This is a genomic window from Klebsiella sp. X13, from assembly GCF_003323835.1.
GTDB classification, from domain to species: domain Bacteria; phylum Pseudomonadota; class Gammaproteobacteria; order Enterobacterales; family Enterobacteriaceae; genus Klebsiella; species Klebsiella ornithinolytica.
Genome location: NZ_CP030874.1, coordinates 3726365 through 3957050 on the forward strand (window position 1 = coordinate 3726365; position 230686 = coordinate 3957050).

At 57.4% G+C, this 230686-nt stretch carries 204 protein-coding genes, 12 tRNA genes and 2 other RNA genes (2 of these 218 cut by a window edge); 118 read left to right on the forward strand and 100 right to left on the reverse strand.

Annotated features, from left to right (window positions below; translation table 11 throughout):
• The 3 genes in view from DSD31_RS17695 to DSD31_RS17705 are tightly spaced (at most 17 nt apart) and all read left to right on the forward strand, a layout consistent with a single transcriptional unit that may run on beyond the window.
• A protein-coding gene (locus DSD31_RS17695) for a protein-disulfide reductase DsbD family protein (protein ID WP_113991220.1) crosses the window boundary here: on the forward strand, window positions 1-1143 show its 3' portion. Its footprint begins 96 nt before the window's first position; 1143 of the gene's 1239 nt are visible here — the last part of the coding sequence; its start codon lies beyond the left edge, outside the window; it ends in the stop codon at window positions 1141-1143.
• Between the two features lie 17 nt (window positions 1144-1160).
• Window positions 1161-1712, forward strand: a complete 552-nt coding sequence (locus DSD31_RS17700; protein ID WP_004859737.1) for a sigma-70 family RNA polymerase sigma factor — start codon at window positions 1161-1163, stop codon at window positions 1710-1712.
• Complete coding sequence (locus DSD31_RS17705; RefSeq protein ID WP_113991221.1) at window positions 1705-2334, forward strand: NrsF family protein; 630 nt, start codon at window positions 1705-1707, stop codon at window positions 2332-2334. The genes DSD31_RS17700 and DSD31_RS17705 overlap by 8 nt, the downstream gene beginning before the upstream one ends.
• Before the next feature lie 137 nt (window positions 2335-2471).
• On the opposite strand, the gene pgl is transcribed toward DSD31_RS17705, so the two are convergent.
• On the reverse strand, window positions 2472-3467 hold the full coding sequence (gene pgl, locus DSD31_RS17710) for a 6-phosphogluconolactonase (RefSeq protein WP_054829419.1): 996 nt from the start codon (window positions 3465-3467) through the stop codon (window positions 2472-2474).
• Between the two features lie 173 nt (window positions 3468-3640).
• Between pgl and DSD31_RS17715 the strand changes: the two genes are divergently transcribed.
• Window positions 3641-4459 carry a pyridoxal phosphatase gene (locus DSD31_RS17715; RefSeq protein ID WP_113991222.1) on the forward strand — a complete coding sequence of 273 codons (819 nt, stop codon included), beginning with the start codon at window positions 3641-3643 and terminating at the stop codon, window positions 4457-4459.
• Here the strand turns inward: DSD31_RS17715 and modC are convergent, their stop codons facing one another.
• The 4 genes from modC to DSD31_RS17735 form a co-directional block, all read right to left on the reverse strand.
• The gene (gene modC / locus DSD31_RS17720; protein ID WP_113991223.1) at window positions 4460-5518 is read right to left on the reverse strand and encodes a molybdenum ABC transporter ATP-binding protein ModC; all 1059 of its coding nucleotides are present in this window, start codon (window positions 5516-5518) and stop codon (window positions 4460-4462) included.
• 2 nt (window positions 5519-5520) lie between these two features.
• Window positions 5521-6210 carry a molybdate ABC transporter permease subunit gene (gene modB, locus DSD31_RS17725; protein WP_004859726.1) on the reverse strand — a complete coding sequence of 230 codons (690 nt, stop codon included), beginning with the start codon at window positions 6208-6210 and terminating at the stop codon, window positions 5521-5523.
• Window positions 6210-6983 carry a molybdate ABC transporter substrate-binding protein gene (modA, locus tag DSD31_RS17730; protein ID WP_004859724.1) on the reverse strand — a complete coding sequence of 258 codons (774 nt, stop codon included), beginning with the start codon at window positions 6981-6983 and terminating at the stop codon, window positions 6210-6212. Before modA ends, modB begins: the two co-directional genes overlap by 1 nt.
• Window positions 6984-7141: 158 nt before the next feature.
• Window positions 7142-7291: an AcrZ family multidrug efflux pump-associated protein gene (locus DSD31_RS17735; protein WP_004859721.1), complete on the reverse strand. Its 150-nt coding sequence runs from the start codon at window positions 7289-7291 to the stop codon at window positions 7142-7144.
• Window positions 7292-7444: 153 nt separating this feature from the next.
• On the opposite strand from DSD31_RS17735, the gene modE reads away from it, so the two are divergent.
• The 7 genes from modE (at window position 7445) to gpmA (ending at window position 15202) form a co-directional block, all read left to right on the forward strand.
• Window positions 7445-8233, forward strand: coding sequence for a molybdenum-dependent transcriptional regulator (modE, locus tag DSD31_RS17740; protein ID WP_015584862.1), 789 nt, complete (start codon window positions 7445-7447; stop codon window positions 8231-8233).
• A gap of 67 nt (window positions 8234-8300) precedes the next feature.
• Window positions 8301-9776, forward strand: coding sequence for a molybdate ABC transporter ATP-binding protein ModF (modF, locus tag DSD31_RS17745; RefSeq protein WP_015584863.1), 1476 nt, complete (start codon window positions 8301-8303; stop codon window positions 9774-9776).
• Window positions 9777-9982: 206 nt separating this feature from the next.
• On the forward strand, window positions 9983-10999 hold the full coding sequence (gene galE, locus DSD31_RS17750) for a UDP-glucose 4-epimerase GalE (RefSeq protein ID WP_004859716.1): 1017 nt from the start codon (window positions 9983-9985) through the stop codon (window positions 10997-10999).
• 9 nt (window positions 11000-11008) lie between these two features.
• Window positions 11009-12055: a galactose-1-phosphate uridylyltransferase gene (gene galT, locus DSD31_RS17755; RefSeq protein WP_015584864.1), complete on the forward strand. Its 1047-nt coding sequence runs from the start codon at window positions 11009-11011 to the stop codon at window positions 12053-12055.
• 2 nt (window positions 12056-12057) lie between these two features.
• Window positions 12058-13206 carry a galactokinase gene (gene galK, locus DSD31_RS17760; RefSeq protein WP_004859713.1) on the forward strand — a complete coding sequence of 383 codons (1149 nt, stop codon included), beginning with the start codon at window positions 12058-12060 and terminating at the stop codon, window positions 13204-13206.
• A complete protein-coding gene (galM, locus tag DSD31_RS17765) occupies window positions 13200-14243 on the forward strand; it encodes a galactose-1-epimerase (protein ID WP_113991224.1) in 1044 nt (347 codons plus the stop codon). Before galK ends, galM begins: the two co-directional genes overlap by 7 nt.
• 206 nt (window positions 14244-14449) lie before the next feature.
• Window positions 14450-15202 (forward strand): 2,3-diphosphoglycerate-dependent phosphoglycerate mutase, encoded by a 753-nt coding sequence (gpmA, locus tag DSD31_RS17770; protein ID WP_004859709.1) that lies wholly within the window; start codon window positions 14450-14452, stop codon window positions 15200-15202.
• 95 nt (window positions 15203-15297) lie between these two features.
• Here the strand turns inward: gpmA and aroG are convergent, their stop codons facing one another.
• Entirely contained in the window at window positions 15298-16350 is a 1053-nt protein-coding gene (gene aroG / locus DSD31_RS17775; RefSeq protein ID WP_004859708.1) for a 3-deoxy-7-phosphoheptulonate synthase AroG, read from the reverse strand.
• Between the two features lie 408 nt (window positions 16351-16758).
• Here aroG and zitB point away from each other — a divergent pair, with 408 nt between their 5' ends.
• Window positions 16759-17697, forward strand: a complete 939-nt coding sequence (zitB, locus tag DSD31_RS17780) for a CDF family zinc transporter ZitB (protein WP_004859706.1) — start codon at window positions 16759-16761, stop codon at window positions 17695-17697.
• On the opposite strand, the gene pnuC is transcribed toward zitB, so the two are convergent.
• The 28 genes from pnuC to sdhC form a co-directional block, all read right to left on the reverse strand.
• Window positions 17694-18413, reverse strand: coding sequence for a nicotinamide riboside transporter PnuC (gene pnuC / locus DSD31_RS17785; RefSeq protein WP_113991225.1), 720 nt, complete (start codon window positions 18411-18413; stop codon window positions 17694-17696). The genes zitB and pnuC overlap by 4 nt on opposite strands.
• Before the next feature lie 36 nt (window positions 18414-18449).
• Window positions 18450-19493 carry a quinolinate synthase NadA gene (gene nadA, locus DSD31_RS17790; protein WP_004859703.1) on the reverse strand — a complete coding sequence of 348 codons (1044 nt, stop codon included), beginning with the start codon at window positions 19491-19493 and terminating at the stop codon, window positions 18450-18452.
• 209 nt (window positions 19494-19702) lie between these two features.
• Window positions 19703-19836: non-coding RNA, RtT sRNA (locus DSD31_RS17795), on the reverse strand.
• A gap of 22 nt (window positions 19837-19858) precedes the next feature.
• Window positions 19859-19991: non-coding RNA, RtT sRNA (locus DSD31_RS17800), on the reverse strand.
• Window positions 19992-20013: 22 nt separating this feature from the next.
• A tRNA-Lys gene (locus DSD31_RS17805) sits at window positions 20014-20089 on the reverse strand.
• Window positions 20090-20217: 128 nt separating this feature from the next.
• Window positions 20218-20293: transfer RNA gene (locus DSD31_RS17810), tRNA-Lys, on the reverse strand.
• A gap of 142 nt (window positions 20294-20435) precedes the next feature.
• Window positions 20436-20511: transfer RNA gene (locus DSD31_RS17815), tRNA-Lys, on the reverse strand.
• A gap of 3 nt (window positions 20512-20514) precedes the next feature.
• A tRNA-Val gene (locus DSD31_RS17820) sits at window positions 20515-20590 on the reverse strand.
• Window positions 20591-20728: 138 nt separating this feature from the next.
• Window positions 20729-20804: transfer RNA gene (locus DSD31_RS17825), tRNA-Lys, on the reverse strand.
• A gap of 162 nt (window positions 20805-20966) precedes the next feature.
• Window positions 20967-21755, reverse strand: coding sequence for a cell division protein CpoB (gene cpoB, locus DSD31_RS17830; protein ID WP_004859702.1), 789 nt, complete (start codon window positions 21753-21755; stop codon window positions 20967-20969).
• Window positions 21756-21764: 9 nt separating this feature from the next.
• Window positions 21765-22289 (reverse strand): peptidoglycan-associated lipoprotein Pal, encoded by a 525-nt coding sequence (pal, locus tag DSD31_RS17835; protein WP_004859700.1) that lies wholly within the window; start codon window positions 22287-22289, stop codon window positions 21765-21767.
• A 34-nt stretch (window positions 22290-22323) separates the two neighbouring features.
• A complete protein-coding gene (gene tolB, locus DSD31_RS17840) occupies window positions 22324-23616 on the reverse strand; it encodes a Tol-Pal system beta propeller repeat protein TolB (RefSeq protein WP_004859698.1) in 1293 nt (430 codons plus the stop codon).
• A 129-nt stretch (window positions 23617-23745) separates the two neighbouring features.
• On the reverse strand, window positions 23746-25083 hold the full coding sequence (tolA, locus tag DSD31_RS17845; protein WP_044349716.1) for a cell envelope integrity protein TolA: 1338 nt from the start codon (window positions 25081-25083) through the stop codon (window positions 23746-23748).
• Between the two features lie 103 nt (window positions 25084-25186).
• On the reverse strand, window positions 25187-25615 hold the full coding sequence (gene tolR, locus DSD31_RS17850) for a colicin uptake protein TolR (RefSeq protein ID WP_004859694.1): 429 nt from the start codon (window positions 25613-25615) through the stop codon (window positions 25187-25189).
• A gap of 3 nt (window positions 25616-25618) precedes the next feature.
• Window positions 25619-26311, reverse strand: coding sequence for a Tol-Pal system protein TolQ (tolQ, locus tag DSD31_RS17855; RefSeq protein ID WP_004859692.1), 693 nt, complete (start codon window positions 26309-26311; stop codon window positions 25619-25621).
• Window positions 26308-26712 (reverse strand): tol-pal system-associated acyl-CoA thioesterase, encoded by a 405-nt coding sequence (ybgC, locus tag DSD31_RS17860; RefSeq protein WP_004859689.1) that lies wholly within the window; start codon window positions 26710-26712, stop codon window positions 26308-26310. The genes tolQ and ybgC overlap by 4 nt, the downstream gene beginning before the upstream one ends.
• A gap of 160 nt (window positions 26713-26872) precedes the next feature.
• Window positions 26873-27166, reverse strand: a complete 294-nt coding sequence (gene ybgE / locus DSD31_RS17865; RefSeq protein WP_004859687.1) for a cyd operon protein YbgE — start codon at window positions 27164-27166, stop codon at window positions 26873-26875.
• Window positions 27166-27279, reverse strand: coding sequence for a cytochrome bd-I oxidase subunit CydX (cydX, locus tag DSD31_RS17870; RefSeq protein ID WP_004859685.1), 114 nt, complete (start codon window positions 27277-27279; stop codon window positions 27166-27168). Before cydX ends, ybgE begins: the two co-directional genes overlap by 1 nt.
• Window positions 27280-27294: 15 nt before the next feature.
• A complete protein-coding gene (gene cydB / locus DSD31_RS17875) occupies window positions 27295-28434 on the reverse strand; it encodes a cytochrome d ubiquinol oxidase subunit II (protein WP_004859683.1) in 1140 nt (379 codons plus the stop codon).
• A 15-nt stretch (window positions 28435-28449) separates the two neighbouring features.
• Entirely contained in the window at window positions 28450-30018 is a 1569-nt protein-coding gene (gene cydA / locus DSD31_RS17880; protein ID WP_004859682.1) for a cytochrome ubiquinol oxidase subunit I, read from the reverse strand.
• Between the two features lie 839 nt (window positions 30019-30857).
• Window positions 30858-31727, reverse strand: coding sequence for a succinate--CoA ligase subunit alpha (gene sucD, locus DSD31_RS17885; protein WP_004859678.1), 870 nt, complete (start codon window positions 31725-31727; stop codon window positions 30858-30860).
• Window positions 31727-32893 (reverse strand): ADP-forming succinate--CoA ligase subunit beta, encoded by a 1167-nt coding sequence (gene sucC, locus DSD31_RS17890; protein ID WP_004859677.1) that lies wholly within the window; start codon window positions 32891-32893, stop codon window positions 31727-31729. The genes sucD and sucC overlap by 1 nt, the downstream gene beginning before the upstream one ends.
• 145 nt (window positions 32894-33038) lie before the next feature.
• Entirely contained in the window at window positions 33039-34259 is a 1221-nt protein-coding gene (gene odhB, locus DSD31_RS17895; protein ID WP_004859675.1) for a 2-oxoglutarate dehydrogenase complex dihydrolipoyllysine-residue succinyltransferase, read from the reverse strand.
• Window positions 34260-34273: 14 nt separating this feature from the next.
• Window positions 34274-37081, reverse strand: coding sequence for a 2-oxoglutarate dehydrogenase E1 component (gene sucA / locus DSD31_RS17900; RefSeq protein WP_004859672.1), 2808 nt, complete (start codon window positions 37079-37081; stop codon window positions 34274-34276).
• A gap of 509 nt (window positions 37082-37590) precedes the next feature.
• Window positions 37591-38307: a succinate dehydrogenase iron-sulfur subunit SdhB gene (gene sdhB / locus DSD31_RS17905; RefSeq protein WP_004859670.1), complete on the reverse strand. Its 717-nt coding sequence runs from the start codon at window positions 38305-38307 to the stop codon at window positions 37591-37593.
• Between the two features lie 15 nt (window positions 38308-38322).
• Window positions 38323-40089 carry a succinate dehydrogenase flavoprotein subunit gene (sdhA, locus tag DSD31_RS17910; protein WP_004859668.1) on the reverse strand — a complete coding sequence of 589 codons (1767 nt, stop codon included), beginning with the start codon at window positions 40087-40089 and terminating at the stop codon, window positions 38323-38325.
• Entirely contained in the window at window positions 40089-40436 is a 348-nt protein-coding gene (gene sdhD, locus DSD31_RS17915) for a succinate dehydrogenase membrane anchor subunit (RefSeq protein WP_004859665.1), read from the reverse strand. The genes sdhA and sdhD overlap by 1 nt, the downstream gene beginning before the upstream one ends.
• A complete protein-coding gene (gene sdhC / locus DSD31_RS17920; protein WP_004859662.1) occupies window positions 40430-40834 on the reverse strand; it encodes a succinate dehydrogenase cytochrome b556 subunit in 405 nt (134 codons plus the stop codon). Before sdhC ends, sdhD begins: the two co-directional genes overlap by 7 nt.
• Before the next feature lie 324 nt (window positions 40835-41158).
• On the opposite strand from sdhC, the gene DSD31_RS26700 reads away from it, so the two are divergent.
• Both DSD31_RS26700 and DSD31_RS17935 read left to right on the forward strand, forming a co-directional pair.
• A complete protein-coding gene (locus tag DSD31_RS26700; RefSeq protein WP_418325369.1) occupies window positions 41159-41290 on the forward strand; it encodes a hypothetical protein in 132 nt (43 codons plus the stop codon).
• Window positions 41291-41471: 181 nt separating this feature from the next.
• The gene (locus DSD31_RS17935; protein ID WP_004859660.1) at window positions 41472-42758 is read left to right on the forward strand and encodes a citrate synthase; all 1287 of its coding nucleotides are present in this window, start codon (window positions 41472-41474) and stop codon (window positions 42756-42758) included.
• A gap of 710 nt (window positions 42759-43468) precedes the next feature.
• On the opposite strand, the gene nei is transcribed toward DSD31_RS17935, so the two are convergent.
• From nei to DSD31_RS17975, 8 genes are all read right to left on the reverse strand, one after another.
• Window positions 43469-44260: an endonuclease VIII gene (gene nei / locus DSD31_RS17940; protein ID WP_071359243.1), complete on the reverse strand. Its 792-nt coding sequence runs from the start codon at window positions 44258-44260 to the stop codon at window positions 43469-43471.
• Window positions 44261-44275: 15 nt separating this feature from the next.
• On the reverse strand, window positions 44276-44920 hold the full coding sequence (gene pcp, locus DSD31_RS17945; protein ID WP_015584869.1) for a pyroglutamyl-peptidase I: 645 nt from the start codon (window positions 44918-44920) through the stop codon (window positions 44276-44278).
• Window positions 44921-44929: 9 nt separating this feature from the next.
• Entirely contained in the window at window positions 44930-45925 is a 996-nt protein-coding gene (locus tag DSD31_RS17950; RefSeq protein WP_044349708.1) for a DUF979 domain-containing protein, read from the reverse strand.
• Complete coding sequence (locus DSD31_RS17955; protein WP_004859651.1) at window positions 45922-46650, reverse strand: DUF969 domain-containing protein; 729 nt, start codon at window positions 46648-46650, stop codon at window positions 45922-45924. The genes DSD31_RS17950 and DSD31_RS17955 overlap by 4 nt, the downstream gene beginning before the upstream one ends.
• 62 nt (window positions 46651-46712) lie before the next feature.
• Window positions 46713-47459 carry a 5-oxoprolinase subunit PxpA gene (pxpA, locus tag DSD31_RS17960; protein WP_004859649.1) on the reverse strand — a complete coding sequence of 249 codons (747 nt, stop codon included), beginning with the start codon at window positions 47457-47459 and terminating at the stop codon, window positions 46713-46715.
• The gene (gene pxpC / locus DSD31_RS17965; protein WP_044349706.1) at window positions 47449-48381 is read right to left on the reverse strand and encodes a 5-oxoprolinase subunit PxpC; all 933 of its coding nucleotides are present in this window, start codon (window positions 48379-48381) and stop codon (window positions 47449-47451) included. Before pxpC ends, pxpA begins: the two co-directional genes overlap by 11 nt.
• Window positions 48375-49031 carry a 5-oxoprolinase subunit PxpB gene (gene pxpB, locus DSD31_RS17970; protein WP_015584872.1) on the reverse strand — a complete coding sequence of 219 codons (657 nt, stop codon included), beginning with the start codon at window positions 49029-49031 and terminating at the stop codon, window positions 48375-48377. The genes pxpC and pxpB overlap by 7 nt, the downstream gene beginning before the upstream one ends.
• A 16-nt stretch (window positions 49032-49047) precedes the next feature.
• Window positions 49048-49791 (reverse strand): type 2 GTP cyclohydrolase I, encoded by a 744-nt coding sequence (locus DSD31_RS17975; protein WP_032716908.1) that lies wholly within the window; start codon window positions 49789-49791, stop codon window positions 49048-49050.
• A gap of 270 nt (window positions 49792-50061) precedes the next feature.
• Between DSD31_RS17975 and dtpD the strand changes: the two genes are divergently transcribed.
• On the forward strand, window positions 50062-51540 hold the full coding sequence (dtpD, locus tag DSD31_RS17980) for a dipeptide permease DtpD (protein ID WP_004859642.1): 1479 nt from the start codon (window positions 50062-50064) through the stop codon (window positions 51538-51540).
• Here dtpD and phrB read toward each other — a convergent pair.
• Together phrB and DSD31_RS17990 are read right to left on the reverse strand one after the other, a co-directional pair.
• Entirely contained in the window at window positions 51512-52954 is a 1443-nt protein-coding gene (gene phrB, locus DSD31_RS17985) for a deoxyribodipyrimidine photo-lyase (protein WP_075808792.1), read from the reverse strand. The two genes, dtpD and phrB, sit on opposite strands and share 29 nt — an antisense overlap.
• A gap of 189 nt (window positions 52955-53143) precedes the next feature.
• Window positions 53144-53350, reverse strand: coding sequence for a DUF2517 family protein (locus tag DSD31_RS17990; RefSeq protein ID WP_004859627.1), 207 nt, complete (start codon window positions 53348-53350; stop codon window positions 53144-53146).
• Between the two features lie 308 nt (window positions 53351-53658).
• Between DSD31_RS17990 and kdpF the strand changes: the two genes are divergently transcribed.
• The 9 genes from kdpF to potE all read left to right on the forward strand — a co-directional run bounded on the left by kdpF (window position 53659) and on the right by potE (window position 65714).
• Window positions 53659-53748 (forward strand): K(+)-transporting ATPase subunit F, encoded by a 90-nt coding sequence (kdpF, locus tag DSD31_RS17995; RefSeq protein WP_015584874.1) that lies wholly within the window; start codon window positions 53659-53661, stop codon window positions 53746-53748.
• Window positions 53748-55427: a potassium-transporting ATPase subunit KdpA gene (kdpA, locus tag DSD31_RS18000; protein ID WP_113991226.1), complete on the forward strand. Its 1680-nt coding sequence runs from the start codon at window positions 53748-53750 to the stop codon at window positions 55425-55427. Before kdpF ends, kdpA begins: the two co-directional genes overlap by 1 nt.
• A 20-nt stretch (window positions 55428-55447) precedes the next feature.
• A complete protein-coding gene (kdpB, locus tag DSD31_RS18005) occupies window positions 55448-57496 on the forward strand; it encodes a potassium-transporting ATPase subunit KdpB (RefSeq protein ID WP_015584876.1) in 2049 nt (682 codons plus the stop codon).
• A gap of 10 nt (window positions 57497-57506) precedes the next feature.
• Window positions 57507-58082 carry a potassium-transporting ATPase subunit KdpC gene (kdpC, locus tag DSD31_RS18010; protein WP_004859621.1) on the forward strand — a complete coding sequence of 192 codons (576 nt, stop codon included), beginning with the start codon at window positions 57507-57509 and terminating at the stop codon, window positions 58080-58082.
• 1 nt (window position 58083) lies between these two features.
• A complete protein-coding gene (kdpD, locus tag DSD31_RS18015; RefSeq protein WP_004859619.1) occupies window positions 58084-60771 on the forward strand; it encodes a two-component system sensor histidine kinase KdpD in 2688 nt (895 codons plus the stop codon).
• A 116-nt stretch (window positions 60772-60887) separates the two neighbouring features.
• Window positions 60888-61565 (forward strand): two-component system response regulator KdpE, encoded by a 678-nt coding sequence (kdpE, locus tag DSD31_RS18020; protein WP_004859617.1) that lies wholly within the window; start codon window positions 60888-60890, stop codon window positions 61563-61565.
• Window positions 61566-61842: 277 nt separating this feature from the next.
• Window positions 61843-61947: a leader peptide SpeFL gene (gene speFL / locus DSD31_RS18025; protein WP_113991227.1), complete on the forward strand. Its 105-nt coding sequence runs from the start codon at window positions 61843-61845 to the stop codon at window positions 61945-61947.
• A gap of 252 nt (window positions 61948-62199) precedes the next feature.
• Window positions 62200-64398, forward strand: coding sequence for an ornithine decarboxylase SpeF (speF, locus tag DSD31_RS18030; RefSeq protein ID WP_113991228.1), 2199 nt, complete (start codon window positions 62200-62202; stop codon window positions 64396-64398).
• Window positions 64395-65714 carry a putrescine-ornithine antiporter gene (potE, locus tag DSD31_RS18035; RefSeq protein ID WP_064359736.1) on the forward strand — a complete coding sequence of 440 codons (1320 nt, stop codon included), beginning with the start codon at window positions 64395-64397 and terminating at the stop codon, window positions 65712-65714. Before speF ends, potE begins: the two co-directional genes overlap by 4 nt.
• A gap of 115 nt (window positions 65715-65829) precedes the next feature.
• Here the strand turns inward: potE and pgm are convergent, their stop codons facing one another.
• A complete protein-coding gene (pgm, locus tag DSD31_RS18040; protein ID WP_004859615.1) occupies window positions 65830-67470 on the reverse strand; it encodes a phosphoglucomutase (alpha-D-glucose-1,6-bisphosphate-dependent) in 1641 nt (546 codons plus the stop codon).
• A 32-nt stretch (window positions 67471-67502) separates the two neighbouring features.
• Window positions 67503-68051 carry a replication initiation negative regulator SeqA gene (seqA, locus tag DSD31_RS18045; RefSeq protein WP_015584879.1) on the reverse strand — a complete coding sequence of 183 codons (549 nt, stop codon included), beginning with the start codon at window positions 68049-68051 and terminating at the stop codon, window positions 67503-67505.
• A 183-nt stretch (window positions 68052-68234) separates the two neighbouring features.
• Between seqA and ybfF the strand changes: the two genes are divergently transcribed.
• The 4 genes from ybfF (at window position 68235) to fur (ending at window position 70860) form a co-directional block, all read left to right on the forward strand.
• The gene (ybfF, locus tag DSD31_RS18050; RefSeq protein WP_113991229.1) at window positions 68235-69008 is read left to right on the forward strand and encodes an esterase; all 774 of its coding nucleotides are present in this window, start codon (window positions 68235-68237) and stop codon (window positions 69006-69008) included.
• A 133-nt stretch (window positions 69009-69141) separates the two neighbouring features.
• Entirely contained in the window at window positions 69142-69435 is a 294-nt protein-coding gene (gene ybfE, locus DSD31_RS18055; RefSeq protein WP_004859608.1) for a LexA regulated protein, read from the forward strand.
• A gap of 149 nt (window positions 69436-69584) precedes the next feature.
• A complete protein-coding gene (gene fldA, locus DSD31_RS18060) occupies window positions 69585-70115 on the forward strand; it encodes a flavodoxin FldA (RefSeq protein ID WP_004859605.1) in 531 nt (176 codons plus the stop codon).
• A gap of 292 nt (window positions 70116-70407) precedes the next feature.
• Complete coding sequence (fur, locus tag DSD31_RS18065) at window positions 70408-70860, forward strand: ferric iron uptake transcriptional regulator (protein ID WP_015584881.1); 453 nt, start codon at window positions 70408-70410, stop codon at window positions 70858-70860.
• 62 nt (window positions 70861-70922) lie between these two features.
• On the opposite strand, the gene DSD31_RS18070 is transcribed toward fur, so the two are convergent.
• From DSD31_RS18070 to nagE, 5 genes are all read right to left on the reverse strand, one after another.
• Window positions 70923-71093 (reverse strand): hypothetical protein, encoded by a 171-nt coding sequence (locus DSD31_RS18070; protein WP_227505878.1) that lies wholly within the window; start codon window positions 71091-71093, stop codon window positions 70923-70925.
• A gap of 99 nt (window positions 71094-71192) precedes the next feature.
• Window positions 71193-71525, reverse strand: coding sequence for a ChiQ/YbfN family lipoprotein (locus tag DSD31_RS18075; RefSeq protein ID WP_015584883.1), 333 nt, complete (start codon window positions 71523-71525; stop codon window positions 71193-71195).
• Between the two features lie 47 nt (window positions 71526-71572).
• On the reverse strand, window positions 71573-72976 hold the full coding sequence (gene chiP, locus DSD31_RS18080) for a chitoporin ChiP (protein WP_004859598.1): 1404 nt from the start codon (window positions 72974-72976) through the stop codon (window positions 71573-71575).
• A 453-nt stretch (window positions 72977-73429) separates the two neighbouring features.
• A complete protein-coding gene (glnS, locus tag DSD31_RS18090; protein ID WP_015584884.1) occupies window positions 73430-75097 on the reverse strand; it encodes a glutamine--tRNA ligase in 1668 nt (555 codons plus the stop codon).
• Between the two features lie 178 nt (window positions 75098-75275).
• The gene (nagE, locus tag DSD31_RS18095) at window positions 75276-77297 is read right to left on the reverse strand and encodes an N-acetylglucosamine-specific PTS transporter subunit IIBC (RefSeq protein ID WP_015584885.1); all 2022 of its coding nucleotides are present in this window, start codon (window positions 77295-77297) and stop codon (window positions 75276-75278) included.
• A 313-nt stretch (window positions 77298-77610) separates the two neighbouring features.
• Here nagE and nagB point away from each other — a divergent pair, with 313 nt between their 5' ends.
• From nagB to DSD31_RS18155, 12 genes are all read left to right on the forward strand, one after another.
• Window positions 77611-78411, forward strand: coding sequence for a glucosamine-6-phosphate deaminase (gene nagB / locus DSD31_RS18100; RefSeq protein ID WP_004859594.1), 801 nt, complete (start codon window positions 77611-77613; stop codon window positions 78409-78411).
• Window positions 78412-78538: 127 nt separating this feature from the next.
• Window positions 78539-79687 carry an N-acetylglucosamine-6-phosphate deacetylase gene (nagA, locus tag DSD31_RS18105; RefSeq protein ID WP_015584886.1) on the forward strand — a complete coding sequence of 383 codons (1149 nt, stop codon included), beginning with the start codon at window positions 78539-78541 and terminating at the stop codon, window positions 79685-79687.
• A 7-nt stretch (window positions 79688-79694) separates the two neighbouring features.
• Window positions 79695-80915, forward strand: a complete 1221-nt coding sequence (gene nagC / locus DSD31_RS18110) for a DNA-binding transcriptional regulator NagC (protein WP_004859587.1) — start codon at window positions 79695-79697, stop codon at window positions 80913-80915.
• Window positions 80916-80960: 45 nt separating this feature from the next.
• Window positions 80961-81713 carry an HAD-IIA family hydrolase gene (locus DSD31_RS18115; protein WP_015584887.1) on the forward strand — a complete coding sequence of 251 codons (753 nt, stop codon included), beginning with the start codon at window positions 80961-80963 and terminating at the stop codon, window positions 81711-81713.
• Between the two features lie 279 nt (window positions 81714-81992).
• Window positions 81993-83657 carry an asparagine synthase B gene (gene asnB, locus DSD31_RS18120; RefSeq protein ID WP_004859583.1) on the forward strand — a complete coding sequence of 555 codons (1665 nt, stop codon included), beginning with the start codon at window positions 81993-81995 and terminating at the stop codon, window positions 83655-83657.
• A gap of 226 nt (window positions 83658-83883) precedes the next feature.
• Window positions 83884-83960, forward strand: a tRNA-Met gene (locus tag DSD31_RS18125).
• Between the two features lie 9 nt (window positions 83961-83969).
• A tRNA-Leu gene (locus DSD31_RS18130) sits at window positions 83970-84054 on the forward strand.
• Window positions 84055-84163: 109 nt separating this feature from the next.
• Window positions 84164-84238 (forward strand) — tRNA-Gln (locus DSD31_RS18135).
• A gap of 36 nt (window positions 84239-84274) precedes the next feature.
• A tRNA-Gln gene (locus DSD31_RS18140) sits at window positions 84275-84349 on the forward strand.
• A 20-nt stretch (window positions 84350-84369) separates the two neighbouring features.
• A tRNA-Met gene (locus DSD31_RS18145) sits at window positions 84370-84446 on the forward strand.
• A 46-nt stretch (window positions 84447-84492) separates the two neighbouring features.
• Window positions 84493-84567 (forward strand) — tRNA-Gln (locus DSD31_RS18150).
• A gap of 36 nt (window positions 84568-84603) precedes the next feature.
• Window positions 84604-84678 (forward strand) — tRNA-Gln (locus tag DSD31_RS18155).
• 151 nt (window positions 84679-84829) lie between these two features.
• On the opposite strand, the gene ubiF is transcribed toward DSD31_RS18155, so the two are convergent.
• A complete protein-coding gene (ubiF, locus tag DSD31_RS18160) occupies window positions 84830-86005 on the reverse strand; it encodes a 3-demethoxyubiquinol 3-hydroxylase (RefSeq protein WP_103073195.1) in 1176 nt (391 codons plus the stop codon).
• A gap of 208 nt (window positions 86006-86213) precedes the next feature.
• Between ubiF and miaB the strand changes: the two genes are divergently transcribed.
• From miaB to DSD31_RS18210, 9 genes are all read left to right on the forward strand, one after another.
• Entirely contained in the window at window positions 86214-87638 is a 1425-nt protein-coding gene (miaB, locus tag DSD31_RS18165) for a tRNA (N6-isopentenyl adenosine(37)-C2)-methylthiotransferase MiaB (RefSeq protein ID WP_004859577.1), read from the forward strand.
• Window positions 87639-87790: 152 nt separating this feature from the next.
• Window positions 87791-88837, forward strand: coding sequence for a PhoH family protein (locus DSD31_RS18175; RefSeq protein ID WP_004859576.1), 1047 nt, complete (start codon window positions 87791-87793; stop codon window positions 88835-88837).
• Window positions 88834-89301 (forward strand): rRNA maturation RNase YbeY, encoded by a 468-nt coding sequence (gene ybeY, locus DSD31_RS18180; protein WP_004859574.1) that lies wholly within the window; start codon window positions 88834-88836, stop codon window positions 89299-89301. The genes DSD31_RS18175 and ybeY overlap by 4 nt, the downstream gene beginning before the upstream one ends.
• Window positions 89302-89402: 101 nt before the next feature.
• Complete coding sequence (gene corC / locus DSD31_RS18185; protein WP_004859572.1) at window positions 89403-90281, forward strand: CNNM family magnesium/cobalt transport protein CorC; 879 nt, start codon at window positions 89403-89405, stop codon at window positions 90279-90281.
• Window positions 90282-90303: 22 nt separating this feature from the next.
• Window positions 90304-91842, forward strand: a complete 1539-nt coding sequence (lnt, locus tag DSD31_RS18190) for an apolipoprotein N-acyltransferase (RefSeq protein ID WP_004859570.1) — start codon at window positions 90304-90306, stop codon at window positions 91840-91842.
• A 415-nt stretch (window positions 91843-92257) separates the two neighbouring features.
• Window positions 92258-93166: an amino acid ABC transporter substrate-binding protein gene (locus tag DSD31_RS18195; RefSeq protein WP_015584889.1), complete on the forward strand. Its 909-nt coding sequence runs from the start codon at window positions 92258-92260 to the stop codon at window positions 93164-93166.
• Between the two features lie 163 nt (window positions 93167-93329).
• The gene (locus DSD31_RS18200) at window positions 93330-94070 is read left to right on the forward strand and encodes an amino acid ABC transporter permease (RefSeq protein WP_004859566.1); all 741 of its coding nucleotides are present in this window, start codon (window positions 93330-93332) and stop codon (window positions 94068-94070) included.
• A 2-nt stretch (window positions 94071-94072) separates the two neighbouring features.
• Window positions 94073-94747: a glutamate/aspartate ABC transporter permease GltK gene (gene gltK / locus DSD31_RS18205; protein WP_004859564.1), complete on the forward strand. Its 675-nt coding sequence runs from the start codon at window positions 94073-94075 to the stop codon at window positions 94745-94747.
• On the forward strand, window positions 94747-95472 hold the full coding sequence (locus DSD31_RS18210) for an amino acid ABC transporter ATP-binding protein (RefSeq protein WP_004859562.1): 726 nt from the start codon (window positions 94747-94749) through the stop codon (window positions 95470-95472). The genes gltK and DSD31_RS18210 overlap by 1 nt, the downstream gene beginning before the upstream one ends.
• A 69-nt stretch (window positions 95473-95541) precedes the next feature.
• On the opposite strand, the gene DSD31_RS18215 is transcribed toward DSD31_RS18210, so the two are convergent.
• A complete protein-coding gene (locus DSD31_RS18215) occupies window positions 95542-96024 on the reverse strand; it encodes a zinc ribbon-containing protein (protein ID WP_113991402.1) in 483 nt (160 codons plus the stop codon).
• A gap of 224 nt (window positions 96025-96248) precedes the next feature.
• Between DSD31_RS18215 and leuS the strand changes: the two genes are divergently transcribed.
• From leuS to lipA, 16 genes are all read left to right on the forward strand, one after another.
• Window positions 96249-98831 carry a leucine--tRNA ligase gene (gene leuS / locus DSD31_RS18220; protein WP_086817059.1) on the forward strand — a complete coding sequence of 861 codons (2583 nt, stop codon included), beginning with the start codon at window positions 96249-96251 and terminating at the stop codon, window positions 98829-98831.
• A 14-nt stretch (window positions 98832-98845) separates the two neighbouring features.
• A complete protein-coding gene (gene lptE / locus DSD31_RS18225) occupies window positions 98846-99427 on the forward strand; it encodes an LPS assembly lipoprotein LptE (protein ID WP_004859556.1) in 582 nt (193 codons plus the stop codon).
• Window positions 99427-100458 carry a DNA polymerase III subunit delta gene (gene holA / locus DSD31_RS18230; protein WP_015584892.1) on the forward strand — a complete coding sequence of 344 codons (1032 nt, stop codon included), beginning with the start codon at window positions 99427-99429 and terminating at the stop codon, window positions 100456-100458. The genes lptE and holA overlap by 1 nt, the downstream gene beginning before the upstream one ends.
• A complete protein-coding gene (gene nadD / locus DSD31_RS18235; protein WP_004859552.1) occupies window positions 100451-101101 on the forward strand; it encodes a nicotinate-nucleotide adenylyltransferase in 651 nt (216 codons plus the stop codon). Before holA ends, nadD begins: the two co-directional genes overlap by 8 nt.
• A 102-nt stretch (window positions 101102-101203) precedes the next feature.
• The gene (locus tag DSD31_RS18240) at window positions 101204-101833 is read left to right on the forward strand and encodes an adenosylcobalamin/alpha-ribazole phosphatase (RefSeq protein ID WP_032716886.1); all 630 of its coding nucleotides are present in this window, start codon (window positions 101204-101206) and stop codon (window positions 101831-101833) included.
• Window positions 101820-102065, forward strand: a complete 246-nt coding sequence (locus DSD31_RS26235; protein WP_123628993.1) for a hypothetical protein — start codon at window positions 101820-101822, stop codon at window positions 102063-102065. The genes DSD31_RS18240 and DSD31_RS26235 overlap by 14 nt, the downstream gene beginning before the upstream one ends.
• Window positions 102055-102372, forward strand: coding sequence for a ribosome silencing factor (rsfS, locus tag DSD31_RS18250; RefSeq protein WP_004859547.1), 318 nt, complete (start codon window positions 102055-102057; stop codon window positions 102370-102372). Before DSD31_RS26235 ends, rsfS begins: the two co-directional genes overlap by 11 nt.
• 3 nt (window positions 102373-102375) lie before the next feature.
• Window positions 102376-102843 carry a 23S rRNA (pseudouridine(1915)-N(3))-methyltransferase RlmH gene (gene rlmH / locus DSD31_RS18255; protein WP_015584895.1) on the forward strand — a complete coding sequence of 156 codons (468 nt, stop codon included), beginning with the start codon at window positions 102376-102378 and terminating at the stop codon, window positions 102841-102843.
• A gap of 27 nt (window positions 102844-102870) precedes the next feature.
• Complete coding sequence (mrdA, locus tag DSD31_RS18260; RefSeq protein ID WP_004859539.1) at window positions 102871-104772, forward strand: peptidoglycan DD-transpeptidase MrdA; 1902 nt, start codon at window positions 102871-102873, stop codon at window positions 104770-104772.
• A complete protein-coding gene (gene mrdB, locus DSD31_RS18265) occupies window positions 104772-105884 on the forward strand; it encodes a peptidoglycan glycosyltransferase MrdB (RefSeq protein ID WP_004859537.1) in 1113 nt (370 codons plus the stop codon). The genes mrdA and mrdB overlap by 1 nt, the downstream gene beginning before the upstream one ends.
• Window positions 105885-105894: 10 nt before the next feature.
• The gene (gene rlpA, locus DSD31_RS18270; RefSeq protein WP_004859534.1) at window positions 105895-107013 is read left to right on the forward strand and encodes an endolytic peptidoglycan transglycosylase RlpA; all 1119 of its coding nucleotides are present in this window, start codon (window positions 105895-105897) and stop codon (window positions 107011-107013) included.
• 142 nt (window positions 107014-107155) lie between these two features.
• Window positions 107156-108355, forward strand: coding sequence for a D-alanyl-D-alanine carboxypeptidase DacA (gene dacA, locus DSD31_RS18275; protein ID WP_015584896.1), 1200 nt, complete (start codon window positions 107156-107158; stop codon window positions 108353-108355).
• A 114-nt stretch (window positions 108356-108469) separates the two neighbouring features.
• Entirely contained in the window at window positions 108470-108733 is a 264-nt protein-coding gene (gene ybeD, locus DSD31_RS18280) for a DUF493 family protein YbeD (RefSeq protein ID WP_004859527.1), read from the forward strand.
• A gap of 98 nt (window positions 108734-108831) precedes the next feature.
• Entirely contained in the window at window positions 108832-109476 is a 645-nt protein-coding gene (gene lipB / locus DSD31_RS18285) for a lipoyl(octanoyl) transferase LipB (protein WP_004859525.1), read from the forward strand.
• 205 nt (window positions 109477-109681) lie between these two features.
• Window positions 109682-110578: a YbeF family transcriptional regulator gene (locus DSD31_RS18290; protein ID WP_237183983.1), complete on the forward strand. Its 897-nt coding sequence runs from the start codon at window positions 109682-109684 to the stop codon at window positions 110576-110578.
• Window positions 110579-110757: 179 nt separating this feature from the next.
• A complete protein-coding gene (gene lipA / locus DSD31_RS18300) occupies window positions 110758-111723 on the forward strand; it encodes a lipoyl synthase (protein WP_004859521.1) in 966 nt (321 codons plus the stop codon).
• A gap of 227 nt (window positions 111724-111950) precedes the next feature.
• Here the strand turns inward: lipA and tatE are convergent, their stop codons facing one another.
• Window positions 111951-112157, reverse strand: a complete 207-nt coding sequence (gene tatE, locus DSD31_RS18305) for a twin-arginine translocase subunit TatE (protein ID WP_004859519.1) — start codon at window positions 112155-112157, stop codon at window positions 111951-111953.
• Between the two features lie 127 nt (window positions 112158-112284).
• Window positions 112285-113073: a deaminated glutathione amidase gene (locus tag DSD31_RS18310; protein ID WP_015584898.1), complete on the reverse strand. Its 789-nt coding sequence runs from the start codon at window positions 113071-113073 to the stop codon at window positions 112285-112287.
• A 90-nt stretch (window positions 113074-113163) separates the two neighbouring features.
• Here DSD31_RS18310 and crcB point away from each other — a divergent pair, with 90 nt between their 5' ends.
• On the forward strand, window positions 113164-113547 hold the full coding sequence (gene crcB, locus DSD31_RS18315) for a fluoride efflux transporter CrcB (protein ID WP_004859513.1): 384 nt from the start codon (window positions 113164-113166) through the stop codon (window positions 113545-113547).
• A 57-nt stretch (window positions 113548-113604) separates the two neighbouring features.
• Here crcB and cspE read toward each other — a convergent pair whose 3' ends face one another.
• Both cspE and pagP read right to left on the reverse strand, forming a co-directional pair.
• Window positions 113605-113814: a transcription antiterminator/RNA stability regulator CspE gene (gene cspE, locus DSD31_RS18320; protein ID WP_004859511.1), complete on the reverse strand. Its 210-nt coding sequence runs from the start codon at window positions 113812-113814 to the stop codon at window positions 113605-113607.
• A gap of 195 nt (window positions 113815-114009) precedes the next feature.
• Window positions 114010-114585: a lipid IV(A) palmitoyltransferase PagP gene (pagP, locus tag DSD31_RS18325; protein ID WP_113991231.1), complete on the reverse strand. Its 576-nt coding sequence runs from the start codon at window positions 114583-114585 to the stop codon at window positions 114010-114012.
• Between the two features lie 291 nt (window positions 114586-114876).
• Between pagP and dcuC the strand changes: the two genes are divergently transcribed.
• Together dcuC and rna are read left to right on the forward strand one after the other, a co-directional pair.
• The gene (gene dcuC, locus DSD31_RS18330) at window positions 114877-116247 is read left to right on the forward strand and encodes an anaerobic C4-dicarboxylate transporter DcuC (protein ID WP_004859503.1); all 1371 of its coding nucleotides are present in this window, start codon (window positions 114877-114879) and stop codon (window positions 116245-116247) included.
• A gap of 85 nt (window positions 116248-116332) precedes the next feature.
• On the forward strand, window positions 116333-117130 hold the full coding sequence (gene rna, locus DSD31_RS18335) for a ribonuclease I (RefSeq protein ID WP_065906014.1): 798 nt from the start codon (window positions 116333-116335) through the stop codon (window positions 117128-117130).
• A 28-nt stretch (window positions 117131-117158) separates the two neighbouring features.
• Here the strand turns inward: rna and DSD31_RS18340 are convergent, their stop codons facing one another.
• Window positions 117159-117989 carry an alpha/beta fold hydrolase gene (locus tag DSD31_RS18340; RefSeq protein WP_004859498.1) on the reverse strand — a complete coding sequence of 277 codons (831 nt, stop codon included), beginning with the start codon at window positions 117987-117989 and terminating at the stop codon, window positions 117159-117161.
• Between the two features lie 240 nt (window positions 117990-118229).
• Here DSD31_RS18340 and rnk point away from each other — a divergent pair, with 240 nt between their 5' ends.
• On the forward strand, window positions 118230-118640 hold the full coding sequence (gene rnk / locus DSD31_RS18345; protein WP_004859496.1) for a nucleoside diphosphate kinase regulator: 411 nt from the start codon (window positions 118230-118232) through the stop codon (window positions 118638-118640).
• A gap of 198 nt (window positions 118641-118838) precedes the next feature.
• Window positions 118839-119267, forward strand: a complete 429-nt coding sequence (gene uspG, locus DSD31_RS18350) for a universal stress protein UspG (RefSeq protein ID WP_004859493.1) — start codon at window positions 118839-118841, stop codon at window positions 119265-119267.
• Window positions 119268-119335: 68 nt separating this feature from the next.
• Here uspG and ahpF read toward each other — a convergent pair whose 3' ends face one another.
• Both ahpF and ahpC read right to left on the reverse strand, forming a co-directional pair.
• Window positions 119336-120901: an alkyl hydroperoxide reductase subunit F gene (gene ahpF / locus DSD31_RS18355; protein ID WP_064357263.1), complete on the reverse strand. Its 1566-nt coding sequence runs from the start codon at window positions 120899-120901 to the stop codon at window positions 119336-119338.
• A 239-nt stretch (window positions 120902-121140) separates the two neighbouring features.
• On the reverse strand, window positions 121141-121704 hold the full coding sequence (ahpC, locus tag DSD31_RS18360; RefSeq protein ID WP_004859485.1) for an alkyl hydroperoxide reductase subunit C: 564 nt from the start codon (window positions 121702-121704) through the stop codon (window positions 121141-121143).
• 408 nt (window positions 121705-122112) lie between these two features.
• Between ahpC and dsbG the strand changes: the two genes are divergently transcribed.
• From dsbG to DSD31_RS18380, 4 genes are all read left to right on the forward strand, one after another.
• Entirely contained in the window at window positions 122113-122859 is a 747-nt protein-coding gene (dsbG, locus tag DSD31_RS18365; RefSeq protein WP_086817067.1) for a thiol:disulfide interchange protein DsbG, read from the forward strand.
• 190 nt (window positions 122860-123049) lie between these two features.
• Window positions 123050-123976, forward strand: a complete 927-nt coding sequence (gene citR / locus DSD31_RS18370; RefSeq protein ID WP_113991232.1) for a DNA-binding transcriptional repressor CitR — start codon at window positions 123050-123052, stop codon at window positions 123974-123976.
• 112 nt (window positions 123977-124088) lie between these two features.
• Window positions 124089-125312, forward strand: a complete 1224-nt coding sequence (locus DSD31_RS18375; RefSeq protein ID WP_004859472.1) for a phosphoadenosine phosphosulfate reductase — start codon at window positions 124089-124091, stop codon at window positions 125310-125312.
• Complete coding sequence (locus DSD31_RS18380; RefSeq protein ID WP_044023555.1) at window positions 125297-125923, forward strand: IbrB-like domain-containing protein; 627 nt, start codon at window positions 125297-125299, stop codon at window positions 125921-125923. Before DSD31_RS18375 ends, DSD31_RS18380 begins: the two co-directional genes overlap by 16 nt.
• Here the strand turns inward: DSD31_RS18380 and DSD31_RS18385 are convergent, their stop codons facing one another.
• Window positions 125924-127069 (reverse strand): pyridoxal phosphate-dependent aminotransferase, encoded by a 1146-nt coding sequence (locus DSD31_RS18385; RefSeq protein ID WP_162661861.1) that lies wholly within the window; start codon window positions 127067-127069, stop codon window positions 125924-125926.
• Between the two features lie 168 nt (window positions 127070-127237).
• On the opposite strand from DSD31_RS18385, the gene mtnC reads away from it, so the two are divergent.
• Together mtnC and DSD31_RS18395 are read left to right on the forward strand one after the other, a co-directional pair.
• Window positions 127238-127927 carry an acireductone synthase gene (gene mtnC / locus DSD31_RS18390; RefSeq protein WP_004859463.1) on the forward strand — a complete coding sequence of 230 codons (690 nt, stop codon included), beginning with the start codon at window positions 127238-127240 and terminating at the stop codon, window positions 127925-127927.
• Window positions 127924-128466 (forward strand): 1,2-dihydroxy-3-keto-5-methylthiopentene dioxygenase, encoded by a 543-nt coding sequence (locus DSD31_RS18395; RefSeq protein WP_015584906.1) that lies wholly within the window; start codon window positions 127924-127926, stop codon window positions 128464-128466. Before mtnC ends, DSD31_RS18395 begins: the two co-directional genes overlap by 4 nt.
• A gap of 977 nt (window positions 128467-129443) precedes the next feature.
• Here DSD31_RS18395 and DSD31_RS18400 read toward each other — a convergent pair.
• Window positions 129444-131753: a molybdopterin-dependent oxidoreductase gene (locus tag DSD31_RS18400; protein ID WP_113991233.1), complete on the reverse strand. Its 2310-nt coding sequence runs from the start codon at window positions 131751-131753 to the stop codon at window positions 129444-129446.
• Between the two features lie 416 nt (window positions 131754-132169).
• Between DSD31_RS18400 and DSD31_RS18405 the strand changes: the two genes are divergently transcribed.
• From DSD31_RS18405 to DSD31_RS18425, 5 genes are read left to right on the forward strand one after another with little or no spacing between them, the layout of a single operon-like run.
• Complete coding sequence (locus tag DSD31_RS18405; protein ID WP_004859454.1) at window positions 132170-133150, forward strand: sugar ABC transporter substrate-binding protein; 981 nt, start codon at window positions 132170-132172, stop codon at window positions 133148-133150.
• Between the two features lie 44 nt (window positions 133151-133194).
• A complete protein-coding gene (locus DSD31_RS18410) occupies window positions 133195-134700 on the forward strand; it encodes a sugar ABC transporter ATP-binding protein (protein ID WP_155075374.1) in 1506 nt (501 codons plus the stop codon).
• Window positions 134697-135683 carry an ABC transporter permease gene (locus DSD31_RS18415; protein ID WP_004859449.1) on the forward strand — a complete coding sequence of 329 codons (987 nt, stop codon included), beginning with the start codon at window positions 134697-134699 and terminating at the stop codon, window positions 135681-135683. Before DSD31_RS18410 ends, DSD31_RS18415 begins: the two co-directional genes overlap by 4 nt.
• Window positions 135683-136681 (forward strand): ABC transporter permease, encoded by a 999-nt coding sequence (locus DSD31_RS18420; protein ID WP_004859447.1) that lies wholly within the window; start codon window positions 135683-135685, stop codon window positions 136679-136681. The genes DSD31_RS18415 and DSD31_RS18420 overlap by 1 nt, the downstream gene beginning before the upstream one ends.
• A gap of 11 nt (window positions 136682-136692) precedes the next feature.
• On the forward strand, window positions 136693-137637 hold the full coding sequence (locus tag DSD31_RS18425; RefSeq protein WP_113991234.1) for a carbohydrate kinase family protein: 945 nt from the start codon (window positions 136693-136695) through the stop codon (window positions 137635-137637).
• 15 nt (window positions 137638-137652) lie between these two features.
• Here the strand turns inward: DSD31_RS18425 and DSD31_RS18430 are convergent, their stop codons facing one another.
• The 3 genes from DSD31_RS18430 to DSD31_RS18440 are packed head-to-tail and all read right to left on the reverse strand — an operon-like array spanning window position 137653 to window position 140811.
• Window positions 137653-138681: a 2-hydroxyacid dehydrogenase gene (locus tag DSD31_RS18430; RefSeq protein ID WP_048024618.1), complete on the reverse strand. Its 1029-nt coding sequence runs from the start codon at window positions 138679-138681 to the stop codon at window positions 137653-137655.
• Entirely contained in the window at window positions 138678-140174 is a 1497-nt protein-coding gene (locus DSD31_RS18435) for an FGGY-family carbohydrate kinase (RefSeq protein ID WP_113991235.1), read from the reverse strand. The genes DSD31_RS18430 and DSD31_RS18435 overlap by 4 nt, the downstream gene beginning before the upstream one ends.
• 25 nt (window positions 140175-140199) lie before the next feature.
• Window positions 140200-140811, reverse strand: a complete 612-nt coding sequence (locus tag DSD31_RS18440) for a methylthioribulose 1-phosphate dehydratase (RefSeq protein WP_004859435.1) — start codon at window positions 140809-140811, stop codon at window positions 140200-140202.
• A gap of 214 nt (window positions 140812-141025) precedes the next feature.
• On the opposite strand from DSD31_RS18440, the gene DSD31_RS26350 reads away from it, so the two are divergent.
• From DSD31_RS26350 to DSD31_RS18475, 8 genes are all read left to right on the forward strand, one after another.
• Window positions 141026-141307, forward strand: a complete 282-nt coding sequence (locus DSD31_RS26350) for a hypothetical protein (protein ID WP_123629085.1) — start codon at window positions 141026-141028, stop codon at window positions 141305-141307.
• 286 nt (window positions 141308-141593) lie between these two features.
• Window positions 141594-142862, forward strand: a complete 1269-nt coding sequence (gene codB, locus DSD31_RS18445; RefSeq protein ID WP_015584911.1) for a cytosine permease — start codon at window positions 141594-141596, stop codon at window positions 142860-142862.
• Complete coding sequence (locus DSD31_RS18450; protein WP_113991236.1) at window positions 142859-144094, forward strand: PucR family transcriptional regulator; 1236 nt, start codon at window positions 142859-142861, stop codon at window positions 144092-144094. The genes codB and DSD31_RS18450 overlap by 4 nt, the downstream gene beginning before the upstream one ends.
• On the forward strand, window positions 144091-145329 hold the full coding sequence (gene codA, locus DSD31_RS18455) for a cytosine deaminase (protein WP_004859424.1): 1239 nt from the start codon (window positions 144091-144093) through the stop codon (window positions 145327-145329). Before DSD31_RS18450 ends, codA begins: the two co-directional genes overlap by 4 nt.
• A 144-nt stretch (window positions 145330-145473) precedes the next feature.
• Window positions 145474-146463 carry a LacI family DNA-binding transcriptional regulator gene (locus tag DSD31_RS18460; RefSeq protein ID WP_048024622.1) on the forward strand — a complete coding sequence of 330 codons (990 nt, stop codon included), beginning with the start codon at window positions 145474-145476 and terminating at the stop codon, window positions 146461-146463.
• A gap of 121 nt (window positions 146464-146584) precedes the next feature.
• The gene (locus tag DSD31_RS18465; RefSeq protein ID WP_004859418.1) at window positions 146585-147394 is read left to right on the forward strand and encodes an inositol monophosphatase family protein; all 810 of its coding nucleotides are present in this window, start codon (window positions 146585-146587) and stop codon (window positions 147392-147394) included.
• Between the two features lie 336 nt (window positions 147395-147730).
• Complete coding sequence (locus tag DSD31_RS18470) at window positions 147731-149092, forward strand: MFS transporter (RefSeq protein WP_015584915.1); 1362 nt, start codon at window positions 147731-147733, stop codon at window positions 149090-149092.
• A gap of 25 nt (window positions 149093-149117) precedes the next feature.
• Window positions 149118-150386 carry a histidine-type phosphatase gene (locus DSD31_RS18475; RefSeq protein ID WP_113991237.1) on the forward strand — a complete coding sequence of 423 codons (1269 nt, stop codon included), beginning with the start codon at window positions 149118-149120 and terminating at the stop codon, window positions 150384-150386.
• A gap of 177 nt (window positions 150387-150563) precedes the next feature.
• Here DSD31_RS18475 and mtnA read toward each other — a convergent pair whose 3' ends face one another.
• A complete protein-coding gene (mtnA, locus tag DSD31_RS18480; protein ID WP_004859407.1) occupies window positions 150564-151592 on the reverse strand; it encodes an S-methyl-5-thioribose-1-phosphate isomerase in 1029 nt (342 codons plus the stop codon).
• A 103-nt stretch (window positions 151593-151695) separates the two neighbouring features.
• Here mtnA and mtnK point away from each other — a divergent pair, with 103 nt between their 5' ends.
• A complete protein-coding gene (gene mtnK, locus DSD31_RS18485) occupies window positions 151696-152895 on the forward strand; it encodes an S-methyl-5-thioribose kinase (RefSeq protein WP_004859402.1) in 1200 nt (399 codons plus the stop codon).
• Between the two features lie 171 nt (window positions 152896-153066).
• Here mtnK and DSD31_RS18490 read toward each other — a convergent pair whose 3' ends face one another.
• The 4 genes from DSD31_RS18490 to DSD31_RS18505 all read right to left on the reverse strand — a co-directional run bounded on the left by DSD31_RS18490 (window position 153067) and on the right by DSD31_RS18505 (window position 157980).
• A complete protein-coding gene (locus tag DSD31_RS18490) occupies window positions 153067-154272 on the reverse strand; it encodes an LVIVD repeat-containing protein (RefSeq protein WP_044349695.1) in 1206 nt (401 codons plus the stop codon).
• A 125-nt stretch (window positions 154273-154397) separates the two neighbouring features.
• The gene (locus tag DSD31_RS18495) at window positions 154398-155462 is read right to left on the reverse strand and encodes a sugar ABC transporter substrate-binding protein (protein WP_004859396.1); all 1065 of its coding nucleotides are present in this window, start codon (window positions 155460-155462) and stop codon (window positions 154398-154400) included.
• Between the two features lie 20 nt (window positions 155463-155482).
• Entirely contained in the window at window positions 155483-156481 is a 999-nt protein-coding gene (locus tag DSD31_RS18500) for an ABC transporter permease (protein WP_004859391.1), read from the reverse strand.
• A complete protein-coding gene (locus DSD31_RS18505; protein ID WP_113991238.1) occupies window positions 156478-157980 on the reverse strand; it encodes a sugar ABC transporter ATP-binding protein in 1503 nt (500 codons plus the stop codon). Before DSD31_RS18505 ends, DSD31_RS18500 begins: the two co-directional genes overlap by 4 nt.
• A gap of 161 nt (window positions 157981-158141) precedes the next feature.
• Between DSD31_RS18505 and DSD31_RS18510 the strand changes: the two genes are divergently transcribed.
• Window positions 158142-159239, forward strand: a complete 1098-nt coding sequence (locus tag DSD31_RS18510; RefSeq protein WP_032716867.1) for an oxidoreductase — start codon at window positions 158142-158144, stop codon at window positions 159237-159239.
• A gap of 60 nt (window positions 159240-159299) precedes the next feature.
• Entirely contained in the window at window positions 159300-160043 is a 744-nt protein-coding gene (locus DSD31_RS18515; RefSeq protein ID WP_004859381.1) for an SDR family NAD(P)-dependent oxidoreductase, read from the forward strand.
• A gap of 159 nt (window positions 160044-160202) precedes the next feature.
• Here the strand turns inward: DSD31_RS18515 and DSD31_RS18525 are convergent, their stop codons facing one another.
• The 7 genes from DSD31_RS18525 to entC all read right to left on the reverse strand — a co-directional run bounded on the left by DSD31_RS18525 (window position 160203) and on the right by entC (window position 167829).
• Window positions 160203-160400: a YbdD/YjiX family protein gene (locus DSD31_RS18525; protein WP_004859378.1), complete on the reverse strand. Its 198-nt coding sequence runs from the start codon at window positions 160398-160400 to the stop codon at window positions 160203-160205.
• Window positions 160401-160448: 48 nt separating this feature from the next.
• Window positions 160449-162554 carry a pyruvate/proton symporter CstA gene (gene cstA / locus DSD31_RS18530; protein ID WP_004859376.1) on the reverse strand — a complete coding sequence of 702 codons (2106 nt, stop codon included), beginning with the start codon at window positions 162552-162554 and terminating at the stop codon, window positions 160449-160451.
• A gap of 448 nt (window positions 162555-163002) precedes the next feature.
• Complete coding sequence (gene entH / locus DSD31_RS18540) at window positions 163003-163416, reverse strand: proofreading thioesterase EntH (RefSeq protein ID WP_004859373.1); 414 nt, start codon at window positions 163414-163416, stop codon at window positions 163003-163005.
• The gene (gene entA / locus DSD31_RS18545) at window positions 163417-164172 is read right to left on the reverse strand and encodes a 2,3-dihydro-2,3-dihydroxybenzoate dehydrogenase EntA (RefSeq protein ID WP_004859369.1); all 756 of its coding nucleotides are present in this window, start codon (window positions 164170-164172) and stop codon (window positions 163417-163419) included.
• Window positions 164172-165023 (reverse strand): isochorismatase, encoded by an 852-nt coding sequence (locus tag DSD31_RS18550; RefSeq protein ID WP_004859366.1) that lies wholly within the window; start codon window positions 165021-165023, stop codon window positions 164172-164174. Before DSD31_RS18550 ends, entA begins: the two co-directional genes overlap by 1 nt.
• Before the next feature lie 13 nt (window positions 165024-165036).
• Complete coding sequence (entE, locus tag DSD31_RS18555; RefSeq protein WP_004859363.1) at window positions 165037-166644, reverse strand: (2,3-dihydroxybenzoyl)adenylate synthase EntE; 1608 nt, start codon at window positions 166642-166644, stop codon at window positions 165037-165039.
• A gap of 9 nt (window positions 166645-166653) precedes the next feature.
• Entirely contained in the window at window positions 166654-167829 is a 1176-nt protein-coding gene (gene entC / locus DSD31_RS18560) for an isochorismate synthase EntC (protein ID WP_015584922.1), read from the reverse strand.
• A gap of 187 nt (window positions 167830-168016) precedes the next feature.
• On the opposite strand from entC, the gene fepB reads away from it, so the two are divergent.
• On the forward strand, window positions 168017-168976 hold the full coding sequence (gene fepB / locus DSD31_RS18565; RefSeq protein ID WP_004859357.1) for a Fe2+-enterobactin ABC transporter substrate-binding protein: 960 nt from the start codon (window positions 168017-168019) through the stop codon (window positions 168974-168976).
• Window positions 168977-169024: 48 nt separating this feature from the next.
• On the opposite strand, the gene entS is transcribed toward fepB, so the two are convergent.
• On the reverse strand, window positions 169025-170266 hold the full coding sequence (gene entS, locus DSD31_RS18570) for an enterobactin transporter EntS (protein ID WP_004859354.1): 1242 nt from the start codon (window positions 170264-170266) through the stop codon (window positions 169025-169027).
• A 237-nt stretch (window positions 170267-170503) separates the two neighbouring features.
• On the opposite strand from entS, the gene fepD reads away from it, so the two are divergent.
• From fepD to fepC, 3 genes are read left to right on the forward strand one after another with little or no spacing between them, the layout of a single operon-like run.
• On the forward strand, window positions 170504-171511 hold the full coding sequence (gene fepD / locus DSD31_RS18575; protein ID WP_015584924.1) for a Fe(3+)-siderophore ABC transporter permease: 1008 nt from the start codon (window positions 170504-170506) through the stop codon (window positions 171509-171511).
• Window positions 171508-172500: an iron-enterobactin ABC transporter permease gene (fepG, locus tag DSD31_RS18580; protein WP_113991239.1), complete on the forward strand. Its 993-nt coding sequence runs from the start codon at window positions 171508-171510 to the stop codon at window positions 172498-172500. The genes fepD and fepG overlap by 4 nt, the downstream gene beginning before the upstream one ends.
• Entirely contained in the window at window positions 172497-173291 is a 795-nt protein-coding gene (gene fepC, locus DSD31_RS18585; protein ID WP_004859346.1) for an iron-enterobactin ABC transporter ATP-binding protein, read from the forward strand. Before fepG ends, fepC begins: the two co-directional genes overlap by 4 nt.
• A gap of 1042 nt (window positions 173292-174333) precedes the next feature.
• Here fepC and entF read toward each other — a convergent pair.
• From entF to fes, 3 genes are all read right to left on the reverse strand, one after another.
• Window positions 174334-178215 carry an enterobactin non-ribosomal peptide synthetase EntF gene (gene entF, locus DSD31_RS18605; protein WP_113991240.1) on the reverse strand — a complete coding sequence of 1294 codons (3882 nt, stop codon included), beginning with the start codon at window positions 178213-178215 and terminating at the stop codon, window positions 174334-174336.
• Window positions 178212-178430: an MbtH family protein gene (locus DSD31_RS18610; RefSeq protein WP_004859340.1), complete on the reverse strand. Its 219-nt coding sequence runs from the start codon at window positions 178428-178430 to the stop codon at window positions 178212-178214. Before DSD31_RS18610 ends, entF begins: the two co-directional genes overlap by 4 nt.
• A 98-nt stretch (window positions 178431-178528) precedes the next feature.
• Window positions 178529-179734 (reverse strand): enterochelin esterase, encoded by a 1206-nt coding sequence (fes, locus tag DSD31_RS18615; RefSeq protein ID WP_032716854.1) that lies wholly within the window; start codon window positions 179732-179734, stop codon window positions 178529-178531.
• Window positions 179735-179991: 257 nt separating this feature from the next.
• On the opposite strand from fes, the gene DSD31_RS18620 reads away from it, so the two are divergent.
• Complete coding sequence (locus DSD31_RS18620) at window positions 179992-182232, forward strand: TonB-dependent siderophore receptor (protein ID WP_064357278.1); 2241 nt, start codon at window positions 179992-179994, stop codon at window positions 182230-182232.
• A 116-nt stretch (window positions 182233-182348) separates the two neighbouring features.
• Window positions 182349-182984, forward strand: coding sequence for an enterobactin synthase subunit EntD (entD, locus tag DSD31_RS18625; RefSeq protein ID WP_015584931.1), 636 nt, complete (start codon window positions 182349-182351; stop codon window positions 182982-182984).
• 49 nt (window positions 182985-183033) lie between these two features.
• Here the strand turns inward: entD and DSD31_RS18630 are convergent, their stop codons facing one another.
• Together DSD31_RS18630 and DSD31_RS18635 are read right to left on the reverse strand one after the other, a co-directional pair.
• Window positions 183034-183969 (reverse strand): transketolase family protein, encoded by a 936-nt coding sequence (locus DSD31_RS18630; RefSeq protein WP_004859326.1) that lies wholly within the window; start codon window positions 183967-183969, stop codon window positions 183034-183036.
• Window positions 183962-184792 carry a transketolase gene (locus DSD31_RS18635; RefSeq protein ID WP_004859323.1) on the reverse strand — a complete coding sequence of 277 codons (831 nt, stop codon included), beginning with the start codon at window positions 184790-184792 and terminating at the stop codon, window positions 183962-183964. Before DSD31_RS18635 ends, DSD31_RS18630 begins: the two co-directional genes overlap by 8 nt.
• Before the next feature lie 366 nt (window positions 184793-185158).
• Here DSD31_RS18635 and DSD31_RS18640 point away from each other — a divergent pair, with 366 nt between their 5' ends.
• The 8 genes from DSD31_RS18640 to DSD31_RS18675 all read left to right on the forward strand — a co-directional run bounded on the left by DSD31_RS18640 (window position 185159) and on the right by DSD31_RS18675 (window position 194041).
• Complete coding sequence (locus tag DSD31_RS18640; protein ID WP_004859320.1) at window positions 185159-186109, forward strand: sugar-binding transcriptional regulator; 951 nt, start codon at window positions 185159-185161, stop codon at window positions 186107-186109.
• 363 nt (window positions 186110-186472) lie between these two features.
• Complete coding sequence (locus DSD31_RS18645) at window positions 186473-187993, forward strand: FGGY family carbohydrate kinase (RefSeq protein WP_032716850.1); 1521 nt, start codon at window positions 186473-186475, stop codon at window positions 187991-187993.
• Window positions 187994-188127: 134 nt separating this feature from the next.
• Entirely contained in the window at window positions 188128-189063 is a 936-nt protein-coding gene (locus DSD31_RS18650; RefSeq protein ID WP_004859313.1) for a D-ribose ABC transporter substrate-binding protein, read from the forward strand.
• A 43-nt stretch (window positions 189064-189106) separates the two neighbouring features.
• Window positions 189107-189727, forward strand: coding sequence for a DUF2291 family protein (locus DSD31_RS18655; protein WP_069476144.1), 621 nt, complete (start codon window positions 189107-189109; stop codon window positions 189725-189727).
• Window position 189728: 1 nt separating this feature from the next.
• Window positions 189729-191273: a sugar ABC transporter ATP-binding protein gene (locus tag DSD31_RS18660; protein WP_004859306.1), complete on the forward strand. Its 1545-nt coding sequence runs from the start codon at window positions 189729-189731 to the stop codon at window positions 191271-191273.
• A 17-nt stretch (window positions 191274-191290) separates the two neighbouring features.
• Window positions 191291-192358: an ABC transporter permease gene (locus tag DSD31_RS18665; RefSeq protein WP_015584935.1), complete on the forward strand. Its 1068-nt coding sequence runs from the start codon at window positions 191291-191293 to the stop codon at window positions 192356-192358.
• A gap of 64 nt (window positions 192359-192422) precedes the next feature.
• Window positions 192423-193220, forward strand: coding sequence for an SDR family oxidoreductase (locus DSD31_RS18670; protein WP_004859298.1), 798 nt, complete (start codon window positions 192423-192425; stop codon window positions 193218-193220).
• A gap of 35 nt (window positions 193221-193255) precedes the next feature.
• Window positions 193256-194041: an SDR family oxidoreductase gene (locus tag DSD31_RS18675; RefSeq protein WP_004859296.1), complete on the forward strand. Its 786-nt coding sequence runs from the start codon at window positions 193256-193258 to the stop codon at window positions 194039-194041.
• Between the two features lie 75 nt (window positions 194042-194116).
• Here the strand turns inward: DSD31_RS18675 and DSD31_RS18680 are convergent, their stop codons facing one another.
• Complete coding sequence (locus DSD31_RS18680) at window positions 194117-196150, reverse strand: choline transporter (RefSeq protein WP_113991241.1); 2034 nt, start codon at window positions 196148-196150, stop codon at window positions 194117-194119.
• Window positions 196151-196278: 128 nt separating this feature from the next.
• Between DSD31_RS18680 and betI the strand changes: the two genes are divergently transcribed.
• Genes betI through betA form a run of 3 tightly spaced genes read left to right on the forward strand, consistent with a single transcriptional unit; the run spans window position 196279 to window position 200053 of the window.
• Window positions 196279-196872 carry a transcriptional regulator BetI gene (gene betI, locus DSD31_RS18690; RefSeq protein ID WP_004859289.1) on the forward strand — a complete coding sequence of 198 codons (594 nt, stop codon included), beginning with the start codon at window positions 196279-196281 and terminating at the stop codon, window positions 196870-196872.
• Between the two features lie 11 nt (window positions 196873-196883).
• A complete protein-coding gene (gene betB / locus DSD31_RS18695) occupies window positions 196884-198356 on the forward strand; it encodes a betaine-aldehyde dehydrogenase (RefSeq protein WP_113991242.1) in 1473 nt (490 codons plus the stop codon).
• A gap of 14 nt (window positions 198357-198370) precedes the next feature.
• Entirely contained in the window at window positions 198371-200053 is a 1683-nt protein-coding gene (betA, locus tag DSD31_RS18700; RefSeq protein WP_113991243.1) for a choline dehydrogenase, read from the forward strand.
• 274 nt (window positions 200054-200327) lie between these two features.
• Here the strand turns inward: betA and DSD31_RS18705 are convergent, their stop codons facing one another.
• Window positions 200328-201023 carry a GNAT family N-acetyltransferase gene (locus DSD31_RS18705; RefSeq protein ID WP_004859277.1) on the reverse strand — a complete coding sequence of 232 codons (696 nt, stop codon included), beginning with the start codon at window positions 201021-201023 and terminating at the stop codon, window positions 200328-200330.
• Window positions 201024-201235: 212 nt separating this feature from the next.
• On the opposite strand from DSD31_RS18705, the gene DSD31_RS18710 reads away from it, so the two are divergent.
• The 5 genes from DSD31_RS18710 (at window position 201236) to DSD31_RS18730 (ending at window position 206275) form a co-directional block, all read left to right on the forward strand.
• Window positions 201236-202804 carry an ABC transporter substrate-binding protein gene (locus DSD31_RS18710; protein ID WP_004859275.1) on the forward strand — a complete coding sequence of 523 codons (1569 nt, stop codon included), beginning with the start codon at window positions 201236-201238 and terminating at the stop codon, window positions 202802-202804.
• 101 nt (window positions 202805-202905) lie between these two features.
• Window positions 202906-203919: an ABC transporter permease gene (locus DSD31_RS18715; RefSeq protein ID WP_004859271.1), complete on the forward strand. Its 1014-nt coding sequence runs from the start codon at window positions 202906-202908 to the stop codon at window positions 203917-203919.
• Window positions 203919-204752 (forward strand): ABC transporter permease, encoded by an 834-nt coding sequence (locus DSD31_RS18720; RefSeq protein WP_004859268.1) that lies wholly within the window; start codon window positions 203919-203921, stop codon window positions 204750-204752. Before DSD31_RS18715 ends, DSD31_RS18720 begins: the two co-directional genes overlap by 1 nt.
• On the forward strand, window positions 204745-205581 hold the full coding sequence (locus DSD31_RS18725; RefSeq protein WP_113991244.1) for an ABC transporter ATP-binding protein: 837 nt from the start codon (window positions 204745-204747) through the stop codon (window positions 205579-205581). Before DSD31_RS18720 ends, DSD31_RS18725 begins: the two co-directional genes overlap by 8 nt.
• Window positions 205568-206275 (forward strand): ABC transporter ATP-binding protein, encoded by a 708-nt coding sequence (locus tag DSD31_RS18730; protein WP_004859262.1) that lies wholly within the window; start codon window positions 205568-205570, stop codon window positions 206273-206275. The genes DSD31_RS18725 and DSD31_RS18730 overlap by 14 nt, the downstream gene beginning before the upstream one ends.
• A gap of 370 nt (window positions 206276-206645) precedes the next feature.
• Here the strand turns inward: DSD31_RS18730 and DSD31_RS18735 are convergent, their stop codons facing one another.
• On the reverse strand, window positions 206646-207983 hold the full coding sequence (locus DSD31_RS18735) for an aspartate aminotransferase family protein (RefSeq protein ID WP_113991245.1): 1338 nt from the start codon (window positions 207981-207983) through the stop codon (window positions 206646-206648).
• Between the two features lie 180 nt (window positions 207984-208163).
• Between DSD31_RS18735 and DSD31_RS18740 the strand changes: the two genes are divergently transcribed.
• Window positions 208164-208928 carry an SDR family NAD(P)-dependent oxidoreductase gene (locus DSD31_RS18740; protein ID WP_004859254.1) on the forward strand — a complete coding sequence of 255 codons (765 nt, stop codon included), beginning with the start codon at window positions 208164-208166 and terminating at the stop codon, window positions 208926-208928.
• A 759-nt stretch (window positions 208929-209687) separates the two neighbouring features.
• On the opposite strand, the gene DSD31_RS18745 is transcribed toward DSD31_RS18740, so the two are convergent.
• From DSD31_RS18745 to DSD31_RS18760, 4 genes are read right to left on the reverse strand one after another with little or no spacing between them, the layout of a single operon-like run.
• Complete coding sequence (locus tag DSD31_RS18745) at window positions 209688-210449, reverse strand: amino acid ABC transporter ATP-binding protein (RefSeq protein WP_004859252.1); 762 nt, start codon at window positions 210447-210449, stop codon at window positions 209688-209690.
• A complete protein-coding gene (locus DSD31_RS18750) occupies window positions 210442-211107 on the reverse strand; it encodes an amino acid ABC transporter permease (RefSeq protein WP_113991246.1) in 666 nt (221 codons plus the stop codon). Before DSD31_RS18750 ends, DSD31_RS18745 begins: the two co-directional genes overlap by 8 nt.
• Window positions 211108-211121: 14 nt before the next feature.
• Window positions 211122-211763, reverse strand: a complete 642-nt coding sequence (locus DSD31_RS18755) for an amino acid ABC transporter permease (protein WP_015584941.1) — start codon at window positions 211761-211763, stop codon at window positions 211122-211124.
• Window positions 211764-211811: 48 nt separating this feature from the next.
• Window positions 211812-212663: a transporter substrate-binding domain-containing protein gene (locus DSD31_RS18760; RefSeq protein WP_004859243.1), complete on the reverse strand. Its 852-nt coding sequence runs from the start codon at window positions 212661-212663 to the stop codon at window positions 211812-211814.
• Between the two features lie 232 nt (window positions 212664-212895).
• Between DSD31_RS18760 and pdxR the strand changes: the two genes are divergently transcribed.
• Window positions 212896-214362, forward strand: coding sequence for a MocR-like pyridoxine biosynthesis transcription factor PdxR (pdxR, locus tag DSD31_RS18765; protein WP_015584943.1), 1467 nt, complete (start codon window positions 212896-212898; stop codon window positions 214360-214362).
• Between the two features lie 498 nt (window positions 214363-214860).
• On the opposite strand, the gene DSD31_RS18770 is transcribed toward pdxR, so the two are convergent.
• From DSD31_RS18770 to DSD31_RS18800, 7 genes are read right to left on the reverse strand one after another with little or no spacing between them, the layout of a single operon-like run.
• Window positions 214861-216129: a Zn-dependent hydrolase gene (locus DSD31_RS18770; protein ID WP_004859237.1), complete on the reverse strand. Its 1269-nt coding sequence runs from the start codon at window positions 216127-216129 to the stop codon at window positions 214861-214863.
• A complete protein-coding gene (locus DSD31_RS18775) occupies window positions 216119-217303 on the reverse strand; it encodes an amidase (protein WP_015584944.1) in 1185 nt (394 codons plus the stop codon). The genes DSD31_RS18770 and DSD31_RS18775 overlap by 11 nt, the downstream gene beginning before the upstream one ends.
• A 30-nt stretch (window positions 217304-217333) precedes the next feature.
• Window positions 217334-218344 carry an ABC transporter ATP-binding protein gene (locus DSD31_RS18780; RefSeq protein ID WP_054829222.1) on the reverse strand — a complete coding sequence of 337 codons (1011 nt, stop codon included), beginning with the start codon at window positions 218342-218344 and terminating at the stop codon, window positions 217334-217336.
• A complete protein-coding gene (locus tag DSD31_RS18785; RefSeq protein ID WP_004859228.1) occupies window positions 218334-219377 on the reverse strand; it encodes an ABC transporter ATP-binding protein in 1044 nt (347 codons plus the stop codon). The genes DSD31_RS18780 and DSD31_RS18785 overlap by 11 nt, the downstream gene beginning before the upstream one ends.
• 2 nt (window positions 219378-219379) lie before the next feature.
• Window positions 219380-220273: an ABC transporter permease gene (locus tag DSD31_RS18790; RefSeq protein ID WP_004859224.1), complete on the reverse strand. Its 894-nt coding sequence runs from the start codon at window positions 220271-220273 to the stop codon at window positions 219380-219382.
• A 2-nt stretch (window positions 220274-220275) separates the two neighbouring features.
• A complete protein-coding gene (locus DSD31_RS18795) occupies window positions 220276-221229 on the reverse strand; it encodes an ABC transporter permease (protein ID WP_004859222.1) in 954 nt (317 codons plus the stop codon).
• Window positions 221230-221246: 17 nt separating this feature from the next.
• Window positions 221247-222911, reverse strand: coding sequence for an ABC transporter substrate-binding protein (locus DSD31_RS18800; RefSeq protein ID WP_113991247.1), 1665 nt, complete (start codon window positions 222909-222911; stop codon window positions 221247-221249).
• A 333-nt stretch (window positions 222912-223244) separates the two neighbouring features.
• Here DSD31_RS18800 and DSD31_RS18805 point away from each other — a divergent pair, with 333 nt between their 5' ends.
• Window positions 223245-224360 carry a YbdK family carboxylate-amine ligase gene (locus DSD31_RS18805; RefSeq protein ID WP_113991248.1) on the forward strand — a complete coding sequence of 372 codons (1116 nt, stop codon included), beginning with the start codon at window positions 223245-223247 and terminating at the stop codon, window positions 224358-224360.
• Window positions 224361-224443: 83 nt separating this feature from the next.
• Complete coding sequence (locus DSD31_RS18810) at window positions 224444-225172, forward strand: phosphodiester glycosidase family protein (RefSeq protein ID WP_369974017.1); 729 nt, start codon at window positions 224444-224446, stop codon at window positions 225170-225172.
• Window positions 225173-225324: 152 nt separating this feature from the next.
• Here DSD31_RS18810 and DSD31_RS18815 read toward each other — a convergent pair whose 3' ends face one another.
• The 3 genes in view from DSD31_RS18815 to DSD31_RS18825 are tightly spaced (at most 60 nt apart) and all read right to left on the reverse strand, a layout consistent with a single transcriptional unit that may run on beyond the window.
• Window positions 225325-228417 carry an efflux RND transporter permease subunit gene (locus DSD31_RS18815; RefSeq protein ID WP_065905968.1) on the reverse strand — a complete coding sequence of 1031 codons (3093 nt, stop codon included), beginning with the start codon at window positions 228415-228417 and terminating at the stop codon, window positions 225325-225327.
• A gap of 14 nt (window positions 228418-228431) precedes the next feature.
• Window positions 228432-229511 carry an efflux RND transporter periplasmic adaptor subunit gene (locus tag DSD31_RS18820; RefSeq protein ID WP_004859208.1) on the reverse strand — a complete coding sequence of 360 codons (1080 nt, stop codon included), beginning with the start codon at window positions 229509-229511 and terminating at the stop codon, window positions 228432-228434.
• A 60-nt stretch (window positions 229512-229571) separates the two neighbouring features.
• Window positions 229572-230686, reverse strand: the final stretch of a protein-coding gene (locus DSD31_RS18825; RefSeq protein WP_162786326.1) for a cation-transporting P-type ATPase. It continues 1609 nt past the right edge of the window; the window shows 1115 of its 2724 coding nt (coding positions 1610-2724); its start codon lies beyond the right edge, outside the window — the gene reads right to left on this strand; the stop codon is at window positions 229572-229574.

Here is a 230686-nt window from a genome sequence, read left to right on the forward strand (position 1 = left end):
CTGCGCCATGCGGATAACGCCGTGGGCGCTCGTCGCGAAGGGCTGGCTTTTTTACTTGGTGTGATGGTCACCATGATGCTGTTGGCCGGTGTTCTGCTGGCTGCCCGCGCCGGCGGCGTCGCTGTCGGCTGGGGGTTCCAGCTGCAATCGCCGCTGGTGATTGCCCTGCTTTCGCTGGTGATCCTCGCCGCAGCGCTGAACCTGCTGGGGGTGTTCGAGGTCGGGCTATCGGCGCAGCGTGTCGGCGCTCTGGATATTGGCCGCGGCGCCTTTTTACGCTCGGCGATGACCGGCGCGCTGGCAATCGTCGTTGCAACCCCGTGCGCGGCGCCGTTTATGGCCAGTGCGATTGGCTATGCGCTGGTGCAGCCGCCGGCCACCGCGCTGGTCGTGTTTTTTGCCCTCGCGCTCGGCTTTTCCGCTCCGTTCACCCTCGTCTCACTGTTTCCGGCGCTGGCTTCTCTCCTCCCCCGTCCTGGCGGGTGGATGGATATTCTTAAACGTGCGCTGGCCTTTCCGATGTTCGGCGCTTACGCCTGGCTGGTTTGGGTGCTGGCGCAGCAGGCCGGTAGCAGCGCGCTGGCGACGCTACTGGCGGCCTCCGTGGTGCTGAGCTTTGCTGCCTGGATCTATGGTATCGCCCAGCAGCGCCGCTTTCAGGGCAAAGGGCATAAGCGCCTGTTCGCCGTCACCGGCCTGCTCGCCGTCGCGGTTATTGCCCCGCTGGCCGGTCTGATTCAGGCTGATTCCGTGTCGCCCGGCGCACAGACTGTCGCGACCGCCGAAACCGCTGCGGAAAAATGGACGCCGCAGGCTGTCGAGGCGCAGCGCGGCCACGGCAAAGCGATCTTTGTTAACTTCACCGCCTCCTGGTGTATCACCTGCCAGGTTAACGAAAAGACATCGCTTTCAACCCAGGCCGTAAAAGAGGCGCTGGCAAAAACCGGGACGCTGTATATGGTGGCAGACTCGACTAAATTTAATCCGGACGTCGATGATGCGCTGAATCAATTTGGTCAGGGCGGTCTGCCGCTGTACGTGGTCTATCCTGCCGATGGCGGGCCGCCGAAAGTACTGCCGCAGCTCCTGACTCCGGGCATCGTCGTGAACGCCCTGAACCAGGCAACCGGCAAAAAAGCATAAACGCAACAAGGCGGATTATGGAAATAAACGACAGCGCGCGTGAAAGCTGGCCCGCGCTAATGGAGCAGGCGCAGGCGGGCGATCAGCTCGCCTACACCCGGCTGTTAAAAGCGCTGGTTCCGGTCATTCGTTCGCAGATACGTAAGCGAATCGCCGACGACGCGTTAGTCGAAGATGTGATTCAGGATGTGCTGCTGACGGTGCATCGGGTACGCCATACCTACGATCCGAGCTACCCTTTTTTGCCCTGGCTGATGGCGATTATTTCGGCGCGGGCCGTTGATGCGCTGCGCCGTCGCGGCCGCTATCAGCAGTGGGAGATCCCCGAAGAGACGCTGCCGGAACCGGCAACGTCAGCAGATCCGCAAAAGCGGGATAGTCGGGAGGAGCTGGCGGGCTATTTGCGCCAGCTCCCCTCCCGCCAACGAGCCATTGTGGAGCATGTCCATCTGCGCGAAATGAGCCTGACGGAAGCCGCTGCACATAATAATCTGAGTGTCGCCGCAGTGAAATCGCTGCTGCATCGGGCGCTGAAAAACCTGCGCCGTTTTGGAGCTCATCATGACTAATCATGACCTGTTAATTGACAAACTGGGGCGCGACATGCGGCCGGTGAAACGCCTGCCGTCGACCGGCTGGCGGGTTCTGACCTGGCTGGCAGCGGCGCTGCCGTGCGCGGTTGCCGCCAGTTTCCTTGTGCAACGCAGTCCGACCGACTGGTCACAGCCCGGCGCCCCTCTGGCGGTGGTGCAGCTGCTGCTGGCTTTTGTGCTCGGCGCGCTGGCGATTCGCAGCGCCTTCACGATGAGCATTGCCGGCCGGCGTTCGCTCAGCTGGAAAGCCCTGCTGCCGATTGGGCTGATGTGGCTGGGGTTGAGTATCAGCAGCATTCCCTATCCGGCGCTGCGGGTGGCGGAGAGCGACAGCACGCCCTGCTTTACCTTTTTGCTGGTGGTCAGCACGCCAATGATGGCGCTGATGATCGCCAGTCTGCGCCGCACCCGAACGCTGCATCCGGTGCGCAGTCTGGCAATGGCGGGACTGGGCATTGCCAGCATGGCGGTCAGCCTGCTGGCGTTTTGCCATCCGGTGCATCTGCACCCGATGGATTTTGTCATGCATCTGGCGGCGATAGTCACAATCGTGGCGCTGACGGTGTTGGTTGGCAGGCGCTGGGTGGCGCTGGATTAGCGGGCGTTCTCTACCGCTCATCGCTGCGCTATCGGGTCTGGTCATCCATCAGGTTGATGGCACTTTGTTTGCCGGCGCTTCAGACTACGCTAACCGATAAAAAACCTCGCCGCGGCGAGGTTTTTTATCTCAGCAACTTAGTAAGCGTTAACGACCACCCACATTGGCCCCTGACCGACGGCATAGCGCCCTTTCTCTGTCAGCAGCCCCTGCTCACCGACGATCTCATAGACCGCAATATGGTGTGATTTCTGCCCCGCAGCGATCAGATATTTACCGCTGTGATCGAGATTGAAACCGCGCGGCTGCGCCTCCGTCGGCTGATACCCTTCAATGGACAGCACGCTGCCATCTTCGGATACGCTGAAAATGGTGATGATGCTGGCGGTGCGGTCACAGGCGTACAGATGACGGCCATCCGGCGTCAGATGAATATCCGCCGCCCAGCGTACGTCGGTAAAACCGGCGGGCATCATATCCAGCGTCTGGACGCACTCAATTTCGCCATGCGGATCTTTCAGCTCCCAGACGTCAACGGAGCTGTTCAGTTCATTCACGCAGTAGCCGTATTGCTGATTCGGATGGAACACCATGTGACGCGGGCCAGCCCCTTCAACGGTGGTCACTTCCGCCGGTTCTTGCGCCGCGAGGAAGCCATCATCGCTGAGGGTAAACAGGCAAATACGATCCTGTTTCAGCGCCGGGACCCACAGGGTGCGGTTGTCGGGCGAAATATTGGCCGAGTGACACCCTTCCAGCCCTTCCACAACGGCCACCGTTTCACCCGGCAGACCATCGATCAGCGGAGTAACGCTCACGCAGCCGGCGTTATAGGACGCGCTGAAGACAAAACGGCCCTGATGATCGGTCGAAATATGCGTCGGGCTGCCCGGCAGCGCCGCTTCGCCGGCGAAAGTCAGCGCGCCGTTATCGGGCGCAATGCGGTAAGCCAGGACGCGAAACTCCGGACGTACGCCAACGTAGAGATACTCTTTATTCGGGCTCACCACCATCGGCTGAACCTGACCCGGGGCATCCACAACCTGAACAAGCTTCAGGTTACCCTCAAGATCGAGACTCCAGACATGAATCTGCTGGCTTTCCGGGCTGGCGGTATAAACGGTTTGTTTCATGACTGCTCCTTTCCTCACTGCACAGGGAAAACGTATACATTTCATTCATCAAGCTGCTGAGCTGATGCAATGTATAGACTCTTTTAACGGTAGATGCTGAAAAATTTGCCCCGCAGGCATAGCGGTGTACCATCATGCCAGGCAATTTTTTCATCATTAACCGGAAACAACACATGACATCACGCGTGATTGCACTGGATTTAGACGGCACCCTGCTCACCTCCAACAAAACTATCCTGCCCGCCTCGCTGGAGGCCCTGGCCCGCGCCAGAGCGGCAGGGTTCCAGGTGATCGTCGTCACTGGCCGACATCACGTCGCTATCCATCCTTTTTATCAGGCACTGGCTCTGGATACACCTGCAATTTGTTGTAATGGCACTTATTTGTATGATTATCAGGCAAAAAAGGTTCTGCAGTCCGATCCGATGCCGGTTGATAAAGTGTTGAGCCTGACCGATATGCTCGCCGCGCACGATATTCACGGCCTGATGTATGTCGACGACGCAATGCTCTATGAACGTCCGACCGGGCACGTTATCCGTACTAGCCGCTGGGCACAGTCGCTGCCCGTCGAGCAGCGTCCGGTGTTCACCCAGGTCGCTTCGCTGGCGCAGGCCGCCCGCGACGTCGAGTCGGTGTGGAAGTTTGCCCTCACCGATGAAGATATACCTAAGCTGCAGCAGTTCGCCCTTGATGTGGGTCAGACGCTGGGTCTGGAGTGCGAATGGTCGTGGCACGATCAGGTCGATATCGCCCGCGCGGGCAACAGCAAAGGCAAGCGCCTGACGCAGTGGGTGGAAGCTCAGGGCCTGTCCATGCAGGACGTGGTGGCCTTTGGCGATAACTATAATGACCTCAGCATGCTGGAAGCCGCCGGAACCGGCGTGGCGATGGGCAATGCGGTTGAGGAAGTCAAAGCGCGCGCCAACGTGGTCATTGGCGAAAACGAAAGCAACAGTATTGCCGACTTCATCAACCGCAACCTGCTGTAATCAGGCGGCAATCGATACGCTTTTAATCTGCGCATACAGGCATTGACCTGGCGTGACCCCCAGGTCATCTCTGGCCCACGGGCTGATGCGCGCCCACAGCGGACGGCCGCTGACGTTCAGCTGCACTTCGATCTGTCCGTGTGTTTCAAGACACTGCACGACCCGCGCCGACAAAATATTGCGAATGCTGGTCTGCTGCGGCTGTTCGAGCACCAGCGAGACGTCGGAGGCCTGAATGCGAATTCGCGTCGCCTCGCCGATTGGCCGATCGAGATAGTTCACCCAGATCTGCTGCTCGCCCAGCGCCAGCGCGGTCATGGCATAACGGGGATGCTGTGCGGCAACGGACACGTTCAGTATTGTGCTCTGCTGATCCGGCGGCAGCCACGGATGCATCACGCTACTGCTCCATACCTCCTCCAGATCGCCAAAGGCTTTGACCCCCCCCTCCTCCAGCACCAGCACCTTATCCGCCAGATGTTGAATCTCATCAAGCGAGTGGCTGACGTAGAGCATCGGGATATGTATTTCCCGCGCCAGCCGCTGCAGGTACGGCAGAAGCTCACGTTTACGAGGGATATCCAGCGAAGCCAGCGGCTCATCAAGCAGCAACAGCTCAGGTGCGGTGAGAAGCGCTCTGCCAATCGCCACACGCTGCTTTTCTCCGCCGGACAGCCCTCCCGGCAGGCGATCAAGCAGCGGTTCGATACCGAGCAGCGCCACCAGCTTATCAAACTGACCGGCCATACTTTTCGCCATACCGTACTTCAGATTACCGCGCACCTTATAGTGCGGAAACAGGCGTGCATCCTGAAACACATAGCCCACCCGCCGCTTTTCCGGGGCCAGGCAGATACGTTTTTCTGTGTCATTTAAAACCCTGCCGTTGAGCACAATTCGCCCTTTCTGCGGCCGGGTCAGGCCGCTGATGGCATTAATCAGCGAGGTTTTGCCTGCGCCGGAGACGCCAAAAACGGCGGTGATACCGCTGGCAGGCAGCGTTTCATCGATACTCAGGCAGTGGCTGCCCAGCGTCTGGGTAAAATGGAGTTCAAGCATGGTTATTTCCCCGTCCGCACGCGGCTGAGCCGCGCCAGCCATTCAGAAACCAGCAGCGAAACCAGCGCCAGCACGATGGAAATCAAACATAAGCGCGCGGCGGCCCCTTCGCCGCCGGGGGTTTGAATCAGGGTATACATCGCCGAAGGAATAGTGCGCGTTTCCCCCGGGATATTGGAGACAAAGGTAATAGTGGCGCCAAACTCCCCTAGCGAACGGGCGAAAGCCAGAACGGTACCGACGATAATGCCCGGCAGCGTCAGCGGCAGCGTTATCGTAAAAAACACCCGCCAACGGCCCGCCCCCAGAGTTCGCGCCGCCTGTTCCAGCTTCACGTCCACCCCTTCCAGCGCCAGACGAATGGCCCGCACCATCAGCGGAAAGGACATGACCGCCGCCGCCAGCACCGCCCCACGCCAGCTGAAGGCAAAGGTCAAACCGAACCAGTCATATAGCCAGCTGCCGATAAAACCGCGCCGACCCATGGCAATCAACAGCAGGTACCCCACCACCACCGGCGGCAGCACCAGCGGCAGGTGGATAATACTGTCGAGCAGCGCCTTTCCGGGGAAATTGCGCCGCACCAGCAGCCATGAGATAAAAATCCCAAAAGGTAAGCTTAACACCACCGCCAGGGATGAGACTTTCAGGCTCAGCAGTACCGCCTGCCATTCGGGATCGCTTAAAATCATTAGCGGGTGGTAAATCCGTATTGTTTGAAGATGGCGGCCGCCTGCGGTCCTTTCAGGTAGTCGTAAAATCCGGTGACGGTGGCATTTTTATGCCCGTCGACGATAGCCAGCGGGTATTCAACTTTCTTGTGCGAATCTTCCGGGAACGTCCCGACCACTTTCACACCTTTGCTCGCCACCGCATCGGAACCGTAGACGATACCCAGCGGGGCTTCGTTACGCTCAACCAGCGCCAGCGCTCCGCGCACGTCTTCAGCCGGTGCCAGTTTCGGCGCCAGCGTCTCCCAGGCACCCAGTTTTTGCAGCGCTTCTTTGGCGTAGATACCTGCCGGCACGTGCTCCGGGTCGCCAACGGCCAGACGGCCGCCTTTCAGCAGGCTGGTCCAGTCGGTTTTGTTGTTAATCACTATGTCGCCCTGCGCGCTGGCTTCAGGCGCGACAACGACCAGGCTGTTGCCAAGCAGCGTTGCACGCGAGGCGGTATCAATCGCTTTTTTCTCGACCGCGTAATCCATCCATTTCTGGTCGGCAGAGATAAACAGATCCGCAGGCGCGCCGGCTTCGATTTGCCGTGCCAGCGTTGATGAAGAGGCAAACGAGGAGACCACATCGACGTTTTTCTCTTTCTTATAGGCCTTCGCAATATCCTGCATTGCATTCGTTAACGATGCCGCGGCAAACACCGTAATTTTCCCTTCTTCTGCCAGCGCGTGCCCTGCGACGGAAAGTGTTAGCGTCGCTCCGGCAAACAAGCGTAACCATTGACGTGCCATCTGAAACTCCTGTAGTTGCGTTATGTATATGACAATATAACGATAAGATCAGGGTTTTCCCAGCGCGAATTGGTGGTAGCCAGAGGAGGATCAAAAGAGGGTGAAAAAAAGAAAAGAACGAGGAAATGAAAACGCCCGGAAAACCGGGCGCCGGGAAATCAGTTGTTCTGCTGGCCGCGATCTTTGTGACCTGCGCCGGAGAAGATGTTAAACACTTCGCCCAGACCGTAAATCAGACCGAGGATGATGGCCATCACCACCGGGACCATGACAACGGCAAAAACCAGACTTTTCAATAGCTCTAACATGGTTGGCTCCAGAAAGTACGAATGCTTTATTGTAACCGCTTCAGCTGGAAAAACACGCCCCATTTGTGCGGTGGCTGGCCGATAACGGCGACAGATGCATCTTGCAAGATGCCCGCTATCGGTCACAATACTCTTTTTTGCCAGGATATCATTATGCAGGCTGAAATTCTTCTGACCCTCAAGCTACAGCAGCGCCTGTTTGCCGATCCGCGTCGTATCGCCCTGTTAAAACAGATCGATTCCACCGGTTCGATTAGCCAGGGCGCGAAAAACGCGGGCATTAGCTATAAAAGCGCATGGGACGCCATCAATGAGATGAACCAGCTCAGCGAACAGACGCTGGTGGACAGGGCTACCGGCGGTAAAGGCGGCGGCGGCGCCGTGCTGACCCGCTACGGACAGCGGCTGATCCAGCTGTACGATCTGCTGGCGCAAATTCAGCAAAAAGCTTTCGATGTGTTGAGCGACGACGATGCCCTGCCTCTCGACAGCCTGCTGGCCGCTATTTCGCGCTTCTCGCTGCAGACCAGCGCGCGTAACCAGTGGTTTGGTACCATCACCGGTCGCGACCACCAGCAGGTACAGCAGCATGTCGACGTGCTTCTTGCCGATCGTCAGACCCGCTTAAAAGTCGCTATCACCGCGCAGAGCGCAGAGCGCCTTGGCCTGGATGAGGGTCAGGAAGTGCTGGTGCTACTGAAGGCTCCCTGGGTGGGGATGACTCAGGATCCGGCGGTTGCCAAAGAGGCCGATAACCAACTCGCCGGGCGGATCAGCCATATCGAATACGGCCCGGAACAGTGTGAAGTGCTGATGGCGCTGCCTGATGGCCAGAGTTTGTGCGCCACCCTACCGCTGGAACAGACCCGAAAACTGGCAGAAGGTGCTGAGGCGATAGCATATTTTAATGCCAATCGAATCATTCTCGCCACGTTATGCTGACGGCATTGACATTGCGCGCGTGACGACGTATCCCTGTGGCAAATCGCTGCAAAAAGTGGGATACACAATGTCATCATTGCAAATTTCGCAAGGCACGTTTCGCCTGAGCGACACAAAAACGTTAAAAATCGAGCACCTCACCGTTGGCGCTGGCGAGAGCTGGGCCTTCGTCGGCAGCAACGGCAGCGGGAAGTCGGCGCTGGCTCGCGCGCTGTCCGGTGAGCTCACCCTGCTGTCCGGCCAGTATGAAAACCGCTTTTCCCGGGTAACCCGCCTCTCCTTCGAACAGCTGCAGAAGCTGGTCAGCGATGAATGGCAACGCAACAATACGGACCTACTCAGCCCAGGCGAAGAGGACACCGGCCGCACGACGGAAGAGATTATTCAGGAAGAGTCCAAAGACGCCGCCCGCTGCGCGCGTCTGGCGGAGTTGTTTGGCATTACTTCTTTGCTCCAGCGCCGCTTTAAATACCTCTCCACCGGAGAAACGCGTAAAACGCTGCTCTGTCAGGCGCTGATGACGCAGCCGGACCTGTTGATTCTCGATGAGCCGTTTGACGGCCTGGACGTGGCTTCCCGCCAGCAGCTTGCCGGGCTGCTGGAGCGGTTGCACCTCGAAGGGCTCACGCTGGTCCTGGTACTCAACCGCTTCGACGAAATCCCGTCGTTTGTCCAGTTTGCCGGCGTGCTGGCCGATTGCACCCTGAGCGAAACCGGCGAAAAGCAGGCGCTGCTGCAACAGGCGCTGATTGCCCAGCTGGCGCACAGTGAAAAACTGGCTGGCATGAGCTTACCGGAACCAGACGCCCCCGCCGCCCGCCATGCTCTCGACGCCGGGGCCCCGCGCATTGTCCTGCGGGATGGCGTGGTGTCATACAACGACCGGCCGATCATCGAGCGCCTGAGCTGGACGGTTAACCCCGGTGAGCACTGGCAGATCGTCGGTCCCAACGGCGCCGGGAAATCGACCCTGCTCAGTCTGGTGACCGGTGACCATCCGCAGGGCTACAGCAACGACCTGACCCTCTTTGGCCGCCGCCGCGGCAGCGGTGAAACCATCTGGGACATCAAAAAGCATATTGGCTACGTCAGCAGCAGTCTGCATCTTGAGTACCGCGTCAGTACCACGGTTCGCAACGTGATCCTGTCGGGTTATTTCGACTCTATCGGTATTTATCAGGCCGTTTCTGATAAGCAGCGCAAGCTGGTGCAGAACTGGCTGGATATACTGGGAATCGACAAACGTACCGCCGATGCGCCGTTCCACAGTCTCTCCTGGGGACAACAACGGCTGGCGCTGATCGTCCGGGCGCTGGTGAAGCATCCGACGCTGTTGATTCTTGACGAGCCCCTGCAGGGACTGGATCCGCTTAACCGTCAGCTGGTACGGCGCTTCGTGGATGTTTTGATTAGCGAAGGTGCCACTCAGCTGCTGTTTGTCTCCCATCACGCCGAAGATGCGCCGGACTGCATTACCCATCGTCTGGAGTTTGTGCGCAGTGGAGACGGTTACACTTATCAGGTCGGTCCACTCACGGACTGAGCCAAAACAGGGGGCCATGCCCCCCTGTTTTTTTTCAGAGAAATAACCAGAAAAACAATCAACATGCTGTTTTTAAACACTAAAAAGTAAAAATATCGCATTGTGTCTTTTAGTGTAAGCGATTCCACCAATTTGGCCTGTGTCACACTTTCCACTTCTTTGATATGCTATCTTCATCACACACGATAAGCCTATTGGAGCGAATCATGAAAGTACTGGTTACAGGTGGTAGCGGTTACATTGGAAGTCATACCTGCGTTCAACTGCTGCTGCAGGGACATGAAGTGATTATTCTCGACAATCTCTGCAACAGTAAGCGCAGCGTATTGCCGGTCATTGAACGTCTCGGCGGGAAAACAGCCACCTTTGTCGAAGGCGATATTCGTAATGAAGCGCTGATGACGGAAATTCTGCACGATCACGCTATTGAAGCAGTGATCCACTTTGCCGGCCTGAAAGCCGTCGGCGAATCCGTCGCGAAGCCGCTGGAATACTACGACAATAACGTCACCGGTACACTTAAATTAGTTTCCGCCATGCGCGCCGCTGGCGTGAAGAACTTTATTTTTAGCTCCTCCGCGACCGTCTACGGCGATCAGCCGAAGATCCCTTATGTCGAAAGCTTCCCGACCGGTACGCCGCAGAGCCCGTATGGCAAAAGCAAGCTGATGGTCGAACAAATTCTGACCGACCTGCAAAAAGCCCAGCCGGACTGGAGCATTGCGCTGCTGCGTTACTTCAACCCGGTCGGCGCGCATCCGTCAGGCGACATGGGCGAAGATCCGCAGGGTATCCCGAACAACCTGATGCCTTATATCGCGCAGGTGGCCGTTGGTCGTCGCGAATCGCTGGCCGTTTTCGGCAATGATTATCCGACCCCTGACGGTACCGGCGTACGCGACTATATCCACGTCATGGACCTCGCCGACGGCCACGTTGCGGCGATGGAAAAACTGGCGGGCCGCGAAGGCGTACACATTTATAACCTCGGCGCAGGCGTCGGCAGCAGCGTCCTCGACGTGATCAATGCCTTCAGTAAAGCCTGCGGCAAACCTGTTAATTACCACTTCGCGCCGCGCCGCGATGGCGACCTCCCGGCCTACTGGGCGGATGCCGAAAAGGCCGACCGCGAGCTGAACTGGCGCGTTACGCGCGACCTTGACGAGATGGCGCAGGACACCTGGCACTGGCAGTCCCGTCATCCGCAGGGTTACCCAGACTAAGGAACCGTCATGAGCGTATTTAACCCCGTCGACCATCCGCATCGTCGTTATAACCCGTTAACCGGGCAGTGGATTCTGGTATCACCGCATCGCGCCAGGCGCCCCTGGCAAGGGGCGCAGGAAACGCCGGCAAAAGCAACCTTGCCGGCGCACGATCCGGATTGTTTTCTGTGTCCGGGTAACACCCGCGTCACCGGCGACACGAACCCGAATTACACCGGTACCTACGTGTTTACCAATGACTTTGCGGCATTGATGACCGACACGCCCGATGCCCCGAATAGCGACGATCCGCTGATGCGCTGTCAAAGCGCACGCGGCACCAGCCGGGTCATCTGCTTCTCGCCGGATCACAGCAAAACGCTGCCTGAGCTGAGCGTTGAAGCGCTGGAAGAGGTGGTTAATACGTGGCAGGAACAGACGGCTGAGCTGGGCCAAACCTATCCGTGGGTGCAGGTGTTTGAGAATAAAGGCGCGGCGATGGGCTGCTCCAACCCGCACCCGCACGGGCAGGTCTGGGCCAACAGCTTCCTGCCAAATGAGGCGGAACGCGAAGATCGTTTGCAAAAAGAGTATTTCGCCGCTCAGGGTTCGCCGATGCTGGTGGATTACGTTCAGCGCGAATTAGCCGACGGCAGCCGGACTGTCGTCGAAACAGAACATTGGCTGGCCGTCGTACCTTACTGGGCGGCCTGGCCTTTTGAGACGCTGCTGCTGCCGAAGGCACACATTCAGCGCCTCACCGATTTAACCGCAGCCCAGCGTAGCGATCTTGCGCTGGCGCTGAAAAAGCTGACCAGCCGTTACGACAACCTGTTCAAGTGCTCATTCCCTTATTCCATGGGCTGGCACGGGGCGCCGTTTAATAACGAAGAGAATAATCACTGGCAGCTACACGCTCACTTTTATCCGCCGCTGCTGCGCTCTGCGACGGTGCGTAAATTTATGGTCGGCTACGAAATGCTGGCTGAAACTCAGCGCGATTTGACGGCTGAACAAGCCGCCGAACGCCTGCGGGCAGTGAGCGACGTCCATTTTCGCGAATCCGGAGAATAACAATGAGTCTGAAAGAGAAAACCCAAACCCTGTTTGCTGAAAAGTTCGGCTACCCTGCGACCCACGTTATTCAGGCACCGGGCCGCGTCAATCTGATCGGCGAACATACCGACTACAACGACGGCTTCGTGCTGCCCTGCGCGATTGATTATCAGACGGTGATCAGCTGCGCGCCGCGCACGGACCGTATTGTCCGGGTGATTGCCGCCGATTATGACAATCAGAGCGACGAGTTCTCCCTTGATAAGCCGATTGTCAGCCACGAGACCCAACAGTGGTCAAACTACGTCCGCGGAGTGGTGAAACACCTGCAGAAGCGCAATAACCATTTTGGCGGCGCCGATCTGGTGATCAGCGGTAATGTGCCGCAGGGGGCGGGGTTAAGCTCTTCCGCTTCGCTGGAAGTGGCCGTCGGAACCGTGTTCCAGCAGCTGTATCATCTGCCGCTGGACGGGGCGCAAATTGCCCTCAACGGCCAGGAAGCGGAGAACCAGTTCGTCGGCTGCAACTGCGGCATCATGGACCAGCTTATCTCAGCGCTGGGTAAGAAAGATCACGCGCTGCTGCTTGACTGCCGCACATTAGGAACCAAGGCCGTCTCGATGCCGAAAGGCGTCGCGGTGGTGATCATCAACAGTAATTTTAAACGTACTCTGGTCGGTAGCGAATACAACACCCGTCGCGAACAGTGTGAGACCGGCGCGCGTTTCTTCCAGCAGCCTGCGCTGCGCGACGTCAAAATCGCCGAGTTCAATGCCGTTGCCCATGAGCTGGATCCGGTGGTTGCGAAACGCGTCCGCCATGTCCTGACCGAAAATGCGCGTACGCTCGAAGCCGCCACCGCGCTGGAAAAAGGCGACCTCAAGCGTATGGGTGAACTGATGGCGGAATCTCATGCCTCGATGCGCGATGATTTTGAAATTACCGTTCCGCAAATTGACACGCTGGTGGAGATCGTCAAAGCCACCATCGGCGATAAAGGCGGCGTACGCATGACCGGCGGCGGATTTGGCGGCTGCGTCGTGGCGCTGGTGCCGGAAGAGTGCGTTGATACCGTTAAGCAAGCCGTCGCGCAGCAGTATGAAGCGAAAACCGGCATCAAAGAGACCTTCTACGTGTGCAAACCGTCACAGGGGGCCGGCCAGTGCTAAACCAAACGACAGACCTGGCGCCGGACGGGCAGCCGTGGAATCTGATCACCCTGCGGAATAATGCCGGGATGGTGGTCACGCTGATGGACTGGGGCGCAACATTATTATCCGCCCGGGTACCGCTGGCCAACGGCGAAGTACGCGAAGCGCTGCTCGGCTGCGCTTCGCCGGAAAACTATACCCGCCAGGCGGCCTATCTCGGCGCCTCCGTGGGCCGCTATGCCAACCGTATCGCCAACAGCCGGTTTACTCTCGATGGCCAGACGATCCAACTGACCCCTTCTAACGAAGCCGGTCATCAGTTGCACGGCGGGCCAGACGGCTTTGACAAACGTCGCTGGCAGATCGTTAGCGCCGACGAACATCAGGCGCTGTTTGCCCTCGCCTCTGATGACGGCGACCAGGGTTTTCCCGGCAACCTGAAAGCCACGGCGCACTACCGTCTTACTGAAGATAACCGCATCGCTATTGAGTATCGTGCGACGGTTGACAGGCCCTGTCCGGTCAACCTGACCAACCACGTCTACTTCAACCTCGACGGCGGGCAGACGGACGTCCGCAATCACCAGCTGCAAATTTTCGCCGACAGCTACCTGCCGGTGGAGAGCGACGGCATTCCGGGCGGCCATTTGCAGGACGTCGCCCGGACCAGCTTCGATTTTCGCTCGCCGAAAACTGTAGCGATCGATTTTCTTCGCGATGCCGATCAGCAGAAAGTCAAAGGGTATGATCATGCTTTCCTGCTACAGGCAAAAGGCGATGCCCGCAAGGCGGCGGCCCATGTCTGGTCTCAGGATGGTCAACTGCAGATGGCGGTGTATACCTCCGCCCCTGCCCTGCAGTTTTATTCTGGTAATTACCTGGGCGGTACGCCGTCGCGTACCGAACAGCCGTACGCCGACTGGCAAGGTCTGGCGCTGGAGAGTGAATTTCTGCCGGATTCACCCAATCACCCGGAATGGCCCCAGCCCGACTGCATATTGCGCCCGGGCGAGGAGTACGTCAGTCTGACGGAATATCAGTTTATTGCCCGATAAGCCCCCGCCCTCCTGATGGAGGGCTTTTTTTCGCCATTTTGCTGCAAATTACGCCACTTACAGACAAAAATATAACCGCCGTTTTACAAGCATCTTACACTGAGCCACTATTTTCGCTATGGTTAGGGATAAGCATTGCCGTGGCTCAAATTGCGGCAATATAATGAGAATTGTTATCATTCAAACAAAGCTTGAGGAGTAAGTGTATGGCTGTAACTAAGCTGGTACTGGTCCGTCATGGCGAAAGCCAATGGAACAATGAAAACCGTTTCACCGGTTGGTACGACGTCGATCTGTCCGAGAAAGGCGTAGGTGAAGCAAAAGCGGCAGGTAAACTGCTGAAAGACGAAGGCTTCAGCTTCGATTTTGCTTATACCTCTGTGCTGAAACGTGCCATCCATACTCTGTGGAACGTCCTGGATGAACTGGACCAGGCCTGGCTGCCGGTTGAGAAATCCTGGAAACTGAACGAGCGTCACTACGGGGCATTGCAGGGTCTGAACAAAGCTGAAACCGCTGAGAAATACGGTGATGAGCAGGTTAAACAGTGGCGCCGTGGCTTTGCCATTACTCCGCCGGAGCTGACCAAAGACGACGAGCGCTACCCGGGCCACGATCCGCGTTATGCTAAACTGACCGATAAAGAGCTGCCGGTAACCGAAAGCCTGGCGCTGACCATCGAGCGCGTTGTGCCTTACTGGAACGAAACCATTCTGCCGCGTCTGAAAAGCGGTGAGCGCGTGATTATCGCCGCTCACGGCAACTCCCTGCGTGCGCTGGTGAAGTACCTGGACAATATGGGCGAAGACGAAATCCTTGAACTGAACATCCCGACCGGCGTACCGCTGGTTTATGAGTTCGATGAAAACTTCAAACCGATCAAACACTACTATCTGGGCAATGCGGATGAAATCGCTGCAAAAGCCGCCGCGGTAGCAAACCAGGGTAAAGCGAAATAATTTTCGCCAGCCATAAAAAAAGCGTGGATTCGTCCACGCTTTTTTATTGGCTCTGAATCCCGGCGTCGCGACGCTCTGCCGGGCCAGGCGGCGGATTAACCGCGACGGGCTTTTACCGCATCCGCCAGCTGACGCAGGATGGTATCGGTATCTTCCCAGCCGATGCAGGCATCGGTGATGCTTTTGCCATAGGCCAGCGGCACGCCGCTCTCCAGGCTCTGGCTACCTTCCACCAGATGGCTTTCAATCATCACGCCCATAATTGCCTGCTCGCCGCTGGCAATCTGCCGGCAAACATCGGCGCCTACTTCCATCTGTTTTTTAAACTGCTTGCTTGAGTTTGCGTGGCTGAAATCAATCATGATCTGCGCCGGCAGGCCCGCTTTCGCCAGCCCAACCTTCACTTCAGCAACGTGCTTCGCGCTGTAGTTCGGCTCTTTGCCACCGCGCAGAATGATATGACAGTCGCTGTTGCCGCTGGTATTCACAATCGCCGAATGGCCCCATTTGGTCACTGACAGGAAGCAGTGCGGCGCGCCGGCGGCGTTGATCGCGTCAATTGCCACTTTTATTGTCCCGTCGGTCCCGTTTTTAAAACCTACCGGGCAAGAGAGGCCAGATGAAAGCTCGCGATGCACCTGGGATTCCGTGGTGCGTGCGCCGATGGCGCCCCAGCTCATCAGGTCAGCGACGTACTGCGGGGTGATCATATCGAGGAATTCACCCGCCGCAGGCAGTCCGCTGTCGTTAATCTCCAGCAGCAGCTTACGCGCAATGCGCAGGCCGTCGTTGATGCGGAAGCTGTTATCCATATGCGGATCGTTGATTAACCCTTTCCAGCCAACGGTGGTACGCGGTTTTTCAAAGTAAACGCGCATCACCACTTCCAGCTCGCCCTTCAGCTCTTCACGCAGCGTCAGCAGGCGTTCAGCATACTCTTTCGCAGCGGCAGGATCGTGGATAGAACACGGGCCAATCACCACCAGCAGACGATCGTCGTTGCCTTTCAGGATCTGATGGATCGCTTTACGAGCGTGCGCCACGGTGTTAGCAGCATTTTCGGTCGCGGGGAACTTTTCCAGGAGGGCAACGGGAGGTAATAATTCGTTGATCTCTTTAATACGTAAATCGTCGTTCTGATAATTCATTTTCTTTCCAGCGTTGCCATACTTAATCAATTGTGTGCAATGCTTTCAATCTAACTCGCCGTCAGAAAAGTGTAAACAGACTTTTACAGTCACAAGGGTAATTCACTGATTAAACAGATAAAAACAATACAAACCATAACAATGGCGAAAAAAAGAGCCTTAACATCAGTTTTATACTCTGAAAAATTATCATATGTAAATATTATATATTGCACTGACGGGGGAATGATTCGACATTACTCCGTCTCCCCGTGCTTTCACCCTATTGTTGCCTCATTTGCGGCTTGTTGCAGACACATGCCGCCGTACCTTGCCCTATCGACATTGGCTGATGGAACAGACGCCTGATTGTGGTTAATCTGTAATAAGGTCAGAGACTAATTGATAAAATAATGACAGGATTCTGTAATGGCCCATGCTCACACTCCGTCAGAAACCACCGATCGCGGTAACGAAAAACGCCTGTTGCAGGCTTTCATCGTCACCGCCGGCTTTATGCTTGTTGAAGCCATCGGCGGTGTCGTTTCCGGCTCGCTGGCGCTGCTGGCTGATGCCGGTCACATGCTTACCGATTCAGCCGCTCTGTTATTTGCGCTACTCGCGGTCCGCTTCGCCAGCCGTCCACCCAATACCCGTCACACCTTCGGCTGGCTGCGTCTGACCACGCTGGCGGCCTTCGTCAACGCCATTGCGCTGGTTGTGATTACCATTCTGATTGTCTGGGAAGCAATTCAACGCTTTAACCATCCTCAGCCCGTTGCCGGCACCACAATGATGGTGATTGCCGTTGCCGGGCTTCTGGCGAACATACTGGCATTCTGGATCCTGCACCGCGGCAGTGAAGCAAGAAATCTTAATGTCCGCGCGGCCGCCTTACACGTACTGGGCGACTTGCTGGGTTCGGTCGGGGCGATCGTTGCCGCTCTCGTGATTCTCACCACCGGCTGGACGCCAATTGACCCGATTTTGTCGGTGCTGGTCTCATGTCTGGTACTGCGCAGCGCCTGGCGGCTGTTGCAGGAAAGTTTGAACGAACTGCTGGAAGGGGCGCCGCGGTCATTAGATGTCGAGGGGTTAAAGCGGGATTTACGCCGTTCGGTGGCGGAAGTCCGCGATGTGCATCACGTCCACGTCTGGCTGGTTGGTGAAAAAACGGTCATGACGCTGCATGTTCAGGTTGTCCCGCCGCACGATCACGATGCCTTGCTGAATCGTATCCAGGCCTTTTTGCAGCATAAATATAATATCGGGCATGTGACCGTGCAGATGGAGTACCAGCCCTGTAACGGCCCGGAATGCCATCTCAACATGACGCACGCCGGGCACGACCCTCATCACCACCATTAGCGAGAAAACGCGTGAGAACCTCGCTCACGCGCGCTGTTCATCCACATCCGACTGCCGTTAAGGGCAATAAAGGTCAAAAGCAGATATTCCAGCGACATCGCGTAGACGCCCTGAAGGGCAAAAATCACCACGCTGATGACGTTGATGATCACCCAAAGCAGCCAGTTTTCGACATATTTACGGGTCATCAAAATCATGGCGGCGATCGACAGCACCATCATGCAGGAGTCCCAGAACGGGAAGGCATCCGGCTGCAGTTCCGGCATCGTGACCTGCAGTCCCAGGCTCTGCATAAGCGTGACCGCGATCCGCGTCAGAAAGGCAAAGACCGGATTAATGAAGACCGTCATCAGCGCAATTGCCGCAATACAAGCCGTCAGCCAGCCCAGCGCCTTCGGTAATGGCAACCAGCGAATACGCAGTTCGGCTTCATGGCTGCTGGTTTGCCGGGACCAGGCGTACCAGCCATAAACGTTGGCGGCAAAGAAAAAGACCTGTAGCAGCAGGCTGGCATAAAGCTGAATCTGAAAGAAAATAATGGCAAACAAGGTGACGTTGACCAGCCCAAATGCATAGTTGCTGATCTTTTCCAGACTCGCCAGCCAGATACACAGCAGCCCGGCAAACGTGCCGACCGCCTCGATCCATGATAAGTCGTATCCGCCGGCGCCGATGGGTATATGCACCAGAATATTCTGCGTACTAAAAAAATCCATATTTTCCCCGCACTGTATTGATTGCGTAATTAACCACTATCCCCGAAGTGTAGCCGCAAAATCCAGCATTCTGTTCAGCGGGACTAATGCGCCGGCGCGCAGCTGCGCATCGACCTTAATTTCGTGTTCGGGGCCACCGTTTTCCAGCCCCTCTGCAATCGCTTGCAGGCCGTTCATCGCCATCCACGGACAGTGGGCGCAGCTACGACAGGTTGCCCCCTCTCCCGCCGTCGGCGCTTCCAGCAGCTCTTTTTCCGGTACCGCCTGCTGCATTTTGTAGAAGATCCCGCGATCGGTGGCGACAATGAGCTGGCGCGCCGGAAGCGTTTTAGCCGCGGCAATCAGCTGGCTGGTAGACCCTACCGCATCCGCCATATCCACAATGGACTGCGGTGATTCAGGATGCACCAGAATGGCGGCATCGGGGTAGAGGGCTTTCATCCGCGTTAACGCCTGGGTTTTAAACTCATCGTGGACAATACAGGCGCCCTGCCAGCACAAAACATCTGCCCCGGTTTGCCGCTGCACGTACCGCCCTAAGTGCCGGTCGGGCGCCCAGAGAATTTTTTCCCCGAGGCTGTCGAGATGTTCAATAAGTTCAACGGCAATACTGGAAGTCACAACCCAATCGGCACGCGCTTTAACCGCCGCTGAGGTGTTGGCATAAACAACGACGGTACGATCCGGGTGGGCATCGCAGAACGCGTTGAACTCCTCAATCGGGCAGCCGAGATCCAGAGAACACTCGGCATTCAGCGTTGGCATCAGGATGGTTTTTTCCGGGCTGAGAATTTTTGCCGTTTCCCCCATGAAGCGCACTCCGGCCACCAGCAACGTCGAGGCGGAATGGCGGGCGCCGAAACGAGCCATTTCCAGAGAATCAGCGATACAGCCGCCGGTCTCTTCAGCCAGCTGCTGAATTTCAGGGTCAGTATAGTAATGAGCAACCATCACCGCATCGCGCTCGCGCAGCAGACGTTTAATCTTTTCACGGTAAAAGTGTTTTTCATCGCGACTTAATGGCAATGGTTTCGGCGGGAAAGGATAAATCGCCGTTTCAGGGTCAAACATTACGCTCATCTTGCAATCTCGTTTTACTGGCTTAACTCAAATACCGTTAATATGCCTTCAGAGGGCATAGCGGCGGTCATGATGTTTTATATGCTAAACAAGATAGCGGATTGTACAGAAAATGTCGTGCGGAATTTATTGTCGTCTGAAGGCAAAAAAAGGAGGATTAATATTTATGGAGGGAAAACAACAGATAGCAAAAAGGCGCCTTTTTACATTGGTGGGTCGTGCAGGATAACGCGCTTTGCTCGCCCTTCGAGCCGTCGCCGCCAGCGGCTCCGTTGTCTCGCCTTGCTCGACTCGAACCTGCCGCAGGTTCGAATCGTTAAATTCTGCGCATAGCAAAAAGGCGCCTTTAGGGCGCCTTTTTACATTGGTGGGTCGTGCAGGATAACGCGCTTTGCTCGCCCTTCAGGCCGTCGCCGCCAGCGGCTCCGTTGTCTCGCCTTGCTCGACTCGAACCTGCCGCAGGTCGAATCGTTAAATTCTGCGCATAGCAAAAAGGCGCCTTTAGGGCGCCTTTTTACATTGGTGGGTCGTGCAGGATTCGAACCTGCGACCAATTGATTAAAAGTCAACTGCTCTACCAACTGAGCTAACGACCCCTTTCGGGACTTAATACTTGCAATATTCAGGATGCCGGGTGGTGCAGGATGACTGGCTTTCACTGGCCTTGTGGGCCGTTGCTACGTAACCTTATCCTTCACATTTAACATCAACTTCAATGTTAAAGTGGTGGGTCGTGCAGGATTCGAACCTGCGACCAATTGATTAAAAGTCAACTGCTCTACCAACTGAGCTAACGACCCGCTCGGGTACTACCTGAATTTTTTCACTCGTCACCAATCTTAAACTGGTGGGTCGTGCAGGATGACTCGCTTTCGCTCGCCCTGTGGGCCGTTGCTACGCAACGTTATCCTTCACGTTCAACATCTGAGTTCGATGTTAAATTGGTGGGTCGTGCAGGATTCGAACCTGCGACCAATTGATTAAAAGTCAACTGCTCTACCAACTGAGCTAACGACCCGAGTGGTGGGTGATGACGGGATCGAACCGCCGACCCCCTCCTTGTAAGGGAGGTGCTCTCCCAGCTGAGCTAATCACCCAATACTACGCTGGATACTACATCTGACTATAGTCAGCGGTGGTTCGTGGAGGAAGACTCGGCTTTGCCTCGCCCTGTGGGCCGTTGCTGACGCAACGTTATCCTTCACGTTTTACTACCGTTCCACCCTGGTAGTTAGTGGTGGGTCGTGCAGGATTCGAACCTGCGACCAATTGATTAAAAGTCAACTGCTCTACCAACTGAGCTAACGACCCACTTTTTTCGTCGCTTCAGGCTTGTTCGATATCCCGTGGCAACGGCGGCATATATTACTGATTTAAGAATTCAGCGCAACAAGTATTTCGATAAAAAACATCTGACTGCTTAGGATTCACGCGACAAGACCAGAAATAATGCGATTTCTGGTCATGCCATAATCACCCAAGGGCATTAAGACGTTTCTGAGCCTGTTTCGCGCCATCGGTGCCAGGGAATTTACTGACTACCTGTTGGTAAACAGCCTTCGCCTTCGCGGTATCACCTTTATCCTGCATAATCACGCCGACCTTAAACATGGCATCAGGCGCTTTCGGGGATTTAGGGTAATTCTTCACCACGGAAGCAAAATAGTAAGCGGCATCATCTTTTTTCCCCTTATTGTAATTCAACTGACCGAGCCAGTAGTTCGCGTTCGGCTGATAGGTTGAATCCGGGTACTTTTTGACGAAATTCTGAAATGCTGCCAGCGCGTCATCCTGGCGGGATGGATCCTTCACCAGCGCAATAGCCGCATTGTAGTCCGTATTTGCATCTCCGGTTGAAGCAGGAGCGCCGGTAGAGGCCGCTGGCGCCGCGGTAGCCGCCGCACCCTGATCGCCTGCCGAAGACGATGGCTGTGCACCTGCCGCCGCCCCACCGCTGCTCAGACCGTCGATCTGTAACAGAATTTGCTTCTGGCGTTCGACAACCTGATTGAGCTGATACTGGCTTTCCTGAATCTGGCCGCGCAGGGAGTCAATATCATTCTGGTTATCGGAGAGCTGTTGCTGAAGTTGGGTTAAAAGCTGACTGTGAGCGTTAGAAATACGCTCGAGTTGAGTGACCCGGTCTTCGACCGAGCCTGAGCCGACACTACTGATTGGCGCCTGAGCAAAAGCGGCCCAGGGGGCCGCTATGCCAACCAGTAACGACAGACTCAACAGATGATGTCTGAAGTTACTGCTCATGCAATTCTCTTAGTAAACCAGTACGGCGCGACGGTTTTTAGCGTAAGCCGCTTCGTCATGGCCCAGTACTGCAGGTTTTTCTTTACCGTAAGAAACGATGGAGATCTGGTCAGCAGAAACACCTTTGCCCTGCAGATACATCTTAACGGCGTTAGCACGACGCTCACCCAGAGCGATGTTGTATTCCGGCGTACCGCGTTCATCCGCGTGACCTTCAACAGTCACTTTATAGGATGGGTTGCTACGCAGGAAGTTAGCGTGCGCATCCAGCATTGCAGCGAAGTCAGAACGGATATCGTACTTGTCGAGATCGAAGTAAACGATGTTGTTCTGCTGCAGCTGCTGCATTTGCAGACGAGCTTGCTCTTCGGAAGACATGTTGCCACCGTTAGCGTTAGCATCCATACCAGTGCCGGCACCCAGCATGCCTTCACCGCTCTGGTCGTTGCTGGCGTTCTTGTTAGAAGAACACGCCGCGATTGCCATAACCGGCAGAGCGATCATCAGCCCTTTCAGCACTTTGTTCAGTTGCATTTCTTTGATTCCTTTAATAATCAATTATTTATTATCACAGATACGGAGACCAGGCAGGGAATTTTACCTGTCCATCAGTCGCCGGAAGACGCGCTTTGAAACGCCCATCTGTAGAAACCAGATTCAGCACGGATCCCATCCCCTGAGAAGAGCTGTAGATTACCATAGTGCCGTTAGGTGCCAGACTTGGCGTTTCATCCAGGAACGTTGACGACAGAACTTGTACGCCACCCGCTACCAGATCTTGTTTGGCAATGTGCTGCTGACCGTTGGCCGAGCTGACCATTACCATAAATTTACCGTCGCTGCTGACATCCGCATCCTGGTTCTGAGAACCTTCCCAGGAGATACGCTGCGGAGTACCGCCGCCGACGCTGACTTTATACACCTGCGGACGACCAGCCTGGTCGGAAGTAAAGGCCAGATTCTGACTATCCGGGAACCAGCTTGGTTCGGTGTTGTTGCTGCGACCATTGGTCACCTGGCGAATCTGACCCGAACCCAGATCCATCACATACAGGTTCAGGCTACCGGTTTTCGACAATGCGAATGCCAGTTTGCTGCCATCCGGCGAGAAGGCCGGAGCCCCGTTATGCTGCGGGAAGGAGGCTATCTGACGCACCGCGCCATTTGCCAGAGTCTGGACCACCAGCGCAGAACGACCGCTTTCGAAGGTCACATAAGCCAGTTTAGAACCATCCGGAGACCATGCCGGAGACATCAGCGGCTGCGGTGAACGGTGGACAACAAACTGGTTATAACCATCGTAGTCGGAGACGCGCAGCTCATACGGGAACTGGCCGCCGTTAGTCTGCACAACGTAGGCAATACGGGTACGGAAGGCGCCCTTAATAGAGGTCAGCTTCTCGAATACCGCATCGCTGGCGGTGTGAGCCGCATAGCGCAGGTACTGTTTAGTCACCTTATAAGAGTTCTGCGCCAGAATCGTCCCCGGAGCACCGCCGGTATCAACCAGCTGGTAAGCCACGTTGTACGATCCGTCAGGGTTCCCGGTCACCTGACCGACAACCACCGCATCAATACCCAGCGCAGACCATGCCGCAGGTTGAACCTCTTGTGCCGTCCCCGGTTGCTGAGGCAGACGCGAGCGATCCAGTGGGTTGAACTTACCGCTGTTACGCAGGTCAGCCGCAACGACACCGCCAATATCTTCAGGCGCGGCACCCGGCCCTGCCCACTGGAACGGTACAACACCGATCGGGCGCGCCGAGTCCACCCCCTGGGTGATCTCGATACGTACTTCTGCGTGCAGCACCGCCGCCCACAGCATTAAAAAACCAAACGCTACTCGTAATGCCTGCTTCATCATATCTCCCTTATCCGGACGGAAAGCCCACGATAATTTAGCAGAATGTTAACAAACTCAAATACACAAAACTACCAAAACCCGGCGTCAGCCCTGGATTGTGTTCCCCCGCTCGCGCCGGGAAACACATCACTGCGGTTTGAAGTCCAGTGGTGCATTTTTGAACGTCTCATACACAGCCTGAGAAGGCGGTTTCGGGAACTTGCTCATCCGGCTGGTTGCCGCCAGCATCTGCTGACAGAAAGCAGGATCGCCTCCCTCCGACTTCACGCTCAATAACGTCCCGTCCTGAGCCAGGTTCACGCGTAACGTACATGTTTTACCTTTGTACGTGTCCCAGTCATAGAGATGCCCTTTAATCGCCGCCTGAACCTGCGAAATATAACTGGCAATCTCAGCCTGAGACGCGCCCCCCTGCCCCGGTTTACTTCCTTTAGCAGGAGATGAGCCTCCATTGCTACCGCTGGTGCTACCTTTAGGCGCATTCTTACCTGAACTCAGATCGCCGAGCAGGTCGTCTACGCCATCAGCATCTTTCGCTGCCGCGGCTTTTTTCGCTGCCGCGGCTTTCGCTGCGGCGGCCTTAGCTGCAGCAGCCTTGGCGGCTTTATCGGCTGCGGCTTTTTCCGCTGCTGCGGCTTTCGCTGCGGCAGCTTTTTCCGCTTTCTCCGCGGCGGCTTTCTCTGCTGCGGCGGCCTTTTCTGCTGCCGCTTTCTCAGAGGCGGCTTTTTGCGCCGCTGCTTTTTCTGCTGCTTTCTCAGCGGCTTTTTCCGCAGCAGCTTTCTCAGCCGCGGCCTGCTTAGCGGCTTCCTGCTGGGCTTTCTTCTCAGCCTGCTGCTGCGCTTTCTTCGCCGCATCGGCTTCGGCTTTCTTCTGGGCATCCGCCGCAGCTTTCGCCGCTTCGGCTTCTGCCTGTTTCTTCGCATCGGCTGCGGCCTTCGCTGCCGCAGCTTCCGCCGCTTTAGCCTGCGCGTCTGCCTTCGCTTTCGCGTCAGCAGCGGCTTTCGCTGCCGCTTCCTGTGCTTCTTTCGCCTGAGAATCCGCTTTGGCTTTCGCCGCTGCCGCCGCTTTCGCCGCCGCTTCTTCAGCCTGCTTCTGCTCTTCCTTCGCTTGCTTAGCCGCTTCCTGCGCCTGCAGACGATCCTGCTCAAGCTGCTTCAGACGCTCCTGCTCAGCGGCCTGCTTTTCACGCAGTTCTTCAGCCTGCTGCTGAGCCTGCTTTTCGCGCTGCTCGGCGGCACGGCGCGAGCTGGCCTGCTGCTGCTGCTGGCGGTTGTAATTATTCACCACCGCCCCAGGATCAACCATCACCGCATCAATGGAAGAACCTCCGCCGCCGCCGGCTGAGGCATCCAGATGCTCGTCGAACGAACTCCAGATCAGCAGCGCGATCAGAATGATGTGCAGCGCGACTGAAACTATGATCGCTCGTTTAAGCTTGTCGTTTTGTTCGGTTGCCTTTGACACTATCGGTTCCCAAAAACTGTTCGCCTGTCCCCGCTACTCTCGCCGGCCACGAGTCTGTTATTCTCGCAGCCAGCGGTCCGGCGGGCGCACATATCCGAAGCGATTAAATAGGCTTGGTCATTAAGCCAACCGATTTAACCCCTGCGCTATGCAACAGGTTAAGCGCTTTAATAATTTCATCGTAAGGTACGTCTTTCGCACCGCCGATCAGGAACACCGTTTTCTCGTTCGCTTCGAGTCGGCGTTTCGCTTCGGCAATAACCTGCTCTGGCGGCAGCTGCGACAGCGTTTCCGGACCCACTTTTACGCTGTACTGCCCGACGCCGGAAACTTCAACAATCACCGGCGGCTCATCATTACTTTTGACCGCTTGTGATTCCGTCGCATCCGGCAGGTCGACCTCTACGCTCTGCGTAATGATCGGCGCGGTCGCCATAAAGATCAGCAACAGCACCAACAAGACATCCAGCAGCGGAACGATGTTGATCTCGGACTTCAGTTCGCGACGTCCGCGTCCACGTGCTCTGGCCATGGCTTACCCCTTATTGCTTTCGCTGCTGGTAAACGCCTGACGGTGCAGAATCGCGGTGAACTCTTCCATAAAGTTGTCATAGTTCAGTTCAAGTTTGTTCACACGCTGGTTCAAACGGTTGTAGGCCATAACCGCCGGAATTGCCGCAAACAGACCGATTGCCGTGGCGATCAGCGCTTCTGCGATACCCGGTGCAACCATCTGCAGAGTCGCCTGTTTCACCGCACCAAGTGCGATAAAGGCATGCATGATCCCCCAGACGGTACCGAACAGGCCGATGTACGGGCTGATGGACCCCACGGTTCCGAGGAACGGAATGTGCGTCTCCAGCGTCTCGATCTCACGGTTCATCGAGATGCGCATGGCGCGCGACGCCCCTTCAACCACCGCTTCTGGCGCATGGCTGTTTGCGCGATGCAGACGAGCAAACTCTTTGAAACCGCTGTAGAAAATTTGTTCCGATCCCACCAGGTTATCGCGACGCCCCTGGCTCTCCTGATACAGGCGAGAAAGCTCAATACCCGACCAGAACTTGTCTTCAAAGGCTTCCGCCTCGCGGCTTGCCGTGTTGAGGATGCGCGTTCTCTGAATAATAATGGCCCAGGAAGCGATAGAAAAACCAATCAAAATCAACATGATAAGTTTAACCAGAAGGCTCGCCTTCAGGAACAAATCAAGGATATTCATGTCAGTCACTGCTTAAACTCCGCGACAATAGACTTGGGAAGCGCACGAGGCTTCATTAAGAGTGGATCAACGCACACAATGAGAACCTCAGCTTCGTTCAAAACTGTATTCTCTGCGTTGACGATTCGCTGCGTGAAAACCAAAGAGGTACCTCTCATCGAGGTGATTTCCGTCTGGATTTCGAGCATGTCGTCGAGTCTGGCGGGCGCAAAATATTCCAGCGTCATTTTGCGAACCACGAAGGCAACTCGTTCAGCCAGCAAAACCTGCTGACTGAAGTGATGGTGGCGCAGCATCTCTGTGCGTGCTCTTTCATAAAAAGCGACGTAACTGGCGTGGTAAACCACACCACCGGCATCGGTATCTTCATAGTAGACACGAACCGGCCATCGAAACAGCGTTGTATTCACTTTACATCCCGGTAATGCAAAAAAAGATTAGTGCTTTCAAACTTCGCTACTATACGCGCGGGGAACGTGGTTTGGAATGGGGGAAAGTAAACAGCGAGTAAATTTTTATGGGCTTATGCAAGCCCATGAGGTTAACAGAGTTCTCTTATTCTCTTCTCTTTCAAAAGAAGAAAAAAAACAGCCCCGTGATGAGTACAATATCAGCGATAAGTGGACAAAAAATCCCTTGCCAGTGAATGGCATGCGGACGGAAGCCCACGCCGTGAATAACCCCGGCGCACACGGCCCACATCAGCAAGAAGCCGTGCCAGATCTCCAGCTCACTGGTCTTTGCCGCAAAGCGCGACGGATCCCAGAAAATGCAGCCCGCCAACAGCAGTGCCATCAATAGGGAAAGCGCCCTTAACGGGCGCTTATCCATTATCGCGTAAAGGGTCGCGATAATTTTACTCATCAGTGTTCTTCTTTACCTGCTTTGGTGCTTTCCACGTGCTCAAGCGCTAACGCGGTGATAACCCCAAAGGCACAGGCAAGAAGCGTTCCCAAAATCCATGCGAAATACCACATATCTAGCTCCTTACCTTAATACAACGAGTGGGTGTTCTTTTCGATGTCTTCGCGGGTAATGCGACCGAACATCTTCCAGTAACACCAGGTGGTGTAACCCAGAATAATCGGCACGAAGACAATCGCCACGTAGGTCATCAGGTTCAGCGTTCTTTGGCTGGAGGTTGAATCCCACATGGTCAGACTAACGTTCATCATCGTGCTGGACGGCATGATGAACGGGAACATCGCAATCCCGGCGGTCAGAATGATGCAGGCCAGCGTCAGAGAAGAGAAGATAAACGCCAGAGCGCCCTTCTCCATCCGCGAGGTCAGGATAGTCAGCAGCGGCAATACCACGCCCAGTGCCGGGATAGCCCACAGCGAAGGCATATTATTGAAGTTCACCAACCATGCACCAGCCTGACGAGTCACTTCTTTGGTCAGCGGGTTAGATGGCGCAGAGTGGTCGATAGCCGAGGTGACCACATAACCGTCGATCCCGTATACCACCCAGACACCGGCCAGCAGGAAGCAAACCAGCGTCACCAGTGCCGCAACCTGAGAGGTCGTGCGGGCACGCAGGTGCAGCTCACCAACGGTACGCATCTGCAGGTAGGTAGCCCCCTGCGTCAGAATCATCGCCACGCTAACAATACCGGCCAGCAGACCAAACGGGTTGAGCAGCTGGAAGAAATTACCGGTGTAGTACAGGCGCATATATTCATCCATATGGAACGGTACGCCCTGCAGCAGGTTCCCGAACGCCACGCCAATCACCAGCGGCGGAACGAAGCTACCGATGAAGATGCCCCAGTCCCACATGTTGCGCCAGCGGGTATCTTCAATCTTCGAGCGGTAGTCAAAACCCACCGGACGGAAGAACAAAGCGGCCAGCACCAGAATCATCGCCACATAGAAGCCGGAGAACGCGGCGGCATAGACCGTCGGCCAGGCAGCAAACAGTGCGCCGCCGGCGGTGATCAGCCACACCTGGTTTCCGTCCCAGTGCGGAGCGATGGAGTTAATCATGATTCGACGCTCGGTGTCATTACGACCGAGGAAACGGGTGAGCATGCCCACCCCCATGTCGAAGCCATCGGTGACGGCGAAACCAATCAGCAGAACACCGATCAGTAGCCACCAGATAAAACGCAATACTTCATAATCGATCATTTGACGACTCCTGTCTTAGCGTGCCGGCTGAGTAGTCGTGGAAGACTGCTCGTAGTGGTAGCGACCGGTTTTCAGGCTGCTTGGTCCACGGCGTGCGAATTTGAACATCAGATACAGCTCCGCGACCAGGAACAGGGTGTACAGACCGCAAATCAGCAGCATCGAGAAGATCAGGTCACCGGCGGTCAGGGACGAGTTCGCTACCGCGGTAGGCAGTACCTCACCTATCGCCCACGGCTGACGACCATATTCCGCGACGAACCAACCGGACTCGATAGCGATCCACGGCAGAGGAATTGCGTACAGCGCAATGCGCAGCAGCCATTTCTTCTCGCCAATTTGGTTACGGATAACGGTCCAGAACGACGCCGCGATGATACCGAGCATCAGGATGCCGCAGGCCACCATAATACGGAACGCGAAGTACAGCGGCGCAACGCGAGGAATAGAGTCTTTCGTCGCCATAGCAATCTGCGCTTCCGTCGCGTCAGAGACGTTCGGGGTATAGCGTTTCAGCAGCAGACCGTAGCCCAAATCTTTCTTCACGCTGTTGAATTCATCGCGTACAGCCTGATCGGTTGAGCCTGCGCGCAGCTCTTCCAGCAGGGTGTAAGCTTTCATCCCGTTACGAATACGCGCTTCGTGCTGTGCCAGCAGGTCTTTCAGACCAATAACCGGCGTATCCACGGAACGAGTGGCAATAATGCCCAACGCATAAGGAATCTGGATTGCGAAGTGGTTGGTTTGCGCATCCTGGTCCGGAATACCAAACAGGGTAAAGGCAGCCGGAGCTGGCTGTGTTTCCCATTCGGCTTCGATGGCCGCAAGTTTAGTTTTCTGCACGTCACCCATTTCGTAACCGGATTCATCACCGAGCACGATAACGGAGAGAATCGCCGCCATACCGAAGCTGGCAGCAATGGCAAAGGAGCGTTTAGCGAAAGCGAAGTCGCGACCGCGCAGCATATAGTAGGAGCTGATACCCAGGACGAACATTGCGCCGCAGACGTAGCCGGATGCGACGGTATGGACAAATTTCACCTGCGCAACCGGGTTCAGAACCAGCTCGGAGAAACTGACCATCTCCATACGCATGGTTTCAAAGTTGAAATCCGAGGCGATCGGGTTTTGCATCCAGCCGTTCGCCACGAGGATCCACAATGCAGACAAGTTGGAACCCAGTGCCACCAGCCAGGTCACCGCCATGTGCTGAACTTTGCCCAGACGATCCCAACCGAAGAAGAACAGACCTACAAAGGTAGATTCGAGGAAGAAGGCCATCAGACCTTCAATGGCCAGAGGCGCACCGAAGATATCGCCCACGTAGTGAGAATAATAAGACCAGTTTGTCCCGAACTGGAACTCCATGGTCAACCCGGTTGCTACACCCAGCGCAAAGTTGATACCAAACAACTTGCCCCAGAACTTGGTCATATCTTTATAAATCTGTTTGCCGGAAAGGACGTAAACCGTTTCCATGATGGCCAGCAGGAACGCCATACCGAGCGTCAGTGGCACAAAAAGGAAGTGGTACATCGCGGTCAAGGCAAACTGTAAGCGCGACAGTTCGACTATATCTAACATCATGACTCCTTGCTCATCGCATGAAGACTCCGAGAATGAACCCTGCACACCGGGTTCATACGCATGCCCCAATACAAAATAACTTGCATCCCGCTTCGTTACCGTTTCGTCGCCAGATGAAACAGCTCCTCGCAAAGGTTACAAATACGTTAACGAAAAACCCAATTGATTCCCCAATATATTACGCCGCAATAACCTTACAATAAACAGGATTTTATTGAATCAGTTTTACATTTACGACGGTGATCAATATATAGCGAAAATGCCTGATTTAGGCCAATTTGATTGGCGACAATTTAACGTTTTTTTGTGGTTTTTTCCAAGCTTTAAGTATTGATATAAATCAATTTTTCCCGCTCATGTTAATTATGTATCCCAACAAAGAATAATGGTGAAGGTAATGTTAAATATATGTTTAAAGCATACCAATAATGGTTACTAAAAAGAGAGATATGAGAAGTATAGGTAATATGATTTAACTTTAAGTCGTATCGTATGAAAAAAAATAGCGATCTGATTAATGTTAGACGCTTCACAGTATTTTTTCCTGATAGACAGCATCAATTAAATCATCATTTTTATCTTTTCATTTTCAGGTAAGAAATAGCAGTGAGAATCATTCCCTCTTCTGCCGAAAAATAGCGGGTTATTATTTTAAAAAAAGGTGTTAAATCAATACAATAGAAGTGGTTTTTCCGGATAACTGCGATCTGCCACGGCAAAAGTGCGCCGCGGGGACCGTTGAAACTGCGGCAAAGAGAGGCATAAAAAAGGCCACCTGACGGTGGCCAACCATGTCGAAATCGGACATTTAACTGCTCAGCTTGAGCAGAGAGGGTTTACTTAATGATTGATTTCAGCGCTTCGCCGATATCCGCCAGGCTACGAACGGTCTTCACGCCCGCCGCTTCCAGCGCAGCAAATTTCTCATCAGCCGTGCCTTTACCGCCTGCGATAATGGCGCCCGCGTGGCCCATACGCTTGCCTTTCGGCGCGGTCACACCGGCGATGTAACCGACAACCGGCTTGGTGACGTGATCTTTGATGTAAGCAGCCGCTTCTTCTTCCGCGCTACCGCCGATCTCACCGATCATCACGATCGCTTCGGTCTGCGGGTCTTCCTGGAACAGCTTCAGGATATCGATGAAGTTAGAACCCGGGATCGGGTCGCCGCCGATACCAACGCAGGTAGACTGGCCGAAACCGTAATCGGTGGTCTGCTTAACCGCTTCATAGGTCAGCGTGCCGGAACGGGAAACGATCCCCACTTTACCCGGCTGATGAATGTGACCTGGCATGATGCCGATTTTGCATGCGCCTGGGGTGATAACGCCCGGGCAGTTAGGGCCGATCATGCGTACGCCGGCTTCATCCAGCTTCACTTTCACCGTCAGCATATCCAGCGTCGGGATACCTTCGGTGATGGTGATGATCAGCTTAATGCCCGCATCAATAGCTTCCAGGATGGAGTCTTTGCAGAACGGGGCCGGAACGTAGATAACGGTCGCGGTTGCGCCGGTTGCTTCAACGGCTTCGCGCACGGTGTTAAACACCGGCAGACCCAGGTGAGTGGTGCCGCCTTTGCCTGGCGTAACGCCGCCGACCATTTGAGTGCCGTAAGCAATGGCTTGTTCAGAGTGGAAAGTCCCCTGGCTACCGGTGAAGCCCTGGCAGATAACCTTGGTGTTTTTATCAATTAAAATGGACATTATTTCCCCTCCACTGCGGCAACAACCTGCTGTGCTGCGTCCGTCAGACTTTTCGCTGCAATAATATTCAGGCCGCTGTCAGCCAGTTTCTTCGCGCCCAGTTCGGCGTTGTTCCCTTCCAGACGTACGACAACCGGTACGTTTACGCCAACTTCTGCTACCGCGCCGATGATGCCGTCAGCGATCAGGTCGCAACGCACGATACCGCCGAAGATGTTAACCAGTACGGCTTTAACATTGCTGTCGGAAAGAATGATTTTGAACGCTTCAGTCACGCGCTCTTTGGTTGCGCCGCCGCCAACATCGAGGAAGTTAGCCGGTTCGCCGCCGTGCAGTTTAACGATATCCATGGTGCCCATTGCCAGGCCCGCACCGTTAACCATACAACCGATGTTGCCGTCCAGCGCAACGTAGTTCAGTTCCCACTGTGCAGCCTGCGCTTCACGCGGGTCTTCCTGAGACTGGTCGCGCATTTCACGCAGATCCGGCTGGCGGAACAGCGCATTGCCGTCGGCGCCCAGTTTGCCGTCGAGGCAGATCAGGTCGCCCTGCTTAGTGATAACCAGCGGGTTAATTTCGATCAGCGCCAGGTCGCGCTCCAGGAAGATAGTCGCCAGACCCATAAAGATTTTGGTGAACTGCTGAACCTGCTTACCTTCCAGACCCAGTTTGAACGCCAGCTCGCGTCCCTGGTAAGGCATCGGGCCTGCCAGCGGATCGATCGCAATTTTGTGGATCAGGTGCGGGGTTTCTTCCGCCACTTTTTCGATTTCCACGCCGCCTTCGGTGGAGGCCATGAACACTACACGACGGGAGCTACGGTCAACAACCGCACCCAGATACAGCTCTTTGGCGATATCTGTCGCTGCTTCAACCAGAATCTGGTTAACCGGCTGGCCGTTGGCGTCTGTCTGGTAGGTCACAAGGCGTTTGCCCAGCCAGTGCTCAGCAAATGCGCGAATGTCTTCTTTACTGTTAACTACTTTCACACCGCCCGCTTTACCGCGGCCACCAGCGTGAACCTGACATTTCACTACCCACGGACCCGCGCCGATTTTTGATGCGGCTTCTTCTGCTTCGCGCGGAGTAGTACAGGCATAACCCACCGGCGCCGGTAAACCATAGCGGGCAAACAGTTGTTTTGCCTGATATTCATGTAAGTTCATGTGTTCAGTCCATCCTTCAGGGAATAATTATCTTTAAACCTGTAGGCCTGATAAGACGCGCTAGCGTCGCCATCAGGCATCTCATCAACGCCGGATGGCGGCGTAAACGTCTTATCCGGCCTACGGTAGGTAATACTCTTGCTGACTACACGTCCAGCAGCAGACGAGTCGGGTCTTCCAGCAGCTCTTTGATAGCAACCAGGAAGCCTACCGATTCACGTCCATCGATCAGACGGTGGTCGTAAGAGAGCGCCAGGTACATCATTGGCAGAATTTCTACCTTGCCATTGACCGCCATCGGGCGATCTTTAATGGCATGCATACCCAGAATGGCGCTCTGCGGTGGGTTGATGATTGGCGTGGACATCAGAGAACCGAATACGCCGCCGTTGGTAATGGTGAAGTTACCGCCGGTCAGGTCATCTACGGTCAGCTTGCCGTCACGGCCTTTCACTGCCAGCTCTTTAATATTCTTTTCGATATCCGCCATGCCCAGCAGGTCAACATCACGCAGAACCGGAGTCACCAGACCGCGCGGCGTAGAGACCGCCATGCTAACGTCGAAGTAGTTGTGATACACCACATCATCGCCATCGATAGAGGCGTTCACTTCCGGATAGCGTTTCAGCGCTTCAACCACGGCTTTCACGTAGAAGGACATAAAGCCCAGACGGATACCGTGACGTTTTTCGAAGGCATCGCCGTACTGCTTACGCAGATCCATAATCGGCTTCATGTTGACTTCGTTGAAGGTCGTCAGCATGGCGGTGGAGTTCTTCGCTTCCAGCAGACGCTCGGCAACACGTTTGCGCAGGCGGGTCATCGGAACGCGTTTTTCAGAACGGTGGCCCAGTTGCGCAACCGGTGCTGCCGCAGCGGCAGGCGCTTTGGCTTCGGTTTTAGCCGGTGCCGCCGCCAGATGTTTCTCAACATCTTCACGGGTCAGGCGGCCGCCGACGCCGGTGCCTTTAATGGCTGCGGCATCGAGGTTGTGTTCAGCCAGCAGACGGCGAATCGCCGGGCTGAGGGCATCATTGCTCTGCTCTTCCAGAGAGGCCTGCTGACGCTGAGCCGGGGTGGACTCTTTAGCGTCGGCTTTCGCCGCGGACTCTTTACCCGCGCTGTTGCCTTCACGCAGGCGACCGAGGATCTGGCGAGAAAGTACGGTTGCACCTTCGTCTTCCAGCACTGCATCCAGAATGCCGTCCGCTGAAGCCGGTACTTCCAGTACCACTTTGTCAGTTTCGATTTCCACCAGCACTTCATCACGCTGGACGCTATCGCCCGGTTTTTTATGCCAGGTCGCAACCGTCGCGTCAGCTACGGACTCAGGCAGATCGGGAACCAGAATATCTACGCTACTCATTATGTATCCTTTAATTAATCGACGTTCAGCGCGTCATTGACCAGATCTTGTTGCTGTTTCTGGTGAACGGACATATACCCTACCGCCGGAGAGGCGGAGGCCGGGCGGCCTGCGTAACGCAGAGAGGCCCCAAACGGAATCACTTCGCGGAAGTGATGCTGGCTGCAGTACCACGCGCCCTGGTTGAGCGGTTCTTCCTGGCACCAGACAAAATCATGCACGTGAGCGTAAGGCTTCAGCGCTTCCTGTACCGCCTGATGCGGGAACGGATAGAGCTGCTCTATACGCACGATAGCGACATCTTTTTGGTCGTTCTTACGGCGTTGTTCCAGCAGATCGTAATAAACCTTACCAGAGCACAGGACAACACGCTTCACCGCTTTCGGGTCGAGGTCATCGATTTCACCGATGGCCGGCAGGAAGGTGCCGTTCGCCAGTTCGTCCAGGCTGGAGACCGCCAGCGGATGGCGCAGCAGAGATTTCGGCGACATCACCACCAGCGGACGACGCATACCGCGCAGCGCCTGACGACGCAGCATGTGGTAAACCTGAGCCGGAGTCGATGGCACACAAACCTGCATATTCTGTTCAGCACACAGCTGCAGATAGCGTTCCAGACGCGCGGAGGAGTGCTCCGGGCCCTGGCCTTCGTAGCCGTGCGGCAGCAGCATGACCAGGCCACACATCCGGCCCCACTTCTGCTCGCCGGAGCTGATGAACTGATCGATCACCACCTGAGCGCCGTTAGCAAAGTCACCAAACTGCGCTTCCCAGATAGTCAGGGTGCGCGGTTCCGCAGTGGCGTAGCCGTATTCGAACGCCAGCACCGCTTCTTCAGAAAGCACGGAGTCCCAGACTTTGAAATGCTCCTGGCCGTTATGCACATGCTGCAGTGGCGTGTAGGTCGAACCGTTCACCTGGTTATGAATCACGGAATGGCGGTGGAAGAACGTACCGCGACCGGAGTCTTCACCGGACAGGCGAATCGGAATCCCTTCATCAACCAGCGTGGCGTAAGCCAGGTTTTCCGCCGCACCCCAGTCGAACAGCTTCTCGCCGGCGGCCATCGCCTGGCGATCGCCATAAATCTTCGCCACGCGAGACTGCATTTCAATGCTGTCCGGCACGGTGCTGATGCGTTTAGCCAGCTCCTGCAGACGTTTCATCTCGACTTTACTCGGGTAGCTCTCATCCCACTCGTGGTTGAGGTACGGTGACCAGGTAAAGGAATGCAGGTTCATCGGACGCCATTCCTCAACCACGCATTCGCCGGCATCCAGCGCATCACGATAGAGGTTAACCAGTTCGGTCGCATCTTCCAGGGTCGACACTTTGTCCTGCTCAAGTTTGTCGGCGTAGATTTTGCGCGGGGTCGGATGTTTTTTGATTTTCTGATACATCAGCGGCTGCGTTGCGCTCGGCTCGTCGGCTTCGTTATGGCCGTGACGGCGGTAGCACACCAGGTCGATGAAGACATCGCGTTTGAAGGTATTACGGAAATCCAGCGCCAGGCGGGTAACGAAAGCAACGGCTTCCGGATCGTCCGCGTTCACGTGGAAGATCGGCGCCTGAACCATTTTACCGATATCGGTGCAGTATGGCGTGGAGCGCGCATCCAGCGGGTTCGAGGTAGTGAAGCCCACCTGGTTGTTGATAACGATACGTACGGTTCCGCCCACTTCGTAGCCACGCGCCTTGGACATGTTCAGGGTTTCCTGAACCACGCCCTGACCCGTCACTGCGGCGTCGCCGTGGATAGTAATCGGCAGCACTTTATTGCTGCTCGGCTCGTCGAGACGATCGAGACGCGCGCGAACCGACCCGATAACCACCGGGCTGACGATTTCGAGGTGTGACGGGTTAAACGCCAGCGCCAGGTGCACCAGGCCGCCTTCGGTTTCCATGTCAGAAGAGAAGCCCATGTGATACTTCACGTCACCGGTGCCGAGGTGTTCTTTATGCTTGCCCGCGAACTCGTCGAACAGGTCCTGCGGTTTTTTGCCCAGAACGTTAACCAGCACATTCAGACGACCGCGGTGCGCCATGCCGAGCACCACTTCACGGGTGCCGCTTTTGCCAGCGTGACGGATCATCTCTTTGAGCATCGGGATCAGCGCATCGCCGCCTTCCAGCGAGAAGCGTTTGGCGCCCGGGAATTTCGCGCCGAGGTAACGTTCCAGGCCTTCGGCTGCTGTCAGCTCGGTCAGGAAACGTTTCTTCTCGTCAGCGGTAAAGCTGGCTTTCCCTGCTACCGACTCAATACGCTGCTGAATCCAGCGTTTCTCTTCGGTAGAGGTGATGTGCATGTATTCCGCGCCGATAGCGCCGCAGTAGGTTTGTTTGAGCGCGGCAATCAGCTCGCCCAGTTTCATCGTATCTTTGCCGATAGCAAATGAACCTACGTTATAGCTTTCCTGGAAATCGGCCTCGGTCAGATCGTGGTATGCAGGATCGAGATCCGCCACTCTCTCTTGCTTCCACAGTCCCAGCGGATCGAGATTCGCATGCTGGTGACCACGGAAGCGATATGCGTTGATGAGCTGCAGGACTTTAACCTGCTTCACATTGGTATCAGGGTCGGAAATCGAAGAAGTGTAACGTGAGGCATCCTTCGCCAGTCGACGGAAATAATCACGCGTTTTCGAATGAAATTGATCCGGTTTGACTCCGGTGCCAGGTAACTGCTGGAACATAGAACGCCAGTTGGCGTCAACAGAGTCAGGATCGGTTAAGAAGTCTTCATAGAGCTGTTCTATCCAGCTCTGGTTCGAACCAGAGAGGTAAGAAGAGTCCAGCCAGGCTTTCATTGCGCCGTTCTGCATCGTGATCCCTTAAGCATTTATATGCTTATTTCGCCGTAGAAACTACCACGCACAGCAATTGTACGTGCCGGGGTTCACTTGTTGCGGACGAGTTGTGGCTTCTGCATCCGCGAAGGAACCTTTAAAAACTGCCATTAATCTTCGGCGTTCAGGCTGCGGTTGCGTTAGCTGCCTTCACTTACCCCGATCACATAGTTCACTATGCTCCCTGGGATGCGTTCAGTTGCCGCCTTACCTCGCTCTGAACGCCTTGATTACTGGTACATATTTGGCGGTTTTTAAAGATTTCCTGCCATCCCCTTCATACTTCAAGTTACATGTGCGTTGGCTTTCCTCACTCACCCCAGTCACTTAAGCTTGAGTAAGCTCCTGGGGATTCGCGGCGTCGCCGCCTTCCTGTAACTCGAATTATTTAGGGTATTCATTTCCCGGCGGCACAAACGCTGCCGGGGCTACTGCTTCGGGTAGCCCGGATAAGCGATAGCGCCATCCGGGACAGACCGGGTTACTTACGCACTGCGCTGCAGCAGCATCGACTTAATATGGCCGATGGCGCGCGTCGGGTTAAGCCCTTTCGGACATACACTGACGCAGTTCATGATGCTGTGACAGCGGAATACGCTGAAAGCATCGCTTAACCCTTCCAGACGGCTGTCGGTTTCGGTATCGCGGCTGTCAATCAGGAAACGATACGCAGCCAGCAGACCTGCCGGGCCGATAAACTTGTCCGGATTCCACCAGAACGACGGACAAGAGGTTGAACAACATGCGCAAAGAATACACTCGTACAGACCATCGAGTTTTTCGCGCTGCTCTGGCTTCTGCAGATGCTCGCGAGCCGGAGGATTTTGCCCATTATTCAACAAGTAAGGCTTAATCTTCTCATATTGTGCATAGAATTGCCCCATGTCTACAACCAAATCGCGGATAACCGGCAAACCGGGCAGCGGACGGATGACAATTTTCTTACCCGGCTGATTCAGCGCGGAGATCGGCGTGATACACGCCAGACCGTTCTTACCGTTCATGTTCAGACCGTCGGAGCCACAGACCCCTTCACGGCAGGAACGACGAAATGAGAGCGACGGGTCTTTTTCTTTCAGCTGCATCAGGGCATCCAGCAGCATCATGTCACGACCTTCTTCCGCTTCGAGGGTGTAATCCTGCATGCGCGGAGCATCGTCAACGTCCGGGTTATAACGATAAATTGAAAACTCTAGTTTCATTTTCCTGTCTCCGCATTAATAAGTACGAATCTTCGGCGGGAATGCCGGACGCAGTTTCGGTTCCATGTTGACGCTACGACGCGTCATGGATTCCGACTCTGGCAGATACAGGGAATGGCACAGCCAGTTTTCGTCATCACGATCCGGGAAGTCGAAGCGGCTATGCGCGCCGCGGCTTTCGGTACGGAAGTTTGCAGAAACCGCGGTGGCATAGGCAGTTTCCATCAGGTTATCCAGCTCCAGGCACTCAACGCGCTGGGTGTTGAACTCGCTGGAGGTGTCATCCAGGCGCGCATTTTTCAGGCGCTCGCGGATCGCTTTCAGCTGCTCAAGCCCTTTGGCCATCGCATCGCCTTCGCGGAATACCGAGAAGTTATGCTGCATACACTCTTGCAGCGCTTTGCGGATTTCCACCGGATCTTCGCCGTTACGGTTACCGTTCCAGCGGTTCAGACGTTCAAGGGACGCGTCGATTTCGGCTTCGGTCGCGTCAAGCAGATCGCCCTGCTCGGCAATCGACTCCTGCAGATGCAGACCGACCGCACGACCGAACACCACCAGGTCAAGCAGGGAGTTGCCGCCCAGACGGTTCGCGCCGTGGACCGATACGCAGGCAATTTCGCCGACGGCGAACAGGCCAGGAATCACCACGTCTTCGCCCTGCTCGTTCACGGTCAGCGCCTGACCGGTCACTTTGGTCGGAATACCGCCCATCATGTAGTGGCAGGTTGGGATAACCGGAATCGGCTCTTTCACCGGGTCGACGTGGGCGAAGGTACGTGAAAGCTCCAGGATGCCCGGCAGACGGGATTCCAGAACCTCTTTCCCCAGGTGGTCCAGTTTCAGCTTCGCATGCGGGCCCCACGGGCCGTCACAGCCGCGACCTTCACGGATTTCGATCATGATGGAACGCGCCACCACGTCACGACCCGCCAGGTCTTTCGCATTCGGGGCATAACGCTCCATAAAGCGCTCGCCGTGTTTGTTCAGCAGATAACCGCCTTCGCCGCGGCAGCCTTCTGTCACCAGAACCCCCGCACCGGCGATACCGGTCGGGTGGAACTGCCACATTTCCATATCCTGCACCGGCACGCCGGCGCGAATCGCCATCCCGACGCCGTCACCGGTGTTGATGTGGGCGTTAGTTGTGGACTGGTAGATACGGCCTGCGCCGCCGGTTGCCAGCACGGTCGCACGGGCTTTGAAGTAAACCACTTCACCGGTCTCGATACACAGCGCGGTACAACCTACCACCGCGCCATCGGCGTTTTTCACCAGATCCAGTGCATACCACTCGGAGAAAATGGTGGTGTGGTTTTTCAGGTTCTGCTGATAAAGGGTATGCAGCAGCGCGTGACCGGTACGGTCAGCCGCCGCAGCGGTACGTGCCGCCTGTTCGCCGCCGAAGTTTTTCGACTGGCCGCCAAACGGACGCTGATAAATGGTGCCATTCTCCAGGCGGGAGAACGGCAGCCCCATATGGTCAAGCTCCAGAATCGCTTCCGGGCCGGTCTTACACATATATTCGATGGCGTCCTGGTCACCGATATAATCGGAGCCTTTCACCGTGTCATACATATGCCATTCCCAGTTATCTTCATGGGTATTACCGAGCGCCACGGTGATGCCACCCTGCGCGGAAACGGTATGGGAACGGGTAGGGAACACTTTAGAGAGCAGCGCACAGGTCTGGCCGCTCTGGGAAATTTGCAGCGCCGCGCGCATACCTGCGCCACCGGCACCAATCACAACTGCATCAAATTCTCTGACAGGCAATTTCATCACACACCCCACACCACAACAAATCCATAAAGAACGTAAGCCACCAGCGCAACAACGATAACCAGTTGCAGAATTAAGCGTACAGCCAGCGGTTTAACGTAGTCCGTCAACACCTGCCACATCCCGATCCAGGCGTGAATCAGAATGGACACGAGGGCTAACAGGGTGAAGACTTTAGTGAATGCGGAGGAGAAAAAGCCCGTCCAGACTTCCCAGGAAATTTCACCGGTGGTGGCAAAAAAGCCGACCATGTAGATGATGTAAAGGGTCAGAACGATGGCGGTAGCACGAACCAGAATGAAGTCATGTACGCCGTTGCGTCCCAGTGCTGAGGCGTTGCTTACCATACGAGGACTCCTGCGAGAAGTGAAAGCACGACAGTAATAACAAAAGAAATCTTAGCGGAGCGTGTCCCTACTTCGAGGGTTTCTTCCAGGTAGCCAAAATCCATCAACAGGTGGCGGATACCGACAACGGCGTGGTATGCCAGCGCGGTCAGGATGCCCCACATGATGAACTTCACAAAGAAGCTATCCATGATGGAAGACGCAACGAGGAAACCTTCTGGAGAGGAAAGGCTGGTGCCCAGCAACCAAAGCAGAATCCCGACCGCCACGAAGGTGATCACACCGGAAACGCGATGGAGAATGGACGCTATCGCTGTGATTGGGAACCGGATCGTTTGCAGATCCAGATTGACAGGTCTTTGTTTTTTCACATTTCTTACCATGAATAACGCCCACATGCTGTTCTTATTGTTTCCTTCCTCCGGTCTGCTTGCGGGTCAGACAGCGTCCTTTCTATAACCTGTGGTCATGATAAAACCCCTTTTCAAGAGCTAAAACGTGACCAGACAACGCTGGGTGGCTCGGGATTGCAGGGTGTTCCGGAGACCTGGCGGCAGTATAGGCCGTTCACAAAATCATTACAATTAACCTACATATAGTTTGTCGGGTTTTGTCCGGAACAGTGATCGATGTCACGATAACAACATTATTTTAAATTTTAATCACCTGATTTGACAAATATTAAACATTCTTGTTACAACCATTACCAGATAAATGCAATAATGCTCAAAAGTTATGGGGTCACTCTTTCACCTGAGAATAAGTTATGCAACAGTGTGATGGTATTGACCGATGTAATCAGGACAGTTATTAGTGGTATACAGATTTTTAAATTCGGACTGCTAAAACGCTGATTTGCTGCTGTTTCGTCGTAGGCTGAAGACGTACCATCAAGCGCCTTTGCTCTGTACCCTGCAATTTCCGCTGACGCAGAGCTGTGTGCAACATAACAAACTGGTAACGTAGTCAGGCACGGGCCGAAGGCAAATCCACACCCGGCAGTCTTACGCAATAAAGGCGCTAAGGAGACCATAAATGTCTGATGCTAAAGCAAAAATCACCCTAGGCGGTGATACTGCTATTGAACTGGATGTGCTAAAGGGCACGCTCGGTCAGGATGTTATTGATATTCGTAGTCTTGGATCAAAAGGCGTATTCACCTTTGACCCTGGTTTCACTTCCACCGCATCATGTGAATCTAAAATCACCTTTATCGATGGTGATGAAGGTATCCTGCTCCACCGTGGTTTCCCGATCGATCAGTTAGCGACCGAGTCCAACTACCTCGAAGTGTGTTACATCCTGCTGAACGGTGAAAAGCCGAACCAGGAACAGTACAACGAATTCAAGACCATCGTTACCCGCCACACCATGATCCACGAGCAGATTACCCGTCTGTTCCACGCGTTTCGCCGTGACTCTCACCCGATGGCGGTGATGTGCGGTATCACCGGCGCGCTGGCCGCGTTCTATCACGACTCCCTGGATGTCAACAATCCGCGCCACCGTGAAATCGCCGCCTATCGCCTGCTGTCCAAAATGCCGACAATGGCAGCAATGTGTTACAAATATTCAATCGGCCAGCCTTTCGTTTATCCGCGCAACGACCTCTCTTACGCGGGCAACTTCCTGAATATGATGTTCTCCACGCCGTGTGAAACCTACGAGGTTAACCCGGTACTGGAACGCGCCATGGACCGTATCCTGATCCTGCACGCTGACCACGAACAGAACGCATCCACCTCCACCGTCCGTACCGCAGGTTCTTCTGGCGCGAACCCGTTCGCCTGTATCGCTGCGGGCATCGCCTCCCTGTGGGGACCGGCGCACGGTGGCGCGAACGAAGCTGCGCTGAAGATGCTGGAAGAGATCAGTTCCGTTGAGCACATTCCGGAATTTGTCCGTCGCGCGAAAGACAAAAACGACTCTTTCCGTCTGATGGGCTTCGGCCACCGCGTGTACAAAAACTACGACCCGCGCGCCACCGTAATGCGTGAAACCTGCCATGAAGTGCTGAAAGAACTGGGCACCAAAGACGATCTGCTGGAAGTGGCCATGGAACTTGAGCACATCGCGCTCAACGACCCGTACTTCATCGAGAAGAAACTCTACCCGAACGTCGATTTCTACTCCGGTATCATTCTGAAAGCGATGGGCATTCCGTCCTCCATGTTTACCGTTATCTTCGCGATGGCGCGTACCGTAGGCTGGATTGCTCACTGGAACGAAATGCACAGCGACGGCATGAAAATCGCGCGTCCGCGTCAGCTGTATACCGGCTACGAAAAACGCGACTTCAAATCCGACGTGGCCAAAGGCTAAATTCGATCCTGAAGACAAAAAACGCGTCTGCGAACGTCATGCTGGCCACTTAAGGTGGCCAGCTTTTTTTTTGTTTATCGTGGACCAGGGCGATGCCGGTAAACGGTAGTTGGCGCGAAAGTAATTTTCGTACTTCGGGGCATGTGTTCTGTGGAATATTCCGTTCACGTGAGGTTCCGCACGCGACTGTTTCCTGCGCGACAGGTGAACGGGCGGGAACGCAGGCGCACATCCAGGACTGACCGCCAGGACAGTGGTCAGAGGATCGGTCGAGACAGGGACGTCGAGTCCGGCCCGGTCCGCCAGATGAAGCCGGAGTGGAGCATACCGCGTAGCGGCCGTTTTCAGCGCAATGCCGGGGGTCATGGGGGGCGAGCGAAACGCCCCCCATGCCGTTCACCCGCAGCGGGCGTAAGAAAAGTGGCGGATTCACCGTGAACGGAACATGCCACAAAAGTGAACGATATACTCCACGGAACCCACGCGATAGACCTCTTTCGCACAAACCAGCGTAAAAACAACATCCCTGGCTTAACAGCGAACGACGGGACAGAAACTCCTGCAAAGATGTTGAAAACCTGACAGCGTCGCATAAAAAATCGGCAACCTCATTGAGATAACTGACTCTTACACCACTGCCACACCACTGCCGGATTGGTCAACCGGCACGAAAGACGGGCACGATAGCTTAAAAAGCGAACAACGCATCGCTAACGCTGGCACCCCGGACACCAGTAAAACGGTCGCGACGCGAGCATCGTTTTCTCGATAATCCCGCCGCAGCGCTCGCAGATTTCGCCATCACGATGGAAAACGTTAAAGCGGAACAGCGCGCCATGATGTTTATTCTCATCCACCGCCCCGCGGGTGCGATACGACAGGCGCGGAATATCCAGCAGCGCATGGGCCAGGGCGTCGAGCTGCTTATCATCGAGCGCCGATGCGTTATGCCGCCCGCTCAACCCGACCTGCCAGAGAATCTCCACCCGTAAATAGTTTCCCAGTCCGGCCAGAAACGCCTGATCCAGCAACAAAGCGGAAAACTGCCGTCGGCGGAATCTGGCCGACAGCAGGCGAGCTTTGACCGATTCCGCGGTCAGCGTCATATCCAGCACATCGGGTCCAACCCGCAATAAAAACGGATGGGTAGCCAGCTGCTCCGGCGTCAGAATAGCGATATCCGACGCGCTATAGAGCAAAATCGCCTTCTCCGCCGTCTGCAGCCTGACCCGAAGCACGCGGTTGCTGACCGGCTGTTCGCCCGCCTCCACCACGCGCCAGACGCCGTACAGCTGATTATGACTGTAGAGCGTCAACCCGCCGGAGAAATGCGTCAACAGCGCTTTGCCGCGGGTTTCTATGTGGGTTACCCGCTGGCCCACCAGCGGAGCCTGATACACCTGTAGCTGCGGAAAAGCGAACCAGACATCGGTAAGAGGTTCGCCTTTGACCGCCGCCTCCAGGCTATCCGCCGCGCGGCGGATCTCCGGACCTTCCGGCATAATAGCGTCCTTCTGTTAGTGCGTCGCACCGCCGACAATTTTCACATCCCCCTCCTGGCGCAGTGAGACGGCAATCGCCGTCTCCAGCGCCGCACGGACCGTTTGTACCGCCATACTCGCCTCACCCGGATGGGCGGCCGCCTGCTCCGGGAGGTACGGAATATGGATAAAGCCGCCTTTTGCCCCGCTTCGCCCGTTTAATGCATGCAGCAGACCATACATCACATGGTTGCAGACGAATGTCCCCGCCGTTTGCGACACCGATGCCGGTATGCCCTGCTCGCGCAGCGCCGCGACAATTGCTTTCACCGGCAGGCTGCTGAACCAGGCCGCCGGACCGTCGGCCACTACCGGCACGTCAACCGGCTGCTGGCCTTTATTATCGGGAATACGCGCATCATCGACGTTTATCGCGACACGTTCGACGGTAATATCGACACGACCACCCGCCTGCCCGACCGCTATCGTTAACACCGGTTGATGCTCATCCAGCGCCGCATACAGCGCCGTCAGGGCCTCACCAAATACACAGGGCAGCTGTCGCGCGACCACGCGCTCACCGGCCACCATCGCGCCATCAAGCTGCTTCACCACTTCCCATGAAGGGTTCACCGCCTCACCGCCAAAGGGTTCAAACCCGGTGATTAATACGCCCGCCATCTTTCCTCCTTACAGGAACATCAGGAAATAGAGTAGAAATACGTTGACGATCAGCAGCAGTACGCCGGTCGGAATCTGAGCCTTAATCACCGCATTTTTATCCGGCAGTTCCAGCAGCGCCGCCGGCACGATGTTGAAGTTTGCCGCCATCGGCGTCATCAGGGTGCCGCAGTAGCCGGAGAACATACCGATCGCCGCCATCACCGCCGGATTACCGCCGTGCTGAAGCACCAGAATCGGAATACCAATCCCCGCCGTGACAATCGGGAAGGCGGCAAACGCATTGCCCATGACCATCGTCAGCAGCGCCATGCCGATGGTGTAGACCGCCACAGCGACAAAGCGGCTGTCCACCGCCAGATAATGCTCGGTGAGCCAGGCAATACTGTTACCCACTCCGGCAGTGGTAAACAGCAGCCCCAGCACCGCCAGGATCTGCGGCAAAATAAACGCCCAGCCTACCGAATCCAGCAGACGACGCGCCTCCTGCAGCGGCTGCGCGACCTTTTCCCGGGTCATGCGAATCGCCATCATCAGGCCAATCAGCGTCCCGGCTGTCATCGAAAACAGCGTAATCAGCGTGGCATGATTACCCGGGCCAAACACCCGGACTTGCCACGATGGCAGGTTATTAAACAGCAGCACCCCGATCACCGTGACAACCGGAATAGCCAGCGCCGGATAAAACAGTCGGTTACCCAGGCGGGTCGCGCTGGCGGTTCGCTCTTCCTCGGTGCGCTGGTGATAGCTACCCAGCCTGACACCGCCAAAACCGGCGATCAGCGCCAGCGCCACGACGGCAACGCCGACGGCAATATTGACCGAGCGCTTGTCGTCTACCAGCTGATAAGTCCAGTCGCCAAGCAGGAACAGCAGACCGTACAGCCCCCAGAACAGGCCGGTGGTCAGGCGACGAGGGTTGCTTTTGTCGCGCCATGACATGACCGCGACCACCAGCAGAACGACACCCGCCAGCCAGTAGAGCCAGGTTTGTTGAAAATTCATGCGACACCGCCTTTCGCCTGTGCGGCGGCGTTCAGTTTATCCAGCTCGCGCTGCAGGTGACGATCGAGTCGCCACAGACGCGCGGAATGGATCGCGAAGGCGCAAATCGCCGTCGGGATCCCCCACAGGGCAATATGCAACGGTTCGGTCTGGATCCCACCGGACTCCAGCATAAAGTTGTGCATAAAGATGATGGCGCCGAAGGCGACGAAAATGTCTTCGCCAAAGAACAGGCCGACGTTGTCCGTCGCCGCCGACATCGCACGTAAGCGATAGCGAATGCTGCCGGGAAGCGGACCTAACGTTTTTTCCGCCGCCCCTTCCGCCATCGGCGCCAGCAGCGGACGCACCATTTGCGGATGGCCCCCCAGGCTGGTTAACCCCAGCGCAGCCGTCGCTTCGCGCACGAACAGGTAGACGATCAGCAGACGTCCGGCGGTGGCGCTGTGGATCTTCGCGATCCACGCCTGGGCGCGCTCTTTCAGGCCATGCCGTTCAAGTAGCCCAATGACCGCCAGCGGCAGCAAGAGAATAAATGGCAGGTTGCGGGTGTTAAGAAACCCCTCCCCCAGCTTTTCCAGAATGGTGGCGATGGGCATTTGCGCCGCCACGCCGGTAACAATTCCAGAGATAATGACCACTAAAACCGGATTAAAACGCAAAACAAATCCGACCACAATCACGGCAATGCCGATCAGCGGCCAGAGAGATATCGCTTCTCCCATGATAACGTCCTGTTAGTTGTGAGTGTTGTTGTGAGTGCTGTAATGCCTTAATAATTATTGTTTTATTCTTCTGTTTCCGCGCTGACCTGAATATTGCGTCCGGCAAAAGCCGCACGCAAACGGCGCGCAAAATCCAGCGCATGTTCACCGTCACCGTGAAGACACACGGTGTCAGCGATAACATGCGCCCATTCACCGGTGAGACTGCGTACCCGATTATGCTGCACCATTTCCAGGGTCTGCGCCAACGCCTGCTCTTCGCTGTCGATAAGTGCCCCGGGCTGTGAACGCGGCACCAGGCTACCGTCAGCCAGGTACCCGCGATCGGCAAAGACCTCCTGCCGCGTGACCAACTTGTAATGTTGTCCGGCGCGAATTAATTCGCTGCCGGCCAGCCCGACCAGGATCAGCGCAGGATCGAAATCTCGCACAGCCCGGGCAATCGCATCGGCCAGCGGCGCCTCTTTTGCCGCCTGGTTGTAGAGCATACCGTGCGGCTTCACGTGCTTCAGTTCGCCGCCTTCCGCGCGCACGATCGCCGCCAGCGCGCCAATCTGATACAGCATCTGGGCATAGACCGTCTCCGGCGGCAGCTGCATTGCGGTGCGGCCAAAATTTTCCCGATCGGGAAAGCTGGGATGCGCCCCGACGGCCACGCCGTTTTTCAACGCCTCGCGCACGCATTTATGCATCAGTAACGCATCGCCGGCATGAAAACCGCAGGCGATATTGGCGGAGGAGACCAGCTGTAACAACGCGCTATCGCTCGCACAGCCTTCCCCCAGATCGGCATTTAAATCAATGATCATCGCTCAGTCTCCATGCCAGTTGTTCCAGATAGCGCTGCTGATCCGCACGTGCTTTCAACGCCTCTTCCAGCGTGCACGGAACAAAATGAATCGGCTGGCCCAGCGGAATTTGCGCCAGCTGGTACATATCAGCGTCGATAATGCAGGCAATTCGCGGATAGCCGCCGGTGGTCTGCGCATCGTTCATCAAGACAATCGGCTGACCGTTATGCGGAACCTGTACCACCCCCGGCAGCAGGCCGTGCGAAAACATTTCGCGATGGGTGGTGCGCGTAAGCGGTTGGCCCTGCAGACGATATCCCATCCGGTTGCTCTGGGCGCTAAGCTGCCAGGGGGAACGCCAGAACGCCCCTTGCGAGGCCCGATCAAATTCATGGTACTCCGGCCCCGGTAACGCGCGGATGCGATTGCCGATCGGCAGTGACTTAACGCCCCGCGACGTACTGAATCGTCGGGACGCTTTTCCCAGCTTCAGCCGATCGCCATCCTGCAGGCGTCGCCCTTCAAGGCCGCCAATGCCGACTTTCAGATCGGTACTGCGCGAACCGAGCACCTCCGGAACATCAATGCCCCCGGCTACCGCCAGATAGCTGCGGATCCCATACTGCGGGGTTTTAAGCACCAGATGCTGCCCGGCCTTCGCCGCCATTCGCCAGCCGACCCATACCGGCTCGCCGTCCAGCATTGCTTCACAGGCGGCACCGGTCAGCGCAAACCAGCAGTCACGTTCAAACTGAATATCCACCTGGCCGAGCGTAATCTCCAGCGCGGCAGCATTTCCCGCGTTGCCGACCAACAGGTTAGCAATCACCAGCGAGGGTTTATCCAGCGCACCGCAGAGACTGATCCCCGACTGTCGCTGTCCTTCACGTCCGCCATCCTGTACCGAAGAGTACATTCCGGCGCGGATCATCTTCAACATACCCCCTCCTTTTGCGGCACAAAGCGGACTCGATCGCCGGAACGCAGCAGCACGGGCTCCTGACGCAATGGATCAAAGAGCGCCAGCGGCGTACGGCCCAGCAGCTGCCATCCACCCGGAGTCGCCAGCGGATACACGCCGGTTTGCGCGCCGCCGATGCCGACAGAGCCGGCGGGGACCCGCAGACGCGGTTCCGCATGTCGCGGCATCGCTAAACGCTCCGGCAGTCCGCCGAGATAAGGAAATCCCGGCTGGAAACCAAGAAACCACACCACGTACTCGACGGAGGCGTGCAGTTCGACAACCTGCTGTTCAGTCAACCCGCTGTGAAGCGCCACGTTCGCCAGGTCGGGGCCGTCTTCGCCGCCGTAGATAACCGGAATGGTCATCAGCCGCGACTGTGGCTCAAGCGCCTCGCTCTCCTCCCACCAGCGCTGCAACTGCTCAATCGCATCCCATGCCATCTCCTGCGGATGGCGCAGGACCACGGTAATATTGTTCATCCCCGGTATCGCATCCAGGACCTCTTCGTGATCCGCCAGTCTCTGAGCCAGGCGCCAGATACGCTTTTGACTTTCCAGCGTGACCGGGGGTTCGAGCTCCAGAACCACGGCGGTTTCGCCTAACATGTAACAACGCGCTCGCTGCACTTTTCTTTCTCTCTCATCAGGCCGGGTTGGGAATATCAATAAAGGTCACATCCAGATCGGTATTTTCCGTCAGCCATTCGCTCAACGCGCGAATACCGCCGCGTTCGGTGGCATGGTGTCCGGCAGCATAAAAATGCAGGGACTGCTCGCGCGCGGAGTGGATAGTTTGCTCCGAGACTTCACCGGTAATAAACGCATCGACGCCAAAGCGAGCGGCGCTGTCAATAAAGCTCTGGCCACCGCCGGTACACCAGGCGACACGGGCCACTTTATCTGGCCCGGTATCACCGCACCACAGCGGCTTGCGCCCCAGGCGCGCCTCAATCCACGAAGCCAGCTCCAGCCCGGAAACCGGCATCGACAGCTCTCCCCACGGGACCAGCGGCTCAATTTCCCCCATGACGGTGATCCCCAGCAGCTGCGCCAGCTGGACGTTATTCCCCAGCTCCGGGTGGGCATCCAGCGGCAGATGCCAGCCATAGAGGTTGATATCATTTGCCAGCAGCGTCTTCAGGCGCTGGCGCTTAATGCCGCGAATCACCGGCGATTCACCTTTCCAGAAATAACCATGATGGACGATCACCGCATCTGCCTGCAGGCGCACGGCCTCGTCCAACAGCGCCTGGCTGGCGGTGACGCCGGTGACAATTTTTTGCACCGTCTCACGCCCTTCCACCTGAAGGCCATTTGGCGCGTAGTCGCTGAATGTCGCGCTATTGAGCTTTTCGTTAATCAGTTGTTCCAGTTCGCTATTTTTCATTGCCGCTCCATCAGGTCATCATTTTGTGCACAGGCATAACATAGCGGTATCCGCGTAGATCGTCGATAGCCTCTGCGTGAGAGACGCTCGTTTGACTTTTAGCTTAATCCCGCAATTTGTCTACCCACCCCGTGATGCATTCGTGTATATTTATGCATTATAAAAGCATATTAAATAACCAGAAAGCCTTTAAGGCCATGAATAACACTGCTAAACCGCTATTCATGCAGAAAGATCGACTTTCGTTTTACGGCAGGAACCAGGCGTTACATGAACAGACAATCATCGCAACCGCGCGCAATCTATTACGTCGTCGCGCTGCAAATTTGGGAATACTTCAGTTTTTACGGGATGCGGGCGCTGCTGATTTTGTATCTCACCAATCAGCTTAAGTACGACGATAGCCACGCCTACGCCCTCTTCAGCGCATACTGCTCTCTGGTCTACGTCACGCCGATTCTCGGCGGTTTCCTGGCCGATAAGCTCCTCGGCAACCGGATGGCGGTGATGCTCGGCGCGTTGTTGATGGCCATTGGCCATTTGGTGTTGGGTGCCAGCGAAATTGCGCCAACCTTCCTCTATCTGTCGCTCGCCATCATCGTCTGCGGCTACGGATTGTTTAAATCCAACGTCAGCTGCCTGTTGGGAGAGCTGTACGAACCCACCGATCCACGCCGCGATGGCGGCTTCTCGCTGATGTATGCGGCGGGGAATATCGGCTCGATCGTCGCCCCCATCGCCTGCGGATATGTGCAGGAAGAGTACAGCTGGGCCATGGGCTTCGCCCTCGCCGCCGTCGGGATGATTGCCGGACTGGTGATTTTCCTCTGCGGCAGTCGCCATTTCCGTCACACCTCGGGCGTCAATCGCCAGGCGCTCTGCGCGCGCCGCTTTATGCTGCCCAACTGGGGCTGGCTGCTGGTTCTGCTGATCGTGGCCCCGCTGCTGATCACCGTGCTGTTCTGGCAGGAGTGGTCGGTCTATGCGCTGATCGTGGCGACGATTGTCGGCCTGGTGGTACTGGCCAGAATTTATCGGCGGGCAGAGACGGCCAAACAGCGTCGAGACCTGCGACTCATTATCGTCCTGACCGGATTCAGCCTGCTGTTTTGGGCTTTCGCTCAGCAGGGCGGCAGCTCCATCAGCCTGTATATCGACCGCTTCGTGAACCGGCATATCATGAGTTATGAGGTCCCGACCGCGATGTTCCAGTCGGTGAACGCCTTTGCGGTCATGCTCTGCGGAATGGTGCTGGCCTGGCTGGTGAAAGAGAATATCAACGGCAACCGTACCGTGCGGATCTGGGGTAAATTTGCGCTGGGTCTGGGGCTGATGAGCGCCGGCTTCTGCATTCTGACCCTGAGCGCACGCTGGTCGGCCGCCTACGGACAATCGTCGATGCCGCTGATGGTACTGGGCCTCGCGGTAATGGGCTTTGCCGAATTGTTTATCGACCCGGTGGCGATGTCGCAAATCACCCGTATCGAAATCCCCGGCGTGACCGGCGTGCTGACCGGCATCTATATGCTGCTCTCCGGCGCCATCGCCAACTATCTGGCCGGCGTGATTGCCGACCAGACAGCACAGGGTGCGTTCGATGAAGCCGGTGCGACCAGCTACGCCATTGATGCCTATATCAACGTGTTCAGCCAAATCACCTGGGGGGCTTTAGCCTGTGTCGGCCTGGTGCTGATAATCTGGCTGTATCACGCCCTGCGGGTCAGGACCCGCGCCCTGGCCGTGGAGTAAGGCTTTTACTGGCGGCCTCCCAGGCCGCCAACGTCTCCAGTCGCGCCTGCTTGTGATCGACCAGCGGACGCGGATAGTTCAGGCTCACCCTCTGTTTATCGGCCCAGATCCACGGCTGATGCAGCGCGTTATCAGGGACATCGGCCAGCTCTGGCAGCCACTGCCGAATAAATGTCCCGGCCTTATCGAACTTCTCTCCCTGGGTGGTCGGATTAAATATACGAAAATAAGGGGCGGCGTCGGTGCCTGTCGACGCTGCCCACTGCCACCCGCCGTTATTCGCCGCCAGGTCGCCATCAATCAGCTGGTTGATAAAATAGCGCTCGCCCGCGCGCCAGTCGATACGCAGGTCCTTGACCAGAAAACTGGCGGCAATCATCCGCAGCCGGTTATGCATCCAGCCCGTGGCATTGAGCTGGCGCATCGCGGCATCGACGATCGGAAAACCCGTTTTCCCGGCTTGCCACGCCTCTAATCCTTGCACATCGTCACGCCATGTCACGTTATCGGTCCAGGCAATGAACGGGCGACCTTTGCATAAGTCCGGGTAGAACACCATCAAATGTCGATAAAACTCCCGCCAGATCAGTTCGTTTAGCCAGACGGAGCCTGCTTCACCGTCGAGCGCCGCCGGCTGCTCAGCCAGCAGTCGATGCAGGCACTGGCGCGGGGAAAGAACGCCTACGGCCAGACATGGCGACAGCCGGCTGGTGCCTTCCGTGGCGGGGAAATCACGCTGCTGGTCATAATCGGCGGCTTTTTGCTGGCAGAAACGGCGCAGTCGGGCGATAGCCGTTTTCTCATCGTCGGCAAAAAGGTGGGGATCAAAAGCCTCCTGCGGATAGCGGATCTCCGGCAGCGGCGCTGGCGTCAGGGGGCCGTGACCACGTACCGTCGGTGCGGCCACGCACTCCGGCAGCGCCTCGCGCAGTCGACGGAGAAAGGCATTTTTAAAGGGCGTAAACACCTTATACATTTCGTGATTCCCGGTCAGCACGCTGCCTGGGGACAGTAAAAGCGCATCGTCAAACCCGTGACATACCACGCCGCTCAGCCGCTTTTCCACCGCCGCATCGCGCTGACGCTCGTTGATTTCGTACTGGTAGTTATAAAACAGGTGGCTGACCTGCTGCTGCGCGCAATAGTCAGCCAGCAGCTGGACGCTGGCCGAAAAATCCGCCGCCTCCGCCACCTGCAACGCAATTCCTCGCTCGGCAAGAGCTGACTGCAGGCTACGCAGATGGCGGACGATAAATGCCGCCTGCCGCGGCGCCATACCGTGCTGATGCCACTGGCCCGGCGTGGCGATAAACAGCGCCAGCACGCGGGCATGCGGATCGCGACAGGCGGCGGCAAGCGCCAGGTTGTCATGGATACGTAGGTCAGCGCGAAACCAAACCAGATGAGTGGCCATAAAACTCCTGCAATCAGTAACATTCATGGATTCGATACCTCCCGGCCGGGTACGTAGCCCGCGAGGGAAGCATCAGGAAATTCAGATATAGAGTGTTGCAGGAGGCGCGCAGGCGCAAGCAGAGGTCGTCTGACCGGGCAAAAAAAAAACCGCCGGAGAACCGGCGGTTATGCAGTCTGGGGGGCGCGATCAGTAAAAGTCAGCGGCGGCTTTTTCAGCCTGCGCCATCCACACCGGCTGTTCGCTGGTTTTTGCCCATACGCGGTGCAGCCAGCTGTAATAGCGGGCCCGGTCTTTCCAGAACAGCATCACCGGAAGTGCTGCTACGCCAGCCACGACGGCGAAAGCACGACGTAAAAAGACAACGTGAGCAGGATAAGTTTTATACAACGCCATAATTTCTCTCCCTTAGTCAGGCCGGCAAGCGACGCCGGTAAAGTGTCAATGTATCTCTGGCTAAAATAATACCGCTTTGTATGTAATTTTACTACTCATCCGACCACTAAAAACAGCTCGTTTCGTCTTTATTTACATTCATCCGGTAATTGAGTTACAAAAAAGTTAAATTAATACTAATCATTGGTTAATTTGTGGTTTTGCTGATTTTTATATTTTTTTTACACCGCCGGTTCTGATTTTTGCAAAATCTTTGCACCAGAATTTCTATCCTCCGGGTAAATCGTAAAAACACCCGGAGGTGGATTGTGAGTGCAGGCGTAATTGCTGGCGTGGCGCTGGTATTCCTGTTGCTGGCCTATTTGGTCTATGCCCTGATAAATGCGGAGGCATTCTGATGGCCGCACAAGGATTTTTACTTATCGCCAGTTTTCTTCTGCTGCTGATGGTGCTGGCTCGCCCGACCGGGACGTTGCTGGCCAGAATGATCAACGATACCCCGCTGCCGGTGCTTGCCGGCATTGAGCGCGGCATTTGGCGGCTCTCGGGGATTCGTCCCCAGGAGATGAACTGGTGCCAGTATCTGCTCGCCATTCTGCTGTTTAATGGCGTAGGGCTGATGGTGCTGTTCGCCCTGCTGATGTCTCAGGGCGCACTGCCGCTCAACCCTCAGCATCTTCCCGGCCTCTCATGGGACCTGGCGCTGAATACGGCGGTGAGTTTCGTCAGCAACACCAACTGGCAGGCCTATGCCGGAGAAAGTACCCTGAGCTACCTCAGCCAGATGGCCGGTCTGACGGTGCAAAACTTCCTGTCGGCGGCAACCGGCATCGCGGTGATTTTTGCCTTCACCCGCGCCTGGTCGCGTCAGCAGGTCAGCACCCTTGGCAACGCCTGGGTCGATCTCACCCGCATTACCCTATGGCTGCTGCTGCCGATTTCACTGCTGATCGCCGTGTTCTTTATTCAGCAGGGCGTGCCGCAAAACTTTCTGCCGTATCAGGCCTTCACCACGCTGGAAGGCGTGCACCAGTCGCTGCCAATGGGGCCGGTCGCTTCGCAGGAAGCGATCAAAATGCTGGGTACTAACGGCGGCGGGTTCTTTAACGCCAACTCATCGCACCCGTTTGAAAACCCGACGGCGCTGAGCAACATAGTGCAAATGCTGGCGATCTTTTTGATCCCGGCCGCGCTGTGCTTTGCCTTTGGCGACGTCGTCGGCGATCGCCGCCAGGGACACGCGATTTTATGGGCCATGACGCTGATCTTTATCGTCTGCGTCGCGGTGGTGATGTGGGCAGAAACCCACGGTAACCCTCACCTGCTGCAGCTGGGGGCGGACAGCAGCCTGAATATGGAAGGCAAAGAGAGTCGCTTTGGCATTCTCGCCAGCAGCCTGTTCGCGGTTGTCACCACCGCCGCCTCCTGCGGCGCGGTCAACGCCATGCACGACTCCTTCACTGCGCTGGGCGGCATGGTTCCCATGTGGCTGATGCAGATCGGCGAAGTGGTCTTCGGTGGCGTGGGATCGGGCCTGTACGGCATGCTGCTGTTCGTCATGCTGGCGGTCTTTATCGCCGGGCTGATGATCGGCCGGACGCCGGAATATCTCGGCAAGAAGATCGATGTGCGCGAAATGAAAATGATCGCCCTGGCCATCCTCGTGACGCCCACTCTGGTCCTGCTGGGTACCGCGCTGGCGATGATGACCGAGGCCGGACGCGCGGGGATGTTTAACCTGGGACCGCACGGCTTTAGCGAAGTGCTGTATGCCGTCACCTCCGCCGCCAATAACAACGGCAGCGCCTTCGCCGGCCTCGGCGCAGCAACGCCATTCTGGAACCTGCTGCTGGCGTTTTGCATGCTGTTCGGTCGTTTCGCGGTCATCGTGCCGGTGATGGCTATCGCCGGTTCTCTGGTGAGTAAAAAGATCCAGCCGACCAGTTCCGGCACCCTTGCCACCCACGATGTGCTGTTTATCGGTCTGCTGATCGGTACCGTGCTGCTGGTTGGCGCCCTGACCTTTATTCCTGCCCTGGCGCTCGGCCCGTTGGCGGAACACTTCTCCTTACTTTAAGTGATGCGGAGCACCCTGTTATGAGTCGCAAACAATTAGCCCTGCTCGAGCCGACGCTGGTGCGCCAGGCGCTGCTGGATGCAGTGAAAAAACTGAGCCCGACGGTGCAGTGGCGCAACCCGGTGATGTTCATCGTCTGGACGGGTAGCCTGATAACCACGCTGCTGGCCGTGGCGATGGCCAGCGGGCATCTCGCCGGCAGCGCCGCTTTTACCGCCGCCGTGAGTATCTGGCTGTGGTTTACCGTACTGTTCGCCAACTTCGCCGAAGCGATGGCTGAAGGCCGCAGCAAAGCGCAGGCCAACAGTCTGAAAGGGGTGAAAAAAACCGCTTTTGCTCGCAAGCTGCGCGCGCCGCAGCATGACGCGCCTGTCGACCATATTCCGGCCGATGACTTACGCAAAGGCGATGTGGTGCTGGTGGAAGCAGGCGATATTATTCCCTGCGACGGGGAGGTCATTGAAGGCGGCGCTTCGGTGGACGAAAGCGCCATCACCGGTGAATCCGCTCCGGTGATCCGCGAATCCGGCGGCGACTTTGCATCGGTCACCGGCGGGACGCGCATTCTTTCTGACTGGCTGGTGATCCGCTGTAGCGTGAACCCCGGTGAAACGTTCCTTGATCGGATGATCGCCATGGTCGAAGGCGCTCAGCGCCGCAAAACGCCGAATGAAATTGCGCTGACGATCCTGCTGATCGCCCTCACGCTGGTGTTCCTGCTGGCCACCGCCACCATCTGGCCGTTCTCCGCCTGGAGCGGCAATGCGGTCAGCGTGACGGTGCTGGTGGCGCTGCTGGTGTGCCTGATTCCGACCACGATCGGCGGACTGCTCTCGGCGATCGGCGTCGCCGGAATGAGCCGTATGCTGGGCGCCAACGTCATCGCCACCAGCGGACGCGCGGTAGAAGCCGCCGGCGACGTTGACGTCTTACTGCTGGATAAAACCGGGACGATTACCCTCGGTAACCGCCAGGCCTCCGCGTTTTTACCTGCGGAAGGCGTAGAAGAAAAAACCCTTGCCGACGCCGCCCAGCTCTCATCTCTGGCCGATGAAACGCCGGAAGGTCGCAGCATCGTGATACTGGCAAAACAGCGCTTTAACCTGCGCGAGCGGGATCTGCAGTCGCTGCAAGCGACCTTCGTCCCCTTCACCGCCCAGACGCGCATGAGCGGGATTAATATCGATCGGCGGATGATCCGCAAAGGCTCCGTCGACGCCATTCGTCGCCATGTCGAGGCCAACGGCGGCCACTTCCCGGCGGACGTCGACAAACAGGTGGAAGATGTTGCCCGCCAGGGGGCGACACCGCTGGTGGTCGCGGAAGGCAAACACGTGCTGGGCGTTATTTCGCTGAAAGATATCGTTAAAGGCGGAATTAAGGAGCGCTTTGCTCAACTGCGCAAGATGGGCATTAAAACGGTCATGATTACCGGCGATAACCGCCTCACCGCAGCGGCGATTGCCGCTGAAGCGGGGGTCGATGATTTCCTTGCCGAAGCGACGCCGGAAGCCAAACTGGCGCTGATCCGTCAGTACCAGTCCGAAGGTCGTCTGGTGGCGATGACCGGCGACGGTACTAATGATGCCCCGGCGCTGGCTCAGGCCGATGTCGCGGTGGCGATGAACTCCGGTACCCAGGCGGCGAAAGAGGCGGGCAACATGGTGGACCTCGACTCCAACCCGACCAAACTGATCGAAGTGGTGCACATCGGTAAGCAGATGCTGATGACCCGCGGGTCGTTGACCACCTTCAGTATTGCCAACGACGTGGCGAAGTACTTTGCCATTATTCCGGCCGCCTTTGCCGCCGTTTACCCGCAGCTGGCCATGCTCAACGTCATGCACCTGCATTCGCCTGCCTCGGCGATTCTGAGTGCGGTTATCTTTAACGCGCTGATTATCGTCTTCCTGATCCCGCTGGCGCTGAAGGGCGTGAGCTATCGCCCGCTGTCGGCTTCGGCCATGCTGCGCCGTAATCTGTGGGTCTATGGCCTGGGTGGGCTGCTGGTGCCGTTTATCGGTATTAAAGCTATCGATCTGTTACTGACCCTGACCGGGCTGCTGTGAGGAAAATACCATGTCATTCATTCGACCGGCACTTGTGCTATTTATTCTGTTAACGCTCCTCACCGGTGGTGTCTATCCGCTGCTGACGACGGCGCTTGGGCAGTGGTGGTTCCCGCAGCAGGCAAACGGCTCACTGATCCGCATCGCCGGCGAAGTCCGCGGCTCCAGCCTGATTGGCCAGAATTTTACCGCGGCGGGTTATTTCCAGGGACGCCCTTCGGCGACCGCTGAAACGCCGTACAATCCCCTCGCCTCCGGCGGCAGTAATCTGGCCGCCAGCAACCCGGCGCTGGATAAGGCCGTCAGCGAACGCGTGCAGGCGCTACGTCTCGCCAACCCGGACGCTGACCCGCGCGTTCCGGTAGAGCTGGTGACGACATCGGCAAGCGGGCTGGATAATAACCTCACGCCGACGGCCGCGCTCTGGCAGGTCCCTCGCGTCGCGAAGGCCCGCAATCTGAGTATTGAGCAAGTCACCCGCCTGGTGAATGAGGCGACGCAAACGCCGCTGGCCAGTTTTCTCGGACAGCCTGTGGTAAATATAGTGCAACTGAATATGGCGCTGGATGCCCTGAAGGATAAGTAAAATGAGTGACGAGCCGCTGCGCCCGGACCCGGACCGCCTGCTGCAACATACCAGCGAGCCGCATCGCGGCAAGCTAAAAGTGTTCTTTGGCGCCTGTGCGGGCGTCGGTAAAACCTGGGCAATGTTGGCGGAAGCGCAGCGGCTGCGCGCCCAGGGGCTGGATATTCTGATCGGCGTGGCGGAAACCCACGGTCGGAAAGAGACCGCGGCGATGCTGGAAGGGCTCAGCACCCTCCCCCAGCGCCGCCTCTCTCATCGTGGACGCTACGTCCACGAATTCGATCTCGATGCCGCGCTGGCGCGCCGGCCGGCGCTGATCCTGGTTGATGAACTGGCGCACAGCAATGCGCCAGGCTCGCGCCACCCCAAACGCTGGCAGGATGTCGAAGAGCTTCTCGATGCCGGTATCGACGTGTTTACCACCGTGAACGTCCAGCACCTCGAAAGCCTGAACGATGTCGTCAGCGGCATTACCGGCGTTCAGGTGCGCGAAACCGTCCCCGACCCCTTTTTTGACGCCGCCGACGATGTTGTGCTGGTCGACCTGCCTCCTGACGATCTCCGTCAGCGCCTGAATGAAGGCAAGGTCTATATCGGCGGCCAGGCGGAGCGGGCTATCGAAAACTTTTTCCGCAAGGGAAATCTGATTGCCCTGCGTGAACTGGCTTTGCGCCGGACCGCCGATCGGGTCGATGAACAGATGCGCGCCTGGCGCGACCGTCAGGGGCAGGAAAAAGTCTGGCATACCCGCGACACCCTTCTGCTGTGCATCGGCCATAATACCGGCAGTGAAAAACTGGTACGCGCCGCCGCGCGACTGGCCGCACGATTTGGCAGTATCTGGCATGCGGTTTATGTCGAAACCCCTTCCCTGCACCGTCTGCCGGAAGCCAGGCGGCGGGCCATTCTCGCCGCCCTGCGGCTCGCGCAGGAGTTAGGGGCGGAAACCGCCACGCTCTCCAACCCGTCCGAAGAGAAAGCCGTACTGCACTACGCCCGCGAGCATAATCTGGGCAAAATCGTGATTGGCCGTCAGGGAAAACGCCGCTGGTGGAACCGCAGCGGATTCGCCGATCGCCTGGCGCGCGACGCGCCCGACCTCGATCTGGTGGTCATCGCCCTTGATGAGAAAAGCGCCCCTCTGCCCACGCGGGCCAGCGATAGCCGTACCGCTATGGAGAAGTGGCGCGTGCAAATCCAGGGCTGCTTCGTGGCGCTGGCGCTCTGCGCGATCATTACGCTGGTGGCGATGCAGTGGCTGGTGGCCTTTGAAGCGGCCAACCTGGTCATGCTCTATCTGCTTGGCGTGGTGATTATTGCGCTGCTATACGGCCGCTGGCCGTCGGTGCTGGCGACGGTTATCAACGTGGTCAGCTTCGACCTGTTCTTTGTGTCGCCGCGCGGTACGCTGGCGGTTTCCGACGTACAATACCTGCTGACCTTTGGCGTCATGCTGACCGTCGGTCTGCTGATCGGGAATCTTACTGCCGGCGTCCGCTATCAGGCCCGCGTGGCGCGTTATCGTGAGCAGCGCACCCGCCATCTGTATGAGATGTCAAAAGCGCTGGCGGTCGGACGCAGCGAGGATGACATTGCCGCGACCAGCGAGCGCTTTATCGCCTCCACCTTCCAGGCCCGCGGGCAGCTGCTGCTCCCCGACAGTAGCGGCAAACTGCACCCGCTCACCCACCAGCCGGGGCTGACCTCATGGGACGATGCCATCGCCCGCTGGAGCTTCGATAAGGGCCAGCCCGCCGGCGCCGGCACCGATACGCTGCCCGGCGTTCCCTATCAAATCTTACCGCTGAAAAGCGCCGCCCGGACCTGGGGACTGCTGGTGGTGGAACCCGAAAACCTGCGTCAGCTGATGATTCCTGAACAGCAGCGCCTGCTGGAAACCTTTACGCTACTGGTCGCTAGCGCGCTGGAACGGCTGACCCTCACCGCCAGCGAAGAGCAGGCCCGATTTAACAGTGAGCGGGAAAGCCTGCGCAACTCGCTGCTGGCGGCACTCTCCCATGATTTGCGTACGCCGTTGACCGTTCTCTTCGGACAGGCGGAAATTCTGACGCTCGACCTCGCCAGCGAAGGCTCGAAACATGCTCCGCAGGCAAATGAGATTCGTCAACACGTGCTGAATACGACCCGGCTGGTCAATAATCTGCTGGATATGGCGCGCATTCAGTCCGGCGGATTTAACTTACATAAAGAGTGGCTGACGCTCGAAGAGGTGATCGGCAGCGCCCTGCGGATGCTGGAACCGGGGCTCGGCGGGCAGCATATTCAGCTGGCGCTACCCGATCCGCTGCTGCTGGTTCACGTCGACGGCCCGCTGTTTGAACGAGTGCTGATTAATCTGCTGGAGAATGCGCTGAAATATGCCGGCTCGAAAGCGCAGATCGGCATTGCGGCGCAGGCCGATGAGCAGCAGCTGCGCTTAGAGGTGTGGGATAATGGCCCCGGGATCCCAACGGGCCAGGAACAGGCTATCTTTGATAAGTTCGCCCGCGGACATAAAGAGTCGGCGATCCCTGGCGTCGGGCTGGGTCTGGCCATCTGTCGGGCGATCGTTGAAGTGCACGGCGGTACGATCGGCGCCTATACGCGGCCAGAGGGCGGTGCCTGCTTCCGTGTTACACTCCCCAGGGAAACGGCCCCGGGGCTGGATGAATGGAGCGGAGCGGCGTAACGCTGCCCCGGCCAGATGCCCGCTGTGCGCCTGCCCGGGCTACCGGTCTTGCGCGCGAGTAGCCCGGGAGGCGTTTCTGAAGGAGAGGGTCCTATCTGTCTGAACGGGAAGAACGGGTGATAAACGTACTGATTATTGAAGATGAACATGCAATCCGTCGCTTTCTGCGCACCGCGCTGGAAGCCGACGGTATGCGCGTATTTGAAGCCGATACCCTGCAGCGGGGTCTTATTGAAGCTGCAACCCGCAAACCTGATTTAGTCATCCTCGATCTTGGGCTACCCGACGGCGACGGCAATGAATTTATTCGCGACGTGCGCCAGTGGAGTCAGATGCCAATTATCGTGCTGTCGGCTCGCACCGAGGAGCACGATAAAATTGCCGCGCTTGACGCCGGCGCCGATGACTATCTTAGTAAGCCCTTTGGCATTGGCGAACTGCAGGCGAGATTGAGAGTTGCGATGCGCCGACATGCCGGCGCGCAAGCCGACGAGCCGCTGGTGCGCTTCGCCGATATTGAAGTCGATATTCCCGCCCGCCGCATCGTCCGCGGTGACGAAGAGCTCCACCTGACGCCGATTGAATTCCGTCTGCTGGCGGTGCTGTTAAATAATCCCGGCAAGGTCCTCACCCAGCGCCAGCTGCTCAATCAGGTGTGGGGGCCAAATGCGGTGGAACACAGCCATTATTTACGCATTTATATGGGGCATCTGCGGCAAAAGCTGGAAGTTGACCCGGCGCGCCCGCAGCATTTACTGACCGAAACGGGGATCGGCTATCGGTTTATGCCGTGAATTGTTATTCTCTTATTTTGAATTTATTTTTAATTCCCTTACATCACTAACTTTATGGCCAGAAAATATATTTTCTGGCCATTTTGTCATTTCAATCATGAAAACAAACATTGTATTAACATAATCCAAACAACAAAGAGAATAATCACATAAAAGCAACAAAAATAAGCAAAAAATATCGCCATTGATCTATTTAATTGATCAACTTCACGGAAACTACCAGTTTTATGAATAAAATGACGTTACTTTCAACAAACAACTGAAAGGAACGCTAAAAATGGAAAATAATAACCGAACCATGCCACACATAAGGCGAACAACACATATTATGATGTTCTCCCACCGTAACAGTTTCGACTTTCATTTCTTTAATGCCCGATAGTCCTTCGACTACGGGCACTTCCGCATACAGGTCTTCCTGACCCCTGCATTACAGGCAACTGCCTGTATTCCTTGGTGCTCGCCTGACTAAACCCTGAGTTTACCGTAACCGGACTGGTTAGGGTTTAGCCTGTTCATCCAAAAAAACAATTTACAGATTCCTTTATCAGTAAATATGTTTTTTTTCCGGAGATATCAATTTCTCATTTGAGAAGTTGAGGGCCTGTTATTACCAAAAAAAAGGTAAATGTAAATGTCAGAATTAAAAATAGCCGTAAGCAACACGTGCCAGAATTACTTCTCCACTCAACGAAAAATAATTAACATTGATGAAACTACATTTATTGACATTGCCGCCGCAGTGATTTCCATCAATGATATTGAAGAAGGAAAACTCGATAAAATTGAAGCAACGGGATACGGAATTCCTGTCTTTGTCGCAGTGCATGACGAAGAACGAGTACCTTCAGACTATCTATCGCGAATTTCGGGGGTCTTCGAATACGGATCCGAGCGATGTGCATTCTATGGCCGCCAGTTGGAAACCGCCGCTAGTCACTATGAAACCCAACTGCGGCCGCCTTTCTTTCGTGCGCTGGTCGACTACGTTAATCAGGGTAACAGCGCTTTTGATTGCCCTGGGCACCAGGGCGGCGATTTTTTCCGTCGTCATCCGGCTGGCAATCAATTTGTTGAATACTTTGGCGAAACGCTTTTCCGTTCCGATCTGTGCAACGCCGATGTTGCCATGGGCGATCTGCTTATCCATGAAGGCGCACCCTGTATCGCGCAACAACATGCAGCAAAAGTGTTTAATGCAGACAAAACCTATTTTGTCCTCAACGGCACATCATCATCCAATAAAGTCGTACTTAATGCCCTGTTAACGCCAGGCGATCTGGTGCTGTTTGATCGTAATAATCATAAGTCCAACCATCACGGTGCGTTACTTCAGGCAGGCGCGACACCTGTATATCTAGAAACCGCTCGCAATCCGTACGGCTTTATTGGTGGAATAGACGCCCATTGCTTTGAGGAAAGCTATCTGCGCGAACGGATTAGCGAAGTGGCGCCACAGCGTGCCAGAGACGCACGTCCTTTCCGCCTGGCGGTGATTCAACTCGGTACTTATGACGGTACCATTTACAACGCCCGCCAGGTGGTGGATACGATTGGACACCTGTGCGATTACATCCTGTTTGACTCCGCATGGGTCGGCTATGAGCAATTCATCCCAATGATGGCCGATTGCTCTCCATTGCTACTAGATCTGAATGAAAACGATCCGGGTATCTTAGTGACTCAGTCGGTACACAAGCAGCAGGCCGGCTTCTCCCAAACATCTCAAATCCATAAAAAAGACCGCCATATTAAAGGTCAGCCTCGCTATGTTCCGCATAAGCGTATAAACAACGCGTTTATGATGCATGCTTCCACCAGTCCGTTCTACCCACTATTCGCGGCGCTGGATGTTAACGCCAAAATGCATGACGGCTTGAGCGGGCGCAATATGTGGATGGATTGCGTGATGAACGGTATTGATGCGCGTAAGTTGATCCTTGAGAACTGCCATCACATTCGCCCGTTTGTACCAGACAGCGTCGATGGTCAGCCATGGGAATCGTACGCAACCAGCCAAATCGCCAACGATCTGCGCTTTTTCCATTTTGTCCCCGGCGAAAGCTGGCATGCATTCGACGGCTATGCCGAAAATCAGTATTTCGTTGACCCGTGTAAACTTCTGCTCACTACACCGGGTATCAAGGCCCGTACCGGCGAATATGATACCTTCGGGGTCCCCGCGACCATCCTCGCCAACTTCTTGCGCGAAAACGGTGTTGTCCCAGAAAAATGCGACCTTAACTCCATTTTGTTCCTGCTCACCCCAGCAGAAGATATGGCGAAATTACAGCAACTGGTCGCACTGCTGGCTCGTTTCGAAAAACTACTGGATTGCGACGCTCCTCTGGCAGAGGTTCTACCGTCAGTGTACAAACAGCATGAAGCACGTTATGCCGGATACACCCTACGTCAGCTATGCCAGGAAATGCACGATCTCTACACCCGCCACAATGTTAAACAGCTGCAGAAAGAGATGTTCCGTCAATCGCATTTCCCTCGTATCAGTATGAATCCTCAAGAGGCAAACTACGCCTATTTACGAGGTGAGGTTGAGCTGGTTAGCCTGGCGAATGCTGAAGGACGCATCGCAGCAGAAGGGGCTCTTCCTTACCCACCGGGAGTACTTTGCGTAGTACCAGGTGAGATCTGGGGTGGCTCCGTACTGCATTATTTCAGCGCACTGGAAGAAGGAATCAATCTGTTACCAGGCTTTGCACCTGAATTACAAGGCGTCTATATCGAAGAACACGATGGACGCAAGCAGGTGTGGTGCTACGTCATTAAACTGCGCGAGCCACAGCGATCTCTGTTGAAAGGGGAATCGCTATGAGCAAGTCTAAGTCCAATAAAATGGGCGTTGTCCAGCTCACTATCCTGACGATTGTTAACATGATGGGGTCCGGGATTATTATGCTGCCAACCAAGTTGGCGGAGGTCGGAACCATTTCTATCATCTCGTGGCTGGTTACCGCCGTCGGTTCGATGGCGCTGGCATGGGCGTTCGCCAAGTGCGGAATGTTCAGCCGCAAAGCTGGAGGTATGGGCGGTTATGCGGAGTATGCGTTCGGAAAATCCGGTAACTTTATGGCGAATTACACGTATGGCGTCTCGCTACTCATTGCGAACGTCGCTATCGCCATTTCTGCCGTCGGGTACGGTACCGAACTGCTGGGCGTCACGCTAAGTCCTTTGCATATTGGTGTCGCAACTATCGGAGTCCTGTGGCTCTGTACCGTCGCTAACTTTGGTGGGGCGCGTATTACCGGTCAGATCAGTAGTATTACCGTCTGGGGCGTGATTATTCCGGTCGTTGGACTGTGTATCATCGGCTGGTTCTGGTTCAGCCCGACGCTCTATGCCAACTCGTGGAACCCGCACCACGTTCCGTTTTTCAGCGCCGTAGGATCATCCATTGCCATGACCTTATGGGCCTTCCTGGGGCTGGAATCTGCCTGTGCGAATACCGATGTGGTAGAAAATCCGGAGCGCAACGTACCCATTGCGGTTCTCGGGGGCACGCTAGGAGCGGCGGTGATTTATATTGTCTCAACTAACGTCATCGCCGGGATTGTACCCAATATGGATCTGGCAAACTCCACCGCGCCATTTGGCCTCGCATTTGCCCAAATGTTCACGCCGGAGGTTGGTAAGGTCATCATGGCATTGATGGTAATGTCCTGCTGCGGTTCATTGCTGGGGTGGCAGTTTACCATCGCTCAGGTCTTTAAATCATCGGCAGATGAAGGCTATTTCCCCAAAATTTTCTCCCGCGTATCTAAAGTTGATGCGCCGGTGCAGGGAATGCTGGCTATTGTGATTATACAAAGCGGTTTATCACTGATGACCATCAGCCCGTCGTTGAATAATCAGTTCAACGTGCTGGTTAATCTGGCGGTGGTGACGAATATCATTCCATACATTCTGTCGATGGCCGCGTTGGTCATTATCCAGAAAATGGCGAACGTCGCTCCGGAAAAGGCCAGAATGGCGAATATCGTGGCGTTCATCGGGGCGATGTATAGCTTCTACGCACTTTACTCCTCCGGAGAAGAAGCGATGCTATACGGCTCTATCGTGACCTTCCTCGGCTGGACATTGTATGGGCTGGTCTCACCGCGTTTTGAGCTGAAGAACAAACACGGCTAAGTCTGGAAGTCTGCCGCTTGCGATCTGACTGAGCCGTTATAATGAACGCAGAGAGAATAAGCGGATGCAAAAAAGGAGCCTTGCGGCTCCTTTCATCATGTCACATTGTTCAGCATTACGCGTTTTTCAGCACTTCGCTGACGATTTCCACCGCTTCTTTCTCGATCTGCTTACGATGTTCTTCACCCAGGAAGCTCTCGCAGTAGATCTTGTAAGCATCTTCCGTACCTGACGGACGCGCGGCGAACCAGCCGTTGTCGGTCATCACTTTCAGGCCACCAATCGATGCGCCGTTGCCCGGCGCGGCGGTCAGACGTGCGGTGATCGGATCGCCGGCCAACTGGCTGGCGCTGACCATTTCCGGCGACAGCTTAGACAGCGCCGCTTTCTGTGCGGAAGTAGCCGAAGCCTGCAGACGGTTATAGCTCGGCGCGCCGAAGCGGGCAGCCAGTTCGTCGTAGTGCTCCTGCGGGTTTTTACCGGTGACGGCGGTGATTTCCGCCGCCAGCAGGCACATGATGATACCGTCTTTGTCGGTCGACCACGGGGTACCGTCAAAACGCAGGAACGATGCGCCCGCGCTCTCTTCGCCGCCAAAACCGAAGCTGCCGTCGAACAGACCGTCAACAAACCATTTAAAGCCCACCGGCACTTCCACCAGCTTGCGGCCCAGGTCGTTAACCACGCGATCGATCATCGCGGAGGAGACCAGCGTCTTACCAACGGCGACATCCTGGCCCCACTGCGGACGATGCTGGAACAGGTAGTTAATCGCCACCGCCAGATAGTGGTTCGGGTTCATCAGACCCGCCGGCGTGACGATGCCGTGACGGTCATAATCCGGATCGTTAGCAAAAGCCAGATCGAACTTATCGCGCAGCGCCAGCAGCCCTGCCATCGCACACTCAGAAGAGCAGTCCATGCGAATGGCGCCGTCTTTATCGAGGTGCATAAAGCGGAAGGTTTGATCGACGTGATCGTTGACGATAGTCAGGTCGAGTTTGTAGTACTCGGCAATACGTTTCCAGTATTCGATACCGGAACCTCCCAACGGATCGACCCCGAGCTTCAGACCGGCTTTCTGAATCGCCGCCATGTCGACGATATCCGCCAGCCCTTCGATAAACGGTTGCACCAGATCCTGCTCTTTAACATGACCGGATGCCAGTGCCGCATCGAGGGAGATGCGCTTGACGCCCTGCAGACCCGAGGCCAGCAGTTCGTTAGCGCGATTCTCTACCACTTTGGTGACGTTGGTATCAGCCGGGCCGCCGTTCGGCGGGTTGTACTTAATACCGCCATCTTCCGGCGGGTTATGAGACGGCGTAATCACGATGCCGTCCGCCAGCGGACCACCTTTTTTGTTGTGCACCAGGATGGCATTGGAAATGGCCGGCGTCGGGGTGAAACCGTTGTTTTCCTGCACGATAACATCAACGCCGTTGGCCGCCAGCACTTCCAGTACGGAAATAAAGGCCGGTTCGGAGAGCGCGTGGGTATCTTTACCCACGTAGCAGGGACCGGTAATCCCGTTCTTCGCGCGGTCTTCCGCAATCGCCTGAGCGATCGCCAGAATATGCTGCTCATTGAAGTTATGGCGCCCTGCACTGCCACGATGGCCAGAGGTGCCAAACTTCACCGCATGCTCCGCGTTGCCCGCTTCCGGCTTCAGTACGTAGTACTGCGCGGTCAGCTGAGCGACGTTAATCAAATCACTCTGTTGTGCAGGCTGACCCGCACGCTTATCGATTGCCATTGCCTGATCCTTCTGATGCAAGGTGAATAAAACTAGATCGTGCCGCAGACCTTCTCAATTAATTCCGCTGGGAACTGCATCGACTGCATGATGTGTTCGATCATGCTGCACTTACGACCGGTATTGGTATTGGTGATAACCCACCACGGAGTACCAGGAACCTGTTTCGGTTTAGTCTGGTTACCGCTTTTTAGCAGGATCCGCGAATCTTCGGCAAAGTACACGCGGGTGCGCCCGTGCAGAGACTCGGTGGCCTCAGCAAACGCTTTGTTATCTAAGGAGTACAGCGTGGTCAGGACCAGCATGAAGCGGTTTACCGCGCGTTTTTGTTCGGCGTATTCATCAGATAACAGCAGCTCGCGCATCGCGCGGACTTTATCTTTTGCCGGATTCACGGGCTTCGCTTCGACGGCAGGCGTCGCAGCCGGCGCCGGCGCAGCTTTTACGACCGGTGCGGCAGTCTGGGAAACGGCGGAAAATTTCAGCATGCGCCGTAAAATGTCGGATGCACTCTCGCCAATATGCTGGGTGTGGCTGGCAATATAGCGATAGAGATCATCATCAACTTCAATTGTTTTCATCTTAATCCAGTGCGATATCTTATTCTGAATACAAGTTGTCAGGATTATAAGGACAAATCCTGACCGCGGATAGCGTCAAACCAGGATGGCGGTAAAACTCAGATAGCTCTGGGTCTTGCAGCCGGATGGCAGAATGTCCAACATAATACCCTAACCCGACGAAGCGAAAAAAAGAACTTTGCCATGAAATTAAATAGCCGCACGCAATCTGCACAAAATCCGCACAATAATTCCCCTGTTGTCCTGGTTCACGGTCTGTTTGGTAGTCTCGACAACCTGGGCATCCTCGCCCGCGACCTGGTGAACGACTACGATATTTTGCAGGTTGATATGCGCAACCACGGTCTTTCCCCCCGTTCGCCGGAGATGACCTACGCGGCGATGGCGCAGGATCTGATCGATACTCTTGACGATCGGCAGATAGAGAAAGCCATCTTTATTGGTCATTCGATGGGGGGGAAAGCGGTCATGGCGCTTACCGCACTGGCGCCGGAGCGCATCGCTGGCCTGGTCGCCATTGATATTGCCCCGGTGGACTACCACGTGCGCCGTCATGATGAAATTTTCAACGCCATCAATGCCGTCACCGACGCCGGCGCCGCGTCCCGTCAGCAGGCGGCCACGGTGATGCGCCAACATCTGCAGGAAGAAGGCGTGATTCAGTTTCTGCTGAAATCCTTCGTTGATGGCCAGTGGCGCTTCAACGTACCGGTATTATGGGATCAATATCCGCACATCGTGGGCTGGCAAACGGTTCCTGCCTGGCCTCATCCGACCCTGTTCATCCCGGGAGGCAACTCGCCGTACGTCTCCGATGAGTATCGCGATACCCTGCTCGCCCAGTTCCCACAGGCGCGAGCGCACGTCATCGCCGGCGCCGGCCACTGGGTGCATGCGGAGAAACCGGAAGCCGTCCTGCGCGCCATTCGTCGCTATCTGACCGCTTTGCAGGCTTAACTGGCTAAAAACTGCCCGACCGCGCTGCAGAATGCCCGCGGTCGTTGGCGCAGCGGTTCGCCTGATGTATTATGGCGCGCTATCTGTGTCGGCTATAGCCCGGCAACTTGTTTCCCCGAAGTCACTCTGAATCATGGCAAAAGAACAAACGGACCGTACGACATTAGATTTGTTCGCAACCGAGCGTCGCCCGGGTAGACCAAAGACCAATCCGCTTTCGCGCGATGAACAACTGCGCATAAATAAACGCAATCAGCTCAAACGCGACAAAGTTCGCGGCCTGAAGCGTGTGGAGTTAAAACTCAACGCTGAAGCGGTTGATGCGCTCAACGAGCTGGCGGAAGCTCGCAATATGAACCGCAGCGATTTGATCGAAGAGATGCTGATGAACCAGCTGGCAACCCTGCACAGCCGGGATAAAGCCTGAAAATCCTCAAAAAAACACTTTCATGTAGCAGAGTGTGCAGTCGGGCGTGATTGCTGTTTCCGCGCCCTCCCCTGTTCTGCTATGATTGCCGTTATCTGCGGGCATTACGCCACTACCACATCATTAAGTTTCAAGAGGTTATTTTACTCATGGCAATCATCGGCATCTTTTTTGGCAGCGACACGGGCAACACCGAGAATATTGCAAAAATGATTCAGAAGCAGCTTGGTAAAGATGTTGCTGATGTTCACGACATTGCCAAGAGCAGCAAAGAAGATCTGGAAGCCTACGACATCCTGCTGCTCGGCATTCCGACCTGGTACTACGGTGAAGCTCAGTGCGACTGGGATGACTTTTTCCCGACGCTGGAAGAGGTCGACTTTAACGGTAAACTGGTTGCGCTGTTTGGCTGCGGCGATCAGGAAGACTACGCGGAATACTTCTGTGACGCGCTGGGCACCATCCGCGACATCATTGAACCGCGCGGCGCCACCATCGTTGGCCACTGGCCGACCGCGGGCTATCATTTTGAAGCCTCTAAAGGCCTGGCGGATGACGATCACTTCGTCGGCCTGGCTATCGATGAAGACCGCCAGCCGGAACTGACCAACGAACGCGTGACTCAGTGGGTTAAGCAGGTCTCTGAAGAGCTGCACCTCGAAGAAATCAAAAACGCCTGATGATTGTGCGGCGTTACCGTTAAGTTTCGCCGCATTAATAGATAGAAGCAATCAAACTAATAGCTACAAGTTTTTAACTTTTAATCACATATCTGTACAATGTCCTCTGATTTAACGAGGTCAGGTGACGTAGTTTGTAGCTGGGACCTCGTTTTTGACAGCATACAAGGCCCGATACTTGCAGTTTTCATTTAACGATGGCAGTTCTATAATGAGACGCATTGCATCGGGTGATTCTCTGTATTACTTCCGCTGATGGAAGTAGATCGTTTAGCAACAGGACAGATTCCGCATGACTGACAACAATACCGCATTAAAGAAGGCTGGCCTGAAAGTCACACTTCCACGATTAAAAATCCTGGAAGTCCTGCAGGAACCGGATAACCATCACGTCAGTGCGGAAGATTTATACAAGCGCCTGATCGACATGGGTGAAGAGATTGGTCTCGCTACTGTTTATCGCGTGCTGAACCAGTTTGATGATGCTGGCATTGTGACTCGCCACAACTTCGAAGGCGGTAAATCTGTTTTCGAACTGACCCAGCAGCACCATCACGATCATCTTATTTGCCTCGATTGTGGCAAAGTGATCGAATTCAGCGATGAGTCTATCGAAGCGCGTCAGCGTGAAATCGCCCACCGCCACGGCATCCGTCTGACCAACCACAGTCTGTACCTTTACGGTCACTGCGCGGAAGGCGACTGCCGCGAAGATGAACATGCACACGACGCGCTGGAAAAGTAATTTCCCACCGCGTGGACCACAAAAAGCCAACCTGACGGTTGGCTTTTTTTATATGCAAACGCCTACCCTTTTCTGCGCGCGGTATGCTCGTCGAGAGCACGGGTAAACGGTTCCTCATCCCAGCGGTTTGCCAGCGCTTCTCGTACCAGAGCCTGTTGGGTTTTCGGTACCATTCCACCTAATGGTGGGTCGGTATCAAGATTGGTGGGGAATGAGTAGCCCCGGGCAGCCACGGCAATCAGTGCCTGAACATCGCCACAGGATTGCGCGCCATAAAAAACGCCTGATGGTTAACATCAGGCGTTTTTACTGACAGGATCTGGCGCCCGCGATCAGGGCCTGGTGTTGTTGCTGCGAATCTCTTTCCAGATACGATCGCAACGCGCTTTCACCGCCTGGTCATTGCCGGTACGGGTCGCCTGAATACACTGTTGGTAATCCAGAACGCGCACGCTTTCCTGGTTGGCAAACGCCTGATGCTGTTTATCTTCTTTCAGCACGTCGAGAACGCTCTGGCAGGCCTGAACCTTATCCGGATTCCCTTCCGCCGTATTGATACAGGCGCTGTAAGCATCTTTTAGTTTCGTATCTTCTTTTGGCGCGGGGGACTGCGTACAGGCTACCAGGCCCGATGCCATAACCGCGATGAGCAATAGCTTCTTCATAATTGACCTCTCAGGTTTGCGGCAGGTTTACGCCTGCCGCCGCGGCATCAGAAAATAGTGAACGGAGCAATAACCATGAACTTCACGTCACGCTCATCCTGGAAGATGTTGCCATAACCACCGCTCCAGCTCGGGATGTCGGAGTGGTTGTCGTATTGGGTAAAGTGCAGTTTAAACAGCGTTCCTTTTGCCCGGCCGTCCTGTACGGTGTACATGGCATCGAGGCTATACGCGGACTCTTCCAGCCGTTTGTCCGGATTGTAATAGGCGTCCGGCGTGGACATTCTGCCCGGTTTGGCATCCCATGCGTAGACGTAAGAGGCGCCAAACGCCCAGCCCGGCATATTCCAGTTTTTCATGTCATACATCGCGCCGAAGAACACCGCTTTCTCACCGTTGGCGTTGAAGTCAGAACGGTTATCCCACCATACATCAAGACGACCGTTGGAAGAGGCATAGGTTGGGGTCATACGCTGCAGGAAGTAGCCCTGCTGGCCTTCAGCTTTCACCCAGGTGCCTTCCAGACGCAGGTCGAGGACATCAGCAACCTTGTAGCCAAAGGTCAGCGCCTGCAGCCAGGCAGTACCGTCGTAGATATCGTTCGTGCCGCCGTTACTGACTTTGTCGCGCGTGCCATAGAACTGGTAGCTGGTGTTTAACGGCGTACCCGCGATATCAAATTTGTAGCTGGCCTTGGCAAAATACTGGTCGATATAGCCTTCAGCCTGGCCAAACGCCGCTTCCAGCACGAGGTCATTTTTAAAATCGTATTTGGCGCCCAGGGAGTGCAGATAATCGACTTTGGTTTTCTTGTCGTTCTGGTAGAAATTATCCATCTCGATGTGCCATGGCGCTTTGTATTCGTTCGTCCACATATAGGAGAAACTCAGCGCGCCGGCATCACCGTAATCAAAGTTGGCGCCGGCTTCAGCCCCCTGGTAAGTACCTGGCATAAAGCTCCAGTGCGGAGCCAGCAGCGTTTGCCCGGTTGGCTGGATATAACCGCCGCGAGCCCACACCGGGCCATATTTAAATTTCGCCGCAGCTTTATACAGGCTGATTCCGCTCTTATCGCCAGAGTAATCTTCGTCGTAGGCTTTATTCTTTGAGGAGAAGGCAATTTCGTTCGGGTGACCGCTTTCGCTGCTTTCCGCCATTTCAATTGCGGTGAAGGCAGCCACGTCAATACCAAACATATCAGCGGCATAGCCGGACTGGAAATCCAGATTGGCGTTCCAGGTCGAATGGGAAAGGTTGGTTTTGTATTTATCGCCGTCGGTCACATCTTTCCGGTCGCGCTCACGCTGCCAGTAGTAGATGCCGCCGGTTAAGGTGGAATCATCAATAAAACCTGCTGCGCTGGCCTGCGGAACAACGATCCAGCCCGACATCGCGGTGACGGCGGCAATAGCCAGCGCCAGCGTACTACGTTTGCCACTAAACGTACGCATGTGCATATCCTCTTTGACGTTTTAAAAACGCGGAGCCAAAGGCAAGCCGCGAAAAAAAATAAGACTGCTAAAAAGGTGGAGCGGTAAAAGCCGCGTAACCACTGTTGATAGACTATTTTTCGTGACGCGAATTATCAATCTCTTTCGCCGATCAAAGCTTAAGATTATGACAAAGCGCACATATTCTATTTCTTTTTGTAACAATATCAGGCCTCATCCTTTTTTATGCGTAAGTAATTACTAAATAGAAAGAAAATACAGAATGAAAGCGCTTACAGCCGTTTTGTGTACCGGTGGGAGGAGTGGCAGAGCTGGCAGATATGACAAACAGTAAACAAGATTAATTCGCATCGCGAAAATAACGAACTTAATTCACTGATTCCAAAATAAAAAAAAACGCCGCTAAATGCGGCGTTTTGACACAGAGACGAGGGCCGGGCCGCGACGAAAAATTTACTCGCCGACTTTAGCCCAGGTATCACGCAGACCCACGGTGCGGTTAAACACCAGATGCGTTGCGGTTGCATAGCGGCTATCGAGACAGAAATAACCTTCACGCTCAAACTGATAGGCTTTGCTGGCTTCCGCAGTGGCCAGGCTCGGTTCAGCGAAGCCCTGCTTGATCACCAACGATTCAGGGTTCATCACCGTCAGGAAGTCTTCTTCCGCGCCCGGATTCGGCACGCTGAACAGACGATCGTACAGACGAATCTCCACCGGCAGCGCGTGTGCCGCGCTGACCCAATGGATAACGCCCTTGACCTTACGACCATCGGCAGGATCTTTGCTCAGCGTATCGGCGTCATAGGTACAGAAGATCGTGGTGATCGTACCCTCTTCGTCCTTCTCTACACGCTCGGCCTTGATCACGTAGGCATTACGCAGGCGAACTTCTTTACCCAGCACCAGGCGCTTGTACTGCTTATTCGCCTCTTCACGGAAGTCGGCGCGGTCAATCCAGATCTCCGCGCTAAACGGTACTTCACGGCTGCCCATCTCCGGTTTGTTCGGATGATTCGGCATCGTCACCATTTCGCTTGCACCCTGCGGGTAGTTTTCAATGACCAGCTTAACCGGGTCGATAACGGCCATGGCGCGCGGCGCGTTTTCATTGAGATCTTCGCGGATGCAGGATTCCAGTGACGCCATCTCAATGGTGTTGTCCTGCTTGGTCACGCCAATGCGCTTGCAGAATTCACGAATAGAACTGGCGGTATAGCCGCGACGACGCAGACCGGAAATGGTCGGCATACGCGGGTCATCCCAGCCTTCTACGTGCTTCTCGGTAACCAGCTGGTTCAGCTTACGCTTGGACATCACGGTATATTCGAGATTCAGACGGGAGAATTCATACTGACGCGGGTGAACCGGGATGCTGATGTTGTCCAGCACCCAATCATACAGGCGACGGTTGTCCTGGAACTCGAGGGTACACAGGGAGTGCGTAATGCCTTCCAGCGCATCGCTAATGCAGTGCGTGAAGTCGTACATCGGATAGATGCACCACTTGCTGCCGGTCTGATGATGATCGGCAAATTTAATGCGGTACAGCACCGGATCGCGCATGACGATAAACGGCGAGGCCATATCGATTTTTGCACGCAGGCAGGCTTTCCCCTCTTCAAAACCACCGGCACGCATTTTTTCAAACAGCGCCAGGTTCTCTTCCACGCTGCGATCGCGATACGGGCTGTTTTTACCCGGCGCTTTCAGCGAACCGCGGTATTCGCGAATTTCATCCGCCGACAGTTCGTCAACATAGGCCAGGCCTTTGTTGATCAGCTCAATGGCATACTGGTGCAGCTGGTCAAAGTAATCAGACGAGTAGCAAACATCCCCGGACCAGTGGAAACCTAACCACTGCACGTCGTTTTTAATCGACTCCACGTATTCGATATCTTCTTTCACCGGGTTGGTGTCATCGAAACGCAGGTTGCATTGACCCTGATAATCCTGAGCAATACCAAAGTTCAGGCAAATAGACTTCGCATGGCCAATGTGCAGATAACCGTTCGGTTCCGGCGGGAAACGAGTATGAACGGTGGTGTGCTTACCAGTAGCCAGATCTTCATCAATGATCTGACGAATAAAGTTAGTCGGGCGGGCTTCTGCCTCACTCATCGTGGGTTCCTCAAAGCGTAAACAACGTATAACGGCACATGATCTTACAAGCGGGGCGTAGAGACAACTATTAGTTACTGAAAATACGTATCTGAAGAAGATTATGGGGTCAGATGGGCTAAAAAAAAGCGGCGGAGGTTTCCCCCCGCCGCTCAGGCATAAACGCTACTCAGGAGCCTTACTTGCCTTTAATCTCATACAGCGGCGTCTGACCTGCCACCACCTTACCGGTTGCCAGAATCACCAGCGCACTGTAATCGTCGCTGTTGCTGCACACGACGGGGCTGATCATTGAACGGGCATTGGCATTCAGGTAGTCCAGATCCATTTCCAGAATCGGCTGGCCAGCCTGCACTTCCGCACCTTCTTCAACCAGTCGTTTGAAGCCTTGGCCGTTCAGCGCCACGGTATCAATGCCCATATGGACGACGATTTCCGCGCCATTTTCCGTTTCCAGGCAGAACGCATGGTTGGTGTTGAAGATCTTCACGACGGTACCGGCAGCCGGAGCTACGACGGTTTTGTCGGTCGGTTTCACCGCCACGCCATCGCCGACCGCTTTGCTGGCGAAGGCTTCATCAGGCACCTGCTCCAGCGCAACGATATCACCGGTAATCGGCGATACCAGCGCCGCGATGGTTTTGGCGTTAGCCACGGCCTGCGGTTTTGCAGTCGGAGCGGCGGCGGCAGGTGCAGCGTTGCCTTCTGCTGCGGCTACTGGTCCCGTCGTTTTCATCGCGTTAGCGATTTTTTCCGCCACGAAGCCGACAATGATCTGTACGCTCGTTTTGTTCAGGCGAATAACGCCTGACGCGCCCAGACGTTTCGCCAGCGCTTCGTTCACCAGAGAAGAGTCTTTAACGTTCAGACGCAAACGGGTGATGCAGGCATCGATACCGGTCAGGTTGTCAGAACCGCCGACTGCAGCGATGTACTGACGTGCCAGACCTGCAACATCCTGCTCTTTGCCGCTGCTGACATTCACATCCTGACCATCCGCTTCGCTACCGGCAACGGCCAGTTCGCGACCCGGGGTCATCAGGTTGAATTTGGTGATGGTGAAGCGGAAGACCACGTAGTAAATAACGAAGAAGACCAGACCCTGCGGGATCAGCATCCACCAGTGGACCGCCAGCGGGTTACGGGACGACAGCACCATATCCACCAGACCGGCGCTGAAGCCGAAACCGGCAATCCAGTGCATGCTGGCAGCGATGAACACGGAGATACCGGTCAACACGGCGTGAATGACATACAGCACCGGCGCCACGAACATGAAGGAGAACTCCAGCGGTTCAGTGATCCCGGTAAAGAAGGCGGCAAAGGCGCCCGCCATCATAATACCCAGCACTTTTGCCTTGTTCTCAGGACGCGCGCAGTGGTAGATAGCCAGCGCCGCACCCGGTAAACCGAACATCATAATCGGGAAGAAGCCCGCCTGATAACGACCGGTGATCCCCACAACCGCTTTACCTGCTTCGATAGACTGAGCGCCACCGAGGAAGTTAGGAATATCGTTAATACCAGCAACGTCAAACCAGAACACGGAGTTCAGCGCGTGGTGCAGTCCGACCGGAATGAGCAGACGGTTGAAGAACGCATACACGCCCGCACCGACGGAACCCAGTTTCTGGATATGCTCACCGAAGTTTACCAGACCGTCGAAGATAACCGGCCAGATATACATCATGATGAACGCAACGGCGATCATCACAAAAGAGGTGAGAATCGGCACCAGACGGCGGCCGCTAAAGAAGGAGAGCGCTTTCGGCAGTTCAACGCTGCTGAAGCGGTTATACAGCTCCGCGGAAATGATCCCCACGAGGATACCCACGAACTGGTTGCTGATCTTACCGAATGCTGCAGGAACCTGATCCGCCGGAATCTTCTGGATCATGGAAACCGCAGCCGGAGAGCAGAGCGTGGTCAACACGAGGAAGCCCACAAAGCCGGTTAACGCCGCAGCGCCATCTTTATCTTTCGACATACCATAAGCCACACCAATGGCGAATAGTACGGACATATTGTCGATGATCGCGGAACCGGATTTAATGAAGAACGCGGCCAGCGCGTTGCTTCCACCCCAGCCTACCGGGTCAATCCAGTAACCGACACCCATTAATATCGCTGCCGCCGGCAGCGTGGCGACCGGCACCATAAGCGCGCGGCCAACCTTTTGTAGATAACCTAGAATACTCACTTTATTCCCCCTATGAGACCCCGATAAGGCTCATTCAAAGCCACTTTTTTATTGTGTAACCAGGTTGGTTTTTTAACTTACTTGCAAAGTGTGTGGAAAATTAATTCGTATCGCAAATTAAATGCGTATTTTTTGTGACTATAATCACCAAATATCGTATTAACCCCTCCCTGTGACTGGCTAACATCGAAAACTTATTTTATCATTCAAAAAATCAACACGGATTGACCCCGCTCGTCGTAGTGACTGTAATACTCTTAATAGTATGCCGGCGCCAATCCGCCAGGTTCTAATTTAACTATAGAGGTGAAGAATGAGACTGATCCCCCTGGTAACTGCTGAACAAGTCGGCAAATGGGCCGCTCGCCACATCGTTAACCGCATTAACGCGTTCAAACCGACGGCGGACCGTCCGTTTGTCCTGGGTCTGCCTACCGGTGGTACGCCTCTGACCGCTTACAAAGCGCTGGTTGAAATGCACAAATCAGGCCAGGTTAGCTTTAAACATGTTGTGACCTTCAACATGGACGAATATGTCGGTCTGCCGAAAGAGCATCCGGAAAGCTATCATAGCTTCATGCATCGTAATTTCTTTGATCACGTTGATATTCCGGCGGAAAACATTAACCTGCTGAACGGCAATGCGCCAGATATCGATGCAGAATGCCGCCGCTATGAAGAAAAAATCCGCTCCTACGGTAAAATCAACCTGTTTATGGGCGGCGTTGGCAACGACGGGCATATCGCGTTCAACGAACCCGCCTCTTCACTGGCCTCTCGTACCCGTATTAAAACCCTGACCCATGAAACCCGCGTAGCGAACTCCCGTTTCTTCGACGGCGATGTGGATCTGGTGCCGAAATATGCGCTGACCGTGGGCGTGGGCACCCTGCTGGATGCGGAAGAAGTGATGATTCTGGTACTGGGTCACCAGAAAGCGCTGGCGCTGCAGGCGGCGGTTGAAGGCAACGTTAACCATATGTGGACCATTACCTGTCTGCAGCTGCACCCGAAAGCGGTGATCGTCTGCGACGAGCCGTCCACCATGGAGCTGAAAGTGAAGACGTTGAAATACTTCAATGAATTAGAAGCCGAAAACGTCAAAGGGCTGTAAGGTAGTCTCGTCCTGCGGCTTGTCCGCGGGACATTTCATTTTTTTGCTACACCAGCTCCGCCAGGCGGCATCAGACCAACCCTTAGAAGCCAGCCTGCCGCGGAGCGTGTGTGAACCGGGGGTCGTAATGTATGCATTAACCCAAGGCCGGATTTATACCGGTCATGAAATTCTGGATGACCATGCGATTATCATCGCTGATGGCCTTATCGAACGTATCTGTTCACTGGCTGATTTGCCGTCTGAGATTGAGCAACGCTCGGTCAATGGCGCCATTCTTGCCCCCGGTTTTATCGACGTACAGCTGAACGGCTGTGGCGGCGTGCAGTTTAACGACAGCCCAGACGCCGTCACCGTCGAAACGCTGGAAATTATGCAGAAGGCCAACGAACGTTCCGGCTGCACCAGCTATCTGCCGACGCTGATTACCTCCAGCGATGAATTGATGAAACAGGGCGTGCGCGTCATGCGCGAGTACCTGCAAAAACATCCGAACCAGGCGCTGGGTCTGCACCTTGAAGGCCCGTGGCTGAACATCGTGAAAAAAGGCACCCACAACCCGGACTACGTGCGTAAGCCGGACGCTGCGCTGGTCGATTTTCTGTGTGAAAACGCCGATGTGATCACCAAAGTGACTCTCGCCCCTGAGCGCGTCAGTACCGAGGTGATTCGTAAACTGGTGGCTGCCGGGATCGTTGTTTCCGCAGGCCACTCCAATGCCACGCTGAAAGAGGCGAAAATCGGTTTTCGCGCGGGCATCACCTTCGCGACCCATCTGTACAACGCCATGCCGTACATCACCGGGCGCGAACCGGGCCTGGCAGGCGCGATTTTCGACGAACCGGACGTTTACTGCGGTATTATCGTCGACGGTATGCATGTGGATTATGCTAACGTGCGGAATGCAAAACGCCTGAAAGGCGACAAGCTGTGCCTCGTCACTGACGCAACCGCCCCCGCCGGCGCGCATATTGACCAGTTCATTTTTGCTGGTAAAACAATATACTACCGTAACGGGCTGTGCGTGGATGAAAATGGTACCCTCAGCGGTTCTTCGCTGACCATGATTGAAGGTGTCCGCAATCTCGTCGAGCATTGCGGTATCGCACTGGACGAAGTGTTGCGTATGGCAACCCTCTATCCCGCACGCGCCATTGGCGTAGAGAAACAGCTTGGCAGCATCGCACCGGGAATGGTCGCTAACCTGACCGCCTTTACCCGCGATTATAAAATCATCAAGACCATCGTTAATGGTAACGAGGTCGTCACTGAGTAAGTAAAGAATGACAGCAGGCGGACATGCTCAAATTGGTAACGTTGATCTCGTAAAACAGCTGAACAGCGCGGCCGTGTATCGGCTCATTGACCAGCACGGCCCCATTTCGCGCATTCAGATCGCGGAACAAAGCCAGCTTGCCCCTGCCAGCGTGACCAAAATCACGCGCCAACTGATTGAACGCGGGCTGATCAAAGAAGTCGATCAGCAGGCCTCCACCGGGGGCCGCCGCGCCATCTCTATTATTGCGGAAACCCGCAACTTCCATGCTATCGGCGTACGCCTTGGTCGCTACGACGCGACGCTGACCCTGTATGATTTAAGCAGTAAGACGCTGGAAGAAGAACATTTTCCGCTGCCTGAACGCACCCAGGAGACGCTGGAACATGCGCTGCTGAACATCATTGCGGCCTTTACTGAACGCTGCCAGCGCAAGATCCGCGAACTCATCGCCATCTCCGTGATCTTACCCGGACTCGTTGACCCGGAAAGCGGCGTGATTCGCTATATGCCGCATATTCAGGTTGAGAACTGGGGGCTGGTTGAAGCGCTGGAAAAACGCTTTAAAGTCACCTGTTTTGTTGGTCACGATATTCGCAGCCTTGCGCTGGCAGAGCACTATTTTGGTGCAAGTCAGGATTGCGAAGACTCTATTCTGGTGCGCGTCCATCGCGGTACCGGCGCGGGAATCATCTCCAACGGACGCATTTTTATCGGTCGTAACGGCAACGTCGGCGAGATAGGCCATATTCAGGTCGACCCGCTGGGCGAACGCTGTCACTGCGGGAATTTTGGCTGCCTGGAGACCGTCGCGGCGAACGCCGCCATCGAACAACGCGTGCGTCACCTTCTTGAGCAGGGCTACCAGAGTAAACTGACTGCGGATGAGTGCACGATCAAAGCTATCTGCAAAGCGGCCAACAAAGGCGACGCCCTGGCCTGCGAGGTCATCGAATATGTGGGGCGTCACCTGGGCAAAACCATTGCTATCGCCATTAACCTGTTTAATCCGCAAAAAGTGGTGATCGCCGGCGAAATTGTCGAAGCAGAGAAGGTACTGTTACCCGCGATTGAAGGCTGCATTAACGCTCAGGCACTGAAGGCGTTTCGCAAGAACCTGCCGGTGGTGCGTTCGACGTTAGATCACCGCTCCGCAATCGGCGCTTTTGCGCTGGTGAAGCGCGCCATGCTCAACGGTATACTGCTCCAGCGTTTGCTGGAAAGCTAACGCGGCTATATAGTTTCGCCTTTCTTCAAAAATGTCGGACTGTCCATGACCATTCAAAACGTAATCTGTGATATTGACGGCGTGCTGATGCACGACAATGTGGCCGTGCCGGGCGCTGCCGAATTTATCAAACGCATTCTTGAGAAAGATATGCCGTTGGTGATGTTGACCAACTACCCTTCCCAGACCGGGCAGGACCTGGCAAACCGCTTTGCGACCGCCGGCATCGACGTGCCGGATAGCGCCTTTTATACCTCCGCGATGGCCACCGCTGATTTCCTGCGCCGCCAGGAAGGCAAGAAAGCCTACGTGGTCGGTGAAGGCGCACTGATTCACGAGCTTTATAAAGCCGGCTTTACCATTACCGACGTCAATCCGGATTTTGTTATCGTCGGTGAAACCCGCTCCTTTAACTGGGAGATGATGCATAAAGCGGCCTTCTTTGTCGCCAACGGCGCACGCTTCATTGCCACCAACCCGGATACTCACGGCCGCGGCTTCTACCCGGCCTGCGGCGCTCTCTGTGCCGGAATTGAGAAGATCTCCGGCCGCAAGCCGTTCTATGTGGGAAAACCCAGTCCGTGGATCATCCGCTCTGCGCTGAATAAGATGCAGGCGCACTCCGAGCAGACGGTTATCGTCGGCGACAACCTGCGTACCGATATCCTGGCCGGTTTCCAGGCTGGTCTGGAAACTATTTTGGTTCTCTCCGGCGTCTCGACGCTCGACGATATCGACAGCCTGCCGTTCCGACCGTCGTGGATCTATCCGTCCGTTGCCGAAATTGATATTTTCTGAATAAAACCACGTCCCAGGACGTGGTTTTTCATTTATCGTACCTGAAAAAAGAACCTCATCTAATAGAAACGGCTTATCACTGCACATTCATCAATAAAGACGCTCAAAACATGTTCTTTTTTTAATATTCAGCAATCGTCATTGCGTTTTTTCTTTTACTGACCGTAAATCTCTTGCGCCTCCCTCTCCTTTGCGGCATTTTCTTAGACATGCACTGAGACCTCGCGATAAGACGACGTCTGCACAACATCACAACACGACAGGGTAATGGAGAAGGTTATGTGTTCAATTTTCGGCGTACTGGATATTAAAACTGACGCGGTCGAGCTGCGTAAAAAGGCACTGGAACTTTCCCGCCTGATGCGCCACCGCGGTCCGGACTGGTCCGGCGTTTACGCCAGCGATAAAGCCATTTTGGTCCATGAGCGTCTGTCTATCGTCGACGTGAACGCCGGGGCCCAGCCGTTGTACAACGCGCAAAAAACCCACGCGCTGGCGGTAAACGGCGAAATTTACAACCATCAGGCGCTGCGTGCGGAATATGGCGATCGCTATACCTTCCAGACCGGCTCCGACTGCGAAGTCATCCTTGCCCTGTACCAGGAAAAAGGCCCGGCATTCCTCGACGATCTGCAGGGAATGTTCGCCTTCGCGCTGTACGATAGCGAGCAGGACGCCTATCTGATTGGTCGCGACCATATCGGCATCATTCCGCTGTATATGGGCCACGACGAGCACGGCAACTTCTACGTCGCCTCAGAAATGAAAGCGCTGGTACCGGTCTGCCGGACAATCAAAGAGTTCCCGGCAGGTAGCTACCTGTGGAGCAAAGATGGCGAAATCCGCCAGTACTACCAGCGCGACTGGTTCGACTATGATGCGGTTAAAGACAACGTCACGGATAAAAACGAACTGCGTCAGGCGCTGGAAGAGTCCGTCAAAAGCCATCTGATGTCTGATGTGCCGTATGGCGTGCTGCTGTCCGGTGGCCTCGATTCGTCGGTTATCTCCGCCATCACCAAAAAATTCGCCGCTCGCCGGGTTGAAGATCAGGAACGCAGCGAAGCCTGGTGGCCGCAGCTGCACTCTTTCGCCGTCGGCCTGCAGGGCTCGCCGGACCTGAAAGCCGCGCAGGAAGTGGCAAACCATCTGGGTACCGTCCACCACGAGATCCACTTCACCGTGCAGGAAGGCCTTGATGCCATTCGCGACGTTATCTATCACATCGAAACCTATGATGTGACCACCATCCGCGCCTCGACGCCGATGTATTTAATGTCGCGTAAAATCAAAGCGATGGGCATCAAAATGGTGTTGTCAGGCGAAGGTTCTGATGAAGTGTTCGGCGGCTATCTCTATTTCCATAAAGCGCCAAACGCTAAAGAGCTGCATGAAGAGACCGTGCGTAAGCTGCAGGCTCTGCATATGTTTGACTGCGCCCGTGCCAACAAAGCGATGTCGGCGTGGGGCGTGGAAGCCCGCGTGCCGTTCCTCGACAAGCAGTTCCTCGACGTCGCCATGCGCATCAACCCGCAGGATAAGATGTGCGGCAACGGTAAAATGGAAAAGCATATCCTGCGTGAATGTTTTGAATCCTATCTGCCGGCCAGCGTCGCATGGCGCCAGAAAGAGCAGTTCTCTGACGGCGTAGGCTACAGCTGGATCGATACGTTAAAAGAGGTTGCGGCGAAACAGGTCTCCGATCAGCAGTTGGAAACCGCCAGCTTCCGTTTCCCGTACAACACGCCGTCTTCCAAAGAAGCGTACCTGTATCGTGAAATCTTCGAGGAGCTGTTCCCGGTTCCTAGCGCTGCCGAATGCGTACCTGGCGGCCCGTCAGTAGCCTGTTCATCGGCTAAGGCGATTGAGTGGGACGAAGCGTTCAAAACCATGAACGATCCATCAGGACGCGCCGTTGGCGTTCACCAGTCAGCTTATAAATAACCAATTTGTACGATCGGCGGACCCCTCGGGGTCCGTTTTTTTATTGCTTTTTTTACCGCAGAAAAACGATAAATAACCAATAATTGCCGATTATTCCATCACGCTGTTCGCAACCTAACCAAACAGTCACATTCCGGCGATTTTCATTGAAAAAGGGGTTGACGCTCGCAGGCCCAATACGCATAATGCGCCCCGCAACGCCGATAAGGTAACGCGAAAAAAAGATGGCTACGTAGCTCAGCTGGTTAGAGCACATCACTCATAATGATGGGGTCACAGGTTCGAATCCCGTCGTAGCCACCATCTTTTTTTGCGGGAGTGGCGAAATTGGTAGACGCACCAGATTTAGGTTCTGGCGCCGCAAGGTGTGCGAGTTCAAGTCTCGCCTCCCGCACCATTCACCCAAAGCGTTGCACGGATGGGGTATATCCAGGCTGTAAGATGGCCATAAAGGCTGCCGTAATAAGTTTGTAGATAACCTCTTCTGGAAGTAAAAGATTTTTTGTTGGGGTATCGCCAAGCGGTAAGGCACCGGTTTTTGATACCGGCATTCCCTGGTTCGAATCCAGGTACCCCAGCCATTTTCTTCGATGTTTGCGGTTCACCGCGACGGTTATTGGGGTATCGCCAAGCGGTAAGGCACCGGTTTTTGATACCGGCATTCCCTGGTTCGAATCCAGGTACCCCAGCCATCGAAGAATATGATAAAATTGGCTACGTAGCTCAGCTGGTTAGAGCACATCACTCATAATGATGGGGTCACAGGTTCGAATCCCGTCGTAGCCACCATATAAAGGAATTATTGATTCATTTCGATAAATCCAGAAAGAATTGTTGGGGTATCGCCAAGCGGTAAGGCACCGGATTCTGATTCCGGCATTCCGAGGTTCGAATCCTCGTACCCCAGCCAATTTTAAAAAGTCGTTCACACTGTGGACGCACCCGTTGGGGTATCGCCAAGCGGTAAGGCTCTGGTTTCTGATACCAGCATTCCGAGGTTCGAATCCTCGTACCCCAGCCACTTAATAGCAAAAAAGCTCGCTTCGGCGAGCTTTTTTGTTTTCTGCATTCGGTTCAATCCGGATCGCGACGTTAACGCCATACTCAGGCGACGACGGACAACGCTTAGCGCTAATATCCCGGCTAAGCGACGCGCCAGCCGGGAACTGCGCTTACAATCCCAGGGCGTACTTCAGCGCCTGACGCTTTAAAACGCCCGCATGTGCCGCAGCCATTAAGCCGATATTGCGCAGCACGCGCACCGGCGCCAGATCGTTGGTGAAGCCGGCATAAAACAGATCCATACCCGACTGCATAATAAAATTATCCGCCCTGCGTCGCGCCTGGTAGCGTTTCAGCACCGGAAGACTGGCCCATGCTTCACCCTGGCTTTTCGCCTCGCTCAAAATATCCAGCAGCGCGTCAACATCGCGATAGCCCAGATTCACCCCCTGCCCCGCCAGCGGATGAATGGTATGCGCAGCATCTCCCACCAGCGCCAGCCCCGGCTGTACATACTGCAGCGCATGGCGACGGGTTAGTGGAAACGCTCCCGCACTCAGCGGCGTGACCTGCCCCAGTCGGGACGGGAAGTGGCGCCCAATCTCCTGCTGTAGCTGCGGCATACTCATCCCCTGCAGCTGGCGAATACGCGCGGGCGTGTCATACCACACCAGCGATGCCCAATTGTCGAACAACGGCAGAAATGCGCGCGGGCCCGATGGCGTAAACTGCTGCCAGGTGCTGTTGCCAGGCTCCTCTGCGCACTGCACGCTAATCAACATGCAGGATTGCTGATACTGCCATGCGTGAACGCCAATTCCGGCCAACTGGCGCACCTGCGAGTTGGCGCCATCGGCGCCGATAACCAGGCTGGCTGCGCACTCGCCACCGTCGCTCAGACGCAATGTCGTACAGGTCTCCTCTCGCTGCATCTCCTGTAACGATGCGCCAACCTCGAACGTGATGCGCTCATGCGCCATCAGCGCCTGCCATAGGGCGAGCTGCAGAACATTGTTCTCCACCATATAACCCAGCTCAGGCAGCTTCAGCTCGGCGGCATCAAAGGTCACATGCGCATCCTCCCATTCCCAGGTCTCCAGCCGGCGATAGGGATGCGCACGCATGCCGCGCACCGCATCCCAGACGCCGAGGCTTTTTAGTAACCCGACAGAAGCGGCGCTAATTGCCGAAATACGCACATCCGGCGGCGCTGAAGGCGCAAATGCCGGCGGTGCCGATGTCTCGATAACCGTTACCGTAAAACCGTGCTGCGCCAGCCCCAGCGCCAGGGCTCCGCCAACCATTCCGCCACCCACAATGGCGACATCTGTTGCATGAATTGTCATGGCAATTATCCTTAAACCTGAATCCGTTAAGTTTACCGGATTTTTTCCCGCCTCGTGGTGATAACGCTCGCACTGGTCAGGGCGCGACCAAAGCATTACAATACGCGCCCTGCAATCCTGGCTTTATACCCGCTATCCTTCACATTGCAGAGTCATTCCCGGTGAAGAAAATAGCTTTGGGTATATATACTTAAGCATGAGCAAGTCGATGACAAAAAAACTCCATATTAAAACCTGGGGCTGTCAGATGAACGAATATGATTCATCAAAGATGGCCGATCTGCTGGATGCCACGCACGGGTATCAACTGACCGAAGTGGCGGAAGAAGCGGATGTGCTGCTGCTCAATACCTGCTCAATCCGTGAGAAGGCTCAGGAAAAAGTCTTCCATCAGTTAGGCCGCTGGAAGCTACTGAAAGAGAAGAATCCCGACCTGATTATTGGCGTCGGCGGTTGTGTCGCCTCTCAGGAAGGTCACCATATTCGCCAACGCGCCCACTACGTCGATATTATTTTCGGGCCGCAGACGCTCCATCGCCTGCCGGAGATGATCAACTCCGTTCGCGGCAACCGCAGTCCGGTTGTAGACGTCAGTTTCCCCGAAATCGAAAAATTCGACCGCCTGCCGGAACCGCGCGCCGAAGGCCCAACGGCATTCGTCTCCATCATGGAAGGCTGCAATAAATACTGTACTTACTGCGTGGTGCCTTACACCCGCGGTGAAGAAGTCAGCCGCCCCTGCGACGATATTCTGTTTGAAATCGCTCAGCTGGCCGCTCAGGGGGTCCGTGAAGTCAACCTGCTGGGTCAAAACGTCAATGCATGGCGTGGCGAGAACTACGACGGAACGACCGGCAGTTTTGCCGATCTGCTGCGTCTGGTGGCGGCGATCGACGGTATCGACCGCATTCGCTTTACCACCAGCCACCCGATCGAGTTTACCGATGACATCATCGATGTTTATCGCGATACGCCGGAGCTGGTGAGCTTCCTGCACTTGCCGGTGCAGAGCGGTTCCGATCGGGTGCTGAACCTGATGGGACGTACCCACACGGCGCTGGAATACAAAGCGATTATCCGCAAGCTGTACGAAGCGCGCCCGAATATCCAGATTAGCTCCGACTTTATCGTTGGCTTCCCTGGCGAAACCAATGAAGATTTCGAGAAGACCATGAAGCTGATTGCCGATGTCAATCATGACATGAGCTACAGCTTTATCTTCTCTGCCCGTCCGGGCACTCCGGCGGCGGATATGGTCGACGACGTCCCGGAAAAGGACAAGAAGCAGCGCCTGTATATTCTGCAGGAGCGCATCAACCAGCAGGCGATGGCGTGGAGCCGCCGCATGCTTGGCACCACCCAGCGCATTCTGGTTGAAGGCACCTCCCGTAAAAGCATCATGGAGCTCTCAGGACGCACCGAGAACAACCGGGTAGTCAACTTCGAAGGCACTCCGGATATGGTCGGTAAGTTCGTCGATGTCGAAATCGTTGACGTCTACACCAACTCGCTGCGCGGTAAAATTGTGCGTACCGAAGAGGAAATGGGGCTGCGTATCGCGGAATCTCCGGAATCCGTTATCGCCCGCACCCGCAAAGAAAACGACCTCGGCGTCGGAACCTATCAGCCGTGATCCGTTCAGGCCTGCCGCCCCGGCAGGCCTTGTATTTCCTCTCCCCGACCCAATATTCATCGCAATGCTTGCGCCATATTCCCATGACGTGAATAATTTCCTTACTGGCCGGAGACGTTCGCTGTCCGGCAAAACGCGTAAAGAGGAACAGCTTGAACATAGAAACCCGTGAAATTACCCTGGAGCCAGCGGATAACGCACGCCTGCTGGGGCTGTGTGGCCCGTTTGACGACAACATCAAACAGCTGGAACGCCGATTAGGCATCGAAATTAATCGCCGTGACAATCACTTTAAACTGACCGGGCGCATGATATGCGTGAACGCGGCAGCCGATATCCTGCGCAGCCTGTACGTCGATACTGCGCCGATGCGCGGACAGATTCAGGATATTGAACCGGAACAGATTCATCTGGCCATCAAAGAGGCACGGGTGCTGGAACAAAGCGCCGAAAGCGTGCCGGAGTACGGTAAGGCCGTCAATATCAAGACCCGGCGTGGCGTGATTAAGCCGCGTACGCCAAACCAGGCGCAGTACATCGCCAACATTCTCGATCATGATATTACCTTCGGCGTCGGCCCTGCCGGGACCGGGAAAACCTATCTTGCGGTAGCCGCAGCGGTCGACGCGCTCGAACGCCAGGACGTACGCCGTATTCTGCTGACCCGCCCTGCCGTCGAAGCCGGGGAAAAGCTCGGCTTCCTGCCCGGCGACCTGAGCCAGAAAGTCGATCCGTACCTGCGCCCGCTGTACGATGCGTTGTTCGAAATGCTCGGCTTTGAGAAGGTCGAGAAGCTGATTGAGCGCAACGTGATCGAAGTCGCGCCGCTGGCCTATATGCGCGGCCGTACGCTGAACGATGCGTTTATTATTCTCGATGAAAGCCAGAACACCACCATCGAACAGATGAAGATGTTCCTGACCCGTATCGGTTTTAACTCAAAAGCGGTGATCACCGGCGACGTCACTCAGATAGACCTGCCGCGCAGCACCAAATCCGGTCTGCGCCACGCCATTGAGGTGCTGGCGGAAGTCGATGAAATCAGCTTCAATTTCTTCCATAGCGAAGATGTGGTACGCCACCCGGTGGTAGCCCGCATCGTGAATGCGTATGAAGCGTGGGAAGAAGCTGACCAAAAACGTAAAGCAGAGCTGGCCGCCGAGCGCAAACGCGAAGCCCAGGAACAGGAGCAGAAATGAGTCAGGTTATTCTCGATTTACAGCTGGCTTGCGAAGATAGCGCCGGGTTACCGGATGAAGCCCAGTTTCAACGCTGGGTCGATGCCGTCATTCCTCAGTTCCAGGAGGAGTCAGAAGTGACCGTGCGGCTGGTAGACGAAGCCGAAAGCCATGAGCTGAATCTGACCTATCGCGGCAAGGATAAGCCGACCAACGTGCTGTCGTTCCCGTTTGAAGCTCCGCCGGGTATCGAACTGCCGCTGCTTGGCGACCTGATCATCTGCCGTCAGGTCGTTGAACAGGAAGCCAAAGAGCAAGACAAACCGCTGGAGGCGCACTGGGCGCATATGGTGATTCACGGCAGTCTGCACCTGCTGGGCTATGACCATATCATTGATGAAGAAGCGGAAGAGATGGAAGGCCTCGAAACAGAGATAATGCTTGCTCTGGGCTATGAGGATCCGTACATTGCCGAGAAGGAATAGCCTGCCGCCGGTTTAACCGGCGAGCGGCCCCCATGCCGTCCGGCGCTGAACACACGCGCGACGAGCGACAAATTAACTGACATGAGAACCCACACGACGCCATGAGCGACGACAATTCACACAGTAGTGACACAGTAAACAGCAAAAAGGGATTCTTCTCCCTGTTACTCAGCCAGCTTTTTCACGGAGAACCGAAAAACCGTGATGAACTGCTGGAGCTGATCCGTGATTCCGGGCAAAACGACCTTATCGACGAAGATACGCGCGATATGCTCGAAGGGGTAATGGACATCGCCGACCAGCGCGTCCGCGATATCATGATCCCCCGCTCGCAGATGATTACCCTGAAACGCAATCAGACCCTGGACGAATGCCTCGATGTGATCATCGAGTCCGCCCACTCGCGTTTCCCGGTCATCAGCGAAGATAAAGATCACATTGAAGGGATTCTGATGGCCAAGGACCTGCTGCCGTTTATGCGCAGCGATTCCGAAGCATTCAGCATGGAAAAAGTGTTACGCCCGGCGGTTGTCGTGCCTGAAAGTAAGCGGGTTGACCGCATGCTGAAAGAGTTCCGCTCCCAGCGTTACCATATGGCTATCGTGATCGATGAGTTCGGCGGTGTCTCCGGTCTGGTGACCATTGAAGACATTCTCGAGCTTATCGTCGGCGAGATCGAAGACGAATACGATGAAGAAGAAGATATCGATTTTCGTCAGCTGAGCCGCCACACCTGGACGGTGCGCGCCCTGGCCTCCATTGAAGACTTCAACGAAGCCTATGGCACTCACTTCAGCGATGAAGAGGTGGATACCATTGGCGGGCTGGTGATGCAGGCCTTCGGCCATCTGCCGGCGCGCGGTGAGTCTATTGACATCGATGGTTACCAATTCAAAGTCGCCATGGCCGATAGCCGACGTATCATCCAGGTACATGTCAAACTTCCTGATGACGCGCCACAGCCGAAGCTGGAAGATTAATTACACGGGACGATTAACCTAAATGGTATTTGCCTCTCTCATCGAACGCCAGCGCGTACGTCTGCTGCTGGCGCTATTATTCGGAGCCAGCGGAACGCTGGCTTTTTCTCCTTATGACATCTGGCCTGCGGCGATTGTTTCGTTAATCGGCCTGCAGGGGTTAACCCTCAACCGACGTCCGCTGCAAAGCGCCTGGATCGGCTTTTTCTGGGGCCTGGGACTGTTCGGTTCCGGCATCAACTGGGTCTATGTCAGCATTGCCCAGTTCGGTGGCATGCCCGGCCCGGTCAACGTATTCCTCGTGGTACTGCTGGCGGCTTATATGTCGCTGTATACCGGACTGTTCGCCGGTCTGCTGTCGCGCCTGTGGCCCAAAACAAACTGGATACGCGTCGCCGTCGCTGCCCCGGTTGTCTGGCAAATCACCGAATTCCTGCGCGGCTGGGTGCTGACCGGCTTCCCGTGGCTGCAGTTTGGCTACAGCCAGATTGACGGCCCGTTGAAAGGGCTAGCGCCGGTAATGGGCGTTGAAGCCATTAACTTCCTGTTGATGGTGGTCAGCGGCCTGCTGGTCCTTGCGCTCATTCACCGCAGCTGGAAACCGTTGGTTGCCGCTATCGTGCTGTTCGCGTTGCCCTTCCCGCTGCGCTACATCCAGTGGTATCAACTGCTGCCGGAACGGGCTACCCAGGTATCTTTGGTACAGGGTGATATTCCCCAGGCGCTGAAATGGGATGAAAATCAGCTGGTGAATACGCTGAAAATCTATCTGGATTTGACGCAGCCGCATATGGGTTCATCCCAGCTAATCGTCTGGCCAGAGTCGGCGATCCCGGATCTGGAAATCAACCAGCAGAATTTCCTGAGTATGATGGACGACCTGCTGCGGGCGAAAGACAGCTCGTTGATTACCGGTATTGTCGACGCCCGGCTTAACAAGCAGAACCGTTACAATACCTACAACACCATCATTACGCTGGGCAAAGATAACCCCTACAGTTACGACTCCAAAGATCGCTACAACAAGAATCATCTGGTGCCGTTCGGTGAATTCGTGCCGCTGGAGTCCATTCTACGCCCGCTGGCTCCGTTCTTCGATTTACCGATGTCCTCTTTCAGCCGCGGTCCGTACGTGCAGCCGCAGCTGGTGGCGCATAACATGAAGCTGACGGCGGCTATCTGCTACGAGATTATTCTCGGCGAGCAGGTGCGGGATAACTTCCGCCCGGATACCGACTACCTGCTGACCATCTCCAACGATGCCTGGTTTGGCAAGTCCATCGGTCCGTGGCAGCATTTCCAGATGGCGCGGATGCGCGCCCTGGAGCTGGCGCGTCCGCTGCTGCGCAGCACCAATAACGGTATTACCGCCGTCATCGGCCCGCGTGGGGAAATTCAGGACATGATCCCGCAGTTCACCCGCGCAGTGCTGACCACGAAAGTCACTCCGACTTCCGGCCTGACCCCGTACGCCCGTACCGGTAACTGGCCGCTGTGGGCGCTGACCGCGCTGTTGGGTTTTGGCGCGCTGATCATGAGCCTGCGCCAGCGTCGTCGCTAATCGTTATAGCCTGCGGATCTTATTGTCGATCCGCATAGCCCCGGCCGGCAGCCGTCGCCGGGGCCGCCCTTCTCTCTATTCTGACCATTCTGACCTCTCTCTACTCGCCAACCTGGCACGAGCATTGCTTAATATTCTCAGGTCGCGGCGACATTTATTGTTGGTATAACCCGGTTGCACCAGCATCGCTCACCTCAGGCACTAACATGGTGCAATGGACGATTTTTGCCTTTAAATGGTGCGGAGCACTTCGCAAAAATAAACAATAAAGCAGCAAAATCTTTACATTAAGCCAAACTAAATGCTAACAAACACATACAAATGCTGCGTGTCAGTGTCGCAGCCATAATAACGCACACACACATTCACAATGGGTATCAAAAGCGTCAATGACGCTGAGGATAAGGAGTTGGATATGCAATTACGTAAACTGGCCACAGCGATGCTGGTCATGGGTATGACCGCCGGTCTGGCGCATGCGGAAGATGCCGCCCCGGCAGCAGGCAGCACGCTGGACAAAATCGCTAAAAACGGCGTCATCGTCGTCGGCCACCGTGAATCCTCCGTTCCGTTCTCTTACTATGACAATCAACAAAAAGTGGTCGGTTACTCTCAGGACTACTCCAACGCTATCGTTGACGCCATCAAGAAACAGCTGAATAAGCCTGACCTGCAGGTAAAACTGGTTCCGGTGACCTCGCAAAACCGTATTCCGCTGCTGCAGAACGGTACTTACGACTTCGAGTGCGGCTCCACGACCAATAACCTTGAACGTCAGAAACAAGCCGCCTTCTCCGATACCATTTTCGTCGTGGGTACCCGCCTGCTGGTGAAAAAAGGCGGTGCAATTAAAGATTTCCCGGACCTGAAAGACAAAGCGGTTGTCGTCACGTCCGGTACCACTTCCGAAGTTCTGCTGCATAAGTTGAATGACGAGAAGAAAATGAACATGCGCATTATCAGCGCCAAAGACCACGGCGACTCCTTCCGTACTCTGGAAAGCGGTCGTGCGGTGGCCTTTATGATGGACGATGCGCTGCTGGCCGGCGAACGTGCGAAAGCGAAGAAGCCGGATAACTGGGAGATCGTCGGCACGGCCCAGTCGAAAGAAGCCTACGGCTGTATGCTGCGCAAAGACGATCCGCAGTTTAAAAAGCTGATTGATGACACCGTCGCCACGGCCCAGACCTCCGGCGAAGCGGAAAAATGGTTTGATAAGTGGTTTAAAAACCCCATCCCGCCGAAAAATCTGAATATGAACTTCGAACTCTCCGACGACATGAAGGCGCTGTTCAAGACCCCTAACGACAAAGCTCTGAACTAATTAAAAAAACAAGGGGCAGGACATCCTGCCCTCCCGATTGTTGTGACAGCACGGACAGACTATACGGTGGCTGGTCGTTCCCCAGCCGCCGCGAATACCGAAACAGGCTGCACAATGATCTTCGAGGGTAGCGATGCTACCCTTTTTTTTCCAGGAGTCATTTATGTCAATAGACTGGAACTGGGGAATCTTCCTGCAACAGGCCCCGTTCGGCAATACCACCTATCTGGGTTGGCTCTGGAGCGGCTTTCAGGTCACCATCGCACTGTCGATTAGCGCCTGGATTATCGCTTTTTTCGTCGGCTCGCTGTTCGGCATTTTACGCACTGCCCCCAACCGCTGGTTATCCAGCATCGGCACCTGCTACGTTGAACTGTTCCGTAATGTCCCGCTGATCGTTCAGTTCTTCACCTGGTACCTGGTGGTGCCGGAGCTCCTGCCGGAAAACATCGGCATGTGGTTTAAATCCGAGCTCGATCCGAATATTCAGTTCTTCCTCTCTTCGATGATGTGTCTGGGGCTGTTTACCGCCGCTCGCGTATGCGAACAGGTGCGCGCCGCCATTCAGTCACTGCCGCGCGGACAGAAAAACGCCGGGCTGGCCATGGGCCTGACGCTGCCGCAGACCTATCGTTACGTACTGCTGCCCAACGCCTATCGGGTCATTGTGCCGCCGATGACCTCGGAGATGATGAACCTGGTGAAAAACTCGGCCATCGCTTCAACCATCGGGCTGGCGGATATGGCGGCACAGGCAGGCAAGCTGCTGGATTACTCAGCCCACGCCTGGGAATCCTTTACCGCGATTACCCTCGCCTATGTGTTTATTAATGCGGTGATTATGCTGGTGATGTATGTGGTTGAACGCAAGGTCCGCCTGCCGGGCAATATGGGAGGCAAATAAACATGTACGATTTTGACTGGAGTTCTATCGTCCCATCAATGCCCTACCTGCTGGCCGGGCTGGTTATCACCCTGAAAATCACCGTGACCGCCATCATTTTTGGTATCGTCTGGGGCACCCTGCTGGCGGTTATGCGTCTGTCCAGCTTCCTGCCGCTGGCGTGGTTTGCGAAGACCTACGTCAACGTGTTCCGCTCGATCCCGCTGGTGATGGTCCTGCTGTGGTTTTATCTGATTGTTCCCGGTTTCCTGCAGAACGTCCTGGGCCTGTCGCCGAAGAGCGATATCCGCTTGATCTCCGCGATGGTGGCCTTCTCGATGTTTGAAGCGGCGTACTATTCGGAAATTATCCGCGCGGGTATCCAGAGTATCTCTCGCGGCCAGTCGAGCGCCGCGCTGGCGCTGGGGATGACCCAGTGGCAATCCATGAAGCTGATTATTCTGCCGCAGGCGTTTCGCGCCATGGTGCCGCTGCTGCTCACCCAGGGGATCGTACTGTTTCAGGATACCTCTCTGGTTTACGTTCTCAGCCTGGCCGACTTCTTCCGTACCGCCTCTACCATCGGCGAGCGCGACGGAACCCAGGTCGAGATGATCCTGTTCGCAGGCGCCGTTTATTTTGTCATTAGTCTCAGCGCATCGCTGTTGGTCAGCTGGTTGAAGAAAAGGACTGTGTAATGATTACCCTGAAAAACGTTTCAAAATGGTATGGTCACTTTCAGGTGCTGACCGATTGCTCCACGGAAGTGAAAAAAGGTGAAGTAGTGGTGGTATGCGGGCCTTCCGGCTCGGGCAAATCAACGTTGATTAAAACCGTCAACGGCCTGGAGCCTATTCAACAGGGTGAGATCACCGTGGATGGTACCCGGGTCAACGATAAAAAAACCAACCTTGCCAGGCTGCGTTCCCGCGTCGGGATGGTGTTCCAGCACTTTGAACTGTTTCCGCATCTGTCGATTATCGATAACCTGACGCTGGCGCAGGTCAAAGTGCTTAACCGCGATAAAGCCGCTTCCCGGGCAAAAGGCCTGAAGCTGCTGGAACGCGTGGGACTCTCCGCCCATGCCGATAAATATCCGGCCCAGCTCTCCGGCGGCCAGCAGCAGCGCGTGGCTATCGCCCGTGCGCTCTGTATGGATCCCATTGCTATGCTGTTTGACGAACCGACTTCCGCACTGGATCCGGAAATGATCAACGAAGTGCTGGATGTCATGGTTGAACTGGCCAACGAAGGCATGACGATGATGGTGGTGACGCACGAAATGGGCTTTGCCCGTAAGGTCGCCAACCGGGTGATCTTTATGGATGAAGGGAAAATTGTCGAAGACTCTGACAAAGAAGCATTTTTCGCCAATCCGCAATCCGATCGCGCAAAAGACTTCCTCGCCAAAATTCTGCATTAACGGGTCATTTTACAGGCGCGCATCGGCAGGTGCGCGCCTGATTTCATTCAGCCACCTCAGCGCGGCGTATCAAGGCTCAAAGGGACGACGCTGGAACTGGTCATGGCCGCATTTCGGGCAACGCGGCAGAATATCCGGGGTATAGACCGCCAGGTGATAATGGCAGTGTTCGCACACCAGGTTTCCCAGCCCCACCACTTCGCCACTATGGTAAACCCCGTGGTGGTTGAGATCCTGGAACACTTCGCGCCATTCCAGCTGGGTTTTATCGGTAATATCCGCCAGCTCCTGCCACAGGCTCTCTTTTATCAACCGCATAAACACGCTGTCCGTCAGTTCGTCCTGGCTCTCTTCATAGCTGCGGGCAAACTCCTCCAGATCGCGCCTGACCGCTTTGGTCAGCGTCTCAACTTCGCGATGCGTTAACTCACCAGACTGGCTAATTTTCATCCGCGCCTGTTCCACCAGCGCGTCAATATCACGTTCTCCATTGCGCAGCCGTTCACTGAGCGTCGACACCAGTTCACGGTAGAATTGAGCAACCTTGTTCATCATTTCGCCTCCGGTGTGGTTAACTTCTTCTAATAATAGACCTTATTTGCCATCTGCTTTGCCAGTTAGCCCACAGAGTCACGAAATAGTCTCCGCCGCTTTTGCCGATGTTAATGTGCGAAAGGCTGTTTTGACGTGGGCGTTTGGGCTATGCTATGCCGATCTGATAACACATCCATTGGCTACATTTTGTAGCTGTATTGAAAACAGGACCACTGGCTGCCATGCAAGAGCAATACCGCCCGGAAGAGATAGAATCGAAAGTCCAGCTTCACTGGGACGATCATCGTACATTTGAAGTAACTGAAGACGAGAGCAAAGAGAAGTATTACTGCCTGTCGATGCTTCCTTATCCTTCTGGTCGACTACACATGGGTCACGTGCGTAACTACACCATCGGCGACGTGATTGCCCGCTACCAGCGTATGCTCGGCAAAAACGTTCTGCAGCCGATCGGCTGGGATGCGTTTGGTCTGCCGGCGGAAGGCGCCGCGGTAAAAAACAACACCGCGCCGGCCCCGTGGACCTACGACAATATTGCCTACATGAAAAACCAGCTGAAAAAGCTGGGCTTTGGCTATGACTGGAGCCGTGAAGTGGCGACCTGCACCCCGGAATACTACCGCTGGGAGCAAAAATTCTTCACCGAGCTGTATAAAAAAGGCCTGGTGTACAAAAAAACGTCTGCGGTGAACTGGTGTCCGAACGACCAGACCGTTCTTGCCAACGAACAGGTTATCGACGGCTGCTGCTGGCGCTGCGATACCAAAGTTGAGCGTAAAGAGATCCCGCAGTGGTTTATCAAAATCACCGCCTACGCCGACGAACTGCTGAACGATCTGGATAAACTGGATCACTGGCCTGATACCGTTAAGACCATGCAGCGCAACTGGATCGGCCGCTCCGAAGGGGTAGAAATCTCCTTCAACGTTAACGAGTATGCCGACAAGCTGACCGTCTACACCACCCGTCCGGACACCTTCATGGGCTGTACCTACCTGGCCGTAGCCGCGGGTCATCCGCTGGCACAGCAGGCGGCAGCGAACAACCCTGCGCTGGCTGCATTTATCGACGAATGCCGCAACACCAAAGTCGCCGAAGCAGAAATGGCGACGATGGAGAAAAAAGGTGTCGATACCGGCTACAAAGCGATTCACCCGCTGACCGGCGAAGAAATTCCGGTCTGGGCGGCAAACTTCGTGCTGATGGAATACGGCACCGGCGCCGTCATGGCCGTTCCGGGTCACGATCAGCGCGACTACGAATTTGCCAGCAAATATGGCCTGAACATTAAGCCGGTTATTCTGGCGGCAGACGGCTCAGAACCGGATCTCTCCGGGCAGGCGCTGACTGAAAAAGGCACCCTCTTCAACTCCGGCGAGTTCGATGGCCTGAGCTACGAAGCGGGCTTTAACGCTATCGCCGACAAACTGGCGGCGATGGGCGTTGGCGAGCGCAAAATTAACTATCGCCTTCGCGACTGGGGCGTTTCCCGTCAGCGTTACTGGGGCGCGCCGATTCCAATGGTCACCCTGGAAGACGGTACCGTGATGCCGACCCCGGAAGATCAGCTGCCGGTCATTCTGCCGGAAGATGTGGTCATGGACGGCATCACCAGCCCAATCAAGGCCGATCCGGAATGGGCAAAAACCACCGTTAACGGTCAGCCTGCGCTGCGTGAAACCGACACCTTCGATACCTTTATGGAATCCTCCTGGTACTACGCGCGCTATACCTGCCCGCAGTACAATGACGGAATGCTGGATCCAAACGCCGCCAACTACTGGCTGCCGGTCGATATTTACATCGGCGGGATCGAACATGCGATTATGCACCTGCTGTACTTCCGCTTCTTCCATAAGCTGATGCGCGACGCGGGTATGGTTAACTCTGACGAGCCGGCGAAACAGCTGCTGTGCCAGGGGATGGTTCTGGCTGACGCCTTCTATTACGTTGGCGAAAACGGCGAGCGCAACTGGGTTTCTCCGGTTGATGCCACCGTGGAGCGCGATGAAAAAGGTCGTATCGTAAAAGCCTACGATCCGCAGGGGCGCGAGCTGGTGTATACCGGCATGAGCAAAATGTCCAAGTCGAAGAACAACGGCATCGACCCGCAGGTGATGGTTGAACGCTACGGCGCGGATACCGTACGTCTGTTTATGATGTTCGCCTCTCCGGCAGATATGACTCTGGAATGGCAGGAATCCGGCGTTGAAGGGGCAAACCGCTTCCTGAAACGTGTCTGGAAACTGGTTTATGAGCACACGACTCAGGGCCCGGTTGCCGCGCTGGACGTTGCCAGCCTGAGCGAAGATCAGCAGGCGCTGCGTCGTGATGTCCACAAAACGATCGCCAAAGTGACCGATGATATCGGCCGTCGTCAGACCTTCAACACCGCGATCGCCGCGATCATGGAGCTGATGAACAAACTGGCGAAAGCGCCGCAGGAAAACGAACAGGATCGCGCGCTGATGCGTGAGGCTCTGCTGGCGGTTGTGCGCATGCTCAATCCGTTCACCCCGCACGCCTGCTTCACGCTGTGGCAGGAGCTGGGCGGTGAAGGCGATATCGACAACGCGCCGTGGCCAGTCGCCGATGAAAGCGCTATGGTTGAAAATACCACCCTGGTTGTTGTTCAGGTTAATGGTAAAGTCCGTGGTAAAATTACCGTTCCTGTCGATGCAACCGAAGAACAGGTTCGTGCACGTGCGGGCCAGGAACATCTGGTTGCGAAGTATCTCGACGGTGTAACCGTACGTAAAGTGATTTACGTCCCGGGTAAACTGCTCAACCTGGTCGTTGGCTAAGCGCAGGAGGAAGCGTGCGATATCTGGCAACATTGTTGTTATCTCTGGCGGTGCTCATCACCGCCGGATGCGGTTGGCATCTGCGGAGTACCACTCAGGTCCCCACCGCGATGAAAACCATGATCTTTCAGTCGAGCGATCCGAATGGTCCGTTAAGTCGTTCGGTACGTAATCAGCTGCGTCTGAATGGCGTCGAGATCGTCGACGGCAGCACGCTGCGCAAGGATATTCCGTCCCTGCGTCTGGATGCGTCATCCATTCAGAAAGATACGGCTTCCATTTTCCAGGATGGTCGTACGGCTGAATATCAGATGGTGCTGACGGTGCAGGCAAGCGTGCTAATCCCGGGTCATGATATCTATCCGATCTCGACGAAAGTCTACCGCTCGTTCTTCGATAACCCGCAGGCGGCGTTAGCGAAAGACGCCGAGCAGGATATGATCGTCCAGGAGATGTACGACAAAGCCGCTGAACAGCTGATTCGTAAGCTGCCAAGCGTCCACGTTGCTGATGTCGAAGCCACGAAAGGGGAAGAGAAGCCGGTTAACGCCACTTCCACCTCCGGCAACCGCGTCTCCACCACGCTGGGTAACTGATGATTCGGCTGTACCCAGAGCAACTCCGCGCGCAGCTCACCGAAGGGCTGCGCGCGGCCTATTTATTACTCGGTAGCGATCCGTTGCTGTTGCAGGAAAGTCAGGACGCGATTCGCGAAGCCGCTGCTACCCAGGGCTTTACCGAACACCATACCGCGACCATCGACGCCAGCACCGACTGGCCCGCCCTCTTCTCACTCAGCCAGGCCATGAGCCTGTTCGCCAGCCGTCAGACGCTGCTTCTGGTCCTGCCGGAAAACGGCCCTAACGCGGCGATTAACGAACAGCTTGCCACCCTGGTCAGCATGCTCCATGACGACCTGCTGTTAATCGTTCGCGGTAATAAGCTCAGCAAAGCGCAGGAAAATGCCGCCTGGGTTACCGCGCTGGCCAGCCGCGCGGTTCAGGTGAGCTGTCAGACGCCGGAATATGCGCAGCTGCCACGATGGCTGGCGGCGCGGGCAAAACAGCACCACTTGCATCTTGATGATGCCGCCAGTCAGCTGCTGTGCTACTGCTACGAAGGCAACCTGCTGGCGCTGGCGCAGGCGCTGGAACGTCTCTCTCTGCTGTGGCCGGATGGCAAGCTCACGCTGCCGCGCGTCGAGCAGGCGGTCAACGATGCCGCCCACTTCACGCCCTATCACTGGGTGGATGCGCTGCTGGCTGGCAAAAGCAAACGGGTGCTGCATATCCTGCAGCAGTTACGGCTGGAAGGCAGCGAACCGGCTATTCTGCTGCGCACGCTTCAACGCGAGCTGCTGCTGCTGGTTAACCTGAAACGCCAGTCGGCCCATACGCCGCTGCGTACGCTGTTCGATAAACATCGGGTATGGCAGAACCGTCGACAGCTGTTAAGCGATGCGCTCGCGCGCCTCAGCACGGACCAGTTACGCCAGGCCGTGACTCTGCTGACCCGAGCGGAGCTCACCTTCAAGCAGGATTACGGCAGCGCCATCTGGCCGGAATTAGAGAGCCTTTCTTTGTTGCTCTGCCATAAAGCGCTGGCAGACGTGTTTATTGATGGTTGATATGACTCAGTTGCAGGCAATGTACGGCGGCACCTTCGATCCGGTGCACTATGGTCACCTCAAACCGGTCGAGGTTCTGGCGAATCAGATCGGTCTTGGCAAAGTCATTATCGTCCCAAACAATGTTCCGCCACACCGCCCGCAGCCTGAAGCCACCAGCGCCCAGCGTAAACAGATGCTGGCGCTGGCCATTGCCGATAAACCGTTGTTCGTGCTCGATGAACGCGAGCTTCGGCGTCAGACGCCGTCCTGGTCGGCACAAACGCTCGAAGAGTGGCGGCAGGAACAAGGGCCGGACCAGCCGCTGGCGTTCATTATTGGTCAGGACTCGCTGCTCACCTTCCCGACCTGGCACAATTACACCTCGATTCTGGATAATGTCCATCTGATCGTTTGCCGTCGTCCGGGCTACCCGCTGGTGATGAAACGGGAAGAGGATCAGCGGTGGCTGGACAAACATTTAACCCACGACGCAGAACAGCTGCACAGCCGTCCCGCCGGGGTCATCTATCTGGCGGAAACCCCGTGGTTTGATATTTCGGCAACGATTATCCGCCAGCGCCTTGAACGCGGAGAATCCTGCGCTGACATGCTGCCGGCCGCGGTACTGGCGTATATCCATCAGCAAAAACTCTACTGTTAACCGGCCGTTGCCCCAGCGTTGGTGACGCCGGATACAATAGCAGCGCGCCGATTCGCATATACTCTCCCTCATCCCTTGATGATGTCAGAAGGCGTATATTCAGTGAAATTATGGTTAGTTCGACATGGTGAAACTGAGGCCAATGTTGCCGGCCTTTACAGCGGACACGCCCCGACTCCGCTAACCGAACGCGGCATGATGCAGGCGAGAACGCTCGGCCAGCTGCTGCAGGCGGTAACGTTCGATCGCGTGCTCTGCAGCGAACTGGAACGCACCCACATCACCGCCGACCTGCTGCTCGGCACACGGCATATCCCCCGGCAGATTGTCCCCGAACTCAACGAGATGTTTTTTGGCGACTGGGAAATGCGCCATCATCGGGACTTACAGCTCGAAGACGCGGAAAACTATGCCGCCTGGTGCGCGGACTGGCAGCATGCGGCGCCGACCAACGGCGAAAGTTTTCAGCATTTCGCCCACCGCGTCCGCACGTTTGCCGAGAAGCTGACGCACCATCCGCAGCCAGATCATCTGCTGATCGTGGGCCATAAAGGTGGGCTGAGTCTGCTTATCGCGCTGTTGCTGAAGCTGCCGGCGGAGGCCATGTGGCATTTTCCTGTCGCCCATGGCACATGGAGCGAACTCGAACTGCACGCTGATTTTGCCACGCTGCGGGTATTAAATAGCCAGGCGCGCTGGCAGAAGGAAGAAGAATTCCGTGCAGACCATTGACAGGTCAGAGCAGGCTGTTATTCTCCGCAGCCTGGACGTATCGGCTAAACAATGTTTCCAGAAATTGTTTTACAAAAATGGCGATGCAATCACGGGCGATGGATGGGATGATAGCCGCCGCCATCGCTTGCTGACCGACATTTATCCCGACTTTTCGACGAGTTCAGGTATACTGTCAGGCTGTTTATTATTATCAATCTTCACTCACCCAGGGGGAACTCTTGCAGGGTAAAGCACTCCAGGATTTTGTTATCGACAAAATTGATGACCTGAAAGGTCAGGACATCGTTGCCATTGACGTTCATGGCAAATCCAGCATTACAGATTGCATGATTATTTGCACCGGCACCTCTACGCGCCATGTAATGTCCATCGCCGACCACGTAGTACAAGAGTCTCGCGCCGCAGGAATGCTGCCGCTTGGCGTTGAAGGTGAAAGCGCCGCTGACTGGATTGTTGTCGACCTTGGCGACGTCATGGTTCACGTTATGCAGGAAGAGAGCCGTCGTCTGTACGAGCTGGAAAAACTCTGGAGTTAATGCGTGAAGCTGCAGCTGGTGGCCGTTGGCACCAAGATGCCGGACTGGGTTCAGACCGGCTTTAGTGAATATTTGCGCCGTTTTCCAAAAGATATGCCGTTCGAGCTGCTGGAAATCCCTGCCGGTAAACGCGGTAAAAATGCCGACATCAAGCGAATCCTCGACAAAGAAGGGGAGATGATGCTGGCAGCCGCAGGCAAAAATCGCATCGTGACCCTGGATATTCCGGGAAAACCGTGGGATACGCCGCAGCTGGCACGAGAGCTGGAGCGCTGGAAACAGGATGGCCGCGACGTCAGCCTGCTTATCGGCGGTCCCGAGGGGCTCTCTCCGGCTTGTAAAGCAGCAGCGGAACAGAGTTGGTCACTCTCCACCCTCACGTTGCCTCACCCGCTGGTACGCGTACTGGTCGCTGAGAGCCTGTATCGTGCGTGGAGCATTACCACCAACCACCCTTACCACCGTGAATAATGATGACCAGGGTAGACTAAGCAGCGAATGAAATTACAGAATTCTTTCCGCGACTATACGGCTGAATCCTCGCTGTTCGTGCGCCGGGCGCTGGTCGCTTTTTTGGGGATTTTGCTGCTTACCGGCATACTGGTTGCCAATCTTTATAACGTGCAGATTGTTCGCTACACCGACTATCAAACGCGTTCCAACGAAAACCGTATTAAGCTGGTCCCCATTCCGCCCAGTCGCGGCATTATCTATGACCGCAACGGTACGCCGCTGGCGCTGAACCGCACCATCTACCAGCTGGAGATGATGCCGGAGAAAGTCGATAACGTGCAGCAGACGCTGGATGCGTTACGCGACGTCATCGATCTGACCGATGATGATATTGCAAACTTCAAGAAAGAACGCTCGCGTTCCCATCGCTTCACCTCGATTCCCGTCAAGGTCAACCTGAGCGAAGTCCAGGTGGCCCGTTTTGCGGTTAACCAGTACCGCTTTCCCGGCGTCGAAGTAAAAGGCTATAAACGCCGCTACTACCCCTATAATTCCGCGCTGACCCACGTTATCGGCTACGTCTCAAAAATTAACGATAAAGACGTCGATCGCCTGGATAAAGAGGGCAAGCTGGCCAACTATGCCTCCACGCATGATATTGGCAAGCTGGGAATCGAGCGCTATTACGAAGACGTACTGCACGGTCAGACCGGCTATGAAGAGGTTGAGGTCAACAACCGCGGCCGCGTCATTCGCCAGCTCAAAGAGGTGCCGCCGCAGGCCGGGCGCGATATCTATTTGACCCTCGATCTCAAGCTTCAGCAGTACATTGAGACCCTGCTCGCCGGCAGCCGCGCTGCCGTGGTCGTCACCGACCCGCGTACCGGCAGCATCCTCGCGCTGGTCTCCACGCCGAGCTACGACCCGAACCTGTTTGTGGACGGCATCTCCAGTAAAGACTACTCCGCCCTGCTGAACGATCCGAATACTCCGCTGGTCAACCGCGCGACTCAGGGGGTCTACCCGCCGGCGTCGACGGTGAAGCCTTATGTCGCCGTATCGGCCCTCAGCGCGAACGTCATCACCCGCAATACCAGCCTGTTCGACCCGGGCTGGTGGCAGCTGCCGGGCTCTGACAAGCGCTACCGCGACTGGAAAAAATGGGGTCACGGGCACCTGAATGTGACCAAAGCGCTCGAGGAGTCTGCGGATACCTACTTCTATCAGGTCGCTTATGATATGGGTATCGACCGCCTCTCTGAGTGGATGAGCAAATTCGGTTACGGCCACTATACCGGTATCGATCTGTCGGAAGAGCGTTCCGGGAATATGCCGACCCGCGAATGGAAGCTGAAACGCTTTAAGAAGCCCTGGTATCAGGGTGACACCATCCCGGTCGGAATCGGCCAGGGCTACTGGACCGCCACGCCGATTCAGATGAACAAAGCGCTGATGATCCTGATAAACGACGGTCTGGTGAAAGTGCCGCATCTGCTGCAAAGCACCGTCGAAGACGGCAAACAGGTTCCCTGGGTTCAACCGCACGAGCCGCCGGTCGGCGACATTCACTCCGGCTTCTGGGAAATCGCCAAGGACGGGATGTTCGGCGTCGCTAACCGTGGCAACGGGACCGCGCATAAATACTTCGCCAGCGCGCCCTATAAAATTGCGGCGAAATCCGGTACAGCCCAGGTATTTGGCCTGAAAGCCAATGAAACCTATAACGCGCACCGAATCGCGGAACGTCTGCGTGACCATAAACTCATGACGGCGTTTGCCCCTTATAACAATCCCCAGGTTGCTGTTGCCATCATTCTTGAGAACGGCGGTGCTGGCCCGGCGGTCGGCACGATTATGCGCCAGATTCTCGACCACATTATGCTGGGTGATAACAACACAAACCTGCCGAGTGAAAACCCGGCGGTCACGGCGGGTGAGGATCAATAATGACCGATAATCCGAACAAAAAATCACTATGGGATAAAATCCATCTCGATCCGACCATGGTGCTGATTCTGCTGGCGCTGCTGACCTACAGCGCGCTGGTCATCTGGAGCGCCAGCGGCCAGGACATCGGGATGATGGAGCGCAAAATAGGCCAGATCGCCATGGGCGTGGTGATCATGATCGTGATGGCGCAAATCCCGCCGCGCGTATATGAAGGCTGGGCGCCCTATCTTTATATCTTCTGTATCATTTTGCTGGTGGCGGTTGACGCTTTCGGCGCGATTTCCAAAGGCGCCCAGCGCTGGCTGGATCTGGGGGTTGTGCGCTTTCAGCCGTCGGAAATTGCTAAAATCGCCGTCCCGCTGATGGTCGCGCGCTTTATCAACCGCGACGTTTGCCCACCCTCGCTGAAGAATACCGCCATTGCGCTGGTGCTGATTTTTCTGCCAACCCTGCTGGTTGCCGCCCAGCCTGACCTCGGAACATCGATTCTGATTGCGTTGTCTGGCCTGTTCGTGCTGTTCCTTTCCGGGCTGAGCTGGCGCCTGATCGGCGTGGCGGTGGTGCTGGTTGCGGCGTTTATTCCGATTTTATGGTTCTTCCTGATGCATGATTATCAGCGTCAGCGCGTCATGATGTTACTCGACCCGGAAACCGATCCGCTGGGTGCCGGCTATCATATTATCCAGTCGAAAATCGCCATTGGCTCCGGTGGATTACGCGGCAAAGGCTGGCTGCACGGCACCCAGTCGCAGCTTGAATTCCTGCCGGAACGCCATACCGACTTTATCTTTGCGGTCCTGGCCGAAGAGCTCGGCCTGATTGGCGTGCTGATTCTACTGGCGCTCTATATTTTGCTCATCATGCGCGGGCTGTGGATCGCCGCCCAGGCGCAGACCACCTTCGGTCGCGTCATGGCCGGTGGTTTAATGTTGATTTTATTCGTTTATGTCTTCGTAAATATTGGTATGGTGAGTGGTATTTTACCAGTGGTGGGGGTACCGTTGCCGCTGGTCAGCTACGGGGGCTCAGCCCTGATCGTATTGATGGCCGGGTTTGGTATCGTGATGTCGATCCACACCCACAGAAAAATGTTGTCGAAAAGCGTTTAAGGGGTTTGCGATGCGTAAGCAATGGCTGGGGATTTGCATAGCAGCGGGGCTGCTGGCGGCATGTTCGGGTGAAGACGTTCAACAGAAGACGGTCAGCACTCCACAGCCGGCCGTTTGTAATGGCCCAAGCGTGGAAATCAGCGGCGCCGATCCGCATTATGAGACGCCAAATGCGACGGCGAATCAGGATTACGAGCGCGAGGGTAAAAGTTATAAAATCGTCCAGGATCCGTCTAACTTTACCCAGACCGGTCTGGCCGCCATTTATGATGCGGAGCCCAACAGCAACCTGACGGCATCAGGCGAAGCCTTCGACCCGACGCAGCTGACCGCAGCACACCCGACGCTGCCGATCCCGAGCTACGTGCGCGTGACGAACGTGGCAAATGGCCGCATGATCGTCGTGCGCATTAACGATCGCGGCCCGTACGGCACCGATCGCGTGATTTCGCTTTCTCGCGCCTCCGCCGATCGCCTGAACACCTCCAACAACACCAAAGTGCGTATCGATCCGATCATCGTCGCACCGGACGGTTCGCTTTCCGGCCCGGGCATGGCCTGTACTACCGTCGCCAAACAGACCTATGCGCTGCCTGCCCGTCCCGATCTTGACGGCGGCGCAGGTGTTTCCAGCGAACCGACGGCGCCAACCGACGTTCGCCCGATCAGCAATGCCACGCTGAAGCCGGAAGACAACGTTGGCGCTCCGGTGAACAGCAGCGGCTTCCTCGGCGCGCCGACGCCCCTGAATAGCGGCGTACTGGAAAGCAGCGAGCCTGCGGTTCAGACTGCCACCCAAAGCGCGCCGGTTACCGCCCCTGGTTCTGTGCAAGGCAGCGTCACGCCAGCAGCGCCGGCTGCGGCGGCAACCACGGCTGTCGCCGCCTCTTCGGCCAGCGCCAGCGGCGATTTTGTCGTCCAGGTCGGCGCCGTCAGCGATCGGGCCCGCGCGCAGCAATATCAGCAGCGTCTGAGCCAGCAGTTTTCCGTGCCTGGCCGCGTCGTGCAGAACGGCGCAGTGTGGCGCATTCAACTAGGGCCATTCGCCAGTAAATCGCAGGCCAGCACGGTACAACAGCGCCTGCAAAGCGAAGCTCAGCTGCAATCATTTATTACTCACGCCAACTAAACAGGTAGGGTCGTTGTCCGTACTGTGATGCGCATGAAAAAGTCATTAACAAAGTCATGCGCAATGTCGGATGCCGGTCCACAGAGCATTTGTTATAGTAAGGCACTTTTTTAACTCCATCACGGATGCCGTTGTTCTGACCATGAAGACCTCTTTCACCGCACGTTTACTCGTTACGGCCCTCTCCGTTGCAGCGCTCTCCTCCGCTGCCCACGCCGATGACCTGAATCTCAAAACCATGATCCCAGGCGCGCCGCAGATTGACGCCGAATCCTGGATTCTTATTGATTACAATTCGGGCAAAGTGCTGGCGGAGAATAACGCCGATTCCCGCCGCGACCCGGCGAGTCTGACCAAAATGATGACCAGCTACGTCATCGGTCAGGCCATGAAAGCGGGCAAGTTTAAAGAAACCGACCTGGTTACGGTGGGTAACGATGCGTGGGCAACCGGTAACCCGGTGTTTAAAGGCTCTTCACTGATGTTCCTGAAGCCGGGTATGCAGGTTCCGGTTTCTCAGCTGATCCGCGGCATCAACCTGCAGTCAGGTAACGATGCCTGCGTCGCCATGGCCGACTATGTTGCCGGCAGCCAGGATGCCTTCGTCAGCCTGATGAACAGCTACGTCAATGCGCTGGGCCTGAAAAACAGCCACTTCCAGACCGTTCACGGCCTCGATGCCGACGGCCAGTACAGCTCCGCGCGCGATATGGCGCTGATTGGCCAGGCGCTGATCCGCGATGTACCGAACGAATACACCATCTATAAAGAAAAAGAGTTCACCTTTAACGGCATTCGTCAGCTGAACCGTAACGGTCTGCTGTGGGATAACAGCCTGAACGTCGACGGGATTAAAACAGGGCATACCGATAAAGCGGGCTATAACCTCGTGGCCTCGGCGACCGAAGGCCAGATGCGTCTGATCTCCGCCGTCATGGGCGGCCGCACCTACAAAGGCCGCGAATCCGAAAGCAAAAAACTGCTGACCTGGGGCTTCCGCTTCTTCGAAACCGTTAATCCGCTGAAAGCCGGGAAAGAGTTCTCTTCCGAACCAGCCTGGTTTGGCGACAGCGATCGCGCTTCGCTGGGTGTCGATAAAGACGTTTATCTGACTATCCCTCGTGGCCGCATGAAAGATCTGAAAGCCAGCTATGTGCTGAACAATACCGAACTGCACGCCCCGCTGCAGAAAAATCAGGTTGTCGGCACCATTAACTTCCAGCTGGACGGTAAAACGATCGATCAGCGCCCGCTGGTCGTCCTGCAAGAAATTCCTGAAGGCAATTTCTTCGGAAAAATGATTGATTACATCAAGTTAATGTTCCACCACTGGTTTGGTTAAAAATCGAACACTTGAAAGTGTGATTTACATCCCCATATACTAATCATCAAAGTAACCTGATAACTCCCACACTTCGTGGGAGTTATTATTTTTTGTCGTAACACCGGAGCTGACATGAAAACCAAACTTAACGAACTGCTTGAATTCCCTACTCCATTTACTTACAAAGTAATGGGGCAGGCGTTGCCTGAGCTGGTTGATCAGGTGGTGGAAGTGGTACAGCGCCATGCGCCTGGTGATTACTCTCCACAGGTAAAACCGAGCAGCAAGGGGAACTACCACTCGGTCTCTATCACCATCAACGCAACCCATATCGAGCAGGTCGAAACCCTGTACGAAGAGCTGGGCAATATCGATATCGTCCGGATGGTGCTGTAACCCATTCCCAGACCCGGTCCTGCGCCGGGTCATCTCTCCCCGCTATGCTGTGATATACTCCCCCCTCAAGTCACTTCTCTCTCTGCGGAGACGTTGTTTTGCAGCATAACAAAATCCTTATTCGTCAACTTGGCCTGCAACCTTACGAACCGGTCTCGCAGGCGATGCATGAATTTACCGATACCCGCGACGACAGCACGCTGGACGAAATCTGGCTGGTAGAGCACCCTGCGGTCTTTACTCAAGGCCAGGCGGGAAAAGCCGAACACGTGCTGGTTCCGGGGAACATTCCGGTCATTCAAAGCGATCGCGGCGGCCAGGTGACCTACCACGGGCCAGGGCAGCAGGTGATGTATGTTCTGTTGAACCTCAAGCGCCGGAAACTGGGCGTGCGCGAACTGGTTACTCTGCTGGAACAGACCGTGGTCAATACGCTGGCGGAATACGCGATTGAATCACATCCACGCGCCGATGCGCCCGGCGTCTACGTCGGCGAGCAAAAAATCTGTTCGCTGGGTTTACGCATCCGGAAAGGTTGTTCGTTTCACGGGCTTGCGCTGAATATTGCGATGGACCTGTCGCCGTTTCTGCGGATTAACCCCTGCGGCTATGCCGGGATGGAGATGACCCAAATGCGCCAGTGGCAGCCGGATATTCAACCGCAGATGGTGGCGCCACATCTGGTTGCCAACCTGCTGGCCCTGCTCGGCAACCCGCCCCACGAGATGATTGCTGCCGCTTAGCTCCCGCCCGCTCGCGCCCCTGTCACCGGGCGCGACATTCGCATTATCGATAGTTAAGCCATTATATTTGCAATTAAACGTCACGCACGACGCTGCCGCCGGCCGCTATACTTGCGCTATTTCCGATAACAGGAAGCGCTGAGTGGAAAATAACACGCCGTCATCAGAGTCGCCCGCACCGCAGGAACCGCACCACGACCGCCAGGTGTTGCGTATTCTACGCAATGTGGATCTGAACCTGCTGACCATTTTTGAAGCGGTGTATGTCCACAAGGGCATCGTAAATGCCGCTAAAGTGCTGAACATTACACCATCGGCGATCAGCCAGTCGCTTAACAAACTGCGTGCGGTATTCCCCGACCCACTGTTTATTCGTAAAGGCCAGGGGGTGAGGCCTACGGCCTACGCAACCCATCTTCACCAGTACATCAGCCAGGGAATGGAATCCTTCCTCAGCGCCCTTGACCTGGCCTGCGGGGCGGCTCAGCCACGCGCCCTCACCATCGCGACCTCCCCTCTCATCGGAGCGCTGGTCATCCCCACGATTGCGCACGCGCTCAAACCGCGTTTCCCCCAGATCCGGTTACACAACATCGCCATTACCGATGCCAGCAGTCAGCTTAACCAACGCCAGGTCGATTTAGTGATCGACAGCGATACCTACAGTAGCCAGACCATCGCGTATCACCTGCTGTTTGAAGAGCGGCTGGTGATGTATTGCCGCGAAGGACATCCGGCGCTGCAAAGGCCGTTAACCGAAGAGAATCTCCGCCAGTATGAGTTTGCGCTGAAGCTACCGCCGGGCCAACGCTATCCGGCAATATACCGGCAGCGGCAGGAACGCCAGGGAGAACGCCGCTGTGGCTTCAGCAGCGACAACCTGTTTGCCCAGGCTGCGCTGATTAGCCAAAGCGATATGCTCGGGCTGATGCCGGAGCGGATGTTTTCTCTGCTGGCGCAAACGTGGTCGCTGGCAAGGCTCGACTACGCTCAATTACCCGAAGAGCGCATTGAGATTGCACTGCATTACAACCGGCAGAGCGCGCAGGAACCGTTGCTGAATCAGGTCATCGAGGTCGTTTGCCAGTCGTTTAAACAATAAAGCACGTGAGGATAAGCATAAAACAACAACTATTTTACAATTTGCCGAACAGGTAGGCTGCTTTCTGTCCCATATCAATGGTATACTGCCTGTCCTTAATTCAAAAATAGTTGATAAATACAACATTTCCTTGAATTGATTCGCTTTCCTTCGTGACTCGCAACTGGAACACGCACGCTATGAGTAAACCCATTGTGATGGAACGCGGTGTTAAGTACCGCGACGCCGATAAAATGGCCCTTATCCCGGTGAAAAACGTGGCAACTGAGCGTGAAGCTCTGCTCAGAAAACCGGAATGGATGAAAATCAAACTTCCGGCTGACTCGTCCCGTATCCAGGGAATCAAAGCAGCGATGCGTAAGAACGGTCTGCACTCCGTGTGCGAAGAAGCTTCTTGCCCAAACCTTGCGGAATGCTTCAACCACGGAACGGCCACCTTTATGATCCTCGGCGCGATTTGTACCCGCCGCTGCCCGTTCTGTGACGTTGCGCACGGTCGTCCGGTGACCCCGGATGCCAACGAACCGCAGAAACTCGCGCAAACTATCGCCGATATGGGCCTGCGTTACGTCGTCGTGACCTCCGTTGACCGCGACGATCTTCGCGACGGCGGCGCGCAGCACTTTGCCGATTGTATCAGCGCTATTCGTGAGAAAAACCCGACGATTAAGATTGAGACCCTGGTCCCTGACTTCCGTGGCCGTATGGATCGCGCGCTGGATATCCTCACGGTGACGCCGCCGGATGTGTTTAACCACAACCTGGAAAACGTGCCGCGTCTGTATCGTCAGGTTCGCCCAGGCGCCGACTACAACTGGTCGCTGAAGCTGCTGGAGCGCTTTAAAGAAGCGCATCCGGAGATCCCGACGAAATCAGGTTTGATGGTCGGTCTCGGCGAGACCAATGAAGAGATCATCGAAGTTATGCGCGACCTGCGTCGCCATGGCGTGACTATGCTCACCCTGGGCCAGTATCTGCAGCCAAGCCGTCATCACCTGCCGGTTCAGCGCTACGTTAGCCCGGATGAGTTTGAAGAGATGAAAGCCGAAGCGATGGCGATGGGCTTCACCCATGCCGCCTGCGGTCCGTTCGTTCGTTCGTCTTATCATGCCGACTTGCAAGCCAAAGGGATGGAAGTGAAGTAAATCTCACTGCCCGCCAATCGCCGCGTGAACGCTTTCGCGCGGCGATCTGTTTTTATCCCGCCCGTCTGATGTTTCCCTGCCCGCTGGTAACAACTGGTTGCATTTTTTCCGTATTTTCGCGAGCAGGCAACAAAAAGAGGCCGCAACGCTTATCGCTGCAGCCTCTTCAACGTCCAGACTCTCGCCTGTCGGTTACGCCCTCCCGCTGTCGGGGAAAGCGCCTTTAATTACTCTTTATGAGAGAGCTTTTGTGCCGGAGCGTCTTCTTCCGCACTGGTTTTCTTCGCGCTATCGTCATCGTCGTTCATGGCTTTCTTGAAGCCTTTGATAGCGGACCCCAGGTCTCCACCCAGCGTACGTAATTTTTTGGTACCAAACACTAAAATAATCAGTGCTGCGACAACCAGCAGTTTGGTAATACTAATCTCACCCATAGCTAACCTTCTTCTCTAAAACAAGCTGCGAATACGCCATCATACACGCGAACAATTAACGGCTATTTGACGCGCGGACACAATAGCAATCTGTAACAAGGTGAATCAAGCCTTGTTTAAAAAAACATCACAATAATTGCGGTGGCGCAAAGCGGCGGTTCTTCAACACCGGCAAACGCTCGCGAATCTGACGCAGCGACGCTGTCGAAATGTCGGCAGTAATCATCTGCGGCTCGTCCCCTGCCCCCGCCATTATCGTTCCCATCGGGTCGATAATGCGGCTCTGACCAATATTACGGGTGCCGCATTCGCCTGCCGCAACGATATAGCAGGTCGTATCCAGAGCCCTGGCCGCCAGTAGCGTGGCCCAATGATACTCCTTCATCGGCCCTTTTACCCACGCGGTGGGTAAAACCAATACTTCAGCACCGTTAAGCGCCAGCGTTAACGCCAGTTCAGGAAAGCGTAAATCGTAACAGGTCATTAGGCCAACGCGTACCCCGTCGATATCAATCAGCGGCGGAATCTGTTGCCCGGCATCGACAAGTCGCGACTCCTGCATCGCAAACGCGTCATACAAATGGAGCTTCTGGTATTGGGCAATCACTTCGCCCTGGCGTATCGCCACCAGCGTATTCGTCGCTCGCCCCTCACCCGAAGGTACATGCAGCGTCAGCACCGTGGTTAAACCATAATTCCGGCTTTCATCACGCAACAGCTGCAGAAAACCGCCATCAATCTCCTGCGCCGACTTTACCGAGAGATCCGGGTCGCTGTCGTCACGCGCCAGCAATGCTTCCGGTAATACCAGCAATGATACTCCCTGCCCGGCCGCCTGGTTCATCAACGCTACGCAGGTACGCGCATTGACTCGCCAGTCCGCCGTAACGGCAAATTGTCCCGCAGCAACCCGCATTCTCTTCTCCCGTCAGGTATTTCGTAGCCAATGACGCATTTTGCGCGCTACACTCAAACCCCTGTATTAACCAAATAGCAGGGAATGAGAGTGTCACAACTACTTTTAGCCGTTTTTGTTGGCGGCGGTACCGGCAGCGTATTGCGCTGGTGGCTTGGTATGAAGTTCAATCCAATGCATCACGCTATTCCCATCGGCACACTCGCGGCAAACTTGCTGGGCGCATTTATCATTGGTGCCGGGCTGGCATGGTTTAATCGCCTGACAAACATTGACCCAATGTGGAAATTGCTGATCACTACCGGATTTTGCGGCGGGCTGACGACGTTCTCAACCTTCTCATCGGAGGTCGTTTTCCTGCTGCAACAGGGCCGTTTCAGCTGGGCGCTGCTGAACATTCTGGTCAATCTGTTAGGTTCATTCGCCATGACGGCAACGGCATTCTGGCTCTTTTCCCACGCTGCCAGCCGCTAACGGCAGGCAAAAAAAAACCCGCGTTGAGCGGGTTTTTATACTCTACTGACGCAATGCTTAGATAGCGTTTACGTTTGCAGCAGAAGGGCCTTTGGCACCGTTAGTGATTTCGAACTCTACGCGCTGACCTTCAGCCAGAGTTTTGAAACCGTTGGACTGGATTGCAGAGAAATGTACGAATACATCTTTGCTGCCATCTTCCGGAGTAATGAAACCGAATCCTTTGGATTCATTAAACCACTTAACGTTACCTTTAATCTTAGACATCAAAATTACCTTTATATGAAAAAACGACACTGATACTGTGTCGGGCACCAGTACATCAATTGTGATGCCTTTTGTCCAGTCCAACTTTGTTAAAAAGTGACAAATATCGCTATCTTTTTTAGGAGGTCACGCCTTAGTTGTTGTTTTTTCACAGGACAAACGACTTAGCTCTTTTATTGCTAAGTTATGCCAGTTCTAAAACTGGAAACGGGCCCAGGCAAAGTAGACGTTACCGTTATTGTAGGTCCCGGGGATATAGGTCATCTGGAAAGTTGCCGGTCCATAACCAATGGATGCCAGTGGCAAAATGACCGGAATGGGAATGTAATTCCAGTTATCCCGCGCCGTCACGCCCAGCGTGTACCCCAGACCAAGATGAAAGTTGTCATCTGCTAACGGACGCCAGGTTTTCTCCCAGCCATAGCCGCCAATCGGTTCCCATTTGTTAAACGAGTCCTTAAAAGCCATCAGATACAGGCCGTGCCAGTTGCCTTTATCATCCCAGCGCGAAACCCCGAATCCTGCTCCCCACGGACGCTCGTTATATTCATCGGTCTTTTCTTTGTCATAGGCAAAGCGGGCATGCCAGGTAATCGCGGGAACATACAGATCGTAGTGTTCAGGTTCCTGCCAGGTTTGCACGACGTTATCACTTAAGGTGTTATACCCATCGCGAATCGTCGACGTAAACGACGCGTTAGCCGCGCCACAAGAGAGTATTACCCCTAAAAAACCAAGAAAAAACAATACGAACTGACGTTGTCTCAACACTTATCTCTTACCAATATCGATTTTAAAGCGCAATAATTTAACAAGTATAATCTTAATATTACCTTAACGAAATTAGGTAAGTTTCTGATTTATGATCGGAAAAACAGCATCCTTTTCACCTCGTCGTTTTGTGATAGCGACCGCCCCTCCACTGATGATTGCAGGGTTCTCATCAGTTTATTGATTTGCATCAGCATGTTTCGCCCATTAATTAGGCACATTCGCTCACTTAATTTTATCTTCACTTTATTTATTAGCAGATTCTTTGGGTAAAAGGCTTAGGGGTAAAAGATGCTTACGCTAGTTGAGATCCTGATTGGGATTGTGGTCATTGTGGGTGTTGCCCGCTATATCATAAAGGGGTATTCCGCCACCGGCGTGCTGTTCGTCGGCGGTTTGACGTTACTCATCGTCAGCGCGTTGATGGGGCACAAAATTTTACCCGGCGATACAAAAAGCACGGGGTACTCCGCGACCGATATTATCGAATACGTTAAAATTCTCCTGATGAGCCGCGGCGGCGATTTGGGCATGATGATCATGATGCTCTGCGGATTCGCCACCTATATGACCCATATTGGCGCCAACGATATGGTGGTAAAGCTGGCTTCAAAGCCGCTGCGCTATATTAACTCTCCCTATCTGCTGATGATCGCCGCCTATTTTGTCGCCTGTCTGATGTCGCTGGCCGTCTCTTCGGCAACCGGCCTGGGCGTTCTGCTGATGGCCACGCTGTTCCCGGTGATGGTGAACGTCGGTATCAGTCGCGGCGCCGCGGCGGCCATTTGCGCCTCGCCGGCCGCCATTATCCTCTCTCCGACCTCCGGCGACGTGGTGCTGGCCGCCAAAGCCGCAGAAATGCCGCTCATCGACTTCGCGTTTAAAACCACGCTGCCAATCTCCATCGTCGCAATTATCAGCATGGCCATTGCCCACTACTTCTGGCAGCGCTATCTGGATAAAAAAGAGAATGTCGTTCACGAAATGCTTGATGTGAATGAGATCACCACAACCGCTCCCTCCTTTTACGCCCTTCTGCCCTTTACGCCGATTATCGGCGTCCTGATTTTCGACGGGAAATGGGGCCCGGAGCTGCATATTATTGCTATCCTCGTGCTCTGCATGCTGCTGGCGGCCGTGCTGGAGTTTGTGCGCGGCTTTAATACGAAAAATGTTTTCGCCGGACTGGAAGTCGCCTACCGCGGCATGGCCGATGCCTTCGCCGGCGTCGTCATGCTGTTAGTGGCCGCCGGCGTCTTTGCTCAGGGCCTGAGCACCATTGGCTTTATCAATAGCCTGATCTCAATCGCCACATCATTTGGCTCGGCGAGCATTATTTTAATGCTGGTGCTGGTGATTCTGACCATGCTGGCGGCAATGACTACCGGTTCTGGTAACGCGCCGTTTTACGCCTTCGTAGAGATGATCCCGAAATTAGCCCACTCTTCAGGCATCAACCCGGCCTACCTGTCCATTCCTATGCTACAGGCTTCAAACCTGGGTCGGACTATTTCGCCGGTCTCAGGCGTGGTGGTCGCCGTTGCCGGGATGGCCAAAATCTCCCCCTTTGAAGTGGTGAAACGGACCTCTGTTCCGGTTATCGTCGGTCTGCTGGTGGTGATTATCGCCACCGAAGTTCTGGTACCCGGTAGCGCGCTTTAATAAACGCGAAAAGGCGCCAGCTGGCGCCTTTTTTATGCTTTAATCATTTCCTGTAAATCATTGTCACCCACTATCAGGATTAAAAATGTTCAGGAAGGATTTCGTCGCCATTGCCCTTTTGTTGACGGCAACCCAGGCCGGCGCTGAACCACTCACCGCAACGCAATATGGCGATTTCGACCGTTATGTACTGGCTTTGTCATGGCAAACGGGGTTCTGCCAGAGCATGCATGACAGAAACCGGAGTGAGCCGGAAGAGTGTCGCTTGCAGCAGGAATTACCGAATAAAGCGGATTTCCTGACGGTACATGGCCTCTGGCCTGGCCTGCCAAAATCCATTGCTGCCCGGGGCGTCGACGATCGGCGCTGGATGCGTTTTGGCTGCGCCACCCGCCCTGTCCCCAACATGCCTGAAGTGAAAGCCGGGCGTAAATGCCAGGCCGCTGAAACCGGGCTGTCGCTCGAGATGGCGAATAAACTCAATAGCGTGATGCCGGGAGCCGGCGGCAATTCATGTCTCGAGCGTTATGAGTATGCGAAACACGGCGTCTGTTTTGGCTTCGATCCCGATAGCTACTTTGGCACGATGGTACGTCTTGATAGTGAAGTGAAGCAGAGCCCGCTGGGCCTCTTTCTGGCGAAGCACTACGGGCAGAGCGTCAGCCGCGATGAGTTCGATGCCGCGGTCGCGCAGGCATATGGTAAGCAGAGCGTGAAAGCATTTAAGCTGACCTGTAACGGCAATCCGGCTTATTTAACCGAAATGCAAATCGCCATCAAAGCGGAGGCCATCAATCAGCCGCTTTCAGCCAATAGCCTCTTGCCCCAGCCTCATCCGGGGAATTGCGGCAAACAATTTGTGATTGATAAAGCCGGCGACTGATGATTCGGCGGCGTAAGCCGCCGGTAGATTACGCGCGAATAAAATCGAGCAGATCCTGGTTAATCTGGTGTTTATGGGTCGTACAGATCCCGTGAGACCCGCCCTGGTAGACCTTTAATTCGCCGTCAGGCAGCAGCTGCGCCGCCACTTTCCCGCAGGTTTCAAACGGGACAATCTGGTCATCATCACCATGAATCACCAGCGTCGGGATCGTCATCTTACGCAGGTCTTCACGGAGGTCGGTTTCAGAAAACGCTTCAATACAGTCATAAAGCGCTTTGATTGACCCCTGCAATCCCTGCTCGACAAACCCTTCACGTACCGCTTTTGACTCTTTGGCCCCGTCCCGATTGTAGCCGTAGAATGCTGCCGTCAGCTCATAGAAGAACGCTCCGCGATCCTCAATAACCCCCTCCCTGATGCTGTCGAAGACCGCCCTGGGAACGCCGTTCGGGTTAAAGTCCGTCTGAATCATAATCGGCGTCACCGCGCCAATCAGCACCGCTTTCGCCACACGGTCAGTTCCGTGCCGGCCGATATAACGCGCGACTTCCCCGCCGCCGGTTGAGTGTCCGACATGAACGGCATCACGTAAGTTCAGATGGGCCGTGAGCTGAGCCAGATCGTCGGCATACTGATCCATATTGTGGCCATCCCAGGGCTGCGCCGAGCGACCATGCCCCCGGCGATCGTGAGCAATCACGCGGAATCCATGCGATCCGAGAAACAACATTTGATCTTCAAAAGCATCAGCCGTCAACGGCCAGCCGTGGCTGAATACCACCGGTTGCCCGCTACCCCAGTCTTTAAAATACAGATAACTACCGTCGTTAAGAGTAAGTTTGTCAAAACCGCTCATTTAAGTCTCCTGTATTGGAAGGGTACTACCTGATACAGCTTAAAAAGGATAAGACAGATTTTTCGGTTGTGACGGCATTATCATAAATTTCATATGTCCCTTTCGGCGATCATCACTTAATGTGCGTTTAATCACTTCAAACCGCCGACAAGTCTCAGTATGATGGGACGACATTAACCCTTGCCTTTTCGGTGAGGGTTTTCTTTTACGGACAGGTTCCTGGATAACACGGAGTATGCGATGACCAGACCCGCAATCATCATTAATGAGCTCGATGCAGAACGCATCGACAGGCTGCTCGAACAGCCGGCTTTCGCTAATTCCCCGGTGGCAGATGCGCTGAACGACGAACTGGATCGTGCACAAATGCTGGCGCCCGAAGCGATGCCGCATGATGTTGTCAGCATGAACAGTAAAGTCAGATTTCGCGATTTGAGCAGCGGTGAAGAACGCGTGCGGACACTGGTGTTTCCCTCGCAGGTAACGGACAGCGCCACCCAGCTTTCCGTGCTCGCTCCCGTTGGCGCCGCGCTGCTCGGTCTGAAAGTCGGCAGTGCGATCCACTGGGAATTACCGGGCGGGGCATCGGCTCATCTCGAAGTCCTGGAACTACTTTACCAGCCGGAAGCTGCAGGTGAGTTTCATCGTTAATTCTCCCGCTGCCTGAGGCGTTTCACGCTTTATTCAGAGGATGTCTTCGCATCCTCTTTCTGCCCTCTTCCCTCTCTCATTTGTTCTGACAAAATTTTACCTCTCTCTTCGTCTGAGCTGACAGTTTTGCGAGCTGAATGACACTATATTTTCCTATAATGTGTTGATATAGAAACAGTCGAACAAGGAGGAATGCATATGTATAAAACTATCATTATGCCCGTTGATGTTTTTGAGATGGAGTTGAGCGACAAGGCCGTCCGCCACGCGGAGTTTTTGGCCCAGCAGGATGGGATTATTCACCTGCTCCACGTCTTACCCGGATCGTCCAGCTTCACGATGAGCCGCTTTACCGCCGATCTGCGTCGTTTTGAAGAGCATCTACAGCACGAAGCGGAAACGCGCCTGAAAACAATGGCAGGTCATTTCAGCATCGACCCTTCGCGGATTAAAATGCACGTCCGCTTTGGTAATGTGCGGGACATGGTCAATGAACTGGCGAACGAAATTAAAGCCGATGTGGTGGTGATTGGTTCGCGCAACCCTTCTATCAGCACCCACTTGCTTGGCTCTAATGCCTCAAGCGTCATCCGCCATGCCCATATTCCGGTAATGGTCGTTCGGTAACCCCGAAGGCTAAAAAAAGAGGCTACCCTGGGGTAGCCTCTTTTATATGCAGGTGTGGTCTTACTTTATTATGCGCTTTTGGTACGAATCAGATAATCGAACGAACTCAGGGAAGCTTTCGCGCCCTCGCCCGCGGCGATAATAATCTGTTTGTACGGTACGGTTGTGCAGTCGCCGGCGGCAAACACGCCCTTGACGTTAGTTTCACATTTCGCGTCGATGATAATCTCGCCCATCCGGTTACGCTCGATGGTGCCTTCCAGCCAGTTGGTGTTCGGCAGCAGCCCAATCTGCACGAAAATCCCCGCCAGCTCGATATGGTGTTCATCACCGCTGACCCGGTCACGATACTGCAGGCCGGTCACTTTGCTGCCATCGCCCGTCACTTCAGTGGTCTGCGCATTGAGAATGATATCGACGTTTTTCAGGCTGCGGACTTTATCCTGCAGGACCTGGTCGGCTTTCATTTCCGGCGCGAACTCCAGCAGAGTCACGTGTTCTACCAGACCTGCCAGATCGATGGCCGCCTCAACGCCGGAGTTACCGCCGCCGATGACCGCCACGCGTTTACCTTTAAACAGCGGGCCGTCGCAGTGCGGGCAATAGGTCACCCCTTTAGTGCGATACTGATCCTCACCCGGCACGTTCATGTTGCGCCATTTTGCCCCGGTGGCAATGATCACGCTGCGCGCTTTCAGCACCGCGCCAGAGACCGTTTCAATTTGGTGCAGGCCGCCTTCTACCGAAGCCGGAATCAGTTTCGATGCGCTCTGAGAGTCGATCACATCCACCGCATAGTCGCTGACGTGCGCTTTTAACGCCCCGGCCAGTTTCTGCCCTTCGGTTTTCGGTACAGAGATGTAGTTTTCGATATCCACGGTATCCAGCACCTGACCACCGAAACGTTCACCCATCAGGCCAGTACGAATACCTTTACGCGCAGAATAGACCGCCGCCGCGGCACCAGACGGGCCGGAACCAACAATCAGCACATCATAAGCATCGCGCTTATTCAGCTCTTCCGCCGCCCGTTTTTCGGCGCCGGTATCAACTTTAGCGACAATTTCCGCCAGCGTCATACGACCCTGACCGAACTCCTGGCCATTCATAAAGACAGCCGGAACGCCCATCACGTTGCGATCGGTAATCTCATTCTGGAAAGTCCCACCGTCAATCGCCGTATGTTTAATACGCGGATTCAGTACCGCCATCAGGTTCAGCGCCTGCACGACATCCGGGCAGTTATGACAAGAAAGCGAATAATAGGTTTCAAACTCAAAATCACCGTCCAGATCGCGGATCTGCTCGAGCAGTGACTGGGTCTCTTTGGAAGGATGGCCGCCGGTCCACAGCAGCGCCAGCACCAAAGAGGTAAATTCATGTCCCAGCGGAGAACCGGCAAAACGCGGCCCCTGGAGGGATCCGGGATTGGCAATCAGGAAAGAAGGCTTGCGGACAGGCAAGCTGTTATCTTCTCTGAAGGTCACTTTTTCCGACAGTTCGGCGATTTCAGCCAGCAGTTCCTTGATTTCTGCCGATTTTGCGCTGTCATCCAGCGTGGCAACCAGCTCAACAGGTTTGGTCAGTTTCTCAAGGTAGGCCTTGAGCTGGGTTTTCATGTTGGTGTCGAGCATTTTTAATCTCCTGCTTAAAAAACATCATCATGCAAGCAGCCTTGCGGGCGGCCTGAATGCGGCTTGCATCATGGTGCTGGAATAAAACGGGCGCAGATGCACCCGCTTGAGGATAAATTCGCAAGCATTTCGTGTTACAGGAAGGCGGCTGGCTTATGAATCCCCGGAGCTTACATAAGTAAGTGACCGGGGGATGAAGCGTAGCCAACGCACCTGTAGCGCGAAAGGTGTAGTGAATTTTAGATTTTGCCGACCAGGTCCAGGGAAGGCGCCAGAGTCGCTTCACCTTCTTTCCATTTCGCCGGGCAAACTTCACCTGGGTGAGAAGCAACGTACTGAGCAGCTTTGATTTTACGCAGCAGGTCAGATGCGTCGCGGCCGATACCTTCAGCGGTAACTTCGATAGCCTGGATGATACCCTGCGGGTCAACAACGAAGGTTGCGCGGTCTGCCAGGCCTTCGTCTTCACGCATGTTGTCGAAGTTACGGGTCAGGGCGCCAGTCGGGTCGCCGATCATCGCATACTTGATTTTCGCGATGGTGTCAGAACTGCTGTGCCATGCTTTGTGGGTGAAGTGGGTATCGGTAGAAACGGAGTACACGTCTACGCCCAGTTTCTGCAGCTCTTCGTAATGGTCTGCAACGTCGCCCAGTTCAGTCGGGCATACGAAGGTGAAGTCAGCCGGATAGAAGAAGAATACGCTCCAACGGCCTTCGGTGTCTTTTTCGGTAACTTCGATGAATTCACCGTTTTTGAATGCCTGGTTTTTAAAAGGTTTGATTTTAGTGTTAATCAAGGACATCTATACTTCCTCCGTGTTTTCGTTGAGGTCTAAGTTAACGAACTTTTCCTGATTCGACCAATGCGTTTGCATTATCAAATCAATAAGCGATATCTAACAACCGGAACAAGACAGCTTTGTGAACCCGGCGCGACGATCGCCGCTTTTCGTTACTTTTGCATCCCGTGGCACTGAAAGTAAAAAGGCCACCCTATTCAGGCGGCCCCGTTACCTGAAATACCCGCAGGTAGGTTCAGTGCCAGACAAGCTGGCTATGTGTTGCGCTCTACATTACCTTAATGTAACAGCAAGGCCGATTACACCATCCGCAGTATTAAAGGGCAATCCGCCCGCGAGCAGGTCTTACCTATAGCTGTGATAGGCTTCGTCATCTTTTCACCTTACACATTGATTTAACAAGGAATTATCATGTTAAAGCGTCTGTTTTTTCTCAGTTTTTTACCCTTTTTCTGCCAGGCTGAAGATCTCCCGGCTCCCGTAAAAGCGATAGAAAAACAGGGAATTACCATTATTAAGCCCTTTGAAGCACCGGGTGGGGTGAAGGGATGGCTGGGGAAATATCAGGATATGGGGGTCGCTATCTATCTGACCCCCGACGGCAAGCACGCTATTTCCGGCTATATGTACGATGAAAATGGCAATAACCTGAGCGAGCAGCTGTTCCAGAAAGAGCTCTATACGCCGGCAGGCCAGGCGATGTGGAAGAAAATGGAGGCCGCCAGCTGGCTACAGGAAGGGAAAAAGGAGGCGCCGGTCACTCTGTATGTCTTTGCCGATCCCTTCTGCCCGTACTGCCTGCAATTCTGGCAACAGGCCCGTCCGTGGGTAGAGTCAGGCAAAGTACAGATTCGCACGCTGTTGGTTGGCGTTATCAAACCCGAAAGCCCGGCGACGGCCGCCGCAATTCTCGCTACCGAGGATCCGGCGAAAACCTGGCGTGATTACCAACAATCCGCCGGAAAAATGCTTATTAAGATCCCGGCTAATCTCTCCCCGGAAAAAATGAAGATCGTCAGCGAGAACCAGCAGTTAATGGATGAACTCGGCGCGAACGCAACGCCGGCCATTTACTACATGAACAAAGATAATATGCTGCAGCAGGTGGTCGGGCTGCCTGAAGCCGACAAGCTGCAGGTCATGATGGGAGAAAAGTAGCCCGCTCAGCTCCTCTTCCTGGCCAGGTTCCTGAGAAAAAAGAACCTGGCTTACGCCTCTCCAGTCATATACATTCAGTATTGGCGAAAAATAAACGCTATTATAAATTCACCAACTCAATTATTACAAAAAAATAAAATACAAAATACTAATAACTTTTATCACCACGACGTAATCCGGATAATTAGCCATGGCGAACCTTTACGGCCTGAAAAAATTCGATCTTAACCTGCTGGTTATTTTTGAATGCATCTATCAACATCTGAGCATCAGTCGGGCGGCGGAAACATTATTTATTACGCCCTCCGCCGTAAGCCAGTCACTGCAACGCCTGCGCACTCAGCTTAACGATCCGCTGTTTATTCGTTCGGGGAAAGGCATTACCCCCACCCAAATGAGCGTCAACCTGCATTATCTTCTCGAAAAAAACTTAAGCCAGCTGGAGAAAACGATTTCTATAGCCAACCCGGACAATTTAAAAAAACGGTTTGTCATTTATAGCCCACAGTTATTTATTACCCCCGACTCTTCACAACTCATCCGTGCCCTCTACCACAGCCGGAATATGCAGATTGAGCATCATGACCTTCAGCTCACCAGCGAATCAGTGGAGAATTTGCTCTCACAGCGCAAGGCGGATCTGATACTCAGTTTGTCCCCCGGTAAAAACGCGGAGACGCTCTGCCAGCCCTTCCACGAGGCTGAAATGGTACTGGTCTGTGGCGAACACCATCCGCGGGCCGATGAACTCAACGACCGGCAGGCCATTATGCGAGAAAGCTTTGCCGCTTATCTTTCCAGTGAAGTCGGGATAAAGAGTTTTTATGCGCAAATGAAAAAAAGCTTTCCTGACCGCAGGATTGCCTTTCGCAGCGATTCTCTGATAGCGATCATCAATATGATTAACCACACCGACCTTATCGGCTTTGTTCCTAAAGCGATATTGACTCCCCCGCTTTTTAATCTGAAATTAAGAGTGCTGCCCGTTCCGCTACCCTCTATTATGATCTACATGATTTATCACCAGACGCAGATAAATACCCCCCTGTTCTCTTCGCTGATCGACAAGATAATCCATCCGCGACCTCAGACAAAAATTCACGCCATGAATGATTAAGTCTAAATTAATAATCCACGCAAATGTAAAAGCATAAAAAATGACGGTGGTTATTTTCTGTCGTAGCATGGTATGCAATCAAACCGTCAACTGCAGTTAAGGAACAGAGATCGTGGCATTAATAAAACTTCCATTACCCGAGTCCGTTCTGCAGGCCGCGCAGAAACGTATTGAATGGGTGATGGATAATTTCTCCCGAATCTGTGTCTCTTTTTCCGGAGGCAAGGATTCCACTCTGATGTTACATCTGACCGCGCTTCACGCACGACGTACAGGCCGCAAAATTAGCGTGCTGTTTATCGACTGGGAGGCGCAGTTTTCCTGCACCATTACCCATTGTGAAGCGCTGCGGGAAACATATCAGGATGTCATCGAACAATTTTTCTGGGTTGCTCTGCCGCTAACCACGCAGAACTCACTCAGTCAGTTCGCGCCGGAATGGCAATGCTGGGAACCTGACACCCCATGGGTGCGCCAGCCTCCGCCGCATGCCATTACCGACCCCGGCTATTTTTCTTTTTACGCCCCGGGGATGAGCTTCGAAAGCTTTGTGCGCGAATTCGCCGACTGGTTTTCCGCTAACCGTCCCGCGGCAATCTTAGTCGGCATCCGCGCGGATGAATCCCTTAACCGATTTATCACCATCTCATCGCGTCGCAAACAGCGTTTTGCCGATGATAAGCCCTGGACCACCTCAGCGCCGGGGGGCCACGCGTGGTACGCCTACCCTATTTATGACTGGAAAACCGCTGATATCTGGACCTGGTTTGCCAAAAGCGGACTCGCCTGTAACCCACTCTATGACCTGATGTATCAGGCCGGCGTACCGCTGCGCTACATGCGTATCTGTGAACCTTTCGGTCCGGAACAACGCCAGGGGCTTTGGCTTTATCACGTACTGGAACCTGCGCGCTGGGCCGCTATGTGCCAGCGGGTGAGCGGCGCAGGCTGCGGCGGGATCTACGCCGGCCAGGATAACCAGTTCTACGGACATCGCAAGCTGGAGAAACCCGGACATCATACCTGGAAGAGCTACGCCCTGTTTTTACTCGACAGCATGCCGGAAAAAACGGCCGAACATTACCGGAATAAAATTGCCGTCTATCTGCACTGGTATCAAAAGCAAGGAATGGTGGATATACCTGACCTCCAGACGGCCGATACCGGCGTGAAGGATATTCCCTCCTGGCGACGCATCTGCAAAGTGCTACTGAATAACGATTACTGGTGCCGCATGCTCTCTTTCAGTCCGACCAAAGCCAGCCAATACCGACGCTACCGCGAACGAATGCGTCAAAAACGCCAGCAGTGGGGAATCTTATGCAACAACAAATAATGCAGGATCTTGAGCGCTATCTGAACACTCTCCAGGATGCAGAACGCGTGGAGGCGCTGAACGCTTTTCGCCAACTTTTGCACAATTACAGTCCGTTCAAATCACATCCCGTTGACTGTGTGCTGTGGGTCAAGCAGGAGAGCGTTTCGCCAAATGACTACAACCCCAACAACCTCGCCCCGCCGGAAAAACGTCTGCTGCTCACTTCGCTGGAGACGGACGGTTTTACGCAACCCATTGTGGTGCTCAGACAAGATGAGGCGCGCTACACCATCGTTGACGGATTCCATCGCCACGAGCTCGCCAGAAACAAAGCGCCGTTAAAAAAGCAGTTGAACGGCTATCTCCCGGTGACCTGCCTGGAAAACCCTTCTCCCGGTCGCGATACGCTGATGGCCGCCACCATTCGCCATAACCGCGCGCGGGGCCGCCATCAGATCCCCGCCATGTCCGCGATCGTCCATGAGCTGGCAAACCTGGGCTGGTCAGACGCGAAAATCAGTCAGGAGCTGGGTATGGACGCTGACGAGGTGTTACGCCTGAAACAAATTAACGGTCTTGCCGAACTGTTTGGCGACCGGCAATTTTCTCAGGCGTGGACCGTAAAATAGCTACAGCTGGCAGAGACGTTCCGCTGCGGCCAGCAGAGTTGCCGGCTGTTTTGCAAAGCACAGGCGGATGAGCTGGTGCGGGAACGGATCGGCGCAGAACACCGACAGCGGGATCGCCGCGACGCCCACTTCGGTCGTCAGCCAACGGCAGAAGCTCACATCGTCGAGATCGGAAATCGCGCTGTAGTCAGCCAGCAGGAAGTAGGTGCCCTCGCAAGGAAGAATCTCCAGACGGCTGCTGCGCAGGGCATCGACAAACAGATCTCGCCGCTCGCGGTAGAATTCCGGCAGCTGGCGATAGTGCTCCGGCTCATGGCGCAGCATATCGGCGATTGCCAGCTGGGCAGGCGTATTCACTGCGAAAGTCAGATACTGATGAACCTTGCGCAGCTCGGCGCTTATCGCCGCCGGCGCCACGCAGTACCCCACTTTCCAGCCGGTCATGTGGAAGGTTTTACCAAAAGAAGAGACCGCCACCGCCCGTTCGCGCAGCTGAGGGTGTGCCAGTACGCTGGCGTGCCCGTGCGACGCAAAGCAAATATGCTCATAGACCTCATCGCTGATCACATAAATTTGATGGTCAGCAATCGCCTGCCACAACGCGGCAAAATCCTCGCGCTGCCAGACCGTCGCCGACGGATTATGCGGCGTGTTCAGGATAACCAGCCGGGTGCGCTCGCTAAGCGCTGCGGCAAATTCTTGCCAGTCAACGCGAAAATGGGGCGGCTGCAGAGCGATACGTTTCAATACGCCGCCGGATAACTCCACGGCCGGCGCGTAGCTGTCGTAGCTTGGGTCAAAACAGATGACCTCATCGCCGGCGCGTACCAGCGCGGTAATCGCCGCATAGAGCGCTTCGGTTGCCCCCGCCGTAACGGTAATATCGCTGTTGGCATCCGGGCGATAGCCGTACAGTTCGGCGGTTTTGTCGGCAATCGCTTCACGCAAAGCCGGGACACCGGTCATCGGCGCGTACTGGTTAGCCCCCTGAGCGACATGATACGCCAGGCGCTCCTGCAGGTAGCGCGGCCCGTCAAAGTCCGGGAACCCCTGCGACAGATTGATCGCCCGGTGTTCCTGCGCCAGCGCGCTCATTTGTGTAAATATGGTGGTGCCAAGAGAAGGAAGTTTACTTTCAGGAATCAGTGGCTTATTGCTCATTTTATAATTACCGATTGTAATGCTGTTGTTGAAGCCACTATAACACGATGTTAATATTTGGCAATCAAGACGCTTAGACGTCTAAATGATAATGTTATGCCGGTTCTCGCCTGAAGCAGCCCATCACGGCGCACCGCCCACTCTGGAGAAACCATGATCCGCGCTATCGTGACCGATATTGAAGGCACCACCAGCGACATTTCTTTTGTCCACAACGTTCTGTTTCCGTACGCCCGCGAGCGGCTAGCGGCCTTTGTCACCGCGCAACAGTACGCCGAGCCGGTGAAGACGATCCTTGATAATCTGCGAGCGGAAATCGATAACCCCGCCGCCAGCACCGCCGAACTGATTGATACCCTGCTGGCCTTTATGGACGAAGACCGCAAGTCAACGGCGCTCAAGGCGCTGCAGGGTATTATCTGGCGCGAAGGCTATGTTAATGGCGACTTTACCGGCCATCTCTATCCGGACGTTCTGCCCGCGCTGGAAAAATGGAAGTCCCAGGGAATTGATTTATATATATATTCCTCTGGCTCCGTCGCGGCGCAGAAATTGTTATTTGGCTACAGCGACGAAGGTGATATTACTCATCTGTTCAGTGGCTATTTCGACACCTTGACGGGAGCCAAGCGAGAAACGCAGTCTTATCGGAATATTGCCGAACAGCTGGGGCATCATCCGGCGACGATTCTGTTCCTCTCCGATATTCATCAGGAGCTGGATGCGGCAGAAGCCGCCGGTTTTCGTACGATTCAGCTGGTGCGCGGCGACCGCGATCCTGCCAGCCATCACCCGCAAGTTCAGCGTTTTGACGACATTCATCCGGAGCAGATCCCAGCATGAGCGCATTAACGATTTATTCAGAAAAAGACGCCGGTACCCCTCTGTGGCATAGCACCGACGGCGATGAAATTCAGCAGCAGCTCAACGCCAAAGGCGTGCGCTTCGAACGCTGGCAGGCCGACCGTGATTTAGGCCCCTCTCCGACATCCGAGGCGGTGCTTGAAGCCTATCAGCACGCAATCGCGAAGCTGGTGGCGGAAAAGGGCTACCAGAGCTGGGACGTGATCAGCCTGCGCGCGGATAATCCGCAGAAAGAGGCGCTACGCGCGAAGTTCCTCAACGAACACACCCACGGGGAAGACGAAGTCCGCTTTTTTGTTGAAGGCGCCGGGCTGTTCTGCCTGCATATCGGCAACGAAGTGTTTCAGGTGCTGTGCGAGAAGAACGATCTGATTTCGGTACCGGCCAACACGCCGCACTGGTTTGATATGGGCCCGGAGCCTGACTTCACCGCTATCCGTATTTTCGACAACCCGGAAGGCTGGGTAGCGAAATTTACCGGCAACGATATCGCCGACGCCTACCCGCGGCTGGCCTAACGCCGCAATTCAATAGCGCCGGGTGGCGGCTTCGCCTGACCCGGCCTACAGCATCCCCTCCTTCCCGTCGGTCCGCGCAAGCGAAGCGCCGCCGGGTTTACTGCACACTCCGGGCGGGCGATAAACCGGCTCTGGACAGATGTCGGGTGGCGGCTTCGCCTGACCCGGCCTACAGCATCCGCGCCTTCCCGTCAGCCCGCGTAAGCGAAGCGCCGCCGGGTTTACTGCGCACTCCTCGCGGGCGATAAACCGGCTCTGGACAGATGTCGGGTGGCGGCTTCGCCTGACCCGACCTACAGCCCCCCCTCCTTCCCGTCGGTCCGCGCAAGCGAAGCGCCGCCGGGTTTACTGCGCACTCCTCGCGGGCGATAAACCGGCTCTGGACAGATGTCGGGTGGCGGCTTCGCCTGACCCGGCCTACAGCATCCCCTCCTTCCCGTAGACCCGCGCAAGCGAAGCGCCGCCGGGTTTGCTGCGCACTCCTCGCGGGCGATAAACCGGCTCTGGACAGATGTCGGGTGGCGGCTTCGCCTGACCCGACCTACAGCATCCCCTCCTTCCCGTCGGTCCGCGCAAGCGAAGCGCCGCCGGGTTTACTGCGCACTCCTCGCGGGCGATAAACCGGCTCTGGACAGATGTCGGGTGGCGGCTTCGCCTGACCCGACCTACAGCATCCGCTCCTTCCCGTAGGCCCGCGCAAGCGAAGCGCCGCCGGGTTTACTGCGCACTCCGGGCGGGCGATAAACCGGCTCTGGACAGATGTCGGGTGGCGGCTTCGCCTGACCCGGCCTACAGCATCCGCGCCTTCCCGTCAGCCCGCGTAAGCGAAGCGCCGCCGGGTTTACTGCGCACTCCTCGCGGGCGATAAACCGGCTCTGGACAGATGTCGGGTGGCGGCTTCGCCTGACCCGGCCTACAGCATCCCCTCCTTCCCGTAGGCCCGCGCAAGCGAAGCGCCGCCGGGCAATTCCCCGTTCCTACTCCCGAATAAACCTCGGCGGATCGAAGGCGGTAATCGGCGGTAGCGGTTCACGCCATGGTTCGATCTCTACCCGGCAGGTCTGGGCGCTACAGCCCTGTCCCAGGCGCGAACTGCCGCGATCTTCGGTCAAGACGTTCGGATTGCCATGCTTGTCCAGCGAACCTTTGACCTTCGGATCCAGCGGATCGTACCAGGCTCCCGTTGACATCTGCACCACCCCTTCGAGGATCTGCTCGCTAAGATGCACCCCGGCGAGAATCGCCCCGCGGGCGTTATACACCTTCACCACGCTACCCTCGACGATGCCCCGCGCCTGCGCATCCTGCGGATGCATCCACAGCGGCTCCCGGCCCTGAATTTTCGTCGCCCGGCTGACGCTGCCGTGATCGTACTGGCTGTGCAGACGGGTGCGCGGCTGACTGGAGAGCAGATGCAGGGGCCAGCGCTCGACCTCCGTCTGCTGCCGGGCCGCCTCTTCTGCATCCCACCACGGATGGCCCGGGCATTCGCGATAGCCAAAAGCGGCAATCGTTTCCGAGTAGAGTTCAATCTTGCCTGAAGGAGTGGAGAGCGGATAGCGCTGCGGGTCGGCGCGGAACTCCGCCAGAAAGACCTGCGGTTTTTCCGGGGCACGGTATTCCAGCACGCCCTGCTGCCAGAACGCATCGAACGAAGGCAGCTCAATCCCCTCTTCCTGTGCCCGCGGCCGGGAGTCTTCGTAAATCTGTCGCAGCCACTGGCCGGCATCCCGCCCTTCACTAAACCGCTCGCCAATGCCCAGCCGTGCCGCGAGATCGCAGAAAATCGCGTAATCGTCGCGCGCCTCGCCCACCGGCGGGATCTGGGCGCTCATGGCGATCATAAAGCCGTCGTGCCCACCGCTGCCGATATCTTCACGCTCCAGCGAGGTGGTTACCGGCAACACGATATCGGAGAATTTAGCCTGCGCGGTCCAGTACTGCTCGTGGACCACCACCGTTTCCGGCCGCCGCCACGCTTCACACAGCTGGTTGAGATCCTGGTGGTGATGGAACGCGTTCCCCCCCGCCCAGTACACCAGGCGGATATCAGGGTAGCGCAGATGCTGGCCGTCAAACTCGTACTCCTCGCCGGGATGCAGCAGCATATCCGCCAGTCGCGCCACCGGGATCACGCTGCTGACCGCATTTTCCCCGGCCGGTAAGCGCGGGCCGGAGAACGCTTTACGCGCGGCTCCCGCCAGGTTGGTGCAGGCGTAGCCAAAGCCCAGCCCGCCGCCCGGAGTGCCAATTTGCCCCAGCAGCGCGGTCAGCGCTACCGTAGCCCAGTAGGCCTGTTCCCCCTGGCGCGCGCGTTGAATGGACCACGAGATATTCACCATCGTGCGCTGGCTGGCCATCATCCGCGCCAGAGAGACGATCTGTTGTTCCGCGATACCGGTAATCGCCGCCGCCCAGCGCGGCGTTTTCGCTATCCCGTCGCTCTCCCCGAGCAGATAGTCACGATACGGTTCAAAACCTACCGTATGGCTGGCGACAAACTGCGCATCGTACAGTGATTCGGCTATCAGCACGTGGCACAGCGCCAGCAGCAGCGCCGTATCGGTGCCCGGACGAATCGCCAGCCACTGCGCGCTCTCCACGGCGCTGAGATCGTTACGCACCGGGCTGATGTTAACAAAGCGCGTTCCCCCCTCCTGCATTTTATCCAGCCAGTGCTTCAGCATATGGTCATTGGCGCCGCCGCCGTTGACCTGCGCATTACGCAGCGGTAAACCGCCGATGGCGACAAACAGCTGGCACTCGCGCGCCAGCTCAGAGAAATGAGTGTGCTGGCGGTGCAGCGGACTGAGCGGCCCGAGCACATGCGGTAAAATGCGTTCCCCGGCGGCGCTGCTGTAGGTATTAGTGCTGGCGGTGTAACCGCCGAAGGTTTTCAGGAAACGATGCAGCTGGCTCTGGGCGTGGTGAAAACGTCCGGCGCTGGCCCAACCGTAGGAGCCGCCAAAAATCGCCTCGTTGCCGCAGCGCGTCTTCACCGACGTCAGCTCGCGGGCCAGCAGATCAAGCGCCACCTCCCAGCTCACCTCCACGAAAGGTTCTGTGCCACGCCCCTCGCGGGAAGCCGGGCCATTCTTCAGATAGCCTTCTCGCACCGCCGGACGGCGAATGCGCGCATTGCCGGTGACCGCATCGGGGAGCGATTGACCGATACGTGAAGGAGACTTATCCCAGGGAACCGGCGTGACCGCAGCGATATGGCCATCGCGGGCCTGAACCTGCCAGGTTCCCCAGTGCATCACGGTCAGATTATGCTGTTTTCTCATAGTGCCTGTTTTCTTCTCACCCGCTAAAGAGCGCTATAATAGAGCGCGATGCTCGGCAAGATAAAACGCCACCCGCCATATAATATGCTGGATATATAGCAATTAACCCCTCACACTTCCCGGCCCGACAGGTTATTTACCAGATTTCACATCAGCTAAACCATAATAATTAAGCAGCAACGATTATTTGCACTGAAAATAACGCATCAGCTTTAATATCCACAATATAAAAGAGGGTTAAATTATCCATCATGAAATATTTTCAGCTTGTCGATGATAAAATTAAGTTTTCCTCGGCTAATCCTGCGATATAACATTACTGGAATAACTTAGACGTATTTCGTATTTGAGGTTGCGTGCTCGTTATTGTCATGCTACGAGTCCGCAGCTACCTTCATCACAGGATCATAATAAGAATGTCGCAGAGAAAAAAATTATTACCCGCCGCGCTGGGTCTGCTCTCGCTCGTCTCCGTTAGCGCGTCAGCCGCAGAAGCCCTTTCGCTCCAGGGGAAGACCATTGGCGTCGCCGTGGTTGGCACCCAGCACTTCTGGGATCGTGAAGCCTATAAAGGCGCCACCGAACAGGTAGAGAAACTGGGTGGTAAAGTGATCGGCGTCGATGGCGGCCGCGATAATCAGGTCCATGCCAACAACCATGATATTTTACTGTCACGTAAAGTCGATGCGGTAATTAGTATTCTCGGCGACAGCGCTGTCGAACCTAAATTCAAAGCGCTGCGCGACGCTGGCATTCCGGTATTTACCGTCGATCATGTGTCAAAATACTCGGTCAATAACACGACTTCCGACAACTACACCCTGGGCTCAACCATTGGCCGCTATATGGCGGACGAATTAGGCGGTAAAGGCAACGTTGCCGTATTCAATGCGTTCTCCAGCTCCCTGCGTATTTGCGGGATTCGTTACGATCAGTGGAAATATGTCCTTAAGGATTATCCGGACATTCATATTATCCAGCCGGAGCTGGCCGAACAGTTTGCCAATTCCCCGGAAGACGCGCGGAAGAAAACCCTCGAATTACTCAGCCAGTATCCTAAAGGCAAACTCGATGCCATTCATGTCGCCTGCTGGGATCAGCCGGCCATCGGTATCGTTCAGGCGCTGGAAGAGACCGGCCGCGATAAAGATGTGAAGGTTACCGCTATCGATGCCGGTCCGGAAACGCTGGAGATCATGGCCGAGCCGAATAGCCCGTTCGTCGCCAACGTGGCTCAGCAGCCGCATCTGATTGGCCAGACCTCCGCCGATAACGTCGCGCGCTACTTCGCCAAAGAGAAACTGCCGCTGCAGACCTTTATTCCGGTGGTCCCGGTCAAAGGGCCGCAGGAGGCGAAAGCAGTCTATAAACAGCTGGGATATGGCGAACTGCAGTGATCACTCAATCCTCCGGCGGGACTCACCCCGCCGCTGGTCTGGCGATGAACCAGATCAGCAAAAGCTTTGCCAACGTGACTGCATTAAATGCGGTCACGCTGCTTCTGAATCCCGGCGAAATTCACGGTCTGATCGGCGAGAACGGCGCCGGAAAATCGACGCTGATCAAAATCCTCGCGGGCGTTTACCAGGCCGATAGCGGCAACGCCACCCTCGACGGCGCGCCGCTGCCGCTGGGTAATCCGGCGGCGATTGAAGCGCTGGGCATCCGCGTCATTCACCAGGAGCTCAATCTGATCCCCCACTTTACGGTGGCGGAATCGGTATTCCTCGGCCAGGAGTACCGTACCCGCTGGGGGGCGCTGGACCGGCGGCGAATGAATGCCGCCACCGCGGCGTTTTTCCGCGACAGCTGGCAGCTGGAAATCAATCCTCGCCGCCTGATCCGCGACCTCAGCCTCGCTGAACGCAAGCTGGTGCAGATAGCCCGTGCGCTGATCGACGGCGCGGCAAAGCTGGTGGTATTCGATGAGCCTACCGCACCGCTGGAAGCGCAGGAAGCCAGCCTGGTCTCCTCGGCGATTCTGCGCCTGCGGCAGCAGGGGATCGCGATTCTCTATATTTCTCACTATCTCAATGAAATCGCCGCCCTGTGCGATCGCGGCACGGTACTGCGTAACGGCGAGGTCGTCGGCTACCCCGATCGGGCGCTCCTGCAGAACACCGACGCGCTGATTAAAATGATGGTCGGGCGCGATATCGAACAGCTCTATACCCCGCGTCAGAGCAGCGCTCATCAGGTCGATACCGCCGTGCCGGTCCTGTCGGTGCGCCAGCTCAGCGACGGCGCGCAATTAAACGCTATTACCTTTGATATTCAGCCGGGAGAGATCGTCGGCGTCGCCGGTCTGCTGGGCGCCGGCCGCGACGTGCTGGTCGATCTGCTTTACGGGCTGCGCCGCGCCCGCAGCGGCACGATTAGCATCGACGGCCAGCCGAAGCGGCTGCGTACGCCGTATCAGGCCACCCGCGCCGGCATGGCGCTGGTGCCGCGCGACCGTCGCCATCAGGGGCTGATTCTTCCCTTCTCCACCGCCGACAATATTAATCTCGCCTCCCTGCCGCAGACCGCCACCTTCGGCTGGGAGCATCGCGGCCGGGCGCTGGAAAAAGCGCGCAGCTGGATCGATCGGCTCTCGATCCGCCCCGGTCGTCCGGAACTGCCGGTGCGTTTTATGAGCGGCGGCAACCAGCAAAAAGCCATTCTGGCCCGCTGGCTGGGTACCGACGCACGGCTCTTTATTCTCGATGAACCCACTCTTGGGGTCGATATCGGCGCCCGCAGCGATATTTATCAGCGCACCCGCGAGCTGGCGGATCGCGGACGCGCGGTACTGGTCTCCTCCAGCGATGCGCCGGAGCTGCTGGGCCTTTGCGACCGCATCCTGGTGATGTGGCGCGGCGAGCTGGTGGCTAATCTTCCGACCCGGGGGCTGACGCTCGACGCGCTGCTGGCGACGATTAACGGTGGACAGGAACAACAGGTATGAGTGCAGGTATCCAGCGCCGCCCGCTTCCGGGCATAACGACGCTTATCGAAAAATTCCCGCTGATTCTCTTTTTTGCACTGCTGGTCTGGCTCAGCCTCCAGTCGCCTTTCTTTTTAAGCTGGCAGAATATCAGCATGATGCTGGTGCAGAGCGTGCCGCTGGCGATCCTCTGCTTCGGCCTGGTGTGCGTGATTGCCGTCGGCGGCGATGACGTGGTCTCCGGCGGTATCGACCTCTCGCTTCCCGCTATCGCCGTGCTCGGCGTCGCCCTGCTGAGCCTCGGGATGGTCGAATGGAACACTCCGTATCTGCTGCTGTTACTGCTGCTGATCGCGGTCTCCCTCGCCTGCGGAGCGGTGAACGCGATACTGGTGCTCGCCGCCGGCCTGCCGCCGCTGCTGGCGACGCTGTCGACTTCCGTCGCCTTTACCGGCCTGACGGATCTGCTGACCGGTCAGCGGCGCATCGCGGTCAACGACCCGCTCATGGTCGCTTTTCGCGACAACGCGGTGCTCGGGGTTCCCTGGCCGCTGATCTATCTGCTGGCGGTATTCGTGCTGTTTCAGTTTTTGCTCCATCACTCCCGTTTCGGCCAGCACTTACAGGCGGTAGGCGGCAACCGCGATATGGCGCAGATGAGCGGCCTCAACGTCCGTCGTCTGACGATTATGGTCTGGCTACTGGCCGGGATCGCCGCCGGGCTGGCGATTTTGCCGCTGCTCAGCCAGGGCTCCGGTAGCTCCAGCGGCACGGCAACGCCGTTACTGCTGGAAACTGTCCTCGCCACCTTTATCGGCGCGGCGTTCTCGCGGCGTCGCGTGGTCACCATCTGGGGGGCGCTGCTCGGGGCGGTACTGGTCAACGCGCTCTCCAACGGCCTTGGCCTGCTGGGGGTGAATATCTTCTGGATGGGCGCCATCAAGGGTGGCCTGATCCTCATCGTCCTGGCGGCCTCGGCGGTCAGGCATCAAGGAGGCCGCTGATGAGTCAGCTGACGCTCAAATCCTCAGCCAACCGGTCGGGCAGCAGCCCGCTGGCGTGGCTGTCGCGGGCCGGGTTCGGCATTATTACCCTGCTGGCGGTCGCCCTGTTTGGCTGGGCAAATCCGGTCTTTCTGACCCTCGATAACTGGGCGAATTTACTCCAGGGAAGCGCCATTCTGCTGATTGTGGCGATGGCGATGACCTTAATCGTCAGCGCCGGCGCCATTGACCTGTCGGTAGGCGTGGCGCTCGATTTCGGTGCCGCCTTTGCGCTGGTCGCCTTAAAAACCTGGCACCTGCCGTGGCAGGCGGCGGTGGGCTGCGCCCTGCTTGGCGGGGTGATGATTGGCCTGCTGAATGCCTTCCTGATCCTTATCTGCCAGATTCGTCCCTTCCTCGCCACCCTCGGCACCTGGTTTATCGCCAGTAGCGCCGAACGTATCTATACCGACGGCGGCGGCTCTATCTCCTATCGCAGAATGGCTCCTGAGTATCATGACCTGGCGGTCGGCAATATCGCCGGCATTCCGACGCCGGTGGTGATTGTCCTCGCGCTGGGGCTGGCGGCCTGGCTGATAACCGAACGCACGCTGTTTGGCAAATATGTCCGCGCCATCGGCCAGAACGGCGAAGCGGCGCGCATCGCCGGGATCCGCGATCGCCTGACTCTGCTGTGGGTACTGGTGGCGGCCTCGGCGCTGTGCGCCGTCGGCGGCGTTATTCTTTCCGCCAACCTGCGCCAGTTTACGCCGCTGGCCGGTCAGGCCTATTTGATGGACGCTATCGCCGCGGTATTTATCGGCACCGCCTTTAACCGACTGGGTCGGGTCAGCATCGCCGGTACCCTCGGCGGCGTGCTGTTCCTCGCCATTATTGATAACGGCCTGAACCTGATGGGGCTCAACTACCTGGTGAAAGATGCGCTGGTTGGCGTGATTCTGGTGGTGGCGCTGGCCCTCTCCTTCTGGCAGGCGCGTCTGCGCCAAACCCATCGTTAAGTGGAGCATTTATGGCAGCCTTTGACGCCGTCTTTGTCGGCCTGACTATTCTTGATATCGCCGGTCGCCCGGTGATGGACATCCCGCCGCGCGGCGGGGTGGCCTTTATCGAACAAATTCGCCTTAACCCTGCCGGTACCGCCGCCGGAGCCAATATTAACGCCGCAAAGCTGGGCATTCGTACCGCAGCGGTCGCCTGCCTTGGCGAAGATGAAAAAGCCGATTTTATCCTTGCCAGCTATGCGCGGCTGGGGATCGACTGCTCGCTGATCCAGCGCACGGCGCAGCAGGAAACGTCGGCGACGATCCTGCCGATCCGTCCCAACGGCGAGCGCCCGGCGCTGCACTGCCGGGGCGCTTCCGATGCCCTTTTCATCGGCGAAGAACAATTTGACGCGATTCTCAACTGCCGCTTCCTGCACCACGGCGGCAGCGGCCTGCTGGCGGCGATGGATCGCGGGCAAAGCGCCCTGCTGCTGCAAGAGGCAAAGGCCCGCGGCGTCACCACCAGCTTTGATTTGATCGCCCCCAACGAGCAGACTCTGGATCTGTTGCGCCCGCTGCTGCCGTCAGTGGACTATTTTATGCCTTCGCTGGAAGAGGCAAGCGACCTCAGCGGGCGCACCGACCCCGCCGACATCGCCCGTTTCTTCTTCGATCTGGGAGTCGGGACCTGCATTCTGAAGGATGGCGAAAACGGCTCGTGGCTGCTGAGCGGCGACGGTGGCGTCGAACATATCGCACCGTACCGGGTCGATGCCGTTGATACTACCGGCTGCGGCGACAGCTACTGCGGCGGCTTTATTGCCGCGCTGGCCCGCGGGATGAGCGTGAAAGAGGCCTGTGAAGTCGCCTCCGCGGTCGCCGCGCTGGTGGCGACCGGGTTAGGCTCAGACGCCGGAGTGGTCGACTGGGATCATACCCTGGCTTTTATGGCGGCCAACCGGGCCGGATAATCTCCGGCCCGCGGCTTAGCGCCACTGATAGAGCAGCGGCTCGCCAGCGACATAGCGCTGGAGGTCGGCGGCAATCATCGCCGTATGCTTAGCGATGCTCTCCCGCGTCGCCCCGGCAATATGCGGCGTGATGATCACGTTAGCAAACTCAGTGATAAACGGATGGTCGCGCCACAGCGGTTCACGGTGATAGACATCCAGCGCCGCGCCGCCGAGCGGGCCATGACGCAGCGCGTGAATCAACGCCTCTTCATCCACCACCGCCGCCCGCGAGGTGTTAATCAACAACGCGCCGGGCTTCATGCTATTCAACAACGCCGCGTTCACCAGACCATCGCTGTGCGGGCCGCTGCTCAGATGTAAGCTCACGATATCCGCCGCGCGGAACAGTCCCTCAAGCGTTGTTTTCTGTAGACCCGGCTCGTTGATCTCTTCGGCGGCGACAAACGGATCCACTACCAGCACCGCCATGCCAAACGCCCGCGCAATACGCGCCACCCGGCGACCGATATTGCCATAGCCAATCAACCCCAGGGTTTTGTTGCGCAGCTCGCTGCCTTTAAATACTTCATAGGGACTCTCCGGGCTCACGTCCCACACTACATCGCGGCGCAGTCCGCTCTGCGTGGCCTGCGTGGCGTTCTCGGCGCGGGTAAACTCACCGCGTTTCAGCGCCGCATGGGACTGCGGAATATGCCGCGCCAGGCTCAACATCAGCCCAATGGTCAGCTCCGCCGCGGCGTCCGCATTGCGCCCCGGCGTATAGAGCACGCGGATACCACGGCCCTGAGCGGCTTTGATATCAATGTTCACCGGATTGGCGCGGGTGCAGGCGATGACCTGCAGTCGCGGGCAGGCGGCAATCACCTCTTCCGTCACATCGTCATAGCTGGTGATCAGAACCTCGGCATCATGGGCCAGCTCAATCAGCTGGCCCGCGCTCAGTTTCGGTTTGCCCAACGCCCAGCCTTCCACCAGCAGCTCGCCGAGTTGCTGAAAGGCTGCGAGATCGCCGGAATGTTCGGCGGTAAAAACGATTTTCATGAATGTTGTTCCTGAGAAAGACGGTGAAGAGCATCCTGTCGGGCCTGCCAGACCGGCAGCATCTGCTCGCGCAGCAGCCGGTAAACCGGGTACAGGGCAGCGTAGCGGGCGTGGGCCTGCGGATCGGGCTGATAGCGGGTCTGCTCCAGCCGGGGATAGTGCGCCAGCGCGCCGACGCTGCGGGCGGCCAGAATCGCCGCCCCGCGCGCGCTGAGTTCATTAAAGGTACTGGAGACCACCGTGCGCCCGGTACAGTCGGCAATGATTTGCAGCCAGGTTGCCGAGGCCGCGCCGCCGCCGGTCAGGTACAGTTCGCCCCCCTGCGGATAGCCCTGCAGCGAGTCAACGATGGCGTAAGCCAGCCCTTCAAACACCGCCCGCTGCAGTTCCGCGCGGGTGGTATGCTGGCTGATGCCAAAATAGCCGGCCCGCGCATCGGGGCTGAAAAACGGCGCGCGTTCGCCGTTGAGGTAGGGCTGCCAGAAGACGCCGCCGCTGCCCGGTTCGACATCGGCGATAGACTGCTCCAGCAGCTGGAGGTCCGCCGTCAGGGAAATATGCTGTTGCAGCCAGTCAATATTCGGCGTACCGGCCTGCATCGGGAAGAGATTGATAAAGCTCCCCGACTCGGTGTGGGTGACATAGCGAGTCCCCTCATTCACCGCCTGACGACCGTGGCAGACAATCCCGGTACAGCAGGTGGTGCCGAGAATGGTGTAGATATCGCCATCGTTGACCGCTCCGCAGCCCAGCGCGGCGCTGCAAACGTCGAGCGCGCCGGCGGCCACCGGCGTGGCGGCGGGGAGTCCGGTGAGGGCGGCGACCTCATCGCGCAGCGTGCCGGCCGGCGCATCGGGGGCCAGCCGCGGCGGGAACAGATGCTGCAGATCGGCCAGCCCCATTTCATTAAGCACAACCGCCGACAGTTCGCCGCTGTGCTGATTGAGCAGCGAAGTGCTGGCGTCGGTAACATCCAGCGCCGCCACCCCGGTTAAGCGAAAACGCACCCAGTCTTTGGCGAAAAACAGATAGTGCGCCTGCGCCAGCCGCTCCGGTTGATAATGCCGGAGCCAGCTCAACTGCATGCTGGTATTGCACGGCTGCAGGTGAGTGCCGGTGTCAGAGAAAAAGCGCCGGTCGAAACCCGGACGGCGTAACAGCTCGCTCATCAGCTCGCGGCTGCGGGTGTCGCTCCACAGGATCCCCGGGCCCACCGGTTCGCCCTCGGCATCGCTCAGCCAGACGCCTTCGCCCTGCCCGGCAAAGCCGATCGCCCGCAGACGTCCGGCCTTCAGTTCCGGCTGTCGGGCAATCTGTTGCAAAATGGTCAACACCGACTGCCACAGCTGCGCCATATCCTGCTCGGCATGACCGTTCGCCGACAGGCGCGGGCCGGTATTCTCCGCCGCGCTGGCCCGTGCCTGAAAATGCTCATCAAACAGCACCGCTTTAACGCGCGAGGTGCCGATATCGATTCCGAGATAAAAATCCATGCCTGACCCGTTAGTGGAGTGAAATTTAGTCGCGCTCGTAGCGGCGACGCATCAGCTCGCACTCGAACAGAAACTCCAGTCCTTCCAGCTGACGGCGGGCCTCATTAATATCTTTGCCCCAGCAGGTCAGGCCGTGGCCGCGCAGCAGGAAGCCATAGCGCAGCGGATTGGTCTGCGCATAATCTTCAATGCGCGCCGCCAGGGCGTCGATATCCTGGTCGTTATCGAAAATCGCCACCGGGACGGTATCGAGATGACTGTGCTGACCGGTCAGGGTTTTCTGCATTTCATAGCCCTGCAGCGCCAGCGTCCCGCTCTTCTCGATGCGCGACAGCACCGTCGCGTTGACGGTATGGACGTGCAGCACGACGTTAGCCTCAGGGAACAGGCGATACACCAGGGTATGCAGACCGGTTTCAGCAGAAGGTTTACGCCCGGAAGGCGCTTTATTGCTGGCGATCTCGACCTGGAGGAAATCCTCCGTCGTCAGGCTGCCTTTATCGCGTCCCGACTCGCTAAGCCAGCACCAGGTCTCATCCTGACGCACCGACATATTGCCGCCGGTCGCCGGCGCCCAGCCTTTCGCGCCGATCCAATGACAGGTGGTGACCAGTTGCGCGAGTCTTTCTTGCCACATAGCAGTTCCTTAGTTTAGCGATGTTAATTTGAGAACCTTTACGGCAGGTGTTGCAGGCAGTCTCGACACCGACAGCGCGGCACACCCGGAACGTACACCGGGTACGTGAGAGGGTGAGCCTGCCCAGGTCCAAAATGGCCAATAAAATAGCCTGGAGAAAGGTTCTTTAGCCGTCTAAATGGCTATTTACCCGATACTAACACCGCCAGCTTAAGTGAACAATATTTCAGGAAAGGCTTACATTGATAATGGTTATATCAGAAATGCATATGAAATTACTGCTTTTAACAATGATATAACCGAACGTTTTCATGAAGCCCCTATTACCAACTACCGGTGGTCAAAAAGACGGGGGATCGTTCTGCAGGAAAGAAGTGCGATGGGTCCGCAAAAATCGGGCGCAAAATGTGTAGAGACGGTGATGCCCGACAAGATCGTCAGGTGCGGGATTGCCGGCATAACAACCCAGCGCCGCCGCTCCCTGTCCGATCGTTGATCGCGTCCGCGTCGCGGAAACTGCCCGGTAACGCCAGCCCCCAGCCAACAGAAATGCGAGCACAATCGCTAAATCTCAGCGCCAGCCTGGGTAATCCGCCGGCCGCTGCCCCATCGCGGGGCAAAACTTTGCACCGTGCACACTATTCTGGCAAACATCGGCTGATAAACGACTTTTTATGTGCACACTGCCCATCGCATTGTGTCACCCATGCCTTGATTTTGTTGGCATATCTCTTGCTACCTCTCTGCCATCGCCATTCGGATAGCCACTCAGAGGTTCCACAATGTCAAACAGCAATGATTTTCCGCTCGTCGAAGCGCCCGCCTCCGGGCGTAAGGGCCTGTTTTCGATCTCCATGGTTCTGTTCAGCTTTACCTTTTTTACCGGCACGATGTTCGCCGGCGGCAAACTTGGCGTCTCTTTTTCGATCGTCAATCTCCTGTGGATTGCGGCGATCGGTAACTTTCTGCTGGCTCTGTATGCCGCTTCCCTCGGCTGGATTGCCGCACGCAGCGGGCTGAATACCGTACTGATGGGCCGTTTTTGTTTCGGGGAAATCGGCAGCAAGCTCGCCGATTTTATTCTCGGCTTCGCCGAACTGGGCTGGTACGCCTGGGGTACCGCGACGGTCGCCATCTCGCTGGTCAAAATCCTCGCCCTGCCCGCCGCCATGACCATCCCGCTGATGATCCTGTTCGGTATCCTGTTCTGCGTCACCGCGCTGGTGGGCTACAAAGGGCTGGATGCGCTGTCGCGCGTGTCGGTGCCGCTGATGTTCATTCTGCTGGTGGTCTCGATGTACCTGGCCGCCCACCACGCCGGCGGCTGGCAGGCAATGACCAAAATCGCCCCGGGCGAGACCATGACCTGGTCGGCGGCGATCACCATGGTCTTCGGCACCTTCGCCAGCGGCGCCACCCAGGCGACCAACTGGACGCGGCTGGCCAACTCCAGCCGCACCGCTATCCTCGCCAGTATGAGCAGTTTCCTGATCGGTAACGGGCTGATGATTGTGGCCGGCGCCTGGTGCGCCATCGTCTACCAGCAGGCCGATATTGTGGAAGTGCTGATTTTGCAGGGGCTGTCGGTCGCCGCGGTGGTGATGCTGTGCCTCAACCTACTGACCATTCAGGGGCCGACGATTTATAACGTCTCGGCGGCCGCCTGCCACCTGCTGCGCAGCGAGCGCCGCCGCACCCTGACCGTGGTCGCCGCCGGCGTTGGCATTCTGCTGGCCATTGGCGGGATGTATGAAATGCTGATTCCTTTCCTGGTGCTGCTGGGCAGCATCATTCCGCCCATCGGTGGCGTTATCCTCGCCGACTACTGGTTTTATCGCGGCGGCCGCTATCCGCGGCTGCACACCGCCCGCTTACCGCGCTTTAACTGGCTGGGGCTGAGCGCCTACGCCGTGGGCGCGGTGGTGGCTTACCTGTCGCCGTGGATCGCCCCGCTGGTTGGCATTACCGTTTCCGCGCTGGTCTATATCGCGCTGACTCGTCTGAGCAAACGTCAGCCCGCCGCTGATTCGGTCGCGGAGCAGGAGTTATGAGCCTGACGGTCAGCGAAATCCTCGCTCTCGAGGGACTCTCGGCGATGCGGCTGCGCGCGGGGCAGCAGGGGCTCCAGCTGGCGGTGCGCTGGTACTACGTCGCGGAAAATGAAAATATCGCCGAATGGGTCATGGGCGGAGAGCTGGTGTTTATCACCGGGATCAACCATCCCCGCGATGAAGACAACCTGATCCATCTGCTGATGGAGGGCAAGCAGCGCGGGATCGCCGGCATGGTGATCCTCACCGGGGACCAATATATTCAGACGATCCCGCCGCGATTGATCGCGCTGGCGGACGAGCTGGGCATTCCGCTCATCGAACAGCCCTATCTGCTCAAAATGGTGATCGTCACCGAACGCATCGGTACCGCGCTGGTGCGCAGCGAAAACGCGCTGCAGTCGCAGCGCGATATTCTGCTGCAGCTGTTAACCGGCGACTATCCCGATCTGCAAATCCTGCATCAACGCGCGCTCCACCAGCAGCTGGATTTTACCCGCCCGCTGCGAGTGGCGGCCCTGCGCCTGGAAGGGATCCCGCGCCTGTTTCGCCAGCTTCCGCCGGAACAGGCCGAAGCCTGGCTCCAGCAGGCCCGCCGCACCGTGCGCCAGCGCCTGCAGCAGCAGCTCAATCAGCAGGGCAACCCCTTTCCCCTGGTCGAACGCAGCAATATGTTTCTTTTCCTGCTCCCGGATGAAGAAGGCGAGTTTTATCAGCACAAAAAGTGGCTCCAGGCGTGGCTGTATGCGCTGGCGGAAGGCGATGACGGGCTGTCGCTGCTGTGCGGTCTTTCGGCGCCGGTGCAGCAGCTGCAGGGCTATCAGCGGGCGCTGTCGCAGGCGCGTCAGGCGCTGGACCTCAGCGATAGCCTGCGTCCGGCCCAGCGTATCAGCGATTACCAGCAGCTGGGCTTTATCAAGCTGCTCTCCGCCGTCAGCGACCCCACCCTGCTGAGCGATTTTATGCACGACACCCTCGGCTGCCTGATCGAGCCCGATCGTAAAAGTCCGTGGCTGCTGATGGAGACGCTGGAAACGCTGCTTCAGGAGAGCGGTAACGTGGTCAGGGCCGCCGAGCGACTGGGCATTCACCGCAACACGCTGCATCAGCGTATTCAACGTATTGAAAAGCTGACCCGCAATCCGGTCAGCCATCCGCAATTTCATCTCAACGCTTCGGTCGCCCTGGCGATCTGGCGTATGTCGCAAAACCATTTACGGGAACAACCATGAAAATCATCAACGCGCGTCTGCGCCATCAAGAAGCGCTCTATACCCTTGAATTACAGGACGGTCTGATTAACAGCATCACTCCGCAGGCCGCCGCGCAGGCGGCTGAAACCAGCGATATCGACGCGCAGCAAAAGCTGGTTATCCCGCCGTTCGTCGAGCCGCATATCCACCTGGATGCTACCCTGACGGCGGGCGAGCCGGAGTGGAATATGAGCGGTACGCTGTTCGAGGGTATCGCCCGCTGGAGCCAGCGTAAAGAGAGCGTCACGGTAGAAGATACGCGCCAGCGGGCGCTGAAAACGATCGGTATGCTGCGCGATAACGGCGTACAGCACGTGCGCACCCACATCGATGTCACCGACCCCTCCCTGACCGCGCTTGAAGCGATGCTGGAGGTGAAAAAAGAGGCCGCCCATCTTATCGACCTGCAGATCGTCGCCTTTCCGCAGGAGGGCATTGAGTCCTTCCCCGGCGGGCGCGAGCTGATGACCCGCGCCATCGAAATGGGCGCCGACGTAGTGGGCGGCATTCCGCACTACGAAAACACCCGCGATAAGGGCGTCAGCTCCCTGAGCTTTTTAATGGACCTGGCCCAGCGCCACGGCTGCCTGGTGGACGTACACTGCGATGAAACCGACGACCCGCAGTCGCGTTTCCTCGAAGTGCTGGCGGAAGAGGCCCGGGTGCGCGGCATGGGCGCGCAGGTCACCGCCAGCCATACCTGCGCGATGGGTTCCTACGATAACGCCTACTGCTCGAAACTGTTCCGTCTGCTCAAGGCCTCGGGCATCAACTTTATCTCCTGCCCGACCGAAAGCATTCACCTGCAGGGGCGCTTCGACAGCTGGCCGAAACGCCGCGGCGTGACGCGGGTGGCGGAGCTGGACCGCGCCGGGATTAACGTCTGCTTTGCTCAGGACTCCATTCAGGATCCGTGGTACCCGCTGGGCAACGGCAACATCATGCGCATTCTCGACGCCGGGCTGCACATCTGCCATATGCTGGGCTATGAAGATTTGCAGCGCTGTCTCGATCTCATTACCGACAACAGCGCCCGTACGCTGTGCCTCGGCGACAACTACGGTATCGCCGAAGGCCGCCCGGCAAACCTGCTGATCCTTGATGCGCATAACGACTATGACGCGGTGCGCCGTCAGGCCAAAGTGCTGACCTCCATTCGTCACGGCAAGATCATTATGCAGCGCCAGGCGGAACAGATTCACTACCCGGCCTAAGCGCAACGTTGACGCGGTACGCATCCCGCGTCAACCCGCTGCTCGCGCAGGGATTTATGTGATACCTTCTTACTACTTTTTTGTGCCGACCATGGGCTCCCGCGTCGGCATGGGCTTACTAAGAACAACCCGTACCCTGACACTATGAGCGAAAAAAAATGGATTAAGGCTGAGGATGTTGCCCGGCTCGCTGGGGTCTCCCGTTCCGCGGTATCCCGCACCTTTACGCCCGGCGCATCGGTGGCGGAAAAAACCCGGCAGAAGGTCCTCGCCGCGGCGGAAACGCTGGGCTATCAGGTCAATATCATCGCCCGCGCGATGAATACCGGCAGCAGCAACTTTATCGGCATCGTCACCGCCGGGTTTGATAACCCGTTCCGCAGCAAGCTGCTGTCGCCGCTGGTCCACCAGCTGGCGCTCAACGGGTTTATGCCGCTGCTGATGAACGCCGACGATCCGCAGCAGCTCGCCCCGTCGCTCAAGCAGCTGCTGAGCTATCACGTCGCGGGCGTCATTATCACCTCCGGAGCGCCGCCGCTATCGCTGGCGGAGGAGTATCTGGAGCGAAAAATCCCGGTGACGCTGATCAACCGCCACGCCGATCTGGCCGGCTGCGATCGCGTATGCAGCGACAACGCGCAGGGGGCGAAGCTGGTGGCCGACCTGTTTGTTCAGCGCCAGTGGCGACAGGCCGGGTTTATCGGTGAAAGTCTGGATAACTTCAGCACCCGGCAGCGCTACGACGCGTTCATTGCCCATGCGCAAGGCATCGACGTTGCCGCGCACTTCTGCGAAAGCAGCGGTTATCAGGCGGGCTTTAGCGCCGCCAGGCAGCTGCTCGCCGCGCATCCGCAGCTGCAGGCGCTGTTCTGCGCCACCGATATGCTGGCGCTCGGCGCGCTGGACGGTCTGCGGGCGGACAATCCTGCCGCCTCGCTACCTGCCATTATCGGATTCGATGATATCCCGCAGGCGGACTGGCAGCCCTACCAGCTGACCACCGTGCAGCAGAATACCGCTCTGCTCGCCCACCATGCGGTGGATCTCCTGGTCACGAGGATCGCTAAATTCAACCTGCCGTCACGTCATCGCGAAGTGCCAGTGAAACTAATTGTTCGTCATAGCGCGAAATGAAAAAATCATTTTATGCCAGAACGATCACAGAATATTATTTTTAATCCATCCACACTCACTTCGCCCTTCGGGGCTGTTTTTTTCACACACAATGCACACGTGTGCAAAATGGAGAATAAGCATGAAATCCCTGGAATCAGATGCGCTGCAGGCCCGCTATCGCCTGGCCTGCGAGCTGGCGCAAGCCGGTGCTGAACTGGCATTCGAATACTATCAGCAGCGCGACCGACTGGCGGTGGATCATAAAGGCGACGACCTGCAGGACGTGGTCAGCGTCGCCGATAAGCGGGTCGAGGCGTTTGTTAAGCAGCGCATTATCAGCGCCTTTCCGCAGGATGGTTTTCTCGGCGAGGAGAGCGGAACGCAGATGCCTGACGCCCGCGTGCTGTGGGTTGTCGACCCTATCGACGGCACCAGCTGTTTTCTTAACGGTCTGCACACCTGGTGCCTGTCGATGGCCATCGTCGCCGATGGCGAACCGGTTATCGGCGTGGTGTACGACCCCAACCATCGCGAGCTGTTCCACGCCCTGAAAGGCCAGGGCGCATGGCTCAACGATGCGCCCATCGCTCCGCATCCGGCGACGACGGTCAAAGAGGGGGTGATGGGCGTCGGGACTTCGCACCGCGTGACGCCAGCGGTTTTTCTGCCCTTTCTCAATGCGCTGCTTAGCGACGGCGGCATGTTTATCCGCAACGGCTCCGGAGCGCTGATGAGTGCCTGGGCAGCGGCTGGCCGGCTCATCGGTTACTACGAACCGCACATGAACCCGTGGGACGGGCTGCCGGGGCTGGTGCTGATGCGCGAAGCCGGCGGCCTGAGCAATGACTATCTGGCGGAGGATGGGATTCGTCATGGCAACCCGCTGCTGCTGGCCAGCAAGACGCTCTATCCACAATTAAAAAACATGCTTTATCACCCATTACCTTAACCCGTATCGGGTCAGGCTTTATCTGATTATGTACTCTACACAAAGACAATATGCCCTCAATAATTCGAGTTGCAGGACAAGGCACTTTTGCCGTGAACAGCGCTTGCGCTGGCCCCGAAGGGGCGAGGCCGGGTAACGCGGCAAGTGAGCGGGGTGAACGACAAATCTGTCTGGAACAGATTTGAACGCCGTGTAGCGGCTGCCCGTAAGGGCGAGGCCCATGAATGGGTCGAGTAGACCGCAGCCAACGCACAGGCAACTTGAAGTATGACGGGGATAAACCTCACGGACGAACCACGCTAATCAGTCAGGCCTCCGACCTTCGGAGATACCATTATGTCTGGAAGAATTATCGCATTTTTTCGCGCTTCGCCGCCCAAAGCAGGCGCGCAGTTCGATGAACAACGCTTTCGCCGCGTACGCTGGCAAACATTTTTAGCCATGACCGTCGCCTACGTGACCTTTTACGTCTGTCGGCTGTCATTTACCGTCGCCAAAAGCGCGCTCGTCGAGCTGGGTATTTCTCCTACCGAGCTGGGCATGATCGGCTCGGCGCTGTTTTTCAGCTACGCCATCGGCAAACTGGTTAATGGTTTCGTTGCCGATCATGCCAATGTGGTTCGCTATATGAGTCTCGGCCTGCTGCTGAGCGCCGGGATGAACCTGATGATGGGGATGACCAGCAATGCCCTGCTGCTGGCGGTTTTCTGGGGGATCAACGGCTGGGCGCAATCGATGGGGGTCGGTCCCTGTGCGGTATCGCTGGCCCGCTGGTACGGTTATAAAGAGCGCGGCACCTTTTATGGTATCTGGTCAACCGCCCACAACATCGGCGAAGCGCTGACCTACATGGTGATCGCCGCCGTCATTGCGGGTTTTGGCTGGCAAATGGGCTATTTGTCCACGGCAGCGCTCGGCGCCGTCGGGGTGGCGCTGTTGCTGCTGTTTATGCGCGACTCACCGCAAAGCTGCGGCTTCCCGTCAATCAACGTGATTCGCGACGAACCGCAGGAAGAGGCGGAAGTCCGCGGCTCGGTGTTTAAAAACCAGCTGCTGGCGCTGCGCAATCCGGCCCTGTGGACGCTGGCAATGGCCTCGGCGTTTATGTATATCGATCGCTACGCGGTGAACTCGTGGGGGATCTTCTTTCTCGAGCAGGATAAAGCCTACTCTACCCTTGAAGCCTCCGGAATTATCGGGGTTAACGCCATCGCGGGTATTGCCGGCACCATTATCGCCGGCGTGCTCTCCGACCGCCTCTTCCCGCGTAACCGCAGCGTGATGGCCGGGTTTATCAGCCTGCTCAACACCGGAGGCTTTGCGCTGATGCTCTGGTCGCCGCACGGCTACTACACCGACATTCTGGCGATGATTATCTTCGGCGCCACCATTGGCGCATTGACCTGCTTCCTTGGCGGACTGATTGCGGTCGATATTTCGTCGCGCAAAGCCGCGGGGGCAGCGCTCGGCACCATCGGTATCGCCAGCTACGCGGGTGCGGGACTCGGCGAGTTTCTCACCGGCATCATCATCGATAAAACATCGATTATCGAAAATGGCAAAACGCTGTACGACTTCAGTACGCTGTCGCTGTTTTGGGTAGGCGCCGGCCTGATGTCCGCGCTATTCTGTTTTACCACCGCGGCGATTGTCGCCAGACGACACGCGATAGAACGCCAGACCTCATTCTCGTCGTAACCATTTAATCTATAAGGAATATTTTATGATGCCTGTACGACATCAGGTTTTACTACGCTTGTTGTTTGCCTGCGCCCTGCCGCTGCTGATCGCACCGGGGCATGCCGCCGCGCAGTTTGAGCTGGAAAAAGTGGTTGAACTCAGCCGCCACGGCATTCGCCCGCCGACGCCGGGCAACCGGGAAGCCATCGATGCCGCGACCCAGCGTTCGTGGCCCCAGTGGACCACCCACGACGGCGAGCTGACCGGCCATGGCTATGCCGCGGTGGTCAATAAAGGGCGCGAAGAGGGCGTGCGCTTTCGCCAGCTGGGCCTGCTGACGGCGGGCTGCCCGGCGAACGGCGAAATTTACGTTCGCGCCAGCCCCCTGCAGCGCACGCGGGCCACCGCCCAGGCGCTGGTGGACGGCGCCTTTCCCGGCTGCGGCGTAGCCATTCATTACGTCAGCGGCGACGCCGATCCGCTGTTTCAGACCGATAAGTTTGCCGCCACGCAAACCGATCCCGCCCGCCAACTGGCGGCAGTGAAAGAAAAAGCCGGCGATCTGGCACAGCGTCGGCAGGCGCTGGCTCCGGTGATTCAGCTGCTGAAAAATGCGGTCTGCGTGCCGGACAAACCTTGTCCGGCGTTCGACCAGCCGTGGCAGGTCGAGCAGAGCAAAAGCGGCAAAACGTCGATTAGTGGACTGAGCGTGATGGCCAATATGGTTGAGACGCTACGCCTGGGCTGGAGCGAAAATCTGCCTCTCAGCCAGCTGGCGTGGGGTAACATCACCCGCTCCAGCCAGATCACCGCCCTGCTGCCGCTGCTGACGGAGAACTACGATCTGAGCAACGATGTGTTTTATACCGCGCAAAAACGCGGTTCGATTCTGCTCAACGCCATGCTGGAGGGGGTCAAAGAAGGCGCCACGCCGGACGTGCGCTGGCTGCTGCTGGTGGCGCACGACACCAATATCGCCATGGTGCGTACGTTAATGGATTTTAGCTGGCAGTTGCCGGGGTACAGCCGGGGCAATATCCCGCCGGGCAGCAGCCTGGTTCTGGAACGCTGGCGCGATACCCATAGCGGTAAACGCTATCTGCGCGTCTACTTCCAGGCGCAAAGTCTGGACGATTTACGTCGTCTGCAAATCCCGGACAGCCAGCATCCGCTGCTGCGCCAGGAGTGGCGTCAAGCGGGCTGCCAGACGACCGAAGTCGGAACCCTGTGCCCTTACCAGGCGGCGCTGACAACGCTCGGCCGGCATATCGATCCGCACGCGGCTCCGGCGGTCGATATGGTTCTGCCGTGATTGGGCGATCGTGCCCGCACGCTTGTCAGGCGGCGGCTGACGCCTTTCCTGACCGACAAAAGCCGATCTGATCCCGCCCCGTAAGCCCGGTAAGGCGTCAGCCGCCGCCGGGTATTTTAAAGAGGCGCGTTACTCATATAGCCTGACAGGAAGCGATGGGAATCACTGCGCTTTAACTCAGGCTTTTTCCGCTGCAAACGCCCCGGCCGCCACCTGTTCCGGGGTGACCACGCCGCTATCCAGCACCCAGCCGCTAATTAATGCCGCGGGGGTGACGTCAAATGCCGGATTGTAAACGGCGGCATCTTTCGGCGCCCACTGCACCGCGCCAAAGCTGCCGGCGACGCCGGTCACTTCCGCTGGCGCCCGCTGCTCAATCGGAATCGCCTCGCCGTTCGGACAGTGGCGATCGAGGGTGGTTTGCGGTGCCGCCACGTAGAACGGGATACCGTGATACTTCGCCAGTACCGCCAGGGAATAGGTGCCGATCTTATTCGCCACATCGCCGTTAGCGGCGATCCGGTCAGCCCCGACCCATACGGCGTCAACCTCTCCTTTGGCCATCAGGCTGGCGGCCATCGAATCGGTAATCAGCCGGTAAGGCACCCCCAGTTCACCCAGCTCCCAGGCGGTCAGCCGACCGCCCTGCAGCAGCGGTCGCGTCTCGTCGACCCAGACATTTTCCACCAGCCCGCGCTGATGGGCCAGCGCAATCACCCCCAGCGCCGTCCCTACGCCCGCCGTTGCCAGGCCGCCGGTATTACAATGCGTCAGCAGGCGGCTGCCCGGCGTCACCAGTGCGCTGCCCGCCTCGGCGATGCTGGCGCATAGCTGTTTATCTTCTGCGATCAGGCGCAGCGCTTCCTCTTCCAGTGCCTGGGCATGATTCTCTTCCGCCAGCGCCAGCTTCATGCGATCGAGATTATTCATCAGGTTTACCGCCGTCGGGCGCGCGGCCCGCAGCGTTTCCAGTGCCTGGGCCAGTTCATCCCGGCTGAGGCCGCGCCGGGCCAGAAGCGCCAGCAGCAGGCTGGCCGACAGGCCGATTAGCGGCGCCCCGCGAACCCGCAGGGCGTGAATATGGTCCACCAGCAACGAAACGTTATCCGCCGCCAGCCAGCGTTTTTCCTGCGGCAATGCCTGCTGATCAAGAATAAAAAGCTGATTTTCGCTTACCCGCAGGCTGGTGGTCTGTAGTGTCTGCATATCGTTAAATCCCTGTTGCGTTGTTGTATCACATTGTGTCAGGATGAAATCCAGAAGTATAGACGTCTGAACGGCTTAATCAGAACTTTTGAGGATCGAGGCAATGTCGCAATACCATACCTTCACCCCCGGCGATGCCGTGGCATACGCACAACAATTTGGCGGCATCGATGACCCGTCGGAGCTGGTGTCCGCGCAGGAAGTGGGGGACGGTAACCTCAACCTGGTCTTTAAGATTTATGATACCCACGGCGTGAGCCGCGTTGTCGTGAAGCAGGCGCTGCCCTACGTTCGCTGCGTCGGTGAATCCTGGCCGCTGACCCTCGACCGCGCTCGTCTCGAGGCGCAAACCCTGGTGGCACACTACCAGCACGCCCCGCAGCACACGGTGAAAATCCACCACTTCGACCCCGAACTGGCGGTGATGGTGATGGAAGATCTCTCCGATCACCGTATCTGGCGCGGCGAGCTGATTAACAATGTTTACTATCCGCAGGCCGCCAGCCAGCTGGGGGAATATCTGGCCCAGGCGCTGTTTCATACCAGTGATTTCTACCTCCATCCGCATGAGAAAAAGGCTCAGGTCGCCCGGTTTATCAATCCGGAGATGTGCGAAATCACCGAAGACCTGTTTTTCAACGACCCGTACCAGGTTCACGAACGCAATAACTACCCGGCCGAACTGGAAGCTGAAGTGGCCGCCCTGCGTGACGACGCGTCGCTCAGGCTGGCAGTCGCGTCGCTGAAACATCGCTTCTTCTCGCATACCGAAGCATTGCTACACGGCGATATTCACAGCGGCTCCATTTTTGTTGCCGAGGACAGTTTTAAAGCCATCGATGCGGAGTTCGGCTATTTCGGCCCGATAGGTTTTGATATCGGTACCGCCATCGGCAACCTGCTGCTGAACTACTGCGGCCTGCCGGGGCATCTGGGCATTCGCGATGCCGCCGCGGCTCGCGAACAGCGTCTGCACGATATTCAGACGCTGTGGAATACTTTTGCCGAACGCTTCCACTCTCTGGCAGCGGAGAAAACGCGCGATGCGGCGCTGGCCTGGCCCGGCTATGCCTCCGCGTTCCTGAAAAAAGTATGGAACGACGCGATTGGCTTCTGCGGCACCGAGCTGATTCGCCGCAGCGTCGGCCTGTCCCACGTCGCCGATATAGAGACGATTCAGGATGAGGCCATGCGCCACGAGTGCCTGCGCCACGCAATCACCCTGGGTAAAGCGCTGATTGTGATTGCCGACCGTATCGACAGCGTCGAAGAGCTGGTGGCACGGGTGCGCCAGTACAGCTAAGCGCAGTCTGTATGCCGGGTGGCGGCTGACGCCTTACCCGGCCTACGGCTCTTTGACATCTTCCCGGCATAGGGTCCTGACGCCTTCTCCAGCCTACGCGCCTGACGCCTTATCCGACATCTCGTCCGGGGTTTTGTAGGCCGGGTAAGCGCAGCGCCACCCGGCAAAAAACTACCCGAGATACTCAATCACCGACAACCCGCCGTTGTAATCCGTGCTGTAGATAATTCCCTGCGCATCAACAAACACATCGCAGGACTGAATGACCTGCGGGCGACCCGGACGGGTATCCATCATTTTCGCCGGTGCGGCCGGTACCAGCGCCCCGGTCTCCACCGGACGATAAGGGTTGGAGATATCGTAAGCGCGAACGCCCGCATTCTGGTAAGTGGCAAAAATCAGCGTTGAGCTAATGAAACTACCGGGGCGATTCTCATGCAGATTATGCGGACCAAAGTGCGCCCCTTTTGCCACGTAGTCGGCTTCATCCGGCGGCGGGAACGTGGCGATACTCACCGGGTTTGTCGGTTCGCGGATATCAAACAGCCAGATCAGCTTCTCCCCATCCTGCTGGTTATCAAGCACCGCTTCATCCAGCACCACCAGCAGATCCCTGTCCGGCAGCGGCAGCGCCGTATGGGTTCCGCCGCCAAACGGCGGGCTCCAGTTGCGATGGCTAATCAGCGTCGGCTGTGTTCTGTCCTTCACGTCGAGCAGCGTCAGGCCACCGTCGCGCCAGCTACCGTAGGCGGTATCCCCGGCGATAATGGCGTGATGCAACGCGTAGCGCTTGCCCTGTGGCCAGTCCGCCGTCTCCCCTGCCGCCAGGTTCATCCCCGGCAACCACCAGCGTCCGGCCACTTCCGGTTTGCGCGGATCCGCCAGATCGATGGTCAGGAAGATATAATCGCTAAAACCGTCGATCAGCGCAGAAACGTAGGCCCAACGACCGCCAACGTACCAGATTCGATGAATGCCGATACCGCTGAGCGACAAAAAACCTATCTCGCGCGGATGCTCCGGATGCGAAATATCGAACACCCGCAGCCCGGCGCTCCAGCCCTTATCCTGCACATCGCTGACCGTCTCGCCCACCGAACGGGTGTAGTAAACTTTCTCGTCGGCAAAGCGAGCGTCGGCAAACAGATCGCGGGCATTGATGACCAGCAGCAGATCATCATGCGCCTGCAAATGCACGTTCCAGGTCCCCGGCGGCGCGGCGATGTAGTTTACCGCTTTCGGACGCGCCGGATCGCGAACGTCGACCACCGAAAAGCCCTGCGATACCATATGACCGATATACGCAAAGCCACGGTGCACCATGAGCTGGACGCCGTCCGGGCGTCCTCCCTGATCGCTATGCCCAATCAGCCGCATATTGCGGCTGTAGTCGGGGCGCGGTAATTCAGTCTCACTCACCTTGAGCTCCTTTTGCCGGATAGCGGCAGCGCCTTATCGGGCCGACGAAACCGCAGACCCGGTAAGCGCAGCGCCAACGGGCGTTACTTGTTTTTTGCTTCCAGCGTGGCAAACCACGGGGCGATAAAGTCTTCCGTCTGGCCCCAGCCCGGAATGATTTTACCCAGCGAGGCAACGTTCACCGCCCCCGGCTGCGCCGCCAGCAGCGCCTGCGGAATAGCCGCCGCTTTGAAGTCATAGGTTGCAGGAGTCGGCTCCCCGGCAATCTTATTGGCGATCAGGCGCACGTTAGTGGCGCCGATAAGCTTCGGATCCACCGCCACGCTCACTTTCCACGGGCTGCCGGATTCACGCATCAGCTGCAAATCCTGGTTAGAAATATCAATGCTGTAGAGTTTGATTTCGCTGCGGCCGTTCTCCTTTAGCGCTTTATAAGCCCCCTGGCTGAACGCATCCCAGGTTCCCCAAATCGCATCGATCTTGCCTTTCGGATATTTCGCCAGAATCGCCCCAACTTTATTGGCGGTATCGCCCTGCACGTCGGAAGAGACGGCGCCAATCGACTCCAGCTCTTTAATCCCCGGGTTTTGCTTAAGCAGCGTCTGGTACGCGGCCTGGCGGCGTTCCATCGGCGGGAAGCCGGCGACCCACAGTTTGACGATGTTGGCTTTACCGTTGAAATCTTTCACCAGTTGGCCAAAGGAGAGCTCGGTCAGCGAAGCGTCATCCTGCTGGGTGACGGTGACACCCGGGATCTCGCCGTTAACCGCAGTATCGAACACGGCAACTTTAATCCCGGCGTCCACCGCTTTTTTCACCAGCGCGGTCGAGTACGGATCGCGTCCCTGGGAGAGAATAATGCCGTCGTATTTCTGGCTAATCGCCTGGTTAACGAAATCCTGGAATTTGGCGTCATCGCCGTTGCTCAGGAAGGTGCTGATTTTGAAACCGAGCTTTTTACCCTCCTGGATGGCCCCGGAGACAAACTGGGTGGTGTTATCGTCGGAACCAAGATTACGGATCACCGCGATACGAATCGGGCCGCTATGTTCGGCAATCGCCGCCGGAATCGGCGTCGGAGTTTCAGCAAAGGCCGCCGCAGAGTTGAACAACCCCAATGCGATGAGTGAAAGCGTTATCTTTTTCATGGTGTTTACCCTGTAAAATTTTATGTGCGGCGCTGAAAGTAGGTCAGTGCGAGCGCGCCAGCCAGCACCAGCCCTTTAATAATGTCCATGGCGTAGTACGGCACCGACAGCATCACCAGGCCGTTGGAGAGCACGCCAAGAATCACCGCCCCCACCAGCGTGCCCAGCGCGTTCGGTTTACCTGAACCCGCCAGTGAAAAGCCTATCCACGCCGCCGCCACCGCATCCATCAGGTAGCCGCTGCCGGCATTAACCTGCGAGGAACCGATGCGCGAGGCCAGTAAAATGCCGCCCAGCCCGGCCAGCAGCGAGGCGATAACATAGGCCGCCACTTTATAACGGGTGATGCGCAGCCCGGAGAGCCGTGCGGCCTCTGGGTTTCCGCCGATGGCGTACATTCTCCGCCCGTGCGTGGTGAACGAGAGCGCCAGCTGAGCCACCACGGTCACCACCAGCATCACGATCACAATCGTAGGCACCTGTCCCAGCGCACCGAAGGCGGCCGGAATCACCCCTTCCGCCATGTCGCCACTCGGCAATACCATGTTCTCGGTAATCGAGCCGCCGTAGCTGTAGGTCATTGCCACGCCCTGAATCACAAACAGGCTGGCGAGGGTAGCCAGCATGTCGGGAATGCGCAGGACGACAATTAAAAAAGCGTTGAACAGCCCCACCAGCGTACAGAGCGCCAGGGTGATAAGGATCGCCTCGGTGGTGCCGAAGCCGTGCCAGACAAACAGCGAAATCACCAGCGCGTTTGCCAGCGAAGCCGTTGACCCCACCGACAGGTCAAAGCCGCCAATGGTTAACGACACAGAGACGCCGATCGCAATCACCGTCACGATGGCGATGGAGCGCAAAATGTTGATGATGTTGAACGGGTCGAGGAAGTTGTCCGAGGCGAGGCCAAAAACGGCAATCAGCGCCACCACGGTCAGCAACATGCCCCATTTATAAAGAAAATCAAAAAATCGCTGACGACCCGATGCCGTCGCGTTAACTGTCAGGGCCTTGCTCACGCTGCTTCTCCTCCGGTGGAGTAATAAAGTAGTGTCTCTTCCCGGGCCTCAGCGCCCGGAATTTCTGCGACGATACGGCCATCCCACAACACGCAAATGCGGTCGCACAATCCCACCAGTTCAGAGAATTCGCCCGAGGCATAGATAATCCCCTTCCCGTCTCGCGCCAGCCCGTCGATCAGGGTGAACAGGTCGGTTTTTGCTTTCACATCGACACCCTTGGTCGGCTCATCGAATATCAAGACGTTGGCGTTGCCGCGCAGCCATTTGCCGATCGCCACTTTCTGCTGATTGCCGCCGGAAAGCCGGCGCAGGGTCTGAGCCGGACCGGTGGTACGAATCCCGATCCGGGCGATCACCTCTTCCGCCCAGCGCCACGCCTGGCGATGGCCGAACAGGCTCCAGCGCGAAAAGCTGTTATCGGCGCTGACCGCCAGGTTCATGCCGATCGGTTCTTCGATAAAAATGCCCTCTTTGCGTCGCTCTTCCGGTACCAGCGCCAGCCCGCGCAGCACAGAATCTGCCGGGTCGCGGGGCCGCCACGGCTGGCTGTTCAACTCCCCGCGCGTCAGGCGGCTTTTGCTGGCGCCAAACAGCGCTTTGCACAGTTCGGTTTTTCCCGCGCCGGCCAGACCGGCGATACCGAGAATTTCGCCTTTGCGCAGCCGCAGCGAAATATCCTGCAACAGCCCCTCGTCATGCAGACCGTCAACCTGTAACAGAACCTCTTCGCCGTGGGGCGGGCGTTTCGGCGGGAAGATATCGCTCAGCTCGTGGCCGAGCATCTTCTCGACGATCTGCTCGCCGCTCAGATCGTGCATTGGGCTGCTTTCAATCAGCTTTCCGTCGCGCAATACCGTCAGGGTGTCGCAGATAGCCTTCAGCTCATGAATACGGTGGGAGATGAACACCACGCCGATCCCCTGCTGCTGCAGACGGCGTACCACCGTAAACAGGCGCTCACTTTCATGTTGATCCAACGGCGCGGTGGGTTCATCCAGAATTAAAAACCGGCAATGGTGCGACAGCGCGCGGGCCAGCAGAATTTGCTGCTTCTCGGCCAGGGTACAGCTGTCGATGGGGCGACGCACATCGAGCGTAATATCCAGCTGGGCCAGAGCCTCGCGCGCCTGCTCACGCACTGCGCGCCAGCTGAAGCCCAGCCCCGGCTCCGCCAGACGATCCAGCATAATGTTTTCCGCAATGGACAGGCCGGGCACCAGCGCCACATCGACCTCCTGCTGCACCAGATGAATGCCCAGCAGTTTCGCATCCCGCGGCGAGCGAACGCTCACCGGCTGATTATTGATGACGATCTCGCCCTCATAATGGGCGTGCGTTCCGCACAGCACCGCCATCAGCGTCGATTTCCCCGCCCCGTTAGCACCGGTCAGCGCGTGTACCGACCCTCCCCGCAGGGTGAACGCCACATTGCTCAGCGCCCTGAAACCGGAAAAGGCCAGATTAATGTTGTTCATCTCAAGACGATTCACTGTCATCCGCCGGGACCTTTACGATTAATATTCTGATTTAACGAATTTTTCACAGCCGACCTTGACTGACAACTGCGTAAAAGGCATAAGATAAAACGAAATAATATTAGCCATCCGGATGTCCAGACATAACATCAGGTTAGCGAAACGAAATAAGGACAGCGTTCATGAGCAACAGCGATATCCGCGTGGTACCCGGCCCGGCTAACTATTTTTCCCATAACGGCAGCCTTGCCCACCTGCACGATTTTTACAGCGACGAGCAGCTTGCCCGCGCCATCTGGATCTACGGCGAGCGCGCCATCGCCGGTGCGCAGCCCTTCCTGCCGGAGGCGTTTCACGCCGTCGGCGCCAAAAAAGTGATGTTTAGCGGGCACTGCAGCGAAAGCGACGTCGCGCAGCTGGTCGCGGAAGCCGGGGATGACCGGGCCGTGGTGATTGGCGTCGGCGGCGGCGCGCTGCTGGATACCGCCAAGGCCGTGGCCCGGCGGCTGGGTCTGCCGGTGGTGGCCATCCCGACCATCGCCGCCACCTGCGCCGCGTGGACCCCGCTATCGGTGTGGTACAACGACGCCGGCCAGGCGCTGCATTTTGAAATTTTTGATGACGCCAACTTCCTCGTGCTGGTGGAACCGCAAATCATCCTCAACGCTCCGGCGGAATATCTGCTGGCGGGAATCGGCGATACGCTGGCGAAATGGTATGAAGCGGTGGTACTGGCGCCGCAGCCGGAAACGCTGCCGCTGACCGTGCGCCTGGGGATTAACGGCGCGCTGGCCATTCGCGACGTTCTGCTGCAAAGCAGCGAAACCGCGTTGGCGGATCAGCAGCGCGGCGAACTGTCGCAGGCGTTCCGCGACGTGACGGATGCCATTATCGCCGGCGGCGGGATGGTCGGCGGCTTAGGCGAGCGCTATACCCGCGTCGCCGCCGCCCATGCGGTGCATAACGGCCTGACGATCCTGCCGCAGACTGATAAATTCCTTCATGGCACCAAGGTTGCCTACGGCATTCTGGTGCAAAGCGCCCTGCTGGGTCAGGACGACGTGCTGGCCCAGTTGATTAACGCCTGGCAGCGTTTCAACCTGCCCACGACCCTGGCGGAACTCGACGTGGATATCCACAATCGGGACGAACTGGAGCGGGTCATTGCCCATACCCTGCGTCCGGTGGAGTCGATCCACTTCCTGCCAGTGGAACTGACGCCGCAAAGCCTGGCCGCCGCTTTTGAGAAAGTGGAAAACTTCCGCAGGCAGGTGCATTGACGGACAGCAATCTCGCTCTATACCTAATGATGCATCTCCCACTCACAGTACGAGGTCATCATGCAGATCGAGTTAACGGGTAAAAAAGCGTTGGTTACCGGCGCCAGTCGCGGAATTGGCCGCGCCATTGCGCTGTCGCTGGCGCAGGCGGGCGCCGATGTGGTTATCACTTATGAAAAATCCGCCGATAAAGCGCAGGCGGTGGTCGACGAGATTGTGGCTCTCGGCCGCCGCGGCGCGGCGATTCAGGCCGACAGCGCAAACGCCCAGGCGATTCAGCAGGCCGTCACACGCACGGTAGAGACCCTCGGCGGGCTGGATATTCTGGTCAATAACGCCGGGATCGCCCGCGGCGGCCCGCTGGAGTCGCTGTCGCTGGAAGATATCGATGCGCTGATCAACGTCAATATCCGTGGCGTGGTGATCGCCATCCAGGCAGCGCTGCCGCATCTGCCCGCTGGAGGGCGCATTATCAATATCGGCAGTTGCCTCGCCAACCGCGTCGCCTCACCGGGCATCGCGGTCTACGCCATGACCAAATCTGCGCTCAACTCGCTGACCCGCGGCCTCGCTCGCGATCTCGGGCCGCGCGGCATTACCGTAAACCTGGTGCATCCGGGCCCTACCGACAGCGATATGAACCCGGCGAACGGGGAGCAGGCCGACTCGCAGCGTCAGCTTATTGCCGTCGGACATTACGGTCAGCCGGATGACGTCGCCGCCGCGGTGACCTTTCTGGCCAGCCCGGCGGCCGGACAAATCTCCGGCACCGGTCTGGATGTTGATGGGGGACTTAATGCCTGACGCCTGAGAAGGCGACTAAAAGCCTATCCCCGTAGGCGTGTTGCCGCCAGTCTGGCCGCGGACAGCGCGGAATCACCGGAGCGTACACGCAGTAGGTGAGGATGGTGAGCACTGCCCTGGGTCAAAATGGCAAATAAAATAGCCTAATGGAATAGGCTCTTAGCAGCACTTCGCCCCCCCTTTTCCGCCGTAGCGTGCATCCTGTCGCTCGCGAAAGAACTCTTCATAGGTCATCGGCGTTTGCTCAGGATGCGTCAGGCGAATATGCTCGACATAATTATCGTAATCGGGCACGCCAATCATCATTTTCGCCGCCTGACCCAGATACTTCCCGGCTTTCGAAAGGGTATCAAACATAGTGCTCTCTCATGGTCCCCCTTTCCGCACGTGGAAAGGGGGTAGGGTTTAATGTGCGCGCTTCGCCTGCGCCGCCATCGGCTCTGCAGCGGCAGGTAACGCCTCATAAGGCGTCTCTTTCGCCGTCGGTTTATCCTCTTTCAACGCCGCCAACGCGGTTTTGATGGAGAAGAACGCCAGCACCACCACAACCACCATAAAGAAGATGGTTAATCCCGCATCCAGACGGTTGTTAAAGACCAGCTGCGCCAGCTGAGATTCGGTGTACTGAGGCGGAATCGTGCCGCTGTCGATCATCGCCTGGAACTTATTGGCAATCGCCAGGAAGCCGACTTTGGTGTCCGGACTGAACGACTTTTGCCAGCCGGCGGTCAGAGTGCAAATCAACAGCCAGGACGTCGGCAGCAGCGCAACCCAGGCATAGCGTTCGCGCTTCATTTTAAACAGTACCACCGCACACAGCATCAATGCCATCCCCGCCAGCATCTGGTTAGCGATACCAAACAGCGGCCACAGCGTATTGATGCCGCCGAGCGGGTCAACAACCCCTTGATGCAGGAAGTATCCCCACGCCAGCACGCAAAGCCCGGTCGCCAGCAGGTTGGCCGGCAGCGAGTTGGTTTTCTTCAGGCCCGGGCTGAGCACGCCCAGTAAATCCTGCAGCATAAAGCGCGCTGCGCGGGTGCCCGCATCCACTGCCGTCAGGATGAACAGTGCTTCAAACAGAATGGCGAAGTGGTACCAGAAGGCAACATCCATCAGACCGCCCAGCGAGCCGTGCAGGATGTAGGCCATCCCCACCGCCAGCGTCGGTGCGCCGCCGGCCCGCGAGATGATCGACTGCTCGCCCACTTCGCTGGCTATCTGGCGCAGCGTGTCCGGCGTAATGCTAAAGCCCCAGCTGCTGACCACCTGTGCGGCAGAGGCTACCACATCGGTGGTGCCAGCCGGCGCCAGTACCGCCATCGGGCTGTTCATCGCAAAGTAGACGCCCGGATCGATAACACAGGCCGCCACCAGCGCCATGATGGCGACAAAGGACTCCATCAACATACCGCCGTAGCCGATAAAGCAGGCCTGGCCCTCATTCGCCAGCATCTTAGGCGTGGTTCCGGATGAAATCAGCGCATGGAAGCCGGAGACCGCGCCGCAGGCGATGGTGATAAACAGGAACGGGAACATGCTGCCAGACCAGACCGGGCCGGTGCCGTCAATAAATTTGGTCAGCGCCGGCATGGTCAGCGTCGGACGCATAATCAGAATCCCAATCGCCAGCCCGACGATGGTGCCGATTTTCAGAAAGGTCGACAGGTAATCACGCGGCGCCAGCAGCAGCCACACCGGAAGAACGGCGGCAATAAAACCATAGCCCACCAGAATCCAGGTCAGCTGTACGCCGGTATAATCAAACCACGGCGCCCAGGTCGGGCTTTCCGCCACCCATCCGCCGGAGACAATCGCGAATACCAGCATCACCAGACCAATCACCGACACTTCGCCGATGCGTCCCGGACGCAGGTAGCGAATGTAGATCCCCATAAAGATCGCCAGCGGAATAGTGAAGGCCACGGTATAGGTGCCCCACGGGCTGTGGGTCAACGCTTTCACCACGATCATCGCCAGTACGGCGAGGATAATCACCATAATCATAAAGCAGGCCACCAGCGCCAGCACTCCGGCGGTTGGCCCCATCTCTTCTTTCACCAGCTCGCCGAGAGAACGTCCGTCGCGGCGCGTAGACACAAACAGCACCATAAAGTCCTGCACCGCGCCGGCCAGCACTACCCCGGCGAGGATCCAGATCATCCCCGGCAGATAGCCCATTTGCGCCGCCAGCACCGGTCCTACCAGCGGCCCCGCACCGGCAATCGCCGCAAAATGATGACCGAACAGCACTTTTTTATCGGTCGGGACATAATCAAGGCCGTCGTTATGCCGAACGGCGGGGGTCATGCGCGTCGGGTCAACCGCCAGCACATTTTTGGCGATGTAGAGACCGTAGAAACGATAGGCGATCAGATAAATGCAGACTGCCGCGACGACAATCCATAACGCATTAATCTGTTCACCTCGGTTTAAGGCGATATAGCCGAGGGCAAAGGCTCCGACAACCGAGAGCAATGTCCAGATGAGGTATTTCCCTGAATGATTCATCGTTGCGTTCCACCGGTAAGGTAATCAGGATGTTACATTTTGTTTCTAGAACACAACGCCGGGTTTAACAACATTGAAACCGTACAGATGTCGTACAAAGACAGGGATTTATCTCACATTGCTAGCGAGATCACTTCTGGGGGGAAAATGGAATGTATCGCCAGCAAGAAAGCGCTACATGATACGTCGTCAGACGACACCCCGGCTCGCGGCGTAAACGCCTGAACCAGGCAACCTTAGCGCACCGGTCCGTCGCCCGACTAAGCGTAGCGCCAGCCGGGAAAACAGAGAGGTTAGCCCGGGCCGTAAGTCAGCCGCAGAGTATGGCAACACCAAGGACATTTCCGGAGATGGCACATTGCGCTTTGTCCGGGCGACAAAATCACCGGCGGTTGTGGGCCCGTCGCCCGGCTTAAGAGTTCACCCCGCGCGCCGGGAGCAGACCTCCTCAGCCCAGTACCGCGGTGCCGAGGCGGCAGGTGCAGCAGCGACGGCCCCGCTCGTCGAACACCGCAATCTCCCAGCTCTGGTTCTGACGTCCCAGGTGCAGAGGGCGACACTCGCCGCGCACACGACCGCTCGAGACCGCCCGATGGTGGGTTGCATTCAGCTCGGTCCCCACCACGCACTGGCCCTCTTCGGTCATCAGCCAGCCGGCCATCGACCCCAGCGTCTCCGCCAGCGCCGCGGAGGCGCCGCCGTGCAGCAGGCCAAACGGTTGATGCGTACGCGCATCAACCGGCATACTCGCCTCCAGCAGCCCCTCTTCCAGCCGGGTGTAGACAATCCCCAGGTGAGCGACCATCGTATTGTCGCTGGTGGCATTAAGCGCCTCCAGCGTCAGCTGACGTTTCCAGGCCATTTATGCCCCCAGCGTCGAGCCGCCGTCCACCACGATATCCTGCAGCGTGATATGGCTGGCGTGATCGGAAGCGAGGAACAGAATCGTGCTGGCAATCTCCTGCGGACGCGCAATTTTACCCAGCGGGATCCCGAGCTTAAACTGCTCGCCGAAACCGCGGATACGGCGCTGCTCGGCATCCTCACTTACCCACAGCGTGCGCTGCATATCGGTGTCGGTGGAGCCCGGAGAGACCAGGTTGCAGCGTACGCCGCTGCCCGCCAGCTCCAGGCCCACGGTCAGCGCCAGACTTTTCAGCGCCGCCTTTGAGGCGCCGTAGGCGCTCATGCCGATGCGCGGCGTATGCGCGGCATCGGAGGCGACGGTGACGATTGCCCCGCCCTGCTGGCGACGGAACTGGCCCATCGTCTGCTGGAACAGGTTAAACGCCCCGCCGACGTTGACGGCGAAAGTCTGCTGCCATGCGTCCAGACTCAGCTCATCGGTCGCGCCCATGCGCAGAATCCCTGCGGCGTTAACCAGCACATCCAGCCGATCGATGCCTTTCAGCAGATGCCCGCATACCTCGGCCACCTGCTGCGCATTGGCAACATCCAGCGTGTGGGTGGCAAACGGATAGTCATCCCCCTCGAAAGCGAGATCGAAACCGCTCACCCGAGCGCCGGCTTCAACAAACGCCAGCGCCGTTGCGTAGCCAATCCCCTTACCGGCGCCGGTGACCCAAACGGTTTGCCCCTGAAAATCCAGCGCGGCCATTATTTCACCTCACGGGAGAGCAGCGCCCACCAGGCGTCAATGGTCGGGTTTTTCGCCAGCATCACGAAATCAATATCGCCGTGCACTTTGCGCCAGCGGGCGGCCAGCGCCATCATGCGTACGGAGTCCAGACCATAGTCGATCAGGTTTTCGTCATCCATGGGCTCGTCGGATTCATCGAGCAGCGGCAGTACCAGCGCACGCAGCGCCGTTTTTGATGCCGGCAGCGGCAGCAGCTCTTCGGTCATCACGACGCGGCCACAACGACCGGCAACATATTTCAGCGACATCAGATGCTCTTCGCGGCTAAAGTCAGCCAGCGCATCGGCGACGAAGAACGGTTTAATGTCGCGCATAAAGGCGTCGGTCGCGGTGGTCATACAGCCGATATGGGCATAGACGCCGGTGATAATCAGCTGATCGCGGCCGCTCTCTTTGAGCATCTCTTCCAGCGGCGAGCGGTGAAACGCGCTGTAGCGCCACTTCACCAGGACGGTGTCGTGTTCATCCGGCGCCAGCGCGGCAATCACCCGCTGCTGCTCCGGCGAACGGGTCAGGCCCGGTCCCCACATATCATTCAGCAGGGCGCGATCTTCATCGCTTTGCTCTTTCGGCTGCGCGGTGTAAAACACCGGAATATTATGCTGTTTGCAGAAATCACGCAGCGCGGCAATATTGGCAACGACTTTCGCCATCATGGCGCTGTCTTCACCCCAGAAGTTGAGGAAATATTCCTGCATATCGTGGATCAGCAGCGCGGCGCGGGATGGCTCAAAAGCCCAGTTCACTTTGTTCGCCGGGATGTCGCTGGCTTCCGGCAGCGTGTAAGCCTGTAATTCAGGGATGGCCATTCTCTTTTCTCCTTCAGCCCGGCTCGCGTGAAGCCAGCCACTGGCGTAGTTGTTTTTTATCGACTTTGCCCACCGGCGTCAGCGGCAGTGCATCCAGGCACTCCACACGGTCCGGCAGTTTAAATTCTGCGACGCCCTGTTCGCGCAGGAAGCGACGTACCGCTACCGCGCGCAGCGGCTCTTTCACCACCAGATACGCGCAGCTTTTCTCGCCCAGCAGGCTATCTTCCATGCTGACCAGCGCGGCATGGATCACCGCCGGATGGCGCAGCAGCAGGTTTTCAACTTCCTCCGCCGCGATCTTCTCGCCGCCGCGGTTGATCTGATCTTTTTCACGCCCCTGCACGGTGATATAGCCGTCCTCGTCGATCGAAATAAGATCGCCGGAGCAGTAAAAACCGTCGGCATCAAACGCTTCGGCGTTATGCTGCGGACTTTTGTAGTAGCCGCGGAAGGTGTATGGACCCCGGGTCATCAGACGCCCCACCTCACCACGGGGTAGCGGGTTGCCGTCGGCATCCGCCACCCAGACCTCATCGTCCGGACACATCGGGCAGCCCTGGGTATTGATGATACGTTCCGGGCTGTCGTTGAGGCGGGTGTAGTTCACCAGCCCTTCCGCCATGCCGAAGACCTGCTGAAGCTGGCAGCCAATCTCCGCCGGAATCCGCGCCGCCAGCGTTGCCGACAGACGCGCGCCGCCAACCTGCAGCAGCCTCAGCGAACGCAGCTGCGCGTTCCCGGCCCCCTCGCGGATCGCCTGTAGCCACAGGCTGACCGCCGGCGGTACCAGCGAAGCGACGTTAATCTGATGTTGTTCAATCAGCGGGAAGCAGAGCGTGGCGCTCGGATCGGCGGCCAGAATCACCCGACCACCGGCCAGAAACACGCCGAGGGAACCCGGCGAGCTCATCGCGTAGTTATGGGCGGCGGGCAGCGCGTTGAGGTAGCGGGTTTCCGCGCTGATGCCGCAAATTTCGTTACTGCGACGGATGCTGTAGTCGTAGTCGTTATGGGTGCGAGGTATCAGCTTCGGCGTACCGGTACTGCCGCCGGAGAGCTGGAAAAAGGCCACTTCATCGGCAGGCGTCGGATTAGCGATAAAGTTCTCCGCCGGCCGCGCGATCGCCGCCGCCAGATCGTATTCACCGCAATCGTTGCGCAGCAGCACAACCCGTACTGACGCATGCTGCTCAACAAAGCCATTCAGGAAATGATCATCGGCAAACAGCGCATGCTCACGATCGGCAATCAGCAGCGCGGGCTCAATTTGCGTCGCGTAGGCATTCAGCTCGCTGCGCTGATGGCTGAATAACGCATTCACCGGCGCCACTCCGATACGCAACAGCGCAAACAGGGTGATGTAGAATTCGGCGACGTTGCCCAGCTGCACCAGCGCGGTTTCACCGCGCTTCAGCCCCAGACGCTGGAGCGACGAAGCCAGGTTATCCACCTGCTGATTGAACTGACGATAGCTGTGCTGCTTATCACCGTCGATAATGGCGATGGCGTCGCTGTCGGCGTGACGGGTAATCAGGTTGGTTAATGGCAAATCCTGCCAGTAGCCCTTTTCGCGGTAGCGGGCGGCAAAACTTTCCGGCCAGCGGTTAAATGCAATCATCATTGCCTCTTAATTCAAGCCAAACACATTCAGCATGGTCGTCAGTTTGACGCCGGTTTCACGCCACTCACCCAGCGGAGAGGAGGCCGGAACAATCCCCGCGCCGGCAAACAGACGCAGCGTACGCTGATGCAGGCGAGCGCAGCGAATCGTCACCACCCATTCGCCGTTACCTTCGTCATCGCACCAGCCAACAATGCCGCCGAACAGCTGGCGATCGAACGGTTCAAGCTCGGCAATCAGTCGTTTCGCCACCTGATGCGGGAAACCGCTCAGCGCCGGGGTCGGATGCAGCAGGCAGGCCAGCGACATCGCGTTCTCCTGCGCCAGCGCGGTACCTTCAATCGGCGTCGCCAGGTGCCACAGCGTCGGCGTGGTGACCAGCTGCGGGGAATCCGGCAGCGACAGTTCGCGGCAGCGCGGAGTCAGCACCGTCTTCATTGCCTGGGTCACCAGTTCGTGCTCGTGGCGATCTTTTCCGGAAGCCAGCAGCTTGTTACCCGCCTCGCGATCGAGTACGTCATCCGGCTGGCGACGGGCCGAGCCGGCCAGCGGCAGGGAGCTGAAATGATCGCCCTCTTTACGCAGCAGCAGCTCCGGGCTGGCGCCCAGCAGCACGCCGCCGTCGGAGAGCGGCACGTGGAAGTTAAAGCTGGCCGGATTCTGCGCGATCAGGCGCTCGAGCAGCGCGCCGCTGTCCACGCGTTCGCGGGTGGTAATGTCGATCAGGCGCGACAGGACAACCTTGTCCACTTCCGGCGTCGCGGTCAGCTCCGCGGCCCGCTCCACCATCGCCATAAAGGCATCCTGTTGAGGAATCTCCTGACGATCCACGACATCCATTGGCGTCTGGGCGCTGAAGTAGCGCGCCGACTGCTGTTTACCGGTGCGGGAGAAATTCTCCCAGCTCTCTGGAATAAACAGCTCGGAAGGCTGGTTGGTATCAAACGGGATAGCGCCGACCATCACCGGCTTACGGATCCCGGCAGCCTTCGCGTCGGAGAACGCGGCCGCCATACTCCGCTGAAACTCCCCATCGAGCAGCGCGCCATCGGCGGCCGAGTGGGAAAAACGGCTAAAACAGCCCGCGGTACGAAAACTGCGGTACGGCGACATAAAGAAGAAGCTTTCCGGCAACAGGGTCATTTTTTGTTCCTGTACATCCTCGGCCAGTGACGTTTCCATATCATCCTCCAAAAACGATAAAGATATTACGAATAATTATCATTTATATTTTGGTTGGCTAACCTAAAAGGTATTGCCTGCCATGTCAACCGTACAAACGGCATGTTGTGCGACTTAGGCTTGCATCCACGCACGACAAAGCTGAAAATGAGACGCATTTATCCCAACTGAATCAGGATGCGAATTCGTGAATTTGTCCACATTATGCCGCCGTACCCTGCTGGCCTGCGGGCTGGTGCTTTTAGGAATTACCTCAGCTCTGGCGGCCGACTGGCCTCGTCAGGTGACCGATAGCCGCGGCGCACATACGCTGGAAAGCAAACCACTGCGCATCGTCTCCACCAGCGTCACCCTCACCGGATCCTTACTGGCGATTGACGCGCCGGTCGTCGCCAGCGGTGCAACCACGCCGAACAACCGCGTAGCCGACGATCGGGGATTTCTGCGTCAGTGGAGCGCCGTCGCGAAAGAACGTAAGCTCGCGCGCCTGTACATCGGCGAACCCAGCGCCGAGGCCGTCGCCGCGCAAATGCCGGATCTGATTCTGATCAGCGCTACCGGCGGCGACTCCGCCCTCGCGCTGTATGACCAGCTCTCCACCATCGCGCCGACGCTTATCATTAATTACGATGACAAAAGCTGGCAGGCGCTGTTGACCGAACTGGGGCACATCACCGGCCACGAAAAGCAGGCGACGGCGCGTATTGCTGAGTTTGATAAGCAGCTCGCCACCCTGAAGCACCAGATGAAACTCCCGCCGCAGCCGATCAGCGCGCTGGTCTATACCGCCGCCGCCCACAGCGCCAACCTGTGGACGCCGGAATCCGCTCAAGGTCAGATGCTTGAACAGCTGGGCTTTAAACTGGCGACCTTACCCGCCGGTCTGCATGCCAGCCAGAGCCAGGGGAAACGCCATGACATTATCCAGCTGGGCGGCGAGAATTTAGCCGCAGGCCTCAATGGCAACAGCCTGTTCCTGTTTGCCGGTGACGGAAAAGATGCCGATGCGATTTACGCCAACCCGCTGCTGGCGCACCTCCCGGCGGTAGAGAACAAGCGCGTCTATCCGCTCGGTACAGAAACATTCCGTCTCGATTACTACAGCGCCATGCTGGTACTGCAGCGTCTCGCCACGCTCTTCAGCTAACCATCATGCCCGGCAGGCGCTGCGCCTGACCGGGATGCCCCTGCGCGTTTAACTTTCGCTGACCGCCTCAGGACGCTGGAAACGACGCAGCTCTCCCAGCAGCCCAATCAGTATTACGCCGACAATCACCAGCACCCAACCGCTGGTGCTTGCCGACGCGACCGGCGTCATCATCGCCCCCAGTCCGCCGAGCAACGCGGCGCCAATCGCATCGCCAGTGACGTTCTGCGCGGTCCACAGACCGTTAATACGCCCGAGCATCGCTTCCGGCGTCTGGGTCTGAATCAGGGTGTACTGCAACAGCGAGCTGATCGCGCTCAGCCAGCCAAATAGCGCCAGACACAGCGCGCCCAATGCCCAGACCGGCATCAGGCTGAACAGCGCAATGGCCACAAATGAGCCGACCGTCGTCATCAGCATCAGAGCGCCCGGTTTCGCCGTTTGCGCCAGCTGACCGCTGGTCAACGCCCCAAGCGCTGCCCCCAGCGGAATAGCGGCATAAAGCAAACCAATCTGCGAGGCCGACATCTGCCAGCCGTCGGCCAGCGCCGGATAAAGCACCCGAACCGCGCTCGCCATTGTCAGCAGACCGCCCAGCAGAGCAATCCCGCCAATCAGCGGGCTATTGAAGAGGAACTTCAGCCCCGCCAGCAGCGACTTCAGCGGGTGTTCCCGCGGCTGAGGAGGCGGCGGTAGCAGCGGCAAGCGCAGCAGGGTCAGGGTGGTGATAAACGTCCCCGCCGCCGCCAGGCCATAGTTCCAGGCCACCCCGCCGGTGGCCAGCAGCAGACCGCCGATCATCGGCGAAATCACCGAGCCCAGACGCACCGTCAGCATGGTGATCGCGCCGGCCTGCATCAGGTTTTCACGCCCGACCAGCGCCGGCGTCGCCGCCAGCAGCGCCGTCACGCCCAGCGAAGCAAAAAAACCATCCCAGATACCCAGCAGATAGATAGCGATGAGCGACGGCTCAGGCAGCAGCGCGTTGAGGCACAGACCGACAAACCCCACGCCGCAGGTCCCACGCGCCAGCAGAATCAAACGTTTCCGCTCATAGCGATCCGCCAGCACGCCGCCGACCATCAGGCCAACAAACATTGAGCAGCCGGTCAAAGTGACCGAGAGCCCCACCTGCCAGGTAGAGTGGGTCATCATCTGGATTTGGACCGGAATCGCCACGCCCAGCAGGCCGAGCGACAGGATCGAGATAAAACGGGCGATAAAGACGGCGCGAAACGCCGGATGGGTTTGCAGCAGACTGAGATTCAGCAGCCGGGATTGTCGGTTCATTACAGCGCCTTGTTATTATTTTCCATCAACGCGCGATCGTTCAGGCAGCGTGCTTATTGGCTGTACTTCCTTAGCCCGGTCATACGGTTAGCGATACTTCCAGGCAAGCGTGCGTTTGCCGCCGCGATGCATTCTGAATGATTTTGCGTATACCATTCTTGTGGGCCGCCATGCTAACATAACTGAACAGAATCGATAACGATAATTACTATCATTATCATGTCAGGGATGTGAATTATGTCGTTTTCTACGACCACGGTGCGCGCCGTTGCCGTACCGGGTCTGTTACTCGTTTTAGCCTTTGCTATCGCTCTCAGCCTGCTGATTGGCGCCAAACCTCTTCCAGTGAGCGTCGTCGTGGATGCTTTTTCCGCTACCTGTCAGAGTGCCGACTGCACGATCGTGCTGGACGCCCGGCTGCCGCGAACCCTGGCGGGACTGCTGGCCGGCGCCGCGCTGGGCCTGGCAGGATCGCTGATGCAGACTCTGACGCGTAATCCCCTTGCCGACCCCGGCATTCTCGGCGTGAACTCCGGCGCCAGCTTCGCAATTGTGCTGGGTGCCGCGCTATTTGGCATCCACTCCCCGCAGGAACAGCTGCTGATGTCGTTTTGCGGCGCGTTTGGCGCCTCGCTGCTGGTGGCCTTTACCGGCAGTCAGGGCGGCGGTCAGCTCAGCCCGGTACGTCTGACGCTAGCCGGCGTGGCGCTGGCGGCCGTGCTGGAAGGGCTCTCCAACGGGATTGCGCTCCTCAATCCTGATGTCTATGACCAGCTACGTTTCTGGCAGGCCGGCTCGCTGGATATTCGCACTCTGCAGACGCTGAAAATCGTCCTCCTGCCGGTGGTGATTGCCGCCGTCGTGACGCTGCTGTTAAGCCGGGCGTTGAACAGTCTGAGTCTCGGCAACGATACCGCCACCGCGCTCGGCAGCCGGGTGGCCCGCACTCAGGTCATCGGCCTGCTGGCGATTACCGTGCTTTGCGGTAGCGCCACGGCGGTCGTTGGCCCCATCGCTTTTATCGGCCTGATGATGCCGCATATGTCGCGCTGGCTGGTGGGCGCTGACCATCGCTGGTCGTTGCCGGTCACCTTACTGGCAACCCCTGCCCTGCTGCTGTTTGCCGATGTATTGGGCCGCCTGTTGGTCCCCGGTGAACTGCGAGTCTCGGTAGTCAGCGCCTTTATCGGCGCGCCGGTACTGATTTGGCTGGTGCGCCGTCAGCCGCGCGGAGGTGCAATATGATCGCCCCTTCCCGCCGGCTGCTGCTCAGCTGTCTGCTTCTGCTGGCCGCCAGCCTGCTGGTCTCCCTCTGGGGTCTCGGCAGCGGGCTGGTGCCGTTAAGCGTCGAGCAGGTGCTTTCCGCTCTGCTGGGCGATGCGCCGCGTAACATCACTATGGTGGTCACCGAATGGCGACTGCCGCGGGTGCTGATGGCCCTGCTGATCGGTGCGGGGCTTGGCGTCAGCGGCGCCATTTTTCAGTCGCTGATGCGTAACCCGCTGGGCAGCCCGGACGTGATGGGCTTCAACACCGGCGCCTGGAGCGGCGTGCTGGTAGCGATGGTGATGTTCGGCCAGAACCTGGCGGCGATTGCGCTGGCGGCGATGGCCGGCGGCGTGTTGACCGCGCTGGTGGTGTGGCTGCTGGCCTGGCGCAACGGCATCGAAACTTTCCGCCTGATTATTATCGGCATCGGCGTTCGCGCCATGCTGGTGGCCTTCAATACCTGGCTGCTGCTGCGCGCCTCGCTGGAGACCGCTCTCTCTGCCGGACTATGGAATGCCGGCTCGCTCAATGGCCTGACCTGGAGCAAAACCTGGCCCTCGGCGCCGCTGATTGTGCTGATGCTGGTCACGGCGGCGCTGCTGGCGCGGCGCATGCGCCTGCTGGAGATGGGCGACGATACCGCCTGCGCGCTCGGCGTGCGGGTAGAACGTTCGCGCCTGCTGATGATGCTGGTGGGCGTGGTGCTGACCGCCGCTGCCACCGCGTTAGCCGGACCGATCTCGTTTATCGCCCTGGTCGCGCCGCATATCGCCCGTCGCCTGAGCGGCACCGCGCGCTGGGGGCTAACCCAATCGGCGCTCTGCGGCGCGCTGCTGCTGGCGCTGGCTGACTACAGCGCCCAGCGCCTGTTTATGCCCTATCAATTACCGGTGGGAGTGGTGACCGTCAGCCTCGGCGGTATCTATCTCATCGCGCTGTTAATTCAGGAGTCCCGCAAAAAATGACCGCCGAAACGACCCGTTTGCGCGGCGACCAGCTAACCCTGGCGTACGGCAAAAAGACCATCGCCGAATCGCTGAATGTGACCATTCCTGACGGCCATTTCACCGCGATCATTGGCCCTAACGGCTGCGGGAAATCGACGCTGCTGCGTACCCTGAGTCGCCTGATGACGCCGGCCAGCGGCCATGTTTATCTCGACGGTGAGCAGATCCAGCGCTATGCCAGCAAAGAGGTGGCGAAGCGCATCGGTCTGCTGGCGCAAAATGCCACTACGCCGGGGGATATTACCGTTCAGGAGCTGGTGGCGCGCGGCCGCTATCCGCATCAGCCGCTGTTTACCCGCTGGCGTAAAGAGGATGATGACGCGGTCAACAGCGCCATGAGGGCGACCGGAATAACCGACCTGGCACGACAAAGCGTCGATACGCTCTCCGGCGGCCAACGGCAGCGGGCCTGGATTGCGATGGTGCTGGCGCAGGAAACGGCCATTATGCTGCTCGACGAACCCACCACCTGGCTGGATATCAGCCATCAAATCGATCTGCTGGAGCTGCTGAGCGAGCTCAACCGCGAAAAGGGGTATACCCTCGCGGCGGTACTGCACGACCTCAACCAGGCCTGCCGCTACGCAACGCATCTGATTGCCTTGCGCGAGGGTAAAATCATTGCCGAGGGGGCGCCGAAAGAGATTGTCACCGCCGAATTGATCGAGCAGATTTACGGCCTGCGCTGCATGATCATTGACGATCCGGTCGCCCATACACCGCTGGTCGTACCGCTGGGGCGCCGGTAACGCCTCCCGCTTGAAGATCCGCCCGGTGGCGCAACGCTTACCGGGCCTACCGTCCTGCATCCTTGCGCAGACTCTGCACCGCTCCGTAGGCCGGGTCAGGCGGCAGCCGCCGCCCGGCAATATCCTCCGGGCTCACCCAGAATCTCCCGCACGACCGGATCATCAAGGCTTCGCCCGGTGGCGCTGCGCTTACCGGGCCTACCGTCCTGCATCCTTGCGCGGGTGCTGCACCGCTCCGTAGGCCGGGTCAGGCGGCAGCCGCCGCCCGGCAATATCCTCCGGGCTACCCGAGAATCTCCCGTACGACCGGAGCATCGAGGCTTCGCCCGGTGGCGCTGCGCTTACCGGGCCTACCGTCCTGCATCCTTGCGCAGGCTCTGCACCGCTCCGTAGGCCGGGTCAGGCGGCAGCCGCCGCCCGGCAATACCCTCCGGGCTCACCCAGAATCTCCCGCACGACCGGAGCATCGAGGCTTCGCCCGGTGGCGCTGCGCTTACCGGGCCTGCCGTCTGCATCCTTGCGCAGGCTCTGCTACGCTCCGTAGGCCGGGTCAGGCGGCAGCCGCCACCCGGCAATATCCTCCGGGCTACCCGAGAATCTCCCGTACGACCGGAGCATCGAGGCTTCGCCCGGTGGCGCTGCGCTTACCGGGCCTACCGTCCTGCATCCTTGCGCAGGCTCTGCACCGCTCCGTAGGCCGGGTCAGGCGGTAGCCGCCGCCCGGCAATACCCTCCGGGCTCACCCAGAATCTCCCGCACGACCGGAGCATCGAGGCTTCGCCCGGTGGCGCTGCGCTTACCGGGCCTACCGTCCTGCATCCTTGCGCAGGCTCTGCACCGCTCCGTAGGCCGGGTCAGGCGGCAGCCGCCGCCCGGCAATATCCTCCGGGCTACCCCAGAATCTCCCGTACGACCGGATCATCAAGGCTTCGCCCGGTGGCGCTGCGCTTACCGGGCCTACCGTTCTGCATCCTTGCGCGGGTGCTGCAACGCTCCGTAGGCCGGGTCAGGCGGCAGCCGCCACCCGGCAATACCCTCCGGGCTACCCCAGAATCTCCCGTACGACCGGACCAATTGATTCGAAGGCCTGCGGGGAGATAATATCCACGTGGGCGCAGTTCTGGCTGAAGACCTCCAGTTCCCCCACCCAGGGGCCCCACGCCGCCTGCGGATCCATCCCCGCCTGGCGCGTTTTCTCCGCCACAAACAGCGTCGCTTTGCCATCAAACTTCGCGCTATGCGCGGTGGTCAGCAGGCGTACCGCATCGGCATAGTTGCCCTCAATGACACGGAACAGTTCACCGGAAGCCTGTCCCTGCTGGGCAGCCAGGAAGGCTTCTCGTTCACGTGCAATCTCGGCCAGCACTTCCGGGTCCAGACCGTTAGCCTCTTTCTCCGCCCAGTTCTGCGTCTCCGGCGGCCAGGTGTCCAGCAAGCCCAGGAACGCCACCGCTTCGCCGCGCTGGCGTAAGCGGGCAGCAATGCCCTGTGCCAGCGTCCCGCCGAGGGAATAGCCAAACAGGTAATAGGGCCCGTGCGGCTGCTGCGCCAGCAAGGTCTGCAGGTGCTGCTCGCACACTTCATCGAGATTTGCCGCGCTCATCATCGGCCCTTCCGGTCGCGGAGACTGAATGCCGGTAATCGACCAGCGCGGGCTAAGATAGCGGGCCAGCACGCTGAACTGCCAGGCAAAACCGGATGCCGGATGGAAACAGAACAGCGTTGGTCCGTCGCCGACGCGCAGCGGCAGAATCGCATCAAAGCCCAGGCGCTGCGCCTGCTCATCGCTGAGATCGGACGCCAGCAGCGCGCTCAGTTTCCCCACCGTCGAGGCCACCATCACCTGCCCGGGCGTCACCTGACGTCCCAGCTCGCGGCTGAGCTGCGCCGCCAGGCGCATCGCCAGCAGAGAATGACCGCCGAGGGCGAAGAAATCGGCTTCAATGTCGTTCACTTCACAGCCCAGCAGCCGACTGAACGCCTCTGCGACCGTCGTTTCCATTCCCGCCTCCGGCGCTCGTCCGCTGCGTTCACTGCCCAACGTCGGCAGCGGCAGCGCTTTGCGATCCAGTTTGCCGTTGGCGCTCAGCGGCAGTTCCGCTAGCTGAATCAGCACCACCGGCACCATGTGCGGCGGCAGCTGTTCGGCGAGGCGCGTTTTCAGCGCTGTCGTATCCAGCGGCAGGCCGGACTCTGACACCAGGTAGCCAACCAGCTGGCGGGCATCGCCGCCGGTCGCCGCCGCCTGATTGAAAACGCAGGCGTTGGTTACCGCCAGGGAAACGTCCGGTAGCGCAGACATGACGCGGTCGATTTCGCCCAGCTCAATACGCTGTCCGCGAATTTTCAGCTGGTCATCGCTACGCCCAAGGTACTCCACCGCGCCGTTATCCAGCCAGCGCGCCACGTCGCCGGTGCGGTACATCCGTTCACCGGCGGCAAACGGGTCGGCAATGAAGCGCGAAGCGGTCAGATCCGGGCGGCCCAGATACCCCTGAGCTAACTGAATGCCGGTCAGATATAAATCCCCGGCGACGCCCGGCGGAACCGGCCGCAGAGTGGCATCGAGAATACGCAGCCCGGTATTCCATACCGGCCAGCCAATCGGCACGCTGTTGCCGGTGACCGCCGCCAGCTCCGTCCCGCAGGCCGGATACCAGCTCACATCCACCGCCGCCTCGGTCGGGCCATAGAGGTTATGCAGCGGCGCGCCGGTCAACGCTTCCCACTCGCGGCACAGGTCGGTTGGCAGTGCTTCCCCGCTGCAGAAGACGCGCTTCAGCGTCCGGCAGGTCGTCACGTTTTCAGCATCCAGCGAAGCCACGAACGCCGCCAGCATTGATGGCACAAAGTGGGTGGTGGTCACTCCGTAGCGGGCAAAGAACTGCTGCATCGCCTGCGGGTCGCGATGGGCTTCCGGCTCGGCCATCACCAGCTGCGCGCCGGTGATAAATGGCCACCAGAATTCCCATACCGACACATCAAAGCTGCACGGCGTTTTCTGCGCCACCACATCCCCGGCAGTAAGCGGATAGTGATTTTGCATCCACAGCAGTCGGTTAACGATCGCAGTTTGCCCGACCATCACCCCTTTCGGGCGTCCGGTGGAGCCGGAGGTAAAGATGATGTACGCCGTATGCTCCGGCTGTGAGAGCGCCAGCGGAGTATCATCATCCGCCGCAAGCGGCTGCTGATAACACAGGGTTTCAAGACCCGGGATATCGCTAAAGCGGGCCAGCTGATCTTCTGCCGTAATCAGCAGCGTAGGACGCGCGTCCTCCAGCATCATACGCAGGCGGTCGTCCGGATACCCGGTATCCAGCGGCAGCCAGGCCGCGCCGGCCTCAACGATGCCGTGCAGCGCGAGGGTGAGGAACACCGAACGCGGCAACGCCACCGCCACGCTGTCGCCGGGCTTGACGCCGCGTTCACGCAGCAGCCGGGCCAGCGCCACCACCTGCTGACGCATTTCCCGATAGCTGAACTGCCGGGTGGCATCCGCCAGCGCCGGGGCATCTGGCGTTTTCGCCGCCTGTTCCGCCACCAGGGCACTGAGCGTCGTCGTCGGCAGCGCCACGCCGGTATCATTGACCTGCGCCAACTGCGCCGTCTCGTCGGCCGAGAGCAGATTGGCCTCTGCGCAGCGTAGCGCCGGATCGGCGGCAAACTGGGTCAGCAGCGCGGATAAACGCGCCACGTGCGCGCGCAACGTGGTCTGGTCGTAGCGCGCTTTGTTCGCCAGCACTTCCAGCGACAGTCCGCCGGACTCATCCGGAAACAGCGCCAGTTCAAGATCGTTCACCGGGCCGGTCGCCAGGGTGTGGGTCACCGCCTCGATACCGTCAATATCCAGAACATAATCAAAAACTTTAACATTGAGCACCGGGCCAAACAGCGGCTCATCGCCCGCCGCTTTGCCGCTATCGCGCACGATTTGTTCGGCGTCGTAACGCTGGTGGCGACGCATCTTTTTCAGCTGGGCGCTGAGACGCAACGCCAGCTCCGCCAGGGTCTCTTGCCCATCGATATGTATCGCCAGCGGCAGGACGTTCAGTACCGGGCCGGTTGCGGTCAATGCCGCCGAGCCCATCCGCCGCATAAAGATAAAGCCCGCAGCATAGTCCATGCGGTTGCATAAACGGCCGAGCCACAGGGTGGTTAGCGCCAGCGCCAGATCGGCTCGCTGACACTGCGGTGCGCCGGCGGCCAGGCGGCTGAACAGGCCGGCATCCAGATCCAGCTTCAGGCGCCAGATATCGGTACTGGTCGCCCGCCCCGCCAGCGGTGCCGCAGAGAGCGATGCCGGTGACGGCAGGGCGTTGCGTTGCGCCATCCAGAACGCTTTATCGCGCTGCCAGGCCTCGCTGCCGTAGTAGCGCTGATACTCTTCAACAACCTCAGCGAAAGGGGTAAACGGTGACGCCGGCGTCGCCTCCCCACGTTGCCAGGCGCGATAAATCGCCGCGATCTGGCGGGTAATAGCGGGGAAACTGAAGCCATCGACCAGTAAATGATGATAACGCTGATACCAATACCAGCAGTCATCCGCCACGCGCAGCAGCTGGTGACAAACCAGCGGATTACCGCCATCCACGCGTAAATTCTGCCCGAGGTCGGCCTGCATTAACGCCAGCGCGGCGTCGTGCGGATCGCGCGCCTCGCGCAGATCGCAATAGTCAGGTTCGGCAAAAGCGCGGTGCTCATCGACCCATTGCCAGGCTTCGCCGTTATCTTCGCAAAAGCGCATACTGAGCGTGTCGGCCTGCGCCAGACCAGTGACGATCGCCCGTCCCAGCAGCGCCGGGTCCAGATTGCCACGCAGCTCGACATAGTGGGCGACACTCCATGCGCCGGGCAGCGTAGAGAGCCGCTCCGCCATCCAGATCCCAGGCTGCGCCGCGACCAGCGGTAAACGAGTGCTCATGTCCGGCTCCTTGAGGTTGCATAGTGGGCAGGGGTAAGGGTTGACCAGTTCGCCGCCAGCCAGCCGTTGCACGCCTCTAAGGACTGCGGCGGGCATTCCACTACCCAGCCTTGCGGTAGCGCGCAGTGGTGCGGCCACAGGCTGTACTGCTGTTGTTCGTTGCGCAAAATGTAAAACTGCCCTTGCGGATTATCGAAGGGGTTGCTGAATTGCATACCAAACTCCTGTCTTTACTCGTCATCCTCCCGTCGGCTTTCGCCTTGGCTAGCGCCTCGGGGTATACGGAAGGATGTTGAGTCTGAAGCGCACTTTGTTATTGCGCGCGGCTCAACGGCTGCCAGAGCTGGATGAGCCCAGCCGTCAGCCCACCACGCCAGCAAAGCGCATCGTGCCCGCCGTCAACCTGACGCCAGAAAATCGTCTGCTGTGTCTGCTGTAGTTGTGATAAAAGCGCCTGATTGGCGCGAAAAATAAGCGGCTCACGTTCTCCGGCTTCCAGCCAGATTCGCAGGCCGTGGGGGCGGAGCACGCCCTGGCTCAGGCGTTCGATCAGCAGGCCGGTTTGCGCGCCGCCGCGATGCGGCCACCAGTAGGAACCAGACTGACTCAGCACGCAGCCAAAGCGCTGCGGCCAGTACAGCGCGGCAAACATCGCCGCCAGGCCGCCAAAGCTCTGACCGGCGACCACGGTGCGATCGGCGCGGTCGCTAAAAGGCGCGATTTGGTGTACCCGAGGCAGTAGCTCTTCCTGCACCGCCAGCCAGAAATCGGCGTGACAGGGCAGTTCCCGACTCCGGTGTTCGTTGTCGATAACATCAATCAGCAGATAGACCGCAGGCGGCAGTTTTGCCTCGCGCGTCAGCCCGGCCAGTGCGGACCAAACCGGCATACTCTCGGCCCAGAACTGGCCATCAAGCAGTACCGCCAGCGGACGCTCTGCGGCAACGGCCTCACCGGTGGTGTAAACCCATATCCGCCGCGTGTTACCCAGCCGGGCGCTGTGCCATTCAATGCACACTGGCGGTTGATAAGGTGTATTCCGCAGCGACCAGCCGGGTTGTTCCGGCGCCAGCGGCAGCTCCAGCGCCGAAACCGCGTGGCCGCGTCCGCCTTTCCAGCTTTGCGGGTTTAACGGATCGGCTATCGCCCGCGGCAGCAGTCTGCGCCAGCCTTCCCGCAGCAGCGTACGGTCCGGGCTACCGCCGTTGAAAATCTCAGGGGCAAAATCGTCATCGCGATCGGAGGGAATAAAGCAGTAGCTGCCGCGCCAGGCGGGCGACAGCGTGGTTTGCCATTGCCAGGCATCGGTACCGGGCACGCGCTTCAGGGTTTGCGGCACGGCATTTTGATGATGGTCGGTGACGCCGGTGATGTAAATCCACACCCGCTTCGTCAACGAGGTCTCTTCGCTGCCCGCCGGATCTCGCCACCAGAAGGTCACCCGATAGCCATCGCCAACGGCCTCAGCCTGCGGACCGGAGATCCCCTGCCACCAGTCATCACTTCCTGTCATTAACATTCCGTCATTAACCCTATGTTTACCGTGATTTTTCTCAATAAACGTAATTTTTATTGATAATATTATTGATAACTATTTGCATTTGCAATAGCGTATTACCGCGCTTTGGGAAGAGTCACTTCTAATTACACATGTCAGAAAGGGCCATTTGGTCAGCGATGGAATGCCTTCGCCCTCTACTGACCACATTTCTGCCGCCTCCCCTCCCGGTGGGAAGGGGTTTCAGGGGCATGCGGCAACGGAAAGCAGGACGTAAAATGAATAACAAGATCAAATCTTTGACCTTGCTGGTCAATCTGGGAATTTATGGGGTCGCCTTCCCGCTGTGTGCGGAAGAGACCCTCGACAGTAAAAAAACGGCTACCGAAGAGACGATGGTGGTTACTGCCGCCGAACAAAACCTGCAGGCGCCGGGCGTATCGACGATCACCGCCGAGGAAATTCGTAAACGTCCCCCCGCTCGCGATGTCTCCGAAATTATCCGCACCATGCCGGGCGTTAACCTGACCGGCAACTCTACCAGCGGCCAGCGCGGTAACAACCGCCAGATTGATATCCGCGGCATGGGCCCGGAAAATACCCTGATCCTGATTGATGGCAAACCGGTCACCAGCCGTAACTCCATCCGCCTGGGCTGGCGCGGCGAGCGCGATACCCGCGGCGATACCAACTGGGTCCCACCGGAGCTGATTGAGCGCATTGAAGTCATTCGTGGACCGGCGGCGGTACGCTACGGCAACGGCGCCGCGGGCGGCGTGGTCAATATCATCACCAAAAAAGGTGATAACGAGTGGCACGGTTCATGGAACACCTACATGAACGCCCCGGAGCACAAAGATGAAGGCTCCACCAAACGCACCAACTTCAGCCTGAACGGCCCGCTGGGCGGCGACTTCAGTTTCCGCCTGTTAGGCAACCTCGATAAAACCCAGGCCGATGCCTGGGATATCAACCAGGGCCATCAGTCAGAACGTACCGGTATTTACGCCGATACGCTACCGGCCGGCCGTGAAGGGGTGGAGAACAAAAATATCAACGGCGTCGTACGCTGGGATTTTGCACCGATGAACTCGCTGGAGTTTGAGGCGGGCTACAGCCGCCAGGGCAACCTGTACGCCGGGGATACGCAGAACACCAACACCAACGATCTGGTGAAAAAAAATTACGGCAAAGAGACCAACCGTCTCTATCGCCAGACCTACTCGGTGACCTGGAACGGCGGCTGGGATAACGGCATCACCACCAGCAACTGGGCGCAGTACGAGCACACCCGCAACTCGCGTAAAGGCGAAGGCCTGGCCGGGGGCACGGAAGGGATTTTCAGCAGCGATCAATTCTCTGATATCGACCTGTCCGACGTGATGCTGCACAGTGAAGTCAGCGTTCCGTTCGACCTGTGGGTCAATCAGAACCTGACGCTGGGTACCGAATGGAACCAGCAGCGGATGAAGGATCTGGCCTCCAACACCCAGACCTTTATGGGCGGCGACATTCCGGGTTTTACAAGCACCGGTCGCAGCCCGTATTCTCAGGCGGAGATCTTCTCGCTGTTTGCTGAAGACAACATCGAGCTGACCGACTCCACCATGCTGACCCCGGCGCTGCGCTTTGACCACCACAGCATTGTGGGGAACAACTGGAGCCCGTCGCTTAACCTGTCTCAGGGGCTCGGGGATGACTTCACCCTGAAGATGGGCATCGGCCGCGCCTATAAAGCGCCGAGCCTGTACCAGACCAACCCGAACTACATTCTGTACAGTAAAGGCCAGGGCTGTTATGCCAGCATAACCGGCACCGGTTGCTATATGATGGGTAACGAAGACCTGAAAGCGGAAACCAGCATCAACAAAGAGATCGGCCTTGAGTTTAAACGCGACGGCTGGCTGGCCGGCGTGACCTGGTTCCGTAACGACTACCGCAACAAGATTGAAGCTGGCTATGCACCGATCTCCCAGACCGGTACGAGTAAAGTGAAAACCGATATTTACCAGTGGGAAAACGTACCGAAAGCGGTAGTAGAAGGCCTGGAAGGAACATTGAACGTCCCGGTTAGCGAAACCGTTAACTGGACCAACAATATCACCTACATGCTGCAGAGTAAGAACAAAGAGACCGGCGACCGTCTGTCGATTATTCCGGAATATACGCTGAACTCAACGCTGAGCTGGCAGATATACCAGGATGTTTCGGTGCAGTCGACCTTCACCTGGTACGGCAAGCAGGAACCGAAGAAGTATAACTACAAAGGTCAGCCGGTCACCGGCAGCGAGAAGAACGAGGTGAGCCCGTACAGCATCCTCGGTCTGAGCGCGACCTGGGACGTCACCAAATACGTCAGTCTGACCGGCGGCGTGGATAACGTCTTCGACAAGCGCCACTGGCGCGCGGGTAATGCCCAGACCACCGGCGGCGATACCGGTTATATGTACGGCGCGGGCGCCGAAACCTATAACGAATCGGGCCGGACCTGGTACATGAGCGTCAACACGCAGTTCTGATTACGCGCCTGAAGACCAGGCCGTTCTCCCCCCGGAGGGCGGCCTGGCTTTTTGGCCTTCTGACGGGGCAACCGCCAGGCTATCCCCTCACCTGCATCCTGACGTAGGATGACACTATGCAAACGACACACTCCACTTTTCTTTTTGCCGGACATCGGCTGCATCAGATTGATTTCGACCCGGCCACCTTTGCGCCTCACGATATCCTGTGGCTCTCCCACCACCCGCAGATCGAACATTGCGGCCGGAAACGGCAGATGGAACATCTTGCCGGGCGTATCGCGGCGGCCTGCGCCCTGAAAGCAGTGGGCGTGAAAGGCGTTCCCGGAACAGGTGACCAGCGGCAGCCGCTGTGGCCTGCCCCGTGGTCTGGCAGCATCAGCCACTGCGACACCCGCGCGCTGGCCGTCGTCGCCGCCCGACCGGTCGGTATCGACATCGAAAACGTGCTCACCCTCGCGCTGGCGGAGGAGCTGGAAAGCAGTATTATCAGCCCGGCGGAACGCGGGGTGCTGAAGGCGAGCGGACTGCCCTTCGAACTGGCTCTGACCCTGGCTTTTTCGGCCAAAGAGAGTGGGTTTAAGGCCCTGCCTCTCGCGCAGCAGGCAGGAACAGGGTTTATGCACTTTCGGATAACTGACATTCAGGGCGAGGTCATCACTTTGTGGACTGCGCGGCAGGTGTTCCAGGTGCATTGGATGGTGGATGAGCCCTACGTCATCACGCTTTGCCAAACGCAACACCGGCAGTAAAGGAAGAACCCGCGCGGTCAGGGCCGCACGGGGGAAACGTCATACTGACTCAACACATCGTTTTGGCGAGAGCGATAATAGCCTGGGCATCAAAACCGTGGTGCTGACGCATCCAGCCACGATCCGCCGCCGCCGCATATTCACCATCAGGAATACCCAGCCGTTTCAGCGGAATACCGATACCTGCCTCCGCCATAACCTCTGCTACCAGGCTTCCCAGACCACCGTTCACATTATGCTCTTCAACCGTAATCACCGCGTTGCATCCCTTCAGCGCGGCCAGTAACGCTGAGGTGTCACAAGGGCGAATCGAAGGTACGCTAACCACCTGCGCCTGAATCCCTGACTCTGCCAGCGTTTGGGCGGCCTCGACAATTTCATGCACCGTCGAACCGGTAGCGACCAGCGCCAGATCGTGGCCTTCACGCAACGTGTTTACGGCGCCGGGAGCAAAACGATAGTTTTCAGCATACAGCTCCGGCAGCGCTTTACCGTCGAGACGGATGTAAACCGGCCCCTGATGATGAAGGGCGTAGTCGATTATCTGCCGACATTCCCGTGGCGATGACGGCGCGTAAATCTCAATGTTGCCGAATCCACGCATCACCGCAAGGTCATCAATAGCGTGGTGCGTACTCGCCAACGGGCCATAGCTGGCTCCCGCATTCAGACCAAATAATTTGACGTTGGTGTTGTTGTAACAGACATCGACTTTGATCTGTTCATTGGCGCGGGAAATCAAAAATGGCGCGGCATTGCAGGTCACCGCCACTTTCCCCCCCAGCGCCAGACCGGCCGCCATACCGACCATGCTTTGCTCGGCAATACCGACGTTAACCAGCCGGTCAGGGAAATGTTTAATAAATGGCGCGATTTTTGCGGTTGATGTTGAGTCGGCGACAACAGGCACCAGATCAACTCCATTTTCTACGGCATCGATAAACGCCTGAACCATCACGTTTGCCAGGTGTTCTGCATTACTCATCTTTCAGTTCCTCCAGTGCCAGCGCAATCTCCTCACCTTTCGGCACCCGGTGGTGCCATTCCGGACGCCCCTGGATAAAGGAGATGCCGGCGCCTTTCGTGGTATTCGCAATAACGACGTTGGGTTTCCCTTCCTGCTTTAATCCTTCAAGCGTCGCGACAACCGAGGCCATATTATTGCCCTGACATTCGGTCACGGTCATACCAAAGGCCTGCCATTTTTCGGCAAGCGGATCGGTATTCATAATTTCGCGGGTTGGTCCGGCCAGCTGCAGGTTATTTTTGTCATTAATAATGATCAGATTATCAAGACCGTAATGTGCGGCGGCCAGCGCGGCCTCCCAGTTACTCCCCTCAGCCAGTTCACCATCGCCGGTGATGAGGAAGACGCGGCGGGCGCTGTGGCTCTTTTTCGCTGCCAACGCCAGTCCTACCGCCACGGGCAAACCGTGCCCTAAAGCCCCGGTATTCAGCTCGATGCCCGGCGTCTTCTGGCGAACCGGATGACCGGGAAGGTGGGAGTTGGCATGCTGATAGGTGCTCAGCCAGTCGACCGGGAAGAATCCCGCCTCGGCCAGCACGCAGTAGTAGCAGCCCACCGCATGACCTTTCGACTGGATATAGATGTCACGCCCTTCATCGGCAATGCGGTCCGCTGCAACGTTCAAAATACGAAAATACAGCGCGGTTAAGAGCTCCACCTGCGACAGGTCGGCGCCGGTATGACCGCCGGCAGGGCTGTTGGCGTTCAATCTGATAATGTGGCGGCGTACCGCACGAGCCTGACGCTCAAGTGCCTGAACATCGTAGTTATAGGGATTCATTTAATACCTCTGAATTTAATTTCAACTTGGAATATTTATTCCGTAAGGGACTAAAAAAAACCAGATATCCCCTGGCAGCGCATCACAGCGCTTTCGCCGCTGCACCAGACTCAGGAACATTCTGCCTCCTCACCATCAGGCATACCTGCGCCTGGATAATTTTTCAGTTGACCTGAAATCATCATGAATATATATTCACACATGATTCTTTATTCAATTATGCAACCACTGTTCTGTTTTTGTCCATAGCTGTTTTAGAGGATTGATAAAAGTTAGAGTCTCATCACACTTAAATGTCTTTTTTTTTCGCGTATGATTACAGGCTCTAACATAATGGCTGCACGTTAATGATTTTCGGGGATATATATGGCTAAGCAGGATGAACAACGGCTATTAGTTAAGATTGCCACTCTTTACTACCTTGAAGGACGCAAGCAGTCCGACATTGCTCAACTTCTCTCGCTTTCTCAGTCATTTGTCTCCCGCGCCATCACCCGCTGCCAGAAAGAAGGGGTGGTCAAAATTAGCGTCGTGCAGCCCTCGAATATTTTCCTGAATCTCGAAAAAGGCATTGAGGATCGCTACGGCATAAAGCAGGCCATCGTGGTGGACACCGAAGAGGATGCCAGCGACCATACCCTTAAACGAGCCATCGGTTCGGCCGCGGCCCACTATCTTGAAACGCGGCTACGGCCAAAAGATCTGATTGGCGTCTCCTCCTGGAGCTCGACCATTCGGGCTATGGTTGACGAGGTTCACGCGCAGAACCTGAAAGCCAGCGGCGTGATTCAACTGCTGGGCGGAGTGGGTCCTAACGGCAATGTGCAGGCAACGATCCTCACTCAGACTCTGGCGCAACGGCTAAACTGTGAAGCCTGGCTGCTGCCTTCGCAAAGTATTGAAGGCTCGGTGGAAGAGAAAAACCGGCTGATTGCCAGCCAGGATGTAGCCGATGTGATTTCACGTTTTGATGAAGTCGATATCGCTATCGTCGGGATTGGTATTCTTGAACCTTCGCAGCTGCTCAAAACATCAGGCAACTATTACCACGAAGATATGCTGCAGGTGCTGGCGGAGCGCGGTGCCGTCGGGGATATTTGTCTGCACTATTACGATAAAAACGGGCAGGCGGTGTTACGTGATGATGAAGATCCTGTTATCGGCATGGCGCTGGAGAAAGTCAAAAAATGCCCCAATGTCGTCGCGCTGGCCGGCGGTAGCGATAAAGTCGCCGCCATCAAGGGCGCCCTCTCCGGCGGTTATATTGACGTTTTAATCACCGATTATCCGACCGCCAGGCTGCTCGTCACCGCCTGATCCGCCGCTAAAACATCTTTTCTCATGCCTTTGCGCCCTCCTGGAAGACGCAAAGGCACATCAAATAAATGCTTATATTTCAATTTAATAAATAGTTTAAGCGCGGTACCCACTCAGCATCCCCTGCACATTTCACGATCCAGATAAGTGTGATTGCCAGCACAATTGATAACTTTCCCTCTGGCCCCAGAGAAACTTTCTGGCTAAGGTATTAAATAAATAATCACTATCGAATATATATTCAGTGATTAAAAAAGTGATAACGAAATGTCACATCATGGCCTGCTAAGCAGCAATGCGATAACGAGGAATGCTCGCCCTTCCCTTCGCGCCAGGACGACGTGTGACTCAGGAGACTATCTAATGCTGGCAACACAGAAAGAGTTCATCATTGCGCTCGATGAAGGTACCACCAACGCCAAAGCGGTGGTACTTGACGGCCGTGGCAACGTTATTGTGAAGTTTTCTCAACCGTTAGCTATCCAGACACCGCGCGATGGCTGGGTAGAACAATCCGGAGAGGCGTTAGTCGAGGCCTCGCTGGCGGTAATAGCCAATGCTATCGACCACGTTGGCGCAGAAAACGTGGCGGCATTAGCCATCAGCAACCAACGTGAAACCGCCATCGGCTGGTACCGCCAGAGCGGCAAACCGATTAACGCCGCCATCACCTGGCAATGTACCCGCAGCGCGGGGTTCTGTGAAGCGCTGCGCCGCGATCGCAAAGAATCCCGGATTAAATCCACCACCGGACTGCCGATTGCCCCGCTGTTTTCCGCCTCAAAAATGCGCTGGCTGCTGGAGTCGCTGCCGGAAGGCCGGGAGATGGCTGAACGCGGTGAGATTTGCCTCGGTACCATCGATAGCTGGCTGCTGTGGAACCTGACGCAAGGCGCAGCATTCAGCTGCGACTATTCCAACGCCGCGCGGACACAGTTACTCAATTTACATACCGGTCAATGGGATGACGAAATGCTGGCGCTGTTCCAGATCCCTCGCGCCGCGCTGCCTGAGATTAAACCCTCCAGCGGGTTATTCGGTTATACCCGAGGGCTGGCCGCCATTCCTGACGGCATCCCGGTGATGGCGATGGTCGGCGATTCACATGCCGCGTTGTTTGGTCACGCGCTCGGTGAACTGGGCTGCGTTAAGGCCACTTATGGCACGGGATCGTCGGTCATGGCGCCGGTGAAGTCAGCTCAATGCGATATTGCCGCACTGGCCACCACCATCGCCTGGCACGATGGCGACAGCATCATTTATGGTCTGGAAGGCAATATCCCCCATACCGGCGATGCGGTGGCCTGGATGGCCGATAGCACGGGATTAAGCGAGCTCTCCGCGCACGAACTGGCCCACGAGCTCAATACCCTGCCGGCCTCCGTCGATTCCACGCTGGGCGTCTATTTTGTCCCCGCGCTAACCGGTCTTGGCGCCCCCTGGTGGGACGACAGCGCGCGCGGGGTTATCTGCGGGCTCAGCCGCGGCGTCAAGCGCGCCCACCTGATTCGCGCCGCGCTGGAATCCATCACTTACCAGATTGCTGATGTGGTGCTTACCATGCGCCAGCATGACGACTTTCACCTGGCGGCGCTGATGGTCGATGGCGGGCCGACAAAAAATGACTGGCTGATGCAATACCAGGCCGATCTGCTGGGTTGCCCGGTGATGCGCAGCGATGTCCCTGAACTGTCGGCGATTGGCGCGGCCCTGCTGGCCCGCAAAGCGATTCATCCCGGTACGCTGACTGATTTAAGCGCGTTCTTAACCGAACACAGCGAATTTCGCCCCGATATGGCGCGCCATCTGCGTTTACAGAAAAGATGGCAGGAATGGCGCCATGCGGTGGACAGAACATTATGGAAACCGGCCCCGTCCGCCTGACGCCCCACCAGGGATCCTGCTGCGCGACGAACCTGAATCATCAACATAAGGAGAGCCCCGGACCATACAACTGATTTTCAGGCCTTGCGTTGTTTCACCGTACCCGACAATAACAACATAGAGAGAACATTGTCATGAAATTACGTTTAACGCTGTTAACTGCTGCAACCCTGACCGCTTTTTCATTTTCTGCTCAGGCGGTAGAAAAAGGCACCATTATGATTATGGTCAACTCGCTGGATAATCCGTATTACGCCTCGGAAGCCAAAGGCGCCAGTGAAAAAGCCAAACAGCTGGGATATAAAACGACGGTTCTGTCACATGGCGAAGATGTCAAAAAACAGAACGAACTTATTGATACCGCTATTGGTAAAAAAGTTCAGGGTATTATTCTCGATAACGCCGACTCAACCGCCAGCGTCGCCGCCATTGAAAAAGCCAAAAAAGCAGGCATTCCCGTGGTATTAATCAACAGGGAAATTCCTGTCGATGATGTGGCGCTTGAGCAAATCACGCACAATAACTTCCAGGCGGGTTCGGAAGTCGCCAACGTATTTGTTGAGAAAATGGCGGAGAAAGGAAAATACGCCGAGCTCACCTGTAATCTTGCCGATAATAACTGCGTGACCCGCTCCAAATCTTTCCATCAGGTTATCGACCAGTATCCTGACATGGTCAGCGTCGCCAGACAGGATGCCAAAGGAACGTTAATCGACGGCAAACGCATTATGGACAGCATCCTGCAGGCTCATCCGGACGTTAAAGGGGTGATTTGCGGTAACGGCCCCGTCGCTCTGGGCGCTATCGCCGCGCTAAAAGCCGCGAACCGTACGGACGTCGTGGTTGTCGGCATCGACGGCAGCAATGACGAGCGTGATGCGGTTAAAGCGGGAACCCTGCAGGCCACCGTGATGCTGCAGGCCCAGTCCATCGCCGCTCAAGGGGTCACCGACCTCGATAACTTCCTGCAAAAAGGGGTGAAACCGGCGAAACAGCGCGTCATGTTCCGCGGCATCCTGATCACTAAAGATAACGCAGACAAAGTTCAGGACTTCAATATCAAGTCCTGAGTTCGGGTTGTTGCGCCCCTTGCGGGGCGCACAGGAGAGTCTCATGTATAAAAAAACCTGGCTGGCATTGGCCATCGTAGCACTGGGAGGTTGCCGCATTGTCTCTCAGCAAGAGCTGGCCGATCTTAAATCCCCGCCCAATCCGCACATGGCGCATATCGATCGGACGTGGCAGGAGAAAATTGTACCGCAGGTAGTCGCACAGGCTCGCCCCGCGGAAGCGTTAATGACCGCGCTACATGCGGCCAAAGATTTCGACAGCGCTTGTAAAACATTGGGTTATCGCGCTCAGGAAGAAAATCCGTGCATTTTCTTCGTCAAGGTTGAAGGTAAGGTCATCAAGCTTGACGCCACGTCACGCAGCGGAAAAATGACCGTTCAGGATCAAAATGGCCGCGCTATCGTCGTGCAAACGGGGCCGACGCTGCGTGGGACCCAGCTGCGCGATGGCTATAACGGTGCCAGCTATGCCGACTTTAACGATCAGGTCCTGTTTGGCGAATATGGCCGGGCCATTAATGAACAGGCCGTAAAAATGATTAACGGCGCACAGCTAAAATCCGGCGAAACGGTTGAGGTCTATGGCGTATTTTCCGCCTGGGATATACCGCAAACATTCCCTGATATTACACCAGCGAAAATTGTTCACCCCGGAGGACAATAAGATGTCAGCGCAAGAAATCGTCACTCCCCAACCAGTCGAAGCTGAAGTTATTATCGAAACCCGCGGATTATCTCGCGTTTACCCAGGCGTTATCGCCTTAGATAACGTCGACTACCGGGTTTATCGAAATAAAGTCAACGTTCTGATCGGAGAAAATGGTGCGGGCAAATCCACCATGATGAAAATGCTTGCCGGTGTCGAAACGCCTTCCTCCGGACAAATTATTCTCGAGGGTTCTCCCGTTTCATTAAATTCGACTCACCAGGCTGAAAAACAGGGTATCAGCATTATTTTCCAGGAGCTGAATTTATTCCCGAATATGAATGTCATGGATAATATTTTCATGGCTAATGAGTTTTTCCAGAAAGGAAGGATCAACGAAAAATACCAATACGAACTGGCTAAATCACTGCTGGAACGACTGGAGCTTGATGTTGATCCCTACACTCCGCTCGGGGAACTGGGTATTGGCCACCAGCAGCTGGTCGAAATTGCGCGCGCCCTGTCCAAAGATACGCGCGTATTGATTATGGATGAGCCCACCTCCGCCCTCAGCCAGTCTGAAGTCAAAGTCCTGTTCAATGTTATCGGGCAGCTTAAACGGCGCGGCGTCACCATCATCTATATCTCCCATCGTCTGGAAGAACTGATGGAAATTGGCGACCACATTACCATTTTCCGCGATGGCCGTTTTATCAGCGAACGGACCGTCAGCGATGCCAGCATCCCGTGGATCATTGAACAGATGGTCGGCGATAAGAAAAAGCATTTCGACTATCAACCGGCCCCCAAAGGCGAAGCGGTGCTGGCGGTGGACGGTCTGACCGCGCTGCACCATAGCGGCGGTTACAAACTTAATGATGTCACCTTTACCTTATGTAAAGGGGAAGTCATCGGCATTTACGGCCTGCTGGGCGCCGGGCGTACCGAGCTATTTAAAGGACTGGTCGGCCTGATGCCGTGCCAGAATGGCAGCATCCATCTCAACGGTGAAAACATCGGCAGGGCCCCTTTTCAGGCCAGACTCAAAAAAGGGCTGGCGCTGGTACCGGAAGACAGACAGGGCGAAGGCGTGGTGCAGATGATGTCCATTCAATCCAATATGACGCTCTCCGATTTCAGTCTTCAGGGGTTTCGCCGCGCCTGGCAATGGCTGAATCCGCATAAAGAGCATGCCAGCGTTAAAGAGATGATTCAGCAGCTTGCCATCAAAGTGAGCGATCCCGAGCTCCCCATCACCTCTCTGAGCGGCGGCAACCAACAAAAAGTGGTGCTGGGGAAAGCGTTAATGACGCAGCCGCAGGTCGTTTTTCTGGATGAACCCACGCGCGGCATCGACGTGGGCGCCAAAACGGACGTTTATCACCTGATTGGCAAAATGGCGCAACAGGGGCTGGCCGTGATGTTCTCCTCGTCAGAGCTGGATGAAGTGATGGCTCTGGCAGATCGTATTTTGGTGATGGCCGATGGCCGTATTACCGCTGATTTACCGCGTCATGCGGTCACCCGCGAAAAATTAATCGCGGCTTCAACACCTCAAGATTAATCAGGCTGGAACCCATCATGAACCAGAAATATATGATCTATATGTACCTGCTGAAGGCCAGAACGTTTATCGCTCTGCTGCTGGTTGTTGCGTTTTTCAGCGTGATGGTACCGAATTTCCTGACGACGTCGAATCTGCTGATCATGACCCAGCATGTGGCCATTACCGGCCTGCTGGCTATCGGGATGACGCTGGTCATTCTGACCGGGGGAATCGACCTTTCAGTCGGCGCCGTGGCCGGGATTTGCGGCATGGTGGCCGGCGCCCTGCTGACCAACGGGCTGCCGCTATGGAACGGTAGCGTCATCTTCTTCAACGTACCGGAAGTCATCTTGTGCGTGGCTATCTTTGGCGTGTTGGTGGGGCTGGTTAACGGCGCCGTGATCACCCGCTTTGGCGTGGCGCCCTTTATTTGTACCCTGGGAATGATGTACGTCGCCCGCGGTTCTGCCCTGCTGTTTAACGACGGTAGCACTTACCCCAATCTCAACGGCATGGAAGCGCTGGGCAATACCGGTTTCTCCACTCTCGGCTCCGGTACCGTCCTGGGAATTTATCTGCCGATCTGGTTGATGATCGCTTTTCTGCTGCTGGGCTACTGGCTGACCACGAAAACCCCGCTGGGCCGCTATATCTACGCCATTGGAGGCAATGAGTCCGCGGCCCGTCTGGCCGGCGTCCCGATTGTTAAGGCCAAAATCTTTGTTTATGCCTTCTCCGGACTCTGCGCCGCGTTCGTCGGGCTGATTGTCGCCTCACAGCTGCAAACCGCGCACCCGATGACCGGCAACATGTTCGAAATGGATGCGATCGGTGCCACCGTTCTCGGCGGGACCGCGCTGGCGGGCGGTCGCGGCCGGGTGACCGGGTCGATTATTGGCGCCTTCGTGATCGTCTTCCTCGCCGACGGAATGGTGATGATGGGGGTCAGTGATTTCTGGCAGATGGTGATTAAAGGCGTGGTCATCGTCACCGCCGTCGTCGTCGATCAGTTCCAGCAGAAGCTACAGAACAAGGTCATTCTCATGCGCCGCCACGAAGAAAAGCTGGCGACGGTTCACCCCAGCGGCGCGGCATCCAGTTAATTCACGCATAGCACCGATTCTTCCGCCGGGCGTAACCGCCCGGCTTCGCTAAAGGGAAAAAAGTATGCACAGAAATTTTCACAATAAAACCATCGTCATTACCGGAGCCTGCCGTGGTATTGGCGCCGGCATCGCCGAACGCTTTGCACGCGATGGCGCCAGGCTGGTGATGGTCTCTAATGCACCGCGCGTCCATGAAACCGCAGAAACCTTACGCCAACGTTATCAGGCCGATATTCTGTCGCTGGAGATTGATGTCACCGATGAAGCCCAGGTTCAGTCCCTGTACGAACAGGCCGCAGCCCGCTTCGGCACCATTGATGTCTCTATTCAAAACGCCGGAGTGATCACCATCGATTATTTCGATCGTATGCCAAAAGCCGATTTCGAAAAAGTGCTGGCCGTGAATACAACCGGCGTCTGGCTGTGCTGTCGCGAAGCGGCCAAATACATGGTCAAACAGAACTACGGCAGTTTAATCAATACCTCGTCCGGTCAGGGGCGCCAGGGCTTTATCTACACCCCGCATTACGCCGCCAGCAAAATGGGCGTTATCGGCATTACGCAAAGCCTGGCTCATGAGCTGGCACCGTGGAACATCACCGTCAACGCCTTCTGCCCCGGAATTATCGAAAGTGAAATGTGGGACTACAACGACCGGGTGTGGGGCGAAATTCTCAGCAATGAACAAAAGCGCTATGGCAAAGGCGAGCTGATGGCGGAATGGGTAGAAGGTATACCGATGAAACGGGCGGGGAAACCGGAGGATGTTGCCGGACTGGTGGCCTTTCTCGCCTCTGACGATGCGCGCTATCTCACCGGGCAGACGATTAACATCGACGGCGGCTTAATCATGTCTTAATACCCGCCAGGGTTTTGACCAGAAGAGTAATCACTATGATCGCAAAAGATTTTGCTCAACAGTTGTTTAACCTGCAGGACCGCGTTGCCTTTGTCACCGGCGCGGGCAGTGGTATTGGCCAGATGATTGCTTACGGGCTCGCCAGCGCGGGCGCGCGCGTCGTCGGTTTCGATTTGCGCGAAGACGGGGGACTTGCCGAAACCGTGCGTCATATTGAAGCGATAGGCGGCGAAGCCTGCTTTTATACCGGGGATGTGCGCCAGCTAAGCGATCTTCGCGCTGGCGTCGCGCTGGCCAAAAGTCGCTTCGGCCGTCTCGATATCGCCGTCAATGCCGCCGGTATCGCCAACGCCAACCCGGCGCTGGAGATGGAGACGGAACAGTGGCAGCGGGTTATTGATATCAATCTCACCGGCGTCTGGAACTCCTGTAAAGCGGAAGCGGAACTGATGCTGGAATCCGGCGGCGGCTCGATTATTAATATTGCCTCGATGTCGGGAATTATCGTTAACCGCGGGCTAGAACAGGCGCATTATAACAGCGCCAAAGCCGGCGTGATTCATCTCTCTAAAAGCCTTGCCATGGAGTGGGTCGGCAAAGGGATTCGCGTCAACTCAATGAGCCCGGGTTACACCGCGACGCCGATGAATACCCGTCCTGAAATGGTCCATCAGACTCGCGAATTTGAAAACCAGACGCCCATTCAGCGCATGGCAAAAGTTGAAGAGATGGCGGGGCCGGCTCTGTTTCTCGCCAGCGACGCCGCCTCATTTTGTACCGGCGTTGATTTGGTCGTTGATGGCGGATTTATCTGCTGGTAAGCCGCGCATATCGCGACATTCGCTCGAAAAAAGGCGCCCACAGGGCGCCTTTTTCCTTACTCCACCGTCCGCCGCCTACATCCCGGGAAACATCACGCTGTTCCCCGGCGCTTCCCGGTGCAGATGGATAAAGTTCAGGTGACGCTCGTACTGATCGAGAATATCGGTGATCACCTGCTCCTTGCTGTAGTCCATCAGGTCGTTGCCCTGGCTGCCCTCCAGCAGGAAAGTCTCCAGACGATAGTAGGTCGATTTACCGCTGCGCGCCCGGTAGGTGAAGCCCGGAATCGAATACTGCTGCGGCCAGATCTGATAGACAAAATTCTGTTCATCGCCCATATGCACCAGCAGGTCGAGATGGCCCAGATTATCCCCCTCCTCCGGCGGTAAACTTTTCAGATCCACATAGGCGCCGCGCAATTTAAGCTCCTGCGCCACCTCCTCCATCGCCGGGTAGCACACCGTCTCCATCATCTGACGCGTATAGCGGGTTCCCGGATAGTTCATCAACCGCGACAGGCGTTTCTTCCAGCTCAGTCGATCCTGCACGCCGAGCGGACGCGGGGCGGTATCGCGACTGGCGCTCTCGCGGCGATAATCTTCGACCTTCAATGATTTATACAACCCCGCCATCACAAAGAAGATCACGAAACTAAACGGCAGCCCCATGATCACCGTGGTGTTCTGCAGCGCCGAAATCCCGTTGGTCATCAGCATTCCGATGGTCAGCAGACCGATAGCAACCGACCAGAAGATACGCAGCCAGTTCGGCGCATCGCTGTTGATATCTTTGAGTTTCGAGGTGAAGTTCCCCAGCACCAGCGCCCCTGAGTCAGCGGAAGTCACATAGAACAGCAGCCCGGTGATGGTGGCGACCGAGGCGCTGAAGGTAAAGGCCGGGTACTGGGCCAGCAGGTTATAGAAGCCGCGCTCCGGATGAGCCATCGCCTCTTCGGCAAAGGCGACATTGCCGTGAATAATTTCGTACAGCGCGCTGTTACCGAAGACCGACAGCCAGAGTAAGGTGAAGGTAAACGGAATAATCAGCGTCCCCAGCACAAACTGACGAATGGTGCGCCCGCGCGAGATACGCGCCAGGAACAGCCCCACAAACGGTGACCAGGCAACCCACCAGGCCCAGAAAAACAGCGTCCAGTTGTTCATCCACTCGACCGGGCGATCGAAAGCGAAGCTGTTGAGGGTCATGCCCATAAAGCGGTTCACGTAGTCGCCAACGTTCAGCACCAGCGCGTTCATCAGAAACTCGGTATCGCCCATAAACAAGATGAACAGAATCAGCCCCAGCGCCAGCACCACGTTCAGTTCGGAGAGAATACGAATCCCTTTATCGACCCCGGAGGTCACCGAAATCGTGGCGATTATCACCGACAGGACAATCAACGCCGCTTTCGCCCCCAGCGAATCCGGAATATCAAACAGCACGTTCAGACCATAATTAAGCTGTACGACCCCGATCCCCAGCGTCGTGGCAATCCCAAAAATGGTCCCGACCACCGCCGCAATATCCACGCTATGGCCGATGGGACCATCGATTTTTTTACCGAAAATGGGATAGAGGGCGGAGCGTATGGTGAGCGGCAAATTATAACGATAGCTAAAGTATCCTAGCGCCATACCCATCAGAGCATACATCGACCAGCCGGTCAGCCCGTAGTGGAACAAGGTCCAGACCATCGACTGACGCGCGGCCTCCATGGTCTGCCCGGCCCCTTCCGGCGGCTGCATATACTGGGTGACCGGTTCGGCGACCGAGAAGAACATCAGGTCGATACCGATACCGGCGGCAAACAGCATCGCCGCCCAGCTCAGCATGCTGAACTCCGGTTTGGAGTGCTCAGGCCCGAGCTTCACCGAACCGAAGCGCGAGCACGCAATGCAGACCACAAACACGATATACAGCGTGGCCGCCAGCAAATAGTACCAGCCAAAAGTCGTTGAAACCCAGCTCAGGGTACGGCCAATCCAGGCCGCGGAAAAATCGCTGAAGAAGATAGTCATCAGGGAAAACAACAAAATCAGTCCGGCGGAAGTATAAAAAACCACCGGATTGATTTTGTCCTTTTCTCTGCTCGGCGAAAGGTCTGTCATCCAGTATCCTCACTGTTTTTGTAACTATTAAAATCCAAAACCGCAACAATTAAGACACATTTTATATTGAACGTCCAATCAAAAACCGCTTTAATAGATAAACAAATCTGATGAATGGAACCAAGGAAATGCCCAAACTGGGGATGCAACCGATACGCCAGCGGCAGCTTATTGACGCCACCCTCGAGGCGATAAACGCGGTGGGAATGCACGATGCCACTATCGCGCAAATTGCCCGACGGGCGGGCGTATCGACCGGCATCATTAGTCACTATTTCAAGGATAAGAACGGTCTGCTGGAAGCAACGATGCGCGACATCACCGGCCAGCTCCGGCTGGCGGTACTGAGCCGTTTGCACGCGCTGCCGGGCGCCAGCGCCGAACGGCGGCTGCGGGCCATCGTGGCGGGTAATTTCGACGACAGCCAGATAAGCAGCGCGGCGATGAAAGCCTGGCTCGCCTTCTGGGCCAGCAGCATGCATCAACCGATGCTCTACCGTCTGCAGCAGGTCTGCAGCCGACGTCTGCTGTCGAACATCGTCTATGAATTTCAGCGCGAGCTGCCGCGCCAGCAGGCGCAGGAGGCCGGTTATGGTCTCGCCGCCTTAATCGACGGACTGTGGCTACGCGCGGCGCTGAGCGGTAAACCGCTCGATAAAGCCCGCGCCGAAACGCTCGCCGACCATTTCATCAGCCAGTATCTGCCACCGACGTCTCAATAATGGAGGAAACCATGTCCCGAATGGCCGAACAGCAGCTTTATATCCACGGTGGTTACGTCCCTGCCACCAGCGGGAAAACCTTCGAGACCCTCAACCCTGCCAACGGGGAAGTACTGGCGACAGTCCAGGCCGCGGGTCGCGACGATATCGACCGGGCGGTAAAGAGCGCCCAACAAGGGCAAAAAATCTGGGCGGCGATGAGCGCCATGGCACGTTCGCGTATCCTGCGCAAAGCGGTGGATATTCTGCGCGAGCGTAACGACGAACTGGCGCGGCTGGAGACGCTGGATACCGGTAAACCGCTGAGCGAAACCGCCCATGTCGATATCGTCACCGGCGCCGATGTGCTGGAGTATTACGCCGGACTGATCCCGGCGCTCGAAGGCAGTCAGATCCCGCTGCGCGATAGTTCATTCATCTATACCCGCCGCGAGCCGCTCGGTGTCGTGGCCGGGATCGGCGCCTGGAACTACCCGATTCAGATCGCGCTGTGGAAATCCGCTCCGGCGCTGGCCGCCGGTAACGCCATGATTTTTAAACCGAGTGAAGTCACCCCGCTCACCGCCCTGAAGCTGGCGGAAATCTACCGCGAAGCCGGCCTGCCGGACGGCGTATTTAACGTCCTGCCGGGCATCGGCGCCGAAACCGGGCAGTACCTGACCGAACATCCGGACATTGCCAAAATCTCCTTTACCGGCGGCGTCGCCAGCGGCAAAAAAGTGATGGCCAACTCCGCCGCCTCATCGCTGAAAGAGGTGACCATGGAGCTGGGGGGCAAGTCGCCGCTGATTGTCTGCGACGATGCCGATCTCGACCTCGCCGCCGATATCGCGATGATGGCCAACTTCTACAGCTCCGGCCAGGTCTGCACCAACGGTACCCGGGTGTTTATTCCGACGCGGGCTAAAGCGGCGTTCGAGGAAAAAATTCTCACCCGCGTGGCGCGGATTCGTCCCGGCGACCCGTTTGAGGAAACAACCAACTTCGGTCCGCTGGTGAGCTTCCCGCATCGCGAAAATGTCCTGCGCTATATCGCCAGCGGTAAGCAGGAAGGGGCGCGTCTGCTGTGCGGCGGCGGTGTGCTGCAAGGCAATGACTTCGCCAGCGGCGCGTGGGTCGCCCCCACGGTATTTAGCGACTGCCGCGATGATATGACCATCGTACGCGAAGAGATCTTTGGCCCGGTGATGTCGATTCTGACCTATGACGATGAGGCAGAAGTGATTCGCCGCGCCAACGCCACCGAATACGGCCTTGCCGCCGGCGTGGTGACGGCGAATTTAAACCGCGCCCACCGCATCATTCATCAGCTTGAGGCCGGGATCTGCTGGATCAACAGCTGGGGAGAGTCCCCGGCGGAGATGCCGGTCGGCGGCTATAAGCACTCCGGTATCGGCCGCGAAAACGGCGTGATGACGCTCCAGAGCTACACCCAGGTGAAATCCATCCAGGTTGAGATGGGTCAGTTTCAATCCATATTTTAACCAGGAGGTCATTTTTGCAATTTGACTACATCATTATTGGTGCCGGCTCTGCCGGCAACGTACTGGCGACACGACTGACGGAAGATCCTCATACCACCGTCCTGCTGCTGGAAGCCGGCGGCCCGGATTATCGTTTTGATTTCCGCACCCAGATGCCCGCCGCGCTGGCTTTTCCGCTACAGGGCCGACGCTATAACTGGGCCTACGAGACCGAACCCGAACCGCATATGAATAACCGGCGCATGGAGTGCGGTCGCGGCAAGGGGCTCGGCGGCTCGTCGCTGATTAACGGCATGTGCTACATCCGCGGTAATGCAATGGACCTCGACAACTGGGCCACCGCGCCGGGGCTTGAGCAGTGGAGCTATCTTGACTGTCTGCCCTACTACCGCAAAGCGGAAACCCGCGATATCGGCGCCAACGACTACCACGGCGGCGATGGCCCGGTGAGCGTCACCACGCCGAAGCAGAATAATAATCCGCTGTTCCATGCCATGGTGGAAGCCGGTGTCCAGGCCGGCTATCCGCGCACCGACGATCTCAATGGCTACCAGCAGGAGGGATTCGGACCGATGGATCGCACCGTGACCCCGCAGGGACGCCGGGCCAGTACCGCCCGCGGCTATCTTGACCAGGCCCGCGCGCGCCCAAACCTGACGATTCGCACCCATGCGCTGACCGACCATATTATTTTTGCCGGTAAGCGCGCGGTAGGCGTGGAGTGGCTGGAGGGCGATAGCACCGCGCCGTCAAAAGCAACGGCCAGTAAAGAAGTGCTGCTCTGCGCGGGAGCCATCGCTTCGCCGCAGATTCTGCAACGTTCCGGCGTCGGCGATCCCGAACTGCTACGCCAGTTTGATATCCCGCTGGTGCACGCCCTGCCCGGCGTCGGTGAAAACCTGCAGGACCACCTGGAGATGTATTTGCAATACGAGTGCAAGGAGCCGGTGTCGCTCTATCCGGCGCTGCAATGGTGGAATCAGCCGAAAATTGGCGCTGAATGGCTGTTCGGCGGGACCGGCATCGGCGCCAGCAACCAGTTTGAAGCGGGCGGGTTTATTCGCAGCCGGGAGGCGTTTGCGTGGCCGAATATTCAGTATCACTTCCTGCCGGTGGCGATTAACTACAACGGTTCGAATGCGGTGAAAGAGCACGGCTTCCAGTGCCACGTCGGCTCCATGCGTTCGCCCAGCCGCGGCCATGTGCGCCTGAAATCACGCGACCCGCATGAGCATCCGGCAATTCTGTTCAACTATATGTCCAGCGAACAGGACTGGCAGGAGTTCCGCGACGCGATCCGCATCACCCGCGACATCATGAACCAGCCGGCGCTGGATAAATATCGCGGCCGGGAAATCAGCCCGAGTCTGGCGTGCCAGAGCGATGCCGAGCTGGATGAGTTCGTGCGTAATCACGCCGAGACCGCTTTCCATCCCTGCGGGACCTGTAAAATGGGCTATGACGAAATGGCGGTGGTCGATGGCGAGGGGCGGGTTCACGGTCTGGAAGGGCTGCGGGTAGTGGATGCATCGATTATGCCGCAGATCATCACCGGCAACCTCAATGCCACCACCATCATGATTGGCGAGAAGATAGCCGATGCCATTCGCGGCCGCGCGCCGCTGCCGCGCAGCACGGCGCGCTATTATGTGGCGAACGGCGCGCCGGTGCGTCGTCAGGCCGCTGTTAAGGGATAGCAAGCCTGCTCGGGCTTGTGTTCTGACATCTCTGCCGGGCGGCGGCTGACGCCTTGCCCGGCCTACGACAGCGAGTCTGTTCCGTAGAATCAGTCTACCGCCCCTGTTTGTCGCGAAGCCCTTACCTGCCTACCGGCACTGCGCCGGTAGGCCCATGCAGGCGAAGCGCCGCCGTATTTGTGAATAAGAAAGATTGACTGACTGGAGGTAGGCCCGCGCAAGCGAAGCGCCGCCGGGCAATTCCCGATGCACGCACTTTGTCCGCTGGCTGCAATCAGCGAAAATCCTCCAGTCGCTTCAGCTGTCTCCCTTCACTATCAAAATTCTCCGCCGCCAGCCATGCGCGCAGCGCCGCATCCCGCGCCGCCCACTCGCTATCAATAATCGACAGCTGGTCGCTATCGCGGGTGCGCCCTTTCCGCACCATTTTTTGCCGCAGACACCCTTCCCAGGTAAAACCCAGGCGCTCCGCCGCCCGTCGTGAGGCAATATTCATCGAATCACATTTCCACTCCAGCCGGCGATAGCCCTGCCCGAAGGCATTTTTCAGCAACAGCCATACCGCTTCCGTGCCCAGCGGCGTGTTCTTCATCTTCCGCGACCAGGTCACATGGCCGATTTCAACGGTCCCCATTGCCCGATCGATGGCCATATAGCTGACCAGCCCCACCGCCCGCTCGGTCTGCAGATCGATAACCGCAAACGGCACCAGCGCATCATCGTTGACTTTACCTGCCACCCAGTGGGTCGTCGCTTCCACGCTTGCCGGACAGGTGCTGGCCAGCCATGTCCAGTCGCTCTCATCTCCCAACGCGTAGGCGGCGAACAGATCGGCGGCATGGCGCTGCACCTCCAGCGGCTCAAGCCGGCAAAAGCGCCCGCTTAACGGCGTGCGTTTCAGGATCCTGGCCCCCTGCCAGTCTGCGACAACATCATTCACCACCTGACCATATTGATTGATTTCCGGCATGCCCGCACCCCGTTGAATTGTAATGAAATTGTTATATCAAGAAGCGCGGCGGACAAAAAGCGCGCCGCCGCTTTTTTTCATTAATAACCCATCGCTATGAATTATTCTTTTTAAGCATAAGCTTATCCGTATTTTGACTTTACGACTGCGGGGAAGCGGCCTAACGTAGCGAAGCATAAATAATCAAAACAACATTTTTTCAGGGATTGCACATGACCAAAAAACTGCTGTCTTTACTGGTGCTGACCGCACTCTCCGCCGCCGTCCATGCCGCGACACCGCCCTCCACCCTGGTCGTTGCCCAGGGTCTTGACGACATCGTCAGCCTCGACCCGGCAGAAGCCAATGAGCTTTCCAGCATTCAGACGGTACCGAGTCTCTACCAGCGCCTGGTTCAGCCAGATCGCGACAACCCTGAAAAAATCACCCCGATTCTGGCCGCAAGCTGGCAGGCCGACCCGGCGGCGAAAACCTTGACCATCAAGCTGAAGCCCGATGCCAAATTTGCCTCGGGCAACCCGCTGCGTCCGGAAGACATTATCTTCTCCTATACCCGCGCGGTGACGCTGAATAAGTCCCCCGCGTTTATCCTCAACGTCCTCGGCTGGCAGCCGGACAACATCGCCAGCCAGCTGAAAAAGGTCGATGACCATACGCTGCAGCTGCACTGGACCGCTGACGTCAGTCCGGCGGTCGCGCTGAATATCCTCTCCACGCCGATCGCCTCCATCGTGGATGAAAAGCTGGTGGCGCCGAACGTCAAAGACAACGATTTCGGTAACAGCTGGCTGAAAATGCACTCGGCGGGCAGCGGCGCGTTCAAAATGCGCGTCTATCAGCCGCATCAGGCCATCGTGCTGGAGGCCAACAACAGCTCGCCTACCGGGGCGCCGAAGCTGAAAAGCATCATTATTAAAAACGTCCCCGATCCGGCCTCTCGCCGCCTGCTGATTCAACAGGGTGATGCCGATATCGCCCGCGATCTCGGCGCCGATCAGATAGCCGCCCTGCAGGGGAAACCCGGCGTTAACGTGCTGAGCATTCCCTCCGCCGAGCAGAATTACCTGGCATTCAACACCGGCAACAGCGCTAACCCGCTGCTGAAAAACCCGGCCCTGTGGGAAGCCGCGCGCTGGCTGGTGGACTACGACGGCATCACCAAAGATCTGCTTAAAGGCCAGTATTTTGTGCATCAGAGCTTCCTGCCGGTTGGTCTGCCGGGCGCGCTGGATAATAATCCGTTCAAATTTGACCCGGAGAAGGCCAAAGCGATTCTCGCCAAAGCGGGGATTAAGGACGCGCACTTCACTCTTGATGTCGAGAACAAACCGCCGTTCATTACTATCGCCCAGTCGATGCAGGCCAGCTTTGCCCAGGGCGGCGTGAAGATTGACCTGCTGCCGGCAGCGGGCAGCCAGGTGTATGCCCGCGTGCGCGCGAAGCAGCACCAGGCAGCTATTCGCCTGTGGATCCCGGACTATTTTGACGCCCACTCCAACGCCAGCGCCTTCGCGTGGAATGATGGTAAATCCAGCACCGTTGCCGGTCTCAACGGCTGGCAGATCCCGCAGCTAAATAAAGAAACCCAGGCGGCGGTCGCCGAAGCGGATCCGGCAAAACGCCTCGATCTGTACAAAAAAATGCAGGAAGAGCTGCAGCGCAGTTCGCCGTATGTATTTGTTGACCAAGGGAAAACGCAGATCGTGGTCCGCGATAACGTCAAAGGCTATCAGCAGGGCCTCAACGCCGATATGGTCTGGTACGATAACGTCACCAAGTAATTTCCCTTGTTGCCGGGTGGCGCTGCGCTTACCCGGCCCGGGTTCTCGTTTTTTGTAGGCCGGGTAAGGCGAAGCCGCCTCCCGGTATGAAGAGACTTCCCATGCCACATCTTTCCACGCGCGTGCTTCAGGGGCTGCTTACCCTGCTACTCACGCTCTTTGGGCTGTTGCTCGTCACGTTCGCGCTTTCCGCGTTTTCACCTGTCGATCGGGTGCTGCAAATCGTCGGCGATCATGCCAGCCAGTCGACCTATGATCAGGTTCGCCACCAGCTCGGGCTCGATCGCCCGCTGCCGGTGCAGTTCTGGCACTATCTGGTTAACCTTGCCCACGGCGACCTCGGCACGGCCAGCTCCACCGGCCAGCCGGTGCTGCACGACCTGCTCGCCACCTTTCCCGCCACCCTCGAACTGGCCACCCTGGCGCTGATCGTCGGGGCGCTGTTCGGGGTGATTGCCGGCGTGCTGTGCGCCCGCTACGCCGGTTCGCCGTGGGATCTGGCGGTACGCACCTTGACCTTGATCGGCAACTCGGTTCCCATTTTCTGGCTCGGGCTGCTGATGCTGGCGTTGTTCTACGCCAAATTGCAGTGGACGCCGGGCCCCGGGCGACTGGACGATATCTATCAATATACCGTCGAACCGCGAACCGGCTTCGTGCTGATTGATACCTGGCTCTCTGGCGATAAAGAGGCCTTCAAAAACGCCATTGGCCATCTGCTGCTGCCGGTGCTGCTGCTGGGATACTATTCGCTGGCCAGCATCACCCGTCTGACGCGTTCCGCCTGCCTCAGCGAGATGAATAAAGAGTACATCCTGCTGGCGCGCGCCAAAGGGGCCAGCGAAATGACGATTCTGCTGCGGCACGTACTCCCCAACATTCGCGGCACTCTGCTGACGGTCATCGCCCTGGCCTGGACCTCGATGCTGGAAGGCGCGGTGCTGACGGAAACCGTCTTCTCATGGCCGGGAATTGGCCGCTACCTGACTACCGCGCTGTTCGCCGGGGATACCACGGCGATCATGGGCGGTACGCTGCTGATTGGCGCCAGCTTTGTGTTCATTAACAATCTCACCGACCTGCTGGTGCGGTTGACCGACCCGAGGGTACGCTGATGCCGGCTTATCTGTTTTTGCGTCGTCTGCGTCGCTCCCCCGCCGCCTTTTTCGGGCTGATCGTCATCGCGCTGCTCCTGCTGGTGGCGCTGTTCGCGCCGTGGCTGGCGCCGCTCGATCCCAACTGGCAGGATGCCGCGGCACGCCTGCAAAGCCCCGATGCCCGGCACTGGCTCGGCACCGACAGCTATGGCCGCGACCTGCTCTCTCGCCTGATTTACGGCGCGCGCCCGGCGCTGGGGCTGGTGGCGTTAGTCACGCTGATTACGCTCCCCGCCGGTCTGCTGGTGGGGATACTTTCCGGCTATTACGGCGGCTGGCTGGAGCGTATTCTGATGCGATTTACCGACGTGGTGATGTCAATGCCGCGGCTGATCCTCGCCTTTGCCTTTGTCGCCATGCTGGGGCCTGGGTTGGTTAACGGTGCGCTGGCACTGGCGCTCACCACCTGGCCCGCCTACGCTCGCCAGGCGCGGAGCGAAATTCAACGTCTGCGCCATAGCGATTATCTGGCCGCGGCGGAAATGATGGGCATTCGCGGCTGGCGGCTGCTGACTGGCCATATTTTACCGCTGTGCCTGCCTTCCGCCATCGTGCGCCTGGCGCTGGATCTCGCCGGCATTATTCTCGCCGCCGCCGGGCTCGGTTTCCTCGGTCTCGGCGCGCGTCCGCCGATGGCGGAATGGGGGGCGATGATCGCCGACGGAATGCAGGTCATTTTCGATCAGTGGTGGATTGCCGCCGCGCCCGGGGCGGTGATCCTGATAGCCAGCCTGGCCTTTAACCTGCTGGGCGACGGCCTGCGCGATGTTCTGGAGCCGCAACATGACTGATACCCGACTCACCGTTCAGGGGTTAAGCATCGACTACCCCTCTGCCCGGGTGGTGAATAACGTCAGCTTTACGCTCGGCAACGAGCGGCTGGCGCTGGTGGGCGAATCCGGTTCCGGCAAATCAATGACCGCCCGCGCGCTGATGGGACTGGTGCGTCGTCCGGGCGTGGTCAGCGCAGAAACGCTGAACGTGCTGGGACACGATCTTCTGACCCTCAACGATCGCCACTGGCGCGCGCTGCGCGGCAACGATATCGCCATGGTGCTGCAGGATCCGCGCTATGTGCTGAATCCGGTACAGACCATTCAGGCACAGCTGGAAGAGGCATTAACGCTGCATCAGCGCCTGAGCCGCCGCGCGCGGCAGGAGGCGGTGAAAGCCGCCGTTGCCGCCGTCGGCCTCGATTTACCCGTACTCAGCCGCTACCCCGGCGAACTCTCTGGCGGGATGGGGCAACGGGTGATGATCGCCATTGCGCTGTTGAACAACCCGAAGGTGCTGATTGCCGACGAGCCGACCTCGGCGCTCGATTCCCGCCTGCGCAATCAGATCCTCGAACTGCTGGTGGAACAGTGCGAGCAGCGGCAAATGGCGATGCTGCTGATCAGCCACGATCTGCCGCTGGTGGCGCAACATTGCCACCGGGTACTGGTGATGTACCAGGGGGCGCAGGTCGATGAGATGCCCGCCCGCGAGCTGCCTCAGGCCACGCATCCCTACACCCGTACGCTGTGGACCTGTCGTCCCGATGCGAGCACCTACGGCCAGATGCTGCCCACTCTCGACAGAACACTGGACTTTACGGAGGCGGCGCATGGCAGTCGTTAATCTCGATGCATTGCAGGTCATTTTTGCGGAAAAAACGGCGGTGTCCGCCGCCAGCTTCAGCGTTGAGGCCGGGGAAACTTTCAGCCTGATCGGCGCCTCCGGCTGCGGAAAATCGACGATTCTGCGGGTTCTCGCCGGGCTACAGCGCGAGTGGCGCGGCGGCGTTCAGCTGTTTGGCAAAGCGATAGCCCCCGGCGTTCGTTTTCAGGGCGAGCTGCGCCGCAACGTGCAGATGGTGTTTCAGGATCCCTATGCCTCTCTGCACCCCAACCATACGCTGTGGCGTACCCTGGCCGAACCGCTGAAAATCCACGGTCTCGACGCCATCCGGCAGCGGGTCGATACCGCGCTGGAACAGGTGGGGCTCCCCGCCGACGCCGCGCGTCGTTATCCGCATCAGCTTTCCGGCGGCCAGCGCCAGCGCGTGGCCATTGCGCGCGCGCTGCTGCTGCGCCCGCAGATCCTGCTGTTAGATGAGCCCACCTCGGCGCTGGATATGTCGGTACAGGCGGAAATTCTCAATCTGTTGAACCGATTGAAGCAGGAGCACGGCATGACCTATCTGCTGGTCAGTCATGATGCCGATGTGATTGCACATATGTCGGATCGGGCGGCATTTATGGCCGAGGGAGTCATTCAGCGCTTCTTCGATCGCGAGGCGCTGGTGAAAGGTGAACACCGGATGGCGGGATAGCCCGCCATCCGGGGAAACTCCCCGGTGGCGCTGCGCTTACCGGGGCTACGGGGTTGTGCGGTCGGGTAGCCCGGATAAGGCGCTGGCGCCGCTATCCGGGAAACTCTCAGGTGGCGCTGCGCTTACCGGGGCTACGGGGTCGTGCGGTCGGGTAACCCGGATAAGGCGCTGGCGCCGCTATCCGGGAAACTCCCCGGTGGCGCTGCGCTTACCGGGGCTACGGGGTCGTGCGGTCGGGTAGCCCGGATAAGGCGCTGGCGCCGCTCTCCGGGAAACTCTCGGGTGGCGCTGCGCTTACCGGGGCTACGGGGTCGTGCGGCCGGGTAGCCCGGATAAGGCGCTGGCGCCGCTATCCGGGAACAAGGTTGGCTTATTTCGCCAGCGTGGCGAAGCGGGCGAATACGCTGTCAAAAATCGCCAGCCCTTTCGCAATCTGCTCGGCGCTGATGGTACAGGGCGGCACCACGTGAATGCGGTTTTCCACCACAAAGGCCAGCAGACCGGCTTCGGTTAAGGCCCCTTTAATCGCCGCCATATCCGCCGCGGTTAGCGGTGTTTTAGCTTCGCGGTCGCTGACCAGCTCCAGCGCCTGGAACAGCCCGCGGCCGCGGACATGACCAATGATCGCATGTTTTTCCGCCAGTGCCTCCAGCCCCGGACGCAGGATGTGATTCCCCATCTGCGCCGCGTTTTCGACGATGTTTTCCTCTTTCATGGCATCGATCGTCGCCACAATCGCCGCCATCGCCAGCGGATGGCCGGAGTAGGTCAGGCCACCGGCAAAGAAATGGTCGTCAAAATAGCGGGCAATCGGGTCGCTAATCAGCACGCCGCCCGCAGGCACATACCCGGCGTTAACCCCTTTGGCAAAGGTCACCAGATCCGGCACCACGCCATCTTGCTCGAAGGCAAACCAGCTGCCGGTACGGCCAAACCCGGCCATCACCTCATCGAGGATCAGCACAATACCAAACTCGTCGGCCAGCGCCCGTACGCCCTGCATATAGCCATCAGGCGGCACTAGAATGCCAGCGGTTCCGGGAATTGACTCCAGCAAAATGGCGGCAATAGCGCCAGGGCCTTCGCACTCAATGATTCTGCGCAGATGCGCCAGCGCGCGCTGACACTCCTCCTCTTCCGTCACGGCATTAAATTCGCTGCGATAGAGGTAGGGGTTGAAAAAGTGAACGTGGCCGCGCGAGTACTCGTTCGGCACCCGGCGCCAGTCGCCGGTGGCGGCAATCGCGCTGCCGGTATTGCCGTGGTATGAACGATAGGCCGACAGTACTTTATCGCGTCCGGTATAGAGCCGCGCCATGCGGATAGCATTCTCGTTGGCGTCGGCTCCGGCATTGGTAAAGAACACTTTGCTGAAGCCTTCCGGCGCCAGCTCGACGATGCGTTTCGCCGCTTCGCCGCGGGCGAGGTTGGCGGTCGCCGGCGCAATTGTCACCAGCGCCTCCAGCTGCGCTTTCATCGCCGCCAGCACGCGTGGGTGCTGATAGCCGATATTGACGTTGACCAGCTGACTGCTGAAATCAAGGTAGGTTTTACCTTCATAATCCCACAGTTCACAGCCTTTGGCCCCGGCAATCACCAGCGGGTTGATGTTGCCCTGTACCGACCACGAATGGAAAACATAAGCGCGATCCAGTTGGCGAACGTCATCGTTGCTTACCGTTACATCGTTCTGTATTGCCAGCTTCATACCCTGCCCTCTGATGTCATTGTTGTTGGCTCCATCATTGGTCGCCCGACGGAAAAAGGGATAGAGCCAGTCGCTCGAAAAGGTTGTGACACCGTGTCACAACGCCACCTGACAACTGGCCCTGTGTCGCCGCCCGCGGCGTTTTTATAGTGAGGGCAACAATGCGCACAGGAGAGTGAAATGACCACCAACAACGTAGTGTTTATTACCGGGGCCACCTCCGGTTTTGGGGAGGCAGCGGCACAGGTGTTTGCCGAAGCGGGCTGGTCGCTGGTGCTGAGCGGCCGCCGCCTGGCGCGCCTGCAAAAACTGTATGACCGGCTGAGCCTGCTGGTGCCGGTACATATTATCGAGCTGGACGTGCGTGACAGCGAGGCCGTTGCCGCCGCGGTGGCAGAGCTGCCCGCCGCCTTTGCCGATATCAAAACGCTGATTAACAACGCCGGGCTGGCGCTGGCGCCGCAGCCGGCGCAGAAGGTCGACCTGCAGGACTGGAAAACGATGATCGATACCAACGTTACCGGCCTGGTTAACGTCACCCACGCGCTGCTGCCGACGCTCATTCAGCACGGCGCCGGCGCCAGTATCATCAATGTCGGCTCCATTGCCGGTCAGTGGCCCTATCCGGGCAGCCACGTCTATGGCGCCAGCAAAGCGTTTGTGAAGCAGTTCAGCTACAACCTGCGCTGCGATTTACTCGGTACCGGGGTGCGGGTGACCGATCTGGCGCCGGGCATTGCCGAGACCGAATTCACTCTCGTGCGCACTAAAGGTGACCAGGCGGCATCCGATAATCTGTATCGCGGCACCACCCCGCTGAGCGCGCAGGATATCGCCGGGCAGATGTTCTACATCGCCACCTTACCGGATCATATGAATATCAACCGCGTAGAAGTGATGCCGGTGCGCCAGGCCTGGCAGCCATTCGCCATTGACCGGGATTGATTGTAGACCCGCCCGATTGATCTCCCCCCTCCCCGGTGGCGCTGCGCTTACCGGGGCTACCTGTTTCCGGCCGCCTGCGGCCAGAGAAAAGCGCTGACAGCAACTTAAGTCATTCTGCAACAACAAGACTTCCCGCGATGCTCCGGTATCCGCTGAAATCAGCGAACCGGAGCTCGGCAGGCAGGGGCTGGACGCCAGGGATGGGACGAGTAGCATCGCGTTGAGCGTCGGGAGGCGAGCGCAGCGCCGATTTCTTTGCCGTACCGTGGGGATGGTGAAGCGGGAGAGGGTTTCTCCCCCTTTATCCGTTAACGTGCCACGATGAAACAGTTCTGTGAATGGATGGTGAACGGAACCAAATACCTTGCTACCGGAACACCTCCCCGGATAGCGGCGCGATGCGCCTTATCCAGACTTCCCGACCGCACGACCCCGTAGCCCCGGTAAGCGCAGCGCCACCGGGGGAGTTTCCCGGATGGCGGCGCGATGCGCCTTATCCAGACTTCCCGACCGCACGACCCCGTAGCCCCGGTAAGCGCAGCGCCACCGGGAGATTTTCCCGGATGGCGGCGCGATGCGCCTTATCCAGACTTCCCGACCGCACAACCCCGTAGCCCCGGTAAGCGCAGCGCCACCGGGAGAGTTTCCCGGATAGCGGCACTATGCGCCTTATCCAGACTCCCCGACCGCACAACCCCGTAGCCCCGGTAAGCGCAGCGCCACCGGGGAGAGCGGCCGCAGGCGATCGGGCCCCTCGTATTAGCGGCGGCTCTGCAAAAACTGGCGTACGCGTTCAGAATCCGGGTTGGTGAAAAATTTCTCCGGCGGCGCTTTCTCAATCAACAGCCCTTTTTCGAGAAACACCACTTCATCCGATACCTGGCGGGCAAAATCCATCTCATGAGTCACCACCACCATGGTGTAGCCCTCCGCCGCCAGCGCCTTCATCACTCCCAACACTTCGTTGACCAGTTCGGGATCCAGCGCCGATGTCGGCTCGTCAAACAGAATCACTTCCGGCGACATCGCCAGCGAACGGGCAATGGCCACCCGCTGCTTCTGCCCGCCGGAGAGGGTAATCGGCCAGGCGTCGGCCTTGTGCGCCATCCCGACCTTTTCCAGCTGCTGTATGGCGATTGCAGACGCTTCATCGCGCTTCATTCCTTTGACGTGGAGCAGCGCTTCGCTGACGTTCTGCTGCACGGTCAGGTGCGGCCACAGGTTAAAGCTCTGGAACACCATCCCCACCCGCTCACGAATCTTCGACAGCTGGCGATGGGACATGGCTTTGCCATTCTGTTCATCGATCCCCAGCCGCTGGCCGCCGATATGAATCTCCCCGCGGTCCGGCTGTTCCAGCCAGTTCATGCAGCGCAGCAGCGTCGATTTACCGGAACCTGACGACCCCAGAATACTGACCACCGATCCCTTTTCGACGGTCAGGTTGATATCGCGTAGCACTTCAATATTATCAAACTGCTTAGAGACGTTTTTAATGCTTACTGCAGTGGTATCAGGCATGACTCATTCCTCTTCTGGCTCCGAGGGCGCTCAGTCGCTTAATCAGCAACTCCAGCAAAATGCTGATCGCCCAGTAGAGTGCAATCGCGACGATAAAAGAGTTAAACGGGATGAACCAGGTCGCCTGCACGCTGTTGGCCGCGGCGGTAATTTCCTGAACGGTGATAATGCTGAGAAAAGCGGTATCCTTCAGGCAAATAATCAGCTGGTTGCCGAGCAGCGGCAGCGCCGATGAGACGATATTCGGCAAAATAATCCGCCGGTATATCTGGTAACGTGAAAAGCCCTGCGCCACCGCGGCCTCAATATATCCGGCGGAGAAGACCCGACGCTGGCTGCGCAGGATTTCAAAGAAATAGGCGCCGTGGTAGATCATCAGCGCCACCAGGCCGGCACTCCAGGCGTCCATACTGATCCCCACTTCCGGCAGGCCGTAATAGAGCAGATAGGCGAGGATTAAGAACGGAATCGCGCGCATCAGGCTGACAAAACCGATAATCACCCGGTTAAGCCAGCGCTTTTGATATTCGGTCAAATAGCACAGCACAATGCCAATGGCTAACCCCACAACGGCGGCCAGAATGAATAGCTCAAGAGTGGCGATCAGGCCGGCAATAAAGCTGTCGCGCGCTGACCAGATAATGGCCCACTGATTCATAGATCCTCCGGTTGTTATCGTGCCAGGCGTTTCGCTTTACGTTCCGCCAGTCCCTGCAGCTTCAGCAGCATGCCGATTATCACGACATAAAGCAGACCCGCCGCAAGAATCGGCGACAGGGGCTCATAGGTGACGGATGAGATGCGGTTGGTCACGCGGGTCAAATCGACCACGCCGATCACCGCAATCGCCGGGCTGCCTTTAATCAGGAAAGACATTTCGTTCACCAGCGCCGGCAGGCTTTCGATCCACATTTGCGGCAGCATGATGTAGCGAAAATAGGTCCAGCGGCGCATCCCCACGGATTCTGCCGCCTCACGCTGTTCACGCGGGAAGGTACGGAACGCATTGCGCCAGATTTCGGCGTTAAAAGCCGAGGTATTGAGGGTCAGCGCCACGATTGCCGCCACGTTTTTATCCAGATTAATCCCCACCGTCGGCAGCGAGAGAAACAGAAACAGCACCAGCGTCACCAGCGGCGTGGCGCGCGCCAGGCTGATATAGACCACCAGCAGCTGGTCAATAATCGGCAGACGCAGCATCCGCACCAGCGCGATCAGCAGACCAATCACCACCCCAAAGGCGATAGCGATGGCCGAAATCCAGAGGGTCGTCCATGCGCCTTCAATCAATAACTGCCAGGAAATTACATCCATATGGCCCTCCTGTGGATTAAAAACGCGGCGGTGACCCGCCGCAAAATGTTACAAACCAGCCAGTTTATGGAACTGTTCCGGGCTGGTAATCGCTTCCGTCGGGAGGTTATCGTAGGTTTCGCCAAACCATTTTTTCTGCAGCTCTGCAAGCTTGCCGGTTTCGCGCATATGGTTGATAAATTTGGTCATGTAGGCCAAAAGCTGCGGTGAGTTTTTCGGAATCGGCCAGGCCATATAGCCCGGGCCGGACACCGCCAGTCCTTTGGCGAAGACCTTCGGTTTGGCTTTCGCCAGGTCGTTGACGGAAATCACCACGTTAATCACGTAATCGAGGCGCTTATTGGCAAGGTCGGCGTAGGCTTCCGGATAGGAGGGATACTCCACCACCGGCCCGAGCTTGCCGCCGGTTTTTTCCAGCATCGCTTTCAGTTCAGGCAGTCGCGCCAGCAGCGCGCTGCCCGCCTGCAGCCCCACTTTTTTGCCGCTCAAATCGGCGATGGTGTTGAGAGAGTTATCGCCAGCGCGCTTGACAAAATAGTGCTGCGCCGAGGCCCACGGCGGCGTGAAGTCAAAGACCTTAAGTCGATCGTCGGTAATCACCGCGCCGGTTAACGCCATATCGTACTGACCGGTGGAGACCGCCGCTAACAGGCCGGTCCACGGCAGGATGCTCTGGTCGACGTGGAATTTCGCATACTTGCGTAGCTCCTCCAGCATATCTTTGTTAAAGCCATCGGCCTGGCCGTTGCTCATAAAGTTAAACGGCGCGTAATCATCTTCGGTCGCGACTTTCAGGGTGCCGGATTTTTCAATTTCCGGGAGATCTGCTGCCGCTGCGTGATAAGAGAAAGCCAGTGCCATAACGGCGCCCAGACACATTGAACCCAACGATTTGTTCATCAATCCACCCCTAATTAATTCGCCAGACGTGTTCATTCCCGAACATGAAAAGGTTTTGCAAAACTTGTGCCGACGGAAGTTCCGTTCCGCGACTGATGAATGCGTTTTTACTGTAGGGAGCGTTTTTGTTTTCCGGATAGAGCCAGTTTCGTTGCGTCCGTGTGTCAGACTTTTTCAGGGTGGTATGGAATTTGCTGCAGGGTAGACAGAGTATTCACGTAAGGAGCCCCGCATGATCCGTCACCTTTTGCACGTCGAGTTCGACCAACGTCGCGGTTTACAGGAGCAGGTGCGGGAGACGTTGGTTAACGCCATTCTGAGCGGTATTTTTTCCGCCGACACGCCGCTGCCCTCCTGCCGTCAGCTGGCCAGCCAGCTGCGGGTATCGCGCAATACTACGGCGCTGGTTTTTGAGAGTCTGGTCAGCGAAGGGTATCTCATCAGCCGCCCGCGCAGCGGATACTATCTGCATCCCGACTATCAGCATTCCGCCGCGACGGTTGCCGTGCAGGATGCACCGGATGACGAGCGCGCTGCACCACGCTGGGGCGCGCGACTGCAAATCACTCCCAGCCAGCAGGAGTCGATTCTTAAACCCGCCGGCTGGATGAATTATCGCTATCCGTTTATCTATGGCCAGCCGGATACCCGCCAGTTTCCGCTGACCACCTGGCGTTCGGCGGCCAACTGGCTGCACGGCGGCGTGCGCGATCCGGCCTGGGTCGTCGATCACATCGACCAGGACGTCCCGATGCTGATTGAGCAGATCCGCACCCGGGTGCTGCCCAAGCGCGGCATCGTCGCCGCAGCGGATGAGATCCTGATTACGCTCGGCTCGCAGAACGCGCTCTACCTGCTCACCCGCCTGCTGATGTCGTCCACAACCCGGGTCGGCGTCGAGAATCCCTGCTTCCGCGAGGCGATTAATACCTTCCTGCTGGCGGACGCCGACATCGTGCCGCACCCGGTGGACGAAGAAGGGATCGTGCTCGACGATGCTCCCTGCGATTACTACTACGTCACCCCCGGCCACCAGGTGCCGACGGGGGTGGCGATGAGCCAGGCGCGGCGCGGCCAGCTGCTGGAACATGCGGCCCGCCACGATGCGGTGATCGTTGAAGATGATTACGACTCGGAAAGTAATTTTATGCTGAACCCGCTACCGGCACTGAAAGCCAGCGACCGTAGCGGGCGGGTGATTTACGTCAGCAGCCTGTCGAAGGCGCTGTCTCCCGGCCTGCGGCTGGGATTTATGGTGGCCGACCCGGACCTGATTGATGAAGCCCGCGCGCTGCGGCGGCTGATTTACCGCCACCCGCCCACCAATATTCAGTATCAGATGGCCCATTTTCTCGCCCAGGGGCACTATGAAACCCACCTGCGCCGCTACCACTTTGACTCCGCCCAGCGCTGGGAGCGGCTGAATAATGCGCTGCACCGCTACCTGCCGGAGTGCCGGATTATTCCCGGGAGCGAACATGCCAATGCCTTCTGGCTGGCGACACCGAAACAGATCAATACCCAGCAGCTGACCTGGCGAGCCGCCCATGCCGGGGTGCTGATTGAACCCGGCGCGCGCCATTTTCTCAACGCCAACCCGCCGGAAAATTTTTTCCGCATGGGCTTTCACGCTATCAATCCCGATGCGATTGCGCCCGGCGTCGAGGTACTGTGCCACCAGCTGGCGCAGCTGGGGTAAACGAAGTCTGTCGTCGCCCCCCGCGCATCCAGCATCCCGTAGCCCGAATAAGGTGCGCGCGCCGCCATCCGGAGCAATCCCCCGGTGGCGCTGCGCTTACCGGGGCTACAGGGACGTGCGGTCGGATTGCCCGGCTAAGCGTCGCGCCAGCCGGAGCAATCCCCCGGTGGCGCTGCGCTTACCGGGGCTACAGGGGCTATGCGGTCGGATTGCCCGGCTAAGCGTCGCGCCAGCCGGAGCAATCCCCCGGTGGCGCTGCGCTTACCGGGGCTACAGGGGCGTGCGGTCGGATTGCCCGGCTAAGCGTCGCGCCATCCGGAGAAATCCCCGGTGGCGCTGCGCTTACCGGGGCTACAGGGCGTCGGTCGGGTTGCCCGGCTAAGCGTCGCGCCAGCCGGAGCAATCCCCCGGTGGCGCTGCGCTTACCGGGGCTACAGGGCGTGCGGTCGGATTGCCCGGCTAAGCGTCGCGCCAGCTGGGAAGATCCCGGGCGGCGGGTTACGCCACCTGCGCGTACTGCAGCATGACCTGCAGCAGCACGTTTGCGCCGGCGGTAACGTGCCCGGGAGAGGCGTACTCGATTTCGTTATGGCTAATCCCGTCTTTGCAGGGAATAAAGATCATCCCCGTCGGCGCCAGATAGCTCATATATACCGCATCATGCCCGGCACCGGAGACGATCTCCCGCGCCGGATAGCCAAGTCGCGCCGCCGCATCGGCAATGGCCTGCTGGCAATCCGGATGGAACGGCGCCGCCGGGTAATGGCTGACTTCCTGTAACGTCACCGCCAGGCCGCTCTCCTGCTGCACGCGGGTGATAAAAGCCCGCAGCTGGCGGTCCATCTCATCGACCGCCGCGTCGCTGATATTGCGCATATCGATGGAAAAGGTGACCTCGCCCGGCACCACGTTGCGGCTGTTGGGATAGACCTGCACCATCCCGACGGTACCGCGCCCCTCTTCGCTGCGCCCGGCAATCGCCACCACCTCCTGCATAATCCGGGTCGCTACCTGCAAGGCATCCTGACGTAGGCGCATCGGCGTTGGCCCGGCATGAGATGCCTGCCCCGTCACCACGCAATCGTACCAGCGGATCCCCAGCACCCCCTGCACCACGCCGATGATTTTCTCTTCATCTTCCAGGATCGGTCCCTGCTCGATATGGGCTTCAAAGTAGGCGCCGATCGGATGATCGCCGGGAGTCTGGCTGCCGACATAGCCGATACGCGCCAGCTCCTCGCCCACCGTTTTTCCCTGCGCATCCTGCGCGGCATAGATTGTTTCCAGCGGGAATACTCCGGCAAAGACCCCAGACCCCATCATGACCGGCACAAAACGCGAGCCTTCTTCATTGGTCCAGAACACCACTTCAATCGGCGCTTCGGTTTCAATATCGAGGTCATTCAGCGTACGCACCACCTCCAGCGCCGCCAGCACCCCGTAGTTACCGTCAAATTTCCCGCCGGTAGGCTGAGTATCAATATGGCTTCCGGAGACAATCGGCGGCAGCAGCGGGTTGCGCCCTTCCCGGCGCATAAACACGTTACCGATTTTATCAACCGTGACGCTCATCCCCGCTTCTTGCGCCCAGCCGATGACTACATCCCGTCCCTGTCGGTCGAGATCGGTGAGCGTCAGGCGACAGCAGCCGCCCTTCGGCGTCGCGCCGATTTCCGCCAGCGCCATCAATGAATCCCATAACCGCTCCCCGTTAATACGCCAACCCGTCGCCCCGGCAACCGGGGTAAAAAGAACCTCACTGCTCATCTTTGTCTCCTTGCGCAAATGCAACGGCCAGCTCCACCAGCAGACGATCGCTGCCGCGCGGCCCTAAAAAAGAGATGCCCAGCGGCAGACCGCCGGCCTGAGCCACCGGCAGCGTCACCTGCGGACGCCGGGTCATCACCGAAATCAACAATAAATCGTGGGAAAGACGCCGGGTGGTCTCAATCTCCTCAGCCTGCGCCGTCAGCAGCGGCGCACCGTCGGGCACAGTGGGCAGAACCAGTATCGCGTCGCCCAACAGCGCATCCCACCAACGGGTAAAGTGCTCCCGCCGCTGGCAGGCGGCCTCATACTGCGCCGGGGTCACCGCTTTTCCCCATAAGAAGCGTTCGCGTACATCCGGCCCCAGCTGCAGGCCATAGCGTTCTATCGTCTCCCCCTGCGCCTGCCAGGCCTCGAATCCCTGAATCTGCCGAAAGGCGAGGTAGATCTCATCGATGTCCGGCAGCGACGCATTCAGCGGCGTGAAGGTGCCAAAAACGCGCTCAAGCCGCTGCCGGACGGGCAACAATGCCTGCTGGCTACGCAGCGGCAGGCGGGAAAAAAGAGCGTCATGGCACGCCAGCGCCACGCCGGCAATCGCCGGAGGCTTCGCGTCCAGCAGGCAGTCAGCGACCGCCCGAAAGACCTCCGGCGTTTGGGCGAAGAAACCGCAGGTGTCCATCGTGGCGCACAGCGGCTGGCAGCCGTCGAGCGAAATGCGCCCGTGCGTGGGGCGCAGGCCAAACAAGCCGCAGTAGCTTGCCGGGGTACGCACCGACCCGCCGGTATCGGTGCCCAGCGCAAAATCGCACACGCCGTTCGACACCGCCGACGCCGACCCGGATGACGAACCGCCGGGTATATGGTTCGGCGCAGCGCCGTTGCGCGGCGTCCCGTAATGCACATTGTGGCCGCTCATCGAGTAGGCCAGCTCGCTGGTGTGGGTTTTACCGATAAAACGTGCGCCGTTATCCAGCAGGCGCTGCACCACCGGCGCCGTGCGGCGTTTAATGCCGGAGAGCGCCAGTAAATGTGGGTTACCGCCGCCGGTGGGATAGCCCGCAACATCAAACAGATCTTTGACGGCAAAGGTCATCCCGCTGAGCGGCCCGCTCAGCGCGTGGGGTACCGGCTGCGGCGGGTAAGGCATAAATGCGTGATTATCATCCTGCATGCGTATCACCTCTTTTACTCGGTCGACCGTTCAGGCATACAGCGCCGGTTTTTCGACGCCCGACGTCAGTTCTCGCCAGCGATGGCAACTCACCACATGACGCTGTCCCGCCTGTTCGGTCACGGGTTGAGTTTGCCTACAAACGGGTCTCGCATGCGGGCAACGGTCGGCGAACGCGCAGCCCGGCGGCAGGCGGGAAAGATCCGGCGGCGAACCGGGAATGCAATGCAGCGCGTCGCCTTTTTTCAACCCGTCTTTGGGACGGCTACCCAGCAGCACCTGGGTATAGGGATGGCGAGGACGGGACAAAATATCCGTCATCGACGCCTCTTCAACGATCCGTCCGGCGTACATCACCGCCACCCGGTCGGCTATCTCCACCGCGGCGCCAATATCATGAGTCACAAAGATAATCGCCAGCTCGCGCTGCTTTTGCTGCTCGCGCAACAGGATCAGAATCTGGATCTGCACCGTGGCGTCCAGCGCGGTGGTCGGCTCATCCGCCAGCAGCAGCTGCGGATTGCACGACAGCGCCAGAGCAATCATCGCCCGCTGGCGCATACCGCCGGACATTTCGTGCGGGTAGGCATCCAGCCGTCGTTCCGGACTGGGGATCCGCACCTGACGCAGCGCCTCCAGAGCCCGCTCCCTCGCCGCCTGACGCGACAGCCCTTCATGGCGACGCAGCCCTTCAACGATCTGCTGACCGACGGTATACACCGGATCAAACGCCAGCAGCGGCTCCTGAAAAATCATCGCGCAGCGGGCGCCGCGATAGGCCCGCAGCCGGGAAGCGCTCATCTTCAGCACCTCCTCATCGCCGACGCGCAGCGTCCCCGAGAGCACGCTGCTTGTAGGCGGATGCAGGCGCATCAGCGCCCTCAACGTGACGCTTTTACCGGACCCCGACTCACCGATCAACGCCATCACTTCGCCTTTATGGACATCAAAAGAGACACCGTTAACCGCATTCACCGTCTGGCCATCGCGGCGAAATTCCACCCGCAGATCGCGAATATGGACAAAAGCCTCATGCGACATGACTCACCTCCTGAATGGCGATGTTCTGATGCCAGGGCGACGACGGCTGGGCCATCAGGCAGGCACTTTGATGCCCCTCGCCGACGCTTTCGAGCTTCGGTTTCACCTCGGCGCACACCGCTCTGGCGTGCGGGCAGCGGGTATGAAACCGACAGCCCGAAGGCGGTGATATCGGGCTCGGCGGATCGCCGTTCAGCGGCGAGGTCAGGGTGCGGTTTTGCGGGTCCATCGACGGCATCGAGCTGAGCAATGCGCGGGTATAAGGATGAGCGGAGCGGGTAAACAGCTGTTCCGCCGGCCCAATTTCCACTACCTCGCCGAGATACATCACCAGAATGCGATCCGATAGCCAGCGCACCACGTGCAGATCGTGGCTGATAAACACATAGGTCAGCTCAAGGGTACGTTTTAGCTCCTGCAACAGCTGCAGAACCTGCGCCTCTACCGATTTATCCAGCGCCGACACCGCCTCATCGAGGATAACCAGCCGCGGCTTCATTGCCAGGGCGCGAGCGATGTTGACACGCTGACGCTGGCCGCCGGAGAGCGCATGCGGATAGCGGTGGGCAAAACGTTCGGGTTCGAGGCCTACGTGGGCCAGCAGATAGCGGGCATATTCGCTGGCTTCTTTGGCGCTCACACCGTGTACGCGCTGGCCGAAGGCGATACTCTCCTCCATCGTCATACGCGGATTGAGCGAAGCATAGCTATCCTGAAACACCATCTGTACCTGACGACGATACTCTTTCATCGGCAGGCGCGAGGACCCCACCGTCAGGCCATCAAAGATCAGCTCGCCGCTGTCCTGATTAAGCAGCTGCATCAGCAGGCGTGCCGTCGTCGATTTGCCGCAGCCGGACTCCCCTACCACGCCCAGCGTTTCACCTTTCATCACCGTAAAGCTGACGTTATCCACCGCCTGCACCACTTCACGGCTTTTTGCGCCACCGGCACGAAAATACTTCAACAGCTGATTGACCTTCAGCAGCGGCTGAGCCGGGCCGCCAAGGTCGATATTGATAAAAGGTTGCATCGTTACTCCTTAATCGCCATCGCCGTGCGCAGGCGGTCGGCGAGGATGTTGAACGAAATGGAGGTGATAAAAATCATCAGTCCCGGCAGGGCCGCCACCCACGGCTGGGTGTAGATGGCCGTGCGCAGGGTATTGAGCATCAATCCCCATTCCGGCTCCGGCGGCCGCACGCCCAGGCCAAGAAAAGAGAGGCCGGAGGCGAGGATCATGCACACCGAAATCAGGCCGGTGGAGAAGACAAAAATCGGGCCCAGCACGTTGCCGAGGACCTGGACGCGAATAATGGTAAAGGCGCTGGCCCCGGTAGCGCGGGCGGCCTCGATATAGTCCATATGGCGGACCTGGGCGGTAACGCTTTCCGCAATCCGCGCCACCTGCGGCACGAACACCAGCGTCAACGACAGCAGCGCATTGCCAATGCCCGCCCCCAGCGCGCCGGAGAGCGCAATCGCCAGCAGCACCGAAGGGAAAGCGTAAAACACGTCGACGGTACGCATAATCAGGGTATTGGTTTTACCGCCCGCATAGCCGGCGATAATGCCGATGGCGCCGCCGATGAAAAAGGCGAACACCACCGGAACAATGCCCATAAACAGCGACAGCCGGGCGCCGAGAATCAGGCGCGACAGCATATCGCGGCCCAGTTCATCAGAACCCAGAACAAAACCGTCGCTGCCGATAGGTTTAAGGCGTAAAAACATCGAAGTCTGATAAGGGTCTTTCACTATCAGCCACGGGCCAAACAGCGCCAGCGCCAGCAGCAGCAAAATGAGGGTGCCGACGATCAGGCCGCCGGGATCGCGCAGCAGGCGGCGAAACACGCCGCGCCAGTAGCCCTGCCGGACAGCCACAACCGGAGAAGCCGGCGCCATTTTTGTCGTCGCGGTATCCACCATAGTCAGCTCCTCTTAATTCGCGGATCGAGGGTGGTTTGCAGGATATCCACCAGCAGATTGAGCAGCACAAAGAACAGCGCCAGCACCCAGATAGTTCCCTGCAGCAACGGCAGATCGCGCTGGAAAATCGCCGTATTCAGCAGCAGGCCGGTCCCCGGCCAGGAGAAGACCGTTTCAACGAGAATCGAACCGCCCATCAAATACCCCACCTGCAGCCCCATCACCGCCAGCGCGGTCGGCGCGGCGTTTTTCACTACGTGGAGGAAGATGCGCGATTCGTTCAGCCCGCGGGCGCGCAGGCCGACGATAAACTCCTGGCTAAGAATATCCGCCACCTGCGAACGCACGGTGCGGGCGATAATCCCGGTCGGGATCACCGACAGCGTAATCGCCGGCAGCAGCATGAACTGCAGATGCTCCCGGTCCCACTGCCAGCCAATCTCGCCAATCGGTCCGCCGCCGGTGGCCGGCAGCAGGGAAAATTTGACGCTAAAGACGATGACCAGCAGCATTCCCAGCCAGTAATGCGGCACGCTGACGCCGAAAACCGACAGCAGTGACGCCAGGCGGTCAACGATGCTGTTACGAAAGTAGCCGGCGACAAAACCAAACAGACTACCCAGCACAAAGCCGATAATGGTTGCCAGCAGCGCCAGACGCAGCGAATAGCTGACCGCCGTCAGCACTTCGCCAAGTACCGGTCGGCCCGTCGCCACCGACATGCCTAAGTCGCCATGCAGCGCCCGCCATAGCCAGTGCACGAACTGCAGCGGCAGCGGTTTATCAAAGCCATAGGCCTGCATTAATGTCTGGCGCAGCGCCTCGGAGGCATCCGGCGGCATCACCGAAACCAGCGGGTCACCCGGGGCAATCTGCACCAGCATAAAACAGATCAGCGCCACGCCGAGCATCGTCGGGATGGCCAGCAGAATGCGGTATAGCAGCGTATTGATCATCTGTTCCCCCTGTGCGGTTACTCTTTCTTACTCATCAGGCTGAGATCGATAAACCAGCTTTGTGGCTGGACCACCCCGGTCACCGCAGGTGAAATCGCGCGCGGCCCAACGTCATGGGCGACAAACAGGAACGGCACCTGGTCGACCAGCGCCGCATGCAGTTCACCGGCCGCTTTGTCCATCTCCGCCGGGGTAAAGGCGTGTTTTACCGCCGTCGCCAGTCTTTCCGTCTCCGGCGTTGCGAAATAGCCCCAGTTGGTGGCGACCGGTGGGAAGGCTTTGGCGGTCGAGAAACGGATCAGGCCGAAGTAGGGATCGTTCACCGCCGCGCTGACATTGATCGCATCGATCCCCTTCGCCGACGGATCTTTCGCCCCCAGCCGCCAGTTGGTAAACAGGGTGTTCCATTCCGTCACTTTGATATCGACATTGAAGAAGCAGCTTTTCAGGCTCTGCTGGATGTATTCATTCATCGGCAGCGGCTGCATCTGCCCGGAGCCGGAAGCGGAAGTCGCCACCGTGACGTGCAGCGGTTTCGCGGCGCTAAATCCGGCCTCGGTCATCAGCTTGCGGGCGCTGTCCGGGTCGTATTTGATCTGGAAAGTGGGTTGGCCGTGCCACGGACTGTCGGCTTCATAGACGCCGGTCGCTTCGGTCATGTAGCCGCCGAGATAGCTTTTGAGTTCGGCGCGGTTAAGGCACAGGTTGGCGGCTTTGCGCACGCGAATATCTTTCCACGGCGAGCCTTCTGCAAAGGAGAACTGCCACGGCCACAGGTGCGGCTGAGTGTTGGCGTAGATTTTAAAACCCTGAGCTTTAATCTGATCGACCGAATCCGGCGCCGGGGCTTCAATCCAGTCCACCTGTTTTGACAGCAGCGCGGCGGTACGGGCATTGGCCTCCGGCAGCGGGATCAGCACCACTTTATCGACCCGTGGAATACGCTCTTTATTCCAGTAATCCGGGTTTTTATCGAGAATCAGCTGCTGGCGCGGAACCAGTTTTTCCATTTTAAAGGGGCCGCTGCCCACCGCCTGAGCGGCAAACGCCGTCCACGCCTGCTTGCTGCGGGCCGCCGCATCGCCGATGCTGGCCGCTACCGCGTCATACTGCTTTTGCCAGGCCGTCGGCGAGACAATAAACAGGTTGGTGATGTTGTACGGCAGCAGCGCATCCGGCTCGGAGGTGGTCAGCGCAACCGTATATCGATCGATTTTTTCCGCCCCGCTGAGCGTCGGCATACGGGACAGCGTATTGCCAATCTGCCCCGGCGCATATTGCGGCGCGGTTTTGTTCAACACCTTATCGACGTTCCAGACGATGGCGTCGGCGTTCACCTCGCTGCCATCATGAAACTTCACCCCGGGACGCAGGGTAAAAATCCAGCGACGTTGATTCTGCGGGTCAACGTGCCACTCCGTCGCCAGGCCCGGAACCAGGCCGCTGGGCTTTTCGCCCTGTGAAAGATCCCACTCGACCAGCGCATCGTATAGCGGGATACCGGTGAAGCGGTTGCCTTCATATCCTTGATCGGGCTGCCCAAGCGTCAGGGGGATATCGGCGGCGGTCATGGCGATCCGCAGCGTGGAGGCACTGGACGGCAGGGAGGCAAAGAGCGCCAGCGCGCCGCTCACAGCAACGGCGAGATGACGTTTGCGCAAAAGTACGGTGTTATTTAGCATCACATTGTCCCTGTTAAATAAAAGTCGTTATTTAACAGGCAAGATGCATACCAGTTTATCAGGGCGAAAAATAAGTGTGAAAGCGCTTATAAAATAAGAGCAACCTATTATATCCGAATGATTTTAATTGAAAAAATAAACAACCCTTATCTTTACGCACCATCTGAGTGAAATAAGTTGCACAATTGCACCAGCCCGTTTATTGCCGCACGGGCAAAGCCGGAATAATCACTTAACATCACTTTTATAAAATAAATTCATCATTTCCGCGCAGCGATCTGCCCGCGGCGAACCCATCTATACTTCGTTTATCGCGCTAATCAGGGAGTCACCATGCCGCTACCCGACTTTCACCGCTCCGCCCCCTTCACCCTCGGGATTGAACTGGAGCTTCAGGTGGTCAATCCGCCAGGATACGACCTGAGCCAGGACTCCTCGCGGCTCATCGACGACGTGAAAAGCGGCCTGAGCGTCGGAGAGGCTAAACATGACATCACCGAAAGCATGCTGGAAATCGCCACCGGGATTTGTCGCGATATCCACCAGGCCGCGACGCAGCTGGGCACCATCCAGCAGGCGGTTTTACGCGCTGCCGCCCGCCACCATCTGCAAATCTGCGGCGGCGGCACCCACCCTTTCCAGACCTGGCAGCGCCAGCAAATCAGCGATAATCCGCGCTATCTGAAAACCGTGGAGCACTTCGGCTATCTGGCGCAGCAGGCCACGATATTCGGCCAGCACGTCCATGTTGGCTGCCAGAACGGCGATGATGCGCTTTATCTTTTACATGGCCTGTCGCGCTTCGTTCCGCATTGTATTGCGCTGAATGCGGCCTCGCCGTGGCTCGACGGCGCCGACAGCGGTTTTGCCTGTTCGCGTCTGAATCTGTTCGCCGCCTATCCTGACAACGGGCCGATGCCGTGGGTCAACAGCTGGCAGGAGTTTACCCGCTTATTCCGGCGCCTCAGCTATACCAGCATGATCGACAGTATGAAGGATCTGCACTGGGATATTCGCCCCAGCCCCCGTTTTGGCACCGTCGAAGTACGGGTGATGGATACCCCGCTCACTCTCGCGCAGGCGATCAATGTCGCCGGATTCATCCAGACCCTCGCCTGTTGGCTGCTGACGGAGAGGCCGTTTAAACATCATCCCGATGACTACCTGCTGTATCCGTTTAACCGCTACCAGGCCTGTCGCTACGGTCTGGAGGGCATCACTACCGATGTTCACAGCGGCGAACAGCGCCAGCTTCGCGAGGAGATTTTACAGCTGATCCCTCGTCTCATGCCCTACGCCGAGCGCCTCAATGCCGCCAGCGCTCTTGCAGCGATCGGGCGCCAGCTGCAGCAGGAGGCGAGCGAAGCCCGGCAGATGCGCGAGTTTGTCGCCGCCGGCGGCTCGCTGATCGGTCTGGTGCAAAAGCACTGCGAAATCTGGGCGGCATAGTCCGGCAAAAAGGTATACTGCGGCCAATATTGCTTTCGCCGCCCCGCATCTTCCTGCGGCATACCTGGAACGTTCTCATGACTTTGCGCCTTCTGCCGCTGCTGCCAGCGCTGTTGCTTCCCCTCTCCGCGCTGGCCAGCGGGAAATGCACCCTCACCGACCCGTCGCTGACGCTACAAAGCTATACCGTCAATCCGCAGCGTGAGCGCATCGCGATGTACTGGAAAAAAGCGGATGGCGAGGCCTTCGGATCGCTGCGTGCGCTGCTGGCGGATATCAATCAGAGCGGACGCGTGCAGATGGCGATGAACGGCGGTATCTACGCGAAAAGCTACGCGCCGCTGGGGCTGTATATCGAAAAGGGCGTGCAGAAAGTTCCGCTGAATCGCGCTTCCGGCGGCGGCAACTTTTTTATCCGCCCCGGCGGCGTGTTTTATCTGCAAGGCGAACGGGCGAAAATCGTCAGTATCGACAAATTTAAGCCGACGCCGGGTATCGATTATGCCGTGCAGTCCGGCCCGATGCTGATTGAAAACGGCACAATAAACTGGCGTCTGAAGCCGTCTGCCGGCTCACGCAAGCTGCGCAATGGCGTCGGTATCACCCGGCAGGGCCAGGTGATTTTTATGCTCAGCGATCGCGAAACCAACTTCTACGATTTCGCCTGCTACGCGCAGTCAACGCTCAACGTGCGGCAGATGCTCTATCTCGACGGCACCATTTCAAAGATGTACCGGAAAGGCGGCAGCGTACCGTGGCAGTATCACCCGTTCGTCACCCTGATTACGGTGGAGAGCAAGCCGTCCCCGTAGCCGATTGGCTGTCCGTAGCACCACGCCAGCCGTGGCGGCGGCAACAGCAGCTCATCTCATTCAGAAACCACAAAACATGCGGCGATGCCCAGCTGTCCGCTGAAATCGGCGAACCGGAGGCCGGAGGACAAGGCTGGCCGACAGAAGCGCGCTTACATCCGCCGATGCCCCCATTCGCGCAGGCGCTGGAACAGCACGAACAGCGAGGGAATAAACACAATCCCGATCGCCGTCGCCACCAGCATGCCGCTGAACACCGTAGTGCCGATAATCCGCCGACTCTGCGCCCCGGCGCCGGTGGCGAGCATCATCGGCATAATACCGATGATAAAGGAGACGGCGGTCATCAGCACCGCCCGAAAACGCCGGGTGGCCCCCTCGCGGGCAGCATCCACCACCGACATCCCCTCTTCCCGTCTGGCCCGGGCAAACTCGACGATTAATATCGCGTTTTTCGCCGCCAGCGCGATTAACAACACCAGCCCTATCTGCACATACACATCGTTGGCATAGCCGGCTATCCACAGCCACAGCAGCGCTCCGCCGAGGGCAAACAGCACCGACAGCATCACGCTGGCCGGCAGCGTCCAGCTTTCATACTGGGCGACGAGGAACAACCACGCCATCGCCACCGCCGCCAGGACGATCCAGATGGCCTGGTTGCCGGTCTGCTGCTCCTGCCAGGAGATGCCGCTCCACGCGTAATCATACCCCTGCGGCAAATTCGACAACAGAATTTGCTCCATCACCGCCATCGCCGTGCGGCTGCTGACGCCCTGTGCCGCAGAGCCGCTCACCGACACCGACGGGAACTGGTTGTACTGCTGAATGAACGGCGCGCCGACGGTGGGGGTGACGGTCACCAGATTGCTCAGCCGAATCCGCTCGCCGTGATGATTTCGTACGTACAGCTCGCCGATTTGCTCCGCCCGCTCGCGCCACTGCATCTCGTTTTGCACCACCACCGGATAGACACGATTGTTGATGCTGAAATCCCCGGCGCGCGTCCCGCCAAACGCCGTTTGCAGACTATTGAAGATTCGCGATACCGGCACATCCAGCCGCGCCGCCTGGTCGCGGTCGACGTTGAGCGTCAGCTGCGGCACGTTGCTACTCCAGGTGGTAAACACCTGGCTCAGCTGCGGATGCTGGTTCGCCATCCTTAGCACCTGCTGCGTTACCTGCTCCAGCTCTGCCGTCGATTGCCCGGCCTGTGCCAGAATGCGTAAATTGAACCCGGACGCATTGCCCAGGCCCGGCAACGTGGGCGGCGCAAAGGCCATAATGGTCGCCTCCGGCAGGCCCATCAGCTGTCCCTGCAATTTGCCCATCACCTCATTCAGCGGCGGCCGCTGATGCCACTCCTTCAGCATCACCGAGATAAAGCCGCCGTTGGAGGCGCTGGTTCCGTTGAGAATATTAAACCCGGACACCTGAATCACATCCTCAACCGCCGGATTGGCCAGCAGCAGCTCGCGCGCCTGAGCCATCACCGCTTCGGTACGCTCCAGCGACGCGGCTTCCGGCAGCTGTACGCTGGCGAAGAAATAGCCCTGATCCTCCTGCGGCAGAAAACCTTTCGGCATCTGGCTAAGGCTGAAGGCCACCAGAGCGGTGGCGGCGATCGTCGCCACCAGCGCCAGCCACAGACGACGGTTCATCCACCCGACCAGCGCCCCGTAGCCGTCACGCACCGTCGCCAGAGCGCGGTTAAAAGCCCGCCAGATGGCAGCAGGCTGCGCGGGACGCGGACGCAGCAACAGCGCGCACAGCGCCGGCGTCAGGGTGAGCGCGACGATGCTCGACACCGTCACCGCCGTCGACAGAGTGACGGCAAACTGGCGATACAGCTCACCGACAATCCCCGGCAGGAGCGCCACCGGAACAAACACCGCCAGCAGTACCAGCGTTGTGGCGATCACCGGCCCGGCGATTTGCCGTAGCGCCAGCGCGGTCGCCTCCGCACGCCCCACGCCTTCGGCGAGATGGGTTTCTACGCTCTCCACCACCACGATGGCATCATCGACCACCATGGTCAGGGCGAGAATAATGGCGAATAGGCTCAGCGTATTGGCGCTATAGCCCAGCAGATAAAGCACGGCAAAGCTGCCGATCAGCGACACCGGGATCGCCAGGGTGACAATCAGCGTGGCCCGCCAGCTTTGCAGAAACAGCGATACCACCAGCACCACCGCCAACAGGGTCAGCACCAGCGAGACGCCAATCTCTTTAATCGTCGCCGCGACAAAGCGCGTCGTATCGAACTTCACCTCCCAGGTCAGATCCGCCGGAAAGCGGCTGTGCAAGCGGGTCAGTTCGGCGCGCACCGCGTCGGCGACCTGCAGGGCGTTGGCGGTTGGCGTCGGATAGATACCGAGATAGGCGGAGTCTTTGCCGTTCAGCTGCGCGCCGGAACTGTAGCTGCGCGCCCCCAGTTCAATGGTGGCCACTTCAGCGAGGCGAACCAGCTGACCGTGTTCCCCGCTGCGGATCGCTATCTGGCTGAAGCTTTCCGCATCGCTCAGGCGGCCGATGCCGTTGATGGTCAGCGTCTGCTGCTGACCGTTGAACACCGGCGGCGTGCCTACCTGCCCCGCCGCCCCCTGCACATTCTGCTCCCGCAGCGCCTGGGCAATATCGTCGGTCGTCACATTCAGCGCGTTCATGCGATCGGGGCGCAGCCAGACGCGCATGCTGTAATCACGGGCGCCGAACATTTGCACTTCGCCGACGCCCGGTAGACGGGCCAGCGCCTCGCGCACCTGGGTGCTGGCGTAGTTGCTGACGAACAGCGGAGAGAGCGTCTCCAGCGGCGAGTACAGGCTGACGCCCATCAGCAGGTTGCTCGCCCGCTTGCGCACCTGCACGCCGTTCTGCTGCGCATCGACAGGGAGTTGCGCCACCGCCTGCGACACCCGGTTTTGCACGTCAATCGCCGCCAGATCGGCATCGGTTCCGGCCGCAAAGGTCAGGCTCAGGCTGTAGGTGCCGTCATCGGAACTGGTGGACTCCATATACAACATATGGTCAACGCCGTTGAGCTGGGTCTCCAGCGGCGCGGCGATTGCCTCGGCGACGTCCGCCGCGCTGGCGCCCGGCCAGCTGGCGCTGACGTTGACCACCGGTGGCGTAATCTGCGGATATTGTTCCACCGGAATCAGCTTCAGTGCTACCGCGCCGATAAAGGTCAGCAGCAGCGCAATCACCATCGCAAAACGCGGGCGACGAATAAAAAACGTCAGCATCCCTTCTCCTTTCCTTATTTCAGCAACTGAACGGCGGCGCCGTCACGCAGACGCTGCGCGCCGTCCGTCACCACGCGCTCGCCCGCTTGCAGACCGTCCGCCACGACAAACTGCTGCCCCTGCTGGCCGCCCGATGTTAAACGGCGCAGCGCAACGGTGTTATGGTCCGTCACCACCCAGCTATAAAACCCCTGCGCATCCTGCTGGACGGCGGCAACCGGGATCATCAAACTCTCCTGCGCCTGTCGCGGGCGAAGAATGACCGGCACGTTGCCGCCCGGCAGCAGGCGATGCTGCGGATTGGCGAATTCGGCGCGCAGCACGACGCTGGCGGTGCGGGTATCAATCCGGTTATCGACCGAGGTCAACACCCCATCTTCCCGCCTGCCGTCGGGTTCAATCTGCGCCAGCCACGCCTGCTTCAGCGCGCCGATATCGGCATGCTGCCCGGCTTTACTGTAAAAGGCGGCTTCATCTAAGGCGAAAGAGACGCGAATCGGGTCGAGCTGGACGATATCCACCAGCATGCCGCTGGTCGGCCCCACCAGGCTGCCGACATGAAAACGACTGTGGCCAATACGCCCGCTGACCGGCGAGTCGATGCGCGTATAATCCAGCGTAATTTGCTGCGTGGTGACGCGCGCCTTCGCCTGTTCCACGGCGGCGGCGGCGACATCGCGCTGCATCCGGGCGTTATCGACATCGTTGCGGCTGATGGAGTGATTGTTTTTCAGCTGTTGATAGCGGGTCAGCAGCTGCTGGGCCTGACGCAGCGAAGCCTGCGCGCTTTTCAGCTCGGCCCCGGCCAGCGCCAGCGCAGCCCGAGGTTGGGCATCATCGAGGGTGAACAGCCGATCGCCTTCCCTGACGTACTGCCCGTCCTGGAAGTGGCGCTGCACAATGGTCCCCTCCGTGCGTGCGCGGATCTCCACGTCATGAATCGCTTCAATGCGGCCGGGAAGCGGACGTTCAGCCACATGCGGCAGCAGTTGAACGACGGTCGCGCGAACCGGGATGGCGGGCGCGGCGGTGGCCGTCAGGGCGTAACCGGCCAGGCCAAGGGTCAGGCAGACCAGGCGCAAAATATTTCTCATCGGGATTCCTTGCTGGCGATGCGGCGTCCCTCCCCTGAGCGGAGAGGGGCGCCGGGCGGATCAGGCGGTTTTACGTAACGGGCGGGTCAGACGCTTCTCGACTTCCACCACCAGGAACATCACGATGGCAATCGCCAGGGTGATAAACCAGTAGCGCAGCGGCAGCGACTCGGTGCCAAACATCGTCTGCATAAACGGCAGGTAGATAATCGCCAGCTGCAGGAGCAGCAGCACGCCGCTGACCAGCCAGATGCCTTTGTTGCGCAGCAGGCCAGTATTTAATGAGAAGCCCTCGCTGCGACGGCAGTTAATCATGTACACCCACTGCGCGGTCACCAGCATCTGTAACAGCACGGTGCGGATAAACTCGGCGCTATGGCCGCGCGGCGCCAGCCAGGCCTCAAGAATAAAGGCGGCGACGGCAATCATGGTTCCGACGAAGGCGACGCGCCAGATGGCATAACCATCCATGACGTGCTGGCCGGTTTTCCGCGGTGGGCGGTTCATGACGTTGCGCTCCGCGGCTTCGAAAGCGAGACCGAAAGAGAGCGTGGCGGAGGTCGCCATGTTCATCCACAGAATCAACACCGGCGTCAGCGGAATAATGTTCCCCGCTAACAGGGCAATGATAATCAGCAGCCCCTGCGCCAGGTTGGTGGGCATAATAAACAGAATCGTTTTCTTCAGGTTGTCGTAGACGCGACGCCCCTCTTTCACCGAGCTGGCAATGGTGGCGAAGTTGTCGTCCGTCAGCACCATGTCGGCCGCCTCTTTGGTGACTTCAGTGCCTTTGATCCCCATCGCAATGCCGACGTCGGCCTGGCGGAGCGCCGGCGCATCGTTCACCCCGTCACCGGTCATGCCGACGACTTCACCGGTATCCTGCAGGGCTTTGACCAGGCGCAGCTTATGCTCCGGACTGGTACGAGCAAAAATGTCGTACTCCACGGCGGCTTTCGCCAGTTCGCCATCGTCCATGTGCTCCAGCTGATAGCCGGTCATCGCCTGATGGCTGTTGGTGATCCCCAGCATCTGGCCGATGCTCATTGCCGTCTGCGGGTGATCGCCGGTGATCATTTTCACGCGGATCCCTGCGGTCTGGCAGGCGTGAATCGCCTCTATGGCCTCCGAACGTGGCGGATCCATCATTCCGGCGATGCCGAGGAACACCAGCC

Bases quoted from the DNA above. Each gene is read 5' to 3' on its own strand.
- cspE (WP_004859511.1), bottom strand. From the start codon at position 113,814: ATGTCTAAGATTAAAGGTAACGTTAAGTGGTTTAATGAATCCAAAGGA.
- entH (WP_004859373.1), bottom strand. From the start codon at position 163,416: ATGGCCTGGAAACGTCAGCTGACGCTGGAGGCGCTTAATGCCACCAGC.
- DSD31_RS18710 (WP_004859275.1), top strand. From the start codon at position 201,236: ATGACCAAAAAACTGCTGTCTTTACTGGTGCTGACCGCACTCTCCGCC.
- tolR (WP_004859694.1), bottom strand. From the start codon at position 25,615: ATGGCCAGAGCACGTGGACGCGGACGTCGCGAACTGAAGTCCGAGATC.
- uspG (WP_004859493.1), top strand. From the start codon at position 118,839: ATGTATAAAACTATCATTATGCCCGTTGATGTTTTTGAGATGGAGTTG.
- betI (WP_004859289.1), top strand. From the start codon at position 196,279: ATGCCCAAACTGGGGATGCAACCGATACGCCAGCGGCAGCTTATTGAC.
- galK (WP_004859713.1), top strand. From the start codon at position 12,058: ATGAGTCTGAAAGAGAAAACCCAAACCCTGTTTGCTGAAAAGTTCGGC.
- pxpC (WP_044349706.1), bottom strand. From the start codon at position 48,381: ATGTTGAAGATGATCCGCGCCGGAATGTACTCTTCGGTACAGGATGGC.
- speF (WP_113991228.1), top strand. From the start codon at position 62,200: ATGTCAGAATTAAAAATAGCCGTAAGCAACACGTGCCAGAATTACTTC.
- modE (WP_015584862.1), top strand. From the start codon at position 7,445: ATGCAGGCTGAAATTCTTCTGACCCTCAAGCTACAGCAGCGCCTGTTT.
- DSD31_RS18340 (WP_004859498.1), bottom strand. From the start codon at position 117,989: ATGAGCGGTTTTGACAAACTTACTCTTAACGACGGTAGTTATCTGTAT.
- DSD31_RS18475 (WP_113991237.1), top strand. From the start codon at position 149,118: ATGATGCCTGTACGACATCAGGTTTTACTACGCTTGTTGTTTGCCTGC.
- DSD31_RS18675 (WP_004859296.1), top strand. From the start codon at position 193,256: ATGATCGCAAAAGATTTTGCTCAACAGTTGTTTAACCTGCAGGACCGC.
- sucA (WP_004859672.1), bottom strand. From the start codon at position 37,081: ATGCAGAACGGCGCAATGAAAGCCTGGCTGGACTCTTCTTACCTCTCT.
- holA (WP_015584892.1), top strand. From the start codon at position 99,427: ATGATTCGGCTGTACCCAGAGCAACTCCGCGCGCAGCTCACCGAAGGG.
- DSD31_RS18645 (WP_032716850.1), top strand. From the start codon at position 186,473: ATGCTGGCAACACAGAAAGAGTTCATCATTGCGCTCGATGAAGGTACC.
- DSD31_RS26700 (WP_418325369.1), top strand. From the start codon at position 41,159: ATGCTCAAAAGTTATGGGGTCACTCTTTCACCTGAGAATAAGTTATGC.
- tolB (WP_004859698.1), bottom strand. From the start codon at position 23,616: ATGAAGCAGGCATTACGAGTAGCGTTTGGTTTTTTAATGCTGTGGGCG.
- leuS (WP_086817059.1), top strand. From the start codon at position 96,249: ATGCAAGAGCAATACCGCCCGGAAGAGATAGAATCGAAAGTCCAGCTT.
- DSD31_RS18805 (WP_113991248.1), top strand. From the start codon at position 223,245: ATGCCGCTACCCGACTTTCACCGCTCCGCCCCCTTCACCCTCGGGATT.
- gltK (WP_004859564.1), top strand. From the start codon at position 94,073: ATGTACGATTTTGACTGGAGTTCTATCGTCCCATCAATGCCCTACCTG.
- rna (WP_065906014.1), top strand. From the start codon at position 116,333: ATGTTCAGGAAGGATTTCGTCGCCATTGCCCTTTTGTTGACGGCAACC.
- miaB (WP_004859577.1), top strand. From the start codon at position 86,214: ATGACAAAAAAACTCCATATTAAAACCTGGGGCTGTCAGATGAACGAA.
- modC (WP_113991223.1), bottom strand. From the start codon at position 5,518: ATGCTTGAACTCCATTTTACCCAGACGCTGGGCAGCCACTGCCTGAGT.
- mtnK (WP_004859402.1), top strand. From the start codon at position 151,696: ATGTCGCAATACCATACCTTCACCCCCGGCGATGCCGTGGCATACGCA.
- pcp (WP_015584869.1), bottom strand. From the start codon at position 44,920: ATGGCGGGCGTATTAATCACCGGGTTTGAACCCTTTGGCGGTGAGGCG.
- DSD31_RS18460 (WP_048024622.1), top strand. From the start codon at position 145,474: ATGAGCGAAAAAAAATGGATTAAGGCTGAGGATGTTGCCCGGCTCGCT.
- zitB (WP_004859706.1), top strand. From the start codon at position 16,759: ATGGCCCATGCTCACACTCCGTCAGAAACCACCGATCGCGGTAACGAA.
- DSD31_RS18815 (WP_065905968.1), bottom strand. From the start codon at position 228,417: ATGCTGACGTTTTTTATTCGTCGCCCGCGTTTTGCGATGGTGATTGCG.
- sdhB (WP_004859670.1), bottom strand. From the start codon at position 38,307: ATGAAACTAGAGTTTTCAATTTATCGTTATAACCCGGACGTTGACGAT.
- DSD31_RS18820 (WP_004859208.1), bottom strand. From the start codon at position 229,511: ATGAGAAATATTTTGCGCCTGGTCTGCCTGACCCTTGGCCTGGCCGGT.
- DSD31_RS18640 (WP_004859320.1), top strand. From the start codon at position 185,159: ATGGCTAAGCAGGATGAACAACGGCTATTAGTTAAGATTGCCACTCTT.
- pnuC (WP_113991225.1), bottom strand. From the start codon at position 18,413: ATGGATTTTTTTAGTACGCAGAATATTCTGGTGCATATACCCATCGGC.
- DSD31_RS18790 (WP_004859224.1), bottom strand. From the start codon at position 220,273: ATGGTGGATACCGCGACGACAAAAATGGCGCCGGCTTCTCCGGTTGTG.
- mrdB (WP_004859537.1), top strand. From the start codon at position 104,772: ATGACCGATAATCCGAACAAAAAATCACTATGGGATAAAATCCATCTC.
- mtnA (WP_004859407.1), bottom strand. From the start codon at position 151,592: ATGCAGACACTACAGACCACCAGCCTGCGGGTAAGCGAAAATCAGCTT.
- DSD31_RS17935 (WP_004859660.1), top strand. From the start codon at position 41,472: ATGTCTGATGCTAAAGCAAAAATCACCCTAGGCGGTGATACTGCTATT.
- DSD31_RS18515 (WP_004859381.1), top strand. From the start codon at position 159,300: ATGCAGATCGAGTTAACGGGTAAAAAAGCGTTGGTTACCGGCGCCAGT.
- rlpA (WP_004859534.1), top strand. From the start codon at position 105,895: ATGCGTAAGCAATGGCTGGGGATTTGCATAGCAGCGGGGCTGCTGGCG.
- pxpA (WP_004859649.1), bottom strand. From the start codon at position 47,459: ATGATCATTGATTTAAATGCCGATCTGGGGGAAGGCTGTGCGAGCGAT.
- DSD31_RS18735 (WP_113991245.1), bottom strand. From the start codon at position 207,983: ATGAAGCTGGCAATACAGAACGATGTAACGGTAAGCAACGATGACGTT.
- DSD31_RS18630 (WP_004859326.1), bottom strand. From the start codon at position 183,969: ATGAGTAATGCAGAACACCTGGCAAACGTGATGGTTCAGGCGTTTATC.
- DSD31_RS18760 (WP_004859243.1), bottom strand. From the start codon at position 212,663: ATGAACAAATCGTTGGGTTCAATGTGTCTGGGCGCCGTTATGGCACTG.
- DSD31_RS18770 (WP_004859237.1), bottom strand. From the start codon at position 216,129: ATGAGCAGTGAGGTTCTTTTTACCCCGGTTGCCGGGGCGACGGGTTGG.
- pdxR (WP_015584943.1), top strand. From the start codon at position 212,896: ATGATCCGTCACCTTTTGCACGTCGAGTTCGACCAACGTCGCGGTTTA.
- DSD31_RS18415 (WP_004859449.1), top strand. From the start codon at position 134,697: ATGAGTGCAGGTATCCAGCGCCGCCCGCTTCCGGGCATAACGACGCTT.
- sucD (WP_004859678.1), bottom strand. From the start codon at position 31,727: ATGTCCATTTTAATTGATAAAAACACCAAGGTTATCTGCCAGGGCTTC.
- entA (WP_004859369.1), bottom strand. From the start codon at position 164,172: ATGGCCGCGCTGGATTTTCAGGGGCAAACCGTTTGGGTCACCGGCGCC.
- odhB (WP_004859675.1), bottom strand. From the start codon at position 34,259: ATGAGTAGCGTAGATATTCTGGTTCCCGATCTGCCTGAGTCCGTAGCT.
- DSD31_RS18795 (WP_004859222.1), bottom strand. From the start codon at position 221,229: ATGATCAATACGCTGCTATACCGCATTCTGCTGGCCATCCCGACGATG.
- betB (WP_113991242.1), top strand. From the start codon at position 196,884: ATGTCCCGAATGGCCGAACAGCAGCTTTATATCCACGGTGGTTACGTC.
- entC (WP_015584922.1), bottom strand. From the start codon at position 167,829: ATGGAAACGTCACTGGCCGAGGATGTACAGGAACAAAAAATGACCCTG.
- dacA (WP_015584896.1), top strand. From the start codon at position 107,156: ATGAAGACCTCTTTCACCGCACGTTTACTCGTTACGGCCCTCTCCGTT.
- tatE (WP_004859519.1), bottom strand. From the start codon at position 112,157: ATGGGTGAGATTAGTATTACCAAACTGCTGGTTGTCGCAGCACTGATT.
- phrB (WP_075808792.1), bottom strand. From the start codon at position 52,954: ATGGCCACTCATCTGGTTTGGTTTCGCGCTGACCTACGTATCCATGAC.
- rnk (WP_004859496.1), top strand. From the start codon at position 118,230: ATGACCAGACCCGCAATCATCATTAATGAGCTCGATGCAGAACGCATC.
- dcuC (WP_004859503.1), top strand. From the start codon at position 114,877: ATGCTTACGCTAGTTGAGATCCTGATTGGGATTGTGGTCATTGTGGGT.
- DSD31_RS17975 (WP_032716908.1), bottom strand. From the start codon at position 49,791: ATGAAAAATAGCGAACTGGAACAACTGATTAACGAAAAGCTCAATAGC.
- DSD31_RS18420 (WP_004859447.1), top strand. From the start codon at position 135,683: ATGAGTCAGCTGACGCTCAAATCCTCAGCCAACCGGTCGGGCAGCAGC.
- DSD31_RS18200 (WP_004859566.1), top strand. From the start codon at position 93,330: ATGTCAATAGACTGGAACTGGGGAATCTTCCTGCAACAGGCCCCGTTC.
- dtpD (WP_004859642.1), top strand. From the start codon at position 50,062: ATGAACAGACAATCATCGCAACCGCGCGCAATCTATTACGTCGTCGCG.
- speFL (WP_113991227.1), top strand. From the start codon at position 61,843: ATGGAAAATAATAACCGAACCATGCCACACATAAGGCGAACAACACAT.
- DSD31_RS18215 (WP_113991402.1), bottom strand. From the start codon at position 96,024: ATGAACAAGGTTGCTCAATTCTACCGTGAACTGGTGTCGACGCTCAGT.
- mrdA (WP_004859539.1), top strand. From the start codon at position 102,871: ATGAAATTACAGAATTCTTTCCGCGACTATACGGCTGAATCCTCGCTG.
- sdhC (WP_004859662.1), bottom strand. From the start codon at position 40,834: ATGTGGGCGTTATTCATGGTAAGAAATGTGAAAAAACAAAGACCTGTC.
- fur (WP_015584881.1), top strand. From the start codon at position 70,408: ATGACTGACAACAATACCGCATTAAAGAAGGCTGGCCTGAAAGTCACA.
- pgm (WP_004859615.1), bottom strand. From the start codon at position 67,470: ATGGCAATCGATAAGCGTGCGGGTCAGCCTGCACAACAGAGTGATTTG.
- nagB (WP_004859594.1), top strand. From the start codon at position 77,611: ATGAGACTGATCCCCCTGGTAACTGCTGAACAAGTCGGCAAATGGGCC.
- DSD31_RS18550 (WP_004859366.1), bottom strand. From the start codon at position 165,023: ATGGCCATCCCTGAATTACAGGCTTACACGCTGCCGGAAGCCAGCGAC.
- DSD31_RS18775 (WP_015584944.1), bottom strand. From the start codon at position 217,303: ATGCAGGATGATAATCACGCATTTATGCCTTACCCGCCGCAGCCGGTA.
- DSD31_RS18780 (WP_054829222.1), bottom strand. From the start codon at position 218,344: ATGTCGCATGAGGCTTTTGTCCATATTCGCGATCTGCGGGTGGAATTT.
- nadD (WP_004859552.1), top strand. From the start codon at position 100,451: ATGGTTGATATGACTCAGTTGCAGGCAATGTACGGCGGCACCTTCGAT.
- DSD31_RS17955 (WP_004859651.1), bottom strand. From the start codon at position 46,650: ATGGGAGAAGCGATATCTCTCTGGCCGCTGATCGGCATTGCCGTGATT.
- fes (WP_032716854.1), bottom strand. From the start codon at position 179,734: ATGTTAATGACAGGAAGTGATGACTGGTGGCAGGGGATCTCCGGTCCG.
- cydX (WP_004859685.1), bottom strand. From the start codon at position 27,279: ATGTGGTATTTCGCATGGATTTTGGGAACGCTTCTTGCCTGTGCCTTT.
- DSD31_RS18310 (WP_015584898.1), bottom strand. From the start codon at position 113,073: ATGCGGGTTGCTGCGGGACAATTTGCCGTTACGGCGGACTGGCGAGTC.
- fepG (WP_113991239.1), top strand. From the start codon at position 171,508: ATGATCGCCCCTTCCCGCCGGCTGCTGCTCAGCTGTCTGCTTCTGCTG.
- DSD31_RS18490 (WP_044349695.1), bottom strand. From the start codon at position 154,272: ATGCGGCTGATTGGGCATAGCGATCAGGGAGGACGCCCGGACGGCGTC.
- DSD31_RS18450 (WP_113991236.1), top strand. From the start codon at position 142,859: ATGAGCCTGACGGTCAGCGAAATCCTCGCTCTCGAGGGACTCTCGGCG.
- DSD31_RS18435 (WP_113991235.1), bottom strand. From the start codon at position 140,174: ATGGATTTTTATCTCGGAATCGATATCGGCACCTCGCGCGTTAAAGCG.
- lnt (WP_004859570.1), top strand. From the start codon at position 90,304: ATGGTATTTGCCTCTCTCATCGAACGCCAGCGCGTACGTCTGCTGCTG.
- fldA (WP_004859605.1), top strand. From the start codon at position 69,585: ATGGCAATCATCGGCATCTTTTTTGGCAGCGACACGGGCAACACCGAG.
- DSD31_RS18665 (WP_015584935.1), top strand. From the start codon at position 191,291: ATGAACCAGAAATATATGATCTATATGTACCTGCTGAAGGCCAGAACG.
- DSD31_RS17735 (WP_004859721.1), bottom strand. From the start codon at position 7,291: ATGTTAGAGCTATTGAAAAGTCTGGTTTTTGCCGTTGTCATGGTCCCG.
- corC (WP_004859572.1), top strand. From the start codon at position 89,403: ATGAGCGACGACAATTCACACAGTAGTGACACAGTAAACAGCAAAAAG.
- DSD31_RS18405 (WP_004859454.1), top strand. From the start codon at position 132,170: ATGTCGCAGAGAAAAAAATTATTACCCGCCGCGCTGGGTCTGCTCTCG.
- sucC (WP_004859677.1), bottom strand. From the start codon at position 32,893: ATGAACTTACATGAATATCAGGCAAAACAACTGTTTGCCCGCTATGGT.
- DSD31_RS18075 (WP_015584883.1), bottom strand. From the start codon at position 71,525: ATGAAGAAGCTATTGCTCATCGCGGTTATGGCATCGGGCCTGGTAGCC.
- fepC (WP_004859346.1), top strand. From the start codon at position 172,497: ATGACCGCCGAAACGACCCGTTTGCGCGGCGACCAGCTAACCCTGGCG.
- seqA (WP_015584879.1), bottom strand. From the start codon at position 68,051: ATGAAAACAATTGAAGTTGATGATGATCTCTATCGCTATATTGCCAGC.
- DSD31_RS18495 (WP_004859396.1), bottom strand. From the start codon at position 155,462: ATGAAAAAGATAACGCTTTCACTCATCGCATTGGGGTTGTTCAACTCT.
- kdpA (WP_113991226.1), top strand. From the start codon at position 53,748: ATGGCCGCACAAGGATTTTTACTTATCGCCAGTTTTCTTCTGCTGCTG.
- ybgE (WP_004859687.1), bottom strand. From the start codon at position 27,166: ATGAGTAAAATTATCGCGACCCTTTACGCGATAATGGATAAGCGCCCG.
- DSD31_RS18755 (WP_015584941.1), bottom strand. From the start codon at position 211,763: ATGGATGTAATTTCCTGGCAGTTATTGATTGAAGGCGCATGGACGACC.
- DSD31_RS18470 (WP_015584915.1), top strand. From the start codon at position 147,731: ATGTCTGGAAGAATTATCGCATTTTTTCGCGCTTCGCCGCCCAAAGCA.
- cydA (WP_004859682.1), bottom strand. From the start codon at position 30,018: ATGTTAGATATAGTCGAACTGTCGCGCTTACAGTTTGCCTTGACCGCG.
- DSD31_RS18505 (WP_113991238.1), bottom strand. From the start codon at position 157,980: ATGACAGTGAATCGTCTTGAGATGAACAACATTAATCTGGCCTTTTCC.
- ybeY (WP_004859574.1), top strand. From the start codon at position 88,834: ATGAGTCAGGTTATTCTCGATTTACAGCTGGCTTGCGAAGATAGCGCC.
- asnB (WP_004859583.1), top strand. From the start codon at position 81,993: ATGTGTTCAATTTTCGGCGTACTGGATATTAAAACTGACGCGGTCGAG.
- kdpC (WP_004859621.1), top strand. From the start codon at position 57,507: ATGTCATTCATTCGACCGGCACTTGTGCTATTTATTCTGTTAACGCTC.
- nagC (WP_004859587.1), top strand. From the start codon at position 79,695: ATGACAGCAGGCGGACATGCTCAAATTGGTAACGTTGATCTCGTAAAA.
- DSD31_RS18380 (WP_044023555.1), top strand. From the start codon at position 125,297: ATGCAACAACAAATAATGCAGGATCTTGAGCGCTATCTGAACACTCTC.
- DSD31_RS18670 (WP_004859298.1), top strand. From the start codon at position 192,423: ATGCACAGAAATTTTCACAATAAAACCATCGTCATTACCGGAGCCTGC.
- codA (WP_004859424.1), top strand. From the start codon at position 144,091: ATGAAAATCATCAACGCGCGTCTGCGCCATCAAGAAGCGCTCTATACC.
- modF (WP_015584863.1), top strand. From the start codon at position 8,301: ATGTCATCATTGCAAATTTCGCAAGGCACGTTTCGCCTGAGCGACACA.
- DSD31_RS18800 (WP_113991247.1), bottom strand. From the start codon at position 222,911: ATGCTAAATAACACCGTACTTTTGCGCAAACGTCATCTCGCCGTTGCT.
- DSD31_RS18210 (WP_004859562.1), top strand. From the start codon at position 94,747: ATGATTACCCTGAAAAACGTTTCAAAATGGTATGGTCACTTTCAGGTG.
- citR (WP_113991232.1), top strand. From the start codon at position 123,050: ATGGCGAACCTTTACGGCCTGAAAAAATTCGATCTTAACCTGCTGGTT.
- galE (WP_004859716.1), top strand. From the start codon at position 9,983: ATGAAAGTACTGGTTACAGGTGGTAGCGGTTACATTGGAAGTCATACC.
- fepD (WP_015584924.1), top strand. From the start codon at position 170,504: ATGTCGTTTTCTACGACCACGGTGCGCGCCGTTGCCGTACCGGGTCTG.
- DSD31_RS17990 (WP_004859627.1), bottom strand. From the start codon at position 53,350: ATGGCGTTGTATAAAACTTATCCTGCTCACGTTGTCTTTTTACGTCGT.
- DSD31_RS18680 (WP_113991241.1), bottom strand. From the start codon at position 196,150: ATGACAGACCTTTCGCCGAGCAGAGAAAAGGACAAAATCAATCCGGTG.
- gpmA (WP_004859709.1), top strand. From the start codon at position 14,450: ATGGCTGTAACTAAGCTGGTACTGGTCCGTCATGGCGAAAGCCAATGG.
- lipA (WP_004859521.1), top strand. From the start codon at position 110,758: ATGAGTAAACCCATTGTGATGGAACGCGGTGTTAAGTACCGCGACGCC.
- DSD31_RS18725 (WP_113991244.1), top strand. From the start codon at position 204,745: ATGACTGATACCCGACTCACCGTTCAGGGGTTAAGCATCGACTACCCC.
- entS (WP_004859354.1), bottom strand. From the start codon at position 170,266: ATGAACCGACAATCCCGGCTGCTGAATCTCAGTCTGCTGCAAACCCAT.
- galT (WP_015584864.1), top strand. From the start codon at position 11,009: ATGAGCGTATTTAACCCCGTCGACCATCCGCATCGTCGTTATAACCCG.
- DSD31_RS18660 (WP_004859306.1), top strand. From the start codon at position 189,729: ATGTCAGCGCAAGAAATCGTCACTCCCCAACCAGTCGAAGCTGAAGTT.
- codB (WP_015584911.1), top strand. From the start codon at position 141,594: ATGTCAAACAGCAATGATTTTCCGCTCGTCGAAGCGCCCGCCTCCGGG.
- DSD31_RS17715 (WP_113991222.1), top strand. From the start codon at position 3,641: ATGACATCACGCGTGATTGCACTGGATTTAGACGGCACCCTGCTCACC.
- DSD31_RS18410 (WP_155075374.1), top strand. From the start codon at position 133,195: ATGAACCAGATCAGCAAAAGCTTTGCCAACGTGACTGCATTAAATGCG.
- sdhA (WP_004859668.1), bottom strand. From the start codon at position 40,089: ATGAAATTGCCTGTCAGAGAATTTGATGCAGTTGTGATTGGTGCCGGT.
- DSD31_RS18655 (WP_069476144.1), top strand. From the start codon at position 189,107: ATGTATAAAAAAACCTGGCTGGCATTGGCCATCGTAGCACTGGGAGGT.
- DSD31_RS18440 (WP_004859435.1), bottom strand. From the start codon at position 140,811: ATGTGGCAAGAAAGACTCGCGCAACTGGTCACCACCTGTCATTGGATC.
- kdpB (WP_015584876.1), top strand. From the start codon at position 55,448: ATGAGTCGCAAACAATTAGCCCTGCTCGAGCCGACGCTGGTGCGCCAG.
- nagA (WP_015584886.1), top strand. From the start codon at position 78,539: ATGTATGCATTAACCCAAGGCCGGATTTATACCGGTCATGAAATTCTG.
- ahpF (WP_064357263.1), bottom strand. From the start codon at position 120,901: ATGCTCGACACCAACATGAAAACCCAGCTCAAGGCCTACCTTGAGAAA.
- entE (WP_004859363.1), bottom strand. From the start codon at position 166,644: ATGATTGCATTTAACCGCTGGCCGGAAAGTTTTGCCGCCCGCTACCGC.
- chiP (WP_004859598.1), bottom strand. From the start codon at position 72,976: ATGCGTACGTTTAGTGGCAAACGTAGTACGCTGGCGCTGGCTATTGCC.
- DSD31_RS18425 (WP_113991234.1), top strand. From the start codon at position 136,693: ATGGCAGCCTTTGACGCCGTCTTTGTCGGCCTGACTATTCTTGATATC.
- ubiF (WP_103073195.1), bottom strand. From the start codon at position 86,005: ATGACAATTCATGCAACAGATGTCGCCATTGTGGGTGGCGGAATGGTT.
- DSD31_RS18740 (WP_004859254.1), top strand. From the start codon at position 208,164: ATGACCACCAACAACGTAGTGTTTATTACCGGGGCCACCTCCGGTTTT.
- nadA (WP_004859703.1), bottom strand. From the start codon at position 19,493: ATGAGCGTAATGTTTGACCCTGAAACGGCGATTTATCCTTTCCCGCCG.
- DSD31_RS18750 (WP_113991246.1), bottom strand. From the start codon at position 211,107: ATGAATCAGTGGGCCATTATCTGGTCAGCGCGCGACAGCTTTATTGCC.
- DSD31_RS18400 (WP_113991233.1), bottom strand. From the start codon at position 131,753: ATGAGAAAACAGCATAATCTGACCGTGATGCACTGGGGAACCTGGCAG.
- ybfF (WP_113991229.1), top strand. From the start codon at position 68,235: ATGAAATTAAATAGCCGCACGCAATCTGCACAAAATCCGCACAATAAT.
- modB (WP_004859726.1), bottom strand. From the start codon at position 6,210: ATGATTTTAAGCGATCCCGAATGGCAGGCGGTACTGCTGAGCCTGAAA.
- kdpD (WP_004859619.1), top strand. From the start codon at position 58,084: ATGAGTGACGAGCCGCTGCGCCCGGACCCGGACCGCCTGCTGCAACAT.
- cstA (WP_004859376.1), bottom strand. From the start codon at position 162,554: ATGAATCATTCAGGGAAATACCTCATCTGGACATTGCTCTCGGTTGTC.
- ybeD (WP_004859527.1), top strand. From the start codon at position 108,470: ATGAAAACCAAACTTAACGAACTGCTTGAATTCCCTACTCCATTTACT.
- nei (WP_071359243.1), bottom strand. From the start codon at position 44,260: ATGCCGGAAGGTCCGGAGATCCGCCGCGCGGCGGATAGCCTGGAGGCG.
- dsbG (WP_086817067.1), top strand. From the start codon at position 122,113: ATGTTAAAGCGTCTGTTTTTTCTCAGTTTTTTACCCTTTTTCTGCCAG.
- mtnC (WP_004859463.1), top strand. From the start codon at position 127,238: ATGATCCGCGCTATCGTGACCGATATTGAAGGCACCACCAGCGACATT.
- pgl (WP_054829419.1), bottom strand. From the start codon at position 3,467: ATGAAACAAACCGTTTATACCGCCAGCCCGGAAAGCCAGCAGATTCAT.
- DSD31_RS18635 (WP_004859323.1), bottom strand. From the start codon at position 184,792: ATGAATCCCTATAACTACGATGTTCAGGCACTTGAGCGTCAGGCTCGT.
- DSD31_RS17705 (WP_113991221.1), top strand. From the start codon at position 1,705: ATGACTAATCATGACCTGTTAATTGACAAACTGGGGCGCGACATGCGG.
- DSD31_RS18650 (WP_004859313.1), top strand. From the start codon at position 188,128: ATGAAATTACGTTTAACGCTGTTAACTGCTGCAACCCTGACCGCTTTT.
- potE (WP_064359736.1), top strand. From the start codon at position 64,395: ATGAGCAAGTCTAAGTCCAATAAAATGGGCGTTGTCCAGCTCACTATC.
- DSD31_RS17700 (WP_004859737.1), top strand. From the start codon at position 1,161: ATGGAAATAAACGACAGCGCGCGTGAAAGCTGGCCCGCGCTAATGGAG.
- DSD31_RS18785 (WP_004859228.1), bottom strand. From the start codon at position 219,377: ATGCAACCTTTTATCAATATCGACCTTGGCGGCCCGGCTCAGCCGCTG.
- DSD31_RS18465 (WP_004859418.1), top strand. From the start codon at position 146,585: ATGAAATCCCTGGAATCAGATGCGCTGCAGGCCCGCTATCGCCTGGCC.
- DSD31_RS18745 (WP_004859252.1), bottom strand. From the start codon at position 210,449: ATGCCTGATACCACTGCAGTAAGCATTAAAAACGTCTCTAAGCAGTTT.
- DSD31_RS17950 (WP_044349708.1), bottom strand. From the start codon at position 45,925: ATGAATTTTCAACAAACCTGGCTCTACTGGCTGGCGGGTGTCGTTCTG.
- aroG (WP_004859708.1), bottom strand. From the start codon at position 16,350: ATGAATTATCAGAACGACGATTTACGTATTAAAGAGATCAACGAATTA.
- cpoB (WP_004859702.1), bottom strand. From the start codon at position 21,755: ATGAGCAGTAACTTCAGACATCATCTGTTGAGTCTGTCGTTACTGGTT.
- DSD31_RS18730 (WP_004859262.1), top strand. From the start codon at position 205,568: ATGGCAGTCGTTAATCTCGATGCATTGCAGGTCATTTTTGCGGAAAAA.
- DSD31_RS18620 (WP_064357278.1), top strand. From the start codon at position 179,992: ATGAATAACAAGATCAAATCTTTGACCTTGCTGGTCAATCTGGGAATT.
- pal (WP_004859700.1), bottom strand. From the start codon at position 22,289: ATGCAACTGAACAAAGTGCTGAAAGGGCTGATGATCGCTCTGCCGGTT.
- cydB (WP_004859683.1), bottom strand. From the start codon at position 28,434: ATGATCGATTATGAAGTATTGCGTTTTATCTGGTGGCTACTGATCGGT.
- entF (WP_113991240.1), bottom strand. From the start codon at position 178,215: ATGAGCACTCGTTTACCGCTGGTCGCGGCGCAGCCTGGGATCTGGATG.
- DSD31_RS18430 (WP_048024618.1), bottom strand. From the start codon at position 138,681: ATGAAAATCGTTTTTACCGCCGAACATTCCGGCGATCTCGCAGCCTTT.
- sdhD (WP_004859665.1), bottom strand. From the start codon at position 40,436: ATGGTAAGCAACGCCTCAGCACTGGGACGCAACGGCGTACATGACTTC.
- entD (WP_015584931.1), top strand. From the start codon at position 182,349: ATGCAAACGACACACTCCACTTTTCTTTTTGCCGGACATCGGCTGCAT.
- DSD31_RS18195 (WP_015584889.1), top strand. From the start codon at position 92,258: ATGCAATTACGTAAACTGGCCACAGCGATGCTGGTCATGGGTATGACC.
- DSD31_RS18395 (WP_015584906.1), top strand. From the start codon at position 127,924: ATGAGCGCATTAACGATTTATTCAGAAAAAGACGCCGGTACCCCTCTG.
- modA (WP_004859724.1), bottom strand. From the start codon at position 6,983: ATGGCACGTCAATGGTTACGCTTGTTTGCCGGAGCGACGCTAACACTT.
- ahpC (WP_004859485.1), bottom strand. From the start codon at position 121,704: ATGTCCTTGATTAACACTAAAATCAAACCTTTTAAAAACCAGGCATTC.
- DSD31_RS18610 (WP_004859340.1), bottom strand. From the start codon at position 178,430: ATGCAATTCAGCAACCCCTTCGATAATCCGCAAGGGCAGTTTTACATT.
- ybfE (WP_004859608.1), top strand. From the start codon at position 69,142: ATGGCAAAAGAACAAACGGACCGTACGACATTAGATTTGTTCGCAACC.
- DSD31_RS18525 (WP_004859378.1), bottom strand. From the start codon at position 160,400: ATGTTTGATACCCTTTCGAAAGCCGGGAAGTATCTGGGTCAGGCGGCG.
- DSD31_RS18510 (WP_032716867.1), top strand. From the start codon at position 158,142: ATGAGCAACAGCGATATCCGCGTGGTACCCGGCCCGGCTAACTATTTT.
- DSD31_RS18720 (WP_004859268.1), top strand. From the start codon at position 203,919: ATGCCGGCTTATCTGTTTTTGCGTCGTCTGCGTCGCTCCCCCGCCGCC.
- DSD31_RS18715 (WP_004859271.1), top strand. From the start codon at position 202,906: ATGCCACATCTTTCCACGCGCGTGCTTCAGGGGCTGCTTACCCTGCTA.
- glnS (WP_015584884.1), bottom strand. From the start codon at position 75,097: ATGAGTGAGGCAGAAGCCCGCCCGACTAACTTTATTCGTCAGATCATT.
- DSD31_RS18705 (WP_004859277.1), bottom strand. From the start codon at position 201,023: ATGCCGGAAATCAATCAATATGGTCAGGTGGTGAATGATGTTGTCGCA.
- DSD31_RS18115 (WP_015584887.1), top strand. From the start codon at position 80,961: ATGACCATTCAAAACGTAATCTGTGATATTGACGGCGTGCTGATGCAC.